Raw genomic sequence first — 230686 nt, forward strand, 5'->3', positions numbered from 1 at the left:
ATTTTTTGGTCGTGCACAAGAAGCGGGTGTTCATGTGAACAGCTGGAACATGAGGGTTCGCCATATGCGCGACGAGACTGATGCCGGTTGCGAAAAAATGCGGATTTTCAGCCGCGCCGTGGATGGATTTGGCGAATTCTTCGCTGAAGGTTCCATCAACAGTCGATATATTCACTCCGGCTTTTTCGAATATCTTGCCGTTAATGACTCCACGAACGCCGCCACCGCCGGGAGATCCATCAGGATTTTTTCGGTCCCAGTTGATAAATTCAAACCGAGCGTCACTGCCGGCTTCTGCTTCTATTTCTTCAAACGCATTGCAGATTTTATCGCGCAATTCTGCGAACCAATTCTGCGCTTTGCGTTGCTGGTCATCCAATGGATTGTCATTTTCCCGGACGGGGGCTTTTACAGTCATTGCGAAAATTGTCCTGTTTGTCTTAACGCTTCGCCCAGTGCCATGCCTGCAGACACGGCAAGGTTCAATGACCGCATGCCGTTTTTCATCTTTATTGTGATTCGATCATCCGCGCGATCTCTCACATTAGATGGCACGCCTGCGCTTTCGGAACCGAAAAGCAAAATATCGTCTGGATGAAAATCAAACCTGTGATAGGCCTGCTCTGCCTTGCTGGTCAGCAAAACGATCCGAGCCGACTGTGAATCGACTTTTGCGAGAAACGCATTCCAATCCGCATGCCGCGTAAAATCAACATGATCAAAATAGTCCATCCCAGCGCGTTTCAGGCTGCGATCGCTAAACGGAAAACCGCATGGTTCGATGATATCGACCGCTACATTGAAACATGCGCATGTCCTTAGAATCGTTCCTAAATTTCCAGCAATATCGGGTTGGTAAAGGGCTACTCTCATCAGACCTGTAACATGGAGTGAAATATAATGTTCGGTCAATCAAAAATTGACTGTTGGCAAACCATAGTCTTCGCGGCTATCAGGCGCGCCAATAGCTGCCGAATAACTTATTGAGGCTTTTGCTTTGATCTGGCAGATAGGGGAAATAACCAAACGTAAGGGCATGTTTGCATGGCTAGTGTTGATTCAGCAGTTGAACCAAGTGATTCGGCTGTTTCGGAAGCGGAAATTGGAGGCGTTCGGCGCCGCGACTTCATCAATATCGCGGCAGTAAGTTTTGGCGGGGTTGGGGTCGTAGCAACGGTGTTCCCCCTCGTAAACCAGATGAACCCCAGCGCAGATGTTTTGGCGTTGTCATCCATCGAAGTCGATATTTCTGCCATCGAGCCGGGACAGGCGATTAAATCGAGCTGGCGCAAGCAACCTATTTTCATTCGGAATCTCACGGCTCCTGAAATTGAAGAAGCCAATAAAGTTGATCTTTCCGGCCTTCGTGATCCCGAAAGTTTAGCCGATCGTACCCAGCCAGGGAAAGAAAACTGGCTGATCACGCTCGGCGTTTGTACCCATTTGGGTTGTGTTCCGCTCGGCGCTGCACAAGGTGAAGTCAAAGGCGAATATGGCGGCTATTTCTGTCCATGCCATGGTTCGCACTATGATACGGCAGGTCGGACTCGCAAAGGTCCCGCACCAACAAACCTAGAAGTTCCGGAATATAGTTTCCTATCAGATACCGTCGTGAAAATCGGCTAGGGGCAAGAAAAATGAGTTTTCCTTGGGCACAAGAATATAAGCCAACCACCGAATTTGGTCAGTGGATGGATGACCGGCTTCCAATCGGACGCCTTGTTTATAACAGCCTTGGTGCTGGATATCCGACACCGCGCAATCTCAACTATATGTGGAACTTTGGTTCGCTAGCAGGTGTTTTTCTGGTTGTTCAGATTGTAACCGGAATTATTTTGGCGATGCATTATGCCGCAAATGCTGACATTGCGTTTGATTCCGTTGAACATATTATGCGGGATGTAAACAGCGGTTGGATGATCCGCTATGCGCACGCCAATGGAGCGAGCTTTTTCTTCATCGCTATTTATCTGCATATTGGACGGGGATTATATTACGGTTCCTATAAAGCCCCCAGAGAGATGATTTGGCTACTCGGCGTGGTCATTTATCTGTTGGCCATGGCTACTGCCTTTATGGGCTATGTGTTGCCTTGGGGACAGATGAGCTTCTGGGGCGCCAAAGTCATTACCGGTCTGTTTGAAGCAATTCCCTTGGTGGGTAAGCCAATTCAGGAACTGCTATTGGGTGGTTTTGCTCCGGATAATGCGGCTTTGAACAGGTTTTTCTCGCTGCACTATTTGCTGCCGTTTGTGATGGCGGGCGTGATTATCCTGCATATTTGGTCCTTACACATCCCAGGCTCTAACAATCCAACGGGCGTGAATGTTAAAGGGAAACAAGACACTGTGCCGTTCCATCCTTTCTATACCGCGAAAGATGGCTGGTTCCTTGGATTGGCATTGATTTTCTTCACGGCGATGATGTTCTTCCTGCCAAACGCATTGGGTCATGCTGACAATTATATTCCGGCTAATCCGCTGTCGACACCGGCGCATATTGTTCCAGAATGGTATTTCTGGCCATGGTACGCAATTTTGCGAGCCTTTACGTTTGATTTCTTCTTTATACCGGCCAAGCTATTGGGCGTTTTGGCGATGTTCTCAGCCATTTTAGTCTGGTTCTTCTTGCCTTGGCTAGACCGTTCGCCGGTCCGCTCAGGCAATTATCGCCCGCGCTTCAAGAAGTTTTTCCTATTCGGTCTCATTCCTTGCATCGTGGTTTTGGCCATTTGCGGTGGAGCACCAGCGGAAGAACCATATGTGATGCTGAGTCAACTCGCGAGTGCCTATTATTTTGCGCACTTCCTGATCATTTTGCCGCTCCTTTCTCGGATCGAGAAACCGGAGCCACTGCCAAATTCTATAACAGAAGCAGTGACCGGCAAACCACTAGAACAAGCCAGCTAAGAAACAGGGATCTGTGTAATGGTAAGATTTTTTGGAATATTGATTGGTTTGTTCTTCGCTGGAATGCTGATCTACTCATTTGGACGCGGAGCGGCGGAATATATTGCCAACCCTCCCGAAAAAGCAGTCGAATATCAATTTCATGAAGAGCCAAAGAAAATCTCTTTTGCGAGTGATGGGCCATTTGGAAAATTTGATAACCAACAGCTGCAACGGGGCTTTCAGGTTTACCAAGAAGTTTGTTCCTCCTGTCATGGAATTAGATTGGTTGCTTTTCGTAACTTGGCGGAACTGGGCTACAATGAAGCGGAAGTGAAAGCCATTGCAGCCAATTGGCTAATCGAAACGCCTGCGGTAAATCCTGACACCGGGGAAGCATCAACGCGGCCCTCAATTCCAGCGGATAAGTTTCCACTGCCATTTGCCAATGACGTCGCTGCTGCACTTTCGAACAACAATGCGATTCCGCCAGATTTGTCATTGATCACAAAGGCTCGCGGTGGCGGAGCACCTTATATCTATTCCTTGCTAACGGGCTATACGGACCCTCCAAAGGATTTGCCTGAGGCTAATCGGCCTGGGGCAGGGCTGCATTATAATCCCTATTTTGCCAATTTGAATATTGCCATGGCTCCACCGATTACGTCTGATGGTCTGGTGACCTATTCGGACGGAACAGAGGCTACAATCTCTCAAATGGCAGAAGATGTATCCGCCTTTTTGATTTGGACGGCAGAGCCTTCGCTGATCAAGCAAAAACAAACAGGCTGGGCGGTTATAGCTTTCTTGATCATTGCCACAATTCTTGGATATTTGTCCTACCAAACCATTTGGGCGGACGTGAAAGCTGAGAAAAAGAAAAAAGACGCCTGATATTTCAGATAATATCGCGCACAAAAGGGCCCGTCAGAAATGGCGGACCTTTTTTGTTGAAGGAAAGGCGATGGATAGCTGGTTCGTTTGCAATGGGGAGTGCTGCTATTGCTGCGTCTTCTTCTGCCTATCGTAGGCAGGCGCGTCCATTGACGGTTTTTGTTCCGCCGCTACGGTAAACCACAATCCAGCCCAAATCGCAGCGATCAGCGCGATCATAAACACGATTTTTACCAGTTGGCCAAGGCCACCCCTAATCATTCCACCCACTTCATTTCGTTCATTCTTACGAACATTCCCAATTCATTAGATAATCAAAAAAAAGGGAGTCTATGTCAGAGGGTCAATAAACGGATGGATTTTGATATCCAAACTTACCAATCCGGAGGCTAAATGCCGCAACACAAGGCCGATGCTTGCCAGTATGACCGATCGTGATTGCTTACGGATGCTCGCGATACAGAGGCTTAATTTTCACCGCCGCCAACCGTCAATGCTTGTGGAAGTATAAAATTGGACAGCAAGGATGACGAAGTCGCTAGAAAACATTGAGTTGGACAAAGGCCAATCGGTCTTCCGTGAACCGCGGATACGCAAATTGGTGAAGGTGGAATTATTTTCCGGTGTGTCCGGGCCCTATGAAGCCATTGTTCGCAATATTTCCACTTTCGGTGTGCGTGCGACTTCGCCCATAGCTTTAAGGCCCGGCCAATCCTTGGAAATTGTCAAAAAAGGCTTTGGAAAAGTTTCCGGAACGGTGCGCTGGATTGGCGAAAATGAATTTGGCATGTGCTTTGACGAACCAATCGACATTGAACAGTTTAACTTTGAATCACAAAATGATCGGGGGCATTTCGTGAAGAAGATTGACAATGGTCATGTCTGGACCGGTTTTCAAACTGGGATAAGTACCAAACGGCCAGGCTTTTCTAGAAACTGATTAGGACAAAACAGCTTGAACGGCGGCGGTCCAACCGTTGAGTCGTTCCTCGCGCGTCTCCGTTTGGATCGCAGTATGATAGGTTTCCAAGCCTGAGATCATGACAGACGCGCTTTCCAGAGAGTCATAAAGCCCGCAGCCCACTGCCGCGAGCATGGCTGCTCCCAAGGCCGTGGTTTCAAAAAATTCCGGTCGTTCCACTGGAATATTCAAGATATCGGCAAGGTCCTGCACCATCCAGTCATTGGCCACCATCCCGCCATCAATTCTCAAGCTTTGCCAGTCCGTACCATCAGCAGAAAAGGCGGTTTTCAGATCATGGCATTGGTAAGCCATTGCTTCGAGCGCAGCGCGGGCAATATGCGCTTTGGTAGCCGCAAAGCTCAAGCCGGAAATTGTCGCTGTCGCATCGGCTTTCCAATGGGGAGCGCCAAGACCGGAAAGAGCCGGGACAAGAAAGACACCGCCATTGTCTGAAACGGAGCGAGCCAATTCTTCACTTTCCCCAGCATATTGGATCAAATGAACTTCATCGCGCAGCCATTGCATTAGGCTTCCTGCAACAAATACTGATCCTTCCAAGGCGTAAACTCTTTCCCCGTCGAGCTGATAGAGTATGGTCGACAATAAGCGATTTTCGGAAGTTGGAGGCGTTTTCCCGCAATTGGTGAGGATGAAGGCACCAGTACCAAATGTAGCTTTTGTCTGACCAATTTCCAGGCAGGCTTGGCCGATAGTGGCGGCTTGTTGATCACCCGCCGATCCGCAAATAGCAATCGGGCCGCCAAATAGCTTGCTCGACGTTGCGCCAAGATTTCCCGCGCAATCGACAATCCGGGGCAAGGTTTTTTTGGGTATCTGAAAAATGGATAATAGTTCATCATCCCAATCCTCTCCGCCCAGTGGCAGTAACATCGAGCGACTGGCATTGCTTGCATCGGTAATATGCTCGCCACCGGTCAATCTGAAGATCAGGTAGGATTCGATGGTGCCAAAGGCCAAATTGTCGCCAGCAGCAGCCACTTCGGGCCAATTTTCAAGCATCCAGCCGATTTTGCTGCCGGAGAAATAAGGATCCAACAAAAGCCCGGTTTTCGCTTGGACCAAGGGTTCCAGTCCCTGTGCCTTCAAGGCATCACAGGTGCTCGCTGTTCGCCGATCCTGCCAAACAATGGCATTGCAAAGCGGTTCGCCATTACGCTTGTCCCAAGCAACAATTGTTTCGCGCTGATTGGTAATTCCAATGGCGGCGATTTTTTCCGCTCCGCCGGCCTGTTCGATCATTTTTTGGCAACAGCGCAACGTCTTGGTCCAGATTTCCGCCGCATCATGTTCAACAAGGCCAGGGGCCGGGTAATATTGTTGGAGTTCTTCTTGCTGAGAGCCGTGCAGTTTGCCGTCTGCTCCAAATAGCATGGCCCTTGTCGAGGTTGTTCCCTCATCGATAACCAAAATTTGCTGAGTTGCCATAGAGTCCCGTTTCGTTGCTTCGCAGAGACGCTAATTTATCAACCTCAAAAGGCAAGCAAAAGCGCAATTGGGTAATGGACAGGTAAAATTGCAGCGCGGATCTGAGAAATCTCGTCAGCGGGTCACGCTAATTTCCGCTGGATACAATTTTGCGCCACAAGCGAAAGCCTTTGTACACCAGAAACAAACAAAGAATGAGCAAAATTGATGCGATTGCCAGCGCTGCGATCGGATTGGCAAAGGCAAGAACAAGAAGGCCGCCCGTTGCTATATCTTCGCCGGTTGACACTACGGCGTTACTTACCGGTTCGGGACTGGTGTTCACAATGGCGCGGGCTCCGGCTTTGGCGCCGTGGCTCATCAAGGCTGCGCCGCCGCCCAATAAGAAGATCACCACTTGCCAAGCGGGATCGCTGGAATCAACAACCGCTAGTGCCAACAAGGCACCGCCAATGGGACGGATCACGGTATGAATTGTATCCCAAATACTATCCAACCACAGGATTTTATCTGCAAAAAATTCTGCCAGAGCGCCGACCGCGCTAATCCCCAAAACCCAAGGATTAGCCAATGCATCCAGCATTTGAAGATTTTCAGGCAAGCTAATCCATTGCAAACGCATGGCCAGTCCGGTGACAAATACGGTCAAATATAAGCGCCAACCTGACAATAGGCTTACGCTTCCGGCTAATCCTAGTAATTCGACGATCCCCATAGAGCCTGATTGCCACGATATTGCTTGATTAGCAAATTTGGATGACTGTCGATTAAAGCAGACGGCGGTTCTAGCGCTTTACTTTGTCCGGACATGCTGGTCATAAGTCTCTATGACAGAAAATAACCAACCCAACACTCTTGATGCGTTAACCGGCAAGCCTATGCCCAAACCGATTCCGGCTTCGACTTTGGTCATATTTCGCGATCAATCAGGCGAGCGCGCTCCCGATTTATTAATGGTAGAGCGATCAGCTAAAATGGCTTTTGCCGCCGGCGCCGCTGTCTTTCCGGGTGGACGAGTGGATGAGGCGGACTATGATTTTGCACGAAGTCTTGGTCATGATGATGTCGAAGAATATGGCGCGCGCATCGCTGCTATCCGTGAATCCCTTGAAGAAACGGGGATTGCCGTCGCCGTGGACGGCGATCTCAATGCTAGCAATCTGGTGGAAGCGCGTGAGGCATTACATAATGGCACGGTTTTGTCGGAAATTTGCACCCAATATGGATGGACTCTCCGCTTAGAAAAGCTTGTCCCCTTTACACGGTGGTGCCCGCCTTTTGCTGAAAAGCGAGTATTTGATACGCGCTTCTATATGATTTCTCACGATGATCATGAGGCTGAAGCGACGGTTGATGAAACCGAAAATTATAATCTGTTCTGGGGCAGTGCCCAATCCGTTCTAGACAAGGCCGAGGCAGGCGATGTCAAAATAATCTTTCCCACGAAACGCAATTTGGAGAGATTGGCGCAATTTGGTTCCTTTGTTGAAGCCGTTCAGCATAGTAGCGAATATCCGGTGACCATGGTCTCTCCGACGGTTGAGAAAAAGGGAGAGATTGTCCATTTGTGTATACCGGAAAATATTGGCTATCCGATAACTTCAGAACCCATGGAAGCGGTGCAGCGCGGATTTAAAAAGTAAAAATTGGCGCGCCCGACAGGAGTCGAACCTGTGGCCTCAAGATTAGAAGTCTCGCGCTCTATCCAGCTGAGCTACGGGCGCGCGCCTTTGAAAACCATATTATTCGCAGTTTTCTGGGGTTCAGCGGGTAGACAGGATGGATGGCAATGTCAACCAATTGATCGGGCCATATTGAGCTTGGGAGCACAGTTTTCTTTGCGGCACGGGTATATTATACGAGCGCCAATTTGCGCATTTTGGCCACTGACCCGAGATAGGAATCCATATCAGCTTTGCCACGTTGCGTTAGCATGATCGATTTTCCGCGAGGGTCATCGTCATTATGGGCAATTTTGATGAAGCCTTTGTCATGTAAAACTTCGATCCAACGCAAGCCTGTGGTTGGCGACATATTCCCTAAAGTTGCCATTTCAGTGACGGATGGATGGCGTTTGCCACTGCCCGACGAGAGCAGGGCCAATAAGATGTTGAGGCTATAGCCACCAAAAGCAATATTGCCGAAATGGCTTTTTCTCAATTCCAGTTCCTTGCGTAGCAACTTCGCCAAATTTTCACTTGTAATCGAATTTCGGGTCTCGTGTGAATCCCGAACGGCTGCCCCCGTGTCTTCCATTTCACATGACTTTCAATATATCTACTAAAGTGAGAATACATTTATTTGTGCTTTATGCAATAATCTGTAAAAAAATGAAACATATCCTATTTGTTGGTGTTTAGAATTACCGTTTAACGTTAGAGAGAAGCTTGTATATTTGCAGTCAGGATGGCTTTATGGCCTATCCGGCGGATAAACAGGTTGTTGCAGGGCCTCGAGGAGAATCTACCCGGTGGAGAATATGGACGACAAAGAGGCAACCACAAAAGGGGCGGCTCAAACCCATCCCTGGTATGGTGGACTTGAGTTTCGTACGCTCGCCGAGTCTATTCCTGCTCTTGTCTTTGTTGGCGATACCAACGGAGCCAATATATACAGCAATGCGCAGTTTTCGCGCTATACCGGATTAGCCGCCGAAGAAATTCTCGGGGACCGTTGGCTCAAGGTCATCCACCCCGATGATCAACAACGCGCGGCTTCCACTTGGCTCGAAAGTTGGACCAAAGGCGTCCCATATGACACCAAATACCGCTTCCGGAGATTCGATGGCGAGTATCGTTGGCATGTCGTGCGAGGGACTCCCGTGCGCGATGCCAATGGCAATATTATTCGCTGGATTGGATCGTGCACCGATGTCGAAGATATTATCGCTCAGATGACTGTCCAAACCCAGTCCGAAAAAATCTTGGAGGCGTTGGGAAAAGCATCGGACCTCATAGTCTATGCCAAAGATGCTGATGGCCAATTTATTTACGCGAACGAAGCGGTGCTCGATACCGTCAGCCAAAAAAGGCAATCAATTTTAGGGAAATCGGCTGAGAATCTGGCGGTGGAAGATCAAGAAGGCGCGGCAATTTCTGAAAATGATGCGCTCGTCCGAGAAACGGGTAAAGCGCATACTGTATTAGAAAGTTGGACATTGGCTGGTGCAGAGACCCGGCATTTCCGATCAACCAAAGTTCCGCTCTCGCTTCCCGATGGGAGTGTCGGAATAGCGGCCTTGAGTTTTGATATTACGGAATCGGTTCTGGCCAAACGCAATTATCAGGAAGCGACGGCTCATTCCCAAATGCGGATAGACACTTTACCCATGATTACGTGGGTATGTGACGAGTTGGGACATATTGTTGAGGTTAATCAGGCCTGGCATGATCATGCAGGCTTTAACGCCGGGCATGATGTCAATTTTCGCGATATCATCATGCCGGAATCGATCGATAATTTCTCGGATCACTGGATTTTTTGCGTTGAAAATGATCAGATTCTCGACATTGAAGTTAATGTGCGGGATCATATCACGCAAACCGCATTGCAACGCCGCGCACTGGCGATTCCGATGCAACGTCAGCATAATGGTAAAAATCAAAAACTCTGGTATGGGAGCTTCTCCTAACCGCACGATGTCGGTTTTAAATGGATTGCCCTGTGGGCGCGTGGGAACAGATTTCGGTTAAGGGATTGAAACTTAGTATTTATCGGTTAATCATCCGGAGATGAGCGAAAAACCTGTCATTAGGAGCAATGCGGCTAGTCAGGCGGGGCATAATTTTCGCTATTTCGACTTTGTAATGGCCGCGTTTGTGACCATCTTGCTTTTGTCCAATATTATCGGAGCGGCCAAACCGACATTTGTCACGCTAAACGGCGAACAATGGGTTTATGGCGCGGGCATTTTATTTTTCCCGCTGGGTTATGTGATTGGTGATATTCTCACCGAAGTTTATGGATATGCTAGAGCGCGAAGGGTGATTTGGGCCGGTTTTGCTGCATTGCTATTCATGGCGTTCATGAGCTGGGTGGTGGTGAGTTTGCCGCCCGCTGCCGGTTGGGAAGGGCAGGCAGCCTATGAAGCTGTGTTTGGTCAAGTACCGCGCATCGTCGCGGCCTCGATTATCGCTTTTTGGGCGGGAGAATTTGTAAATAGCTATGTCATGGCTCGGATGAAGGTCTGGACGCAAGGCAAAGCATTATGGTCGCGAACCATAGGATCGACGGTCGTGGGGCAGGGTGTCGATAGCCTGATATTTTATCCCCTCGCATTTTGGGGCATTTGGGAAACTTCGGCTGTTGTCACTGTAATGGTGACCAACTGGATTTTGAAGGTCTTATGGGAAGCGGTCCTCACCCCGGTTACTTATGCGGTTGTGGGCTGGTTAAAGCGCCGCGAAGGGGTGGATATTTATGACGAAGAAACCAATTTTACGCCGTTCAGTACGGCGACCTGATTATCGTAGTAATTGTTGCCGATCGGCCCAACGTACAAACAGATAAAGGCCGAGAGACACTATCGGTATCGCGACCGGCATCAGCCAACCACTTTCGTCTAAATATTCAATATAACCATCCAAAAGAAAAAAACTGCTAAACTGGACGATAACAGCGAGCAGTGACAAGAGCAGCAAACGGATCGCAATAGGCTTGCGCAGCAGCAACATGACCGAACCGATAAACCCGGCTATGACCGCAACAGCAAAGGCAGCAGAAGCCCAAAAAGGCCGCGCGGCATAAAGATCCTGTTCAACTTTACTCAATTGCGCAAAATCTTGAGCGGACATCGTGAATTCGGCAACATAAGCGGCGACACCGGCGCCGTTCCAAAGCAAGGCGAAAATTCCGACGAGCCAATACCATATGGGGGGTGTTTTTTCTTGAACCATGATGGAGTCCTCCTGTTGGTCAGATAATCATTTGACCGTTGAACTGCGAGCTTTATTCAATATTGGCCATGGCAGCGTTGAACAAACCGATTATCATGACGGCGATTATGGGTCGCCAAGACTTTGCGTGGGCCGATCAGCGACGACGGCAATACTATCCCCCTGATCGCAATATTTTGCCGGCGCATATCACCTTATTCCATCATCTACCGCCGCAAGCTTTGGCTGAAATCAAACAAGCAGTAAAAGATATGACTGGGATGAACCATCCGCCGAAGACGTCATTGCACCGCTTAATCCATCTGGGTAATGGCGTGGCCTATGAGTTGCACGCCCCAGATCTATTGGCAATGCGAATGGAATTGGCGGATAAATTTCATGGTTTAACCGTCTTGCAAGATCAACAAACGCCCAGGTTGCACATCACCATCCAAAATAAAGTGTCGCCAAAAGACGCCAAACAATTAGTGACCCAATTATCCGCAGAATTTGAACCGCGGCCATTTGAGATAAAGGGATTGGCGCTTCATTATTATGAAGACGGGCCTTGGCAATCTATCGGTGAATGGCCTTTTCGCGGTTAAGCGCGCTCGACTTCTTTTATCGGAATGCTGGTATTTGCCAATTGTTCAATGTCCAATGTCAGACCAGCCTCGACGAGCTTGCGCCCTTGAACATAATCTTTGGTCGCGTTCACACAGTCGAGTGCAATGACCTTTCCATCTTTTAGATAGACAATGGAAAAGGTTCGGTTCGCTGGATCTCCGCGGACAATATAGTGATCATGTCCGGTCGATAGGCCAACTGTTTGCAATTTTAGATCAAACTGGTTGGACCAGAACCAGGGAACCGAATCATATTCACAATCTTCACCCATAATGTCCAAAGCCACCACTTTGGCTTGATCATTGGCATTCTGCACCGATTCAAGGCGGATATGCGCGCCATCTGCAAAGCGGTTGCTATGGGCTGCGCAGTCACCAATGGCATAAATATCTTCCAAACTGGTCCGGCAATGTTGATCCACATCAACGCCATTGCCCGCTGCGGCTCCAGCCGCCACTAAGGGGCCTGTTTCCGGTATAATACCGATGCCGATAATGAACATTTCTGCAGCAAATTTTCGGCCGTCGGTAAGCTTGGCGGCAATGGCCATTCCATCTTCGTTGGTCTCAAACGCATCAACCATGGCTTCCAGTTCTACGCTCACACCCTGTTGACGATGTTCCTCTTCATAAAAGCGGGACAATGTCTTGCCCGCAACGCGAGACAAAACCCGGTCCATAGTTTCCAAGATGGTCACTTTTTTACCCAATTTCGTCAATACAGCGGCAGCCTCAAGGCCAATATATCCGCCGCCAACCACCACCACTTTCTCGGTTGTGGGCAAGGCTGCCATGATTTTATCTACATCGGCGCGTGAACGCACTCCGTGAATATTGCGCGCTTGGCTGCCCGGACAGTCTAGCATGCGCGGTGATCCGCCGGTTGCCCAGATAAGCTTTCCAAAACGTACTTCGTCGTCCGTACTCAAGGTTACCTTTTTGTCCATGGGATCGACTTTGGATACGCGGCATCCGGTCAACAGATCAATTTTGCGCTCGCTCCAGAAGCTTTCCGGGCGCAACATGATGCGTTCAAAAGGCTTGTCTCCGGCCAGATATTCCTTCGAAAGGGGCGGGCGTTCATACGGTGGGTATTTCTCATTGCCCATTAAGCCAATCGTACCTTCAAATTTTTGCTGCCGCAGGGCAATAGCGGCATTTGCGCCGGCATGGCCTGCGCCAACGATCAATATGTCGTAGGAAGTGTTCATCTTCGGCCCCTTTGCGCCGCCATCCGGCAAGGAGAAGACTGTTAGCGCGGATGGTCGCTGGGTTGCAAGTACAAGAAAATGATCCGCAACTTGTTGACCGATAACTATGCTATGACTATAGCGCCGCGATCCAAGGTTTTTTGAAGCGTCCTATTGCAATCAAAAAATATGTTGGCGGAGTAGCTCAGGTGGTTAGAGCAGTGGAATCATAATCCATGTGTCGGGGGTTCGAGTCCCTCCTCCGCTACCAGAAAACTGCGGTTTTTGACACGGTGCTTCCGAAGATTGTCGAATAACAGAGGCGATTTTATTGAAATTGCTATACTGGGATTGGGATGAACATCATTACAGCTTAATTTTTCACGATGAGCCGATAGCCTATGTCGAGGCTGTCTTCATTGAGCAACTGCCCGTAGCTTTGGGTCCAGGCTCCGGACTCAAGATCCTCTTCCAACTTTGTCAGGGCATCGGACAGATTGCCCAATTTGGAGAAAGTTGAGATGGCCGATCGTACATTGGGATCGAGATAAGCATGGGGACGCCGCCAATACGCGCCGAGAAAGCCATCTGTGCAATCATTTGGGATGGGAACCGGATGCACTTCAATGTCCCCCAATATTGCCTCAAATCGACTAATATCCGGCATGATCGGTTGGTCGAGGGTGATAATCTCAGGGATATAGTCTGCTAACCAGAAATATGGGGCTTTGGGATCAAATGTTAAAATAACCAGGCGATCGCGAGCAACGCGGCGCATTTCAGAAAGTCCGGTTTCAAATTGTGTCCAATGATGCACCGTCAGTACCGCCATGGCGGCATCAAATTGATTGTCATCAAAAGGCAGATTTTCAGCCGTCCCTTGAACGACTGGTGCAGCATCTGATGCGCGTTGTTCAATCATGGCTGCCGATGGTTCCAATGCGAATAGGGTGCGATCTTTGGGTTCATAAGAACCGGTGCCAGCACCAATGTTCAAGATTGTTTCGGCATTTCCCAAAGCTTGATTAATCCTATCAGCGATCCGCTGGTCCGGTTTGCGAAGATTGGAATAACCAATGCCGATGCGATCATATAAAGCGCTCATGATGCTATCGTATAATCGGGGGGAGAAACTTCCAAGGAAAAGATCGCGCAGTTCCTGATTGCCAGTTTGGATGGCATCTGGCACTTACGCGGCAACAGGACAGGAGAGGTAATATATGACGATTAACCCGGTTGAGGAAACCGCGAAGCTTATCGATTCTTTGGGCCCAGAAGCGCTCAACAAAGCTGCGGAATATACCGCTGGCGGCCATTGGCTGTTGCTCTGGGGCGTGTTGGTTTCGGCCGTGGTGACTTGGATTGTCGTACGATGGGGGCTTCTCGATAAAATATGGACGAAAATGGCGGCGCGGAGCTGGGCATTGAAGACATTTGTCACCAGTGCGGTGTTCGCCTTTATATCCACCCTCCTTTTTTTACCATGGACTATCTATACCGATTGGTGGCGCGAAACCGGCTATGATCGCACGAGCCAACCTATTGGCGATTTCCTCTCTCAAGGTGCGATTGGACTGATTCTTTCGGTATTTGCCATGGGTTTGTTTTTTCTAGGCGTCTATGCTCTTATCCGCAAAACCGGGAAGCTTTGGTGGTTGTGGTCAGGCGGATTGGTCGCGGGTGTTACAACCTTCATGCTGCTCGTTTCTCCGATTTTAATCGAGCCACTGTTCAACGATTTTAAGCCGGTTCCTGAAGGAGAAGTGCTAACAGCGATTGAAGCCATGGCCGATGAGGCGGATATTCCGCGCGATCGGATATTCATGTTTGATGGTTCACGGCAATCCAATAATTTTACCGCCAATGTTTCGGGCGTCTTCGGTTCAGCTCGTATCGCGATTTCTGACGTGGCCTTGAAGGAAGCCTCGTTGGATGAGGTGAAGGCCGTCACCGGCCATGAAATTGGTCATTATGTGCTGGGCCACATTTGGCGAATGGTTGGCGTTCTCGTGCTTTTGGCGATTGTCAGCTTTTTTCTTGCGGATCGATTATTTCCATGGTTTGCGCGCAAATTTGGCAGTGGAGCTACAATTGGTGACCCAACCGGTATCCCGGTGTTGATATTTGTAATGGGCCTATTGCTGCAGCTTACCCAGCCCTTAACTAATGGCATTACGCGTATGGGGGAACGCGAGGCTGACAATTATTCTCTGCAAACGGTCAACTTGCCAGATGCTTTGGCTGGCGCGCTGATCAAAACCGCGGAATATCGCTATCCACGCCCGTCCGCACTGCAGGAAATGCTCTTTTATACCCATCCTTCGGTCGAATGGCGCGTGCGCAATGCGATGGATTGGAAAGCTGAGCAGGGCGCGCGAGAGGCAGAATAAGGCTGCCCTGGTGAAATAAAAATCTCGCCTTCTGACAGCGATTCTTCTGCGCTCGGCTCTTGCCGAAAGCGGGATTGCGTCCCTATGTGGAAGGGGTAAACGAATCCAGCGAAACTAGGATAATCAAATGACCGAAATACATCGTACCAAAATGCTGATTCTGGGCTCCGGGCCCGCCGGTTTAAGCGCCGCAATATATGGTGCTCGCGCTGGCTTGGAGCCGATTGTTATTCAAGGCCTGCAGCCCGGCGGACAGTTAACGATTACAACCGATGTCGAAAACTATCCGGGATATCGCGATGTGGTACAAGGGCCGTGGCTTATGGAAGAAATGCAAGCTCAAGCCGATAAGGTTGGAACGCGGACGATGTTTGACACGATCGTTGATGTCGATATTTCCCAGCGACCATTTCGGATGATTGGTGATGGCGGAACTGTTTATGAGGGCGATACTTTGGTCATTGCCACCGGCGCACAGGCCAAATGGCTAGGCGTTGAAGGCGAAGAAGCGCTCGGTGGCAAAGGTGTATCCGCCTGTGCGACCTGTGATGGCTTCTTCTATCGCGGCAAAAAAGTGGTGGTTATTGGTGGCGGAAATACCGCAGTCGAAGAAGCGCTTTATATGACCAATCACAGTGATGATGTGACGTTGATTCACCGCCGGGACAGCTTGCGATCTGAAAAAATCCTGCAGGATCGGCTTTTTGCAAATCCGAAAATAACCGTTATGTGGAACAAAACAGTCGAAAAATTCGTCAGCGGTGGTGATCCTGAAGGATTGGTTGGTGTGGATTTGGTTGATACCCAAACAGGTGAAAAAAGCCATTTGGAAACCGATGGTGCATTTGTGGCTATTGGCCACGCGCCGGCAACCGAAATATTCAAAGACCATCTCGATCTGATCGATGGTGGCTATATTGAAGTGGAGCCAGGCACACCAAAAACCAAAATCCCTGGAGTTTTCGCCTGCGGAGACGTGATGGATCATGTCTATCGTCAAGCGGTTACGGCAGCTGGTACGGGGTGTATGGCGGCGCTTGATGCTGAGCGGTTTTTGGCAGCAGAGGAATTTGAGTTGCTGGCGGCCGAATAAAGCACCGGATCAGCTTAACAAGCCTCTAAGACATCCAGAATCTGGTCTTGCAGCCAGTTTTTAGATTGTTCGTCGGCGAAGCTATGCGAAGCTGTGTCTCGCGAAATAATGTTGATATTGGCTTGGCCGCGCACCCCAGAAAAATCGGAGCTGTGCCATGCGGCCAAGAATGCGCGGGCGGTTGTGTCGCGTTGAGCAAGCAAGATTTCACAGGGAATAGTAAGTTGCGAGAAGCGATTTTGTAAGCATTCTGCCAAAGCACTATTTTCTTGTTTTTGAGTCGCTTGTTTCAAGCCTTTCGCAAGCTTTATAAGGTTAATCTTACCGGTGAAAAGATCGATGACGGATTGCGGGTTTTTAATACGATCCCAATAACGAGATCGGATGGCCGAAGGCGAGGGCGGTGCTGCCGATTGTTGATCTGGGGTATTCTCATCAATAACCCACGGATTGGATAAAACCATATGATCAAGCTTCAATGCGTCGCTAAACAGGAGCAGGGACGATGCGGCGTCGCAATTTCCAAAAGCCACAATTTTTTTCATATGGGGGCATTGGGACTGAAAATACTGAATGGCCGCCTGGATATCGGCTGCGCTTTCCAAAAAGCCGCGATTCTCACCGCCGCTTTCACCAATGCCCGCCCGATCATATCGGAAAACCGGATATCCCAGCTGCCCCATATTTTGCGCCAATCGCGCCATGCCCCCATGGCTTCCCGCGCGAATTTCATTGCCGCCGCTGACGATCAACAAACCAGCGGTTTTCGGCCCTGAATCGAGGGTTCCGGCCAATTTTGTAGTGTCGGAAGAAAATTGATGAAAGGACCGACTCACGCGCTTATCCAGTCTGCAATATCATCGGCGACAGCCTGTGAAAGAACAAGATCTCTTTCGGGTTCCGCCCGCAGCCACAAAGCGGAGCCAGCCAAATGGATATCAGCGGGTTGAGATCGACCTTGCAGCAAAGCGAGACGCGTCGATTGTGCATCTGCTGGCACAGCGTCTCCTAATTCTGCGAAAGCCTGACCGGAAAGCAGGTTGCCAGCGAGATTGACCATAGCGGCATCGGCCTCGTTTGCCAATTGATCCATGGTCACATTCTGTCCTGCTTCCTTGTCCGACGCGATACGGGCCCGCATCATTGTCCGCAGAAGACTATTGCCATTAACCGGCGCAAAACGCCACAGGATAGGCTTGTCGATGATCATGTCGATCAAACAGCCGCCGCGAAAAGAGACGATATGCCGACCTTCAAGATGCTGATCGCAGCATTGGGACAGGGCTTGTTTCCAAACAGTGAGATTGGCTTTTTCTGACGGAAAAAGGCTCTCATTGGTACCGGGAAGGTCGGGTAAGATGCAGCCAATCGCCTTGCGATCCAACATGCGCATGACGTCAACCAACATCATGCGCATCCGATTCATTTCATCAAACAGAGGCGGTATAAGCAATATAGAATGCGCGTGGTTCTGACCACTTTTTAGGCAAAGCTCATCATATCCTTCAAACTGGTAACTGGCATGTTCCAGTTCAACGTTCACTCAGCTGCTTTCATCTCGGCAAAGGCAACGAGATTCCCAAAAGTTTCGAATAGTTCGCCATCCACTTCATCATCTTCGATCATGATGTCGAGACGGTCTTCCAATTCTGTCAGTAATCCGGCGACAGCCATGCTGTCCAGTTCGGGAAGAGCGCCAAAAAGCTCAGTTTCTGCCGTGAAGGCGGCCACTTGATCGGCATCCAGGCCCAAAATGTCCTGCATCACAGCGCGAACAGCTTGTTCTGGTGTCAATTCCGTATTTTCCGACATCAATAAACCCCCGACTCCGGATAATCGCGCTTCCCTAGAGCGATCAGCGCTTTCCTACAAGAGCAGACATCTGGAAACGGAGGATTGGTAACCAGGAAAGTGGGTGATTGGGCCAGAACATTTCCAATCGATAGCGTGTACGAACATCTTCCATCCACTCTTTTTTATAGGGATCATTCCCTGTTCCAAAATCGATCAATTTAACTCGATCGACATCAATGGCATGCTGAAACATAGCAACGGATAATAAGGTTCCTGGCGACGATTTGGTTGCATCTTCCACATGAGCAAGCTTGTGAATCAAAGCTTCCCCATTTTCAACTGTCCAGAATTGCGCGGCTACGGGAGCGCCATCAATATAGGCCAGCCCCAATCTTAGGCATCCGGCCTTTGCTTCTTGTTTGGCTATATTCTTGATAAATTCTGGATTGCCTTCTTCGGGTTTCCAGCTGCGGTTGTAAACATCGCAATAATCGGCCCAATGCTCCTCTGAAAATTCTGTTTCGATGCGAATTGAGACAATATTTTTTTTGGCTTTCCGGCGAACGGTATTCTTTAATTTTCCAGGGCGTTCAGCCCAATATTGATCAAATGTTCTGCCCTTTATAGTCAGAATGTGATTGTCATCCGCCTTGGATTTGAACACGATCCAACCGGCTTGTTCAAAGGCCCTTTCCGTTAAGCTGGCTGCGCTATCTTCCTCGGATACAGGTGCTATTTCGATGCGGTGGCTTTGCGAAGCGAGCTTTTTTGCCAAGCTTGCTAGAAGCGCTAATTTGGTCACTTCATCGTCAAGACCTTGGCCGGCAAATATGGGGCGGTAAGTGAAATTATACCAATTGGCGAGGGCGGTGTAACGGCCCAAGCCTTGTTTCATCAAAAACATCCACGCTTGCGCATCATCTTGAGTGCTGTGGACGATCATCGGCTGATGGTCAGGCAGACATTGTTCATGCAATGGTTTGAGCCATTCCAAGCGGTCAAATAATGACTTTTGATGAGCGCGACCAAGTTTTTCGCCAGCCACTGCTTGCGCCGACTGAAAATTATCGTGATATTCACTGTTCATCGTTATCGTCATATTTGTCACAATTTTATACTTTTTCCCATAGGCCCAAGCATTTGAACACTCAATCCATAACCTCAGCATTTCCATTGGATCATCTGGCTCTGGGACAAGACCCATCGGCCATGGCTTTGGTTACGCGCTCCCGATCTCTTAGCTACAAGATGTTAAATCATCGTGTGGGTAAGCTAGCGCGCTGGTTATCGAACCAAAATTATGGTCCGGGAGAAAGGGTGGCCTCCTGGTTGCCCAAAACAGAATTAGCCTGTTTGCTGCCCCTCGCTGCGGTTCGTGCTGGTCTCGTTTATGTGCCGATAAACCCGGTTCTTAAACCGGCACAAATCCAACATATCATCGCAGATAGTGCGGCTAGACTGCTAGTTACCAACAAGGGACGGCTGCGTTCTATGACGGACAACGCACTGGATACAGCATGTGCGGTTATCGAAGAGGCCCAAATTTTGGAACTTATTGAATCCGATTTAGTACCATTGGAGCCGAGTGATCCAACACTGGACACCAGTAATTTGGCAGCAATTTTGTACACAAGCGGTTCAACCGGACGTCCAAAGGGCGTCATGCTGAGTCACGCCAATTTGAGCCTTGGTGCGATAAGTGTGGCACAATATCTCAATCTGGCTGGTGATGATCGGACCTTGTGCGTTCTACCGTTAAGTTTTGACTATGGGCAAAATCAACTCTTATCCACTTGGTATGCAGGAGGATGCGCCTATCCTCTCGATTATCTTACGCCGCGAGATGTGATAAAAGCCTGTGCTAGACATCAGATCACAACCTTAGCGGCGGTTCCACCTCTTTGGGTGCAGTTGGTTGATCAGACATGGTCTCCGGATTCGACCCAAAATATCCAGCGGTTGACCAATAGCGGGGGCGCTTTAACACCGGCTTTGGTGAAACAATTGCGCGCTATTTTTGGATTGCAGACAGATATATTCGCCATGTACGGGCTCACGGAGGCCTTCCGCTCAACTTATTTGAATCCCGAACTCATCGATGAAAATCCCACCAGCATGGGAACAGCCATACCTTTTGCTGAAATCATGGTCGTTACCGAAGGCGGTACGATTGCGATACAAGGGGAAGAAGGTGAACTGGTTCATGCAGGCCCCCTGGTTGCGCAGGGATATTGGCGGGACCCAGAACGAACGGAAGAGCGGTTCAAGCCCGCGCCAGCTGAATCGCACTATGGCGGAACAGCGGTCTGGTCGGGTGATACCGTGCGCCGTGATGCAGAAGGGCTGTTATATTTTGTCGGGCGAACCGACAATATGATCAAAACCTCCGGGAACCGGATCAGCCCATCAGAAATTGAAGAAGTGGCGGTTGAGATCAAAGGCGTATCGGAAGCTGTGGCCATTGGTGTGAAAGATGATCGATTGGGACATGCTATTCGTCTATATGTACGGTATCGAACGGGTGAAGATCCTGCTGAAGTCGAGAAAAGCCTCACAAAATATTTGAAGCGCAATTTGCCGAATTTTATGTTTCCTCGAGAAATAATCGCCATTTCTGAATTTCCCAAAAACCCGAATGGCAAAATCGATCGCAAAACATTGGTGAAAGATGACGGGCTATGAGCAAAGTTAAACCCATTGGACCGATACCGAATGGCTATGCGTCAGCTGATGGCGAATTGGTTATTGGTGGCGCGAAAGTCAGCGCCTTGGTCGCGGAATACGGTTCACCGCTATTTGTCTATTCCAAGCAATTGTTGACCAATCGAATAAAGGCGCTGCGTGCGGCAATGCCAGATGAACTGCATATTCATTATGCGATGAAGGCGAATCCTTTTGCGCCGCTCTTGTCACACATGGCTGATCTTACTGACGGTATTGATATTGCCTCCGGTGGCGAACTGACAATGGCGCTCCAAGCGGGCGCTAAAGCGAGCAATATTAGTTTTGCAGGACCGGGTAAGCGCGATGCTGAGCTGCTTGCAGCGATTAAGGCCGGTGTGACGATCAATATTGAATCGCCATCGGAATGCGCGCGGGCTTTGGATATAGCGGCGCGTGAAGAGCTGCAACCGAGATTGGCGGTGCGGGTTAATCCTAATTTTGATCTGAAAGGGTCGGGGATGAAAATGGGCGGAGGCGCGAAACCTTTTGGTATGGATATCGCCCTGGTGGTGCCCACCGTCCAATCGATTTTGGCTGCCAATGCCCATTGGCGTGGTTTTCACATTTTTGCTGGATCTCAGGCTCTTAAAGCCGAAGCGTTGATTGAAACGCAAGCGCAAACCATGGCCCTAGCCGCGCGATTGGCGGAAGAAATCGGTCAGCAACCCGAGCATATCAATCTTGGCGGGGGATTTGGTATTCCTTATTTCCCAGGCGATCAATCCGTCGACATTGAGTCCATCGGCGCGGCTTTGGCTCAAAAATTAAAAGAGCGCCCAGCCATTTTGCAAAATTCGCAATTCGCGCTCGAATTGGGACGCTATCTGGTGGGTGAAGCGGGAGTCTATCTTTCGCAGATAGTCGACCGCAAGCAAAGCGAAGGCCACATATTTTTGGTAACCGATGGGGGATTGCATCATCAATTGGCTGCGAGCGGGAATTTCGGCACGGTTATCCGGCGGAACTATCCGGCTGCGATTGCGACACGATATGAGGCGCCAACCGAAGAAATCGTATCGATTGTAGGATGTCTTTGTACACCATTGGATATTCTCAGTGATCGGGTGGAAATGCCAAGTGCCCAAGTCGGGGATATTGTCGCCATATTTTGTGCCGGTGCTTATGGCGCTTCGGCCAGTCCTGCAAATTTCCTAGGGCAGGGGGCGGCTCAAGAAATTATGGTTGATTGAAGGCTGGAATTTACATAATCCAATGGAAACTGCGGATTATTAACCTTAATTTCAGTCAATCCTAACGCTATCTTCACTATTTTCACGCATAGCTTTCTCGAGACCATGTGTGATCGGTCCGTTCCCTTGTGGGTTCGGTCGGTCATTCACGATTGTTTACGAGGATATGAAAATGACTGCTGAGTTCAAAACAAAGACTCCCCAATATCTGATCGGTGTCGGGCTTGCTTCGCTTGCGCTAGTAGGGTGCTCAGGCACATCTTCAGGTCCTCAATTGCCGCCCGCTTCCTTTGTGTCGATGCAAGAAGGACCCGGGGAAGAATATGTTATTGGGCCGCTTGATGAATTGACAATATTCGTATGGCGTAATCCAGAGCTTGGCGCAAAAGTCCAAGTGCGGCCGGATGGACGCATAACCACGCCGCTGATTACGGATATGCCTGCTGTTGGAAAAACACCGGCAATGTTGGCGGAAGATCTGAAATTGCAATTGTCGCAATATATCAACGAGCCGCTGGTTTCGGTTATTGTGAACAATTTTTCGGGAACCTTCTCTCAGCAAATTCGGGTGGTGGGCGCGACAGAAAAGCCTGCTTCCATCCCGTATCGCGCGAATATGACATTGCTTGATGCCATGATTGCGGTTGGCGGTCTGTCAGAATTTGCCTCTGGCAACAAAGCACGACTGGTTCGCTATAATCGGGGAACCGGCAAGCAGCAGGAATATGCCTTGCGCATCGGTGATTTGCTCGATCGCGGTCAGACCAAAGCCAATGTCATGCTGCGTCCCGGTGATGTGATCATCATTCCAAAAAGCATGTTTTAATTCGCTTTTGCGCAAACGATAGGAATCGAAAAGACCAATGAACGGCCTTTATGATGAAATTAGAGTGGCAGTGCACAGCGTCTGGAACAGGCGCTGGTTAGCATTGGCTGTCGCCTGGGGTATTTGCTTGCTGGGCTGGCTTGTGGTTGCTTTAATTCCCAACAGCTATGAATCAAAAGCCCGCGTCTTTGTCGAGATGCAATCCATTTTGTCCGACAAAGTAGGTATCGAATCGCGTGACCGGAAACGGAATATGGATCGCGTCCAAGAAACTTTGGCTTCGACAATCAACCTGGAAAAAGTTGTTCGCGGGACCGATCTAAACCTTTCCGTATCCAGTGACCGGGAATTGGCCGGCAAAGTCGAAATGCTGCGCAAAAACATCAAGATTGAATCTGAAAAAGACAATCTGTTCGAAATTACCGCAACGGCATCAGCAAGCAATTTGTCCGATGCTGAAAATGCGGTTCTATCCCGCGAAATTGTCCAGAAAATGATCGACATATTTGTCGAAGAAAATCTTTCTGGCGACCGTGATGAAACGACTCAGACATTGAAGTTTTTGGATGCGCAATTGGCAAGCCGTGAAAAAGATTTGCAAGAGGCGGAACAGAAACGTGTTCAATTTGAAACAGAAAATCTTGGCTTGCTTCCCGGTATTGGCTCGATCAGTCAACGGATTGAAGCATCGCGCGCGGAATTGAGTCAAATCGAGTCGCAATTGGCTTCAGCATCCAGCTCATTGGCTGCTTTAAATGGTCAACTTGCAGGAACACCGCCTACTATCGCGACGCCCGGATTTTCCGGTGGCAGAACAAGTGGTGGAGCGCGTGGTCAATTGGCACAGGCGCAAGGCGAGTTGGCCTCTGCGCGTGCGCGAGGTTGGACCGACAGCCATCCTGATATCATTGCAATGAAAAGTCAGATTGCAGCATTGCGGGCGCAAGTTGCGGCGCAACCCAAAAACTCCGGTTCATCGACTTTCCGGACCCCTAATCCCGCTTATAGCTCCTTACAAAGCATGCGTGCGGAACGGCAAGCATCGGTAGCGGCGCTTCAGGCCCGTAAAACCGCGATTCAAGCCGATATGGCGCAACTTGCTTCGAAGCAATCTCTCGAACCGGGAGTGGCCGCAGAAATGGCACGGATCAATCGGGATTATGACGTTCTCAAAAGCCAATATGACAAAATGCTGCAGGACCGCGAACAGATAAAATTACGCGGACAAGTAGAATCAGAGACGGATTCGGTAAAATTCAAAGTTATCGATCCACCATCAAGCCCTCGGTCTCCAGCCGCACCGAACCGACCCTTGCTGCTTGCGATGGTTCTGTTTGTCGGCATTGGCGGCGGTGTTGGCGGGGCATTTGCAATGGGGCAATTGCAGACCAGTTATCCCACCTCAGCGAAGCTAGAAAAGGCCAGTGGTCTTCCCGTTATCGGTTCGGTTTCTCAAATTTTGACCAGTGGTCAACGGGTTATCCGGCAAAAAAAGATGCGGCTATTTTACAGCGCGAGCGGCGCATTATTCGGCGTTTTTGCGCTGTTGATGGTCGTTGAATTTATTCAACGCGGCATGGTGGCGTGAGGAAAGACAATGAACAAATATAATCCTCTCAACAAATCAAGCTCACTGCTCGAACGGGCAGCGCAAGTCTATGATTATGTACCATCAAAAACGGGTGGTCCAACGGATAGTCACGGTCCAGAAATATTGCCACCAGAGGACATGTCGCAGCAAGTTGTGTCATCGCCGCCGCGGACCCCAGCTTATCAGGGGCCGCGCGTGATTGTGGATCGCGACAAATTGCGCGAAGCAGGATTTGTTGTACCTGACGGACCGGTTACCGGCATTTCAGAAGAATTTCGGATCATTAAACGGCAGCTTTTGCTGGGGGCAAAGGGAAGTGCCAAACAGGCGCGGGTTCAACATGGCGAACGCATTCTTATCTGTTCAGCCCATCCCAATGAGGGAAAGACATTCTGCGCCCTGAATCTGGCGCTTTCGATTGCTGCTGAAAAAGACAATGAAGTGCTTTTGGTTGATGCGGATTTCGCCAAACCCAGCATTTTGTCGAGCCTCGGATTGGAAGGCAATAAAGGCTTGATGGACGCCTTGGCCGACCCGCAATTGCCGGTAGAAGATTGCATCATTCACACTGATATAGCTGGTTTGGCTATTCTACCTGCTGGCGAACAAACTAACGCGGATACCGAATATCTGGCTTCGTCTCGGACGCAAGAAGTGTTGAACCGGTTAACCCAGCACAACCCCAATCGCATTGTAATTTTTGATTCACCACCGGCTTTGTCGGCTTCGCCAGCATCTGTCCTTGCAACCCATGTGGGACAAGTCGTGATGATTGTAAGAGCCGATGAAACCACAGAAACAGCCTTGCGCGATGCGCTAAGCTTGATGGCCGGCTGTGACAATATTCAATTGCTCCTCAATGGTACAAAATTTTCGCCAACGGGACGGAGCTTTGGATCCTATTATGGATATGGAGAGTAGAAGTGACCAGCCGTAAACCTATGCCTTTATTGAAAGTCGGAGCGCTCTTATCGCCACTGCTTTTGATTGCCGTGCAGCCAGTGCAGGCCAAAGACCGTAAAGTCGAAGTTACGCCATATCTCGAAGTGCAACAGGTTTTGGTTGCCGATTTGAACAACGGATCGGATGTTTTAACCTATACGACCGTCGCTGCGGGATTGGAAACTTCCATTCAAACGCGCCGTGCCGAAGCCCAGGTAAATCTTCGCTATGAGCGCCGTTTTTTCTATCAGGACAATATCGGCGATGACGACATTCTCAGCGGTTTGGCGCGCGGTAGCGTTCAAGTCGTTCCGAATGTTCTCGCACTGGAAGCTGGCGGAATTGCGACGCGAAGCCGGATTGATATTCGCGGCGAGTCGCCAACCAACACAGTTGGTAACATTGACAATGTGACCCAGGTTTATTCGGTTTATGCGGGCCCATCTCTTTCCACCAATATCGGAGCCTTGGATGTCAATGCCAACTATCGTGTGGGCTATACCAAGGTAGAAAGCGAAGATACCGGGGTATTGCCACCGGGACAGCTGCCTATCGATATATTTGATGATAGCGTTAGCCACTCAGCCAGCGCGAGCGTTGGTATGCGGCCTGGAGAACTGCCCTTTGGCTGGACGGTCGGTGCCGGTTATGAACGGGAAGATGCTGGTCAACTGGACCAAAGGTTCGAAGGCAAATATGTTCGCGCCGATGTCACGGTTCCGGTCACGCCAACTGTCGCTCTTGTCGGCGGTGTAGGCTATGAAGATATAGAAATTTCCGAACGCGATGCGTTGCGCGATGTCAATGGAGATCCGATCGTCGACAATGATGGCCGTTTGGTAACCGATGAAAATTCACCGCGATTGCTGTCCTATGATCAAGATGGTTTGATTTGGGATGCTGGTGTCTTGTGGCGTCCAAGCCGGCGCACGTCATTGGAAGCGCGTGTCGGCCGTCGTTATGGCAGCACGACCTACGCGGGTAGCCTTGGTTATCAGCCAAATGAAAACACATCTTTGAACGTGTCTGTCTATGATACGGTTTCCGGTTTCGGCAATTTGCTCAACGATAATCTCGCCTCATTGGGGACCAGTTTCTCAACTAGTCGAAATCCATTGAGTGGGGAGTTAAACGGTTGCGCCTTTGGCCAAACCAGCAGCCTGTGCTTCAATGATGCGCTGCAATCCGCTTCATCCTCATCTTTCCGTGCGCGCGGCGTCAATGCACAATTGGCTTATGCGTATAACGGATGGAATACAGGGCTTGCCGTAGGATATTCCCGTCGCCGCTTCTTTGCGTCACAACTTGGCGGTCTGTCCGGCGTTGATGGTTTGGTCGATCAAAACTATTATGCAAACCTGTCCATTGGACGCCAACTTGATGCGCGTTCTAGCTTTGATGCGAATGTCTATGCCAATCTGCTGGACAGCGGCTTTGCCGGAGCGCCTAACGTGCTCGCGCTGGGCGCCAATGCCGGATATTACCGTCAGATCATTCCCGGCCTAACGGGTAGCGCGGCTGTTGGCCTGGATAGCTTCCAGCAAGATGGTTTTGACACCGCATTGACCGCGTCGGCATTGCTTGGCCTGCAATATGAATTTTAACAGTATCACCGCGAGAGTAAGTGGGAGAGACCAATATGTATGAAACTTTTTATGGACTGAGAAGTAGGCCGTTCCAACTTACTCCGGATCCGCACTATTATTTTGAGAGTCTCACTCACCGCAAAGCCCTGTCATATCTTGGCTATGGTTTGGCGCAGGGAGAGGGTTTCATTGTCATCACCGGTGATGTCGGAGCCGGAAAAACCACGCTGGTGAGTCATTTGATGGCCACGATCGATCGTGAACGGTTAACCGCGGCTAATATCGTAACCACAGCGCTGGATAGCGAAGATATTGTGCGCGTCGCTGCCAATAATTTTGATATTGAAACCGAGGGTTTGGACAAAGCTCAATTACTGAGCGCTTTCGAAGAGTTTCTTCATGCCGAAGCGCGTGCTGGCCGTCGTTGTTTGCTGATTGTGGATGAATCCCAAAATTTACCAACCGGTGCGCTGGAAGAATTGCGGATGCTCTCCAATTTTCAATTGGGCGGTCAGGCCTTGTTGCAGATATTCCTGCTCGGCCAACCGGAATTTCGGGATGTTTTGCAGCAATCAGATCGTTTGGAGCAATTGCGCCAACGGGTTATTGCACATCATCATCTGGAACCCATGGAAGCTCATGAAATTGAGCCGTATATTACGCACCGTTTGTCCAAAAGCGGGTGGTCGGGACGGCCCAAGATCACGTCGGATGTATTTGCACTGCTTTTTGGTGAAACCGGCGGGGTTCCGCGTAAGATCAATACAATGATGAGCCGCGTGTTGTTAATGGGTGCGGTGGAACATGCTGAACTTATAGACCAACCCTTAGTGGGCCGCGTTTTGGCTGATCTCAATGGTGAGGACGTAGAAATTGCCGAACCTGAGGTTGAATTTGATCCAGCTACGGCCAAAAGCCCGCTATGGGAAAAACCCGCGCGTAAATCCGCTGTGCAACCGGAAGAAAATCCGGAAATGGAGCCCGCGCCAGCGGTTGAAAGCTATCAACCCATAGTTGCTGATATCGCTGCAGCCGTTGAGCCTTCAGAACCGAGCATCGCACCGGTGCCTGCTGTCGAAGCAGCAGATCACGAAGTCTTGCCGTTTCGCAGCGGTGCAGAAATTGCTGCGCCCACAGAACCCGTCGCTGCGCCAATCGCGCCACCGTTAGAGGGGCAAAGTCCTCTGGCTACACCGGATACAAATGAAGTGGTTGCCGCTCAAGTCGACATGATCTCCAAACAACTTTCCGCTCTGGAAATGCGAATGGGTGGTCAGGAAGATAATTTACACCGTGTCTTGACGATGCTTGTAGATTGGGTCGAAAGCGATATTCGAAGCAAAGAAAGCTATGTCAATGCAGGACGCGCGGCCTGAACCACTACAAAAAGCGAAGAAAGCTAATGCTTTATTCAATGCTATGTCCGTGGATATCGAAGACTGGTTTCAAGTGGGAGCTTTTGAAACCGTAATCGATCGATCCGATTGGGATAGTTTGGATCATCGGTTTGAAAACAATACTGTTGCAGTGCTCGACCTGTTTGACGAGGTCGGCGTAAAAGCAACGTTTTTTACTTTGGGCTGGGTCGCAGAACGGCGTCCCTCGCTGATGCAACGCATTGTTGCGGCAGGCCATGAAGTAGCTAGTCACGGCTATGATCATGCGCGGGTGTTTACAATGACGCCTGATCAATTTCGCAAGGACCTGGAGCAGAGCCGAAAAATCTTGGAAGACAGCAGTGGTCAAGCGATTGTAGGCTATCGGGCGCCAAGTTTTTCGATCGACCAGCGGACCCCTTGGGCACATGAGATTTTGGCTGAACAAGGCTATGGCTATTCATCCAGTGTCGCGCCGATCAAGCACGATCATTATGGTTGGCAAGGATCGCCTCGCTTTGCTTGGAAACCGGTGCCTGGATCGGAGCTAGTTGAGTTGCCGGTTACGACGGTTCAATGGGGAAAACGGGTTTTCGCATCTGGCGGCGGTGGTTTTTTCCGTCTTTTACCTTATGCGCTATATGATAACGCTATTCGCAAGATGCAGAAAGATGATGGCCGCGGTGCCATTTTTTATTTTCATCCTTGGGAAATTGATCCGGCGCAACCTCGCGTTGCGAACGCGCCGCTCAAATCGAAAATACGGCACTATACCAACTTGGCGCAAATGCGATCAAAATTGGTTCGTGTGTGTAAAGATTATAAATGGGGTAGAGTGGATGAACTGGCGATCCTGGAAAGGGAGATCGCCCAATGAATATGCCCTTCACACCAGATAATTTGAGCATTCGGATCTTTAACCAAAAGGATCCCAATGAATGGGCGCGCATTGATCGCTTCGTGATGGACCATCCCGACGGCACGGCATTTCATCGCCCGGCCTGGCTTGCGTCTGTATCAGAGGCATGTGGTCATGACTGGTGCTATATTCTGGCAGAGAAAAGCAATGGCGCTCTCGAAGCCCTGTTGCCGTTGTCGCTTATTCATTCTGCTTTATTTGGCCGCGCTCTAGTGTCTTCCGGTTTCGCCGTGGGTGGGGGAATTTTAAGCCAAAGCGATCAAGCCGTTCATCGGCTTGCGGAACATGTATGGGATTTTGCGAAAACCCATAGCTTTCCTAGCGTCGAGCTTCGCGGAGGACCTGTCCCATCCGATCAATGGCAGAAGAAAGACGGAATTTATGCTGGTTTCGTGACGCAATTGGCAGATGATGAAGAAGCACAATTGCTCGCAATACCGCGTAAACAGCGTGCAGAAGTGCGCAAGGGACTGAAAAACGAACTGACTGTACGCATCGGTAATAGCAAAGAAGATCGGCAGGATCATTATCAGGTCTATGCACAAAGCGTTCGAAATTTGGGCACTCCGGTTTTTCCCAAGAAATTATTCGATGCTGTGATGACGGCTTTTGGTGAAGATGCCGATATATTGACCGTCTCCAATGACGGTCAACCAGTTGCCAGTGTACTCAGCCTTTATCATCACGAGACGGTCTTGCCTTATTGGGGCGGCGGTTGCTTTGATGCGCGGCGATTGCGCGCCAATGACGTGATGTATTATGCTTTAATGAACCACGGTCGCGATCGTGGATGCCGAAATTTTGATTTCGGCCGCTCGAAAGTGGGCACGGGTGCTTATTCATTCAAGAAAAATTGGGGTTTCGATCCCCAGCCATTATCTTACGCGACAAGAGCACAAGATGGGGAAGAGGTTCGTGATGTTAACCCGATGAGTCCGCGATATCGGTTGCAAGTTGCGCTCTGGCAGAAACTGCCAATTTCCATAGCTAACCGATTGGGACCCGTCATTGCCAAAGGCTTGGGCTGATGGGCGAGATATTATTCCTGACCCATAGGGTTCCATGGCCTCCCAATCGAGGAGACAAAATCCGTTCGCATCATATTCTGCGCAAACTATTGGCATATAAGCCGGTACACTTGGCTTGCTTTGCTGACGATTTGTCGGAAGCGCAGGAAGATAGCGCGATAAAGGCAAATTTGGCGTCAAGTCACATTGCGCTAAGAACTAAATCCAATTGGCAAGCAGGGATCGAGGCGCTTGCGACAGGTAAGCCCGTGTCGCTGACCTCTTTCGAAAGCGAAGCCATTCAAGGCTATGTGGATCAAATTCTCCAATCTCGTCCGATCGATTGTATCTTTGTGTTTTCCGGACAAATGGCACAATTTGTTCCGGCCAGTTATTCCGGCCGCTTGGTTATGGATTTTGCCGATGTAGATAGTGCGAAATTTGAAAGCTATGCTGAATCTGGAAAGGGCCCCATGGCTTGGATTAATCGACGGGAAGGTAAATTGCTTTCCGCTTTCGAAAAACAAATCGGAGAAAGAGCAGATCATTCCCTATTTGTGAGCGAGGCCGAAGCGAGTTTGTTCCGTCAACGATCCGGCTTGGACGAGCAAAAAATATGTGCTGTCGGCAATGGGATTGATTTGGAATTTTATGATCCTGATGCCATTGCCGCGGTGAGTCATGATTGCTCCGGACCAAAAATTATTTTTACCGGACAAATGGATTATCGTCCAAATGTCGAAGCGGTTGTTAGCTTTTCGAAGCAAGCCATGCCGACAATAGTTGCGCGCTTCCCGGATGCCGAGTTTATCATTGTCGGACGGGCACCCACGCCAGAAGTCATGCGTCTGGATGGGGAAAATGGCACTCGGGTGGCCGGCAGTGTCGATGATATCCGGGCGTGGATCAAATCCGCAGATATTGTCGTGGCACCGCTGCGGATTGCGCGGGGTATCCAGAATAAAGTGCTTGAAGCGATGGCGATGCGCAAGGCTGTGGTTGCTTCGCACCCCGCTGCGCAAGGTATAAACGCCCTCGACAAAAAGCATTTTTATGTGGCTGAAAATGTGGATCATGAAGCGCAATTGGTTTGTGAGTTGCTCGCGCATCCGGCAAAGGCAGGTGCCCTTGGGGACCGGGCAAGCGCGCTCATTCGTTCTGGCTATAGCTGGGAGCAGCAGCTCGCCAATATTGCAACATTATGCGGTATTGATGCACCTGAAATGGCTGAGGCAGCGGAATGAATAGCGCTGTAATGGATCCCATAGCCGCGCAGGGCGAGAGCAATCCAGCCTTTGCATCATGGCGCCGTCAGTTGATTTTGCTGACAGCGACTGTGGCTCTTATAGTGATGCTATTCTGGCGTGATGGTGCCGCGATGGTTGATGCTTGGTGGAATGTGTCGACCTATAATCACTGCTTGTTGATTGCGCCGATTATTATTTGGCTGGTGCATCAACGGCGTGAGGAGTTAATTAAAATTACGCCATCTGTGTGGACACCGGGTTTATTGTGGCTGGGAGCCGCAGCCACCGGCTGGTTGCTCGGTGAAGCGGCGGGCGTTGCTTTTGCCCGACAGCTTGGATTGGTGATGATGGTACAAGGTGCCGTCATGACGTTGCTCGGTTTCAAAGTCATGCGGGCTTTGACATTTCCGCTACTGTATAGTTTTTTCCTGGTTCCGTTCGGCGAAGAAATCGTTCCCTATTTGCAGACAATCACCGCTAAAATGTCGATGGTGTTTCTCGGCTGGGCTAATATTCCCGCCTTTATCGATGGTGTGTTTATTTCTACGCCAACTGGTTATTTTGAAGTTGCTGAAGCCTGTTCAGGAGTAAAATTTTTAATTGCGATGATCGCTTATGGCGCCTTGGTTGCCAATTTATGCTTTCATTCTTGGCAGCGCCGGATACTATTCTTGGTTGCCGCCGTAGCTGTCCCAATTATCGCTAATGGCATTCGCGCTTTTGGAACAATCTACATCGCTCATCATACCAGCACGGACTTTGCCACTGGCTTTGACCACATATTTTACGGCTGGTTTTTCTTCGCCTTTGTTTTGATTTTGGTCATGGCGGTGGGTTGGCCCTTTTTCGATCGCAAGATTGACGAGCCTATGATTGATGGCGCTGTAATCGAAAAAATGGCGGTGAAATCGTCGCTGCTCGGCCCAAAAGCAGCGGCGGTCACGATTGTCGCAGTTGTCGCGGTGCCGATGATTTGGATATCAGCATTGGCCGCCCAGAGCTCACCGGTGCCCGATAAAATTGTGCTTCCCAAAGTGGCTGGCTGGCAGCAAGTCGCCTATCGGCCTGCATTTGATTGGCAGCCGCGATTTGATGGCGCCAATCATCGGCTGCTGGGCCGCTATCAAGAAATATCCACTGGAAAAGAAGTGGATTTAGCAATTGCCGTTTATGATCGCCAAGAAGAAGGGCGTGAACTTGTCGGCTATGGGCAGGGCGCTTTTGATCCCGGAACGGAATGGTCCTGGAGTCGAGATTTGCCGGAACCGGATTCGGGCACAGCGATACAAATAACAGCACCCGGTCCTGTGATCAGAGATGTACATTCCTATTATCGGATAGGCGGAATATTGACCGGTCGTGGCTCGACCGTGAAAATTGAAACGCTGAAAACCCGGCTTTTGGGCGGCAATCAACAAGCTGTTGCTATTTTGATATCTGCCGAAAAAACTGATGAACTTGGTCCCGGTGCAGCAATGGATAAGTTTCACCAGGCTTTGGGGCCACTGGATAAACTGGCTGACGAAATGGCGGGTCTGCGCTAGGGCGCACATCATGTGTGGCATTGCGGGTATATTTCATTTGGAAACGGCAAAGCCGGTTGATCCCGCACGCCTGCGCAAAATGACGGATAGCTTGATCCATCGCGGTCCTGATGGTTCGGGCATTTGGACGGCTCCGGGTGTTGGTCTTGGTCACCGCCGGCTGTCCATTATCGATCTTGAAGGCGGCGCGCAGCCGATGCTGACCGCGGATGAAGCTCAGGTCATTAGCTATAATGGTGAGATTTATAACTTTCAGCAAGTGCGGAGTGAACTGGAAGCCTTAGGGCATCAGTTTGTTACCACGGGCGATACCGAAGTCATACTCTATGCATGGCGGCAATGGGGTGTCGACTGTTTGCAACGATTAAACGGCATGTTTGCTTTTGCGCTGTTTGATCAGCGCACTAAGCAAATGTTTATCGCGCGTGACCGTCTCGGCGTAAAACCATTATTCTATGCGCCAGTTTCGGATGGCAGCATTTTATTTGGATCGGAACTCAAGGCCTTGTTGGCCAATCCATTGTTGCGGCGAGAGCCGGAGATGCGTGCGGTCGATGACTATCTCGCATTTGGCTATGTTCCGGATCATCGCTCGCTTTTAAGGGGCGTAAAAAAATTGCCTGCGGGCCAATATCTCTTGCTCGAACAGGGAAAGCCCGAACCCTCGCCAATATCTTATTGGGATCTGGACTTTAGCCGACGGAGCAAAGCATCGGCGGCTGAGCTGGAAGAAGAATTGGTGGCGCTGATGAAGGACGCGGTGGGATCGCGGATGATATCGGACGTTCCGCTTGGTGCCTTTCTGTCCGGGGGAGTGGATAGCAGCGCGGTTGTCGCCCTCATGTCTGAACATAGCCGCCAACCGGTCAAGACATGCTCGATAGGTTTTGATCAGAGTGCGTTGGATGAAACCGGCTATGCCGAACTGGTCGCACAACGGTTCAAGACGGAACATCGCACGCGCACCGTCGCTGCTGACGATTTCAACTTGATCGATAGATTGGCAGATCATTTTGATGAACCTTTTGCTGACGGCTCGGCATTACCCACCTATCGGGTTGCAGAACTGGCGCGGGAAAATGTTACTGTGGCGTTGTCTGGCGACGGTGCGGATGAGGCTTTAGCAGGCTATCGTCGCCATGTGTTTCACCATGCCGAAGAGCGCGTGCGCGGCCTTTTGCCCCAAGCGATAAGAGGGCCGATGTTGGGGTGGCTCGGTAAAGTCTATCCCAAAGCGGACTGGGCACCGAGACCATTGCGCGCCAAATCGACCTTATTGTCTATCGCGCGCTCTGGTCCCGAAGGCTATGCCGAAGCCGTTGGTGTTACCACGCCGGGGCAACGACAGCATATCTATACGGATCAAATGATCACGCAGCTTGATGGATATCTGGGTGAAAGCCAGATGATCGCCTTGATGGAACAGGCGCCCGCGCGCAATGGTCTGGACCAGGCGCAATATGCAGATATGAAAATGTGGCTGCCCGGCGATATCCTGACCAAGGTTGACCGAACCAGCATGGCGGTCAGTCTGGAAGCGCGAGAGCCGTTGCTGGATTACAAACTGATGGAATTTGCAGCCCGACTGCCGACCAATTTGCGGGTGCGTCGCGGTACCGGTAAATATCTGCTGAAAAAATCGATGGAACGCTATTTGCCGCATGACATTCTCTATCGTCCGAAAATGGGTTTCGTGACCCCGATTGCGCAATGGTTTCGCGGACCGCTCGCCGATGAAGCGCGGGCGATTTCCGGTGCCGGGGCGCTGGCGCGCATGGGGTGGTTTGATCAAAAGGCATTAAGCAAAGTGGCCGATGATCACATTTCCGGAAGAGCGGATAACAGCCGCTTGCTCTGGCAATTGCTAATGCTCGACAAATCCTTGCAGCGTCTATTCGACCTCTGATTTATCCTCTGCCTTCGGATAGATCGCATCGACAAAATAGAGCCCGTCGGGCGGCGCATTAAACCCTAAAGCATTGCGGTCCTTGGCTTGCAGCGCTTTGCGCAAGTCCTCAGGCGTCCATTTGCCGTCACCAACCAACTTCAAACAGCCAACCATCGACCGCACTTGATGATGCAGGAAAGATCGCGCCGCCACTTCCACTTCAATCTCTTCGCCAAAGCGAGTGACTGAAATGCTGTCCAATGTCTTTACCGGGCTTTGCGCCTGGCAATGGGTTGAGCGGAATGTGGTGAAGTCATGCTGACCGACCAGCAACTGTGCCGCATCATGCATCAGCCCGGCATCTAGCGGTCTGGCAACCTGCCAGCTCTGTCCTTTGTCCAAGGTTAGCGGGGCGCGGCGGTTGGTGATTTTATAGAGATAACGTCGTCCGATACAGTTGAAACGGGCATGCCAGTCATCATTGACGATGTCACAAGCGAGAACAGCGACCGGATGAGGGCGCAGTCCGGCATTGAGACCCTCCATCAACCGAAATGGTGTCAGCTTGGTATCTAGGTCAAAATGGGCGCGCATGCCCAGTGCATGTACACCAGCATCGGTTCGGCCAGCAGCAAAGACGCGAATCTCTTGTTTGGTTATGGACTGGATTGCCTGTTCAACGGCTTGCTGGACGCTTGGTCCATGATCCTGATGCTGCCATCCCATGAACGGCCGACCATCATATTCTAAGGTAAGGGCAAATCTGGTCATTGCAGCAATGTACCAATTGGGATTTTGGCGCCGTTGAGAAAATCCTCAAGCGTCATTTTGGGCTTGCCGGCTTTTTGGATTATGTCGGGTTTGATGGCACCATCGCCGCAAGCGATAATCAGATCATCACTTAAAACCGTCCCGGCTTTGCCGTTGGCGGCATTGATTTGCGCGGTATGAATTCGATAGCGATCGCCATCATATTCGAAAAATGCGCCGGGCATGGGATTAAATGCTCGAATGTGCTGAAGAAGTGCTGTTGCTGGTTGCTCAAAGTTTAACCTGGCTTCGTGCTTGGTGATTTTGTCGGCATAGCATGCTGTTGTATCGTCCTGGATTTCTGCTCGATAATCTGCGGGAGAGGCAAGATATTGAGTCATAAGGTCGGCCCCAATCAGGGCCAATTCATCAGTCAGTTCCCCGGCTGTCTTTGTTCCGATTTCTGTGCGGGATTTGAGTAGCATAGGTCCCGTATCCAAGCCCGCTTCCATTTGCATGATGGTAATGCCGGTCTTGTCATCACCGGCTAATATTGCGCGTTGGACGGGCGCAGCACCCCGCCAGCGAGGCAAAAGGGATCCGTGGATATTCAGACATCCCATTTTGGGTGCGTCGAGTATGGTTTGCGGCAAGATCAGGCCGTAAGCGGCAACCACGGCGGCATCGAGATCAAGTGCAGCAAAATCGGCCTGTGCCTCTTCATTCTTCAAGGAGACGGGTACGCGGACTGTCAGGCCCAATTCCTTAGCAACCTCTTGAATAGGCGAAGGGGTAAGTTTTTTGCCGCGTCCTGCACGGCGTGGCGGCTGTGAATAAACGGCGACAATATCATGATCGGCCGCGTGCAGGGCGCGTAGGGCCGGAACCGCGAATTCTGGTGTCCCCATGAAGGCCAGGCGCAGTTTTCTAGAGGTTTCAGCGGTCATGATTGTGCCTGGTGCATCATATTACCGGCTCCAAAGTTCACACATTTTTCAGAGTGTTTTTCCCCGGCTTCCAGTTTTTGTGCTCCGTACGTGTTGCGGAGCCCAGGGTTGAAGGGTGCGACAGTCGTCCTAGGCTCCGCAACACGTGCGGAGCACAAGCTGTCATTTCCTATTTTGTAATCCAGCCTTTCAAAGTTCACACAAATCACAGGGGTGATATTACGACGGCGAGAGCCTTTGACTGCTCCAAAGTTCACACAATTTTCACCCGCTATATCTGCTTCGGGTGATAATGTGGTTTCGTTTGGTAACGCCTTGAATGTCGCGAATTTAAAGGGATTGTGAGTCATGCAGTCTCCCTAGCCAAACTCGCCCGTGTAGGACAGCAAGATTTTATATTGGCAGCGAACACATCATGGCCCTAAAGGTCAATGCATGGCATCTCAAGAGATTGAAAATCTGGTTCAGGCCCTTTCAAAACTTCCCGGCCTTGGTCCCCGATCAGCGCGGCGCGCCGTGCTGCATTTGCTAAAACGACCGGAAACGACGATGAAGCCGATATTGGCGGCAATGGAAAAGGTTGAAGCCCATTTGGTAACCTGTTCCATTTGTGGCAATGTCGATACGCAGGATCCCTGTCAGATTTGTGAGGATCCGCGCCGAGACCCCAAATCGCTGTGTATCGTGGAAGAAGTGTCAGATCTTTGGGCGCTGGATAAGTCCCGGCTCTTTCCCGGAAAATTTCATGTTTTGGGCGGGCGCCTATCTGCGCTCGACGGGGTGCGGCCTGAAGATATTGCGATCGATAAGCTGATAAAGCGTGTGGAGCAGGGCGGCATAGATGAAGTGGTGTTGGCCATGAACGCGACTTTGGAAGGCCAAACGACAGCGCATTATATCGCGGAGCGTCTCGAAAATTATCCGTTGCGTCTTAGCCAATTGTCTCATGGTATACCGGTGGGCGGTGAATTGGATTATCTCGATGAAGGGACTTTGGCGCAAGCCTTACGATCCCGCCGTCCCGTCAGCGGCGGATGAGCGGACGGCTTGACGAACCGGAAGGGAATCCCTAAATTTGCGCCATGGCAATATTACCAATAATTGAAGTTCCCGATCCGCGTCTGAAAACTGTTTCAGAGCCGGTTACCGTGTTCGATGAAGAGTTGAAAACGCTCATCGCGGATATGTTTGACACGATGTATGATGCGCCGGGCATTGGCTTGGCGGCGATCCAGGTAGGTGTGCCCAAACGGATATTGGTAATTGATTTGCAAGAACCTGCCGAACATGACCATGAGCATGGCGAAGATTGCGACCATGACCATGAGGTCATCCGGGACCCAAAAATATTCATCAATCCGGAGATTCTTGATCCTTCCGATGATCTCAATGTCTATAGTGAAGGCTGTTTATCGGTGCCGGAACAATATGCCGATGTCGAACGCCCCGCGACGATTACGGCCCGCTGGCAAGATGTAGATGGCAAGCAACATGAAGAGCAGATGGATGGTTTGCTGGCGACCTGTTTGCAACATGAGATGGATCATCTTGAAGGCATTTTGTTCATTGATCATCTCTCGCGTCTAAAGCGCCAAATGGTGCTGAAAAAACTGGCTAAGCATCGCAAGGAAGCGGCATAGCGCGATTTTTGCTATCAACTAACGATAGTCTAACTATACCCTGGCTATGCCTAAAGGCACCGGATTGCGCGGCAATTGGCGTTTGTTTTATCAGTACAAAACTTCTGTTGCAACTGAGGCGATGACCGCCTAAGTTCTTGTTTCGTTCCCACGGAAAGGACATGTCTTGGACGCAATCACGGCTCTTATCATTGCTCTTGTCACACTTTTCGCTGGCCTGGTTGCGGGTTGGTTTGTTGGCGGCCGTGCAGCACAAGCTGCCACAAAGGCGGGCGAAGAAACGATAGCGTCGCTCCGGGCCATGCTGGATGGCGTTCAGCATGAACGGGATACTGCCCGTACAGAACGCGATACCATTCGGGATGATCGCGATTTGGCGAAACAGACGCTGGCCTCGATGGAAGCCGATGCCCGTAATCACGAAAAGCAATTGCAGCAATTGGTCGAAGCAAAAGAAACATTATCCGCCCAATTTTCAGAAGTCGGCGCCAAGATGCTTGAAACCGCACAGCGGCAATTTTTGGAACGGGCGGATCAGCGCTTTGATCAAGCCAATGAAAAAGGGGGCGAGAAAATCGCCAAATTGCTCCAACCGGTTAATGAACGCTTGTCCGCTTATGAGGAAAGCATTCGGAAAATAGAGAAAGAACGCACCGAATCCTATGCCGGCATTACAGCCACTATTGAACAAGTGCGCCAAGGACAGGACCGCGTGCAACAAGAGGCCGCTCGGCTCGTCAATAGTCTGCGCAACGCTCCCAAATCGCGGGGTCGATGGGGCGAGCAACAACTGAAAAATGTGCTCGAAACTTGTGGTTTGTCGGAACATACGGATTTTGTGACCGAACAATCTATTGATACCGATGAAGGCCGTTTGCGACCGGATGCGGTGATTAATGTTCCGGGTGGACGAAAACTGGTCATCGATGCGAAAGTCTCGCTAAATGATTATCAGGATGCTTTTGAAGCAGATAATGATGAAGCGCGCAGTTTTGCGATGGCTCGCCATTGTAATTCGATGAAGACGCATATCGATGGATTGTCGAAAAAAGCCTATTGGGACCAATTTGAAGATGCGCCCGATTATGTCATCATGTTTGTACCGGGAGAACATTTTCTGGCGGCTGCACTCGAGCATGAACCAGGATTATGGGATCATGCTTTTGAGAAAAAGGTTTTGCTGGCCACGCCAACCAATTTGGTCGCAATAGCGCGCACCGTTGCAGGGGTCTGGCGGCAAGAGAAAATGGCTGCCGAGGCCAAGCAAATCGGCCAATTGGGTAAAGAAATGTACGATCGGCTCGCGGTTGCCGGAGAACATCTCAAACGCATGGGATCCGGTTTGGGCAGCGCTGTGGGCAATTATAATAAGTTTGTCGGCAGTTTTGAACGCAATGTCATGGCAACCGGCCGTAAATTTGCGGAATTGAACGTTGAAACCGGCAAGAAGGAATTGGACCCTGTTGCCGAAGTGGAAGCCTTGCCTCGCTATGCCAACGAGGTGGAAGCCGTGCTGATCGAAGAGGATCGCTTTACAGAAGATGAGGCTGCCGAATAGAAATCAGGTGCGATAATCGGATTATTTTCGTCTCTGGTTTAACACTTCATAGCCCATCACTGCACTTGCCATGGCCGCATTCAAGCTGTCTGCTTTGCCCATCATCGGCATTTTGACCAATATATCGCACGCCGTTTCATAAGATGCGGGCAAGCCTTGCGCTTCGTTTCCAATGAGCAAAAATGTCGGCGGGCTATAGCGAACCGCCTGGTAATCCTTGTCGGTATTCAAGCTCGTGCCCACCAACTGTCCTTCGCCACTGCGCAGCCAGGGTAGAAATTCCTCCCATGAGGCTTGTGTGATTTTTTGTGTGAAGATGGCGCCCATGCTTGCGCGTACGGCTTCGACAGCGAATGGATCAACGCAATCGTCGATCAGGATCAGGCCGCCAGCGCCAATCGCATCGCCTGTTCTTAATATGGTGCCAAGATTGCCGGGATCGCGCAGCGCCTGAGCCACTAGCCAAATGTCAGATAGTTTGCGATCCAGTTCTGCAAGGGGTGTCGGGTGATCCGCATAGATTCCGATAATGGATTGAGGATTGGACTTTCCGGAAAGCTTCGCAATAATCGCTTCGCTAGTTTCAATCACTTCGCCGCCGGCATCCAGCGTGGCTTGTTCGATTTTTTCAGCGAGGGGGTGCAAGGGGGCATCTTCAACCAGCACCAGCAATTTCGGGGTTTTGCCGGCATCCAGCGCTTCAGTAAGAATACGCAGCCCCTCAGCGAGAAAATGCCCTTCGCGTTTGCGATGCTTTTTTTCGCGCAAGCTTCTTAGCCGTTTGATAGTCGGGTTGGAAAAACCGGTAATTTGCCGCCGCTGGGAGTCAGACATGGAAACTAGTCCTCGCCAAAACCATCTACGACCAATCCAGTCAATTTATCCAACGCGCTTTCGGCTTGCTCTCCGGCTACGATAATGTCGACATCATCGCCCTTGGCTGCACCGAGCATCATAAGCCCCATGATCGACGTGCCGGTGACCTCGGTTCCGTCTTTGGCGACTTTAACCGTCAATCCTTCTGGCAATTTGCTGACATAGGTCACAAATTTCGCGCTGGCCCGAGCATGGAGACCGCGATTATTGGTAATGGTAACAGTCTTGCGAAATTCGCTCACGCGTCGCTACCCAATATTTCTGATGCAACGCTGATATATTTTTGACCGGCTTCTTTGGCTGCGGCAACTGCGTCGCCCACGTCCATGCATTTACGCGCGCCATCAAGACGGATCAGCATGGGCAAATTGACGCCGGCAATAACTTCCACATTGTCCTTTTCCATCAGCGATATGGCGAGATTAGACGGCGTGCCGCCGAACAGGTCGGTTAGGACAATCACGCCTTTTCCGCCTTGCACCTTGTCAATTGCTTCGGCAATTTCCTCGCGGCGCTGCTCCATATCGTCATGCGGTCCAATACAAACCGGCAATATGGCTTTCTGAGGGCCTACGACATGTTCCATGGCGGTTATAAATTCGACAGCCAAGCGGCCGTGGGTAACAAGCACCAAACCGATCATTGCAATTAATTACCCTTATTTCCGTTCAGATCTTGCATGGCTTCGAGCGCGTCCATTGGCCGTGATGCCAAATTGCGATGCAGGACAGTGGGCGAAAATCCGGCGTCTTGCAAGTTTTTGCTCAGCGTTTCGGCAACATGTACCGATCTGTGACGGCCACCGGTGCAACCAATTCCGATATTGACATAGGCCTTGCCCGCTCTGACATATTGGGGAACCAAAAATTTCAACATTTCCTCAAATTTGTTTAAGGCTTCGGGATAAGCGGGGTCTTTGGCAATATAATCGGCCACTGGTGCATCGAGTCCCGTCATCAATTTCAAGTCGGGATCCCAAAATGGATTCGATAAAAAGCGGACATCGAACAGCAAATCAATATTGTTGGGTAGGCCGCGTGAGAAACCAAAGCTGGTTATTGTTACCGTGGTTATATCGGTGTCTTGCAGGCTAAATTCTTCTCGAATCCGGCCTTGTAAATCATTGGCCGACAAGTCGCTCGTGTCCATGACGTGATCGGCCCATCGCCGGATCGGTTCAAATTGTGATCGTTCCAGCGCGATGCCTTCTTTGGCTGGTCGATCCAAAGCAAGAGGATGGCGTCTGCGGGTTTCGCCATAGCGCCGTTCCAATTCTCCGCCCGCACAATCCAGAAACAATGTGGAAATATGATAGTCCGCATTGTCTTGCAGCTGCTTAATCCGATGGATTAACTCATCGGGATCAAAGCCACGGGTTCGGCTATCAAAGCCCAGCGCCAAAGGCGGATCACCATCGCCGCGCGAACTGGATGGAGGCGTTTTCAACAGACCTTCAACCAAGCGTATCGGAAAATTGTCAACGGTTTCCCAGCCAATATCTTCCAAAGTCTTGAGCGCAGTTGACTTGCCGGCACCTGAGAGACCAGTCAGCAACAATACATGTTTAGCGGCGCTACTCATAAGGTGTCACCTTGGTTTTCGTACAATTTTTGGAGCGCCAATTCCGCTTTGATGGGGGCGCTTGGTTCATGACTGTTCAGGGCTATTGTCGAAATAGGGGTGTTCATAATTGTCTCGGTTTGGCTGCCCATCGGAAAGCGCTCGGGATTGGGGGCTAATCGTATGTGCAACTTTAGCGGAACCTTTGAAATATGGGGATAGTCAAAAATGCCCAGATGGCAGATCTCGAGCTGACCGGCAATTGTCGCGGGCGTGATCAATAGGATGTGGTCGTTTTCTTTCTGCATTTCAACATAGTCATCGCTTATTAAAGTGGCGCCGCGATCAATGAGGCGCAAGGCTAAATCCGACTTTCCCGCGCCAGAAGGCCCCGTGATGAGCAAGCCATCACCGCCGATGGACACTGCCGTGGCATGCAAGATTTTCTCGTTCATGAAGGGGCCTTGGGCAAACGAATTTCGAAACAGGCTCCGGAAGCGCCATCGGGTCGATCAATCGCTTCGATCGTTCCTTCATGACCTTCTATAATGGTTTTGGCAATTGCCAGACCGAGGCCGCTATGGCGTCCAAAAGCCTCCGACGCCGGACGATCCGAATGAAAGCGTGTGAATATCTTCAGTCGTTGCTCAGGTAAAATACCAGGGCCTTCATCTGATATTTGAATGACCACTTCATCCGCATCTGGCGTGGCCAATATTTCAATCAATCCTTCCTCGGGTGAAAAAGATACCGCATTGTCGAGAATATTGCCAAAAACCCGTTCCAGCCGATCATCGTCTCCCATGACCAGCGCCACGCCTCGCCCCGGTCGGGCAAAAGCGATTTTGATATTCTCATTGGTGTCGCGCTGTTCCCGTGCGGCGAGCAACTGGTCGAGCATTTTCCCGATATCAACCTGTTCAAATTTTGTTCGCGCCAATTCTGCATCAACCCGCGATGCTTCGGAAATATCGTTGATCAGCCGGTCAATCCGCCGCACATCGTCATTGGCGACATCGAGCAATTGCTTGCGCAATTCCGGTGCATCGACGCGGTCCAACCCTTCCAAAGCCGAGCGCAAGGAGGCGAGGGGGTTTTTGATTTCGTGACTGACATCGGCGGCAAAGGCTTCTGTGGCATCGATGCGGTAGCGCAGTGCACCGCTCATATCGGCCAAAGCGCGAGCCAACTGACCAATTTCATCGCGCCGTCCGGGCATGCGCGGCACGGTAATTTCGGGGGCCCGGCCCAACCGTACGCGAATGGCTGCCCGAGCAAGCTTGCGGATCGGTCGAACAATGGTTCGCGCCAGAAAAAGAGACAATAAGATGGAAACAATAGCGGTCAGGAAAATAACCAAGACCACATTGGATCGTTCCGCGCGCACGATGCGTGTGATGTCGCGAGCATTGCTGGTCAGCAAAAGACGATTGTTATTGCTGGGAATGTGCGAGGCGGCAATAATCATTGGCGTGCGATCCGGTGCATAGCGCACGGCGCTATTGGGTTGCGGATCATCGCCGATAAGGCGAAGTTCGGGCCAAGCATTGGCGCGGTCATTCTGTGGTTCTGCAAAAGGGGTAATGGGTTTGCTGAGCACGATAAATTCGATCGATTGGTCGAGTTTGCGCGCAACATCCTTTTGCCATGATTGAGTCTGTGGATCACGCAACAGATAAGTTGGTTCTGCCAGTTCAAAACTATCGACTATTTTTGTACCGTTTCCGTCATATAGGCGCAATCGACTACCCAAATGCTTAGCAAAAGACTCAATCAAATCTTGTTGATTTTCGGGCGTCTGCACATTTAATGCATCACTGATAATTTGGGTTTGCAATTGGGCTTGGCTCAGCCGTTCGGCGGTGAGCTCATCGCGGTAGTTGTCGAGATAGAATAAGCTGCCCGCGAGCAGTGCGATAGCGAGAATATTGACCGCCAATATCCGCGTGGTCAGGGACAGGCGCGCAGACCATCGCAGAGATAGCTCGCGCTCGTCTCGTGCCGATTCAGGGCTATTCGTTGTAGCGATAACCGGCTCCATAGAGCGTATCAATGGCATCAAATTCCGGATCCACTTCCCGGAATTTACGGCGCAGACGTTTTATGTGGCTGTCGATTGTGCGGTCATCAACATAGACATCATCCTGATAGGCTGCATCCATCAGTTGATTACGGCTTTTGACCACGCCGGGTCGATTAGCCAATGTTTCCAAAATCATAAACTCGGTGACGGTTAAAGTGACATTGCCGCCATTCCATTTCACCAAATGTCGGGCCGGGTCCATTTCCAACCCGCCTCGGACCAATGGCTCCATTCCTTCTGAATCGACCTCTTCATCCGTCATTTTTACCAATTCTGCGCGCCGCAAAATCGACTTAACGCGTGCTATCAGCAGGCGCTGCGAAAATGGCTTTTTTATATAGTCATCGGCACCCATGGCTAAACCGAGGGCTTCGTCCAGTTCTTCGTCTTTGGAGGTTAGGAATATAACCGGCAGATTGCTTTTTTCGCGAACCCTGCGCAACAATTCCAAACCATCCATTTTCGGCATCTTTATGTCGAATATTCCAAGATCCGGCGGATTGTCCAATATCGCCTGCAAGGCTGCCTCGCTGTCCGAGTAAACCCGCGTGACATATCCTTCGGCTTGCATCGCTATTGATACAGAGGTCAATATGTTGCGATCATCATCAACTAGAGCAATATTTGCGGCCATCGCTGGAACCTATCCTGTGAACATTGGTAAGCTTTTTCGAACAACGGCCTAATTGATGCCAAGCCTCGGCACAAGATAGATATGGTTTTGGGGATAGTGGTTAGAAATGACTATCGTTGTCATTATTTGCTTAAGCATTCCGTGGAGAAATTCAGCCAATCTGCCAGTTTGACCGACTCGGTTGGGTAAGTTAAGCGCCTCATCAAACATACCGAATCCGGTAATCGTCCATTCCTAATTCAAGCCTTAGGGGAATAATTGTGCCAAAAGTTTCGTCCGTAACGTTAAATGATCAAGGTTTTTCCACAGCCGCTGAACAGCACTGGAATCTGGGAGCACCCGCCTTGGTTGAAGCGGCAGTTTCTCGCGGAGAAGGGCAATTGGCCAAAGATGGTCCATTGGTGGTTGAAACCGGCAAGCACACCGGTCGTTCGGCCAATGACAAATTTATCGTCCGTGATGCGGAGACAGAAGCTAGTGTTTGGTGGGGCAAAACCAATGTCGATATGACGCCCGCTCATTTTGCCGCGCTGAAAGAAGATTTCCTCAAAGCCTTGGGTGAAAAAGAGACATTATTTGTACAGGATTTATTTGGTGGGTCCCAGCCCGAGCATCGCGTGAATGTTCGTGTGATCAACGAGCTAGCCTGGCATAATTTGTTCATTCGGACGATGCTGGTTCGCCCCACGGCCGACGAACTACCTGGCTTTGATCCGGAATATACGATTATCGACTTGCCTAGTTTCAAAGCAGATCCGGCGCGTCATGGGACACGCAGTGAAACGGTTATTGCGGTGAATCTGACAGAGAAGCTCATCCTCATCGGCGGAACCGCTTATGCTGGAGAAATGAAGAAATCGGTCTTTGGTTTGCTCAACTACTTGCTTCCTCTAGACTCGGTCATGCCAATGCATTGTTCTTCCAATATGGGGCCAGAAGGCGATACCGCGATTTTCTTTGGCTTGTCTGGCACCGGGAAAACAACCCTGTCCGCTGACGCCAGTCGGACATTAATCGGTGATGATGAACATGGTTGGTCCGATACGGCCGTATTTAACTTTGAAGGCGGCTGTTATGCGAAGATGATTCGCTTGTCGGAAGAAGCAGAGCCTGAAATTTATGCCACAACCCGTCGATTTGGTACGGTCCTCGAAAATGTGGTGATGGATCCAGAAACGCGAGAATTGGATTTTGATGACAATAGTAAAGCGGAAAATACCCGCGGCGCCTATCCGATTGACTATATTCCAAACACGTCCGAGAAAAACATGGGACCAGTTCCCAAAAATATCATCATGCTCACAGCTGATGCCTTTGGTGTTTTGCCGCCAATTTCTCGCCTGACACCGGAACAAGCCATGTATCATTTTCTGTCCGGCTATACTGCGAAAGTCGCGGGAACCGAAATTGGTGTGACCGAACCAGAAGCTACATTTTCCACTTGTTTTGGCGCGCCCTTTATGCCGCGTCATCCATCCGTATATGGAAACCTTCTGAAAGAGCGCATTGCCAAAGGCGGTGTGCGCTGCTGGCTCGTCAACACGGGCTGGACTGGCGGAAAATATGGCGAAGGCAACCGGATGCCGATCAAAGCCACCCGCGCCCTTCTAAACGCGGCTTTGGATGGCAGTCTGAATGATGGCGATTTCCGTCATGATGAAAATTTCGGTTTTGAAGTACCGGTTGCCGTGCCGGGCGTAGACAGCGCCATTCTCGATCCGCGTTCAACTTGGTCTGATGGCGCAGCTTACGATGCGACGGCGCAAAAACTGGTGAAACTGTTTATCGACAATTTTGAGCAATTTGCCGAACATGTTGATCAAAATGTCCGCGAGGCAGCGCCTACAGCGGCTTAAAACCTGACCCTTATTGTCGGCCAGAGGGGTTGATGCCATTAGACTAATGCAGTTGTCGCGGGTCGTCTGCGACAATTGCCGCGTCTACCCATTGGCTTTTGTTATCGGGTGTGAGCATGACCAGTTCGCCTTCAAAAAGGCCATCCGTTTTTTTGCGCTCCGATATCTTGCCACTTGCAGCAATTTTCTGTGCAATATGCACTGCTCTTTTGCGAAGGGCTTCCGGCGCGAAACCAAAGCTTGGCTTAAAGCGGATTTCTTGTTCGCAAAAATAACGCAATCCATTGGTGTGAATAGTGCCATCAGATTGCTCTATTAGCGCCATTTGCAAGGGAATGGATATTGGGTCATTTTGCCCTTGATGGTTAGTCACGCCCAAAAATTGAGAAAAAGCCATAGTCTGCTGCGATGGCTGCCAAAGAATGAACTTGGCATCAATTTCAAGTCCAACATATCGCGCCAGTTGCAACAAATAGTTGTTGATGGTTTCGCTATGCTTGCCAGAAGCAATATGATCCGCAGGCATTATCCCAATTGCGGACAGGGAAGATCTTGATAAATTTTGCTCATATGGATTTGTTGCATATTGGGCGGCCGTTTGAGCCATGTCCTCGGCATCAAAATGAAATAGTGAAAAAGTCAGTCCATTAAAGATCATTTCCATGTGATCTCGATGATCAAACTGGGATGGAGATCGTGCAATTCTGCTCTCTGCATCTGTCCACCCTTCCAATTGGGAAAGATAGAAATCTGGAGGCAGTTGGGCCCAAATAAAAAGAGATAATTTGCTGTCCATGCCGCTATCCTTTCGCGAATCCTGTGCATATTGAGGCCGGAACGCCCAACAGCGATGTTTTTAGAGCCGCGGATGAAGAACTAGCGATAGTCAGCGTGCCAATAATAGGAAAAATCATCTTGGCTTGATATCGAATTGATATGACGGCACTATTATGGGGAGGAGAGCGCAATTGGCTGATTGGATATTGTCGATATTGATGCTGGCGGGCTTGGGATTGCTCGCGGGCGGCGTCTATCTGATCCGCACGGGCAAGAACAAGAAGCAAGGCTGGCTTATGTTAGCGGCCGCTGCCGTAATGTTCCTCAATGTCGCGATTTGGACGATCCCTACACCCGGCGCTGAGCCGGGCAACGAGACGCTGGTTCCTGACGCGCTAGAATGATTATTTAATCGGCGAATCCGGCGCGAGACGCATGTCGAGATAATTGTCGACCGATCCCATCAGCAATTCCATTTCATTTTCATAAAAATGATTGGCGCGGGGAATTTCATCATGATGAATTGTGATATGTTTTTGCGTGCGCAATTTGTCGACTAGCTTTTGGACGGCACTTGGTGTCACGACTTCATCATTCACGCCTTGGATGATAATTCCGGATGACGGGCAGGGCGCCAGAAAGTTAAAGTCATACATATTTGCCGGCGGAGAAACGGAGATAAAGCCGCGCACTTCTGGGCGACGCATGAGCAATTGCATTCCGATCCACGCACCAAAGCTATAGCCGGCAATCCAGGTTGTTTGGGCTTCGGGATGAATACTCTGAACCCAATCCAAGGCAGAGGCGGCATCTGACAATTCGCCAATGCCATTGTCAAAAATGCCTTGTGACCGACCCACACCACGAAAGTTAAAGCGGAGAGTCGCAAATCCACGATTGACGAATGTCTTATACATCGCCTGCGTAATACGATCATTCATAGTGCCGCCCGCTTGTGGATGGGGGTGCAGGATCATCGCAACGGGCGCGCGGTCACGTGGCCCTGGGCTAAAACGGCCTTCAAGGCGACCTTCAGGTCCGGTAAAAATTACGTCAGGCATGGCTTTTTCAATTCTATGATCGAGTTTACAAATGGTTTGCAACAAAAGACAGAATAGCTTTTGCGCTAAATGAAGCGCCTATATAGAGAGAGTATAGTAATCCGCAACTCTATCCCGCAACCTTCAAAGGCCAATGGCAGTTTTATGTCTGAAAATAAGCGAATCTATCTGGATCATGCCGCAACTACCCCGATGTTAGATGTTGCCCGTCAGGCGTGTTTGGAAGGTTTTTCGCACTGGGCCAATCCTTCTTCGCCACATGCCGATGGTCGGTCGGCAGGAGCTATGCTCGAAAACGCCCGCAGACGATTCAAAAATGCGTTAAATTGGGATGGTGAGGTTCTGTTTACCAGTGGGGCCAGCGAAGCCATTCAAATTGCGCTGAAGCAAACCAAGGCGCGCCGCCAATTTGTGTCACCAATCGAACATGATGTAGTCTTGCGATTTGCACCAGATGCAGAATCTATAGCGGTTGATTTAAATGGTTTGGTCGTGCCCATGCGCCTTAATCATATGCTCAAATCTGTTAAAGAACCATCGGTGGTGGCAGTGCAATCGGTAAACAATGAAACGGGTATCATGCAGGATATGGCAGCGCTTGCTAAAGTCGCTCGGGATCGCGGTGCCATATTAATGGCGGACTGTTCCCAATCCGTTGGGAAAATGCCACTGCCAGACGCGGATTTAATCATCATTGCCGGTCACAAATTTGGCGGACCGCCCGGTGTTGGCGCATTGTTGATCAAGGATTTGAATCTATTGCATGCGCCCGGTGGTCAGGAACAAGGCTATCGATCCGGCACCCAGAATCTTCCCTATATTTTGGCCATGGTCGCGGCGTTGGAAGCGCCCGCCAATTGGGCTGGTCGGGCCACCGAATTGCGCGCGCATCTCGACAATGCGATAAAAAGCGAAGGGGGCAAGGTTATTGCTGAAAATGCTGCTCGGATCGCAACAATTGGAAGCTATCACATGCCGGGAGTGGCCGCGAATACACAGCTCATCAAATTTGATATGGCCGGTTTCTCGGTGTCAGCAGGAAGCGCTTGTTCTTCTGGAACACTCAAACCCAGCCATGTTTTGGAGGCCATGGGTATAGATAGTGACACCGCGCGGGAAGTGATCAGAGTGAGCATCGGACGGGATACAACGCGCGCCCAAATTTACGAATTTGTCGAACAGTGGAAGTCGATCTTCCAAGAAGTACGTAAAGTCTAAGCGATGGCACAAGCGCCAATATATCTCGATAATCAAGCGACAACGCCGCTGGCGCCGGAAGTTTTCGATGCCATGATCCCATGGTTGCGGGATAATTTTGGCAACCCGCACAGCGCGCATATTTTGGGGCGCAAAGCGTCCGCGGCCGTAGAACATGCACGCGCACAAGTGTTGGCACTTTTGCCAGATGATGGACAACTTCTATTCACGGGCAGCGCGACCGAAGCGATCAACACCGGCTTTGGAATTCTAGAAACGCTCAAATTTCCTAGCCGCAATAAAATTATTCTGTTGGAAACCGAACATGCCGCGGTTCGGGATACGGCAGCCGCCTATGAGAAAAAGGGATTTCGCGTCGCATATCACCCGGTAAAATCCGATGGTATTGTCTCTCTCGAACAACTGGATCGCGTCATTGACGAACATACCGCATTGGTTGCCGCCATGTTGGTGAATAATGAAATTGGCGCGGTGCAACCGATTGAGGCCATTGCCGCGCTAGCACATGAAAAAGGCGCCTTGATGCTCTGCGATATCGTCCAGGGTTATGGCCGTGTGAGCATTCCCGACAATATCGATATAGCCGCAATTTCAGCGCACAAAATCTACGGACCAAAAGCAATTGGCGCGCTGTGGTATCGCAATGGCCTATCCATGCCGCCGATGATTCACGGCGGTGGACAGGAACAGGGTTTGCGATCGGGGACATTGTCGCCAGCGCTCTGCGTCGGATTTGGTCAGGCGGCAGAATTATGCGTGCATCGCAGTCGCAAGGATACAGCGCATATTCAGGCTCTTTATGACAAGGCGAGTCATTGTTTTTCAAATTGGACGATTAATGGGTCTACCGATCATCGCTATTGCGGTAATCTCAATATCATGCGGACTGATATCGATGTTGCCCGACTGATGTCCGAGGTCCGCGACGTGGCTTTTTCTGCTGGCTCGGCTTGTGCCAGTGGTTCTGGACGACCCAGCCATGTTCTGGCTGCGTTGGGATTGGATCGCGCGCAGATACGATCGTCGATACGACTGGGCTTTGGCCGGTATAATAGTGAAGATGATATTGAGCGAGCAGCCAATTCTATCAATCAAGCAGTCGAGGCGCAGTTGGGATGAGTGATATCAAAATTAATTTTGTCAGTGCTGACGGCGAAAAAACGGTAACGGCAGCCGCAGAAGCCGGAGATGATCTGCTCAGAATTGCGCAAGTTCACGATCAACCCTTGGAAGGCACGTGCGAAGGCCAAATGGCCTGTTCTACTTGTCACGTTATCGTTGCTGCCGATGATTTTGACAAATTGCCGGAAGCCACAGAGATGGAAGAAGATATGCTCGACTTGGCTGCTGGTGCGCGGCGCACGAGCCGATTGGCCTGCCAAATCACAATCACCGCTGAATTGGACGGACTAACCGTTCAAATTCCAGCAGAAAGTCGGAACATGCAGGGAGTATAGTGATGATGGATCGTCGAAATTTTATGGCGGGATCGTCTCTGTTAACCGTCGCCACAACATTCCCCTTTGCAGCGAGTGCACAGCAACCAGCAGTTTTTCAATATCAGGATGCAGCAGCCAACAAGGAGCTAGTGCGGCTCGAAAAACTAATGGGTGGCCGGCTTGGCATGGCCTTGACCGATGGCTCGGGTAAGATTGCTCTATCATATCGGGGTGATGAGCGATTTGCGATGTGTTCTACCTTTAAAGCACCGCTCGCATTTGCTCTAATGGATGCGGCCGAACAAGGACAGGCGGATATAAATAAAGGGTTTTTTCTAAGCGAAATGGATCTTGTACCCTATGCGCCCTTTGTCGAAAATCAATTGGCAGCAAACAACAAAGTGACATTGAAAGAATTGGCTCTGGCTGCGGTCAAGACCAGCGATAATTCGGCCGCCAATTTGGTGTTAAAGGCTATTGGTGGTCCAGCAGGCTTTACCGATTTCGTGCGTCGTCGCGGCGATGCCATCACGCGTTTGGATCGGATCGAACCGGCTTTGAACGAAAATAAAGTGGGCGATCCTCGCGACACAAGCAGCCCAGTGGCCTTTTCCCAACTTATGTACGGTTTGATGTGTGGTCCCTCGCGATCTTCAAATTGGTCGACCGTCTATGACGCTATGGCTACCAGTAAAACCGGTTTGAACCGAATTCGTCTGGGACTGCCTTATGGTTGGCCTGTAGGCAATAAAACGGGGACCGCTCCGGCAGGCTTAGCCTATAATGATGCAGCGATATTCTGGCCTTCTTTTGCAGGCTATGGTGGCGATGAACCGCAATTTTTAACCGTATTTACAGATCGCCCAACGGCTTCTGCGGGCGCAGTTAACCGGACTATTGTCGAAGTTGCGAAACTTGCGGCCTGGATTGCGCAACGCAGGAAATAGGCGGTAACAACAAAACTGACTTGAATCCGTCCACAAAGCTCGCCATATGCGCAGCGGGAGTCGGGTGGACGTAGTGTTCGCCAACCCGGTCAGATCCGGAAGGAAGCAGCCGTAACGATTTTTCTGCGGGTCGCCCGGCTCCTACTCAAAAATTTACAATAGAAATAAGGGTGGAAACCGCTTTAAGGCTTCGACAAGCGGAGAGCGAGCGCCTAAACTCATCTGATGTCCGATTCACCCGACATATTCGCCGCTGGTGGCGTGGAAGCTCCGCTGGGCCCGGCACCTGCTGCGGCACAGCCTTATCGCGTCCTGGCGCGCAAATATCGTCCGTCCAACTTTTCCGAGCTGATTGGGCAAGATGCCATGGTGCAAACCTTGGGCAACGCCATCAAACGAGACCGTTTGGCCCACGCTTTTCTCATGACGGGTGTGCGCGGTGTCGGCAAGACCTCCACAGCCCGGCTTATCGCAAAAGCTCTGAATTGCATTGGCGAAGACGGGCAAGGCAGCGCCACTATTGATCCTTGTGGCAAATGCGAACCGTGCAGATCCATTGCCGAAGGCAGTTTTATTGACGTGATTGAAATGGATGCCGCGAGCCATACCGGTGTCGATGATGTCCGTGAGATTATCGAAGCTGTGCGCTATGCTTCCGTGTCTGCACGATATAAAATCTATATTATTGACGAAGTGCACATGCTGTCCAAAAATGCCTTTAATGCGTTGTTGAAGACGCTTGAAGAGCCGCCAGCGCATGTGAAATTTATTTTCGCCACCACCGAAGTTAATAAAGTGCCGATTACGGTCTTGTCCCGTTGTCAACGTTTTGATTTGAAGCGAATTAAAGCCGACCAGCTTTCTCAGCATTTCGCCAATATTGTTGAAAAAGAAGGCGTGGAAGCGGAACGCGAAGCCTTGGATCTCATCGCCCAAGCGGCTGAAGGATCGGTGCGCGACGGTCTTTCCATCCTCGACCAAGCGATTGCACATGCCGATATGGACGGGGCCGATAGCGGCCATAGTGACGTCAAGGCTACACAGATCCGTGAAATGCTCGGTTTGTCCGATCGGAGCGCGGTGCGGCGGCTTTTTGGTTTGTTTTTGGAAGGAAATACTCAAGCTCTACTGGATGCGATCGATGCGCAATATCGGGTAGGTGTTGAACCGCTATCTTTAATGAATGGCCTGCTTTCCCTGTGCCATCAGGTAACCTTGTTTAAAGTTGGTCGGGCGAACGATCCCACCTTATCTGAGGAAGCAAAAGCGCAGTTAAGCCATTGGACGCAGGAACTTTCTTATCCTATTCTCCATCGGTTATGGCAATTACTTCTCAAAGGGTATGAGGAAGTTCAACGCGCGCATATGCCGCGGGAAGCCTGTGATATGGCCCTTTTGCGTGTCCTATGCGCTGCCGATATGCCGGACCCTGGCGAATTAGCAAAAATGGCGCAGGCACCGGTCGAAAAACCCGCCCCAATGCCAGCTCCCGCATCATCACCTCCCCAAGTAGGCAGCACAGCAACGGAAATTTTGGCGCAAAATGACCGCGAAGAAGCGGTATCACACGAAACTGCGGCAATATTGTCCTCGGAACATAACAGTCAGCCTCCCAAGACAGAGCCCATGCCGAAATCGCAACCGTCGGAACCGATTTCATCGTCTCCAACTGATCCAATTAAGCCTATTGGTGCTGCCGAATTGCCGCAAGATTTCCAGTCTGTCATTGCAATAATTGGAGCGGTTTCGCCTATTTTGGAGAGTATATTAATAGCAGACATGCGGATCATTCGTTTTGCTGCGCCGATGATCGAATATCAATCAGCCAGACCCATTGCCGCGGCGGATGTGAAGAAGATTGCCGAGGCATTGAAACAGGCCACAAATGTGGTGTGGACGCTGGCAGAGGGGCAGGGTGAGGCAAAACCCAGTATTTCTGAACAGGTACAGCTGGACCGCGATGCAGCCACCCAAGCGATATTAGATACACCGCTCGTAAAAGCGGCTTTCGAAGCCTTTCCCGATGCGGAGTTACTAGAAAATGAAAAAGATCCGGCGCAAGATGTTTCTCAGCCGGAATCAAGGAGTTCACAAGCATGAAATCGATGGAAGAAATGATTCAAGCGGCGCAAGAAGCTGCTCAAACGGTCCAGGCGCAAATGGAAGAAGCGCAAACCAAGCTCGATAGTATCGAGGTGGAAGGGCAATCTGGCGGCGGATTGGTATCGGTCAAAGCGACCGCAAAGGGCCGTATTTTGGGTGTCAAAATTGACGAAAGCCTTATGAAAGCAGAAGAAAAAGGCATTTTAGAAGATTTGGTCGCTGCCGCTTTTAATGATGCACGGGACAAAGCTGACGCAGTGAGCAATGAAGAAATGGGCAAAATGACCGGCGGAATGGGTCTGCCAGCAGGATTTAAACTGCCTTTCTAGTCTTTTGCTCCGGCATAAAGAATTGTTGGTTGAAGTCCGTTCAACCCGCCCCATATAAGCTAAGAAGCGCTGAATTTGGCGCTGTAGTTTGGAGTATTAATGTCTCAGTCTGAATCAAGCTCTGCTGCTAATCCTGAATCCAAAGCGCTGCCCCTATTGCCGCTGCGCGATATTGTCGTTTTCCCCAATATGATTGTTCCGCTTTTTGTCGGACGTGACAAATCCGTTGTTGCGCTGGAAAAGGCCATGGATAGCGACAAAGAAATTTTTCTGGTCGCCCAGCTTGATCCAGCAGAAGACGATCCCGCTCGCGATCAGCTTTATGACTTGGGTGTCGTGGCGACAGTATTGCAACTTCTCAAACTTCCCGATGGAACCGTTCGGGTGCTTGTCGAAGGCAAACAGCGCGCCAAACATGTGTCCTTGGATGATCAGGAAGACGGTTTTGTTTTGGCAAAAGTGGATTTGATCGAAGAGCAATCTGTAGAAGGGCATGAAGCCACGGCTTTGATGCGATCCGTCGTCGAGCAATTTGAAAATTATTCGAAGCTCAACAAAAAAATGCCGGCAGAGACCGTTGTTCAATTGGGTGAGATTGAAGAAGCATCTCGTCTGTCCGATGCAGTCGCAGCCAATATCAACGTCAAAGTCGCCGACAAACAAAGCCTGTTGATCGAGAGCGACCCGGTAAAGCGCCTCGAAATGGCGTTTGCGTTCATGGAAGGCGAATTGGGTGTCTTGCAGGTTGAAAAGAAGATTCGTGGCCGCGTGAAACGGCAAATGGAGAAAACCCAACGCGAATATTATTTGAATGAGCAAATGAAGGCCATTCAGCGTGAATTGGGTGATGGCGAAGATGGCGAGGGCGACGAAATGTCCGCTCTGGGTAAAAAAATCGAGGAGATGAAGCTCTCCAAGGAAGCCAAAACAAAAGCCAATGCTGAATATAAAAAACTGAAGGGCATGCAGCCTATGTCTGCAGAAGCCACAGTGGTCAGAAATTATCTCGATGTTCTGCTCGGATTGCCATGGGGTAAAAAGTCGCGGCTAAAAAAAGATATTAAGCAAGCGGAAAAAATTCTCGATGACGACCATTTCGCTCTGGAAAAAGTGAAAGAACGCATTGTCGAATATTTGGCGGTGCAGGCCCGAACTAATAAGCTCAAAGGACCTATATTATGCCTTGTTGGGCCTCCGGGCGTTGGTAAAACCTCTCTAGGGCGATCAATTGCACGGGCGACGGGCCGTGAATTCGTCCGTCAATCACTGGGCGGCGTGCGAGATGAAGCTGAAATTCGTGGCCACCGGCGGACTTATATCGGTTCCTTGCCGGGTAAAATTGTGTCCAATTTGAAAAAAGCGGGAACGTCAAATCCATTGTTTTTGTTGGATGAAATTGACAAGCTTGGTCAAGACTTCCGGGGCGACCCTGCATCCGCTTTGCTGGAAGTGCTTGATCCGGAACAAAATGATAAGTTTCAAGATCACTATCTTGAGATTGATATCGATTTGTCGGACATCATGTTCGTCACAACGGCAAACTCCCTTAATCTGCCGCAACCTTTGCTCGACCGGATGGAAATTATCCGACTTGAAGGCTATACGGAAGACGAAAAGGTCGAGATTGCAAAACGCCATTTGATTGAAAAACAAATTGACGCACATGGACTGAAAAAGGGCGAATTCACCTTGCAGGATGATGCGCTGCGAGATTTGATCCGCTATTATACGCGCGAAGCGGGTGTGCGGACCTTGGAACGTGAAATAGCCAAATTGGCGCGCAAAGCTTTGCGCCGGATTTTGGAAGGAGAGTTTAAGGCTGTCGAAATCACACCCGATACGCTTTCCGAATATGCCGGTGTGCGCAAGTTCCGTCATGGTGTTGGCGAGGAAGAAAACCAGGTTGGTGCGGTGACGGGTTTGGCTTGGACGGAAGTGGGCGGAGAATTGCTGACGATTGAATCGGTGACCGTATCCGGCAAGGGCCAAATTAAAACGACCGGGAAACTGGGAGAAGTAATGACAGAATCGGTGCAAGCTGCTCTGTCCTTCGTCAAAGCACGCGCGCCATCTTACGGCATTAAGCCGAGTATTTTCGGTCGAAAAGACATTCATATTCACTTGCCCGAAGGGGCTGTGCCGAAAGACGGACCTTCTGCCGGTGTCGGCATTGTGACGGCGATTGTCTCTACGCTAACTGGAATTCCGGTACGCCGGGACGTGGCCATGACCGGAGAAGTGACGTTACGCGGACGGGTTCTTCCCATTGGCGGATTGAAAGAAAAGCTTCTGGCGGCCTTACGCGGCGGCATCACGACCGTGTTGATCCCCGCTGAAAATGAGAAAGATCTGGTCGAAATTCCGGAAAATATCACATCTTCTCTCAAAATCATCCCCGTCAAGCATGCGGATGAGGTGTTGGCACAAGCTTTGGCAGATAAGGTGGAGCCCATTGAGTGGAGCGATGCTGACGAATTGGCTAGTCACGCTACGGCACCATTATCCGATGAATCAGGGTCAACCGCTCGCCATTAAGCACCGATAATAGCGAGTCGGCTTAGAGAGAAAGACGGCTTCATTGCTGTGTCCAACCGTCAGGCTTGGCCGAAATTGTTCGAAAATGGATCATTTTTAACCATTTGACATAAATATTACATCTTTGACCCAGAAATCGGCGGTTTTCCTTTGACTCGGGGGGACTTCTTGTAGTTACTGACGCCAGACAAAGTCGCGATTCAATCAAGAATTGCTTTTAGAGAAGGGGGGATACCCATTATGAATAAACAGGATCTTATCAGTAGCGTAGCAGATCACAGCGGTCTCAGCAAAAGCGATGCCGGCAAAGCGGTCGACGCAGTTTTCGATTCAATCACAGGGTCACTGAAGAGCGGCAATGAAGTCCGTCTCGTCGGTTTTGGAACATTTTCTACATCAAAGCGTAAAGCTTCAACAGGCCGTAACCCACGTACGGGTGAGCCAATGCAGATTCCTGCATCCACACAAGCGAAATTCAAAGCTGGTAAAGGCTTGAAAGACGCCGTTAACAAATAAGTAAATTGGGGGAGTGCCTGGGCGCTCCCCTTTTTTTCGCGCTTTGTTTGAAAAAAAATCAGGCGAGTTCCTTGGGGACTCGCCTTTTTTCATGAGTGGAATATTCATCAAGCATGGCGTTTGCCGGTTGAATTGGGATTTGGAGCATTTGCGGCGTGCCCAGAAATTTGATTCCTTGACAATGCGATCGGCAATTTGTTGGAGCCCGATTTGAGATGGTCTGCCAAACGGAATGCCAAAGCCATGATTGTCACGGTTGGATTGGCCCATCCTCCTGTCGGAAAAACGCTACTGCTCGCGACGTATAGGTTCGGACTGCCATGCAGTTTGCAATTTTTATCAACAACACCGCTATTGGGAGACAAGCTCATGCGGGTTCCCCCCATATGATGATAGCCTCCGATGGGATGACTGGAAATCAAGGGGTCGGTTTGCCAGCGCGTGGATGTTTCAGACAACCAATCTGCCAAGGCTACATCACCCCACCCGAGGCGGCGATATTCATCAGCAACAGTTTCCATCAATATCTTCACGCTGCGTTTGTCCAATTCGGACAATTGCCAATCAAGTTTTATCTGCCGGGTGCCTAAGCGATCAGTGGCTTGGCTCAAAAGGATTCTGCTGTCTGGATTGGGCGCTTGCTCGGCCCGAATAATTGCGAAGACTCCCAATTTGTCGCCATTAAACTTCATATTGGCAATAGAAGACCAGGGGTCAGTCCATTCCAGACCTTTAATCGCCAGTTTTTTCATGCCGTGATAACTGGCCCGCCAAAATCTATTGGATGGTAGGTCGTGTTTCAACTTACCCGTTACGGCCCGGAACAGCTCCATTTTCTGGCCTTCGCGCAGTCGTGGAGCAATGCTGATCGAAGAATTCAAGATTTTTCGATCGCGTTGCAATAGGTCTGCGGGGCGCAGATATGCTGCATAGCGCTGGCCATCGCGGCGAATGGCACGGGGCAAGGCCGTCAATGTCTGCGCCAATTTGTTGGGCAAAAATTCACCCCCGCGGGCGTGGGGATGTTCCATGAAATAACGGCCCAAAACCCCGTAATCATTGCCCAGACCATTGGGACGTTTGGCCACAGAAGCAAGCAACATGCGGATGGTTTCAATAGCACCTGCAGCCAAGATGAAAGATTTGGCAAATATTTTCGTGCAGCGACCGGTTACGCTTTCCGCGCGAACATGCTGGACCGCATTTTGTTCGTTCACGTCGATATTGGTCACAGTGGCGTTTAATATTATCCGGCATTTCCGTAATGTCTCGCGTTCGGGCCCGGTAAACCGTTCTCCTTTTTCATCAAAGACCCATAGATTTGTATCAATCTTATTAGCATCAAATGGAGGAGCTTTGCGTCCCACCGTGGTCCAGAGATTTTCTGCACTGGGCTGTTTTACGCCCAGAAAGTCGAATGATTTCTTATAATAGGATGACAGGTCACGCTTGCGGATCGGCCAACCACTATGCGGAATATAATCGCGTTTTTCAAAATCTATGGAATCCAGCTCTGCGCATCTTCCGCCCCAGATAGCCGCTGTTCCGCCAAATAAACGTAATCGCGCTTCATCGAGGTCATAATAAGGCATGCCAATATTCTGGCCATGGGCCAGTGATTGAACTGCAGGATCAAAATCCCGTCCTCCGCTTTCAATGACCAGGACATCGTGGTTAGCGGCACTCAGGGTCTCAGCCAACATTTGTCCGGCGACACCGCCGCCAATAATGCAAAATTCTGCTTCTATGTTTCGAGGAATATTATCAGTAGAGAGGTCCAATATCATGTTTTTTCTCGGGTTGATCATCCACCCAAATGCCGTGCGCAGGGGTCTGCCACCGAAATAGGGGAGGGCGGTGATCCGGGCTTAGAGCGAATAAATAGGTTGTAGGGTACGGAATTGGACCGAATAGAGTTGCAATATTCTTATCGTGAAAATGATAGGGGGCTGTCATTTTTCGTCTCTAAAGTGTCGTTATTCCGCTATTGAGGGTTCGTAAAAAACAAGGCAATGGTTACTTATAACTGCGCATTATTGACTGAAGATTTACCATTTTGAGGCTGAACAGCCAAGGAGAGAAAAAGAATTTGGCTTTCAATCAGGCTAAATGCGCAAGATTAGATCGGAATCCAGCAGCTAATTTGGGCCTATTTTCATGGCGCAAACACTCTAATTTCTAGAGATTTAGCAGTGTTCAGAATATTTAACTGAACAATATGGACGCTATCCAAATGTGCCTCCACGACGACCCGGATGACGGTCAATCGCCATTAATATTCCGATACAGATCATAATGGTCATCATTGATGATCCGCCATGGCTTAAAAAGGGCAATGGGATGCCGACAACTGGGGCAAGGCCCATCACCATCATAAGATTTATCGCAACATAAAAGAAAATCGTCGTCGACAGGCCTGCCGCAAGCAGTTGGGAAAAGCGCGTTTTGGCTTTCATCGCAACGCCCAGGCCCCATCGAAAAAGAAGGAAGAAGCCGGTCAGCACTGCGACGCCGCCCATTAAACCCCATTCTTCGGCCATTGTGGCAAAAACAAAATCAGTGTGGCCTTCGGGCAAATAGTCGAGATGACTTTGCGTGCCGTTGAGAAAGCCTTTGCCAAAAATTCCCCCCGATCCAATGGCTATTTTCGACTGACTGATATGATAACCGGCACCCAAGGGATCGTTTTCTGGATTGAGAAAGGTGGTTACGCGGCGTTGTTGATAGTCTTCCAGCGCAAAGAAGAAAGCAAGCGGCGCTATCACTGCAACCGCTGCTGCACCGCCGATAAATAGGCGCATCGGTAGACCAGCGAGAAAGGCAACGGTCATCGCGCCGGCGACAACTGTGATGGTCGTTCCCAGATCAGGTTGCAGCAAAATCAGTGCACAAGGAAAAGAAAGGAGAACCAGGAGCGGCCAAATCGCGCCCCAAGTCCGGATTTGACCAGCTGGCAAGAGGTCATAAAAGCGTGCAACGGCCAGGATGATCGCTGGTTTCATCAATTCTGACGGTTGGATGCGAATGAATCCTAAGCTGAGCCACCGTTGACTGCCGCCGCGGACCGCACCGAGTAGTTCTACACCCAGCAACATGATGACCACGACGATGTAAACGGGGAAGGCAATTGTCTTCCAGAAATTTTCCTTCAAGCGAGAGAAAACAATCGCCATGCCAAGAAATACGAGAAAGCGAACCATGTGGAGACCTGCCCATGGGGTTAAGCTACCGCCTGCCGCTGAATAGAGGACGACAAAGCCAAAGCTGGCCATGACCAGCAGCAACATGATTGTTTTCCACGGGAGTTGCGCAATGGGCGCCGGAATGAAGTCGCTCAACGCCTATCGCCCCCAATTGCGGCCTTGATATACATTATTGCCCCAATCCTGGATCAGTGCTTTCACTGGCAGCTATTACTTCTTCTGGTGTTATGCGGCCTTCGGCTATCGCTTTTTCTAGTTCTTTTTGTGCGCGGTAGGCGGCCAATTTGCGGTCCATCCGTTCCGGAATAGTGCCGCCCCAACTTTCCTCCATAGCGAGAAGTCTTTTCATCGCTTTATCACGATCAAAAAGATAGGTCATCACGTCGCGCGCAACCGGATAAGCGGAAGAGGAGCCACCGCCATGCTGAATAACAACAGATGCAGCATAGCGCGGATTATCAACTGGTGCGAAACAGACAAACAGGCCGTGATCTCGGAATTTCCAAGGGACGTCCCGTCCCCCTCGACCATATTTCAAACTGACGACCTGGGCTGTGCCGGTTTTACCACCAAGCTTGATATTGTCTAAAGGCAATCGCGCTCGCCGCGCTGTACCATTGCCGTTTACAACCGCGCTCATGGCTTCACGGACGTAGGACAGATGCTCTGGCGATATATCCAAAGGTTCAGCAGTTGGTTGATCTTTTTTGTACAATAGGTTTGCGGTGAGTTTCCGGCCAGCCGCAATACGCGCCATCATGACGCACAATTGCAGGGGATTGGAAAGGAAATAGCCTTGTCCAATCGCGCTGTTCACGGTGTCAAAATCTTCCCATACCCTTTTGTGGCGCATCTTAATCCACTGTGTATCGGGAACGGTGCCATAGCTTTGCGAGGCAACGGGCAGATCATATTTTGCACCCAAACCCAATTCCCGCGCCATCAACGCGATGGAATCATATCCGATACGCAACGCCATTTTATAGAAATAGGTATCGCAGCTAAGGGCATTAGCCTGCTTCATGTTCACCGTGCCATGAGTACTGTGGCAATTGAAAAATCGATTACCGACCCGCAATCCGCCGGGACATCGCACGGTTTCTTCCGGATCAATGCCACTTCGTAACAAAGCGAGTGACACCATGGGCTTGACCGTCGATCCGGGCGGAAATAGGCCTTTGAGAGATTTGTCACGCAACGGAATATGATCATCATCGCGCAACATGCCATATTCGGTTTGTCCGATCCCGTCGGAAAAACTGTTGGGATCGAAGGATGGCATGGATGTCATTGCTAATATATCGCCGGTTTCACAATCCATGACGACCACCGAGCCAGATTCTGGTCCCAAACGACGAGCCGCATATTCTTGTAAATCTACATCCAAAGCCAATTGCATTGCTTTGCCTGGAATATCGGGACGGCTATCCAATTCGCGTACTATTTTTCCGCGAGCAGTGACTTCAACCCTTTTGGCTCCAGGTTTTCCTTGGAGCCGTTCTTCAAATGTCTTTTCGAGTCCATCTTTGCCGATTTTGTAACCAGGAGTGACCAATATTGGATCCGGATTTTCTTTAAATTCTTCCGCTGAAGCAATACCGACATAGCCAACCAAATGGCCGACGGCCGCGCCGCTCGGGTAGAAGCGGGAGAATCCTTGACGCGGTGAAACTCCAGGCAGGTCGGGCAGGCGGACGCTGACCGCGGCAAAATTTTCCCAGTCCAATCCAGTGGCTACTTGGACCGGTTGAAAACTGGTGGCTTGCTCAAGTTCTTCATTGATCCGATCGACTTCTTCCGGGTCTAGCGTCAACAATTCAGCCAAAGTTGCGACGGTTTTGTCTTTGTCTCGCATGCGATCAGGAATGAGATCGACGCGAAAGTCGGTCTTGTTGTTTGCAATGGGCTTACCATTGCGGTCAATCAGCCAGCCGCGTCGAGGCGGGACGAGAGTGAGATTGACCCGATTGCTTTCTGACAAAAGTTGATAGCGTTCGTTTTCCGCAACTGAAATATAGGCCATGCGCCCGGCGAGCAACGCACCGATACCGATTTGTAACCCGCCGACAACTGTAGCACGGCGCGTAAAGGTGAGCGCTTGAACCGCGCTGCTAATCGTTTTGCCGCCAGTTATAGTCATACCGCGACCCGCCAACGATCAATTGCACCAATCAGACGGGCGACAAACGGATATAATAAAATCGAAAGCAAGATTTGCGGGATTAATATTTCAAGTCTTAGCAAATTGCTTTGAAAGTCGATGATAAGCATACCGCATATTAGCACAAAAATGATTGAAAGGGAGGCTATAAGCCAATCTTGCCAATAATCCCGTCCGACCCCGCGGCGGTCTAGCGCTTCCAGAGCGATAAAGGTCAATGACCATAGAAAAGCAGCGCTGCCAAAGGGCTGGCCACTAAACATATCATCGACCATTCCAAGCGGAAAGCCTGCCCAAACAGGCCAGTAGCCAGGGCGAATGAGGCGCCATGACAACAAGATGAGCAATCCCATGGGCGGTAGGATCGGATAGTCTGTGATGATCGGAAAAGCCGTTATCATCGATCCTAAAATGACCGTGATTGATGGAATGAACTTGATCCGGAACTGCGAGGGTTGCCGATTTATGCGGGAACGATAAGATTTCGCCATTATTCATTGCCTTCAGAATCGGCTTCCGCTTGGGCATTTTGTTCCTTTTCAATGGCCGCTACCGTTTCGGCTTGGAACATGGGTTGAACAATGACGTGACTGACTTTTGCAGAATTGGCAAGAATACGGGCTATTGCACCTGTATCATTTTTTCGGATCACAATTGCGACGGGAATGCCCGGGGCATAAAGGCCGCCGCTTCCCGAAGTAATGAGCAGATCACCGCCTTTGAAGGGGTTGGTGCCGATATTAATCGGTCGGATTTCGACTGTGCCATCGCCTCTGCCGGTTGCAAAAGCGGGCAGCTCGTCGCTAGCGCGTTTAACCGGCATGACATTCTGTCCATCGGAGACGAGCAAAATTCGCGATGTCGTCGGTCCAACTTCTAATACGCGGCCGACTAGTCCCTCTGGTGCGCGAACCGGTTGTCCGATCAATATCCCATCTGTGCTGCCCAACCCCAAAGTGGCCATCCGTCTAGAACTGGAAGAGGTTGAACTGATAAGCCGCGCCATGCCAATCGCGTCTGGAATTTCGTTGTCGAGATCCAATAACCGTTTCAGCCGTTCATTTTCCTGCTTGAGCGCACGCGCTTCAAGAATTTCAATGCGGCTTTTCTTTAGCTCGCGATCCATTTCAGCATTTTTTGAAGCAGCGTTAAAATAGGCTGCGACATTTTCACTCGCATTACCGGTTACGCCCCCAATTTCAGCAATAGTGCGGCTAACCGGTGCCGTGGTCTCAGCGCCAATTGTCCGCAAAACGGCAAAACCCTGTGGGTCGAATATCGAAATAAGCAAAAGAAGGAGCCCGACAACTGCTCCCAATATGCCCAGTAAGTAGCTGGCGAATATGCTATATTGCGCCCGCTTGGAAAATCCTGGGCGCCGGTTTTTTGGCGGCGCCATTACTGCTTATCCTTCCGCTTTGCTCATTCTAATGTCGTGTCTCATCATGCCGTTGTCAAAACGCCGCGGAACATATCATCTTCCATGGCCCGGCCTGTGCCGATCGCAACACAAGCCAAGGGGTCTTCCGCAACCGTGACAGGGAGGCCAGTTTCATCGCTCAACGCTTCGTCCAGGCCGGAGATCAATGCTCCGCCACCAGTCAAAACAATGCCTTGATCAACAATATCGGCAGCCAGTTCAGGTGCCGTATTTTCAAGTGCAATGCGGACGCCTTCGATAATAGTTCCAATAGGCTCGCCCAGAGCTTCGGCGATTTGACCTTGATTGATCGAAATTTCTTTGGGCACGCCATTGACCAAATCCCGACCTTTGATGTGGATCGTGTGCCCAACACCATCTGCGGGGGCCTGTGCCACACCAAAATCTTTTTTAATTCGTTCGGCGGTGGTTTCACCGATCAAAAGATTGTGATGACGCCGCACATAGGACACTATCGCTTCGTCCATTTTGTCACCGCCGGTTCGAACGGAAGTGGTGTAGGCCAAGCCGCGCAAGGACAGAACAGCGACTTCGGTCGTTCCGCCGCCAACGTCAACAACCATCGAGCCAATAGGCTCGGTGACCGGCATATCCGCCCCGATTGCTGCAGCCATTGGTTCTTCGATAAGAAACACTTCGCTTGCACCAGCGTTGGAAGCCGCATCGCGAATGGCGCGCCGTTCGACCGAAGTCGACCCGCTTGGCACACAGATTACAATCTCAGGATAGCTGAATAGCTTGCTTTTGCCGTTCACTTTTTGAATGAAATGCTTGATCATTTGTTCAGCAACATCAATGTCCGCGATCACGCCATCGCGCAGAGGGCGGATAGCTTCGATGCTGTCAGGCGTTTTGCCCATCATCATCTTGGCATCATTGCCAACGGCTTTCACTTTTTTAATCCCGTTCAGCGTTTCAATCGCTACAACGGAAGGTTCATTGAGGACGATTCCCTGACCGCGTACATACACAACCGTGTTTGCTGTACCTAAGTCAATTGCCATGTCCTGAGACCTGAACTTGAACAGATTTCCAAATACCATGTTTTTACCCGTGTTTTCTTATATTTACGGCTGAAGCCGTTCCCTAAAACTATAGCAACATTTTGGCTGAACGGGGGATGAAGTTAACCATTCGGAACGTCCAGCAAATCACCCTGAAAAACTAAGTCGCAATCAAGGGTCGCTTGGCATGATCGCTTGGGCTAGGAAAGGAGATATGTCAATAAGAAGACTCCCAAATAGCCTCATCAATCGTATTGCAGCCGGTGAAGTGGTCGAACGCCCAGCCAGCGCGCTAAAGGAGCTGGTGGAAAATGCGATCGATGCCGGTTCGAATCAAATTACTATTCGTCTTGAAAAAGGCGGCCTGGATCTGATTGAGGTGTCGGATAATGGATGCGGTATGACGCGCGAAGATATCGCGCTCGCTTTGGAACGCCATGCCACTTCAAAATTGCCCGATGAGGCCATTGAATTGGTCTCGACTCTCGGCTTTCGCGGAGAAGCGCTCCCATCGATAGCAAGCGTAGCGAGGATGACGATTGAAAGCAGGGTTGCTGGCAATGATGGTTGGTGTCGGATCGTCAACCATGGCGAAGTCGAAAAAGATGAACCAGCGGCTATTCCACCAGGCACGAAAGTACGCGTCGAACAGCTTTTTGCAAAGGTACCGGCGCGGCGAAAATTTTTACGCACTCCGCGAAGTGAATATGCCGCATGTGTGGATGTTGTTCGGCGCTTGGCAATGGCGCGGCCAGATATTGGGTTCACTTTGACCCATGAAAATCGCAAAGCCATTGCAGTGCAGGGCGGAGAAACCGGCCCAGATCGGGTAGCGGCACTGACCAACAAAGAACTTCGTGCAAATAGTGTTGCCGTCGATTTGCAGCGTGAAAATGTCAGTTTAACTGGGGTTGCGGGTTTACCAACCTATAATCGCGGCGTCGCCGATCACCAGTTTCTGTTTGTTAACGGACGGCCCGTCAAAGATCGCTTGCTGGTGGGAGCAGTGCGCGGCGCCTATGCAGAAATGCTCGCGAGAGATCGTCATCCCATTGTCGCATTGTTCATCGATATGCCGCCCGACTTGGTGGATGTTAACGTCCATCCCGCTAAAACCGAAGTGCGTTTCCGCGAGCCTGCAATGATCCGCGGCATGATTGTCAGCGGTCTGAGGCGGGCTTTGGACGAGGGTGGGTTTCGCGCCGTGCAAAGGCCAGCGGAATCGGCGCTGGCCAATTGGCAGACCGAACCCGTAACTCCGGATCCGCAAAGCCACATGTTCACCGCTTCGCATAGCGGCACCAATAGACCGACGTTCCAGTCACAAGCCTATCCTTCGGCTGTAGCCAGTAATAGTGGTAGCTATGCCGGTCCAGATCCAGATCAATTGGCACCGCTGATGGGTAAGGCAGAAGAGGCTGCCGAACCCGTTCCTGCTGCTGTCACCCACCCGCTCGGTATCGCCCGTGGGCAGGTTTCCAAAACCTATATCGTAGCGGAAGCTGAAGATGGGTTGGTGATTGTCGATCAGCATGCTGCTCATGAGCGCCTGGTTCTGGAGCGCATGCGTAAAGCCGTCGAAGGGGGATCAGTACCTTCTCAAGCCTTGTTGATGGCCGAAGTGGTGGAATTGGATGAAAATGCCTGCGATCGCTTGGAAGCAAGATTAGCGGAGTTGAATGAATTTGGTCTCGAACTGGAACGATTTGGTCCGTCGGCGATGTTAGTCAGGGCCACACCGGCCATGCTGGGATCTGGCGATGTTAAAGGACTGATTACCGATCTCGCTGACGAGTTGGGCGCTTATGATGAAGCGTTATCGTTGAAGGAACGGATTGATCATGTCGCTTCGACCATGGCTTGCCACGGTTCGGTCAGAGCGGGCCGTGTTCTCAATGTTACGGAAATGAACGCCTTGTTACGGGAGATGGAAGTGACCCCGCATTCAGGTCAATGCAATCACGGTCGCCCTACATGGGTGAAATTAGCGCATAGTGATATTGAAAAGTTGTTCGGAAGAAAGTGATGCGATTCCTTGCTTTAACAATTGCTACTGCAATGATTGTCGGTTGTTCTGCTGTTGCGCCCGGTGATGGTCCAGTCCTTCCGGTTGAGTCTGATGGTAGCATAGGCGATGGCAATAGCCGTCCAATGTTAAGTCCCATGACCTATGATGAATTGAGTAAGGCCATTGAAGCAGGCACGGGATGTTTGTTTATCGCTCGAGGCAACGAGGATCCAATATTTGCAGCAAGTGCTCCAGATAGCGGTAAGATCGCAGGAAAGGGCGCGATCAAGATTAATAAGAATATCGTAACTCTAACGCATAACGGATTTGGTATTGCGCAAGTCGAAGCCGGTGGTGTGTTTACTAATGAAGCTGTCTTGGTCAGGATTGAACATCCGGGAGGAAAGCCAAGTACAGCACAGGAAGATACATATTTCTGGCCAGCTGTACTGAAGATCGATCAGGATGAGGGCGGCTCTAACCGCTATGACGGCATTTATGAGTGCGGCGGATAGGCCTGTCGATTAGTCCCCGCGCACTTGAATAAGACCGGTGCTTTCCATCGTCATTACTTCTTCGTCATGTTGATTGAAAACCGTTATTAATCCCTTCATGATACCCATTTCCGGACGGCTCTCGGACCGCCTTTTGTCGAGCGTCACATGTTCGCAGCGGAGTGTATCGCCAGGATAGACGGGCTTTAGCCATCTTAGATTCTCAACACCTGGTGAGCCTAGTCCCGCTTGTTTGTTCGCATTCATTTGATCCACCATCATGCGCATCATCATTGCTGCACTGTGCCAACCGCTGGCGGAGAGGCGGCCAAAATGGGTCTTAGCTGCCGCTTCTTCGTCGAGATGAAAGGGCTGTGGGTCATATTTGGATGCGAAGTCGATTACTTCTTCGCGGGTGACCTCGTAGGATCCATATTTCTGGATGACGTTAATCTGGATATCTTCATAGTAGAGCATGGATGATCTTTCTGACGAAATTCCGAATGAGTAATAAATCAGACATTGAATTTGAAATTCATGATGTCACCATCCTGTGCAACATAGTCTTTGCCCTCTTGGCGTAATTTTCCTGCATCTCGTGCGGCAGTTTCGCCGCCCAAAGTAACATAATCATCAAAAGCAATGGTTTCGGCGCGGATGAAACCCCGTTCGAAATCCGTATGAATTTCTCCGGCCGCTTCCGGTGCTTTGGCGCCTTTATGGACCGTCCATGCCCGCGATTCTTTGGGACCTGCGGTGAAAAAAGTCTGCAGATCGAGCAGTTGATAGCCAGCGCGGATGACGCGCGCGAGCCCGGATTCTTCTAATCCCAGTTCAGCGAGATATTCGCTGCGCTCTTCCATTTCCATCCCGACCAATTCTGCTTCTATCGCGGCGGAAACAATCACCGCTTCAGCGCCTTCTGCTTTTGCTTTTTCAAATACGCTGGTGCTGAGCGCATTTCCATTGGCCGCATCCGCTTCATCGACATTGCAGACATATAATACGGGTTTGGCGGTCAGCAATTGCGATTGCTCAAAAATGCGCTGTTCTTCATCATCATTGGGCTGGGTCAGCCGAGCCGGTTTGCCGTCCCGCAACAAGGTCAGCGTTTGACCCAAGACGTTGGCTGCAATTTTTGCTTCTTTGTCACCGCTTGTCGCCTTTTTCTCAAAGGCAGGAACGCGTTTTTCAAGGCTTTCCAGATCGGCCAATAGCAATTCAGTTTCGACGACTTCGGCATCGGAAAGCGGATCCACTTTGTTAGAAACATGCTGAATATCATCGTCTTCAAAACATCGCAGAACATGGACGATTGCATCCACTTCTCTGATATTGCCTAAAAATTGATTGCCCAATCCTTCGCCTTGCGATGCGCCTTTAACAAGACCAGCAATGTCGACAAAGGCCAATTGGGTTTCGATAATCTTGGCGCTGCCCGCAATTTTGGCAATTTGATACAGCCGGGGGTCCGGGACTGCTACTTGGCCCACATTGGGTTCGATCGTACAAAAGGGATAATTAGCCGCTTGCGCCGCCTGTGTTTCGGTAAGCGCATTGAACAGCGTTGATTTTCCGACGTTGGGCAAGCCAACAATACCGCATTTGAAACCCATTTAAGTCACTCCGTGGAAATTAGCGTGCTCGATAGCGGGCCTCCTGCGTGATTACCAGTGGCAACGTGCAATGGAGATTGCTTTCCTCTGCAATTCGGTGCAGGTTAATCAAAATTAACCAAAAAAATTGGGAGACGGGGAATGAAGGCACGAATTTTGGGCATGGTGACAAGCGGAATGCTTTTGGCCACAGCGGCACCCGCACATGCCGAGCGGGACACGGCACAATTTACCTCTCTCACAGTTTTTGGCGATAGCTTAGTGGATGCGGGCAATATTTTCGCGGCCACCGGCGGTGCGATTCCTTCTGCTGCAGATGGATATTTTAACGGCCGTTTCACGAACGGATATGACTATACGGATTTGCTTAGCATTGAACTATTCGGTGCGCCCACAGTAGCGTCATTACAAGGTGGAACCAATTTTGCTTTTGGGGGAGCGCGCGCGTCAAACACCAATGATATTGTTCCCGATTTGGGAGAACAACTAGGACTCTATACCGGTTTTCTTGCAGCGGGTAATGAAGTGGATTCAAACGGCCTCTACATATTAAATTTTGGCGGAAATGATATTTTCAACGCGCCAGCTGATCCGGCCGCAGCAGATATGTTCATCCGCCAGGCCGCGCAAGATTATGCCGCAGGTGTTCAGTTTCTCAATGATCTTGGCGTGAGAAACGTCTTGCTTACGGGCTTTCCTGTAGCAGGTCCTTTGGGTTTCGGTGCTGAAGCATATCTAACGCAGGAGTTGGCGGCATTGAATTTAGCGACGGATACGAGCTTCTTTCGCTACAGCTATTTTGACTTTTTTGATCAAGTATTGACCGATCCTGATTCCTTGGGTTTGCCGGCACAACGGCTTGATATTACCTGCCAAGCGGCAGGACCCGAAGCCATTGCAAATGGTTGCGACGGCATTTTCTCTTTCGATGGCATTCATTTTTCGGCTCCGATCCATGAAGCCCTTTATCGCGATATCAACAGTCAATTTAACCTGACGGCCGCCGTGCCTGAACCTGAGACTTGGGCGATGATGATATTCGGATTTTTCATGACTGGATCCGCCATTCGTCGGCGCAAGAAAGTCCGTGTGCAATTTGGCTGAATATCGCGAGATTTTAGCCGCCTTGCATGCGCAAGGCGACATCGCTGATGAAGCGCGCATTGTCATTCCGGACTAGCCATTCGGCTTCAGCGGAAATGGCACCTAACATCGATGCCAGCGGATCAATTTCCGCTTTGCTGTAATTCCCGAGAACGTGATTGTGGACGCGAGACTTATGGCCAGGATGACCGATGCCAATGCGGACGCGACGAAAGTCTGGGCCGATATGGGCATCGATTGATCGCAGACCATTATGGCCAGCATGACCACCGCCTGTTTTGACTTTGATTTTGAACGGGTCGAGATCCAGTTCATCGTGAAACACGGTCACGTCTTCCGGCGCCAGTTTATAAAATCGCATGGCTTCGCCTACGCTTCGTCCGCTTTCGTTCATGAAAGTGGCTGGCTTAAGCAGCAGAATTTTTTCGGTTCCCAGACGACCTTCAATCGCCCAGCCTTGAAATTTTTGTTTTGGGGCAGGGAAGCCGTGGACTTCCTCCAGTGCGTCGAGGACCATGAAGCCGACATTATGCCGGTGCAGGGCATATTGTGATCCGGGATTGCCGAGACCGACCCAAAGTTGCATTTGCCTTTCCTTTCGGTCCTGACCTTATAAAAAAACCGCCCATACGCGACGAGCGCAGTATGGACGGTTTTTGATATAGTGATTTAGGAAGTAAGGTCTAGTCCTCAGAATCGCCTTCTGACTCGCCGCCTTCGCCTTCAGTCTCTTCGCCTTCTGCGCCTTCTTCACCCTCTTCGCCTTCGCCTTCTTCGGCTTCGTCGTCAGAAGATTTCAGAGCAGATGGTGCGGTGACACCTGCGATGGTAAAGTCGCGATCGGTGATCGAACTTTCAGAGCCATCTGGCAAAGTGACGTTGGAAATGTGGATAGAATCGCCAATTTCGAGACCAGTGACATCTATTTCAATCTGATCCGGAATTTTGTCAGCGTCGCACATCAAGTCGAGTTCGAAGCGAACAACGTTCAAGACACCGCCGCGTTTGAGACCTGGTGATTCTTCTTCGTTGATGAACACAACAGGAATGTTGACTTGAACTTTGGCGCCTTTGGCCAAGCGGAAGAAGTCAACATGCAAAGGACGATCCGATACCGGATCAAAAGCAACATCTTTCGGGAGAGTTCGGGTAACGTCACCGTTTACGTCTACCATCACCAAACTGTTCATAAACACGCCAGTACCAAGCAGCTTGTTCAGCGCCCGCTCTCCAACGTGAATTGTCAATGGTTCCTTCTTGTCACCGTATATAACGGCGGGGATGCGGCCTTCGCGACGTAGTGCACGGGAGACTCCCTTGCCAGCCCGTTCGCGAGGCTCGGCTGAAATAGTCAGCTGATCACTCATAATGTTGCTCCAAAATTAGATTTTTCGTTATTCTCGCCACGCCTCCAGGGTGCTCATGGTCGAGAAGAGGGCGCTATAAGCACCGGATCAGCGAAAAGCAAGGCCAATTGCGGCGCCGATGGAAGGCGAAGTCGGTTAGCGGTAAAATCCTATCTGATTGCTTGTGGCGAGCAATATTCCAGTCTGTGACCAGAGTTCAGCGCGCTGGTCGGTGGCACTGTTTCTTACAGTGGCGCTGGATACGCGCAATAGCAAATAGTCCGACCCAGCTGCAGCCAAATCTTCATCATTGGCATAAATATAAGTTGCCATGGTCACCGTAGACCCCATTCTCAATTCATCGGACAGAAAAAAAGTTCGGGGCATGGGGGTATCGCAAACCGCAATTATGGCTTTTCGATCAATCGGTCGACCGTCGACGTGCCGAATCCAAGTCAAGGTTTCGGGGCTACCATTGTCACTAAAGGGTGTGCCTTGGACAATATGTTGGTCATAAGTGGCAACCCAATTGGGTGTCATACCCGGCATGGCTTCGAGTTTAAGCCCGTCTTCCGGAGCTTTTGCTTCGGGACGGGGCAGCTGATAATTCGGTCCGGACGGTCGGCGATTGCTGGTCACAATATCGGCAGTGTTTGTAATCTGCCCGCGCTGCGATAATTCAACCCGCCAAAATTGTGTCGATGCCCCTGATTTTAAAAGAGTAACGCGGATTTCCACTTCGCCTGGTGATACGGCAGACAGATAAGCCATTTGCAGCGACATAATCGGCGCTGCGCAATCGGCATGTTCTTCCACTGCTCGCGCGGCAATCGCAGCCACCCAACCACCAAAGGCGGCGCCACTCGGATTTTGATAGATTTCAGGGCACTCAACCACCAGATTTTGCAGGCCGCTGGGAAAAAGCGCGGTGTCGCGGTCAAAAGCAAATGTCATGAAGGAGTTCCAAGTTTAGATTATTGAATTTTTTCAATTTTATATCCACGCTTTTCCAGCATGGTCTGCACTGCATCAGGGCCTGCTAAATGCGCTGCGCCAACCGCAACAAAGGATATGCCGGGTTGTTGCATTTTCTTGTCCAACTGTTCGGTCCAGTCTAAATTGCGCGCGGTCAAAAGTTTTTCTCGGGTTTTCGGATCTTCCAAAATCCCGCTTTGAGCCAGCTGTGCGATCAATTCAACATCTCCGGAAATCCAGGCATTGAACAATTTTTCGAATGACGTTTTTGTATCGGCTGCTTCTTCCACGACGGTGGTCAGCATCTCGCGTTGTTGCGATTCTGGCAATGTGTCAAAATAGCCAAGTTGTTGCTCAATGGTTTCCAGTCCTTCAATGGGCTTTTTGAAGCCATTAAATTGAGCCACTAATTTCTTCTCCACGCCTTCGCTGGATTCCAAACCCAAACCAGCGGTTTGCGCCGATGCTAAAGACAGAGCCGCAGCCCAGCTTTCCATTTTGTCGAGGGCAAATTCTGGAATGTTGCTTTTGTCTATCACGGCATCGAGATCATCGCGCAAGGATGGACGAATGCGCTGCTCCAATTCCGGTTGATTAGGAGAAATAGCCAATTTTGAAAATATTTTGGCAGCATTTTTAGTATCTTCGAGGCCCAGCACTTCAATGATCAGCTGATCTGACTGTTTGAGCGCTTTTTCGAGCACGGGGCTCCGCCAATCTATACCTTTCGGCAAAATGTGAATGGTTCCGAATAAATAAGCGGTGCCTTTTTGCCGTGGCTTGGTACCCGTCAGTTTCCACAGTGCCGGCTTGCCTTCTTTGACTGTGTTGAGCTGCTCTGGGGGCGCGCTGTTCGAACAGGCCGCAAGACAAGTTGCAACCAATAGCGTCAAAAAAGCTTTTATACAGGTCATAAGATCCATTTGGGCATCGTTGGGCCTAAAAAGAAGAAGGCGAAACGAAAAACCTAATATTTTATGCGTTTTGTTCTAAATCCGCGCTTTGCCAATTGGGCCTGTAAGCTTGCGTCCCCGGCCAGATGCCCGGCACCCACAGCCATGAAAACCGTTCCTGGTTGATCCATGCGTTGATCAACCCATTCTGCCCAATTTGCATTGCGATTGGACAGCAAAGTATCATATAATATTTTCTCTTCGAGACCGGCGTTCATCAACTCGGCCAGGGCGGCAATATTGGCATTAGCCCAATGGGCGACCATATTTTCCATCCCTGCGGCCATGTCGCCAATAGAGTTCACGTTGAAATTCAAAAACCGAATTTGGACATCTTCTGGAAGATTGTCGAAAAACCCCAATTGTTGTTCCGGCGTCTCTAAACCAATAATTTTCATATTGCGCGATTTGGCGCTGCCGGTGAGCGCATCCTCCACGCCGCTATTCGGGTCATAACCATTTTTGACTAAGGGCACGAGCGACATGCTAACGCTAGCAAACCAAGGATCCAACGGGTCAAATGCATTTACCGGAAGGTCCAAAGAAGTCATGGCCGCTTCATAGGCCGCACGATCTTCGGTATTTAGCTTATCGCGCAGCGAAACACCGCTTTTGTCAATCGCCAGATCGCCGACAATTTTCATCATGGCTGCTGGATCAGGTTCAATCATTTCTACTACCAATTCATCGCTTTCATCGAAAGCATCTTTAATGGCCTCATCAAACCATAGCAGGCCGGGTTTGAGAATGTGCACGGTGCCGAAAAGATAGATTGTCGTGTCATCATCTTTCAACACCCACAGAGCCGGATCCGGATCGTCGGGGAGGGTTGCGATTTGGGCTTCGGCGGCGGCAGATTGTCCCGCCGTTTGCGGGGGTTCAGATTGACAGGCCGCCAATCCCAGAAGCAAAGGTGAAGTGATAAGAGCAGATAACCAGCGACGGGCCATGAATGTTTATTCCATTTTCAATGACATCCGGGGATCGGATATATTGCCCCGTTCATCAACTATTTGACGCCAAAATCCTAGTATTTTTTGGATTGTTAAACAAAAATCCGTGCAAGTCATGGCCAGCCTCGATCGTCTCTGCTAATTGCTCGATTGAATGAGGAGAATATCAATGAGTCAAATCCACGCCAGAACATGCCATATTTGTGAAGCCAATTGCGGTGTTCTGATTGAAGTGGAGGGGCGTGATATTCTCTCAATCAAAGGCAATCCTGATCATGTTTTAAGCCGCGGCCACATTTGCCCGAAGGCCACGGCAATTGCCGATTTGCAAAATGATCCTGATCGTTTGCATCGTCCACTGAAGAAAGTGGATGGGCAATGGCAAGAAATAGCCTGGGAAACAGCCTTTCAGGAAATTGCTGACAAATTGCAGAATTTAAAGCAGCTGGGTGCAAAACCGGCTATGTATATGGGCAATCCAAGTGCTCATGATTATGGAATCTCGACGCAAATTAGTAACCTGCGGCGGGCTATAGGACTGAAAAATATCTATTCCGCGTCCACTCTGGATCAGATTCCTCATCATGTCGTGCAATATCATATGTACGGCCATGTTAGCCTGGCGGCCGTTCCAGATATTGATAGGTCTCAATATCTGCTGGTCGTGGGCGGCAATCCGGCTGCTTCAAATGGCAGTATTTGGACGGTTCCTGATTTTAAAAAGCGCGTCAAGGAAATGCAGGCGCGCGATGGTCAATTGGTCGTCGTCGATCCGCGGCGCACAGAAACGGCAAAGCTGGCGGATCAGCATTATTTTGTGAAACCGGGGACGGATACCGCGCTTTTCATCGGTATTTTAAAAGCCGTTTTTGATGATGGCCTTGTCGATATTTCCCGGCTTCAGGATATTTTAGACGATAGTTGGGCAACCATAGAACCGGCACTTAGCGGTTTTGATATGATGGAATTATCGGCTTATTGCGGTATTTCTGAAACAGATATACGCGGAATGGCAGCGCAATTGGCGGCCGATCACCCTGCGGCAATTTATGGCAGAATGGGGGTGTCGGTGTGCGAATTTGGAACGCTCAATCAATGGCTTATTCAAACCATAAATATCGCTACCGGTAATTTGGACCGAGAAGGCGGAACGATGGTTCCTGAGCCAGCATTGGACACGATCAATCTGGTCGGTCGGGGATCGGTTCGCAAAACGGGTACCGTGCGCGGTGAAATGCCGGTCATAATGGGCGAATTACCAACCGTTACCCTAGCGGATGAAATGCTCCGAGAGGATGAAGAGCGGATCAGAAGTTTGTTTGTGATTACTGGCAATCCGGTTTTGTCATCACCCGACGGTGCGAAGCTCGATCGGGCGCTCGATAGGCTCGACCTCATGGTTTCTTTTGATATGTACGTCACAGAAACCAGCCGCCATGCAGATTATATTTTGCCACCTTGCGGTCCGCTTGAAAAAGATCACTATCCGTTTTTCTTCGGGCCTTTGGCAATTCGCAACTATGCAAGCTATTCCCCTGCCATTTTTGACATTGAAAATGATGAAAAGGCGGATTGGGAAATTATCGCTGAACTCGCCAGTGCCATCTTGGTTGCCGATGGACAGGATGCGCCGAATATTCGAGAGCCACGTGATGTGCTCAACACGATGTTACAAAGCTCGCCTGCCGGTTTAACGTTGGCCGAAGTCGAAGCAGCTCCAAATGGGATAGATCTTGGGCCACTGCGGTCGTGCCTCGCCGATCGGTTATTGACCGAAGACAAAAAAATCCAATGTGCGCATCCTGATTTTCTAGCTGAAATACAGAGATTTAGAGGAGTTCTAGCGGAAGAGCATTCAGGCCATATGCGCTTGATCGGGCGGCGCCATGTTCGGCAAAATAACAGTTGGCTGCACAACTCCAAGCGACTTGCGAAAGGACCCAATCGCTGCACTTTGATGATCAATCCTGAAGATGCTGCCAATCATGGCCTGGAAACTGGGGATATGGCAACCGTTACCAGCAGCGCTAATAGCGTCGATATTGTCGTTGAGGTTACCGATGACGTCATGATCGGTGTGGTATCCATTCCGCATGGGTTCGGACATGGCCGCAAAGGTGTGAAACTGTCTGTTGCGCAGGAGAATCCAGGCGTTTCCTTGAATGATCTAACCGATACCGAGCGCTTTGATCCCCTGTCCGGAAATGCGGTACTCAACGCGATACCGGTCACGATCAAGGCTTTAGCGAAGGCGCATGCTGCGGCTTAATCGAGAGCCTAGCGGACGCGTTTTAATTTGTGACCATTGGCTTTCAGCGCTGACACTAGATTATTCTCACCATAGAGATATTTTTGATCGACCACTATGAAACTGGTGCCATCTGTATCGAGCATCGCGCCGATGGTTGCCGGCCAATTTTTAATCCGGCTGTCGCGGATAAAATTGTCAAATTCGCGAAAGCCTGCTGGCTTTTCAATGTTATCGATTGGATTTTGTCCTTTGGCCCACGCGATGGCTTTGCGCTCTTTCTTTGTGAGGCTGTTTTGCCGTGCATTTTCGCCGCGCAGGCGAATTTTGTAGCGTTCGTTAAGCTCAGCGGACAGTTCCGATTTGGCGAAGGCGTTCAGCCAAGTGCGCTGGGTTTCTTCGGGAACGGTATTTAACCAATCGAGCAAATCTGTGGGCTGCTCCAGACCCCTTATTTTCATATCTTTGTCTCGGACCACATTGAGAATGCGTTGGCTGATTTCCCGGTTCGATCGGCCCGGTTGGAACATGCGATCAGTATCGGCAATAAACGCAATGAGCAGCCATGTTGGCATGAAGTCGCCAATAGCGAACATATCGCCTTTCATATCGTCTTTGATCGATAGAAACAGTCCGGGTTCAAAGCGTTGCTCCACCCGGTCGCGATCATGCCGTATCAGACGATGAAAGCTCTCACGCTCCATTTCCCTTTTGGTGTCGCGATTATTGCGGTCAAAATAGGGCGTTTCAAAATAGACATGATCCGCGCTCTCCAGCGCGGCCGTGAAGGCGGCGCTTTGCCAAGGCAGACGAAGGGGTACATCTTTGATACTTCCAAATATGTAGACAGTGGAATCGGAATCACTCAACTTCCAAAGCGCGGGTTTGGGCGTGAAGGCAAAGGCCGCGTCATAGGCCTCTTTCTGCTTCAATCGCCTTTTTTCCTGGGCTGATACTGTTGTTTTTCTAATATCCTCTGGCGAAAGGGTCTCAACATTTGGGCCAGCTATGTCGCTGGTCAAGCTGTCGTCACTCACCGATTCCACTTGAGAGCTCACCGCAGTCTCTTGAATTGACTCCTGTGCAGAGCCGGCAGCAGCCTGCACTGCCCCGGGCGTGGTAAAGAGGATGCACGCTGCTGCTCCATTTAGAAACAGACGTGTGGTTCTGGAAAATAAGGATTTTTTCATATTTCTGAGGTGAGTGACTATGACTGAACCCATGATTAATGAAGTAAAATAGGATCCAATTGATTTTACCAATAAAAGGATATGGGTTCTTGACCCGTCGGGCACCATGAGCCAAAGCGTCATCGACCTTATTGCACTTGCGAAGAAAGCGCCGACATTGCCGGATAGACAGTCATCTGAGAAGCCGCTCAGCTTCCAACAGATCATTCTGAAACTGCATGATTATTGGAGCGACCAAGGCTGCGCGATCTTGCAACCCTATGACATGGAGATGGGCGCAGGAACATTCCACCCTGCGACAACTTTGCGGGCGCTTGGCCCTGATCCGTGGAATGCCGCTTTTGCGCAACCGTGTCGCCGCCCGACTGATGGACGCTATGGGGAAAACCCCAATCGTTTGCAGCATTATTATCAATATCAGGTTGTGCTCAAACCTTCGCCGCCAAACATTCAGCAGCTATATCTCGATAGCCTCGTTGCGATTGGCATCGATCCGATGTTGCACGATATCCGCTTTGTCGAGGATGACTGGGAAAGCCCAACGCTCGGTGCTTGGGGATTGGGCTGGGAAGTCTGGTGTGACGGCATGGAGGTGACGCAATTCACATATTTCCAGCAAATGGGCGGTTTTGACTGCAAACCCGTTGCTGGCGAACTGACCTATGGGTTGGAACGGCTCGCTATGTATATTCAGGGTGTCGATAGTGTTTATGATCTAGATTATAACGGTGCTGGAGTCAGTTACGGCGATATCTTCTTAGAGAATGAGAAGCAGATGTCGGAATGGAATTTTGAAGTTGCCGATACGGATACACTGTTTGAAGCCTTTCGGATGGCGACGAAAGAATGCGAGCAATGTCTCGATAAAAAACTACCGCTCCCAGCCTATGAGCAAGCGATCAAGGCCAGCCATGTGTTCAATCTCCTGCAGGCACGCGGTGTGATCTCCGTCCAGGAACGCGCTAGCTATATGGGGCAGGTGCGTGATCTCGCAAAAGGTAGCTGTGAAGTCTATATGGCGAAAAACGGGTGGACGGCATAATGGCTGATTTCCTTCTCGAACTGCTTTCCGAAGAAATTCCCGCCCGGATGCAAGCCAAAGCGCGCGCTGATCTCGAGCGCTTATTTGTCGCGCAGCTCAGCGATGCGGGCCTGACAGCCGCGAATATTACGGTTTACTCCACGCCAAGGCGGCTTGCACTGATTGCAAAAGATCTGCCTGCACAGACTGAAGCGATAAGTGATGAAGCAAAAGGGCCGCCTGAAGGCGCGCCGGATCAGGCGGTTGATGGCTTCTGCCGCAAAAATGGCGTGACCCGCGACGAGCTAGAGGTTCGTGACGTCAAGGGCAGAGCGATCTATTTTGCCGTGATCAACAAGCCGGGCCGCGACACCAAAGACGTCCTTTCCGAAGCGATTCCGGCGATCATCAAAGCCTTTCCATGGCCCAAATCTATGCGTTGGGGTGAAGCCAGTCTGTCCACGGAAAGCCTGCGTTGGGTGCGCCCGTTGTCTGGCATTGTTGCGATTTTGGGCGATGATCTGGTGCAATGTGAAATTGACGGTGTGACGTCAGGTTTTGAAACCGTTGGACATCGCTTCCATCATGACGGAGTGGTAACGATAGGCAATGCTGGCGACTATGCCGAAAAACTCCGCGCTTGCCATGTGCTGGTCGATCATGAGGAACGCGAGGCGATTGTCCGAGAAGGTGCGGCCAAGGCGGCATCAGATGGTGGCTTGGAACTTGTGGCGGACGAAGGTCTGGCGATCGAAAATGCGGGCCTGACTGAATGGCCTGTGCCTCTGCTAGGCGGCTTTGATCCGGCCTTTCTCGATGTACCAGAGGAAGTCATTCAGCTGACGGCCCGGGTCAATCAGAAATATTTCATTTGCCGTGACAAATCGGGTAAACTCGCCCCGAATTTTATCTGCACCGCCAATATAGACGCCAGCGACGGCGGTAAGGCGATTGTTGCGGGTAATGAAAAAGTTTTGGCGGCAAGGCTGTCCGACGCCAAATTCTTCTGGGAATTGGACCAGAAGACGGCGCTGGAAGATCATGCCAAGAAATTGAGCAACATTGTGTTCCATGAAAAACTGGGCACGGTTGCCGACAAGGTAGAGCGTGTGGCCAAGTTGGCCGAGTGGTTGGTTTCTTTAGAAGGGAATGGTTTTGACCAGCCCAGCCCCGGCGATACATTTCATGGTGAAGTGTCTGAGGCCGCACGTCTCTGCAAAGCCGATCTCGTCACCGAAATGGTCGGCGAATTTCCTGACCTGCAAGGTCTGATGGGCGGCTATTATGCAGAGAAACAAGGCAAGTCCAAGGCGGTCGCCAATGCGATCCGCAATCATTATAAGCCGGTTGGGCAAGGCGATAAAGTGCCGACCGACCCAGTGACGGTGGTCGTGAGTTTGGCGGACAAGCTGGATACTTTGGTTGGGTTTTTCGCGACAGATATGGGGCCGACTGGTTCTAAGGACCCATTTGCGTTACGACGACAAGCATTGGCTGTGGCGGAATTGTGTTTTGAAAATCATATTCGTTTACCACTAATGGATATGATCAATTTTGCAATATTGGACTTGGATTCTCATGCTGATCAGTTGCGGGAAAAGTTCAATCAGCATTGTTTGGTTCCAATGGCAAAGAGCCTTGATATGAACGTTTCCGATCTAGAGGCATTCACGAAAGGTGATGGAGTTTATATCCTCAGAAAAGATAATAACGAGGTTTCTATCCTAGCTAACGATTGGTTAGCTGGCATTTTTCGTGTGAAGGATGATCTACACGAATTCAAAGCTAAGAGAGGTGCTTCTCTTTTAGACTACTTTGCCGAACGCCTGAAAGTGCAACAACGCGAAGCGGGTGTACGCCACGATCTGATCGACGCGGTTTTTGCTCTTGGTGGTGAGGATGATCTGGTTCGTTTGCTTGCGCGGGTGAAGGCCTTGCAAGCCTTTGTCGAAACCTCAGATGGCGAAAACCTACTTGCTGGCTATAAACGCGCTTCGAACATCCTGAAGAAAGAAAATGCGGAGCAGGGCGACGCAAAAACCCTTTCCTACACGCCCGAAAAAGCCGAAAAGGCACTGATCGAGGCGCTGGATGCAGCGCAGCCGGATGTGACCGCAGCCATTGAAGCGGAAGAGTTTGAAAAAGCGATGGTCGCTCTCGCAGCGCTTCGTGTGCCAATTGATGAATTTTTCGAAGAAGTTACCGTGAATGATAACGATGAAGAAAAACGCACAGCACGTCTCGCATTGCTAGCGCGATTCCGGGCAGCCGTGCATCAGGTTGCTGACTTTTCCAAGATTGAGGGATGATGTGATTGCCGGTCAACATTCTGTGAATTGTGTGAACTTTGGGGGGGGGATTGCGCATGCTTCACGACATTTGTGCTCCGCACTTGATGCGGAGCCCAGGGTAGATGAGCGTGACAGCCATCCTAGGCTCCGCATCAAGTGCGGAGCACCGTTGCGTAGAGATTTGTACGAGAGCTACCCTGTGATGTGTGTGAACTTTGAAACCGTAAAATTGCGGAGTGGATCATAAAATGACCCAATATGTATATCGTTTCGGTGGTGGAATCGACGCAGACGGCGCGCCAACCGACAGCACCGAAGCCCGCAACCTGTTAGGCGGCAAAGGAGCCAATCTAGCGGAAATGGCCAATATCGGCCTGCCGGTTCCTCCCGGGTTCACGATTTCGACCGAGATGTGCACCCGCTTCATGAATGAAGGCGGCGTCTATCCCGACAGTCTAACCGGTGAAGTCGCGCAGGGCGTGGCGCATATCGAAAAGATCACGGGCAAGACATTTGGTGATGCCGCTGATCCACTGCTCGTATCGGTTCGCTCCGGCGCGCGGGCGTCTATGCCTGGCATGATGGACACGGTGCTCAATCTCGGCCTGAATGACGAAACGGTTGAAGGCCTGGCCAAAACCTCTGGCGACGAGCGTTTTGCCTGGGACAGCTATCGCCGGTTTATCCAGATGTATTCGGATGTGGTGCTGCAACTGGATCATGATAGTTTCGAGGAAGCACTAGAAATAGCCAAGGAAGATAATGGCTTCTTCACAGATACTGAGATGGAGTCTCAGCATTGGAAGACTCTGGTTGCCGAATATAAAGGCCTTGTTGAAGAACAATGGGGCAAGCCATTTCCGCAAGATGTGAATGACCAGCTCTGGGGCGCGGTTAGTGCTGTTTTCGGCAGCTGGCAGGCAGAACGAGCAAAAGTCTATCGCCGGCTTAATGACATTCCCGCCGAATGGGGTACGGCCGTCAATGTACAGGCGATGGTGTTCGGCAATATGGGCGAAACATCGGCGACCGGTGTGGCCTTTACCCGTAACCCGTCCACTGGTGACAGCGCCTATTATGGCGAATGGCTGATCAATGCGCAGGGCGAAGATGTGGTGGCCGGTATCCGTACCCCGCAATATCTGTCCAAAGCCGCGCGTGAAGAAGCCAATGCCAAGCCGCTCTCGATGGAAGAAGCCATGGCCGAAACCTATGGCGAGTTGACTAATGTTTTCGATCTTTTGGAACGCCATTATCGCGACATGCAGGATATTGAATTTACCGTGGAACGCGGCAAATTGTGGATGCTGCAAACCCGCTCAGGCAAACGGACTGCCAAGGCCGCCCTGAAAATCGCTGTAGATATGGCCAATGACGGCCTGATTACCGAGGAAGAAGCGGTCGCGCGAGTGGATCCGATGGCATTGGACCAATTACTGCATCCGACACTTGATCCCGATGCGAAACGGGATGTGTTGACCACTGGATTGCCGGCCTCTCCCGGCGCGGCCTGCGGTATCATCGTATTCGATTCAGATACCGCTGAACGCCGCACGGAAATGGGCGATGATGTGATATTGGTGCGGGTGGAGACCTCACCGGAGGATATTCACGGCATGCATGCGGCGAAAGGGATTTTGACAGCCCGGGGCGGCATGACGTCACACGCCGCTGTGGTTGCGCGCGGTATGGGCCGTCCCTGTGTTTCCGGAGCGGGCAGTTTAAGCATCAATAATGAAGCAAAATTGCTGAAAATAGGGGATCGTGAGCTCAAGGAAGGCGATATTCTGACGATTGACGGCAGCAATGGCCAAGTCATGGCGGGCCGGGTTAAAACGATTCAGCCAGAACTCGTCGGAGATTTCGGCATATTGATGGAATGGGCAGATAAGGTCCGCCGTTTGGGCGTCCGCACCAATGCCGAAACACCGCTGGATTGCCAAGTCGCAAGAGATTTTGGTGCCGAAGGTATCGGCTTGTGTCGAACCGAACATATGTTCTTCGAAAGCTCACGTATAACGGCCGTTCGTCAAATGATTTTGGCCGCGAATGAAGCAGGGCGACAGGAGGCATTGGCCAAGCTCTTGCCCGAACAGCGCGAGGATTTTCGTCAGATTTTCGAAGTGATGGTCGGTTTACCGGTCACAATCCGCTTGTTGGACCCGCCGCTGCATGAATTTTTGCCGCACCATCAATCGGAATTTGAAGAAGTGGCCGCTGCCGCTGATGTCGGTGTGGAAACGTTGAAACAGCGGGCTAATGAATTGCACGAATTTAATCCGATGCTGGGTCACCGCGGATGTCGACTGGGTGTCACTTACCCCGAAATTTATGAAATGCAGGCGCGGGCAATTTTCGAAGCGGCGTGTGAGATTGCGGAGGAAAACGGCGAAACACCTATTCCAGAGGTGATGATACCGCTGGTCGCAACAGCAAAAGAGCTGGAGTTAATGAAAGATGCTGTTGATCGCATGGCGGAAGCGGTATTTGCTGAAAAAGGGCGCCGGATCAACTATCTGGTCGGTACGATGATTGAATTACCTCGTGCGGCGTTAATGGCTGATAAAATCGCTGAGTCCGGAGAGTTTTTCAGTTTTGGCACCAATGACTTGACCCAAACCACATTGGGTGTGTCTCGCGACGATGCCGGACGGTTTCTGACCCAATATGTTGATAAAGGCATATTCCCGCGTGATCCATTTGTCAGCCTTGATGTAGAAGGTGTCGGCCAATTGATTGAACTGGCGGCGGAACGGGGTCGAAAAACGCGCAGCGATATTAAATTGGGTATTTGCGGTGAGCATGGAGGGGATCCGGCTTCAATTGCCTTTTGTGAACAAACGGGCCTCGACTATGTCAGCGCATCGCCTTATCGTGTTCCCATTGCCCGCCTAGCAGCCGCGCAAGCCGCGCTGGCAAAAGGGCAGTCGTAACGGGGGGAATATGATCCGCACATGGTTACTCTTGTGCTGTGGCCTATTTTTAGTCTGGTCCGGAGATGCGGCGGCCAAACGGGTGGCCTTGGTGATCGGCAATTCCAACTATGGCCAAAGCAGTTCTCTTGCGAACCCGGTTAATGACGCCCAATTAATCGCCGGCGCAGCCAAACGAGCCGGCTTTGACGAAGTGGTGACGGCGCTCGATCTTGATGTCCAGGCCTTTCAGAGGGCGCTTCGGGACTTTCGCCAAAAAGCCAATGGAGCCGATGTCGCGATGGTCTATTATGCTGGCCATGGCATTGAAGGGCAGGGGAAAAACTGGCTCATTCCGGTCGATGCGGAGTTAAAAGCTAGCCTCGATTTGCCCTATGAAGCAATTGACTTGGATCGGGTGATGGAATCGCTCAATGGCGCGCAGATTCGTATGGTCGTGCTCGATGCGTGCCGTAACAATCCGTTTGCGCGGTCCTGGCGTTCGGGGACACGGTCGCTAACCCGCGGTCTCATTGGCGTAGAAGCGGATGATGTGCTGGTCATCTATGCGGCTGCACCGGGGCAAACGGCCGCGGATGGTGACGGGATTAATTCCCCATTTGCGCAATCACTGGCCAAGCGCTTGCCGCAGCCTGATTTGCCGGTTCAACTGCTGGGCGGGACAGTGCGGGATGATGTACTCAGTGCAACCGGCGGAACGCAGCGCCCCTTTGTCAGCGCGAGCATAACCGGAACGCCCGTATATCTTGTTCCCCGGACGCAGCTTGCCGGAATCGAACAAACGCCCGTGTCGGCAGGACAGCAACAGCGACAAAGCCAAGGACCACAAACAGCGGATCGCGAAGCGTTGAGCTGGCAAGGCGCAATGAGCGCCAATACAATCCCGGCCTATCAGGCCTATCTGGCTGATTTCCCGGAAGGCCAATTTGCTGCTCTGGCGCGCGAAAATATTTCCAGTCTTGGTGCGAAACCGACTGCACAAGCGGCGATGCGCGGCAGTGAGAAAGGCAATGGATTGGCAAAAGCGGGTTTACCTTACCGCGACATGGTTGCACCGGGTAAACCCATGGCCATTGATGGAGTGTGGACCATTTCCACTCTGAATAAGCGGCTGAAAATTGAAAAAGGCCGCGCTTATGCCTTGGATGGGTGGATTCATGCCCAATTTTGGCAGATTGTTTCCAATATGGTTGTTCACCGGGATATCAAGCGCATCGGCACAGGGCGCTATGTCGGGCGCGACCTCTCGCTCAATGTCAAATCTCGGTTCAATTTGCTGCCCGATGGAAATATAAAAGTCCGGTTGAGTACCTTCCCTTTCGCAACCCATTTTGTTCTGTTGAAGGAGAGTTTGGATCAATCAGCGGCGATGGATTCGGAACTGGCATTACTTGCAGCGGAAAAATGATAAAATGGCTTGCCAGCAGAGGAATCTCCCCCTATCTGACGGCCTTCAATGCGCGCCCGTAGCTCAGCTGGATAGAGTACTTGACTACGAATCAAGGGGTCGGGAGTTCGAATCTTCCCGGGCGCGCCATTTTCCTCCATTATCTGTCTGATACGGTCCTTGGTGCACTTGCGCTGGGACACAGCGCAGCCTAAATTGTTGGCATTATGCTCTCAAATTACTTCAAAGGAATGCCTTTTGGCCGATTATTCTGAAACAATAGCAGACGCATTGGCAGCGCGCGAAGCTGCAAAACTTCCCGTACCTGAAGATGTGCAAGAAGCCGTGAAAACCTTGTTGCGCTGGTCTGGCGAAGACCCGGATCGCGAAGGGCTGCTGGATACGCCCAAACGGGTAGCCCGCGCCTGGAAAGAATATTGTGAAGGTTATCAAGAAAATCCCGCCATCCATTTGGCGCGGACTTTTGAAGAAGTGGGTGGTTATGACGAATTGGTTTTGTTGAAAGACATCCCGTTCCATTCACATTGTGAGCATCATATGGCGCCGATTATCGGGAAAGCCAGCATCGCTTACATGCCGACAGACCGGGTTGTTGGGATCTCCAAGCTTGCTCGAGTATTGCACGGTTATGCAAGACGTTTGCAGGTGCAAGAACGGCTGACCGCAGAAGTGGCGGAATGTATCTGGGATAATTTAAAACCCCATGGTGTCGCTGTTGTTGTCGAAGCTAGCCACAGCTGCATGACCGCACGCGGTGTGCGCACGCCAGGCGTTGGCATGACCACCAGCCGTCTATTGGGTTGCTTCCTCGAAGATGCCAGAAGCCGTAAGGAAGTGATGAGTTTGATGGGTTATTGATTAATCCATCCACATGCGCATCAGATTATATTGCAAGGCCTGCATGCGCGTGTAATTTTCATGCTTCATGTTCAGGCCTTCTAAAGCAGCCACTTCGTTTAACTCATACATGAGGTTGCGCTTCATCACGTCTTTGATCCGGCTTTGAATGAAGGTGATGGCGACCATACGCTCGCCTTCTCCTATGGCTTCGACCTCATGCAATGTATGAGAAGGATAGGCCACGGCCGTGCCGGGAAGACCCTTGAACCGCATGCCGGCTTCGCCTTGGGTAATATGCAGCGCGCCGCCTTTATAGTCATTGGGGCCATTGAGAAAAATGGTGCAGCTTATATCCGAACGGATGGGACCATCGGGCAAGGGAATGATCGCGCTATCGGCGTGAAGACCATAGTGCATTCCCGGTTGATAGCGAGTGATCAGCGGTGGCGCGACTTTTTCGGGAAAGGCAAAATCGTTAAATTCGGGATTGGACATCAACGCATCGTGTAGAATTTTCGAAGTCTTATTATAGGCATCGAGATCGTGAAGTTGGAGATTATTCTTGACCTTGGAATGGGGATTGCTGATCTTACCGTCGACAAACTGGCCTTGGCTTGCGATTTGTTTGATTTCATTGACCTGGGCTTGGTCGAGCAGTTTGAGCTGTTTAAACATTATTTTCTCGTTTCAATCCATTGCAGCGCTTCCGCCACCGGCGGGAATTTTTCTGCGGTCTGTTCTACCCACGCTATGGCCGCCCGGATATCGTTGACATAATTGCGATTAGCTTCCGCTAATAGCTCCTGCCGTAAATTGGGACTATAGTCATGTTCCGGTGCTTTGGAATAGGAAGACATAATCGATCCCGTAACCAGTGCATTCGCCATTTGATCGGAAAGTTCATGACCGAAATGCGAAGCCAATTGCGATAACTGGATCGTGGGGTTGTTGAGAAACGCCTCAAAATCCATCCACAATATTTGTGCGGCATGATTGGATTGTTGAGCCTGATGCAAGGTTACCAATTCACAAAGCCAGCTCATGGCTACGCGTTGAGCGAGGGATAATTCCCACAGATGGGCAGGGGGCTGACCCAAATGGGTTGTGAGCCTCTTCAGGCGCGCGCCGGCCATCATCTGAGTTTCCTGTACGGAGGCCTCGCCAGCTAAAATTGTCGGAATATAGCGGTCGAGCGGCGCATATAAGAACAAGGCCTGCGTGGGGTGGTCCAATAATAATGGCGCCAATTCGCTAACAAAGCTGCTGGCTTTGATCATGACCCGTTGGTCCTTACGAAAGCCTCTCGATAACCACTGAACGGATTGTGCCATGCGTTGCTGGAATGTTTCCGGCGACCATGGGCATTCCGGTTGCTTTTGGAGTAGCGAAATTTCACATAAATTGCGCAGCAATTGGGGTTCACGGAGTGCCAATACCGAACCTATCTCGCCCAATAGCCGAGAGATTAGGGTCGAGCCAACATGGCCGATGTGAAAGATATATTGGGGGTTATTATTTTCAGGCAGCGTGATTTGTGACAAGACCGTCCAAGGCACCAATTGACGTCTGAGCTGCGGATTGACGATCCGTTGATCGAGAAAGCTGGCCTTGCGGTAATCTTCTTCGGACAAATATGATAGCAATACCTGGTCCTTTGGAAGATCAAGCATATGCGGAAGAAGTGTTGCATCTTGGGCAAATTGCGATTGCCAGTTGTTGGTCAATATACCCTCATATCAAAAAAGCCCGAAGACGGATTGTTACCATGTAACGCACCAGCTCCGGGCTTTTCAATCTCTTGCTAACAAATTATTCTTTGTCGACTGTGCTTTCTTCAGTTTCTTCGGCTGCAGCGTCTTCTGAAGCCGCTTCCTCAGAAGCCTCTTCACCTTCGCTGGCTTCCGCCGCGTCATCATCTTCGCTTTCCGGCGCCAAAGCTGCGGCAGCCAATTCGGCCTGCTCTTCTTCGAACATCTGCGCGATCACATCGATACCGTCTTTTTGCAATTCCGCTTCATCGTCGGATCGGGCCACATTGACCTGGACATTGACGGATACTTCCGGGTGCAAGCGAATGCGCACATCAAAAACGCCGAGCGTTTTGATGGGCTTCTCGAGAATAACCATACTTTTTTCAACGGTTGCGCCTTCAGCTGCGAGTGATTCCACAATATCGCGGACCGAGACAGAGCCATAAAGCTGACCACTAGCAGAAGAAGCACGGATCAAGACTATCTGTTTGCCATCCACGCTCGTAGAAGCTTTCTCAGCATCATTGCGTTTAGACTCATTGTCGGCTTCAATTTGCGCACGATTGGCTTCAAAAACCTTTTTATTGGCTTCATTGGCGCGCAAAGCTTTTTTATTGGGCAATAGAAAATTGCGGGCATAACCATTTTTTACGGTTACGACATCACCGATGCCACCCAGTTTTTCTACGCGTTCGAGCAAAATAATATCCATGGCTCTTGCTCCTATTTAACGAGATAAGGCAGCAAACCGAGATGGCGAGCGCGTTTAATTGCTTTAGACAATTCGCGTTGCTTCTTGGCAGAGACTGCGGTGATACGACTAGGTACGATCTTGCCGCGTTCGGAAATATATCCTTGCAGCATTTTCACATCTTTATAGTCAATTGGTTGTGCGTTTTTGCCGGAAAAAGGGCAACTTTTGCGGCGACGGAAAAATGGACGTCCCATATTATATACTCCTTTTTGGCTTAGCTATCTTCGCGATCACGGCGCGGACGGTCTCCACCGCCGCGGCGGCTGTCACGATCTGGCTTGCGCATCATGACCGAAGGACCTTCTTCATGCTCATCGACACGAATGGTGAGGAAGCGAATAACATCTTCATTGATGCGGGTTTGGCGTTCCAATTCGGCAATCACATTTGTCGGAGCGTCAAGACGCAACATGACATAATGGGCTTTACGATTTTTCTGCACTTTATAAGCCAGAGTCCGCAAACCCCAGGTTTCTGTGAGAACGACTTTGCCGTCATTGGCTTCAACAATTTTAGTAGCTTCCTGTGCGAGGCTATCAACTTGAGATTGGCTCAAGTCCTGACGCGCGAGGAAGACATGCTCATAATGTGGCATGCATTATTTCCTTCATATTACCGATCGCTGACGTCGCACCATGCTGACACGCCCCTCCGGCTTTCTTGTTTTTCCGCTTCGTCTTTTGCAAGAAATCGGCGGAAGCGGGGCCTATGGCGAAGTTTTTATCAGATTGCAAGAGGCTGAATAGTCTTTCGGCCAGCCAATTTGGTACGCATGGTCAGATACACCATTCCAATTCATGATCTGTGGCCTCGCAATGGTCCGCTTTTACTCGGTTTGTGACCATCCGGTCATAAAGTTTTTTTACTAGATTACTGCCTGTTTTCTCAAACAGAAAAGGGAATATACCATGCATTAAACAAGCCAACCCCGCCAGGATCATGGGAAGGCCAAAACTGGATGCTACAACAAAATGCTCAGCATAGGTTTCACCAACAGACTGGGGGTGATCGGTAAAAACTTTCATATTTGCTCCTGTTACATGTTTGCATTGTAATGGCAGGAACCTTGCTCAAAAACTTTGTCAATATCTGGTTCAAACGGTCTATTTTCGGTAAAATAAACTATATATTCCGCGTACGCCCAAAAATTATTCTAAACTTAGTGCGGTAGGCAGTTCACAAAAATTGGATCGCTAGCATCGATAAGAGAAAGGCCATGGCAGTGGTCATGACTACCGGTACAAAGCAATGCCATCCATGAGACATTAGTCCGCCGAGATTGGATTTAATAGCGGCAGCGACCACTGCAAAAAGCAGCAACATACTGGCCAATTTATTCCCAAATTCTACGAAAGCCGGTGGCAATTGAAACATGCTGTTGATCGTGATCAAAGCGATGAAACCGACAATGAACCACGGAAGGCCTTGTCTCAGACCAATTTTCGGCGTTGTAGAATCAGTGTCTTTCACGGCCATTTTCTGCATTATCATGGCGATAATGATCAACAAGGGAGCCAATAAGGTAACCCGTGACAATTTGACCACCGTCGCAACTTCGCCGGCTTCAGGGGAATAAGAGAATCCACCACCAATTGCCTGGGCTACATCATGGATAGATGCGCCTATTAAGAAGCCTGCTTGCTTGTCGCTCAATCCGAGGAAACCTGCAATCGAGGGATAGAAGGTCATCGCAAAGGCGCTGGCTACCGTTGTGCCCAACAATACTATGGTGAAACGCGATTGGTCTATTCTCTTCGTGCCGATAATGCTCCACAGTGCCAATGCGGCCGACGCCCCGCAAATGGCCGTCGCGCCGCCGGCAAGCAAACCGAACAATGGATCCAGCTTGAATAAGCGCGCAGCGACGATACCTGTACCGATGACGACAACCATTATTGCGATGAGAGAAATAAAGGGCGCAATGCCTAGGCTGGTAATCTCATTAAAGCTGATCCGCATCCCGATAAGAACAATTCCGATCCGAAGCAGCGTTTGGGACGAAAAATCCAACCCGGTTGATAACCGCTTATCGGCATTGACAAAACTCATAGCAAGGCCAAGCAATAAACCCATTAAGATCGCGGGTGGTCCATAATGTTCGCTTAGCCAGAGTGCTGCTAAAGAGACAATGCCCACCAGAGCGAAGCCTGGAAAATGCGATAAAACCGTCCGTTTTTGGGAAGGTTCAGCCAGTTGCAATTCGCCATATAAATCCGCCACCAACGGAAGTTCACGATCGGGATGTGACAATCTCGTCTCCAGTGTGATGGGTAGGACACATTGCGAGGCCTTACATTAAGCGAGCCGAGTTGGAATGCAATCCACTAATGTCCAGACAATTTAATGCGTCCATGATTTGCTGCTTTAAAGGTGCAAGAATGCGCTAAATACGATTAAAAGCGTATGCTTATACCTGCGCTTAAAGAACTCGCTTCTGGTCCAGCAAAACCCAAAGTTTGCGAAGCGGACAATCGCAAACGTAGATTTTTTGAAAGACCAAATGAGGCTGATCCCCCGAAATCGAGCCAAATATCTCCTTGGCCAGGAATATTTCGGATTGCATCAAGCTGAACCGCGCGTTCGCCGGTAGCTGCGGATGAAAACGCAACATTGTTGCTGCTCGCTACTAAGGCGACATATGGTCCAATATTATGATCCAAATTGTCCCCGAAAACATGCGCATAACTGATAACGGCAGATCCGCTAAAGCCATGTTCGCGTTCTTTGGCATTGATCAATCGACCCGCGGGCGTGGTCACCAGTCGCGCGATATCAACACTGTCATAGTCTAGTCCGATTGATGGTGAAAGAAATCCGTGATCGCTGACAGCGATGTCGTAGGTTACCGACGCACCAACGCCGAAAATTGTACCATCGCTATCGATGACAAGTGGATTGAAGTTTGTTGCGATACTTTCGGACTCAAATTGACGGCGGCCTAAAGACAGCCGGCCATCAATACTGAACGCATTGGCACCGATTCCCCCCGAAACACTGATTTGCTGTGTTTTGGAAGAAACCGATTGTAACAGTCCGGGCGTTGCGATCGGATCGGAAAAGCTAGCCGCCAGACGCAAGTAAGCATCATCAAATTCCCGTGTAACCGAAGCGGTGATAGAGGTTTGATCCTCTGCATCTGCAATCATATTGGTTCCAATGGAAAAACCGATTTCCCACTGTTTGTTCACTTCTCCTTCTGCCGCATGAACCGGTGTTGCTCCGCATAAAGCCACCATCACCCAATAAAAATTTTTCATAAATTTTCCCCTCAAAATAACGGATTATGATGAGAAAACGGCTAAACTGATAAAACCCTTCAAAAAATTTCGAAGGGTTTTAAGTTTTGCTACGTATAGTTCATGTTTGGTGCAGTAAATTCACCAAAGTGGAGTGGAATTTTTGGATAGGGCAAAAGCCATAGATCGCCGCAATGATGACGCGCTTATGCGCGCTATTGGCGCGCGCGATTCAAATGCTTTGCGAGAAATTGCCGAAGCTTATGGCCATATTCCATTTGGCATTTCTTGCAGAATGCTAGCGGACCCTATGGAAGCAGAAGATATCGCGCAGGAAGCTTTGTTGCGTCTTTGGAACCAAGCTGATCGTTGGGTTGAAGGAGGTCCAGGAATTGCCGCGTGGCTTAGCCGGGTCGGAACCAATTTATGTATCGACAGGATACGCAAAACACGGCGTCAATCTTCTGAAGAGGTGCCGGAACATAGAGATGAAACACCCTTGGCAGATGCGGCTCTGGAAAGTGACAATGTGAAACAGGCCATTATTGATTGTGTAACCGGTCTACCCGAACGACAAAGGGCGTCCATCATTCTTACTTATTATGAACAATTATCTAACCAATTGGCGGCCGAAAATCTTGAAATGAATATCAAGGCGTTTGAATCGATGTTGTTCCGCGCCCGCGGCAAGCTGAAAAAATGTGTCGAAACTAAAGGCTTGGTCAAAGAAGATGTCGGGAGAATATGCCCATGACTGCCTCATCTGCACAAGATTATTCACCAGCCTTGCGTGCATTGCTCGATCAGTATGATGTCCCGCAATTGCCAGAAGGATTTGCAGATCGACTGGTCGCACGCGCAGAAGCGAATGAGGATGTAGAACAAGCACAATATGTCCCGTCCAGCGCACGGCGCCACAATGCCGGACCTTGGCGTCGGGCCAGTCGATGGATCGGTTCTGTTGCCACTATCGGTTTAATGTCCGCTACTGCCGCAGCGATGGGCATATTGGGAGAACCGATTGAAGTTCCAGTCCTATCGGACATTGCTAGATCCTTGGAAATTGTCGATGTCGCGAAGCCAGAAAAACAACCGTTGGTAAAGCAATCTGCCCCTGAAGAAGCAGATTCGCCTGGTGTTGATCCGATTCAGGACTCCGCCGAACGTACAGATGGCCAAATAAATGCAGAAGCGATGATCCAGCGGATTACCGATGCGCCGCGTTTTAAAACCCTTCGCCCGAGACAAAAAGCGGTGCTGTTGAGAGCGGCAACGCGCAGGTTAGTGCAGTCAGGAAAAGCAACGCCGCAAGATATTCAAGCGGCTGTCACGGGATTGCGGGAAGAAAGACGAGCGGAACGGCAAGCAACGAACCGGCGAGAGAATATCCGGGAAAAAATTCGAAATGCTACGCCGGAACAACAAGATAAATTACAAGAAAGAATAGATAGTTTACCGCCTCAGCGCAAAGCGATTGCGCAAGAAAGACTGGATAAATTGCTATCAGATGTTCCGCCAACTGCGAATGCATTACCAGTTTCTGAGGATAGCAAGGCGTCGGTAACCGAGGGCCAAAACGAAGCTGTGCCTGATGTGACCGTCGATGAAAATTTGGAAATTCCCGATACGTCAGCCGATGCCCCTGTGGCGCCGGCGCCCATCGCATTACCGGCGTTGGAACATGCCCGGCAACGATATCAGCAAGCAACCCCGGCGGAACGGGCGCGTATGCGCCAGCGAGCAAAAAAACTGCGCAAGACGATTAAGACCGAGCGCAATATCCGAAATTTACGCGCTCAAATTCGTCGTAATCGGCGGAACTAGGGCTCCGCCAAAAATATTCGAAGGGTTTTTCGAACCCATGCGTTGAACAGTTGGAAGCAGCGAAAATACTGCATCTTAACTGAGTATGGAGAGTAAAATGAAGAAAACCATTCTAATATCAATGGCATCAATGATGATCGCCGCACCGGTATTCGCCGAGCGTACAAAAACCGTCACTGTGGACAATGACCGCGTGAGCGGGAGCAAGACCGTGACCCGAGACGGCGCTGGTAATGTAGTGGTGGATGGCGATTTGACGCGCAAATCCGATGGTGCAACTGCCAGTCACGATTATAACAGATCACGCACTGAAACCGGTTGGACAGCCAGCGGTACGCAAACTGACTTTAAAGGGCGTTCACGTGGGTTTGACTACGAACGAAACCGGACAGATGCCGGTTTTGAAGCCAATGGTTCCGCCTATAATCGGCGCGGAGATCAATATGATTATTCTGCTTATGGGACGCGGGGTGAAAATAGCCGCGAACGGGGCCGTACGGTTACCCGCAATGGTGATACTGTTTATGATCGATTGGATAATGTTACGCGTGCGGATGGGAAAATCGTCCGCAACAAGCAAGTAACACGTGATCCTAGTTTTCGCCCGAAAAAGCGCATTAAGCCTTTGCGTGTGAAAAACCCAAAACCCCGAAGATTTCGCAGCAATCGGTAGATTGGCGAAAGTTACTGCGGTTGGCACTAATCCCATCACTCAATCGGCCAACCGCAGTATTTCCCTGACCGCCGCTAAGGACAGGGCGGCAAATCCCGATAGGGTTCTGTCGGATCATTTGGCAGCAGGCGTCTTTTCAAAAAACTCTGTTAGATTGCCATCGCGGTCCCGAACCGCGATTAGATTGACATTGCCAACCCCCTCAAGGGGCATATTTTTGGCTTCATGTTCGATCTTAACATCGCGTGATTCCAGTTGAATTCGATAAGTTGCCAGATTATTGACCGGATAGCGGACCGAAATGATACCAAGGCGCGGAAGGCTGGCTTGATCGCTAAAATCGCGTCCGTTCAGCCCGACAAATTGCATTAGTTCAATCCGGCCTGTTTCTCCTGAAACGGGTTGCACCACCGCAGCCCGGCGGACGATTGAGGTGGTGAGATTTATCGGTAAGGAAAAATTTGACGTCGTGGGCTTGGGATCAAGATAATCCGCATCAAATAATAGCTGGAACCCCAATTTTTCACGATAGAAGCGCAGAGTGGCTTTCTGATCGCGAACCATGCGCATGGAGTTAAACACTTGGCTCATGTTGCCTACTGGGAAATTGGTAAAAGCCGGGCTGATCCTTTGGTAGACGGCTAGATTCATCCCGTGCGGTCCTTGCAGAACGACATTGTTTAAATCGGATGTACCGAATTGAAAACGATAAGGGGCGCTTTCTGCCCACCACCCCATGGCAAGGGCTTTTTCATAAAGTGCGTCGACATTATTGGAGCGTATCATCAGCGAGAAAATTCCCCCGGTATCCCAGGGGCGAGCAGCCGGGCGGATCGGTTTTTGATTTTTCGCGCCATCGATCCGGATGAAGCGGATGCAGCCTGTATCAGCATGGGGCGCGCATATCAGCCGGTATCGGCCGTTCATACTATCGGCCAATTTCCAATATTTTTGCTGGCTTTTACCCCAATTATCTTCGCTGATAATTCGCCATTCTCCGTAGTCGATAAAAAGCCGCGAGGCCTTGTCGAGATCACGAACACTGACAATGGCTTCAGACCAAGGCTCGATTTTTTGCGCATGGGCAGGGACGACTAACCCGATGCCGCACAAGCCAAGGGATGCGCTGAATAAGGCTGCAAATTTTAACAAGTCAGCGGCCATCGCCTTGAGCATAAGCATCAGATAATTTTCCCAAACAAAGCCATGGCGCACCTTACTTGATAAATTTGAACATGTGTCCACCAATTTTCCGCATCTGAATTTCTTCCGATCCTTCAGTAATCCGGTAGCGACGATGATGACGGTAAATATGTTCAAACGGCTTGTGACGCGAATAACCCATGCCGCCATGGACCTGCATTGCGCGATCAGCGGCATCACAGCACAGGCGATTGGCGCGGTAGTTACACATGGATACTTGCGCTGAGAGATATTTTGCCACGTCGACTTTTGCCATTCCGTCCATCTGTGCTGCCGTCTTGTAGATAAGTTGGCGCAACATTGCCGCTTCCGTATGCAGCTCTACCAGTGGAAATTGAATGGCCTGATTGACGGACAGAGGCTTGCCAAAGGGCTTGCGCTCTCCAGCATATTTAACCGATTCATCGATACAATATTGAGCCGCGCCTAAGGAAGATGCGGCCTGGCGGATGCGGTTTTCATGGACAAAATGTTGCGCCGCAGCGAGGCCCATATCGAGATCTCCTAATATCTGATCGGCTGGAATCCAGACATTGGTATAACTACATTTGGGATGATCTGTGGGCATGTTGAATGTCCACATATATTCACCAACTTCAAATCCTTCGGCATCAGTCGGCACAATAAAACAGCCAATGCCCTGCGCATCACCGTCTTTGCCGCGATGACGCGCAAATGTCATCACATGGGTGGCGACATGCAGACCAGTGGTCCACATTTTATTCCCATTGATTAGCCAGCCATCCACGCCATCGCGCTTTTCCGGAACCGCAGTAGTGTCCATCCAGGTGGCGTCGGAGCCATGATCTTCTTCGGTTAGGCCAAAGCACCATTTCATTTCCCCATTGAGCATCGCCGGAATACATTCCTGCTTCTGTTTTTCGGTACCAAAATCCCTTACCATCAAGGGCTGTACGAGATTGCCAACGATCGAGTTTTCATTTTGCAGGTCATTGTGGAGACCAAGACCTTTGTGCGCGAGATGTTCGCGGATCCGCGCCATGGCGAGATTAGAACCATCTTGGCCGCCAAATTCCTTCGGTAGGGCATAGCGAAAATGCCCTGCGGCATCTGCTGTACGGTGCATTTCGTGGAGCAGGTCTTCCCATTCCTTGGTTGGCAATCCCTGATTATCCCAGTCTGTCCGGCTATCTTCGCGCCGGTGATCAAAAAAACGGATATTGTCATCGCGCCGCTCAATCGGCTTGATTTCAGCGTCTATAAAATCGTCAAGAACGGTTAGATAATCTTCAATATCCTGGGGAATTTTAAAGTTCATATCAGGGTCTCCATTTGTTAAGCGCTACGGCAAGGCCGGCATATTTGGGTTGGTCGATGGACAGGCGTTCCAACGCTGAAATTCTAAGGTGATCCCATAGCCCGGGATGTTCAGCCGTCATTTCTCGATCAGCAATTGCTTTGCAAAGTTGCTCATGATCCAAGCCCAAATTGTTTAACCGGGCTTGTGATGCTGCAAGAAAAACAGGACCCATTTTTGCCTGTCTTTGGGCGATACCCAATGCATTTCCAGCTACTCTGGATTGAAAGCGATTATGACCGGTTAAATCCGGTTGCACGATGTCACTGTTCCATTCTCCCAAGGCCGTCAGCAATTCGGCATATTCGGTCTCGCCTATAGGAGTCTCGGTTTCGGGCAATTGCCAATCCAATTTTGTGCAAATGGTTGGAGATAAAATTTCTTCAAATAGCAACGCAAGATCAATTTCAACTTCGGACACCCGGCGACCAATGACCGTTCGTTCAAGAGAGCGATCACCGCCAGTGCGCCAAATTTCCCCCATGACTAGGCACGAAATTCCCCACCACATGGTTGAATAGATAAGCCAAAAACGAAATCGGTCGGCATCGACAATTTGGCCACTTTGTTGGGCATAAGCGGAGAGGAAAGATTCAGCTGTATCAAAGCCTCCAGCAACATTTTCATAATGGCCAAACCGCCAACTGGGTGTGCAAAGATAAGCGAGATCTTGGATGGGGTCTCCCAATCTAGTCAATTCCCAATCAAGCACCGCTGTAATTCCTGTCGGAGAAATCATCAGATTGCCCATCCGAAAATCCCCATGGACAAGGTTTTTCGTCTGGCCTTCAGGCGCGTTATTTTCCAGCCATTGAAAAGCATATTCAAAAATGGGTATGGCGCCGCCTATTTCGTGATATTTTTCCTTTTGCAGCGCCACCAGTTGAAGGGGTGAAAAATATTCCAGGGAGCTCGCGATTGATTGGGTATCAATATTGTGGATTTTCCAAAGTTCGGTTGCGCATTGCGCAGTCAGTTTGGACTGGGCCAAGGCATAATCGGGTTTTCCGAGGATTTTGTGCGGTAGGGTTTCGCCTTCAGCCTTGTCCATGACAAAACCTTCACCAATTTCATCTTCGGGAGATAAGCGCGCGCGAACAACCGGCGCGGTGACACCAGACTGGACAGCCAGTTCAATTATATCCGCCTGAGTATCGAGCGGAACTCCGCGCAGTTCATTTTCGCCGCCTTGTGCCATTCCGATTGGTAAACGTCTTAGAACAAAAGCTTCGCGGGCGTAGGTGAATGACCAGCTTTCCATGCTGGCACCTCCGGATAAGCGCTTTAAATTGGAAACATTTCCCCCTTCACCAAGGGTTCGTTCGCAGAAAACCGTCAATTTTTCTTCGGATAGATGGTGCGCCATAAAGCGTTCTTAATTGGTCAATTAAAAATTGGCAATCGCAATAGTAGTAGCGATTTGTATCGCGAACCTTGCATGCGTCGTCATTCCCTCTTACCTCCGGCTAAAGCATCCAATTGAACAAGGGGTAAGCATGAGGGCATTTATATTTCCAGGACAAGGCAGTCAGGCCGTTGGGATGGGCAAGGCACTAGCCGAAGCCAGTACCACCGCTCGGGAAGTTTTTCAGGAAGTTGATCACGCGTTGGAACAGAATCTCTTTCAACTCATGTGTGATGGTCCGGAGGATGAATTGACTTTGACGGAAAATGCGCAGCCCGCCATCATGGCCAATGCGATTGCAACGTTAAGGGTCATGGAGAAAGAAGGTGACCAATCTCTGGCGAAGCTCTGCAACTATGTTGCAGGCCATAGTCTGGGAGAATATACTGCTTTATGTGCCGCCGGCGCGCTGAACCTGACTACGACGGCGGAATTGTTGAAGCTGCGCGGTCAATCTATGCAAAAAGCAGTACCGGTCGGTGAAGGCGGCATGGCCGCTTTATTGGGCGCTGATATTAAAAAGGCAGCAGGTCTTTCGAAAGCAGCGGCACAAGGTGAAATTTGTACCATTGCCAATGACAATGACCCCACTCAAGTCGTCATTTCGGGCCATATGGGCGCGATCGAGCGTGCTGTAGGCCTAGTAAAAGATCATGGAATTAAACGCGGGCTGTTATTGCCCGTATCCGCTCCGTTTCACTGCTCTTTAATGCAGCCGGCTGCCGAAGCCATGGAAGAGGCATTGGCTGAAGCCAGCATATTGCCGCCCAAAGTCCCGGTTTTTGCGAATGTGACTGCAGAAATGGTTTCAGATACGGATGAAATCAGGCAGCTCTTGGTTGAACAGGTCACCGGGACCGTGAGATGGCGCGAATCTGTGCTTAATATGAGTGAAGCCGGTGTCGATGAATTTGTTGAATTGGGTGGCAAAGTTCTCGGCGGCATGGTCAAACGGATTAACAAGGAAGCGAACAATGTTAGTTTGACGAGTATGGACGACATCGAAGCTTTTCTTGCCGCTTTGTGAGCCGCTTTTAGAAACAAAAGCTTTCCTCAGGAATATTTGAATAGGAACAAACATGTTTGATCTTACAGGAATGACAGCGTTGGTGACCGGTGCATCCGGCGGCATTGGTTCTGCAATTGCCAAATCATTGGCTGAAAGGGGGGCAACAATTGCGCTGTCCGGCACACGCAAGCTGATCTTGATGGACCTTATCCCTGAACTGAAAGGGGAGGGGCATGTCGTGATACCCTGCAATCTTTCTGATGCAGAAGAAGTTAATCAACTGGTTCCCACAGTGATCGAAAAATTGGGCAAGATTGATATATTGGTCAACAATGCTGGCATCACGCGGGACGGCCTGGTCATGCGCATGTCTGATGACGATTGGTCCGATGTGCTCAATGTGAATCTGGAATCGGCCTTTCGATTGGCGCGTGCTGCGGCGCGGCCAATGATGAAGGCGCGGAGCGGTCGAATCATTTCCATCACGTCCGTTGTGGGCGCAACAGGCAATCCTGGTCAGGTCAATTATGTGGCTTCAAAGGCGGGTTTGGTTGGCATGTCAAAAGCATTGGCTCAAGAATTGGCATCACGGGGAATTACCGTTAACTGCGTGTCTCCCGGGTTTATCGCCTCGCCAATGACCGATGCCTTGACCGATGGACAAAAGGAAGAGATTAACCGCAAAATACCGGCGGGAACTATGGGGGCCGGAGAAGATATTGGCGCCGCCGTCGCTTATCTGGCGAGCAAGGAAGCATCATATGTGACCGGACAAACGTTGCACGTTAATGGCGGTATGGCGATGATTAGTTAAAGTCATAGCGATGAAATTTTCTTTGCTTTTCATGGCTTTGTCTGCCGCATCTGCGCCACCTATGCCAACCCATGGGCTGCTTACGATCGAAAATATCGACTGTATCAGTCGGCAAGTTTCTGCTGAACAAGCGCAGGAATATTTTTCGATGACGGCGGCGGGTAAAGAGCTCGCAGCTTTTGATGCCGTCGCCGATAAGGCAAAGGCATGCCAAGTCAAATATGATTGGTCGCATATTCAAACGCGCAATGCGTTTCGAATTGCGTTGATGGATGGTTGGCTTCTGCAAGAAGGGTTGATCGAAAAAATTGAGAAATTGGGTGATTTCAAGCCTTTTTTGGACAAGTTCTACGTTGAAAATGTCAAACCCACCGGACGCCATATCTTACAAGAAGCCTATCTGTCAGGAAAAGTGGACAAGGCGCTCACGGCTGAAGGATATCCTGAAGACAAGAACCTGAGGGAATTGGCCTATAATTATTGGGAATGGCGCGGAACAATTTGGGACATTGAAGATGATTTTCGGAATGGGAAGTTAAGGCGATAAGCGTTTGGAATTAACAAAGCTGTTCGTGCCCTCTTGCAAGCGACGCGCCATGCCACTAGGACGAAATGGAAACCAATTAAAACGAAGAAGGAACTCTCATGAGTGAGACTGCAGACCGCGTAAAAAAGATTGTTGTCGAGCATCTTGGTGTCGAAGCCGACAAAGTGAATGAAGAAGCAGCATTTATCGATGATCTCGGTGCTGACAGCCTCGATATTGTTGAGTTGGTAATGGCTTTTGAAGAAGAATTCAGTGTTGAAATTCCTGATGATGCCGCTGAAAAAATTGCTACCGTTAAAGATGCAATTGATTTTATCGACAATAATAAAGGCTAATTGATTTTGGAATGTGGCCTTTATCGGCTGACATTCTGGGGCCAATGATCGCTAAACTGATACAAAGCGGCTCACCGGCCTGGGGACACTTCCCTAAACCGGTGGCCGCTTTTGAGTTGGTGCCAAAGTAGATGGGCTGTTCGGGCCCGATAAAAGGAGCAAAACATGCGTCGTGTTGTAGTGACCGGATTGGGACTGGTAACGCCTCTTGGTGGGGATGTGGAAACCAGTTGGAGCAACATTCTCGCGTCAAAATCTGGCGCAGGAAAAATTACACGTTTTGATTCCTCTGATCAAAAATGTCATATTGCATGCGAAGTCAAACCAGCGGACCATGAATATGGTTTTGATCCCAATCTGCGGGTTGATCATAAAGTCCAGCGGCAAGTCGACCCCTTCATTGTTTACGGTATTGATGCCGCAGGTCAGGCGTTGGAAGACGCGGGTCTGACCGAAATGAGCGATGAAGAAAAATTGCGAACCGGTTGTTCTATCGGCTCTGGTATTGGAGGTTTGCCGGGCATTGAGAAAGAATCCCTGGTCTTGAACGAACGAGGGCCGGGTCGGGTGAGTCCGCATTTTGTACACGGGCGGTTGATCAATCTTATTTCTGGCCAAGTCTCCATAAAATACGGTCTCATGGGGCCAAATCACGCCGTGGTAACGGCCTGTTCTACTGGCGCACACAGTATTGGCGATGCCGCGCGGATGATCGCGTTGGACGATGCTGATATCATGCTGGCGGGCGGTGCTGAAGCGACTATTTGTCCCATTGGTATTGCCGGCTTTGCACAAGCCAAGGCGCTATCCACCAATAATGACAATCCACAGGCCGCATCGCGCCCTTATGACAAAAACCGTGATGGATTTGTCATGGGTGAGGGCGCCGGCGTTGTGGTTCTTGAGGAATATGAGCGCGCTAAAGCGCGTGGAGCGACCATTTACGGTGAAGTGGTTGGCTATGGCCTTTCTGGCGATGCCCATCATGTTACCGCCCCGCATCCAGATGGCGTGGGTGCCTATCGCTCGATGGAAATGGCATTGAAGCGGTCCGGTTTGTCGACTGCTGACATTGATTATGTCAATGCGCATGGCACTTCAACAATGGCGGATGTACTGGAATTGGCGGCCGTCCGACGTTTGTTCGGCGACGATGTGCAAACCATGTCGATGAGTTCAACCAAATCTGCCATTGGCCACTTGCTCGGTGGTGCAGGGGCGGTGGAAGCTATTTTCAGCATATTGGCGCTGCGCGATCAAATTGTTCCGCCCACGTTGAACCTTGATGATCCCGAAGATGGCTGTGAAGGTGTCGATCTGGTACCGCATGTCGCAAGAAAACGCGACGTGAAAGCGGTGCTTAGCAACAGCTTCGGCTTTGGTGGTACCAATGCCAGTATCATTGTAAAAGCGGTCTAGTCCAAGATGCGTCGCTTCGGGTGTCTGGTCCTTGTTATAGCCGGAGTAATATTGGGCCTGATTGGTGGTAATTTCATCTATGGATGGAATGCCAATGGACCATCTGAAAACGAGCGTCAGATCATCATCAAGTCGGGCTCTAGCTTAGCAATGGCCGCTGATGCGCTGGAAGAAGCCGGCGTGATAAAGTCCGCCGACGCTTTTCTCAATCGGGCCAAAATATTGGGCGGATCGGAACCGATTAAGGCTGGGGAATTTGTTATCCCGGCGGGTGCCAGTAATGCCTCGATCCTGAGCATTTTGCAAAATGGCAAAACCGTCCAAAGATTGATCACAATTCCGGAAGGTACGCCATCGATTATTGTCCATGAAAAGTTGATGGCCGAAAAGCTCTTACAAGGCGATATTCCGGTACCGGCGGAAGGCTCGATCCTGCCTGACAGCTATAGTTTTGAGCGCGGAGAAAACCGGTCTGCCGTCGTCAATCGGATGCAGCAAGCAATGAAAGATACCATTGCTGAACTCTGGCCCAAAAAAACGTCTGAAAGCGTGGTCAAAACGCCCGAGGAGGCGATAATATTAGCGGCAATTGTTGAGAAAGAAACCGCCTTGGCCCGAGAACGCCGTACCGTTGCGGCGGTCTATAGCAACCGGGTCAGACGAAATATGATGTTGCAGGCCGATCCCACAATTATTTATCCTATTACTAAGGGCAGGCCACTTGGGCGTCGGATAAGGCAATCCGAAATTGCGGCGGTCAATGACTATAACACCTATTCGATGGTAGGATTACCCAAGGGACCGATTGCCAATCCGGGAAGAGCGTCGATAGAAGCCGTGCTCAACCCAGTGAAAAGCGAGTTTTTATTCTTTGTTGCTGACGGGAAGGGCGGGCATGTGTTCGCCAAAACGCTTGCCGAGCATAATGCCAATGTCGAAAAATGGTTCGCTATCCGCCGTGAACGGGGAGAGATGTAGTTTTTGGCGTCCGTTTTAAGTCGAAAATGGACTATATTGCCCGTCATCATTCAATTTCGACGGAATTACGTTCATTTGTGCCAAGTTTATCTGTTCCAGTCTGCAAAGTGGTTCGTGCAAAACCGATCCGGTTTTTTGCTATAGATTGTTCACAGCGGACGTGTGCAACATAAAATTCAGGAATTGAAACTCATAGATGAACGGAGCATTTAACTCTCCAGCAAGTTTCGTCTTGTATAAATGGAAGCCACTGGAAACTCGATAGCTAGTAAAGGTCTGGATAAAGAACTTTTTACGTATCAGTTTGTTGTCGCTGACAGGGAATTCATGTAAACGAAGTAATTGAGTATTAGGGGGAAATTTATATCTTTCTAAGAAGTAAGGTCAATCAATTAAAGTTGGGTCTCTCTGTGCGGTTATCCAAATGGTTGGGCTTTTTTTGTTTGGTTGTGATCTTTATCAATTTTCAACCTGCTTCTGCCGCGCCTGGAGATATTCTCTTCGCAGATAATTTTGACAACGGAGCAGGCTGCGGAACGCTTGCACCGGATTGGACGGTTAGTGTTGCGGCAAATGCCGGCATTGGCACACAAACATCTTCATCGGGTTCTTGTTCGCTGTTTACCAGACAGGGCGTGGTTACCGTGACCAGCAGGGCAATTGATTTGTCTGGCGTTACCGGAACAGATTTGACCGTATGGGTCCGCAAAGGTGCAGATACATTCAGTGAAGATCCTGATGCAGGAGAAGATCTTGCTATTGAATATCTTGATGGCTTTGGAACTTGGCAGGGTTTGGAGATATTGTCAGCTTCTACGATCGCTGATGGCGCGATTACCAATATTGATGTTTCACTCCCGTTTTTTGCTCTGCATAGCGGTTTTCGGCTGCGCTTTCGCCAAGCCGCCGGTAGCGGGGCAAATTTTGATTTTTGGCATATTGATGATGTACAATTGGAGGAAACGGGGAACAGCCCGCCGGGGCCTAATTTGACAGCAAACAGCTGCGATGATTTTGAATCGGGATTAGCTAATTTTACTGTTACCGATTCCATAAAAAGTGGAACCAATGCGAACACTTTCAATTCATCCGGTAATTCACTTTTCCTGCGCCATGGCGCTGTAACAACAACATCGATTTCATTGGATACGTCAGGACTGACCGAGATAACAGTCTGGATAAGGCGCGGTTCGGACACGTTTAGCGAAAATCCCGAGGGCGTCGAGAATCTGGTTATCGAGTTTCGCAATTCCCTAGGAGTATGGGTGGCGCTAGAAACTTTTACCGGAGCCGGTACACAGGGAGAAATATTCAATAGAACTTACCCAGCGACTGCTGCAATGAGGCATGCTAATTTCCAAGTCCGCTTTCGTCTGACAGCGGGCAGTGGTGTTGATTTTGACTATTGGCATGTTGATGATTTCTGTCTGGTTAGCGCCCCTCCCGATGTTTCAGTGACCAAATCTTCAGTCGTGGTGTCGGACCCGATCAACGGCGTCAACAACCCCAAGACCATTCCCGAAGCCATAGTGCAATATACTATCACAGTGACCAATAACGGCCCTGGGATAGTGGATGGTGACTCTATCAGTATTGAGGACGTATTGCCTCTCGACGTCACACTATTTACCGGAGATTTGGGCGGCGGCGGCTCGCCCTTTGTCTTCACCGATGGAATCGGCGGTAATAGTAGCGGGCTATCATATAGTTTCACTTCGTTAGGTAGCGGCACCGATGGGGTGACGTTTCTCGATGGCGCAAGTAGTTCGATCACGCCGAACGGTGGATTTGATGACAATGTCGCCCGGTTCACAATTGATATGGTGGGCACTATGGCAAGTGCAACTGGCGGTAATACCCCAAGCTTTACCATCCAGTTTCAGGTTCAAGTGGATTAGTCTTCCGATACAGACACGAGATCATCGTTAACTGTGCTGGAAAATGTTCAAGCAGACGGCGATCCAAGAACTTTAGAGGTGCTTGGTCCCTGTCTTAATCCATGAATTAATCGGTGTTGAGAATATGGTATCCGCTTTCGTGCTTAAAGCGGACATAAAAGATTGTGGAAAACGTCGCCAGTCCTAGTAATCGAAGCGAGTCTTTAAACTGTCGCGCGCTTCTTGATATTCTGCGATTAAGCGATCAACCATATCCTGCACCGAGCGAACTTCATCAATGGCCCCAATGCCTTGGCCGCTGCCCCAGATATCTTTCCATGCTTTCTTTTCGGTATTGCCGCCCGAGCCGAAGTTCATGGTTTTATAATCTCCTTCCGGCAAATCATCTGGATCCAAGCCAGCATTTTCGATGGAGCCCCGCAGATAATTTCCGCTGACACCGGTGAACAGGTCAGAATAGACGATATCCTTAGCGCGCCCTTCTACGATACCGTCTTTATACCCCTGGTCCGCATTGGCTTCTTTGGTGGCGATAAAGGCAGAACCCATATATCCAAAATCTGCCCCCATGGCTTGAGCCGCCAGTATCGAAGCGCCGCAACCAATGGATCCCGACAACGCGACAGGACCATCAAACCACTGCCGGATTTCCTGCATCAACGCAAAAGGGGAAGTCACGCCAGCATGCCCGCCAGCACCGGCGGCGACGGGAATCAATCCGTCAGCACCTTTTTCAATCGCTTTGTGAGCGAAACGATCATTGATAATATCGTGCATGGTGATACCGCCCCAACTGTGAACTGCGGTATTCAGATCCTCAATTGCGCCCAATGATGTAATGACCATGGGTACTTTCCATTTTTCACATGTGGCCATGTCTTGATCGAGCCGATCATTGGATTTGTGGACGATTTGATTAACCGCAAAAGGGGCCGCTGGTTTGTCCGGATTATCCCGATTCCAGGCCGACAGTTCTTCGGTAATCTGATGCATCCACTCGTCGAGCAAAGTTTGCGGACGGGCATTGAGCGCTGGGAAAGAGCCTACAATCCCGGCTTTGCACTGTGCGATAACCAATTCGGGGCCGGAAACGATAAAAAGCGGTGAACCGATAAGCGGCAGGCGAAGTTTGTCGAACAATGCAGGTAAAGCCATAATTTCCTCAATTCAAAAAAGTTATAAGCCGCCATAGCTTAAGCCGAGTGGGATTCCACTGTTATTTTAATCGATCGCTTAATTTGTGCCTCAAAGCCGATTTACTGCGCTTAACAGCGCTTCAACAGAAGCGCGTGCAACATCGCTGTTAATGCCTACGCCAAAAAATTCCTGACCTTCACTGGATCGACATTCAATATAAGCGGCAGCCTGCGCATCCTTGCCGGATCCCAGTGCATGTTCGGAATAGTCAATTATTTCCAGATGCACATCCAAAGCCGATGACACTGCGTCAACCACGCTAGAGATCAAACCATTGCCGCGGCCGCTGACCGATATGTCACCCTGCGGGCCTTGCACCTTACCAACAAATATCCGTTCGTTGCCGGTTTGTCGTTCCTCATAGCTTATCAAGCGATATTGGCCGCTGCCATCGATATGATAACGCTTCTGAAATGCGCTCCATATATCGTCAGAGGATAGTTCCTGACTGGTTGTGTCTGCTAATTCCTGAACCGTTCGGCTGAAATTGGCTTGCAAGCGTTTCGGTAATTTCAAACCTTGGTCTTGTTCCAAAATCCATGCAATGCCGCCTTTGCCCGATTGGCTGTTCACGCGGATAACGGCCTCGTAATCCCGGCCAATATCCCGGGGATCAATGGGCAGATAGGGAACATTCCAAAGCTCGTCATTTCGTTGGTCTTGTGCTGCAAAACCTTTTTTGATCGCGTCCTGATGTGATCCGGAAAATGCAGTGAAGACAAGTTCTCCGGCATAAGGATGGCGAGCCGGAACTGGCAATTGGTTGCAATATTCGACTGTATTTACAATTTCATCCATATTCGAAAAATCAATCTCGGGATCGACGCCTTGAGTGTACATATTCAAGCCCAAGGTCACCAGATCGACATTGCCGGTACGTTCTCCATTGCCAAAAAGGCAGCCCTCAACTCTATCTGCACCTGCCATCAGTCCCAATTCGGAAGCCGCTATGCCGGAGCCGCGATCATTATGCGTATGCAAGCTGATCACAACATGGTCTCGCCGGCTGATATGTTTGCACATCCATTCGACTTGATCGGCATAAATATTGGGAGTGGATGCCTCGACTGTTGCCGGGAGATTGAGGATTAATGGTCTTTCGGCGGTCGGCTCGATAATATCCATAACCGTTTCACAAACTTCGAGGCTGAATTCAATTTCCGCGGTCGAAAATGTTTCAGGCGAATATTCAAAATGCCAGTCTGTATCCGGATATTTTTCCGCTTGTTCGCGTAATATAGTGGCCCCTTCTTTGGCGATATCTTTGACGCCGTCCTTGCCCAGTTTGAACACAACATCGCGCCAGGCCGGGGAAACTGCGTTATAAAGGTGGACTATGGCTTGCTTTGCCCCCTCGAGGCTAGCGAAACTGGTTTCGATCAAGTCGCGCCGAGATTGGGTGAGGACTTGAACCATCACATCATCTGGAATTTTGCCGGACTTCACTAGCCCGGAGATAAAATCAAAATCGGTAGCGCCGGCGGAAGGAAAACCCACTTCAATTTCTTTGATACCAATTTTGACCAAGAGATCGAAAAATCGTTGTTTCTTTTGGGCATCCATCGGATCGATCAGCGCCTGATTGCCGTCGCGCAAATCGGTGGACAGCCAACGGGGGGCTTTTTCGATGATGCGCGAAGGCCACTGGCGATCGGGCAAGTCAATCTGACCGAAGGGGCGATATTTTCGAGAAGGTACAGAATGCATGGTCATTACTCTTATGCTGCAGGCCATTTCGCGCAAGGCGGAAATTGCTAGTGAATTTCAATTTTGTGGAAAAATCATCCCTTAGGCGGGGTTACTGCATCTTGCAGCAACACGGCTACGCCTAAGGGCGCATAAGTCGACGTAGCTCAAGGTTTAACCGGGCTTTCATGGCAGCGTTTCTATCCATTGTTGTGCAAAAATCAACCATGCTGGTGAATTTTTTTTGCACCTTGTGAAACCTTTTGTCTGCTCAACCCGAAACCATCAACGAGCATGACGGCTCAACGAAATTATTACCCCCGATCACATGAACTCCAATTTTTACTAAGGACAGACAAATGAAATCACTTATTCTACCCTTGGCGCTCGCACTTGCAGCGACCACCGGTACCTTCGCTCTTCCTATTGATGCAGCGATTGCTGGACCGACTTACACCGGCGTTAAAGGTGGCAATACCGCTGTTGGTGGCTATGACGTTACTTCTTATTTTGTCGGCAACGGCGTACCGGTCAAAGGCAGCAAAGCCCATAAAGTCAAATATAAGGGTGCTGACTATTTCTTCAGCAGCGCTGCAAATGCGAAAAAATTCAAAGAGAAGCCTGCGAAATTTGCCCCTCAATATGGCGGCCATTGTGCATGGGCCTTATCGCGCGGTTCGCTCGCGCCCGGCGATCCATTGGTCTATAAAATTGTTAAGGGAAAACTCTACTTCAATGTCAACAAGCAGGTACAAAAAACCTGGCTGACCGATGTTGCTGGTTTCATCAAGAAAGCCGATTTGAAATGGCCTTCATTCCCCGCCACTGCCAAATTTGGCGGCTAAGCGGAACCCTCTTCGTCACGCGCCTAACTCTCTCTAACTGAAGGAATATATTATGAATAACCAAGGTAAACTTTCTGCCATGCTCGCTGTTGTTGGTGGTCTGACACTTGCTACCCCATCGGCCGCATTGGCAACCTGTGCACCGGCAACCCAGTCTGCTTGCAGTGCCTGTGCAGCAGCCGGTTGCGCCGCTGCATGTGGCGCCTGTGCCGCAGCTTGCGGTGCCTGTGCAGCGTCAGCCTGTGCCGCCGCTTCTTGTGCAGCTGCATCTTGTGCTGCCGGAGCCTGCGCTGCTCAGCCAGCTGCTTGCGGCGCCTGTGCCGCGGCTTGTGCCCCTCAATAAAGAAAAGTGGTTGCAGGGAGCTTGGTTGTGCTAAATAATCAAGTTCCCTGAACCGAGACATTTAAAGGACGAATTCGATGAACAAGACGTTTTTTGCAGCGATCATGATGGCGACATTGCCCATTGCATGTTCCGCTCCTTCTTCCGATACCGCCGAAACAACGGAAACGGTTGAAGCCGCTATCGCCGAAGTTTCCGACAATATGGAACTTCCCGTTTTTACGGGTCCTGCAGGCTCAGAAAACGTTGCGGTCAGTGGATATGACACAGTCAGCTATTTCGAAGGGGACGGTGTTCCTCTCGAAGGCAGCAAAGACCATCGTGTGAAATATAATGGTGTTGAATATCATTTTGCTTCCGCAGAAAATGCAGAGAAATTCCAAGCCGAACCAGCCAAATATGCACCGCAATATGGAGGGCATTGTGCTTGGGCCGCATCGCGCGGGAAATTGGCATCCGGTGACCCAACACTTTACAAAATTGTCGACGGTAAACTCTATTTGAACTTCAACCAAACAGTTCAAGATACCTGGAATGAAGATATTCCTGGATTTATCGAAAAGGCTGACAAAGCTTTTCCAGAAATTCCTGCTGATGCGCGTTACGACGACGCATAAGGCAGAATGATTTTGATCGGGAAAAGGCTGCAGGGCTCGGTTCTGCGGCCTTTTTCCTGCTAGGCGAAAATTAACCCCTCCGGACTAATGTCCACGCGTTGCAGTTTTTGAGGGACAAATTGTGTACCGGCTTGTTTATATTAGTACTCCAAAACCGGATATTAGCCGCACGGATGTCGAGCATATTCTGAAGGCTGGACGCAAAAATAACGCCAAAAATGGGATTACCGGACTATTGATCCAAGACCGGCGGCGTTTTCTGCAATATTTGGAAGGTGAGGCGGCGCAAGTAGAAGAGACCTTCGCGCGCATAGCGTCTGATAGCCGCCATTCCGCAGTCATTCAACTCAAGGTCGGCTATATTGGCCGCCGACAATTTCCCAATTGGGAAATGGCGTCCAAATATATTGACGACGTTGATAGTCTTTTGCCCGTCGTGACGGATATGGTCAAAAATTGCGACCGTGATGTCGCCCAAGAATTGATGAACTTTGCTGAAGCAAGAGATCGCGCGGCATAGTTTCTACCTGTCACTGCCCACACGATCTCTCATTGTTTCAGTACTAGTTTTTTTCTTTATCCACCAATTGGTTGGCGCCAATCCAAGGCATCATCGCCCGCAGCTCTGCGCCTGTTTTCTCAATCGGATGGGCTTCTGCTTGTTTGCGAGCAGCCTTTAATTCCGGTTGGCCTGCGCGGTTGTCGAGGACGAAGTCTTTGACGAAACGACCGGATTGAATATCGGCCAATACCCGTTTCATTTCCGCCTTTGTTTCATCGGTGATTATCCGTGGACCGGTTGTAATATCGCCATATTCGGCCGTATTGGAGATGGAATAACGCATATTGGCTATGCCGCCTTCGTAAAGCAGATCGACGATCAATTTGGTTTCGTGCAAACACTCGAAATAAGCCATTTCCGGCGCATATCCCGCTTCCGTCAGTGTTTCGAAACCAGCTTGGATTAAATGGGTGATGCCGCCACAAAGAACCGCTTGTTCACCGAACAAATCGGTTTCGCACTCTTCGCGGAAGTTGGTTTCAATAATGCCCGAACGGCCGCCGCCAACGCCAGAGGCATAAGCAAGCGCGACGTCATGGGCGTTACCGCTCTTGTCCGCATGAATGGCGACAAGGCAGGGTACGCCGCCACCGCGTTGATATTCACTGCGCACAGTATGGCCCGGGCCTTTGGGAGCAATCATGATGACATCCAAATCGTCGCGCGGTTCAATGAGGCCAAAATGCACATTGAGACCATGTGCGAAGGCGAGGGCGGCACCTGGTTTCATATTCTCGTGATAGTCGGCTGCATAAATAGCGGCCTGGTGTTCGTCAGGAGCCAAGATCATCACAATATCAGCCCAAGCTGCAGCCTTTGCATTGCTGAGAACTTTGAAATCAGCACTTTCTGCCTTTTTGGCGGTCGCCGAATCTTCGCGCAGCGCAATTGCTACTTCTTTGACACCACTATCGCGAAGGTTTTGCGCGTGGGCATGGCCCTGGCTGCCATAGCCAACAATGGCAATTCTCTTATCTTTGATGAGATCAAGATCGGCATCTGCGTCATAATAGACTTTCATTATTCTTCCTTATATTCAGATATATAGAGCGGTGAGTATGATGATTCCTACGCTGGACAACATGATCCAGCCGGGATGTTTGAACTTCGCTAGAATCGCATTTGCGATGCCCAGCACGATGAAGGTGACAGCGGTCGCCGTTAACTGCAGGTCATTTCCGGCAGTGTAACCACCTGCGACTAAAGCTAAATATAGTGCAATCAGTAAAATCAGAGCGGTCGTGGAATGCCAGCCGAACACTATAAGAGCGCGCCAAGTCGGATTAGACAAAATTTCGGTATGTCCCTGCAATAGCGGGCCGATAAGCTTTTTCTGACCTGCGACCGAATGGAATAATGCGACAAGGACAATCATGCCTGCCGCAACAAAGAGCAGCATCGCGCTCATGCTGAATCCGGCCCGCGCCCGATGGCAACCACACCCGTGCGCCCAACTTCGACTAACCCAACTTCACGCATCAAGCCAACAAAAGTCTGGATTTTCTCTGGTGCTCCGGTGATCTCAAAGACAAAGCTTTCCGTCGTGGCGTCTACCACCCGGGCGCGATAAACATCGGCCAGGCGCATTGCCTCGATGCGGTTTTCACCTTTACCGGCAACTTTGACCAATGCCAATTCGCGCTGAACATGGGGTCCAGCTTCGGTTAAATCGCGGACGCTATGGACCGGGACCAAGCGGTCCAGCTGCGCAATAATCTGTTCGATCACATGGGGAGGTCCATTGGTTGCAATGGTGATACGGCTAATGGCGTGATCGGCGCTGATATCGGCAACAGTGAGGCTTTCGATGTTGTAGCCGCGCGCCGTGAACATGCCGGCAATTCTTGCCAAAATACCTGCTTCATTATCGACCAAGACGGCCAGAACATGCCGCTCCACATTTTCTTCTTTGATATGCATTACACTAGGGCCTTTGCGTTATCGTCCATTGTTCCCTTCACATCCTCAGGGGTGAGCAGCATATCGGTATGCGCAGCGCCGGATGGAATCATCGGAAAACAATTGGCCAATTTTGCCACGCGGCAATCGACTAAAACAGGCCCCGGCGTGTCGATCATTTTTTTAATACCGGATTCCAGGTCCGCCGGATCCTCGATCAATATCCCGGTCCAGTCATAGCTTTCCGCTAACCTAATAAAATCTGGCAAACTATCGCTATAACTGTTTGAATATCGGCTTTCATAAGTCAGTTCCTGCCACTGACGAACCATCCCCATATATTCATTATTGAGAATGAAGATCTTTACTGGGAGACGATATTGGGTCGCCGTTCCTAGCTCCTGAATATTCATCTGGATCGACGCTTCTCCGGCAATATCTATGACCAATGCGTCAGGGTCACCCAATTGGGCACCAATGGCCGCAGGCAATCCATAGCCCATTGTTCCCAGGCCACCACTGGTTAGCCATTTATTGGGTTGTTCAAAGTCAAAATGCTGCGCTGCCCACATTTGGTGCTGCCCGACTTCTGTTGTTATAATCGGATCTTTCTCATGGGTGGCTTCCCACAATTTGCGAATAGCATCCTGAGGCATGATTTCTCCCCGGTTCTCGGGATAAGCGAGACAATTGGTCGCCCGCCATCCTTTAATCCGGGCCCACCATTCCTCATAGTCTGGCGCACCGAACTTGCGGCCCTTCAAGACGGCAATTAATTGTTCCATGATCCGGCCGACATCGCCGATAACCGGTAAATCGACCCGAATGGTCTTGTTGACGGATGACCGATCGATATCGACATGAATTTTCTTGCTGCTCGGAGAAAAGGCATCAATCCGGCCCGTTATCCGGTCGTCAAATCGCGCGCCGAGGCAAATGATCAAATCGGCGCGGTTCATCGCCATATTGGCTTCATATGTGCCATGCATGCCCAACATGCCCAGCCATTGATCGGATGAGGCTGGAAATGCCCCCAGACCCATAAGAGTGGATGTAACTGGTGCGCCTGTTAACTGCGCCAATTCTCGCAAGGTTTCACTCGCTTTAGGGCCGCTATTGATAATCCCGCCACCGGTATAGAAAATCGGCGACTTTGCCTGCATGATCATCTCAGCGGCTTCATTTATCGCCTTGAAATCACCATCTATTTGTGGCTGATAGCGCGAGTTTTTAAGATCGTGATGCGCGCTAAATTCTGCAGCGGCGACCTGTACATTTTTAGGAATATCAACAACCACAGGGCCAGGGCGTCCTTGTGTCGCAATATGAAAGGCTTCGGTCAGAACGCCAGCCAGCTCAGAAGGTTGCTTCACCAGATAATTATGCTTGGTACAATGGCGGGTAATGCCGACCGTATCCGCTTCTTGAAACGCGTCGGAACCAATAAGATTTGTTGCCACTTGTCCAGTGATGACAACCATTGGAATTGAGTCCATCAAGGCATCAGTAATGCCCGTGACAGCATTGGTCGCGCCAGGTCCGGATGTGACCAAAACAACGCCAGGTTTCCCAGTCGACCGCGCATAGCCTTCTGCTGCGTGGGTGGCTGCCTGTTCGTGGCGCACTAAAATATGTTTGATTTTCGGATGATCATATAGAGCATCATATATTGGCAATACCGCCCCGCCGGGATAACCGAAAACCGTGTCCACACCCATGCTAATGAGTGTTTCAACCAATATTTCTGCACCGCTTTTCTCGGTCACTTGATGCTCCAATTCGATTGTTAAACCCTAGAAGGGCGGGGGTTTGATAGGCGATGCTGCACTGCAAGGCAATGCGCATCATAAGCTATGCGATAGACTAGAATTTTGGCGCGCTACCTATTTATATATGCCATGTCAAGCGATATAAACGTAATTATATTACAATACTAGTTAAATTATCGTAATTAACAATCTTTTCGTACCTGAGCCATGCAGGCGGACATTGATTGCGAAACCACGTATATTGGCGTTTGGCATATTGCCGGGTTGCGGCCATGGCTTGCATCTGTGCTTCTTCGATACTTATTGTGCCTTCAATCCAGGCACAAATTTCCGGAACGCCAATAGCACGCATGACAGGACAAGTATTCGGTAAATTGCGTGCGAGCAATCGCGATGCTTCCTCTTTTGCTCCGCGTTCAAGCATGATCTCAAATCGACTATCGCATCGAGAATAGAGCCAATCTCTGGGTGGGAGCAAAACCAATGGACGTAAGTTGATGTCATCCTTAATTCCACCCGTTTTATGAGCTTGCCAATGATTTAGAGGCTTGCCTGTCGAACGAACAACTTCGAGCGCGCGCATGATCCGGCTTGAGTCATTGGGGTTGAGCCGTTCGGCCGCAAATGGATCTTCGTCAACAAGGGCCTGATAAGCCCGTTCAACCGTCAACAGTCTAACATTGTTCCTAACGGCTTTGTCTATTTCCGGGATCGGCGCAATGCCATCCAGCAGGGTGCGCACATAAAGTCCCGTGCCTCCGACCAATATTGGAAGCTTGCCTCCGCGATGGGCGCTCGCAATTTGATCTTTTGCATCCGCTGCCCATTGCGCTGCGGAACAGGGATGGGCACCATCTAAATAGCCATATAGTTGGTGATCTATGCCTTGCATTTCTTCCGTGTCAGGGCGTGCACTGAGAATTTGCAAGTCGGAATAGACTTGTGCGCTATCGGCATTGATTATCACAGAGGGTTGCTTTTTCGCCAACTCCAGTGCCAATGCGGATTTACCGCTGGCGGTCGGACCAATGATCAAAGCGGTGTCTTTATCATTTTTCGGAGAAGATATGTTCATAGCCACGCTAATAGCAGCAGATCAGCTGGAAAAGGGAGAATTAAGTTCTGCTGTTGATCGATTGGTTGAAGCGGGTGCTCAAATCTCCCAAGTCGGCGATATTCGGGATCACAAAGCGGCCGATATATTTTTTGAAGGTGATCTGGACTTGGCCCGGAATGGGTTAGCGAAAGTGGAGGCTGCCATCGATTATGCGGTCCAATCAGCAGAAAATAGAGAGAAAAAGCTGCTCATATCGGACATGGACAGCACGATGATCACGGTCGAGTGCATTGATGAGTTGGCGGACTATGCCGGATTAAAGGACCAAATTGCGGAAATCACCGAACGGGCCATGCTCGGAGAGTTGGATTTTGAAGAAGCACTGCGAGGTCGGGTTGCTTTATTAGCTGGTCTGGGCATCGATGCGATCGACAAATGTCTCGCCGAAAAAGTGGAATTCATGCCCGGGGCGAAAATATTAGTCCAAACCATGGCCGCTCGGGGTGCAAAAACAATCCTGGTTTCTGGAGGTTTTACACAATTTGCCGAGCCCGTGGCGCAACAAATCGGCTTTGCAATGGTTGAAGCGAATATACTGTCAGAAGAGCAGGGCAAATTGACTGGCACCTTAGCAGGTCCGGTTGTCGATGCGCAGCGCAAAGCCGAGCTCTTGAAAGAATCTGCTGGTGCCGCTGGACTGGCGCTCGATCAATGTCTGGCTGTTGGAGATGGCGCCAATGACATACCGATGATCGCCCTAGCGGGAATGGGTGTGGCTTATCATGCCAAACCCAAAGCCGCGGCTGCTGCTAATGTCTCCATCCAGTACAATGATTTGACTGCTTTGCTGTATTTGCAGGGCATAGCATCCGCTGATTGGGTCTCGAGCTAGCGCGCTTTCACAATACAGTCAGCACCCGAGGCTTTGACATTTGAGCACATTTTGCTGGCTTGCGCTTTGGTGGTAAATGGTCCGGCTTGAAGGCGAGTTATAGAACCCGCAGCAACGAGATAGGGTTGCAATCCATTAAGCCCAGTCACGCGATTTTCCAGATTGTTCCACAACGCTTTTGCCTTATTCTGATTGCTAAAGGCGCCCAATTGAACACGCCAATTGCCTGAAGTCGCGGCGGGCAATGGGGCAGGCCGCGGAGCTGGATTGGCCGCGACTACCGGTGCTGGTGCTTTCGGCATTGATGGCGCCACAGACGCTGAAACAGGTGCCGGAATTGGAGCCGGAACCGGGGCGGGGGTCGGAATACTGGCTTGCGAAGCCGGCAATTGTGCGGTTTGAATTGTGCTGGAAGAAGGGGTTGCCCGCAATCCGCCAACTTGCGCGGTGCGTACCCGCTTTTCATTTTCTTCCATTTGACCGGCCAATTCGATCGCCCGGCGGCGTTGATCGAGGGGAATATATTTGTCCATCTGAGCCATATTGGAGGTTGCTTGTGGCAGACCAGCAGCGGACGCTCTGGTCATAAGAGCATAGGCTTTGATCCAGTCTTTTTCGACAAAATCTCCGTTGAAATGGCCGGTTCCCAGGACATATTGCGCCCGCGGCTCTCCCCGATTGGCTGATTCCTGGAGAAAGGGCAGGGCTTCTTTGCGCCGCTGGCTTTGAAATAATATCAGCCCATAATTGTCATTGGCTTGCAGATGACCCTGGTCCGCTGCTCGCTTATAATATTGTTCTGCCTTGGTTAGATCCATCGGCACGCCGCGACCAAGCTTATAGGCCTGACCCATGTTAAACTGGGCGTCAGCGTCGCCTGCATTAGCGGGGCCGCGCCATTCTTGAATTGCGGTTTTATAGTCGCCGCGTCCCCATGCGTCGACGCCATCTTTGACATCGGCCAATGCGGGCGTGGTCCATCCAATTATGGCGCTAGCCAATAAGAGGGTGCGGGCTGATTTGAATTTGTTCATCGGTTAGGCCTTTAGTCTGCAGATTATGGTCATCATCTTATGCGTAATTTCGCTTTAACGCCAATTTGCAAATTATTCGTAACCTTAACGCAAAAATATGAGCGGTGGGTGAACCCAATTCTAACAGCGTGTAAATTAATTTTCGCGCCCGAAAAAACTTAATGATGTTGTTAACCCTATTTTAGCCCTGTTCTGTCAGAGAAGGCGGTGAACGTAATTCAGACGTCCTGATTAACCCGCGAAGAGACTAAGGGGAATAGAGTGCGAGTTCTAGCAATGGCATCCCAAAAAGGTGGTTCCGGCAAAACAACTTTGTCAGGCCATTTGGCCGTACAAGCCCAACTGGCCGGAGCAGGCCCGGTTGTATTGATTGATATCGACCCGCAAGGCTCATTAGCCGATTGGTGGAACGAACGGGAAGCCGAATTGCCAGCTTTTGCCCAAACCACTGTGTCTAGGCTTGCTGCTGACCTCGCGATTTTGCGGCAACAAGGTTTTAAAATGGCTGTGATCGATACACCGCCTGCTATAACCATGGCCATTCAGTCGGTTATTTCGGTTGCCGAACTTATTGTGATCCCAACTCGTCCCAGCCCGCATGACTTGCGCGCTGTTGGCGCAACGGTCGATCTTTGCGAACGCGCAGGCAAACCCTTGTTGTTCGTTGTAAACGGCGCAACGCCGAAAGCGAAAATTACATCAGAAGCAGCTGTGGCTTTGTCCCAGCACGGAACGGTAGCTCCAATCACCGTTCATCATCGTACGGATTTTGCCGGATCGATGATCGATGGCCGCACTGTGATGGAAGTGGACCCACAAGGTCGCTCATCCCAGGAAATACAGCAGCTCTGGGGTTATATCTCGGATCGTTTGGAAAAGAATTTCAGACGCACAGTATTTTCATCTCCTGCCATGGCACCGACCGCAAATGTCGGCACACCGCGGCCCGGAAGTAATTTCGGACGCAGGGTCATAGGATCCTAAGGGGAGGAGCAGAGAATATGAGCGAACCAAAACCATTAGCATCTCTTTCATCCTCGCTTTTGGCCCGTAAAGGCGGTGCAAAACCGGCGATGCGGCGTCAGGGTATGGCATTTCCTAGCGAATCGGATCAAGAAAATGAAGATCTGGGCTGGAATGATATGGGCTATGATGCAAATCCGGATCATGCCGATGCCGGACAAAATGATGCGAATAGCCAAGCTGGTCAGGATCAATATCATTATAATCCGCTTGCTGGTGCAATTCCCGAGCCTGTTCCCGCTGTGCGGAAGCAGCAGGAAGAAATTGCTGCCAAACTGAGCCAACAACCTAAGCGCGAAGAGCAGCGTCCGGCGGAGGCGCAGCCAGCGCCGCAACCGGTTCAACAAGAGACCGTTGCTCCTGTCGCAAAAAAACCAGAAGAACCGGTTGTGAAAGAGCAGGTTGTACCCGTTCCGCTTTCCATATCGCGTGAAGTGGCACCCGTGGCTGAAAATTCCAGCATCGGTGTTGCACCACCGCCGCGCAAGAAAGCTAAGAGCGTTGAAAAACCAGCGGCTAAAACGCGGAGGCCTGCACAAAAATCTCGGACACGCAAAGCCAAGGCTGCGTTTACCTTACGTTTAGATGCTGAAAGGCACCTAAAACTGCGCCTGGCGACCGCTGTGAAGAATGTTTCGGCGCAGCAGTTGGTAACCAAAGCCGTGGATGAATATTTGAGAACTATCCCCGAACTTGAAGACTTGGCAGAGCGCATTCCATCGCGCGGCGCTGCGTAAACTGAACATATAGAATTTAATTGCGAGGACATTGATATGAAACGCGATACAATATTGAAACTGGCTGCTTCAACGATGGTCATTTCCACAACTTTAACCGGCTGTGGACCATTCGGAGGTGGTTCGGTCGCATCTTTGTCGAGCAAGCCCGCCACCGTTAAAGATGGCGCAAAATATGCCAAGAAAGCCGAAAAAGCGCTTGCCAAAAATCAGGTTGAAAAGGCCATTGCTTATGCCGAGCGGTCTGTTGCCGGTGTCGGGACTGATCCTGAAACGCGCGCACTATTAGGCCAAGCCTATATGGCTGCCGGTCGATTTAATTCGGCTGAACGCAGCTTCCTGGATGCTGTGGAATTGGGTAAAAGAGATCCGCGCACCATTTTGAGCTTGAGTTTGTCACAACTGGCTCAAGGAAAAGCCAACAAGTCGAAGCAGTTATTGGCTAGTCACCGCCAATATATTCCAACGGCTGACTATGGATTGGCGCTTGCGTTGGCGGGTGATTCCAAAACCGCGATTGCGGAATTGGAAAATGCTATCCGTTCAGACAGTGCTACCGGTCGGACCAGACAAAATTTGGGACTGGCTTATGCGTTGGATGGCCGCTGGAAAGAAGCCAAGTTGATGGCTATGCAAGATATGACACCAGCGACAGTTGATAACCGTATCATGCAATGGGCCCAAATGGCTCGTCCAGGTGCCTATGACGTTCGTGTTGCATCTTTGCTGAATGTAGAGCCGGTTGCTAATGACCCCGGTCAACCGATCCGCTTGGCCTTGAACGCTGCGCCTAGTCTGCCTGCGGTCGCCGCGGCAAGCCCGGCCGAAGACTATAGCCGCGAAGTGGCAAGTTTCGATCGTGAAACACCGCTTCCTGCTGTTGGTCCTGCACCCGTTGCTGATTCTAAGACCGACTTTATGGCTAAGGAAAACAACGTGACCGTTACCAAGGTTGCTGTTCCTGCTAGCAAAGCAGTGGAGACGAATCCAGTTGTGAAAAAGCCAGCTGCTAAACCTGTTCCGCAAGCGCCAAAGAAGACGTTTATCGTGGAAGCGCCAAAGAAATCGTTAGTAACAGCGGCGCCTGCAAAAGCTTTGCCAGCTGCAACTGCCGCAACCCAAGCTATTGCTGCTGTGAAACCAGTGATGCAAAAAATTGCCTTCACGCCGCGCGCGCGTTCGATATCCAATGCCAAGCATCTTGTGCAACTTGGTGTCTTTTCGTCACCCGAAAATGTAAAGCGCGCTTGGGGTATTCTGTCTACCCAGAACAAAGATCTGGCTTCATTCCAATATGCAAGTTCCAAGATCCAGCGCAACGGCAAGACCTTGTATCGTTTGGCTGCCATGGGCTTTGGCAATGAGCAATCTGCAAAAGATATGTGTAGCGGTATCAAAGCCAAAGGCGGAGTTTGCATTGTTCGGAACGTTTCAAAAGTTCGCCCAACTCAAATGGCTGCGCGCTAAACTATCAACGCATTCGAAATTCTGTAAGGGCGGGAAAGCTATAGAGCTTTTCCGCCTTTATATATGGCGGATACTCTTCCTTGTACGGGAAGCTTGTCAAAGGGTGAGTTGCCCGCCGAGGCTGCCATTTTTTGTGTATCGACTTGCCAAGGAGCGTCGGGATCAAAAAGGATCAGGTCTGCTTCATAAAATGGCGTAATCTGACCGGCTTTAACGCCCAATATCTTGCCTGGATTTGTGGACAGCAATTCGAACAAGCGGCCGAGATGGATAATATTGTCGCGTACAAGATTAAGACTTAGTGCCAATAAAGTTTCGGCTCCGGCCATTCCGGATTCAGCTTCTGCAAAAGGCAGGCGTTTATCTTCGGGACCGCGGGGATCATGGCCCGATGAAATCACATCAATTGTGCCATCGCCAATGGCAGCAAGACACGCTTGACGGTCGGCTTCGCTGCGCAATGGTGGTGACATTTTTGCAAATGTTCGAAACTCGCTAATGGCGATGTCTGACAAAAACAAATGCGCCGGTGTAATTCCGCAGGTAACAGGTAAACCTTCTTGTTTTGCAGACCGGATCAAATCTAAACTCTGACCAGTGGTCGTTTGACGAAAGTGGACCCGGGCACCGCTTTCACGAATCAATGCTATGTCCCGGGCGACTGATAAAGCTTCGGCACATGCTGGAGCTCCAGCGAGGCCCAATCGTGTTGCCGTTTCACCAGCTGTTGCCACCGCATTAGCGGTTAGTCCATTATCTTCGCTGTGGACGATCACCGGCATTTCGAGCGATTTACAATAGTGCAGTAATTTTAGCATGGTGCCGCTATCGGCAATCCATTGCCTTCCCGTCGCCACGGCCTTTGCTCCTGCTTGTTTCATTAGGCCTATTTCAGCCAATTCCAATCCAAATAGACCTTTTGTCGCCGCGGCAAGGGGGTGGGACCAAAGATCAGGTTTCCCTTCAGATGCATTATGCTTAATCATAGCCGGCAGGTCTAAAACAGGCGATTGGTCGGGCATGAGCGCTGCGCGCGTTATTCCGCCAAAATGAAAAGCAGGTTTATCAATAGCGAACACCCCCAAATCGATAATGCCGGGCGCTAAAATGTTGCCTTGGCAGTCAATAACATGGGCATTGCCTGATTGATCTTGTTCGCCAACCGCGGCGATATGATCGCCGTTGGTGATGACGTAGCCATCTTGCGGGTCTTCGGCGCCCACTTGCAGAATTTTGGCATTGGTGAATATTTGCTTCATGACCAGCCCTCCACACCGCGGGATCGGCGGGTCAAAATGTCCAAACATGCCATGCGCACGGCCACGCCCATTTCCACTTGTTCTGTGATAGCCGAGCGTTCCAAATCATCTGCTATATCACTGCTAATTTCTACGCCGCGATTCATCGGTCCAGGATGCATGACGAGAGCATCGGTCTTTGCCAAAGCCAAACGGGATCGGTTTAACCCATAGAGATAGTGAAATTCTCTTGGACTGGGAATGAAGTCACCATTCATGCGCTCGTTTTGAAGCCGAAGCATCATGACGACATCGGTGCCGTCAAGGGCCTCTTCAAAATTGGAAAAGGCTTCAACATTCATACGATCAAGCGAATCTGGCAATAAGGAAATTGGAGCGCATACTCTGACTTTGGCCCCCAATGTGGTCAGACAATAAATATTAGAGCGGGCGACGCGGCTATGCATCACATCACCGCAAATGGTAACGGTTAAACCGCTGATATCGCCTTTGCGTCTTTGGATGGTGAGCGCGTCGAGCAGTGCTTGCGTGGGATGTTCATGACTGCCGTCGCCAGCATTGAGAACGGGACAATCCACTTTGTCGGCAATGAGTTGGACCGCTCCGGAACTGCCGTGCCGGATTACAATGGCATCCGCACGCATCGCATTGAGCGTGACAGCTGTATCAATCAGGGTTTCCCCCTTTTTTACGCTGGATTGCGCGGCGTGCATATTGACAACATCTGCTCCCATCCGTTTGCCTGCTATTTCAAAGGAAAGCAGTGTGCGGGTGCTGTTTTCGAAAAAAGCGTTGATGACGGTCAGGCCATCGAGCCGATTGGCATGTTTGCTGGATTGCCGGTTAAGATCCACCCATTGCTCAGCCTCTTTCAAAAGAAACAAAATTTCCCAAGGCTGTAGCCCGGCAATTCCCAATAGATGGCGATGTGGAAAAGCATCCGATCCTGCGGGAAAATCCTGTCCGGCGGCGGAAGATGAACGGTTTTGCTGTGATGTCATTAAAATCAGCCCTATAGAGGCATCATTCTATGGCGGCAAGCCCGTCAATCGCTCCTTGCAAAATATAAGCGGCGGCCATCTGATCGACAACGGCACTCCGTTTTTTGCGACTCACATCAGCGGCAATCAGATCGCGCGTCACCGCCTGCGTGCTCCAACGTTCATCCCATAATAATATCGGGAGGCCGAGGGGACGGAGATTTTGCGCGAAAGATTTCGCAGCTTGGGTTTGTTTGCTTTGGCTGCCGTCGAGATTGAGAGGTAATCCGACAACAAACCCGGAAACAAATTGTTCGTCGATGACGGTTTTGATCCGTTCCAGGTCTTTTGAAAATTTGCGACGTTCTATAGTTTCCGCTGCGGTCGCTATCATCCATTGCGAATCGCACAGGGCCATGCCGACGGTCTTGGTACCGACATCAAGGCCTAGCAACCGTCCGCCATTGGGGAGGGCCGCGCGAAAAACCGCTCGATCTTCTGTCATTAACGCGCGAGAAATGCGGTCATCCTTTTCCAAACATCGGCACGAACATTGCGCCAGAATAAGCTGTAATCATAAACATGATAATTATTGCCGGGCAAGGTATAGGGACCGAGATCCGGGGGATCGCCGATGAGGAGAAAGCCTCTGTCATCACAACGGGCAGGAACCGCACCCACCACCAGGGTCGCATCGCTGAGTTCATCATTGGGAACAAGGGTGCCCAAATTTTGATCCGCGTCGGACTGGCTATTAATATCGCCATTTAATGGATTGGTGCACAAAATACTCGTATCTTTTCGCGGTTCGCCGTTATAGCCTATCGTGGTGTCATAAACGTTGATAATTCTCTCATAATCTGCTGGTTCAGCGAAACTTTCCCAACTTAACAGGCAGTTGGTCTGTTCCGCTTCCTCGCAAATGTCTAAACCAAGGGCAGGGACGTCAGCTTCCACTGAAACCGGCCACCCGACGACATAAGCCGCGACGATTCGATTGGCGAGCGGCGTTCCTGAAACGCGATCTTTCAACAAATTGGTCAGATGGAGACTGCCTTGACTATGTCCCGCCAATATTATTGGGCGATCATCCGGCACTTGGCTGATGAAATAATCAAAGGCGATCAATACATCGTTGTAAGCTGCGTCGAGCGCCTGTTGCCCTTCCTTCTTATCCGTCAGAAAAGCACCTAAAGTGGCCTGCCTGTATCGCGGCGCCCAAACATCTCCCGCTTGATTGAAAGCGCTGGCTTGGCCTCGTAAGAAAATTTTCGTGCGATCTTCGGTCTCTTTATCACCAAGGGGGGCATTCCACATATTTTTGTTGATGAAGGAAGTGGGATGAATGAAGAATATCGCGGCTCGCTGTTCTTTCTTGGGCTTTTTCCCGTCAGTTTCATAGCCCTGCGGCAGCCATAGCGCTGGATTGCCTTTGACAATCTCTGGCCGGGCATACCACATTGAAATATCGGCATAAATACTGTCTTCGAGCACGTCTTGCGCCTGGAATTCCGTATCCGGAACGAACACCACTTCGGCCAATTCTTCGCCATAGAGGCTCAGAACAAAGGCTCCGGCAATGAACAACACAACCATGGTCGCAACAAAATAAAGAAATTTACGCGCCAATTTTTTTACTCCAATTTTGGCTTTGGCCGCTCATTCAACTTGAAGCGGCCCCGCGCCAATGCTAGCGGCGCGAAGTATAGTATTTTCCGTGCCCTTACCCGAAAAAAGATGAACCGATAAAGAATGAAATATGTCAGTCGATAAAGAAACCGTGAAAAAGATCGCAAACCTGTCTCGGATCGCCGTAACCGAAGAGGAAGTCGAAGCCCTCGTGCCAGAGCTTAACAATATCCTCGGTTGGGTGGAGCAATTGAGCGAAGTGGATTGCTCCAAGGTCGAACCAATGACGGCAGTCATCCCCAATAAACTGCGTTTGCGCGATGATGTGGTCAGTGATGGTGATGTCCGCGATAAGGTCCTCGCCAATGCACCAGTGGCTGAACATGGCTTCTTTGGTGTGCCGAAGGTGATCGAATAATGGCTGAGATTTTTGAATTGGGCATTGCCGGAATTCGCAGCGGAATTACGGCGGGAGATTTTTCCGCTAAAGAAGTCGCTGAAATATTTATCGCGCGAGTGAGCACGGCCAAATCGTTAAACGCTGTCCTGGTAGAGACGCCTGATCATGCGATGGCTGCCGCGGAAGCAACTGACAAGGCGAAAGCTTCTGGGGAACCGCTCGGGAAAATGGCGGGTGTGCCGATCGGTATGAAAGATCTGTTCTGCACCGAAGGCGTTGCAACAACAGCCGCAAGTGTAATTTTGGACGGTTTCACACCGCAATATGAATCGACTGTGTCTGCCAATCTGTTCAAAGCGGGTGCAGGCATGCTCGGAAAGCTGAACATGGACCAGTTTGCCATGGGTTCATCTAATGAAACCAGTGCTTTCGGCAATGTGATTTCACCATGGCGGCGGAATGACGGTGGCAATACCGATCTGGCGCCCGGTGGTTCTTCGGGTGGCAGTGCTGCGGTGGTGTCCGGACGTATCTGCCCCGCTGCGACGGGTACTGATACTGGCGGCTCCATCCGCCAACCCGCGGCTTTTGTGGGTATAACCGGTTTCAAGCCGACTTATGGCCGCTGCTCACGCTGGGGCACAATTGCCTTTGCAAGCTCACTTGATCAGGCTGGTCCCATGGCACATGATGTGCGTGATTGTGCCATCATGCTGGAATCAATGGCAGGATTTGATCCCAAGGATTCAACCTCGCTCGATTTGCCGGTTCCTGAGTGGGAAGCAGGCCTGAAAAGCGATTTGACTGGTAAGCGTATCGGTATCCCCAAGGAATATCGGGTCGACAATATGCCGCCAGAAATTGATGCGCTTTGGAAGCAGGGCATAGAGTGGCTCAAAGATGCGGGCGCGAAGATCGTTGATGTGTCCTTGCCGCACACAAAATATGCGTTGCCTGCTTACTACATCATCGCACCAGCAGAAGCCTCCTCCAATCTCGCTCGCTATGATGGTGTGCGTTACGGCATGCGTGATCTACCGGATGGAGCAGGGTTGCAGGACATGTATGCCGCTACCCGGGAATCCGGCTTTGGCCCTGAGGTCAAGCGCCGGATCATGATCGGTACTTACGTGCTATCAGCGGGCTATTATGACGCCTATTACACACAAGCACAGAAAGTGCGGACGCTGATCTCGCAAGATTTCGACAAAGCTTGGGAAAGCTGTGACCTTTTGCTAACGCCAACCGCGCCCAGCGCGGCCTTTGGACTCGGCGAAAAAACCGATCCGCTGGCCATGTATTTGAACGATGTGTTCACGGTGCCAAGCAGCCTCGCAGGCCTGCCAGCAATGTCAGTACCAGCAGGACTAGACGGGCAGGGGCTTCCCTTGGGATTGCAGATTATAGGCAAGGCACTGGACGAACAGGGTGTGTTTAATGCCGGTCTGGCATTGGAAGATCGCGCCGGGTTTGTTGCTAAGCCGGAGCAGTGGTGGTGAATGTTTTTGAGTGGTCAGCTCTCGGGCTCATCTTATTTGGGTTAGTTGTTCCGTTTTGGGCGATTGTGGTGATATCAGCCAAAGGCTCAAGACAAAGTAAGAGTTTTGGTCCAAGCGCACGCTATTTTGCTTATTCAAAAGTTATGGATACGTTGATGGCAGAGTTGAAGGATGGGAAGACAAATCGTGCACCCATTGTAGTTGCATCGGTCAGAGAACTGAAAAAGTATTCGGAATATCGAGATATTAGCGTTCTATTTCTTGAAGAGGTGAGTGTTAATGGGAACCGAAAATTTGACCGAGTTTTGGAACAGGAACTGAAAACAGTGGAAGCTGAATTTTTGAAAGTGACAAATGACTGAATCAACCTATCGAATCCAGGGTGCAACCGGTGAATGGGAGGTCGTAATCGGCCTTGAAGTGCATGCGCAGATTACTTCAAATGCAAAGCTCTTTTCCGGGGCTTCCACCGAATTTGGGGCTGAGCCCAACACGCAGGTCAGCCTGGTCGACGCCGCCATGCCGGGAATGCTGCCGGTATTGAACAAGGAATGCGTTCGCCAGGCCGTACGCACTGGCCTCGCAATCGATGCGCAGATCAACAAATATTCGCGTTTCGATCGGAAGAATTATTTCTATGCCGATTTGCCGCAGGGCTATCAGATTTCTCAGCTTTATCACCCGATCGTGGGCGAAGGAAAAATAGAAATCTCGCTGGATGAAAAAGATCCTGATGCTCATGGTAAGACGGTCGGCGTTGAACGCATCCATATCGAACAGGATGCCGGAAAGCTCATGCACGATCAACATCCGACCATGAGCTATGTCGATCTCAATCGTTGCGGCGTAGCCTTGATGGAAATCGTATCGATGCCTGATATGACATCGCCAAAAGAAGCAGCAGCTTATGTCCGTAAGCTCAGATCAATTCTACGATATGTGGGCAGCTGCGACGGCAATATGGAGCAAGGCTCCATGCGGGCCGACGTCAATGTCTCCGTCCGCAAACCCGGTGACAAATTGGGCATCCGGACTGAAACTAAAAACGTCAACTCCCTGCGCTTCATTCAACAGGTCATCGAATATGAGGCCCAGCGTCAGGTGGATGTGCTCGAAGAAGGCGGAGAGATTGTTCAGGAAACCCGCCTGTTTGATCCAGACCGGAACGAAACACGCTCCATGCGCTCCAAGGAAGATGCGCATGATTACCGATATTTTCCCGATCCAGATCTTTTGCCATTGGAGTTGGAAGATGAGTTTATCTTCAATTGTAAAGCCAGTCTTCCGGAATTGCCCGATGAAAAGCGTGCGCGCTACAAAAATGTTCTTGGTCTCAGCGCCTATAATGCAGCGGTTCTGACGGCCGAGCATGAAACCGCGCTCTGGTTTGAGCAATTGCTGGAAACTACCGATGAGCCAGAAAAAATCGCAAGTTCAGCAGCCAATTGGTTGACGTCCGAGTTATTCGGCGCACTCAATAAAATGGGATTATCCATTGAGCAAAGCCCAGTCTCTCCCCAACAAGCAGCAGAACTCCTTGGCCTTATCGCTGACGGTACAATCTCCGGCAAGATTGCCAAGCAAGTGTTCGAGATCATGCTGGAAACCGGCGATGGTGCAGCCAAGATTGTTGAAGAAAAAGGCTTGAAACAGGAATCCGACACCGGTGCGATTGAGAAAGTTATCGCTGATGTCATGACGGCAAATGAAGACAAAGTTGCCGAATATCGCGGCGGCAAGGACAAATTATTCGGTTTTTTCGTTGGGCAAACAATGAAAGCGATGCAAGGCAAAGCCAATCCACAGGTGGTGAACGAGCTTTTGAAAAAGACGCTTGGTTCAGCAAGCTAATCGATCTGATTAAATTAGCGGCACGAACGCGCAAAGCGGGCTTGCCCTTTGGGCACCTTTCCGCTAGGCGCACGCGTCAATCAAAATTCGATAGTGGTTTGACGGTGTAACTCGTGCGGGCGTGGCGGAATTGGTAGACGCGCCAGATTTAGGTTCTGGTATCTTCGGGTGTGGGGGTTCGAGTCCCTTCGCCCGCACCAAAGCACCGAAAAATTGATCGAAAAAGAAATTATGAAGGCATTAAAGGGTAATCATGCAGATTGTTGAAACGCTGAACGAAGGCCTTAAACGGGCTTATGACATCAAAATCTCCGCGAAAGATATTGAAACACGTGTAGATAATGAGGTTAAAAAATTGGCTCCACAGGTCAATATGCCTGGTTTCCGCAAAGGCAAAGTGCCAGCGAATCTCGTGCGTAAAATGCATAATGACGCATTGTTGCAAGACGCATTGAGTAGCACCGTTCAGGAAAGCGTTGAAAAGACGATCGCGGATAATAATCTCCGCCCTGCGATGCAACCTAGTGTGACATTGGCCGATGGCTATGAGGCCGGGAAAGATGCCGACGTGAAAGTGGAACTGGAGATTTTACCAGAAGTGCCAACCCCCTCTGTGGAAGGCTTGACGCTGGAACGACTGCAAGTCGAAGCGGATGAAAAAACCGTCCAAGAATCGCTTGATAAATTTGCTGAAAGTCAGAAGCAATTTGAAACCGCCGCGAAAAGCCACAAAGCGAAAATTGGAGATCAGTGCTTAATTGATTTTGAAGGCAAGGTTGACGGAGTGCCCTTTGAAGGTGGCAAAGGCGAGGGTATGGCGATTGAGTTGGGATCCGGCCGCTTGATTCCTGGTTTTGAAGATCAACTGGTTGGCAAAAAAGCCAATGACGAAGTGCTCGTTAAAGTAACCTTCCCTGAAGACTACAATGTCGAGACCCTGAAGGGCAAAGATGCAACTTTTGATGTTGTTATTGGTGAAGTGCAAACGGCAAAAGCCTCCAAAGCCGACGACGAAATGGCAAAAGCCATGGGTTTGGAAGGGCTGGAGCAATTGACCGAATTGCTTAAAGGGCAGATTGAACAAGAGCTCAACGGTCTGACGCGCACCCATATGAAACGCAAATTGCTTGATCAGTTGGCCGCTTCCCACGATTTTGAAGTGCCGCCGACCATGGTGGAAGCTGAGTTTAATCAAATCTGGCAACAGCTTGAGCAAGAAGCTGCACAAGAAGAAGATCCGGACAAAGCCAGAAAAGAAATGGAAGACGAAAAGGATGAATATCGCGAAATCGCTGTGCGTCGTGTTCGTCTTGGATTGCTATTGTCCGAAATTGGCCAAGCCAATGGCGTAGAAGTGAGTCAGCAGGAAATGTCCATGTTGGTTCAACAAGCTGCGCAGCAATATCGCGAAGAAGATCGCCAACGCTTCATGGAATATATCCAACAGGATCAGATGGCAGCCGCCCAATTGCGCGCGCCAATGTATGAAGACAAAGTGGTCGATTTCTTGTTCGAGAAAGCGGAAATTACCGACAAGAAGGTAACCCGCGAAGAACTGGAAGCGGCCATAGAAGCGGAAGACGAAGCAGAAGCAAAGCCAGCGAAGAAAAAAGCGCCAGCGAAAAAAGCACCCGCAAAAAAAGCGGCTGCGAAAAAGCCCGCTGCAAAAAAACCGGCCGCTAAAAAGTCAGCTGCAAAGGCAACCGAAGCAAAAGCTCCTGCCAAAAAGGCGCCGGCCAAGAAAGCGCCGGCGAAAAAACCTGCTGCGAAAAAGCCAGCGGCCAAAAAGCCCGCTGCTAAAAAACCCGCTGCAAAGAAATAGACAAATATTCCTAGCCGGACATGCTTTGGCATCGTCCGGCTAGTATGAAGGCTTAAAAGCTGACGTCACTTGCTTTGTTGATCACCGTTCCAAGAATACCATATTCCTTGGCTTCATCAGTCGACATCCAATAGTCGCGATCAATATCTTCGATAACGCGCTTTACGGTTTGTCCAGTTGCTTCCGCAATTTTCTGGGCAATGCGTTCCCGCATTTTGACAATTTCTTCCGCTTGAATCGCAATATCTGAGGCCTTGCCGCCCGCGCCGCCCGACGGCTGATGAATAAGAAACCGGGTATTGGGTAAGCAATAGCGTTGTTCTGCAGGCACCCCGAGAAAAATATGCGTCGCGATGCTGGCAACCCAACCTGTGCCGATAACCGCGACCGGGGCATTAATATATTCAATCAAATCATGAATGGTGTCGCCTGATTCAACATGGCCACCGGGTGAATTGATCAGCAAGCGGATTGGATCATCGCTTACATGATCCAAATAGAGCATTTGTGCTGATACGCGCTCGGCTAGTTTCTGATCAACACCGCCGAAAATCATAACTGTACGCGTTTCCAAAACTCGCTTCATCATGAAGGCCATAGGATCGCTACCGCCATTTTCTTCTTCTGAGAGAAATTGAGGTATCGAGGGTGAATATTCGGGCATCTATGTCTCCTGAATTCGGTTTTGGTGGGTGTAGACTGTTCATAGCGCTGAGAAAAATGATGCGCAACGGCATCATAATCTCGATTTGGAATGGAAAAAATACTTAACCGACTTGAACATTGCCGAAGATACTCCGATGTAGGTTTAAACCGACAGGGACTCTTTTCTTTCGAGCCCTGTTTTTACTGAAGAGTTTTCAAAAAGGCACTGACTTACCATGCATGATCCGATCGTCGACGCTCTTGTTCCCGTCGTTATTGAACAATCCAACCGCGGAGAGCGTAGCTTTGACATATTTTCTCGGCTGTTGCGGGAGCGTATTGTTTTTGTAACCGGGCCGGTAGAAGATAATATGGCGTCCATTATTACTGCTCAATTGCTGTTTCTCGAATCAGAGAATCCGAAAAAGGATATTTATCTCTATATTAATTCTCCTGGCGGCGTGGTTACGGCAGGAATGGCCATACATGACACGATGCAATATATTCGACCTCGGGTCGGCACCGTTTGCGTAGGGCAAGCGGCATCTATGGGGAGCTTTTTGTTGGCATCGGGCGAACCAGGCATGCGGATGGCAACAACTAACGCGCGGATCATGGTCCACCAACCATCCGGCGGCGCTCAAGGTATGGCATCTGATATTGAAATACAGGCCAAAGAGATTCTCCGGATTCGGACCCGTATGAACGAACTTTATGCGAAATATACTGGGAAACCGATCAAGGAAATTGAAAAAGCAATGGATCGGGACACATTTTTGGAAGCGGACGAAGCGAAAGCATTCGGATTGGTGGACGAGGTGTATGATAAGCGGCCAAAGCCCGCAGAAGATGATAAATGAGATGTTATCGCAGCCCTAAATGAAAATTAAGCTGCTCTCTTTACATTCACCTTCTGCTGTAAACCGCTCTGAAAAAAGCGGTGGCAATTTGTATTTTCAGGGTTAGATTGTTGTTCTGGCCTATGTTTAAGGACTTTTTATGACGAAATTGACGGGATCCGATTCGAAGAGCACACTTTATTGCTCGTTCTGCGGGAAATCCCAGCATGAAGTCCGCAAGCTTATTGCGGGACCAACGGTATTTATTTGCGACGAATGTGTGGAGCTGTGCAACGACATTATTCGCGAAGAAACCAAAGGTGCAATCACCGGTAAAAAAGATGGCGAAGTGCCATCACCTCAAGAAATCTGTGATGTGCTGAATGACTATGTGATTGGTCAAGATCGTGCGAAACGTGTTTTGTCGGTCGCTGTGCATAACCACTATAAGCGCCTGAACCATGCTGCGAAGTCGGGTGAAATTGAGCTCGCAAAATCCAATATTTTGCTGGTTGGGCCAACCGGCTGCGGTAAAACGCTTTTGGCGCAAACTTTAGCGAAGACTTTTGATGTGCCATTTACCATGGCAGACGCAACAACGTTGACCGAAGCAGGCTATGTTGGTGAAGATGTTGAGAATATCATACTAAAATTGCTGCAGTCCTCCGATTATAACGTGGAAAAAGCGCAGCGCGGTATTGTCTATATTGATGAGATAGACAAAATTAGCCGCAAAGCGGAAAATCCCTCGATTACCCGGGATGTATCGGGTGAGGGCGTTCAACAGGCTCTGTTGAAGCTTATGGAGGGTACAACAGCTAGCGTTCCGCCCCAAGGTGGCCGTAAGCATCCTCAGCAAGAGTTTTTGCAAGTTGATACCACCAATATTTTGTTTATTTGTGGTGGCGCCTTTGCTGGCCTGGAAAAAATCATTGGTGACCGATTGGAAGCCAAATCGATTGGCTTTGGCGCCCATGTTTCTGCGCCGGAAGAGCGCAAAATCGGCAAGACATTGCAACAAGGTGAGCCAGAGGATTTATTGAAATTCGGCCTTATTCCGGAATTTGTCGGACGCTTGCCGGTTATCGCCACTCTGGAAGATCTTGACATAGATGCGTTGGTGCAGATTTTACAGGAACCGAAAAATGCTCTGGTCAAACAATATGCCAAGCTTTTTGAATTGGAAGATGTGGCGTTGACCTTTACCGAAGATGCGCTTGTCGCCATTGGCAATAAAGCGATTGAACGGAAAACCGGTGCCCGCGGATTGCGATCGATTGTTGAGAATATCTTGCTCGACACCATGTTTGATTTGCCGGATCTGGAAGATGTCGATGAGATTGTTATCGATAAAGATGTTGTTGCAGGAACCAAAGAGCCGGTCAAAGTGATCGCTAAAAGCAGCAAGTCGAAAAAGGAAGATGCGGCTTAAGGCCTATTCTTAGAAACTCCAATTAGACCCCAGAATTAAAAGCGAAATATTTGCCAAGACTAATATTTGGTTATTGGATCCTTTTTGCTGTGAATGATCCGTATCTCACGACTTTCAATAGTCGGGATCATGGTGCCATAGAAAAGCTGCATAGGCGCTGGACAAGCCGAATATCAAGAGAAGGATATAACGATGATCCTCGCCTGATAGGGTGAACCAAAAGACCAGGCATGATACCACAAGAGCAACGATCGCCGCTGCGTTTACGACAAGATTTCTTCGCCATTCAATCAGCCGTAACTTATTTAAAATTTGCGAGTTTTTGGGGCTCCCGGACATTTTTTTTGTATCTAGATAAATATATTCAGCCAGTCTTTTCGTGTCTTCCATCAGCATCTGGGATATTTGATCATCGCTATTCATCATATACTCCTGAAATTAAATGAGTAATTCCCGCATCTTCTTGCGGGCTCTTTGAACATAGGTTTTTACAGACCCTAAGGGGGCATTCATCGCTTGTGCTGCTTCGGAATGGGAGAAGCCGTGGGCATCGCATAATAGAATAGCGGCTCTTTCCTGTTCGGAAAGCATAAGCATTGCTTTTTGCAAATCCATCGAAAGGTCGACATCAACCGAGGCTGGTTCGCTCTGTAAGGCCGTCAAATTAGATTTAAGGCGGTCAACTACCTTACGATGGCGAAGCAACTGCAAATATTCGAGATAGGCAATTTTGAATAACCAGGTACGAAATGTGGATTTGAATCGGAATTGTCGTATCTTTCGATAGGCTTGGAAAATGGCGGTTTGAGAAATATCATCCACGTTCATATCATTTCCAGCTAGGCGATACAGAAACGCGAGCAAAGGAGCCTGATGGCGCCGTACCAACTCGGCATAGCTCCCGGCATCCCCGGATGCTTGGACCAGCCTTGCCAGTTGCTCGTCAGACAGTTTCTCCATTAGAGCAGATCAGCCTAAGAATATTGCCTGGATTGGTCTGATGAAGCGTAAAAATGGAAAAATAGATAAGTCACGCCAAGCGTGAAGGGGAAAATGGAGATGCTCTGTAACAAGGAGCGAATATCATTTGACTCAAGGCTGAATGAAAAGCCCCATAAGCCAAATGTTGTGGCGAGAAACAGCATCGCTCTGCGTAAATCAGCAAATGGTCGTGATTTGGTCCAAGCAATAGCTTCAAGAGCCTTATGGTCGCTAATTGCTGCGTTCTGAAGGGCTATTTCGAGAACTTTCAAGGTTTGTTTGCGGCCCCTGTAACTGAGATATTGAGAAAATCCCAAAGTCGTAAATAGGCCGCATATGAAAGAAATGGGGACCAATATGTCGAAATTCAGCGATTCCATTTGGGGCTCCTACAATTTTAATATCTGCCACCTTAGATGCTAGCCAAAGCGCGATTGGATGTAATGTAGAGAAAAATATTTATTGGGCCGCTGGAACATCCAATGCCGTGACCTCCCGCATCTATGAAGCAGTGAAAACAGGAGGTTAAATTGCAAAATTTGAGATTGGGAATGGCGACTCTAAGTTTGATTGGATTGATGTCCACAAACGCAAACGCATCTGATCAACAGCCAAAATCGACCCAACAACAGGAGATAGAAAACAATATCGATAACTGGCTTGAAAAGCATGACGTACCAGCTGTTGCTATCGCCTATATTGAAAAGGGAAACTTGCAATGGTCCGGTGTATTTGGTGAACAAAGCCCAGGAGTGAACGCCACTTCTGATACACTGTTCAATATTGCCTCGATGACGAAATCTATTAGCGCGGAAACAATTTTGCGGCTTGCTTCGTCTGGCAAAATCAACTTGGATGAACAGATGTCGGTTCACTGGATTGACCCCGATATTGCGCGCGACCCTCGACATCAGCTTCTGACCCCTAAAATTGCGCTCCGACATCGCGCCGGGTTTCCCAATTGGCGTCCAAAGAACGGTGATGGGCTGGCGTTTCAATTTACGCCCGGTGAACAGGCATCTTATTCGGGAGAAGGCTATGATTATGTCGCGCGCTTTGCGGAAAAGAAACTGGATCGATCCTTTACTGCACTCGCCCATCAAGAAATATTCCAACCTTTAGATATGGATCAGGTCTCTTATGTCGGAGAAAAATGGTTTAGCGGACGCGTCGCCCAGCCGCAGGGACCAGACGGAAAGCGCCGTACGGCGGATGTCAGAGATAAATGGAGCGCGGCCGATGATGTGCATATAACAATTCGGGATTATACGAAGTTTCTCATAAGCGTCATGAAAAATGAAGGACTCTCCAAATATCTAGCAGATCAAAGATTTAAGTTGTCCGACAATATTTTTGCGAAGGGTTGCCCTTGGGGACCGGACTCCTGTCCCCTAAAAGGCGGATTTGCAATGGGATGGGCGGTGTTCGAATATCAAGGGGAAACTGTTATCATGCAAGGCGGCGGTGATTGGGGCGAACGCACATTGGGCTTTTTCGTGCCCGAACGAGAAATTGGAATTGCCGTCTTCACCAACGGTGCCAATGGCAGTGCAATTATCAAGAAAGTTGTAGAGATCTTACATCCCGGTTCTGACTATATCGCATTTCTTGCGTTCCAAGCACGCCAATAGGCGGCTCCATGTTACGATAGAATTGGCTCAGAGACTTACCTTGCCGGTGGAAACCCCGGCAAGGACGGCGCTAATTTTGTTGTGAACCCCAAATTTCGCGTAAATTCGGCGTGTATAGCTGTCTATGGTTGTGGGCTGGACACCCAAAATTGTCGAAATATCGGTAACGCTTTTGCCAAAGGCCAGCCATTGCAAAACTTCTGTTTCGCGGCGTGACAAATCAATTTGCTCCATTTTGTCGCCAAAGCACGCAACAATTTTAATATGAGAAACGCTAGCCAATGATTCTAACTGACAAGTAATACCAGGCTCCAAACTGTGGATATCCTGTTTGAAGCCAAAACACATACACCCTTCGATTTTATAGGGACCGTAAACCGGAATTATATATTCATCGACGATTCCATGGCTTGCCACTCTTTTTTGAATTCTTTCAGAAAAGCGTTGGTTGATGACTTTTTGGCTGGCCATCAAGGACAGATAATTGGTTGGTGCGCCATGAGAAATTATCACGTCATGCAAATTTTCGATCTGTTTACGCAATCCGACATTTTCCGAAGCATGCCGATTTGGCCAAGCATTGCTGAAAAGCAACCTGGGAATGTCCGTTGCAGGTGAATGTACTGCTGGCGCAATATGATAAGTAAAGGAAATAGAACCAAGGGATTGCGACATACGCAAAATCCGTTTCACCATCGCAAATGGAGACCTTGCAATTTCGGGTGCTTTGATTTTTGGTTCGATTTTCATCGGCCAGTAATTCTCCCCGTTCCCAATGTTTACGGTTAACAAATATAGAAATTCTTCATAATTCTGGCAGTAACGTGAACACGTGGCAAGATAATCAATATCCTCCCAATCGCCACCGAAAATTTACCGTCAGGCTAGATAAAACTGCCGTTTTTCAAATTTGAAACCGCTTAGTTGTTATAGAAATTCAAGTTCCATCAAGCGTTATGGATAAATGCAGATATCCAACTTTTCTCGCTGAACAATATTGATTCGTGCCGATATTATGTTGCCATAGCGCCGGGTAAAGCCGCTTGGGCTGACGACTGCGCGTTCTTTCGGGAGGGGCAGGGCGGCTGCGATTCGAGCGGCCTGGATTTTGTTTAGTTCCGCAGCATCTTGTTTGAAATAACGTTGGGCGCCGGCTTGGGCGCCATATGTGCCAATCCCGGTTTCAGCCACATTGAGGTAAACCTCCATGATCCGCTTTTTTCCCCAGATTTTTTCGATGAGAAAAGTGAAATAGGCTTCAAACCCTTTCCGAAAATAGCCGCCGCCTTGCCACAGAAACACATTTTTCGCCGTCTGTTGAGATATGGTCGATCCGCCGCGAATTCGGCCACCTTCTCTATTGCGTTGGATCGCCTTTTTAATGGCTTGGCGATCAAATCCATCATGATCACAAAATTTGCTATCCTCGGCAGCGATAACGGCCCGGACTAAATTGGGCGATATATTGTTCAGGGCCGTCCAATCTTTGGTAATTCCGTTTTTGTCCATGATCATCGTTGCTGTAACTGGTGGAGGGACAAACGAATAAAGTCCGACCCAAAACAAACTGAACAACAGAAAATAGACCGTTAGCCGAAAGAACAGAAAAATAAATCTGACGGGAAGGCTTTGTTTTTGCGAGGCCATATACCAGCGGTAAACAAAAAATGCCCTGAAAACAAATATTGTTTCAGGGCATTTAGATGTTCATATTAAGCGAGAGATTGGGGGGTTAACCCGCTGCAAGTAGTTGTTTTTCACCAGCAATTCTTAGCATCGCTTTTTGCAATTTTTCAAAAGCACGTACTTCTATCTGACGAATTCGCTCTCGGCTAACCTCATAAACTTTGCTGAGGTCTTCGAGCGTTTTCGGATCTTCAGACAAACGCCGTTCCGCAAGAATATGCTGTTCGCGTTCATTCAGCGATTCCATCGCTTCGTTCAGCATTTCGTGACGGAAATCAGCTTCCTGTGCATCAGCAATTTGTTGGTCATGCAGCGGACTATCATCTTCCAATGTGTCTTGCCATTGTCCACCGTCGCCATCTTCCGATAGTGGCACGTTTAAGGAGGCGTCACCTCCCATTGACATGCGCCGGTTCATATTGACAACTTCGTGCTCAGCAACGCCTAAGTCTGAAGAGATCTTATTTACATCTTCGGGGGAAAGATCGCCGTCTTCAAATGCTTCGAGATTGTTTTTCATCCGCCGTAAATTAAAGAAAAGCTTTTTCTGCGCTGCGGTTGTGCCCATTTTGACGAGGCTCCAGCTGCGCAACACATATTCTTGTATCGACGCACGGATCCACCACATGGCGTAAGTAGCTAAGCGGAAACCTCTATCGGGTTCAAATTTCTTTACACCTTGCATCAGGCCAACATTTCCTTCGGAAATAAGGTCCGATACTGGAAGGCCATAACCACGAAAGCCCATAGCAATCTTGGCTACGAGTCGCAGATGCGAGGTTACAAGCTGGGCTGCGGCTTCCTGATCTTTATGTTCAGAATAGCGTTTCGCCAGCATATATTCTTGTTCGGGTTTTAATAACGGAAATTTACGGACTTCCGAAAGATAACGGTTCAGGCTCGCGTCCCCCCCTAAGGCAGGGATTTTTGCCGGAACATTGCTATTATTAGCCATTTTTGTTCCTTCTCTGGTTTGCCGCCGGGCCTCATCAAGCACCCATTGGTCTCATTCCATATAGTATCTATTACTTATACACGCAACTTACTGAATAGTTCCTGCATATCGGGTGGAAAGTTACAGTTAAATAACAATTTTTTTCCCGTTATGGGATGAACAAATCCAAGAATAGCAGCATGAAGCGCTTGACGGCAAAATCGAATATCTTTTCTGCCGGAAAGCAATGATTTTCGACGAGTACCATATAGAGGGTCACCAATAAGGCTATACCCGATATGGGACATATGGACCCGGACTTGATGGGTGCGCCCGGTTTCCAATTGGCATTCCACTAGAGTCGCCCCGTTTAAGGGTTCTTTGGTGGTGTAATGAGTGATTGCAGTCTTGCCCTTATCATCCCCGACAACGGCCATTTTCTTCCGATCAACATTGCTCCGCCCGATATTGCCTTCGATTGTTGCGGAATGGGGATTGGGCCGGCCATTGCAAATCGCTAGATAGCGGCGTTCAATATCATGCGCAGCAAATAATGCAGTCAATCCTTGATGCGCTTTGTCGGTTTTTGCCGCAACCATTAGGCCTGACGTGTCTTTGTCTATCCGATGCACAATTCCTGGGCGTGTCACACCACCAATGCCAGATAACTGGCCTTTGCAATGATGCAGCAATGCGTTGACCAAAGTACCATCAGCATGTCCGGCTGCAGGATGGACAACCAAGCCGGCGGTTTTGTTGATCACAATGAGATGATCATCTTCAAAAACAACATCCAGAGGAATATCCTGAGGTTGCGCCGGACCTTCAACCGGGGCGGGCACGGTGAGCGCAAAATTTTTGCCAGCGCATTTTTTGGATGATGGATCGGTACAGGGTACCCCATTGATTAGCAGGTTTCCGCCGACAATGAGGTTTTTGATTCGTTCGCGAGAAAGGTCATCCAGCAGGCCCGCTAAAGACGCATCGAGACGTTGTTTTTTATCGGTCTGCGGAACAATACCGGATTTTATGGATTGTGCCTCGTTCATCGCCTAGATGTGGGCCATGAAACTGGTCATATCAAGCAAGATATTGGACGAATTGCAGGAACTTGCCCGACTTTCTGCGCCAAATGAAATATGTGGCCTGTTATTTGGTCAAAATAGGACGATTTCTGAATTTTTGGCCAGTGCTAATGTCGCTGCGGACACAGAAAAATATTTTGAGATTGATCCTTCAACATTGATTGCGGCGGAGCGGCGGATGCGAGGCGGCGGCATTCCGATTATGGGCTATTATCACTCGCACCCGTCGGGCGGTATTGAACCATCGCGAACAGATGCGCTATCGGCCGCGCCAGATGGTCGACTATGGTTGATTATCAATGGTCAATCAGCCGCAGCATGGTGCGCTTGTTCTGATGGAGAATTTTATGGGCGTTTTGATCGGATCACTCTTGATTGCATCCGTACAAACGGCCAAACAGCGGTCGAATGAGTTTTCATAACTTAAGGGCCAATATCCATGTCTGAATCCGGTGTCGATCTAGCTGCATTATTATGTTCAAAACTCTGCCATGATTTGTTGAGCCCGGTTGGGGCGATCAACAATGGCCTTGAACTGTTGGAAGATGAAACAGACCCGGAAATGCGTGATCGGTGTCTTGATCTATTGGCCGATAGTGCGCGGGCTTCAGCCGATAAGTTAAAATATTTTCGCCTGGCCTTTGGAGCTGCTGGCGGCTTTGGTGACGAGGTCGATCCTGCCGAAGCCAAGCAATTGGTCCAAAATTTGGTGGGTGATCAAGGGAAAATCACTTTGGGTTGGGCCGTTCAAAGCGGGACGTTGCCGAAAAAGGCGATCAAAATATTGCTCAACCTGGCACTAATTGCGCGCGAAGCGTTGGTCCGAGGTGGTCAGTTGGATGTCGGAGCCGAACAAGGCGATAACGGCATTGAAGTCGTAGTCCGAGCGGAAGGCCCTAAAATTGCCTTGGACGAAGGAATTCGTGAAGCTTTAGAAGGAAGTTTGCCGCAATCTGAACTCACGGCTCGCACCGCGGCGGCTTGGATGTCGCGCGAACTGTCTTGTACCAATGGCGGTGATTTGAGAGTTTCGCCGTCTTCATCAACAGAATTATTATTAGGCGCAATTGTTGTCTAGCGGCTTTAAATCAGGAGTCTAAGTGCCATGGATATGATCTGGACGCCGTCGCCAAATTTTGATGAGCGCAAGTTGCCGATCACAATATTGGTGTTGCACTATACCGGAATGCAAGACGCTGCCTCTGCCATTAATTGGCTGGCCAATCCGGAGGCAAAAGTTTCTGCCCATTATGTGGTGACCGAAGATGGTCAGGTGGTAAACATGGTCAAGGAAGATCAGCGTGCTTGGCATGCCGGCCGCGGAGCTTGGCGTGGTATAACCGATGTTAACAGTGCCAGTGTCGGGATTGAGATTGTCAATCCTGGTCATGAATGGGGCTATGTTCCCTTTCCCGAAGAACAAATGGATTCGGTTACTCGACTGGCCCATGATATTGTCGAAAGATATGGGATTGTTCCATCCAATGTCATCGGTCACAGTGATTTGGCACCAGCGCGCAAACAGGATCCGGGAGAGTTATTTGATTGGGATCGATTGGCCCGGCACGGCATTGCCCTTAAGAAACCTTCGCTGAATCGCGGTGAACCCCCTTGGACAGATGGTGGGTTTATGTTGGCTCTCGAACGTTTCGGTTATGATATTTCGGCCGAAAAGGATGCCGTCATTGCCTTTCAACGTCGTTTTCGGCCGAAGAATATTGATGGTGTCATCGATGGCGAGTGTAGATCACTGCTCTTGTCTTTAATGCTCGACAGGGAGCGCGGAATCACTAAATAGAACCCACCAGAGGGTCGGCCAGTCGCGATAATATTTAATATTATCGAGGAAAGTCCGGGCTCCACGATTAAAAGGTGCCGGATAACGTCCGGCGGGCAGGAGAGCAATCACCTGTTCAGGGACAGTGCAACAGAAAGCAGGTCGCGACGGTTTCGACCCCGTGACGTTGAAAGGGTGCGGTAAGAGCGCACCGCGGATCTGGCAACAGATCTGGCATGGTAAACCCCACCTGGAGCAAAACCAAATAGGGGCAGCATATGGCATTTTCGGCCTGCAGCCCGGGTTGGTTGCTAGAGCAATGCAGCAATGCATTGCCGAGATGAATGACTGGCCAGTTTCCGCAAGGGAATGGACAGAACCCGGCTTACAGACCCTCTGGTATCAAAATCATCTGGAAACGGCACTGAGCCTTTGGTAGAGAGCCTCATGCCCAAAGCAAAACGATCAGATAATTGGGGCTTTCCGCGCTGGGGAAGCTATGAAAGCTCGCGTGAAACACAGCAGGTGAAAATTTGCGATCGGCATGGCTGTGAAGAAGCGGGAACCTGTCCTGCCCCGAAATCTCCCAACAGCCCAGACCGCTGGTATTTCTGCGAAAAACATGCCGCTGAATATAATCGGGGATGGGATTATTTTGAGGGGTTGGACAAGGAAGAACGGAAAAAGCGCGAAGCGGATGAGCAACGCGATGCCAATGCTTATCAGGAAGCGAAACATTATAGCTGGATGGGATCCGGAGATGGCAGCCGTTCACGGGATGAAATGACGGCATTGGAAATTTTTGACCTGACTCCTGATGTCGATTTTGAGACGGTCAAAAAAGCGTGGCGAGCGATGGCGAAGGAATTTCATCCCGACGTTAATCCGGGCGACGAAGAAGCCGCCAAGAAATTTCAAGCTGCGCAAGCCGCTTTTGATGTTCTGAAAATTGCGGAAGAACGCCGGATTTGGAAACCGGTTTAGTCGACAGGTGTAATCAAATTTAAGGTTCTATCGCATCGGATGTCAGTTCCGCGCGCAAAGCTTGCGCTTCTTCGAATGTGAAGCCTCCAGATATTTGAACGCGACCATCAAAAATATATTCATGTAATATTGGCTCTGAAACGAGCCTATCTCCGATAAACAGCGCTATTTTTTTGCCCAGACGCCCCTTCTGTAATATCATAAAGCGGCGGTTGCCGCTTGGCGAAAAGACAATATGTAATACGGGTCGATTGCTTTGTTTATCGATTATCACGTTGGCGCTGCTGATATCGGCAGCAATGAGGCGCAGTTCCGGGATGCTTTCGGATAGTTTTTGACTATCGGCAACAACCGGTATGAGTGGTGTTAACGGCGCAAGCAGCATGAGCCAGGGCGTTATCACGATTGATATCTTTCTGCTGTTTCGTGGATCAGCGCTATCATATTCGGGATTCCCTGAGTGCGGTTGGAACTGAGTTGATTTTTCAGATCAAACGGCTGCAAAATATTAGCAATATTCGTGTCCAAGACCATTTCAATCGGTTGATCTTGAACGGTTTCAAGTACCAGCGCGATAATCCCTTTGGTAATCGCGGCATTGCTGTCTGCCAGAAAATGAAGGCGTCCATCATCGTGTTTTGTTGGATAAACCCATACGGAGGCTGAACAGCCGCGCACCAATGTTGCATCAGTTTTGAGAGCATCAGGCATGGGTTCCAGTTCCTTGCCCAAATCAATCAGAAGCCGGTATCGGTCATCAGCTTCGAGAAATTCATATTCTTCAATAAGATCGTCTATTTTACTCATTCCCGCCCGCTAGCAGGGCAGGAGATGTGCGTCATCATGAAATTACCCGCGTTCATAGAAATAACGGTGGGCATATTCCAATAAGTTACCGCTAAAGCTCTACTCCAGCAGCAATGGCTTCGAGTTTGCGAATACGCTCCTTCAGGTCTGCAACCTCGATACGCGAGGAAGCACTGGGCGGATTATCTTCACGTTGACGATCCAGTTCTTTGGTTTTCAAAGCGATCCAGTCGCGCCAACCGCGTAAGGCGATAAGCGACACAGCGGTCAATCCAATTAATGTAAAGGCTGCTGTCATCAGGTAAAGGCCGGTTTCTGGCATGATGCTATCCTTTTTCTACTTCTAATATTTTGCTTTTTAGGCAGCGCTTAGCTGTCCCGTAATTTTTCTATTTCATTGCCCAATTCGCGAGCACCACGATCATCGGTGGCTATTTTTTCGAGAACGGCGACCCGCTCTTTAAGAAATTTCACTTCCTCGCGCAGTCGGCCAGCGTCGGGGTCAGTTGATGGAGCGACAGTGATGGCATTGCCATCTTCATCTTCCAAAATTCCATTTTGCGCCCGATACTTGCTCGTCATAACCTTACCGATAGTAACTACGATGATTATTGCGACGACAGCTTCTGCCCAACCCATAACTCTTTATTCCTTCCCAAATTTATCCGTTTAACGGTCTCTCAATTTCGCGATCTCATTGTCCAATTCACGCGCCCCCCGTTCATCGGTTACGATTTTTTCTAACGTGGCCACGCGATCTTTGAGATATTGCATATCATCTTGCATTTGCTCGCTATCTTCATGGCCGGGCAATTTCTTCCCGAGCAGCAATAATTCTCTTTGTTTTTCCAACATTTTGCTTTGGTGCCGGGTCCAAATCCATAATCCGCCTAATCCGAAAGGGGCGAGGGGGATTAAATATCCAAGCCAATCCATCAATTAAGTTCCTTTTTCTGCGGTTCGTCTCGAAGATCCTCAATCTGTCCGGCAAGATCTGCACCTTTATCGGTAACGATCCGCTCCAAAACCCGCACCCGCTTTTCCAACAATTCAGTATGGGCCGCATATTGGGCGGCTTTCTCCGCCGTCATTTCGGTCTGAACCTTCAGTTGTTCCTGTTTGAATTTGATCCACGGTTTAACAAATACACCGCCGATAACCGCTAATACGCCGCATGAAATGCCTAAGATTGGGATGATAAGTGGGTTAATTTCCATCTGTGCCTCTCCAATTAATTTGTGCGGTTGTCGCGAAGGGCTTCAATATCACTGGTTAAGCGATGGCTCTCGTCGGTTACAATCCGTTCTACATTTGCCAGTCGATCTTTCATGGATCCAATTTCGGCACGCAATTCTGCGTTTTCTTGGGTTACTAATCTGACGCGCTCAACAGCTTCTTGATCTGTTTTCGGATGCAAGGCATTGCCCCAACTCCCTTCGAGAGGATAGCCATTTTTTATCCGCAGCCAGGTGTTGATAACCCAGCCTCCCATTCCGGCTACAGCTATAACAGATGCATAAGGCAGAATTTCTAAAATAAATGACGCTTTATCGGGTTCCATTACCCTTTCTCCCTTAATGCTTCTATTTCATCCGCTGTGCGCTTAGCTGGGTCGGTTGCAATGCGTTCGAGCACCGCCAGGCGTTCCTGCAGCCGATCTATTTTGCCAACCAATTCTTCATTTTCTGAGGAAAGTAACTCGATTTTCCGTTCAGCATTTGGGTCAGCTTTTGGTGTCGTTCCACCCCATTCGTCTTCGAGCGGATAGCCATGTTTGGCCCTTACCCAGTTGTTTATGATCCAACCAGCATAACAAACGGCGATGATAGCGATTACAAATCCCGGTCCACCCCAATTCATAAAAATTCTCCCTAATTTATTGCCGCTTAACGCAGGCGTTCAATTTCGTTTGAGAGCGTCGTATTCTTGCTCGTGTAGTAAAGTTCCATGTCTGCAAGGCGACGGTCTATCTCACGAAACCGTGATTTAACATCGCGGACCGTGCGGCGAGGGGATTGACGGACGCCTTGCCAAAATTCTCGGTCTTCGCGATCACCATAAAGTTCGACTGGTTTAGCATCGGCTGACTTTGCGGCGACCCAATAAGCGATTAACGTCCATGGAAAGGCGAACGTAACCGTAGCAAATATGGCGGCAAGCCTCACCCACATCACGTTGATGCCGGTATAATCCGATATCCCAGCGCAGACACCACTCCATTTGGCCCGCTTTTTATCGAGATAAAATTTCGTTCGGGAGGAAGTCATGTTTAGCGCCTTTCTTTCTTCAGGAGGTTGTCAAAATTCTCTAATGTCGGTTTCGGATCACTTGTCGCGTTGGGAAGAGCGGATTGACGCCAATCTGGATTGTCCGCGGCCATGATCCGTTCAATGGTTTCCATCCGGTCATCCAACCGGCGCGCCATATTGTGCAATTCATCCAACAAATGCTCATCTTCATTGGTAATAGTCGCTGCCGTTTTCCATTTGGTGACATAGTGGAAGATGATCCACGGCAGTCCAATGAACAGCATCCCAACAACAAATATCGGTACGAGAATATTCTCCATTAATTGTCACCTTTCTTCATGGCTGCCTTCATGGCTTCCAATTCGTCATCTACTTTTTCGCTGCTTTCTAGTGCTGCGATTTGATTTTCAAGCGTATCCGGTTCACCGCCCATGGTTAAAGCATCGGCGCGGCCTTCAGCATGATCCACTTGCCGTTCGAGATATTCGAACTTGGAAAAGGCATCATGGACTTTGTCGCCATTATACATTTCACGGATTTTATACCGGTTTTCTGCACTTTCGAGGCGATTAACCAGGCTGCTCTGACGCGAGCGGGCTTCTTGCAATTTCTTCTGCAATTTGGCGATATCCTCTTCATTGGCGCGCAACGCGTCATCCAAAACCTGAATTTCTACCGTGAGTTGCTCAGCCATGTCAGATGCTTTGCGTTTCTCTAACAATGCTGCCTTGGCGAGATCTTCGCGATCCTTGGACAAAGCTAATTGTGCTTTTTCGTTCCAATCTTCCGTCAATTGTTCCAATTTATCTATGTGCCGGCGCATTTCTTTTTGGTCGGCAATGGTACGAGCAGCAGAAGCGCGAACTTCAACAAGAGTTTCTTCCATTTCCAGAATGATCATTCGGATCAATTTGGAAGGATCTTCCGCTTTGTCCAACATGTCGGTCACATTGGCAGCGATGATATCGCGCGTTCTTGAAAAAATACCCATAGTTAAACTCCGGTAGTTGCTAGCATTGTGCCTGGAATGGTTCGAACGTTCAGGCTGGTCTTTGTAAAAATTTGAGTCTTCAATAAAATCAATATCTTCAATTTGGAAGGGTGGCCGGGACTTAACTTCGGCAAGGGGAAATGAAGGAGTCCCGGCCATTTCGTCTGTCACGCTTTGTAGCTGACAGAAGGGGAAATTGTACCATCTTCAGAGATGGTCGGGCTCTGCGCTTCAACGGGGCCCACGGCGCTGATCAAAATGGTCATGCTGAACAGGAGCACTGAAATGATTGCAGAAACGTCTGTTCTGCTCAATTTCGCAAATTTGCTTGCTTTACTAGTTGCTGACATATTGTCCTCCATGTTCGTAATCTACAGTCCCTTGCGGGTTCGAGACTAACATTGCAGGAGGCGTGCCAACTTTATAAGATGTTGAAAATAAAAGATATAATAAAATAATGCGAAAATGAACATGGTATTAATTGCTATTTAGTAGGAAATTGCACTATATATTGGCCATGGAGCGCGAAAATCAGTTTATTGGAGAGTCAGGGGCCTTCCTCGATGCCGTTGAAAAGGCCAGCCGCGCAGCGGGATTAAACCGTCCGGTCCTTGTTATAGGGGAGCGCGGCACGGGTAAAGAGCTGATCGCGGAACGCTTACACAGACTGAGTATGCGTTGGGATGGTCCGTTGGTAACATTAAACTGTGCGGCCATGCCTGAGACCTTGATTGAGGCGGAGCTATTTGGACACGAAGCCGGGGCTTTTACCGGTGCAACAAAGAGCAGGGTCGGTCGTTTTGAAGAAGCGGATGGTGGAACCTTGTTTCTAGATGAACTCGGAAACTTATCTTCGGCAGCACAAGAACGGCTTTTGCGTGCGGTGGAATATGGCGAAATCACGCGTATTGGATCGTCTCGCCCGCAACGCGTGGACGTCAGAATAGTTGCTGCGACCAATGCGGATCTTCCCAAAATGGCTGAGGAAGGAAGTTTCCGTGCCGATTTGCTGGACCGGTTGTCCTTCGAAGTCGTCACTTTACCGCCCCTTCGATATCGCGAGGGCGATGTTCCTGTACTTGCTGATTATTTCGGGAGACGCATGGCAGCGGAATTGGAATGGGAGCAATGGCCTGGATTTGGTCAACTGGCCAATGAAGCGCTGGCACGACATCAATGGCCTGGCAATGTCCGGGAGCTGCGTAATGTAATAGAACGGGCGGTCTATCAATGGAGCGATTATTCCCGGCCCGTAGATCATATTGTTTTTGATCCGTTTGAATCGCCTTGGAAACCAAGGCCAATGGCTACCAAACAAAGCGAGGCCAGTGAAATTGTGGTGCCTGCGGATGAAGCACCTGCAGCGATAGAGAAGGAACCGGAGGAACCAATATATACGGCGGTCGATGATATGAAAGAGGCGGTGGAAGCTTTCGAAAAACGGATATTGGAATCGGCGCTCGCTAAGTCCCGATATAATCAGAGACAAACGGCAAAAGCGCTAAATCTGACATATGATCAATTGCGACACTCGTTGAAACGGCACGATCTTTTGGGATAAAAGCGAGGCGGGCAATTGTTGCTTGCCGTTCGTCAAATAGTGCAGATCGCGACTCATAAACTGAAGTTAGCGAAGCAACTATGGTTTTAAAGACAGTTGATCCAAGTTCGTTTTGGCACCATATGCGGTGTCACAAAGCCTTTCTAACTACGGAGAACTTTCTCAATGCCCTTTGAACTGCCAGCATTGCCTTATGCCAAAACCGCTTTTGGAGACCTCATTTCAGAAGCCACTTTCAATTTCCACCATGGCAAGCATCATAATGCTTATGTCACTAAAACAAACGACGCCATTGCCGGGTCCGCTCATGAAGGCAAAAAATTGTCGGATATTATCAAAGCATCTGATGGTGGCCTATTCAACAATGCTGCTCAAGTTTGGAACCACAGCTTCTACTGGTTATGCCTGAGTCCTGAAAAAAAAGAAATGCCGGCAGAATTGAAAAGCCGGATCGAAGCCGATTTTGGTTCGGTTGAAGATTTTAAGGAAAAGTTCAAAGCCGAAGCGGTTGGACATTTTGCCAGTGGATGGGCCTGGCTTGTGCTCAACGGCGACAAGCTTGAAATTACGTCATTGCACGATGCCGATAGCCCGGTTGCGCATGATATGAAGCCTTTGCTGACCATCGATGTTTGGGAACATGCTTATTATCTCGACTATCAAAATGCACGCCCAGACTATGTTCAGGCGTTGCTCGACGATGCGATTGATTGGGACTTTGTTGCTCAAAATCTTGATGGAGAAGGCGTCAGCCGCGCTGATCAAGTCTAATTATAACAGATAGCGAAATAATATCGCCGCGTCCCATGGCAATGGGGCGCGGTTTTTATTTGGAAGCCGCCTCTTCCGCGTCATCATCCTGTCCCAAATCGAGGCCATAGCGCATCAGCATGGGCACATTGGCAATAGCGAAGATAAAGGATAATATCGTCACGCCCCAAACCTTTAGAGTAAGCCATAAATCAAAGCTGAGAGAAAGACGCATGACCTCATTCAAAACGGCCATGGCGACAAAAAAGATCGCCCAGTTGCGGGACAATTTCAGCCAACCTTCGTCGGATAATCCTTCATAGGCGGCCTGTAACAGATATTTTAACATGGCCTTGCCGCGCAGCAACCCCACACCCAGAATGACCGCAAACCCAAGGTAAATAATCGTTGGTTTGATCTGGATGAACCGTGGATCATTGAAATATATGGTTAGCGCGCCAAAGCCTACGACCAGAACGGCGGAGAGCCACAACATCGGAGAGATTTTTCCCATTTTCCATTTTGAAATGACGACGGCAATGACAATGGCAGCCATGAAGGCGGCGGTTCCTGCAATGATACCGATAAATTTATAGGCGAGGAAAAAGACCAGCAGCGGACCAAAATCAAGGGCGAAGCCGAGACCCTTATTCTCCTTTGGTTCAGCTACATCATTATTCTTGTCGCTCATTCTTCGATCCCTGCTATTGCTCTTGCAAGATCATTGGCATCAAAAGGCCTTAAATCTTCCATAGTTTCTCCCACGCCGATGGCATGGATAGGCATTTCGAATTGCTTGGCTGCGGCGACCAATACGCCGCCGCGCGCTGTGCCATCCAATTTGGTCATGATTAAGCCCGTAACCTTTGCCACTTCCTTAAAGACTTCGATTTGCGACAAGGCATTTTGGCCGGTAGTGGCGTCCAGGACGAGCACAACATCATGAGGGGCCGCGGGATTGAGTCGACCCAATACGCGCCTGATTTTGTCCAATTCATCCATTAATTCAGTACGATTTTGAAGCCGACCGGCTGTATCAACGATTAACACGTCAATCCCGGTTGCCGTGGCCTGTTTTACGCCCTCATAAACGATGCTGGCGCTATCACCGCCTTCTTTGCCGCTGATAATCGGGACGCCGAGACGTTCTGCCCAGACTTTTAATTGTCCGATCGCCGCCGCTCGGAAAGTATCGCCCGCGGCAAGCATGACTCCGTAATCTTGCTCGAGAAACAGATGGGCTAGCTTTGCGATAGTTGTAGTTTTCCCAGATCCGTTCACACCAATAACGAGGATAACTTGCGGGCGCGGAAAGGCTTCAATCTCAATCGGTTTTGCGACAGGTGCTAGAATGTCAGCAATTTCAGATTGAATAATTTCGCGGACGGCATGTTCGCTCAAGCCTTTTTCAAAGCGTTCGTTGGATAATTTTTCCCGGATAGCGGCTGCGGTTGCCGGTCCAAGATCGGAAATGATCAGCGCATCCTCAATGTCATCCAATGTCGCTTCATCAAGTTTGGCTTTGGTGACAAGGCCTGTCAGATTTTCTGTCAGCTTGCCAGATGTCTTGCTGAAACCGCCGAATAGGCGATCTTTCCAGCCCGGTTTGTCATTCATATGGTTTTCCGATCAGATTGCGGCCATGGGAAGCGACAATTTCCACCGGAATAATCTGCCCTTCAGGCATTGTGTCTTCGAAACTAATATGGGCAAAATTTTCTGCATAACCGCCTTTGCCATTGCGTTCGCACAATACATTTTGCTGGGTGCCCACCAAATTGTCTCGCCAGATTTGTGCGTTTTCACTGAGCTTTTGACGCAATTGTTGAGCGCGTTGTTTGATGATGGTTCCATGCACTTGAGGCATTTTTTCCGCTGGCGTTCCTTTGCGGGGCGAATAAGGGAAAATATGGCCATGGATGATCTTGCATTGATCAATTATATCCAGACTATTGACGAACATTTCATCAGTTTCTGTTGGAAATCCGGCAATAATATCCGCGCCAATGGCAATATCCGGTCTTTTTTCCTGTAGTCGGGCAACCAGATCAATTGCCTGTTCCCGATTGTGTCTGCGTTTCATCCGTTTCAATATCATATTGTCTCCAGATTGAAGCGACAGATGGACGTGCGGCATCATGCGCTTTTCACCGGTTATAACATCGAAAAGCCGCTCATCAATTTCCACGCCATCAACCGAAGAAAGACGGAGCCGATTTAATTCAGGCACATATTTGAGAACCCGTTCGACCAAATGCCCGAGATTGGATTGCCCGGGGAGATCGGGGCCGTAGCTCGTTACATCGACACCCGTTAGCACAACTTCATTAAATCCTTGATCGACCAGTGCTTTAATTTGGTCCACAACTTGGCCCGCGGGCACTGACCTGCTATTGCCGCGGCCATAAGGAATGATGCAGAATGTACAGCGATGGTCACAACCATTTTGCACTTCTACAAAGGCGCGCGATCGTTCAGCAAATGCACTGATCATATGAGGCGCGGTTTCCTTGATTTGCATGATATCCGAAACGCGAATGTCCGGGCGGTTGGTTTCTATGCCAAATTTAAAATTGGCGGGATCATATTTGTCTATATTTCCAACAACAGCGTCTGTTTCGGGCATTTGAGAAAACATGTCGGGATCCACTTGAGCAGCGCAGCCCGTCACGACGATATTCTTATCAGGATTGTCTTTCTTGGCGCGGCGCACAGCTTGACGGGATTGGCGAACCGCTTCATTTGTGACGGCACAGCTGTTTACTACAACGAGCTTGTCGGAATCTATATCCGATCGCGTGATAATCTGTCTAAGGGTCTCGCTTTCCGCGATATTTAAACGGCAACCCATGCTGATGATATCGGGACCACTCATCCGAAATTGTCCCAGTCCGTCTCTCCGGAATATACGTAAGTTGTCGGTCCCTGCATTTGAATGGTTTGATCGTCTTGCCAGGAAATGATCAAAATGCCGCCCGGCAAATGAACTTGGACAGGACTTTGCACCAAACCGCGCTTGATTGCCGCAACCGCCGTTGCACAAGCGCCCGTTCCGCAGGCGCGAGTCAACCCAACACCGCGTTCCCAAACTCTCAAATGAATATCATTGCCCGTAATATGGGCAATATTGACATTGACGCGATCGGGAAAAAGCGGATCTGTTTCGATTATCGGGCCCAACCGGTTCAAGGGAATTTTGTTGTTATCCGACACAAAGAATATGACATGTGGATTGCCAATATTGACGGCAGCTGGGTCGGTTAAATCTTCCCAGCCAACCGGCATATGATTGCTGTCCATGGCATAGGCGAGGGGGATGCTCTGCCAATCAAAGCGCGGCTTCCCCATATCCACAACAGCGCCGTTATCGGTCACATTGCCCGATAAAATTCCGCCGTCCGTCTCTATAATAGTGCCATCACCGAGCAATTTGACCACACAGCGAGTAGCATTGCCGCAGGCTTCAACTTCCCCACCATCCGCATTGAAAATCTGCATGCGCGCATCAGCGCGATCAGACCGGGTCAATATTATCAACTGATCGCATCCGATACCGCTATGTCGATTGGCTATAGCCGCCGCTTTTTCTGGCGGCATTTTGAGCGTTTGGGCAATGTCGTAAGCACGCGCATCTACAATGACAAAATCATTGCCTAACCCATGCATTTTGTGAAATTGCCCTTTTGTCATGAAGGCGATTTAGGGATGCCGGCTTTGCAAGTCCAGTGTTTCACATGGGAAAGTGCAGAACCGGTAATATTCTATGTAGCGCGAGTTGCTTAACCCATTTTGCGTTGAGGCTCGACAATCTCTGGGTCGTCTTTTTCAACTTGCTCTTCTGCAGCTTGAGTAGGGAGTAAATTGCGATCCGACAAAACCCGGCGCGTCTGTTCCGTTGAGAGCGGACGGCCATAATGCCAGCCTTGGCCTTTAGCACAGCCAATGTTGCGCAACTCGTCTTCAATTGCTTTGTCTTCAATGCCTTCAGCCGTAATAGGCATGCCCAAGCTTTCACCCAGACTGGTAATGGCTTTTACAATGGCGGCACTTTCCGGATTGTCCAAAATGGACGTCACGAAACTCCGATCAATTTTAATGCGATCAAATGGCAATGCGCGCAAGTGAGCTAGCGAACTATAGCCGGTGCCGAAATCATCCAATGCAATGCGGATGCCTTGGTTTTTCAAACTGCCAACGATAGATTGAGCGAGGCTTAAATTCTCGAACAAAGAACTTTCCGTAATCTCGATTTCCAACCGGTTTGGTGGAAATCCGGTTTCCACCAACAGTTTGACAATCTTCTGTGCAAGCCAAGGGTCGAGCAATTGAACGGGTGAAATATTCACCGAAACCGAAAGGCTAGGATCCCAGGTTTTGGCATCCTCAAATGTCTGACGCATAACGCTGAGCGATAAATCGCCTATCATGCCGGTATCTTCCGCAATCGGAATAAACACTTCCGGTGACACCAGGCCTTGAGTGGGGGAATCCCAACGGGCTAGCATTTCAAAACCGGTAAGTTTACCAGTCGCAAGATCAATTTGTTGCTCATAAAATGGTACAAATTCGCCCGCCGGAATGCCCTTGCGCATACCGGACTCGATGGTGTTTCGGGTTTGCAGCTCTTGCTCCATGGAAACGTCAAACCAGCAAAAGCGATTGCGGCCTTGTTTCTTGGCGCTGTACATTGCGATATCGGCGCGGCGCATCAAAACATCGACGCCTTCTGATTCAAAATCGAAACGAGACATGCCGATCGAAGTTGTCACAACCAAATGGTTTCCATTTTCAACAATTGGCATTGCTATGCTGTCAATCAGGTCATCGGCAATACGATCCACCATTTCTGGTTGATCCGGATCGAAAACAAATGCGCAGGCAAATTCGTCTCCGCCTAAACGCGCCAACAAATTGTTCGGCGGAATTACATCGCAAATTCTTGCAGCCACTTCCTTCAGCACAATGTCGCCAGCACTATGGCCATGGACATCATTCACAGTTTTGAAATTATCAAGATCCAGCATCAAAAAGGCAGTGCTTTTATTTTTGCGTTGCGCGTATGCGATCATTTCGGCTGTTTTCTCCGTCAATGTGCGGCGATTGAGAAAACCGGTTAGGGGATCCGTAACGGCCAAAGAATGCGCGCGTTCTTCAGCGGCAGCGCGTTCGTTGACTTCCGCAGCAAGATCGCGGTACCGACGCCAACCGAACAAGATCAAAGCAATGTTCAACAAGAATGCAGAAACAAGCATTTTGTCGCTGCCCCCGCCATATCCCGAAAGAGAGTCTATGGCTTCGTTGATTACTGTTCCACCAGTTCCGACAAACATCAGAATAGCAAAAATTACGATCATACTCGTAATGACATCCCGTCCCGCCGAGACAGCATGCTTGTTATTGGTTTTGACGCTATTCTTTTCCGACATTTTATGCCCCATGACGGTTTTCCCACAAATTTCAGCATGCCTAATGCAATAACAATCCTCAATTTCTCGTTAAGATTGTGGATAATATCGGATTTCTGGGGTTGCGGAGCCGGTTGGGATCGACTAATGGAGCTCCAAATACGCGCTCAATGGAGCGTCAAAATTAGTTTCGAGTGCATAAAACTCACACGTCGGTCAGCGAGGTTTCGCCCACCGGCGTTTTTTGCGTTGAGCAGTTTTCGCTGTTTTCCGCAGTTTGACAAGAAAGGAAGACGCCATGTTTGACAAGTTAAGCGACCGGCTTGGTGGCGTGTTTGACAAATTGCGCGGACGTGGTGCGCTCAAAGAAGAAGATGTTCGTGGCGCAATGCGAGAAGTGCGTATCGCATTGTTGGAAGCGGATGTCGCGCTTCCGGTTGTGCGTGATTTTGTCGAAAAAGTTACCGAACAGGCTGTTGGTCAATCAGTTCTAAAATCCATCACTCCCGGTCAACAAGTTGTTAAAATTGTCAATGACGGTCTGGCAGAGATGTTGGGTGCCGAGGTTAGCGGACTGGATCTGGCTGTCACGCCGCCGGCCATTGTCATGATGGTCGGTTTGCAAGGGTCTGGTAAGACGACGACCACTGCGAAAATCGCAAAAAGACTGAAAGACAAAGAAAATAAAAAGGTGATGATGGCATCTCTCGATGTCAATCGACCTGCTGCCCAAGAGCAATTAGCTGTTCTGGGAGAGCAGATTGATGCGGCCACTTTACCTATTGTTGAAGGTCAGCAACCCGTAGAGATCGCAAAACGTGCCCTTCAGGCTGCCAAATTGCAGGGTTTTGACGTATTGATGCTTGATACGGCGGGCCGCTTGCATGTCGATCAACAGTTGATGGATGAGATGAAGGCGGTCGCTGATGTCTCCAAGCCCCAGGAAACCTTGCTGGTTGTTGATGCTTTAACCGGTCAAGATGCGGTCAATGTCGCATCAAACTTTTCAGAACAAGTTGATCTTAGCGGTGTGATCCTCACTCGGATGGATGGCGATGCCCGCGGTGGTGCGGCGCTTTCCATGCGCGCGGTCACCGGAAAGCCGATTAAATTTGTTGGCGTCGGCGAGAAGATCGATGCGCTGGAAGAATTTCATCCCGAACGTGTCGCTGGCCGGATATTGGGCATGGGCGATGTCGTCAGCTTGGTGGAAAAAGCCGCTGCGACCGTTGACAAGGAAGAATCCGAGGCGCTGGCCGAAAAAATGGCCAAGGGTCAGTTTGACTTGAATGACTTACGTTCACAGCTGCGCCAGATGACCAAAATGGGCGGTTTGGGTGCGTTGGCTTCGATGATGCCGGGCATGAAGAAGGCCAAAGCCGCGATGGCGGGTGGTGCGATGGACGACAAGGTGCTGGTTCGCATGGATGCCATAATCGGTTCGATGACGAAGGAAGAGCGGGTACGCCCTGGTTTGCTCAATGCCAAACGCAAAGTGCGTGTGGCCAAAGGTTCGGGCACCACGGTCCAGGACGTTAATAAGCTACTGAAAATGCATCAGGAAATGTCCAAGGCGATGAAAAAGATCAAGAAAATGGGCGGTATGAAGGGCCTGATGTCGATGTTTGGCGGTGGCGGCGGTGCAGCTGGCGCGGGTATGGGCGGACAAAATGGCGGCATGGGCGGAATGCCGGGGTTACCAGACATGTCCCCAGGCGGATTACCACCTGATCTTGCGAATTTATTGAATAAGAAGAAATAGTTTTAGAAATTAAGTTTATTATATTGTTTTAGAAAGGTTTATTATGTCAGTAGCAATGAGAATGGCCCGTGGAGGCTCCAAGAAACGTCCATATTATAAAATCGTGATCGCGGATATCCGCGCTCCACGGGATGGCAAGTTTATCGAGCGTATCGGAAGCTACAACCCGCTGCTCGCCAAAGATGACGAAAAGCGTGTTATTTTAGATCTGGATCGCGCGAAACATTGGTTGAGCGTTGGTGCACAGCCTTCCGATCGAGTTGCGCGTTTCCTTGACGCTGCTGGTTTGATGAAGCGTGAAGCGCGTAACAACCCGAACAAAGCAAAGCCAGGCGAGAAAGCCACTGAGCGTTTGGAAGAAAAGGCGGAAAAAGCGGCTGCTGCAGAAGAAGCTGCGAAGGAAGCCGCAGCGGCTCCTGCGGAAGAAGCACCAGCAGAAGAAGCTGCAGCAGAAACACCTGCAGAGGAGGCTCCAGCGGCAGAAGAAACAGCTGCTGAAGCGCCAGCTGAAGAGACTGCAGCAGAAGAACCTAAGGCTGAAGAAGCTACCGAAGAAAAGTCCGAGGGCTAATCCTTGGCTAGCTTTGATCCGGACGCGTCCGTCCCGCTTGCCGTCATTATTGGTGCGCATGGGGTGACGGGCGATGTCCGGCTCAAGCTGTTTTGCGAGACTTTAGACAGTCTCAAGCAGCATAAGGCCTATAATGATGGCGCTTTGACGCTGAAATCCGTTAAATCCCATAAGATGGGCGCGATAGCTCGTTTTACTGAGATTGCAGATCGCAATGCAGCTGAGGACGCGCGCGGGACAGAACTAACCGTTCCGCGTTCGTCATTGCCAGCGCTTGATGAAGACGAATTCTACCATATCGACATTATTGGCCTGCGCTGTGTCTCTGACAATGGTGAGGAACTCGGCAAAATATTCGCTATTTATGAATTTGGCGCTGGCGATGTCATCGAAATAGAGCGTGCCAGCGGTAAAAAGTTCATGGTTCCCGTCGGTGCGATTGATATGCGCAACGATCCGGCAATTGTGCTGTCGGATTTTGTAGAACCATGACGGGGCCGATATTCTTTATCGTGATAATTGTGATGGTCGCAGCTCTTCCGGCTCTTGCGGGCTGGAAGCTCAGTCAAAAACGCGACCAATTTGTTCGGATGGTCAGCACAATAGGAGCGGGACAACTGATCCTGACTCCAGGTATTGCCATGACAGCCTTTTCTGAAAACCGCGCACATGATGAAAATCCGATACAAACCATCGTGATATATGCCGCTATGGCACTGGTCATCTCTATCATGACCTTTGCGATTATGGAGATTCGCAAAACGAGCAAAGATAAATGACATTCACCGCCCAGATCTTGACCCTTTATCCGGAAATATTTCCCGGGCCGCTAGGTACATCCTTAGCAGGCAGGGCGCTGGAGGACGGCAAATGGTCGTGCGATCCCATCCAGATGCGTGACTTTGCTACCGACAAGCATAAGTCCGTCGATGATACGCCAGCAGGTGGCGGCGCGGGCATGGTGTTGCGGGCTGACGTCATGGCTTCAGCGGTTGATCATTCGCTGAGACAACAGCCAAATGCGCCAATTCTCGCGATGACCCCGCGCGGAAAACCGCTAAAACAGGCGCGTGTGCGGAAAATTGCTCAGGGTCCAGGGGTCACTATCCTCTGCGGCCGTTTCGAGGGATTTGACGAACGAATTTTCGATGCGCGGCCGATTGAAGAGGTCTCAATAGGTGATTATATCCTTTCTGGCGGAGAAATGGGCGCATTGGTGCTTTTAGACGCTTGCATTCGGCTGCTTCCCGGGGTAATGGGCGCCTCTTCTAGCGGCGATGATGAAAGTTTCGAAACCGGACTTTTGGAATATCCGCAGTTTACCCGGCCTCAGAAATGGGAAGGGCGTGTCATCCCTGAAGTCTTGCGATCGGGGGATCATGCGAAAATAGCTGCTTGGCGGAAACAAAGAGCAGAGGAAGATACACGGCTAAGGCGGCCCGATTTATGGGAGCATCACAGGGATGCTCCGGATCAGTCGCCCTCTGGTGCGCGAGGACAGAAAAAGGAAGATCGGTCATGAACCTGATCCAAACACTTGAAAAAGAAGCTGTAGAAGCATTTGCAGCCTCTAAAGATATCCCGGAATTTCGCGCTGGCGACACGCTGCGCATTGGTGTTCGCGTCGTTGAAGGCGAACGCGTTCGTACGCAGAATTTTGAAGGTGTGTGCATTGCACGGACCAGCCGCGGCATGGGCTCAAGCTTTACTGTAAGAAAAATTTCTTTCGGTGAAGGCGTTGAGCGTGTGTTCCCGCTCTATTCCCCCAATATTGAATCTATTACCGTGGTGCGCCGCGGTGTTGTTCGTCGCGCGAAGCTATATTATTTGCGTGGCCGTACAGGTAAACGGGCACGTATTGCGGAACGCCGCGTGAACCAGCCAGCCAAAGGCGCTGAAGCAAAATAAGAAAAGCTTCATAACAAATTCAGGCAGCCGGTTCTCCTCATCAGGAAAACCGGCTGTTTTCATATTCAGCATAGGAAAAGTTTCATGGGTTACAAAGTTGCAGTTGTTGGTGCCACCGGGAATGTCGGGCGTGAAATGCTGACCATTCTTGCAGAGCGCGAGTTTCCAATTGATGAACTTGCCGCGGTGGCATCTTCGCGCTCGCAAGGCACAGAAATTGAAATTGGCGATACCGGCAAAATGCTGAAGGTTCAAAATATCGAGCATTTCGATTTTTCTGGATGGGACATGGCACTTTTTGCTGCCGGTTCTGGTCCAACGAAAGAATATGCGCCTAAAGCCGCTGCTGCAGGTTGTGTCGTCATCGACAACAGCTCGCTATATAGGATGGATCCGGATGTACCGCTGATTGTCCCGGAAGTGAATCCTGACGCCATTTCTGGTTATAAGGCGCGCAATATTATCGCTAATCCCAATTGTTCGACCGCCCAAATGGTGGTTGCGCTTAAGCCGCTTCATGACGCAGCGAAAATTAAGCGCGTAGTCGTGTCGACCTACCAATCTGTCTCTGGTGCAGGAAAAGGCGGCATGGATGAATTGTTCGAACAATCGCGCGCGATTTTTGTCGGTGATCCGAAGGAAAACCAGGTTTTTACAAAACAAATCGCATTTAATGTGATCCCGCATATCGACGTGTTCCTCGACGATGGTTCCACGAAAGAAGAGTGGAAGATGGTCGTTGAAACCAAGAAAATACTTGATCCCAAGATTAAGCTCACTGCCACTTGTGTACGCGTTCCGGTTTTTGTCGGTCATAGCGAGGCGATTCATATTGAATTTGAAGACGAGATTTCTGCGAAAAAGGCACAGGAAATACTCCGCGAAGCGCCTGGGATCATGCTGGTCGATAAGCGCGAGGATGAAGGCTATACGACGCCAGTGGAATGTGTCGGCGACAGCGCCACCTATATCAGCCGGGTGCGGGAAGATCCGACAGTAGACAATGGCCTGATTATCTGGTGCGTTTCCGATAACTTGCGCAAGGGCGCGGCTCTCAATGCCGTGCAGATTGCGGAACTGTTAGGGCGTAAGCATTTGCAGAAGGGCTGAATCGTCTGGCGGTTTGTAGTGCATGCAAGCTTTTTCCAAAAACGGACATTGGAATTAAGTGATCGCAATCAACGCAACTCAAAGTCGATATGTAGCGCAGGCAAATTTCGTAAGATAAAGCTCATTTCAGCCTCGGGCTCTGGCCTACCCTCCGACAAGCGGAAGTTTTTGCCATGTTGCAATAGAGCAGACCAACCCAGGGTTAACTCTTGCCGTGATAACGGTGCACCGATGCACGCATGGACGCCGCCTCCAAATGCAAAATGGGCGCCGGCCTTTTTGCGATGCAGGTCGCAGCTATCTGCATCATCGAATTTGCGTTCATCACGATTGGCCGAGCCATAGCGAAGGAAGACAATATCTCCGGCCTTTAGCGCATAATCTTCTATTTGTGTATCTTTGGTAACAAGTCTCGGGAGTCCTTGAACCGGCGCTTCCAAACGCAAAGCTTCTTCCACAAATGTATCCAGTAATTTGGGATTGGATGCTATCTGATCTTCGATTTCAGGGTTTTTGCAAAGCAGTAACATAGCCCATCCAAAGGCACTGGTCGTTGTTTCATGCCCGGCAACCAGAAACTGGCCAAGTATGCTAAGCGTCTCTCCATGTTCGAGATAGCGATTTTCATCTTCCAGTTTTGAATTTGCGAGAATGGATATCATATCTTCGGTTGGCGTGCTCCGGCGTTCTTCGATCAATCGAACCAAAAGGCCTTGGAGATCAACAGCTGTCTTTGCACGTTCGATCATTTGATCGCCGGTCAGAGGTGTCAGACGCAGTCCACTGGCCGCCGCCGTCGCGCCCCGATTGAACAGCGGCACATCATCTTCGGGTATGCCAAGTCGTTGGCCGATGACTTTTAACGGAATAGGTGCAGCAAAACTCTCTACAAACTCGACCGAATCCCTATTGCCAAGAGAGACGATCGTTTCATCAACAACCGCTCGAACAGCTGCTTCGGATTTCCGTGTTTCCTTAGCCGTAAACAGCGCACTGACGAGGGAGCGATAACGGGTATGTCCTGGTTCATCCAGGGTCAGCATCGTCGGAACGGGCGGAATAATCTGCTTTTCAAGATGTTCAAGTTCACTGCGAACCGCTGGAGAAGCTGATGCGATACCCGCGGCCCGTAACCGATCAAAAAAAGCTGCATATTCACTTGAGAATGTTTTTGTATCCCTGATTATCTCTCGAATAACTTCGTATCGTGTCGCTACATGCACATTCATTTCAGGAACATAATGCAAGGCCGGACCGCCCCTGAGTTCCCGATAAGCATCATACGGATCGATTAGAACTGCGGGCTCGAAGATGTTGATGGTTGATTGTGATGGCACAAATATTTTCCTTTTCAAGCAATCAAAACGTTTTGATTGCTCCGAGAATTAATGGTGTAAGCCTATTCGGACAACTAACACATCAACGAAGAATTCAAATTAGCGCCGTGCTGTATCGCGCTCAAAAAAGACATTGGAACTTGCCTTTAACATCCATCTCGGTGCAGTGAAGCACCATGACATTAAAAGCTGACGTTTTCTGGTCCTTCCGCTCGCCCTATAGTTATCTCGCTACGCGACGTTATGTCGCACTAACACAGGAATTTGATCTAAAAATAAACCAACGGTTTGTTTATCCTCTCGCGATCCGTGAGCCAGATTTTTTTGAGAAAAGTCACCCCAATTGGATAGGTTATACTTTTCGTGATATTTTTCGTGTTGCCCAATATATGGATATTCCAATGGCACCGCCAAATCCCGATCCTATCGTTCAGGATATTGCAACCCGGAAAATTTCTGACGATCAGCCGCATATCTTTTTGTTAACGCGCATGGGACAGGCTGCAGCCCGTCGAGGGAAGGGGTTGGAATTTGCCGATCAAGTTTCTCAACTGATTTGGGGCGGTGTCGCTGGCTGGAATGAAGGTGATCATTTGGAACAAGCGGCGAAACGCGCTGGCCTTGACCTATCTGAATTGCGCAAAGAAGCCGAAGCTGACCCCGCCGGATTAGACGGTGAAATCGCCGGAAATCAAGACGCTCTTGAGGCGGCGGGTCATTGGGGCGTCCCGACCTTGGTGTTTGAAGGGGAACCCTTTTTTGGTCAAGACCGAGTAGAAATAGCAATATGGCGGATGCAGCAAAAGGGTCTGAAAGAACGGTGACCGGCGGCTGCCAATGTGGTGCGATACGCTATTCCGTCGGTGTCGCATTGCCGCCTGCATATGCATGTCATTGTGGTGAATGCAAAAAGCAAAGTGCCAGCGCCTTTTCTATGTCCATTCCGATGTATTTCGACATGTTAGACGTGACGGGCAGTCCAAAAGTCTACGAAAGCAAAGCCTTTAGTGGGCGCCCTAAATACAACTTTTTTTGCGGTGATTGTGGTACGAGATTATGGCACAGCGGAACCAATCCACCGACAGCTATTACCCTGAAAGTGGGGACGTTGGATCAAGGGGCCGACATTGCTCCGGTTGAACATTTATGGGTATCACAGAAGCAAGCGGGTATCATGCTTGATCCGAAAACCGTGCAGCATCAAACGCAACCGGATGATGTGATTGCTTGGCGCAAGAAATTGGAACAATGACTGTGGATGTAGCGAGCTGGGACTTTTCGTCTTTTGATGGCGTAAATCTGAGAATTCACGAAACAGGGCAGGGACGCGCTGTCATTTTGCTCCATGGATTGTTTTCGAATGCCGAGACCAATTGGATCAAATTTGGTCATGCGAAATATCTGGCTGATGCCGGCTTTAGGGTGATCATGCCAGATCTACGCGCGCACGGACAAAGTGAAGCGCCGCATGATGCCGATGCTTATCCCAACGACATATTGATCAAAGATGCTTTGGCGCTGATCGATCATTTGGATCTCACGGATTATGATCTTGGCGGATTTTCCCTTGGCGCGCGCACGTCAGCAAAGTTGCTCACCCAAAACATACAAGCGAAAAAAGCGATATTGGCGGGGATGGGCATGGAAGGGCTCGCCGGATGGGATCGCCGGCAGGATTTTTTCTTGAAAGCTATTGAATTGCGCAAAACAGCCAAACGTGGTGACCCACATTGGATGGCAATACAATTTATGAAAAGCCAGAAGATTGATCCCGTCGCAGCAGCGCTTTTGCTGCAAACATTTTCAGACATGTCTTCTAGCGATATTGGAGTTATTTCGACACCGACATTAGTGCTTTGCGGATCAGAAGATCGAGATAATGGCGATCCGGTTGCTTTGGCCAATCAGCTGATCAATGGGCAACATGTTTCCATTCCCGGTACCCATATGAGCAGCGTGACCAAAGCAGAGATGGGACAAGAGATGCTAAAGTTTTTGAACGATTAACAAACAGGGAGAGGCAAAATGCCGGGATATATGACGTGGCGAAATTTTTGGATTTTCTGGCTAAGCGGTTTCTCTATTTTCCTGCTGGTCGTGGTGACCAGCGGTCCGTTAATCACCGATGTAGCACCTCAAGGCATTTTGGATCATCAAAGCGCCGCAACCGGGCAGCGAGTCGATGCCATTCAGCAAAGTTGGGCCGCAGCGGGCCAATTAAATTATGCCAAATGGTCGATGATTGGCGATTTGGTCTTTATCGGTCTGTATGCGATCGGAGGCATTATTGGCGGGCGACTATTATGGCAAGAAGCAGAGTCGCCCTCGCTGAAAAAATTGGGCCTATTTTTGGTCCTGATCTATTTTGCCTTCGGTCTATTTGATTATATTGAAACAATCAGCCAGTTCATTCAACTTTCGCAGCAACAAGGGAGCGATATGCTGGCCGGGATTGCCGCCTTTGCGCAACCGCCAAAAATAGCGACTTGGATCATTGGTACAGGCGGGATCATTATAGCTTTAATCTGGCGTCACCGGGAACGCCGCGCTTGACCCGTATCGGATAAAGTTTCAGTTTGAACCAAATTCAAAATAGAGGATCGCCCATGAAAACAGCCGCTTCGATCATCGCACTCGCTGGGATCACCCTGAGTGCACCCGTCCACGCTAAACATCATGAAGGAGAAAGTGGGCAGGATATTGCTAAGCCGACGGCAACCGATGCTAAGAAATTTGTCGAGGAGACGGAAAAAAAGGCGTTTGATTTTTCGGTTGATGCGGCCCGAATTTATTGGATTAACTCGACTTATATAAATGACGACACAGATGCGTTGGCGGCAAAAGTTGGAGCTCAAGGAACCACTATGTCCGTGCAGGCGGCTATAGATGCTGCCAAATATAAGGACGTTGCCGGACTAGATGCGGAAACCACACGTAAACTCAACAAATTGCGCGGAGGTATTGTGCTGCCCGCGCCAACGACGGACGGGGCAGCGACGGAGTTAAATACCATCGCAACCAAGCTAAACTCTTCTTACGGGAAGGGAAAAGGCACGCTGAACGGAAAAGAGATAAACGGTTCCGACATCGAAGCGGCAATGGGTACCAATCGCAACCCGGATGAACTGTCTGAAATGTGGGACAGCTGGCACAGCAAAGTCGGCGCGCCGATGAAGGACGACTATGCTCGCATGGTCGAAATCGCGAATGCCGGTGCGAAGGAGCTTGGTTTTTCAGATGTCGGAGCGATGTGGCGGTCAGGCTATGATATGCCGGCTGATGATTTCGCACAGTTAACCGACAAATTGTGGAGCCAAGTGAAGCCACTTTATGATGAGCTCCATTGCTATACGCGTGACAAGCTTAACGCACAATATGGGGACGAGGTTCAGGCCAAAACCGGAGCAATACGGGCAGATTTACTCGGTAATATGTGGGCGCAAGAATGGGGTAATATCTATGATATTGTGGCGCCGGAAGGGGCCGGTGATATTGGTTTTGATACGACAAAACTCCTCAATGCCAAAGGCTATGACGCGCTAAAAATGGTGAAGGCAGGCGAGGGTTTCTTCTCGTCTCTTGGTTTCGAACCTTTGCCACAGAGTTTTTGGGATCGGTCGCAATTCACCAAACCGGCGGACCGAGAAGTTGTCTGTCATGCTAGTGCCTGGAATATCGATAATGTCGATGATATCCGCATCAAAATGTGCATCAAAGTGAATGGCGATGATTTTGTCACCATTCATCATGAGCTTGGCCATAACTATTATCAGCGTGCCTATAACCAGAAGAGCTATCTGCATCTTGATGGCGCCAATGATGGTTTTCATGAAGCGATCGGAGACATGATTGCCTTGTCCATCACGCCGGAATATCTGGTGCAAGTTGGGCTACTGGAGTCCGATAAAGTGCCTAGCGCGGATAAGGATGTTGGTCTGTTATTGCGCCAAGCGATGGACAAAGTAGCGTTCTTGCCCTTTGGTTTGTTGGTCGATAAATGGCGCTGGCAGGTCTTTTCCGGAGACATTAAACCAGCGGATTATACTCAGGCTTGGCATGAACTGAAGCGTCAATATCAGGGAATCACGCCGCCCGTCGAACGGCCAGCTGACGCTTTTGATCCGGGTGCAAAATATCATATTCCTGGAAACACGCCCTATTCACGCTATTTCCTTGCGCGTATCTTGCAGTTTCAATTTTATAAGGCGGCTTGCGATGCCGCTGGCTGGGAAGGGTCGCTGCACCGATGTTCTTTCTATGGCAACAAAGAAGTAGGGACGCGTCTAAATGCAATGTTGGAACTGGGGGCGTCTAAGCCGTGGCCGGACGCGCTCGAAGCATTTACCGGCACACGTGAAATGGATGGATCCGCAATGATCAGCTATTTTCAACCGCTTATGAACTGGCTCCAGGAAGAAAACAAAGGCAAAGCCTGCGGTTGGTAGGCAATAAAAAACCGGCGAGACAAAGCTTCCCTCGCCAGTTTTTATAAAAGGGTTTAAGTTTAAAGTTGATCGAGCATATAATCTGCAGCGCTCACCTTAAAGTCACCGGGCGCTTCAACATTAAGCTCTTCAACGACGCCGTCATTGATGATCATTGAAAACCGTTGGCCGCGGGTGCCGAGGCCAAATCCAGAGCCGTCCATTTCCAACCCGACCGCTTTGGCAAAATCGCCATTGCCATCGGCGAGCATGGTAACATCTTCTGAGCCGGAATCTTTGTTCCAGGCACCCAGAACAAATGCGTCATTGACCGCCGTGCAGGCAATTTCATCGACGCCTTTTGCTTTCAATTCGGCCGCCTTTTCAACATATCCAGGCAAATGTTTTGCGGAACAAGTTGGCGTATAGGCGCCAGGTACTGAGAAAAGGGCCACTTTTTTACCGGCAAAATATTCCGATGCGCTGACTTGCTCGGGTCCTGCTTCGGTCGCTTTCACCAAATTTACCTCAGGTATTTTATCGCCTTTGTTGATCATGTTCGCATTCCTTTGTGAAATTATGAGACGGTTTGAAACTTCTCTCCTTTAGTGGTGACAGGAAGGACAAATTGCAAGCAGTGTAATGACAATGCTCCATTTATCGAATTTGTCATGCGCATTATCGCTCTAGTTGCTTATAAGGGTGCCATGGACCATCCATTATATTTTTCCGGTCAATTTTTACTATCCACACCCGGTATGGCTGATCCCCGCTTTTCGCGTTCGATCATCGCTCTTTGTTCGCATGATGAAAACGGTGCTCTAGGCATAAATATCGGTGAAATATCACAGGACATAAGCTTTCACGGTATTTTGGATCAGTTTGATATCGGCACGGAATCTTTGCCTGATCGCGATGTATATGTCGGCGGGCCGGTAGAAGGCCATCGCGGTTTCATTCTGCACAGCCTGGATTTTAATCTATCGGACACATTGCAAGTAGGCAATCGCTGGGGACTGAGCAGTTCTCTTGATATTTTGGGTGCGATTGCCAAAAATCGTGGACCGGAAAAATGGATATCCGCACTGGGTTATTCCGGTTGGGGAGCCGGGCAGTTGGAGCAAGAATTAACGCAAAATGGATGGTCCCTGACACCAGGCGAACCGGATTGGCTTTACGAAACTCAGGCAAAAGACAAATGGGAAATGGCTTGGCACTCGCAAGGCATAGATCCCAGCAAGTTGTCCGGCCAATTTGGTAGCGCTTGAATCGTTCGCCTTTGTCATAAAGATACATAATTGACCATTATTGTCTAATAATATTATAAATATAAAGACATCTTTATATTTGCTTCTAAAGCCCGAAAACGCTAGAGAGCCTCCCATAGAAATGCCGTTCCCTCGTGCGGTATTTGTCTTTCAAGGAGAATGAATGTGGCGACTGCAGCAGATACCGCTAACCAAGATTATATCATCAAGGATATTTCCCTTGCTGATTTTGGGCGCAAAGAAATTGAAATTGCCGAAACCGAAATGCCAGGTCTTATGGCCCTGCGCGAAGAATTTGGTGCAGAGCAGCCATTGAAAGGGGCTCGTATCACGGGTTCTTTACATATGACCATTCAAACAGCTGTGTTGATCGAAACATTATTGGCCTTGGGCGCCACGGTGCGTTGGGCATCTTGCAACATCTATTCTACCCAAGATCATGCCGCGGCTGCCATTGCCGCCGGCGGCACGCCAGTTTTTGCCATTAAAGGCGAGACTTTGGAAGAATATTGGGCCTATGTTGAGCGGATTTTCGACTGGGGCCAAGATGAAACTTGTAACCTGATCCTCGATGATGGTGGCGACGCGACCATGTTTGCGCTTTGGGGTGCTCGGGTTGAAGCAGGAGAAGAGCTGTTCACTCCTGAAAATGAAGAAGAAGAAGTTTTTGTAGCAACCTTGACGCGCTTTTTGGCAGAGCGCCCCGGTTACCTAACCAAGACGGTCGAAACAATTAAAGGCGTATCTGAAGAAACCACAACCGGTGTTCACCGCCTTTATGATCTTGCTAAGCAAGGCAAACTGCCTTTCCCCGCGATCAATGTGAATGACAGTGTTACCAAGTCCAAATTCGACAATCTATACGGTTGTAAGGAATCCTTGGTGGACGCGGTGCGGCGCGCAACTGACGTAATGTTGGCTGGTAAAGTCGCCTGTGTTGCTGGATTTGGCGACGTTGGTAAGGGATCAGCCGATTCCTTGCGCAATGGTGGTGCACGCGTCATCGTTACCGAAGTCGATCCAATTTGCGCGCTTCAAGCCTCTATGGAAGGTTATGAAGTCGTAACCATGGAAGAAGCGACACAACGCGCTGATATTTTTGTGACCGCTACCGGCAATAAAGACGTGATCACGGTCGATCATATGCGGGATATGAAAGATCGTGCTATTGTCTGTAATATCGGTCACTTTGACAGCGAAATTCAGATTGCTGGCCTGCAAAATATGAAATGGACCGAAATCAAGCCGCAGGTGGATGAAGTTGAATTCCCTGATGGCAAGAAATTGATCATTCTCGCGCAAGGCCGCCTGGTTAACCTCGGCTGCGCAACGGGTCACCCGAGTTTTGTGATGTCAGCCAGCTTTACCAACCAGGTCATGGCTCAGATTGAACTGTGGCTCCGCCCAGAACAATATAAGAATGATGTTTATGTTCTGCCCAAGCATCTTGATGAGAAAGTTGCGGAATTGCACCTCAACAAATTGGGCGTGAAATTGACCAAATTGTCTGATGAGCAAGCTGAATATATCGGCGTTGCGCCAGAAGGTCCGTTTAAACCGGATCACTATCGCTATTAAGCAATTTAATGCCGGATGGGCTGTAAGAAACAGTCCATCCGGTTCTAAATTTAATTGGCGGTAAAGCGAATTTTCTTTTTGCCTGGTTTTTTAGGAAAAACGGGCCATTTATTTTGCGACAGACTACGCAAGCTCGCGGATTTTATCCCGGCCTGTTTCTCATACATCCAATAGTTCCGCAAAATGATCGAAACATATCCCCGCGTTTCGACATAAGGGATGCTCTCCATGTAGAGCAAGGGATCGCCATTATCTTTTATCTCACTATTCCAGCGTTGGACCGATCCGGGACCAGCATTATAGGCCGCTGCCACCTTCGGTAATTTGCCGTCAGTAATCGATGAGTCGCTGAGATATTCGAGATAGGATTGACCATATTCCAAATTGGTTGATGGCTTGAACAATTGCGCTTTTTGAAAAGACTGGCCATTGGCACGAGCGATATCACCGGCTGTGCCAGGACGAACTTGCATCAATCCAATCGCATTGGCGGGGCTCACCGCTTTGCTGCGAAACGCGGATTCTTGTAGAGTATGTGCATAGACCAAAGCGGGATCGACACGCCAACCGCCATCGGGCTTCCATTTTGGCGCAGGGAACCGTGCCTGCGCATCAGGTTTAAAACCCCGCGGTGCGTGATGGGCAAGCCATAATTGGGTGCGTGGAAGATTGAGTTCGCGTGATAATTTCAATAGCGCGGCATGATCATTGGAATTTCCAATGCGTGCCTGATGACGCAAGACTTCGTCCGCTAGCGTTTCTTCTCCGATTTCTACCAGAGCAATAGCTGCTTTGACATTTTCATGGCGCTTGAGCGTTTTCCAGTCGCCTTTCGCAAATTCCGCCTTTGCTTTCATCTTGGTGATATCCATACCAAGGGTTTGCGCGGAAAGAAGTCCATAAAAACTGTCGCTGTTTTTCGCCGCAGTTTGCAATTTGCCTTGTGCTTTTTGAGGTTGACCGCAAACAACATCTGCGCGGGCGCTCCAATATAGACCGGCGGCTCGGAAACCGGCATCGCCAGCGCGCCGCCCTACATTTTCAAAAGCCTTTGTTGCTGTTTGGCAGTCATTGAGGCGCCAGGAAGATAGGCCGGCCACCCAGTCGGCATGCACCACCCAGGGACCGCTGCCTTGCTGGGCTATTTTTGCTACACGCTGTGCAGAAACATCGTCATTTTCAATATAATAGGACCAAGCGACACGCTGTTCTAATTCGGTGCGCGCATCAGAAGATAAGATATTGTCGGTTTCTTGCAGTAAGGTTTCTGCAGATTGCGGACTGTCATTTTTTATAAATCCGAGGATGCGGCCGCGAATGGCATTGGCGCCATTGTCTGAATTGATCGCTTTCGGCTTTTTACGAACCGGTAGGCCCGGGACGTAAGACAGGCTTTTTCGTTGCGGCAATTCGGGCAGCAGCTGAGCGCCTCTTTTTTGCGCTAACCGACCGAGTTGTGCGGCCTGAGGAATATGCGGCGCTTCGTTTACTAGCACCAATAGCGGGCCCAATTCAGCGCGCGGCGAATTGGCAGCCAAGAAAAATTCTGCTTGTGCGATAGATTTGAGCGGGCCGCTAGGAGCATCAGCAATGAGATTTTTTGCAGTATCCCATTCATTTCCGCCCATCGCTTTGAAGATTGCGCGATAATGTTCCGATTGCTTGCGTTTCAATTGCGACGGGACATCTTTGGCAATGGAAGAGCTTTTGAAAAGGACTGCGCCGCTTTCTTTGGCAATTGCCGAGGTAGATACCATCGCAACAACTGCGGTGGCAGCAGCAAGCTTCAATTGAGAAGAAAACTGGTTGTTCATTTACTCGAAATCCTTGTCAGCAATTGCAAATCTTTCCACGCTTCCCCTTTAAACTCTGGTCTTTCGACCAAAATTCGCGGGTGGAAGGTCGCGATTGCCTCCGTTTTGGATGAAACATGGTTAACAAATTGTTTATTTTTGCGCGCTGAAAGCAAGTTCTCATCAAAAAGAAGATCCGAAGAGGTCTCACCAAACGCGATAATTCGCTCTGGTTGTACCAATGAAATGTGATGCAATAAGCGGTTTTTGAGATCAGTGCGATATTGCGGGGCTATCCGTCCATCATATGTGCGTCCGATGGCGATGGAAGCCGAATAGATTTTGTCCGAATCGCATCCGATCGCTTTCATCATATTGGAGAAGAGCGCCGCGCTTTGCGGAGAAAAACAACTACCGTCCGCTAAATCGCCCTGTTCAGGCATGCCAACGATAATCATGATTTCTGGCTTGAGCGGGCCGCAGGGTGCAATAAAATTTTTAGCCCATTGGGATTCAATCAAATTTTCCGAAACGGACAGCCAGCGGATAAATTGGTTATGATCATCGGGAAATTCTGATGGATTAAAGGTTTCTGATGGCGGTTTAACCGCATCAATTGGCTTGCTTTCCGTAGGGGCAATAGTGTCTGCTACTGCTGGGGAAGGAGCCTTAAAACTGTCGACTGGCTTTCGCAAAAGAGAAGTCGGCTCGGCGTTATAGTGCCAATCAACTCCAGCAAGATTCCACCATTGCTGGAGGCTTTCTATCTGAGCAGCAGATATTTTTTCAGGTGGTGCAGAGTTAGAAAAATTCATCTATCCATAGAGTCATGAGTTGACGAATTGGTCAATTGGCGGGCAAGCATGTTTCTGTCCAATGGGTTGCCGTTTGCGGTAGGGCGATTGTAAGGAAACATTATTGTGTGGGATACAGGAAAAATACGATGATTGAACGAGAATCTATGCCTTATGATGTGGTCGTTGTTGGTGGCGGACCAGCAGGACTAAGTGCAGCCATCCGGTTCAAGCAATTGGCCGATGAAGCGGGCAAGGATCTTTCTGTTTGTATTTTGGAAAAAGGATCCGAAATCGGCGCACATATTCTTTCTGGCGCGGTTGTTGATCCTAAGGCACTGGATGAATTGCTGCCTAAATGGCGCGATGAAGAATGTCCGATGGCCGCGGTTCCTGTGACCGACAATCAGCATTGGGTTCTGACCAAGAAGAAGAAATTCTCTATTCCGCATATTCTGACACCGCCCTTCATGCATAATAAGGGCACTTATACCGGTTCGTTGGGTAATTTGTGCAGATGGTTAGGCGAACGCGCTGAAAATATGGGTGTGGATATTTTTCCCGGATTTGCCGCTGCTGAGATATTATATAATGACGATGGTTCGGTAAAAGGCGTCGCGACGGGTGATATGGGCGTTGCGCGGGATGGCAGCCACAAGCCCGATTATCAACCCGGTCTTGAACTTCATGCAAAATATACTTTTTTTGCAGAGGGTGTAAGGGGACATTTAACAAAGATTCTCAAAGAGAAATTTGATTTGGCGGCGGATAGCGAACCTCAGATTTATGGTCTTGGTATCAAGGAATTATGGGATATTGATCCTGAAAATCACGTCCCGGGCCGGGTGATCCACAGCCAAGGCTGGCCGTTGGGTGAGGGCGCCAATGGAGGCGGTTTTCTCTATCATCAGGCCGACAATCAAGTCGCATTGGGTTTTGTGACGTGGCTTAACTATGAAAATCCTTATCTTTCTCCGTTTGAAGAAATGCAGCGCTGGAAGCAGCATCCTGAAATTCGTAAGATATTGGAAGGCGGCAAACGGATATCTTATGGCGCGCGCGCCATTAATGATGGCGGTTTCCAGTCTGTACCCAAACTATTCTTCCCTGGTGGCGCCTTAATTGGCTGTTCTGCCGGTTTTGTGAATGTGCCGCGGATTAAGGGCACGCATACTGCAATGAAAACCGGTATGATGGCCGCGGAGGCGGCGTTTGAGGCCGTATCGGCAGATCGCCAAAGCGATGAACTGGCTGCTTATGGCACAGCTTATGAGAATAGCTGGGTCCGTGAAGAGCTTAGAGTGGTCCGCAATGTCCTACCAGCCGCCGAAAAATATGGTGATTTCCTGGGTTCAATCATAGCTGGTTTCAATATGTGGGCTGAAAATTTCAAAATCAAAATGCCGTTCACGATGAAACATCATCCGGATCATACCCGGTTGAAACGCGCGGAACATTGCGAACCAATTGAATACCCAAAACCGGACGGGGTGATCAGTTTTGATCGCTTATCTTCGGTATTTTTGTCCAATACCAATCATGAAGAAGATCAACCGGTCCATTTGCAATTGAAAGATGATACAGTGCCGGTTGATGTGAATCTCCCGACTTTCGCTGGACCATCCCAGCGATATTGCCCGGCAGGGGTTTATGAATTTATCGAAGATGATGAAGGAAACCCCAAATTTCAGATCAACGCGCAAAATTGCGTGCATTGCAAAACCTGCGATATCAAAGACCCCAGTCAGAATATTAACTGGGTGGTTCCCGAAGGTGGTGGAGGTCCGAATTACCCGAACATGTAAGACCATTTTTGCTGGCCTCATAGCCGCAACGCTTTTTGGTAGCCCCGCCTATGCCAAAAGAGGCAGTGGTGCAGATATGCTCAACCGCTATGTCGAGGCTCGGCTAGCGGAATCGACAAAAAAGCCAGAAGCGGCAGCGGTTATTTATGCAGAGACATTAAAGGCCAGTCCTGACAATGCTTTGCTCGCTGGCAAAGCTTATGTAAAAGCGATTGAAGCCGGGGATTTTGCATTGGCGCTCAGGGCGGTTCGGACGCTGGAATTGCAGAATGCCCTGAACGTTGAAATGCCTTTGCTTTTATTCGCAGACGGGTTTGCACGCCGAGACTATAAGTCGGCTCAATTGGCATCTATACAATTAGAATCTTTGGATAATTTTAGCTTTATGTCGCCTTTGCTAGAGGCGTGGTTGAGTACGGCAATCAAACAAAGTCCCTTATCCGATCTTGCAAAAGCGAAGAAGAATAAGACCAGCGCCTACTATCATGAAGAACAACTGATTTTACACGCTTTGTCGCGTGGTCACGAAGCCGAAATCATGCAATTGATCAATGCGATGGTGGACCGCAACGAGGCGCGTATGGCCCCGGTCCGGATCCTTGTTGCGCGGCATTTTCTTGCGCAGAAAAATATGAAGCAAGCCGCGCAAATTTTGGAACAGAAGCGCACCGGCCCGGAAGCGAAAATGTTGCGCGAAATTCTAGCGGGCAATGGTAAAAAACTCGCCCAAAAGGTCACCCCACAAGTTGGTCTTGGATTTTTGCTGCAGCGTCTGGCTTCTGATCTTGGGGCACAAAGAGCCTATTTCCTTGGTCTCGTCGGTGCACAAACCGCCTATCGTATTTTTCCAGATAGCGACTATGGTCAACTAATTCTTGGTGAGGCTTATGCTCAAGCGGGCAATAACGGCGCCGCACGCGCCGAATTTGAAAAAATCCCCAGTGACAGTGCCTATGCGTTGCTTGCAAACAGCATGGAAGTAGCGCGATTTGTAGAAGACAAGGAATTTTCACAGGCTCAAGACAGGCTTGGTAAAGTGATTGATAAACGCCCGAATACACCAGAATTACACGCTTTATCGGGGCAGTTATTGCAAGCTAGTGGAGATTATAGTGCCGCAGCGCAAGCTTATAAAAAGGCCATTGCGCTGGCCGAAAAAAGCGATTTTTCCGATGCCCTTCTAGCCAATTACTGGCTTTCCTTAGGCAGTGCGCAAGAACGCGGTGGGCAATGGCCCGCGGGCCTCTCTTCGTTGAAAAAGGCCGATGCTTTACGACCCAATTCCGCCAGCATTTTAAACTATCTTGGCTACGCACAATTGGAACGGCGTGAAAATACCGAAGAAGCAATTTCGGCCATTCGCAAAGCGCATAAATTGCGTTCATCTTCTCCGGCTATTACCGATTCCTTGGGTTGGGCTTATTATGTGACTGGGGAACATGAAAAAGCAGTTGGTTATTTGGAACGAGCGCGGGTCGGGCAACCGCAAGACCCAACAATAAACGAACATCTCGGTGATGCCTATTGGTCGGTTGGTCGCAAATATGAAGCCCGTTATGCTTGGAAATCTGCCAAATTATTTGCCGATGCCGAAGATATGGGGCGCTTGACCAAGAAAATCGATCTGGGCCTTCAAGCAGATCTCGTCTCTCCTTAATGCCGGCAAGTCTAGAAGATAATGCAAGCCAAGAAATAGCATCGGCGAAAATAAACCTGGCTCTGCACGTCCGTAATCGGCTGACCAATGGTTATCACGCGTTAGAGACATTGTTTGCCTTTTTGGACTGCGGCGACAAGCTAAGCGTATCTGCGGGCGAGGGGTTTGCTTTGTCTATTCACGGGCCGTTTGGCGATGGTTTGAGTGCAGACGACAATCTGGTGACTAGAGCCGCACAGCTTTTGGCAGATCATGCCGGCATATCGGCTGATGCAACGTTACGATTGGAAAAACACTTGCCAGTGGCTTCGGGTATTGGTGGGGGATCAGCCGATGCCGCGGCGACATTAAGACTGCTTAATCGTTTTTGGAACACGGGCTATTCCTTGTTAGAATTGGGTGAGTTATCGGTAAAATTGGGTGCGGATGTGCCCGCTTGCCTACGCAATCGCATATGCTTGGGTGAAGGCATTGGCGATGATTTGCAAACAGTCTCAATCGGGTCTTTAGAGGGTGTTTATGGTTTGCTCGTTAACCCATTGCTGCCCCTTCTTACGGCCGATGTGTTTGCCGGTTGGGATGGTGTGGATCGGGGAGGCTTGACGAGCGATATCGTAAAGGAATTTGGTTTTAACGGTCGAAACGATCTCGAACAACCGGCTATTGCCTTGGTGCCTGTGATCGCGGATATCATAGCTGTGTTAGAGGAAACGGACCCTTTAATGTGCCGTATGTCGGGATCTGGAGCGACATGTTTTGGTCTTTACCCCAATCAACAAAAGGCAAAATTGGCGGAATATGTGATATTAGATCGTCTACCCGATATGTGGACAATGATCGGAGGCCTGCAATGACACAACCCTTTGAAATTCTAGGTGTCCCGCAAGAGCGCGGTGTCTTGATTGTCGTGGATCATGCTTCCAACCATGTTCCGGCTGATATCGATTTGGGCATTGCTCCGGAATTTTTGGACGATCATATCGCTTTTGATATTGGCACGGAAAATATCGCACGGATCATGGCTGAAGCCCCTGGATATTTAGCGATTACGGCGAAGATTTCGCGGCTTGTAGTTGATCTAAACCGTTATCCAGATGAAGATGGGGTAATTCCCATGCGAAGCGACGGCGTTGAAATAACCGGCAATCAAATTGATGCCCAAGCACGAAAAGCCCGTTTGGAGCGATTTTTTTATCCTTATCATGACCGTGTCGCAAAATTAATAAGGGACATTGATCCGGTACTCACTCTCTTTCTGCATAGCTTTACGCCCAAATTGCGTTCCGGACAGATGGATATGCGGCCATGGGAAGTCGGCGTGTTATATAATGAACAAGAAGCGGCTTCGCGTTTGGCGATCCAGTTTTTGGAACAAGAAGAATTAGTCGTCGGCGATCAATTGCCTTATTCGGGAAAAGATTTGCATGCCACAATGAAAAGACAGGCCGAAGATATTGGCAAAGCCTACACGGAAATCGAAATTCGGCAGGATTTAATTGCACATGAAACCGGTCAACGGCGTTTTGCGGAAATAATGTTACGAATATGCGATAAAATACGAACAGGGCTTGCGTGAACGGCGCAGTTTTGGAAGGAGGATCGAAACAATTTTCGACCTTTATTTCAGGACCTTTAAATGACCCGGACATTCGATAAATCCAAATTGCCCAGTCGTCATGTCAGTGTTGGCCCAGAGCGCGCGCCCCAGCGTAGCTATTATTATGCTATGGGGATGACCGAAGAAGATATTGCTAAGCCATTTGTGGGTATCGCCTCAGCCGGTAATGACAGTGCGCCGTGCAATACATTATTGGATTCCCAGGCCGATATGGCGCGAGAAGGTGTCATTCAAGCAGGCGGAACACCGCGCAGATTTAACACGATTACCGTTACCGATGGTATTGCCATGGGGCATCAAGGGATGAAATCCTCCTTGGTCTCACGCGAAGTAATCGCAGATTCGGTTGAAGTGAGTGTGCGCGGCCATTGTTACGATGGATTGGTCACTTATGCCGGATGCGACAAAAGCCTGCCCGGTATGATGATGGCGATGTTGCGGCTCAATGTGCCTTCTATTTTTGTTTATGGCGGTTCGATATTGCCCGGACGTTATCATGATGAAGATGTAACCGTGGTGGATGTTTTTGAAGCCGTGGGTCAGCACAGTGCCGGCAATTGCCCGTTGCAGGAATTGATCGAATTGGAAAAAGTAGCTTGTCCTGGACATGGTGCCTGTGGCGGTCAATTTACCGCAAACACCATGGCTTGTGTTGCCGAAGCAATTGGATTGTCCTTGCCCAACAGCAACATGGCGCCTGCGCCTTATGAAAGCCGTGATGATATGGCGGTAGCTGCTGGCCGGCAGGTTATGGATTTGATCGAACAAAATTTGCGCCCGCGTGACATTTGCACCCGCGAAGCCTTTGTAAATGCCGCCCGTATTGTTGCGGCTACCGGTGGATCGACCAATGCTGCGCTACATCTTCCGGCCATGGCCAGCGAGGCGGGCATTGATTTCGATCTTTTTGACGTTGCAGAAGCCTTTAAGTCGACGCCTTATTTGGCAGATCTAAAACCTGGTGGAAAATATGTTGCGAAAGACATGCACAATGCTGGCGGTGTCTATATGCTCATGAAAACCATGATGGAAAATGGATTGCTAAATGGGGATTGTATCACTGTTACCGGCAAGACTTTAGGCGAAAATATTGAAGAAATCACATGGAATGGCGACCAAAAGGTTATCTATGATGTGAAAAATGCCATTACCGAAACAGGTGGTGTCGTAGGCCTCAAAGGCTCTTTGGCTCCCGATGGCGCGATTGTGAAAGTCGCGGGCATGACCCGCCTCCAATTTCGGGGCCCCGCTCAGATATTCGAATGTGAAGAACATGCCTTTGAAGCCGTCGAAAAGCGCGAGATAAAAGAAGGCTCTGTGATCATCATTCGCAATGAAGGCCCTAAAGGTGGACCGGGTATGCGTGAAATGCTGGCAACAACGGCCGCACTTTATGGGCAAGGCATGGGTGAAAAAGTGGCTCTGATCACCGATGGGCGCTTTTCCGGAGCAACGCGTGGTTTTTGTATTGGCCATGTCGGACCAGAAGCGGCTGATGGCGGTCCCATTGGCCTGGTCGAGGATGGGGATATCATCAATATTGATGCAGGAGCTGGAATTATTGATCTGGAAGTGGACGAAAAAACATTGGCAGAACGCCGTTCACAATTTACGCCGCATGTGAATGATTATGGGGCAGGTGCATTATGGCGCTATGCTCAGAATGTCGGACCGGCTTATAAAGGGGCGGTCACTCATCCCGGAGCGAAAGCAGAAAAACATGTCTATGCGGATATTTAGCATCGGTGCGGCCTTATTATTGGTTACGGCTTGTGGAGAGCCGGACAATCAAGTTCTGGCAGAAGCAGAAGAAAATGCTGCGGCTCAGGCGGCAGATGACGGTCGGATCGAATGCGCGATCAATGGCGATAGTAGTTTTTCAAATGGTTGTCAGACCGAACGCTTGTCAGGTGAGGCGGGTGTGACCTTAATCGTCAGGCATCCCGATGGCGGCTTTCGTCGTTTCAATATTCTGACTGATGGCCGAGGTCTGGAAGCAGCCGATGGATCGGAACAGGCAAAGATTGAGATTGTCGAAGATGATAAAATATTGGTGAGCGTGGGCTCAGACAAATATATCATGCCGGCGCGGATGAAAGCTTCGGAATCCGCCAATACCGCTGACCAAGGCGAGCAGCCGGTACCGCAAGCGGGAAACTAAGCCTGCCATGCTCAACCAAGGGCATATACTGACCGCGTCCGAAACTCAGCAAGCGGAACAAATGCTTATCGATCAAGGGACATCAGTTGATCTACTGATGAATCGCGCCGGTTTGGGCGCCGCTGACTTAATTTGGCGCGCCGCGCCGGATTGGCCCACTATAGTTATTTGCGGTCCCGGCAATAATGGCGGTGATGGTTATGTCATAGCACAATCGTTGCGCAGCAAAGGTGCTTTCGTGACGGTAGCCGCCAGTAGCGAACCGACGACTGAGCCGGCAAGAAATGCCAAGGCGCTTTGGCAAGGAGAGACTGTTAGCTTAGCGGACGCCGAACCCGCGGCGCAATGCATCGATTGTTTGTTCGGGACCGGACTGAAAAGACCTCTATCCGGGGATTTGTTCACCCATTTTGAACATTTGTTGGGACGCGCCAAACGGCGGGTCGCGGTTGATCTTCCTAGCGGCGTAGATGCCGACAGTGGAGAATTGCTAAACCGCCTATTGTCCTATGATATGACCATTGCTTTGGGAGCTTATAAACCTGCCCATTTTCTGGGACCGGCACATGAAATTATCGGCATTTTAACCGGCGTTGATATTGGTATCGACAGCGTCTCGACTGTCTCCTGCCTGCAACGTCCGACTATCCAATTGCCCAAGGCTACCGATCATAAATATAGCCGCGCAATGGTCGGAATAGTCGCTGGTCCAATGCAGGGTGCCGCTAAAATGGCAGCTCTGGCTGCGCAGCTTTCCGGAGCAGGCTATGTAAAGATTTTTGCATCAGATGGGTTCGCTTCTCCCAATCAAAGTATCGTAACTGAACATCATACAGACTTCGATCAGCTCGCATCTAATTTATCTGATCCGAGGTTGGATATCATTGTCGTCGGGCCCGGTCTGGGACGCAATGATCAGGCACGGCGAATATTCGAATTTATTTTAGGCTTGGACAAGCCGCTGCTCCTTGATGCGGACGCTTTGATGCTGCTGGGAGAAGCGGCCGATAAACGTTTGACCCAGCGCAATCCTCCAACCTTGATTACGCCGCATTACGGTGAATTTAAGGCTATGCAGGGCGATGCCGAGGGAACTAAAATAGATCAAACACGATCCCTAGCGACGCGCTGCGATGCGGTTGTGCTGCACAAGGGAAGTGACACTGTAATTGCAGATCCCGCGGGCAATGTGGTTTTGACACCGCCAGCATCATCTTGGTTATCGACCGCGGGAACCGGGGATGTTCTTGCCGGAATGATAGCGGCCCGGTTTGCAGTCGAGCGGGATGGTTTTTTGGCGATGAAGCAAGGGCAATGGTTGCATAGCCGGGCTGCAAAGCTATCAGGACCAGCTTTCTCACCCGAGATACTGATTGATCATATCCCTAAAGCAATACAAGAGTGCTTATGAGCACCGAACTTGATCCGAATATTATAGTCCGCATTGCCGCAAAAGGTGATGGGGTGACGTCTGATGGGCGCCATGTGGCTTTTTCGGCGCCCCGTGATCGATTGAACGATGATGGCGGTTTGACCAAAGGCCCGCATCATATCGAGCCACCATGCCAGCATTTTAAAGCCTGTGGTGGCTGCAGCCTCCAACAACTGGATAGCGATAGTTATGTGCAATTTGTCAATGATCGCATCGCCTATGCGCTGGAAGGGCAGGGTTTAACAGCTGGCGTTTTGCACCCGCCCCAAATTTCCAATCCTAAAAGCCGGATCCGCGCCAGTCTACGGGGCGCGATGATGGGCAAATTGTTTAAACTTGGGTTTAGCGGCGCGGGCAGTCATCGGATTATTGATCTGCAACAATGCGAGATCATGCGCCCGGAACTTTTTGCGGTACTGGCGCCTTTACGTTCTTTCCTAAAATCGGTGGCCCGGCGCAAACATGACATGAATGTTGAGATGAGTCTCGCTGATCAAGGGGTCGATCTTTGCATAAAAAATTATGAACCAGAATCTTTGGAGCAACATGAACAGCTAGCGGCGTTCGCGAAAGAAAATAGATTGGCGCGGCTGTCATTGGACAATGGATATGGACCGGAAACACAATGGGAACCGGACCCGGTTACGGTCACATTTAACGGAATATCTGTCGCGCTGCCGCATAACAGCTTTCTGCAACCCACCGCCGAGGGGCATGCTTGTTTGATCAATGCTATGCGGGACAGTGTTGGCGATACAAAATTTGTCGCGGACCTATTCGCGGGTTTGGGAACCTTCACCTTTGCGCTCGCAGACCAGCAAAAAATATATGCAGCGGAAGGGTCACGGGATGCCGTGACCGCATTGAAAACAGCAGCTAACCGTTCCGGACGGCAGATTTTTGCGGAACATCGAGATTTGTTTCGGCGGCCATTAAGCCCGGAAGAATTAAACCGCTTCGGCGCAGTTATACTGGATCCACCCCGGGCGGGCGCGCGCGATCAGATCGCCCAATTGGCCCAGTCATCTGTGCCTAAAATCTGTTACATCAGTTGCAACCCATCGAGCTTTGCCCGTGATGCAAAACAGCTTTGTGAAGCGGGTTATATGTTGGATAGCGTGTGGCCAGTCGGACAATTTCTCTGGTCAACCCATGTCGAATTGGTTTCGAGTTTTTCAAAAACATAATCCGGCAAATTATGTATCGGACCAGTTCACACCTGCTTTTTTGCGCGTGTCTACCGTTAAATCAAAGACATCGGCGCGGGAATAATGTCCGTCAACATCCAGCGCGGCTTTGGCTTCTTTGCCGGCATCGAGATTAATTTTTGCGCTCAAAATCATTTCCCGATCTTCCGCTGCTGCTAGAATAGTGGCGTCAGGAGCAATGATCATGCTCTGCCCAAATTGTAACTGCGCATCCGGAATTTCGTGAAACAAGGCCTCGGCTTCGGCATGGCCGCCGACTTGCTGCAATCCGTCCAGCAAATCTTGACGATGGAGCAATGTCCCGGCCGCCAGGACATGACAGCCGCCTTCAAACGCATAATGGCGCGAAGCAATTTGATAGGTTTCCCGTGCAGTTGGCCAGGCTGCAATATGTACATCTTCTTGGAGATTATGCATGGCGGCACGAGCCAATGGCATCCAATGTTCCCAGCAGATCAGATTGCCAACGCGGCCCCAATCCGCCTGATGCACGTTTATGGTCGAGCCATCACCGCGATTCCAGATGAGCCGTTCACCATGGGTCGGCACCAATTTCCGGTGATTGAGTACAGGCAGATTTGGCCGGAACAACATTTGATTATTGTACAAGCTGGAGCGAAGTCGCTCGTGCGCGCCAAGCGAGATGCAAATCTGGCTTGTATCAACCAATTCCTGCAACGGTGCCAAACGGGGATCATTTTCGACAATTGCTTGGTCCATGAGGATACGATGCAATGCCTTGCTTCCGGGATGATCCCAAAGCGCGGCGCCTGGAGCCTCATCGAGCCAGATCGGATAGCCCCCCAGAAATGTTTCCCCAAAACCAATAAGCTTCGCGCCCTGATCGATAGCTTCGCGACATAGGGAAACAGTCTGTTCAATACCGCGGTCTATGCAAAGGGGGATTGGTGCCGCTTGAACAATAGCGACATTCAGGAATTGGGTCATAGGGGGCCGTTTCTGCTTAGTGGAACACCGCGATGGCAGCGTGTATGGCTAGGGCAATAATGCACAGGCTCGATGTTGCAAACAGCAAAAATCGGACCATGATTTTATTTATCGTGGCTTGAACAAGACTGTGCACCACCCTTAAGCCGACATAAGCCCAAGCGATGATCAAATTTAGTCCGTCTCCAGTTCCGATCATCGCCAATACCAGACATATGGCGTAGAATAGCGTTGGTTCGGTTAGCAGGTGATTGTAATTATGGGCCTTCCATTGCACTTCCGGCGGCAGCAGCGCATCGAGGCCGCCCGCAGTGGATTGTCGGCTTAGCTTGTCGGGATCGACCTCGGCTTTGCTCATAGCGGGAATGCGCGTTACATACATCCACAACCACATGATCATTGTCCACAGAATGAGCGCCACAACAGGCTGCAAAATTGCACTATTTTCCATTTAATTTTCCCCAGTTAAATCTAGAATAAAGTTGTCAGAAACGCGTTTACGGCCATGATGATCAGGCAGATTGTAGACGCTAAAAATAGCATGAACCGAACATTCACGAGATTGACAGTCACTTGCCAGATGCTGTGCACGATACGCAGGACGACATAGGTCCAGGCCAGCCAAAGGTTGAGTCCCGTGCCCGCCCCGGAAATCGCCAATATGACCACCGTTGCATAAAACAACGTCGGTTGTTCCATTAAATGGGTATAATTGTGTGATTTCCATGCAACTTTGTCGGGCATGGAGGGATCAATATCCGGTCCCCGTCCGCCGGGTTTTTCGGTGATATCAATGCCCAGTTTTTTGGCTGCAGGAAGCCGAGTAGACGCCATCCAGAACAACATGATCAATGACCAAATGACGAGTAAAGCAGCCGGAGCCAAAATTGCTGTGCTCATTATATCCTCCCATAGATGGCAGGAACCTGCGTTACATATTGTAAGTTGTCAATTTCAATTGCTTTGCGCTTTAGGCGCCGGGAAAAGAAACAATATTGTCACGATCCGTGCGGTCAAGGTTTTCGCCGACGTAAAGGCTTGCCATCGGCTCATCTCGCACGTCGTAATCATCCGTCGATCCATAGCCATTAAACTGGGTTCGCATGGCCGATCCATAAGCGCCCAGCATCCCTATTTCGATATAATCTCCGGCTTTGACCGTATCAGGTAAGAGAAATGGGCCGGCCATATGGTCCATATCGTCGCATGTTGGCCCGTAGAAGCTAAATTCCGTTGCCGCTGGAGCCTCGACATGGTCATTCAGCAATTGCACTGGAAAACGCCATCCTAAGTGCGCGGCATCGAACAAGCTGCCATAAGCGCCATCATTGATGTAGAGCTCGGTTCCGCGCCGCTGTTCAACCTTCACCACCAGTGAATTATATTCTGCAGCCAGAGCTCGGCCCGGTTCACACCAAAGTTCAGCTGAATAGCTGATCGGCAAATCTTCAAAATTCCGGTCAATCGCGCTGAAATAGTGATTTAGCGATGGCGGCGCCATGTCGGGATAGATAGACGGAAACCCGCCCCCAACATTGACAATATCAACGGTGACCGAGGCTTCAACAATCGCGGTCCGAACGCGCTCCAAGGCGTGCACATAAGCCAGCGGCGTCATTGCCTGACTGCCGACATGGAAACATATGCCCAGATTTTCAGCGGTCTGACGCGTGCGCATGAGTAAAGATTTGCTGTCATCAATATCAATGCCAAATTTCGTTGCTAGGCTGATTTGAGCAAATTCTGAAGCCACCTTTATGCGTACACATAAGGTCAGATCTTCTGCATTGGCGGTTGCGCGCTCAATTTTCTCTAACTCTTCTATGGAATCGAGAGAAAATACACGAACTCCATGGTCAAAATAGGCTTCACGAATTACCGCTTCCGATTTGATAGGGTGCATGAAACACAGCACGGCATCCGGCAAATGGCGGTGGACCACACGCACTTCATCAATGGACGCAACGTCATAATGGGTAACGCCTTCGCTGAACAATAGCTTCAGCAAAGCCGGTGCAGGATTGGCCTTGACCGCATAGAGCGACTTGCCGGGAAACCGGTCGACAAAATAACGGGCCGCGCGCCGCGCAGCGTGCGGGCGGTTCAGCAAAACTGGAATATCGGGGCAAAGAGCCTTGGTTAGCTCCTGCGCATCATGGAAATTGTGCAACTCAAGGGACCCCCTAGATTTTAAGATCGATTGAGCTGCCTTGCGGAATCACAAGTGGCCATGGGGCAGCGACGGGGGCTATATGCCCGGTTTTGCGCTCTGTAAAGTCTCAATCATCGAAAACAGCTTCTTTGACGATCAAAAATATCGTCACACTCCGCCTCGTGATCCGTTTTAGCTCAACCGATCGCGAAAATCCGTCCAATCAAATTGCTTTACACAGCGAAGGTCATCCGTGTCACTGTTCCACAGCCAAATGGAAGGGAGTGGCACGCCGTTAAAACTGTTGGTTTTGACCATCGAATAATGGGCTTGATCGAGAAATGCGATCCTTTGTCCAATATGGGCGGGTTCCGGCAGATGGTAGTCGCCAATAATGTCGCCTGCTAGACAACTTGGTCCACCGAGCCTTATTGCGTCTCCTCCCAAGCTTTCGCCGAGCATTGCCGGTCGATAAGGCGCTTCAATCACATCGGGCATATGACAAGTCGCGGAAATATCGGTGATGCCAATCGGCATATTATTTTCGAACAAATCCAGTATCTCGCCGACCAATATTCCGGTATCAAGAGCCACCGCCTCGCCGGGTTCCAGATAAATGTCGCAGCCTGATTTGGCCTTGAGATTGGACAAAAACTGGATCAATGCCTCACGATCATAATCATCCCGGGTAATATGATGGCCGCCGCCCAGATTAATCCATTTGAGTTGATCAAAATAAGGCGCGACAAGCGGTTCGATCTTGGCCCAAGTCTGCGCCAAAGCATCGAAATTTTGTTCGCATAAATTGTGGAAATGTATCCCGGAAATAGCGTCGAAATGCACAGCCTTAAGTTGCGACACCGGAAAGCCTAGGCGGCTATGCGGTTGACTGGGATCATATTTTGGCGTTTCACCCAGTGCAATTTCAGGATTTATACGAAGACCCAAATCGCAATTGTCCAGATCTTGTATGGCCTTTTTTTTCCATCGCTCGATCTGTGCCGGATTATTGAACGTGACATGATTGGACAAAGCCGAGATTTCGAGAAGTTCATCCGCTTTATAGGCCGGAGCGTAAGTGCTGATGGAACCATTAAAATGCCTGCTGGCTAACTTTGCTTCCCAAATCCCAGATGCGCAAAAGCCATCGAGATATTCATCGATCAGCGGCGCAAGAGACCACATGGAGAAAGCTTTTAGCGCAAGCAGCACTTTTGCGCCGGATCGCGCCTTTACTTCGGCTAAAATTTCAAGGTTCCGACGAACCGCCGCTTCATCCACGACAAAAGCAGGCGAGGGCACTCGCGCCAGATCAAAATGCGCAAATGCGCCGGGATCGCCCGCTTTGGTTTCCATCTAAAAGTCCAATGGCTCTTTCAGCTCTTCGAGCGTCCATGGCAAACCATGCGTGTTGAGCATCTCCATAAACGGATCGGGGTCAAATTCCTCCATGTTGAAGACACCGCTACCGGTCCATTGTTCCGATAGCATCAGTGCTGATCCAATCATCGCTGGTACGCCCGTCGTATAGCTCACGCCCTGATTGCTAGTCTCTTCAAACGCGGCTTCATGACTGCAGATATTTTTAACATAGAGTGTTTTTTGAACGCCATCTTTTTCACCCGTCGCAATTACGCCGATATTGGTATTGCCCTTGGTCGTCTCGCCCAGGCTAGCGGGTTCGGGCAAAACCGCCTTCAGAAATTGCAGCGGAATTATCTCGCGGCCTTCGTAGACTATTGGATCAATCCGGGTCATGCCGACATTTTGCAACACTTCGAGATGCGTAAGATAGGCATCGCCAAAGGTCATCCAGAAGCGGATGCGTTGAATTTCCGGTATATGGGTTTTGAGGGATTCTATCTCCTCATGATACATCAGATACATGTTTTTTGGGCCGACGGCCTCGAAATCAAATGTCTGCTTATGCGACAGGGCCGGAGTTTTCACCCATTGGCCATTTTCCCAATGGCGGGCAGGGGCGGTCACTTCACGAATATTGATTTCAGGGTTAAAGTTGGTGGCGAAATGCTGACCATGATCGCCGCCATTGCAGTCCAATATGTCTACCGTATCGATCCGGTCGAAATGATGTTTCTTGAGCCACGACGTGAATATGGAGGTCACACCGGGGTCAAACCCGGACCCAAGCAACGCCATGATACCGGCCTCTTTGAAACGATCCTGATAATCCCATTGCCATTTATATTCGAACTTGGCCTCATCGCGCGGTTCGTAATTGGCTGTATCGAGATAGTCAGTTTTGGTCGCCAAACACGCGTCCATGATCGGTAAGTCCTGATAAGGCAGGGCAAGATTCACTACAAGAGCGGGTTGCACGCGCTCGATAAGCGCAGTCATGGCAGATAAGTCATCGGCATCTATCTGTGCGGTTTTTATTGAAACACCAGTCCGCTCTTGTACCGAATGGGCAATGGTTTCACATTTAGAAACGGTTCGACTGGCCAGCATAATTTCGGAAAACGGGCCTGTTTCTTTTGCTATCAACTGCGCCATCTTGTGCACTGCCACTGAACTCACACCGCCTGCACCAATTACCAGAACTTTGCTCATATCGCACACTCATTTCGCTAGAAGAATCGAACAACCGCATATAGAAGTACGCCATGACAGAGCAATTACTTTTGGACCCTACCCGTAAACCAAGTGCAGCAGGTGTTATGCGCGCGGCTGAAAAAATCGCGAAAATATTGCCTCAAACACCGTTATTGCCGCTCACGGTCGATGGTAAAAAAATTTGGTGCAAAGCCGAATCCCTGCAACCTATTGGGGCTTTTAAAATTCGCGGTGGATGGCATCGTTTGACCGACTTAGGCGCCGAGCAACGGCGAAAGGGCGTGGTTGCTTTTTCGAGTGGCAATCATGCTCAAGGCGTCGCTTGGGCAGCCAAACAGCTCAATGTGTCTGCAACCATCATCATGCCCTCCGATGCACCATTGGCCAAATTGGAAAATACCAAAAATTTGGGTGCAACGGTCATCACCTATGATCGGCTAGCCGATTCACGCGAAGATCTTGCCGCTGAGTTTGCAGGAGAAAGCGGGGCAGTCATCGTTCCCAGTTTCGATGATCCGTGGATCGTCGAAGGGCAGGGCAGTACCGGCATAGAAATTCGCGAGCAAATGATAACTCTGACGGGACAAGCGCCGGATCATATTGTTGCTTGCTGCGGCGGCGGCGGGCTCGCTTCCGGAATGTCATTGGTCAACCCAGACGCTGATATAAGTGTTGTAGAACCCGAAGGGTGGGATGATATGCGCCGCTCGCTAGAAGGCGGAACGATCGTTCCGGTGGAGGATAATCCTCCCGCGACAGATTGCGACGCGTTGCAGACCTTGATGGTATCCCCGCTAACCTTTGATATTTTACGGGAGAGAAACGCCCATGCCGTGGCTGTGTCCCGCGAAGAAGTCCATCATGCGATGCGGGTTGCGTTTCAACAATTACAGTTGGTTGTTGAGCCGGGTGGTGCTGTTGCCTTGGCTGCAATTTTATCGGGTAAAGCGAAAATAACGGACCGCACGGCACTGACCATTTCCGGCGGCAATGTCGATCCGGATCGGTTTGCTCAGATAATCGGCGCTTGAATATTCAGCCAATTGGCATAATCTGTTCGCTATAGGATATGTCACAATCAGAGCAATCAGATCGCGCCCGCGCTCATCTTGTCCATTTGCTGGAAAAAGTCGCTGATGCAGACCGCCAGGCGCTGGAAGACATATATAATTTGACCGCAGCGAAACTTTTTGGCGTTTGCTTGCGTATCTTAAGTGACCGCCAAGCATCGGAAGATGCACTGCAAGATGCTTTTGTGAAAATTTGGCGCAATGCGGGGCGATATGATGCACAGCGGGCCAGCCCGATAACGTGGCTGGCGACAATTGCCCGGAATACGGCGATTGATCGGAAACGGTCGATCGGCAGCAGGGTGATGGTGTCGGACGATGCCATACAGGATATGGCTTCTGATGAACGCAGCGCGTTGGAGAAACTGGAAGCCGAGGAAGGTACAGAGATTTTGAACAAATGTCTCGAGACATTGGAAGCCAAACAGCGGGATGTCATCCGTACGGCTTTCTTTGAGGGACAAAGTTATAGCGAGTTGGCGCTCGCTCTTAATCGACCTCTGGGCACGGTTAAAAGTTGGGTACGCCGCGGACTAAAACGGTTGAAGGATTGCATGGACGATGGCTGACGAAATGGACAATCTCAAGGATGATGATGCGCTTGCCGCCGAACTCGTGCTCGGATTGCTGGAAGGCGACGACAAAGCCGCCGCGCTGCGCAAGCAATTGGCAGATCCGAAATTTGCGCAAGCTGTTGCGGAATGGGGCCAACGCGTCGACCCGCTCTATCAGGAATTTGTACCGCATGAACCGCCGTCCTCGGTTTGGACAGCCATTGAAAGCCGTCTGGATGCACAAGAAACACCCGCGTCCCATCCCCCCGATGAAACGGTGGTCGCATTGAAACGCTGGCGATCCGGGGCCATCATTTCCGGCGCGCTGGCAGCCTGTTTAGCCTTGGCGCTTATAGTTGGCCCGACACCGAATGTAGCGCCATCACAGCCCAATGCTGTGGCTGTGGCCCAATTGACCGGAGAAATTGACGGATTGGTTTTGGCTGTGTCCTACAATCCGGATACTGCAGAAATGCGGGTTGATGTCGATGGCATGCCGGAAACCGAGACAGAACCGGAACTGTGGATAGTGGGCAGGGACGGTGTGCCCCGATCTCTAGGTCAAATTGGCCGACAGGGCATTAGCGCTATGACTGTGCCAAGCGAGCAGCGTTCATTGATCAACGCGGCTGCGATCTTGCAGCTATCGATGGAACCCCCATCGGAAACGCCGCACGCTATACCTAGCGGTAAACCGGTCGCTTCTGGAAAAATAACAATTATTTGAACTTTTTTGCATCCGTTGGAAAATCCAACTCGTAGCTCCTCCCATATCCAGTTTCGGATATGAATATTTAGGAGTTACCCCCATGAAAAATCTTCGTTTATCAAAAGTCGCAATCCTATTGGCAGCATCTTTGTCGCTGGCCAATGGCGGCGGTGCATATGCCAAGCATCACGCGGCCATGTCATCTCAGAATATCGTTGAAAAAGCGGCGAGCACCGATGACTTTTCAACTTTGGTTGCGGCTGTCACAGCCGCAGATCTTGCCGGAACGCTTTCCAGCAAGGGACCGTTTACAGTTTTTGCACCACTTAATTCGGCCTTTGCCAAACTTCCCGCTGGTACGGTTGAAACTTTGGTAAAGCCTGAAAATAAAGGCACGTTGACGACAATCCTCACCTATCATGTCGTTGCCGGGCGCTTCAAAGCCAAAGATGTGATGGGTCTGATCAAGAAAGCCCCGAATGGCGTTGCCAGCATAGCCACGGTTCAAGGCGGTATATTGAAAGCATCCATCGGTAAAGACGGTGCATTGATGCTGACCGATGCCAAAGGCGGCATGTCCAAAGTCGTTATGGCAGACGTCAATCAATCCAATGGAGTCATCCACGCTATCGATGCCGTTGTTATGCCTTAAATCTGTTCCCCCTCGGCCTGTAGAGTATGTGCTCTACAGGCCAATTAACTGATCATTTTTTGCAAGCTTGCCACAAAATCAGCCTCTGAGGCCGGTTTGTCGGTCCGGATCCGAGATATGCGCGGAAAGCGCATCGCCAGACCAGATTTGTGCCGCTTGCTTTGATGTATGGAATCAAAAGCCACTTCCAGCACCAAGGTTTTTTCCACTTCCCGAACTGGCCCGAAACGATTGATGGTGTTTTGGCGCACAAATCGATCGAGCATTTTAAGTTCGTCATTGGTGAAACCGGAATAGGCTTTTCCAACAGGATAAAGTTCCCCTTCTTCTGTCCAGCAGCCAAAAGTAAAATCCGAGTAGAAAGAGGACCGTTTTCCAGATCCGCGCTGCGCATACATCATGACACAATCGGCAACGAGCGGATCGCGTTTCCATTTATACCATAGCCCGGTTTTCCGACCTGAGACATAAGGGCTATCTCGCTTCTTGAGCATCACGCCTTCGATGGCGGCATCGCGAGCGCCGTCTCGAATAGCACTTAAATCATCAAAATTGTGTGCCTTAATAATCGTCGAAATATCAAAGCGTTCTGGGTTAAGCGCCGGTACGAACTGTTCCAAATATTTCCGTCGATCCGACCAACTTTTTTCCCTGAGGTCCGTATCGCCTTCAAATAAGATGTCATAGAGCCGAACAAAGGCCGGATATTCTTTTTGCATTTTGACCGATACCGTCTTGCGGCCTAATCTCTGCTGAAGTGCATTAAAACTTGCAGCTTGGCCTCCTTGATAGTCGCCGCGGACCAATAGTTCGCCATCGAGCACTGCGTGATGACCAAATGCTTGCGCAATGTCAGGAAAGGTTGATGAAATATCATCGCCGCTGCGGCTAAACAATCTGGTTTCATTGCCCGTACCAACAATCTGAATGCGAATGCCATCCCATTTCCATTCAGCTGCATAAGTTTCTAAATCGAGGGCTTTATCATCCAATGGATGCGCCAACATAAAGGGCCGAAAATAGGGCAGGCCGTGTAAATCTGGTCGGCCAGCCTTCTTTTCTCCCCAAGCAAACATCGCTGTATAGGGCGGCTCCATCGCATGCCAGATTTCTTCTACATCATCCAGGTTGAGATCAAAGGCTTGCGCAAAAGCGGTTTTCGCTAATCGCGCCGATACGCCTACGCGCATGCCACCGGTCGTAAGCTTTAAAAGTGCATAGCGTGCATCGGCATCTAATCGGTCCATAAAATTAGCTAGAATAACCGTCGCGTCCTTGCGGCTAGCAGCTGCTAATATATCAACAACCTGACCAACGGACATGTCATCATCGGGATTTACGGTTGGCTGATCCGGCCAGATTAATGCGACGGTTTCAGCCGTATCTCCAACAAAATCACGGCTTAATTTGAACAGCGTTTCATCGACTCTTTCCATCGCCATATTGCGAACAGATGATGCTTTAACCACAGGAAAATCGAGAGAGTTTGTCAGCGCGGCAAGCACCCAACCGCGATCCGGATCCGGCGTATCTTTCAAATATTGGCTGATCAGGCGAATTTTCTCGTTGCGAGATCGCGTATAGATTAAACGATCGAGAAGGTCTGCAAAGACTTGCATGGCTCAATCGTCTTCCTCTTCGCGCCCAACCAGAGCAAGCGCTTTTGCCTTTATTTGATTCAACTCACACCACCGCATCAAAGCATCTTCCCGCCCATGGGTGATCCAAGTTTCTTTCGGCGAAACATCTTTGATGGTTTGAGTCAATTCGTCCCAATCGGCATGATCTGACATGATCAAAGGCAATTCTACATTGCGTTGGCGAGCGCGTTGTCGCACGCGCATCCAACCAGAAGCCATAGCGGTAATAGGTTTTGGCAATCGGCGGCTCCAGCGATCATTTAGCGCTGACGGCGGCGCGAGAACAATTTTGCCCTTCATACTATCTTTGTCGCTGTCCATAACCGGTCGCAATTCACCAAGCTCGATACCCAGCTTTGTATAGAGCCGGCACATTTTCTCGAGCGCGCCGTGGAGAAATATCGGCTCATCATATCCGGCCAACCGCAATTCCCCAATCAATCTTTGGGCTTTTCCTAAAGCATAGGCGCCAACCAAAACTGAACGATCAGGATGGGTCTGTTGGACTTGCAATAGCTTTGCGATTTCAGTTGCTGTGTCAGGATGTTTGAACACGGGCAGGCCAAATGTTGCTTCGGTAATGAAAATATCACAGGGAATAATTTCAAACGGAGCACAAGTTGGGTCAGCTCGTCTTTTATAATCCCCCGTAGCGACAACTTTATTGCCTTGATATTCCATCAATATTTGGGCGGAACCCAGAACATGGCCGGCGGAATGAAAACTGATTTTTACGCCGCCTATCTCAATTTCACCTCCATAAGGAACGGCGTGTCCAATTGCTTGGCCATAACGCAATTCCATAATGGCCAGTGTTTCCGGTGTTGCCCAAACCTGGCCGTGACCGCCTCTGGCATGATCCGCATGCCCATGCGTAACCAGTGCTTTTGAAACCGGTTTTGAAGAATCAATCCAGGCATCAGCAGGCTTGATGTAAATCCCGTGTGGATGGGGTTCTATCCAATCTATATCTACGCTCATATCCATGATTGGATATGATATGGTCCGAAATGACAACCCATGGCAATCACGCTGCCAATTGTAACTCCATCCGGCCCCAGATTTCGACCAAGGCTTTAGTTAAATCGACCATCATTTCTTCGGAGTGGACGGGCCCTGGGGTAAAACGCAATCTCTCTGATCCGCGGGGGACGGTAGGATAGTTGATAGGCTGAACATATACACCATATTCCGCCAGCAAAATATCACTAATCTTCTTAGCTTTTACTGGATCTCCAACCAATAGAGGCACGATATGCGTAGTCGAATCCATTACTGGCAATCCGGCCTGTGCCATCATCTCTTTCAACGATTGTGCGGCGGCTTGCTGCCCTTCCCGCTCGATATTTGATTTTTTCAAATGCTTCACGCTGGCGAGGGCGCCGGCCACAAGAACCGGTGAAAGGCTCGTCGTGAAAATAAAGCCAGGCGCATAAGAACGAATGACATCGATAATCTTTTGATCTGCGGTAATATAACCGCCCATAACGCCGACCGCTTTGGCCAATGTGCCTTCGATTATGGTGATCCGATCGGCTGCGCCATCGCGTTCGGAAATACCGCCGCCATGCGCACCATACATGCCAACCGCATGAACTTCATCACAATAGGTGAGGGCGTTATATTTGTCGGCTAAATCACAAATCTCATGCAAGGGGGCGACATCCCCATCCATGGAATAGATGCTTTCAAAGGCGATGAGCTTAGGGGTCTCAAGATCTTCTGCTGCGAGCAATTCTTCCAAATGCTCCAAATCATTGTGACGGAACACCCGTTTTTCGCAGCCGCTATTTTTAATGCCGGCAATCATGGACGCATGATTTAACTCGTCAGAAAAGATAACGCAGCCTGGCAATATTTTTGTCAGCGTCGACAAGGTGGCTTCGTTGGAGACATATCCAGAGGTGAAAAGCAATGCACCAGATTTGCCATGCAAGTCAGCAAGTTCGCTTTCCAATTGGACATGATAATGAGTGTTGCCACCAATATTTCGCGTGCCTCCGGAACCTGCACCGACATCATGCAATGCTTCTTCCATTGCCGCGATCACATCGGGATGCTGGCCCATGGCGAGATAGTCATTTGAACACCACACAGTGACAGGTTTTGGGCCATTGTGATGAGCAAAGCAGCGTGCGTTGGGGAAAGTCCCCTTGTTGCGTAATATGTCAATGAAGACTCTATACCTGCCCTCACTGTGAAGACGATCAATCGCTTGAGAAAAAACTTTATCGTAATTCACTGCACTTTAATCCCTGAATCTATTTCCCTAGGTGCGATCCGTTGCGAAAGGCCACTAACCTGCTTTCTTTGGAATTTCCAGCGCGAACCGTTCGCAATAAGCGATCAATTTAAAGAGTTTCAATCCTAGTGAGATCAAAATCCTGCAATTGGGGCTCATAGGGAACAAGAAACTCCCTCGCTCCAGTGGTAACAAAAACCCCATTTTTCGAGGTTTCTGGCCAAGAAATTTGTGCGGTTAAATGGGCAATCCGCTTCGCGATGCCGACCGAACCATCGATAAATTGAATGTCTCTAACAAAGGAATTTTGCAGTTCATCCTGCACCAAGGGAAAATGGGTACAAGCCAATATCACTGTATCAATCTCATCACCGCGATCTTGTGTCACCAGTCCTTCAACGGCACTTTTTATAATATCAAGATCAGGTTGTTCACCCCGCAATTTGGCTTCCGCCGCTTTAACCAGGCCGGGCGCCCCATATCGCAGCAATATCTTATCTGCTGCAAATTCACTGGCCAAACGATCAACATAGGGTTGCCGGATAGTGGCAGTGGTTCCCAAAAGTCCAATCACGCCTGTTTTAGTCATCGCACTGGCCGGTTTAATCGCGGGTACGGTTCCAACTACCGGGATATCCAGAACAGATCTGACAACGTCTAATGCGATGGTTGAAGCGGTATTGCAGGCAATAGTGACCAACAGAGGTTTGTATCGCTCAACCAGCCTACCCAGGAGTAAAGGTATCCGGGTTGACAATTCTTCTTCTGATTTCATGCCGTAGGGCATGCCTGCATAGTCGGCAGCGTAGACAATCGGAGCAGTGGGGAGCAGTTTCTTGGCTTCCCGTAAAACCGACAAGCCTCCGATTCCGGTATCGAAAAACAAAAGCGGTGCGGCGCTTTGTGGCGTTTGGATTGTCATATGAGCGTCTTTTATCAGTCTGTGCGGAGCGATCAACTCCTGTCGTTAGTCTTACAACCAATTGATCTTACCTATTTTTACATCGCAAACCCCTTGCTCAATTCAATTGTTGCCGATAGCTCCAACAGACAAAGGGGATTTGGTTTATGCAATCCATGTGGATTGAACCTGTTTTGGCAGTTTTGTTCGGCTATATGCTGGGCGCGATCCCCTTTGGACTATTATTAACCCGGTTAACCGGCGCCGGCGATTTGCGGGCGATTGGTTCTGGCAATATCGGAGCCACGAATGTCCTTCGAACCGGTAAGAAAAGTATCGCCGCGCTTACCCTATTGCTTGATATCGGCAAAGGAGCGGTCGCTGTTTTGATTGTTGCGGCTGTCGAGGATGGATTGGGTGTACTCGCAGGAATGGGCGCTTTTCTGGGGCATTTATATCCGATTTGGCTCAAATTTAGTGGTGGAAAAGGCGTTGCAACCTTGCTCGGTATCGTGACGGCATTAGACCCAATATTGGGACTCGTTTTTGCAGCGACATGGCTGGTTGCTCTGGCTCTATTTCGGTTTTCATCGGTGAGCGGAATGCTGGCATCCCTATCGGTTCCGATTGCTGCGGTGATAACATCGCATTATTCTTGGATACCCATGTTTGTCGGTTTTGCCTTGCTTGTAATTTGGAAGCATCGCGCTAATATCGAGCGCTTATTGGCAGGCGAAGAACCGAAAGTCGGAGCCTCCTAAGGTCCCCCAACCGTTAAACGGTATATAGCATGAATGAAGATTTTAATCGGTTACGGCTGATTCGATCCTCCCATATTGGTCCGGTTCGCTTCCGCCAGCTTATTGATCGCTATGGTTCGGCCACCAAGGCTGTTCAAGCCTTACCAGATTTGGCCAAAACTGGCGGTGCAAAAGCACCGCGTTTGGCAGCAAAAGATCTGATCACGCAAGAAAGGGAGCAGGTTGATGCTCTCGGCGGAGGCTATTTATATCGCGATGGCCCCGGCTATCCGGCTCTTTTGAAAGAATTGCACAATGCGCCGGCGGCGATAATTTACAAAGGTGACTTGTCGCTTCTGGACAGTCCTGCCGTAGCCATAGTTGGCGCGCGTAACGCTTCGGCTGCGGCATGTCGGTTTGCCAGGAACTTGGCCCATGACCTAACCGCAGAAGGGGTTACCGTCATATCTGGACTTGCTAGGGGTATTGACACAGCGGCGCATCAAGGCGCGTTAAAGGGCGGAACGGTGGCCGTGATTGCCGGTGGTATAGATATATATTATCCCCCTGAAAACAAAGACTTACAGAATGACATAGGGCAATCCAACCTACTCATTGCCGAACACCCGCCCGGAACAGAACCCACCGCACGCCATTTTCCTTATCGCAACCGAATCATTGCTGGACTAGCGCGCGCTACCATCATTGTCGAAGCCGCACCCAAATCGGGGTCACTAATTACCGCACGGTTGGCTGCTGAGGCGGGACGTCATGTTATGGCTGTCCCGGGGTCGCCGCTGGATCCGCGGTCCCAAGGTTGCAATGGGTTGATCAGAGAAGGTGCAATATTGGTTCAAACTGCCGAGGATATTCTGGAACAAATCCGTCATTTTGATGACCGCGCTGAACTAGCGGTTGTTGAGGAACAATCTGTCGCTGCTCATCATTCTCGGTCAATTCCGGTTAGCGACTCCATGTCGTCCATATCGAACGCAGAAGGTTCGGCAAAAGAACGCGTAGAGAATGATGATATTCGTACGGAATTGGTGAATATGTTGAGCATGACGCCCATTAAAATAGACGATCTTTTGAGGCAGTCCAATATTCCTATCTCAACCGCACAAATGATATTGGTAGAGCTTGAACTGGAAGGGCAGCTGGCGCGTCATTCAGGTGGCCGTGTAAGTTTGCCCAGTTGAATTCCTGGAAAATTCGGCTAAATGGCAAATTCGTCTATCAAGGACTTGACGAAAGCCCAACCTCTGTCACAGCCTCGCGCACATGTGAGACAAATGAAAATCGGAAATTATGCAATTAGTAATCGTTGAGTCACCCGCTAAGGCGAAAACAATCGAGAAATATCTCGGATCAGATTTCAAGGTATTGGCTTCTTACGGTCATATTCGCGACCTTCCGCCTAAGGATGGCTCGGTCGATCCTGATGATGATTTTTCGATGGTTTGGCAGCCTTATTCGGATAAGACCAAACAACTTAAAGCGATTACGGACGAATCCAAAAAGGCTACACGCCTTGTGCTCGCCACTGACCCTGACAGGGAAGGTGAAGCGATTAGTTGGCATGTTTTGGAAGTGTTGAAAAAGAAAAAGGCCTTGCCTGAAAAAGTTGATCGCGTGACGTTCAACGCCATTACAAAATCGGCGGTTACCGAAGCCATGGCGCAGCCCCGAGCGTTGGATGACGATCTTATTGATGCCTATCGGGCGCGCCGCGCTTTGGATTATTTGGTCGGCTTTACCTTATCACCAGTATTGTGGCGCAAATTGCCGGGTGCCAAATCTGCTGGCCGCGTACAATCGGTTGCATTGCGACTAATTGTTGAGCGGGAGCGTGAAATTGAAATCTTTAATCCCCAGGAATATTGGTCAGTTACTTCGCAGATGGAACAGGGCGGACAGGCGTTTGAATCCCGTCTGACCATTCATCAAGGCAAGAAATTGGGCAAAATGGATTTGTCCAACGAAGCGGAAGCCATGTCCGCCAAGTCAGCGGTAGAAAATGGCCTATTCACAGTTGAAACTGTCGAAACCAAACCACTTACCCGCAACCCGCCGCCGCCATTTACAACATCGACTTTGCAGCAGGAAGCCGCCCGCAAATTGGGCTATTCTGCAAGCCATACGATGCGCATTGCCCAGCAATTATATGAAGATGGCGCTATTACCTATATGCGGACTGATGGTGTACAGATGGACGGCAGTGCCATTTCTGCCGCGCGCAAAGCCATAGCGGATCGGTATGACGCCAGTTACGTGCCTGACAGTCCGCGAATTTATAAGTCCAAAGCGAAAAATGCCCAAGAAGCGCACGAAGCCATTCGGCCGACCAATTTTACCCGCGATACTGTGGGTAGCGGCGATCATGCCAAATTATATAGCCTTATTCTGAAGCGCGCCATGGCCAGTCAAATGGCGGCCGCTCGATTAGAACGCACAACGGTTGAAATGCTTGATGGAACGGGACAAACCGGACTACGGGCGACCGGACAAGTCGTTAAATTTCCTGGCTTTATGGCTTTGTATGAAGAAGGTCGTGACGATAGCAAAGATCAGGACGGTGGTCTGTTACCGGCAATGACAAAAGGCGATAGCCCCGCCAAAAAATCTGTTGATGCCAATCAGCATTTCACCCAGCCGCCGCCGCGATATAGTGAAGCCAGCCTGGTCAAGAAGATGGAAGAATTGGGTATCGGCCGCCCGTCCACCTATGCTTCGATTATCAAAACTCTAAAAGACCGCGCCTATGTACGAACGGAAGGCAATCGTTTTTTCGCGGAGGAGAGCGGAAGGCTTTTAACCGGTTTTCTCGAGCGGTTTTTTGAACGCTATGTCGCTTATGAATATACTGCGGGTCTGGAAGAAGAGCTGGATGATGTCAGCGGTGGCCGTGCCCAATGGCAAAAAATTCTCGAAGCATTTTGGCATGACTTTAAACCAAAAACCGCAGAGGTTATGGAAAAATTGCCTTCAGAAGTGACGGCGGAGCTCGACAAATTCCTCGAACCCTATCTGTTCCCAGAAAAAGAAGACGGAACGGATCCGCGTCTTTGTCCACGGTGTAATGAAGGCAAATTAGCACTACGCGGCGGTCGTTTTGGCGCGTTTGTGGCTTGTTCCAACTATCCAGAATGCAAATATACCCGTCGCTTTGCACAAGGCGGCGGCGCCAATGCAGATGCTGATGAAGGGCCACAGGATCTGGGGATTGACCCGGATACCGAAGAGAAAATAACCAAAATGGTCGGTAGATTTGGTCCTTATGTGCAACGCGGTGAAGGCAAAGAAGCCAAGCGTTCTTCTATTCCCAAAGATGTGCCAGCTGAAGATTTTGGCTTGGAGTGGGCGTTGAAGCTTTTGTCATTGCCACGCGAAGTCGGAAAACATCCTGAGTCTGGCAAAGAAGTAAACGCTCAGATCGGGCGCTACGGCCCTTATTTGAGCCATGACGGAAAATCTGCCCGCCTTGAAAACACAATGGAAGTGTTTGAAATTGGAATGAATGCTGCCGTCGCTAAGTTGGCGGATGCTGCCAAAAATGGCAAAGGTGGCCGCAGAGGCGCTGAACCATTGAAAGTCATGGGCAAGCATCCGCGAACCGATGAAGAAATCAAGCTGATGGATGGGCGCTATGGTCCTTATGTGACCGATGGTACCACCAACGCATCACTGCCGAAAACGGTTGAGAAGGATCAACTGACATTGGAAGAAGCGGCACAATTGATTGACGATCGGGCCGCCAAGGGACCGGCGAAAAAGCGCAAGAAGAAAGCCGCTCCCAAGAAAAAGGCAGCTACAAAGAAAAAACCAGCAGCTAAGAAAAAAACTACGACTAAAAAAGCTCCCGCAAAAGCCAAAGCGGATTAATGGTCGAGACCTTTCTTGGAAATATGAAAAACGAAATGAAGTTGCTTTTTTGATAATTTCTATGTCGGTGAAGCAAATGAATTAATCTACAAAATTCTCAAGAATGATGTTTTTTTATTTTTGGACGATGTTTCATTAATTGAAAAAATAAATTGCCGTATTAATATATATGGTAGAAGCAAGTATAGTTTTTCGCAGTCTGATGGTGGCTATACTCGGATTATTTGCAGTGGTATTCGCGATTGTATATTTGCACGATCGCAAACAACGCATGGCAGGCTGGCTGGCATTAGCTTATCTGAGCGGGCTGGCAGCCTTTCTGGTGGATATTAGCCGTTCTGCTTTGGATCCGATCCAATCCGACATTGCAGCAAAAACACTATTTTGGTGCTTTAGTCTTGCTTTTTCATTGGCGCTTTTTGATCGTTTCAAGACGCTCTACCCGACTGTGAAGCTCGGCGTGATCATCGGCACGGGTGCAGGGGCTCTATGGTGGTTTAGTTTCGGCGATCCAGATATAATCATGCGTTCGACTTTTTCATCAATCACCGCAGGCCTATTGATCTCAACTACATTACCGACGCTTTGGAAAAGGCGCAGCGGGCTGTTGGATACAATTTTACTCGGGTTAATTGCGATCTTGTCCGCAATTTATTTTCTCCGACCCTATCTGATCTATAGCGTATTGGATGCGGCACATACGATCGGTACTTATCAAAACTCAGCTTATGCCATGCTTCTGCACGGCTCCAGTGCAATTGCCGCATTGGCTTGTGGCGTAACATTATTGATTGTTTTGGGGCATGATATCATTTTGAAATACCAGAGAGAAACCACAATCGATCCTTTGACAGGATTGATGAACAGGCGTGGTTTGGATCAATTTATCACCAAAGAACTGAACAAAAAGGGTGTTGACGATTGTGCGGTAATGATCGTGGATCTTGATGATTTTAAACAAGTAAATGACCTATTTGGTCATGAAACAGGCGATCATGTTCTCAAACGCGCTGCTTCGATTCTACAAAGAGTAACGGGAAATCTCGGAAAAGTTGCCCGAATAGGTGGTGAAGAATTTGTCATATTGTTGGATGAATTGAGTTCGGAAGACCGCTTAGTGGTAGCCCAGCATCTCAGGCTTTCGGTGGGTATGATTGTTCATCCTGAAATTGGCCCGGAAGACAGAGTTACGGCGAGCTTTGGAGTGGCGTTGATTTTCAAAGGAGAGAGTTTTGCTATGGCGCTTCGTCGAGCAGATTCCGCTTTATATGAAGCAAAATCAGATGGTCGAAACTGTGTGGTGGAAGCATCAAACGACAATAGCTTCACAAAGATCAGATATATTGAACGATATTAGTTTAGTCGAAATGATGTGAACAGTTGGCTATTTGACCCAATCTAGCCCCATATCTTGATAGAGGCTTTTGTCTTCATCCCAATTGGCACTGACTTTGACATGCAAATAGAGATGGACAGTTTTGCCTAATATCTCAGAGAGTTCGGCTCGTGCTTTTGCACCAATTTCTTTGATTTGATGGCCACCCTTTCCCAGGATTATGGCCCGTTGCGTGGGCTTTTCCACTAATATTTGTTGGTGAATTTCAAGCGATCCATCTGGACGTTCTTTATATTGTTCCATGGCTATGGCCGTCGCATAGGGAAGCTCTGCATGAAGTTGGCGAAAAACTTGTTCACGGGTTATTTCAGCCGCCAGCAACCGCTCGCTGGCATCAGACACTTGGTCCTCGGGAAAATGCCAGGGGCCTTCTGGCATTGCGTCAACGAGGTAAGCCCTCAGTTCATCTAGGCCATCTCCGGTCTTAGCGCTTACGAAAAACGTTTCACTAAAAGCACAAAGATCATTGAGTTTCATTACATGCGTTAGCAACTTGTCTTTCGCCGAAATATCGACCTTATTCATGACCAGAATCAGTTTTTCAGGTCGATGTTTGATGCTTTCGATTATTGACGTGACCTTGGGTCCAACCCCGGCTCGAGAGTCGACCAAAAGAATGATGATATCCGCATCTTCTGCGCCATCCCAAGCGGCTGAGACCATCGCACGATCAAGCCTTCTGCGTGGTTCGAAAATTCCTGGAGTATCGACCAATAACAATTGGGCATTATCTTCGATTGCTATACCTAACAATCTGGTCCGGGTTGTCTGCGGCTTGGAACTGGTAATCGCGACTTTTTGTCCGACAAGAGCGTTGATGAGCGTGGATTTACCCGCATTTGGCGCGCCGATCAGCGCAACTACCCCACATTTTTGAATCATGTATATTTTTCCAGAAAAAGTTGTGCGGCTTGAGTTTCTGCAGTTTGTTTGGAACTGGCAGTCGCCTCAATTGAACCAATATTGTTAACACTGACCTGCACAGTGAACCGCAAATCATGATGCGGTCCAGATTTTTCAACCAGCTCATAAGACGGCATTTTTCGATTATGGGCAGCAGCCCATTCTTGTAACGCGGATTTAGGATGTCTGGAGTCTTTAGCTGTGCCGGAAATACGATCAGCCCAATGATTGAGAATGAAATTTTGTGCCGCTTCTATGCCATGGTCGAGATAAACGGCACCGATGAAGGACTCCATCACATCACCGAGAACTTTTGCACTTTGCCTTGCGCCATCATCGCGGGCTTGTTTCCCTAGCAACAAGTGATCTGAAACACCTAAGCTATCCGCAATTTCTGCACATATTTTTCCAGATACCAGTCCATTCAAGCGTTGTGACAACTGACCCTCGGGTTCTTGGTCATATTGTTTGTACAATTGCGCAGCAATCGTCAGGCCCAATACCCGGTCACCCAAAAACTCTAAACGCTGATAATCATTCTCGCCAAAGCTTCCATGCGTAAAAGCGCGAACATAGAGCGATTCATTACGGGGTTCTTTTTCTGTGACTGTCCGAATCCAACTGAGAAACGCAGGTTTATTCAAAGCCTTCTCCAATCCGTTCCCAGCGAGCGGCACTAAACCAAGTCCAAGGTTTGATCCACTCCGCCGATCCGTCCGTTGAAAACACAGAGACGAGCGCCCGTCCAACAAGATTTTCCTGAGGGACCATTCCTATAGCCTGTCCTTCAATAGCGGGGAAGCGGCTATCAGCGCTGCGATCACGATTGTCGCCCATCAAAAACATATGTCCATCCGGCACGACAAAGCTCTCTGTATTGTCCCCTTCAGAATTTTCATTCACGTCCAATATTTTGTAGCTTCTGCCATTGGGCAATGTTTCTTGATATTGAGGATAGCGACAAATCCGATTACCATTTGCATTGGTGGTTTCAAAAAATGCGGCGTAGCAAGCGCTGTTCGGAGAGACGAGATGAACATAATCCGCTATTTTTTTGCGGTCTACAGGTGTGCCATTGATTGAAACAATGCCGTTGGTAACTTGAATGATATCTCCGGACAATCCAATCACCCGTTTAATATAGTCATCCGTACCACTGGGCGGTGCTTTAAAAACAACGACATCACCAGGTTCTGGTTTATTAGCCAATATCCGTCCTGGTATTACCGGCACATTAAAAGGCATACTGTATTTGGAATAGCCATAAGGCCATTTGGCAACCAACAGATAATCGCCAACCATCAATCGCGGCTGCATGGATTCTGATGGAATGTTAAAAGGTGATACGATGAAGCTACGCAAAATAAGAACAAAAAGCGCCAATTTTACGAGAAATATCATGAAATCGGCGGTTTCGGATCGCTCAACTTTTTTATCTGTCATGGCGTCCCTTTGCTGATTATGGTGCGCGGGGTCAAGAGACAGTGTAATAACCTTTTGCGGCTGATAACCCTTGTTGACTGGATAGACCCAAGTTAGACTTGGACACGCGATTGCGGGGCGCGTAGATCATTGATATTTATATGAAAGAAATTATTTTGAATCATTGGACAGCTATAGAAAACCATGCGAAACTTCCACTAAGCCGCTTATTTCAAAACAATTCAGATCGAGTTGAACAGCTCAGCTTTGAACAATCTGGCATTTATTTTGATTTTTCCAAAACTCACTTAGACATTGAGTTAATAGAGAAATTTCAAGAATTGGCGAATGCCAAAGACTTAAAAGGTCAGATTGATGCTCTCACCGAAGGTGTTGCTATTAATGTCAGTGAAGGGCGCGCTGCGGAACATACGGCGGAGCGAGGGATCGGAGCCGATACAAGCGTAGAAAATGCAAAATTGTTGAGAAAACGCATGCATGGCCTTGTCCAGGCTTTAGATTCCAACGCATTGGGTGACATTGAATATATCATTCATTTGGGTATTGGCGGATCCGCTTTGGGCCCCGAATTGCTGCTCGAAGCGCTTAAATTTGGGGACGAAAAATATGAAACTGCAATCATCTCCAACATCGATGGATGCGCATTGGAACCCGTTCTAGAACGTTTTGACGCACAGAAAACCTTGCTGGTTATCGCGTCCAAAAGCTTCACAACCGCTGAGACTTTTTTAAATGCGCGTTCAGTGATCGATTGGATGGTCGAGCAAGGGGTTTCAGATCCTTATGGGAAAATTGTTGCGTTGACTGCGATGCCAGATAAAGCCGTGGAATGGGGTATTGATGAAAGCCGGATATTACCATTTTCTGACACGATCGGCGGGCGTTACTCATTATGGTCGTCCATTGGCTTTAGCGTTGCACTAACGCTCGGGTTTGACGTCTTCGAGGATTTGTTGGCGGGTGCGGCAACAATGGATGATCATTTTAAAAATGCGGCAATTGAAAATAACATTCCCATAATTGCTGCCTTTTGTGATCAATATTATAGTCAAATACGCCATTGCCAAACCAGAGCCGTATTTGCTTATGATCAACGTTTGGGTTTGCTGCCTGATTATCTTCAACAACTGGAAATGGAAAGCAACGGCAAGTCCGTATTGGTTGATGGACAGTCATTAGATCGCCACAGCAGTCCGATTATTTGGGGTGGCGTTGGAACAGATGCCCAGCATGCCGTCTTTCAACTATTGCATCAAGGCACGCATCTGGTTCCCGTGGAATTTCTTGCCGTAATAGAGCCTGGTCACTCATTGGCAGGCGAGCATCATCACGGATTGCTGCTGAACTGTTTTGCCCAAGGCGCTGCTCTGATGGCAGGAAAATCATCGGATGACGTCAACCGTAACTATCCTGGAGACCGGCCATCAACAACTCTGCTCCTTGATGAGCTCAACGGTCAAACATTGGGGGCATTAATTGCCTTTTATGAGCATCGAACATTTGCCAATGCGGTGTTGTTGGGAATAAATCCCTTTGATCAATTTGGGGTAGAATTGGGTAAAGAAATGGCCAACGCGCTATCATCCAACGATAGTAACCAAATGGACCCCTCTACCGAAATACTAAAAAACCGGGCATTCCCTGCCTGAGAAATAAGGAAACCAAAATGTCGGATTATGATTATGACCTGTTTGTTATCGGCGCGGGTTCAGGCGGCACGCGAGCTGCTCGGGTATCGGCTTCATATGGTGCAAAAGTCGCTGTTGCAGAAGAATATCGGGTCGGCGGAACTTGTGTAATCCGCGGCTGCGTTCCTAAGAAAATGCTGGTCTACGGTTCTCATTTCTCAGAAGAATTGGAAGATGGAAAGAATTTTGGCTGGACTTGGGAAAATGCCAAATTTGATTGGACCAAATTACGCGATCATATTCTTAAGGACGTTGATCGGTTAAATGACGCCTACACCCAAACATTGAACAACCATGATGTCGAAATCATATTGGAGCGAGCAGAAATTGTCGGCGCTCATGATGTAAAGCTCGCCAGTGGTAAGGTTGTGACGGCGAAATTTATCTTAATAGCCGTGGGCGCTTGGCCTGATGTGCCGGAATTCCCGGGCAATGAACATATGTTGACGTCTAACGAGATGTTTCATCTCGATAAACTACCTGAAACCGTTATTATTTCGGGCGGTGGATATATTGCCAATGAGTTTGCCGGTATTTTCAATGGTCTGGGCAGCGAGGTCTATGTCGTTAATCGGTCAGATGTCATCTTGCGCGGCTATGACGAAAGTCTGCGTGATCGATTGCTGCAGATTGCCATGACCAAAGGCATAAATTATAAGTTTAACTGCACTTTTGACAAAATTGAAAAGCGCGATGATGGCGCTTTGGATGTCTTTATGGATGGCAAACCGCCAGTCCGCGCCGATGTTGTTTTGGCAGCAACTGGGCGCCGTCCCAAGATAGAAGGTTTGGGACTGGACGCCGTTGGAATCGAAACCAACGAAAAAGGGGCCATTAAAGTCAATGAATATAGCCAAACCAATATTGAAAATATTTATGCTGTGGGTGACGTAACGGATCGCGTGCAACTCACACCGGTTGCCATTCGCGAAGGTCAGGCTTTTGCAGAAACTGTGTTTAACGACACGCCCAAAACGGTGGACTATGATCACATCCCGTCTGCCGTTTTTTCACAGCCGCCCATCGCCTCCGTTGGATTGACCGAAGGAGAAGCCCGCAATCAATATGGCAATATCAAAATATATTCGTCGGATTTTCGGGCGATGCGCAATGCTTTTGCTGATCGTGCGGAGCGCAGTTTATACAAAATGATCGTTGAGGCCACGAGTGAAAAAATTTTGGGACTGCATATGATTGGTCCCGATGCACCTGAAATACTCCAAGCAGCGGCTGTTGCCGTCAAGGCTGGTTTAACCAAGCAAGCATTTGATGATACAATCGCGCTTCACCCGAGCATGGCCGAGGAGTTAGTGTTACTAAAATAACAGTTTAATTTGGACAGATTAGAACGGAATCTTATCTTGTTCGAAAAAAGGGACTGGATATGACAAAAACAGCGATGGTATCAGGTGGTACAGGCTATATTGCCACATATGTAATCCGGCAATTGTTGGATGAAGGGTGGCACGTCAATACCACGATCCGATCAATAGCGCGGGAAGCCGATGCGCATAGGCGATTTCCAGAAGCAGGCAACAAGCTTAAGTTTTTTCAAGCTGATTTAATGCATGATGAAGGCTGGGCGGCAGCCATGGCTGATTGTAGTCATATGGTGCACATTGCGTCGCCCATTATGGCAGCGACCCCTAAACATGAAAACGATTTAATCTTGCCGGCGCGTGATGGCGTATTACGCGCTCTCCAATTTTCAAAAGATGCTGGAGTTCAAAGATTTGTGCACACTTCATCCATGGCTGCCGTGTCCTATGGCGTTGAGCGCGGTGTTCACGAGTTTGATGAAAGTGATTGGACCGACGAAAACCATCCGGATGCTTCTGCCTATACCAAATCAAAAACAATATCCGAACGTGCTGCTCGAGACTGGATAGCGAAAAATGGTGATGTGATTGAATATTGTTCCGTCAATCCCGGAATGGTTTTGGGTCCGGTCGTTGATGCCGACTTCTCGGCTTCTGTATTGGCAGTACAACAATTGATGGATGGCAGTATGCCAATGGCGCCGGATATTTCCTTTCCGCTCGTAGATGTTCGTGATGTCGCTGATTTGCATGTGAAAGCCATGATGGCAGATAATATTGCAGGCGATAGGTTTTTGGCAGCGGGGCCGACTTTGTCATTTCTTGAAATGGCCAAGGTCCTTCGAGACAATTTGGGTGACAAGGCGCAAAAGGTGCCGACTCGTCAAATGCCAGACTGGTTGGTAACGGTTTTCGGACTGATAAATTCAGAAGTTCGCGGTATAAAATCCGAATTGGGCAAACGCCGTGTTGTTACCGGCACTTACTCTCAGGATAAATTGGCATGGACTATGCGGCCTGTGGAACAATCACTGATCGATACCGCTAACAGTCTTTTATCTCGAGGTGTCGTTACGGTTTAGGTGGTTTCAATTGAAATTTAATCAATCAATTAATTTTAATTGACGATTGCATAACTGGTTGTGCATTGACTAGGTCATATCACACCTAGTGATTCACAATCGAGGACAAAATGTCAGACATTATCGCACAATTGGAAGCGAAACGCGCTGAAGCCATGCTTGGCGGCGGACAAAAACGCATTGATAGCCAACATGCAAAGGGTAAACTCACAGCTCGAGAACGTATTGAGATATTATTGGACGAAGGATCGTTCGAAGAAATTGACATGTATGTGGAGCATAATTGTGTAGACTTCGGCATGGAAGAGACAAAAATCGCCGGCGACGGTGTCGTTACCGGATCTGGTACAATTAATGGCCGATTGATTTTCGTTTTTTCTCAGGATTTTACAGTTTTCGGTGGATCATTGAGCGAACGCCATGCGGAAAAAATCTGCAAAATATTAGACAATGCTATGAAAGTAGGCGCACCGGTTATTGGCATTAACGACAGCGGAGGTGCGCGTATTCAAGAAGGCGTCGCATCTTTAGGTGGTTATGCCGATGTATTTCAGAAAAATGTCTTGGCAAGTGGTGTTGTTCCACAGCTCAGCTTGATCATGGGACCTTGCGCGGGCGGCGCGGTTTACTCACCGGCGATGACGGATTTCATCTTCATGGTGAAAGACAGTAGCTACATGTTCGTAACCGGCCCTGATGTTGTAAAAACCGTCACAAATGAAATCGTTACACAAGAAGAATTAGGTGGTGCGATTACCCACACAACAAAAACCAGCGTTGCAGACGTGGCTTATGAAAACGATATAGAAGCTTTACTTGCGGCGCGGGATTTCATTGATTTTATGCCACTTAGCAATCGCGAAGAAGTTCCTGAGCGCCCGACAGCCGACCCATGGGATCGACTGGAAGAAAGTTTGGATACGCTTGTTCCAGCCAATGCCAATCAACCCTATGATATGCATGAAGTTATCGCAAAAATGTTGGACGAAGGCGACTTTTTCGAGGTTCAAGCAAGCCATGCCGGCAACATAATTTGTGGTTTTGGTCGTATGGAAGGTGCAACTGTGGGCGTTGTCGCCAATCAACCAATGGTTTTGGCTGGTTGCCTTGACATAAATGCTTCAAAAAAAGCCGCTCGGTTCGTCCGCTATTGTGATGCGTTTAACATCCCGATCGTTACCTTGGTCGATGTTCCTGGCTTTTTGCCCGGCACTTCGCAGGAGCATAATGGCATTATCAAACATGGCGCTAAACTGCTATTTGCCTATGCCGAAGCAACCGTGCCCAAAATCACGATCATTACCCGAAAAGCTTATGGTGGTGCCTATGACGTCATGGCGTCAAAGCATTTGCGCGGTGATCTAAACTATGCCTGGCCAACTGCTGAGATCGCGGTCATGGGGGCGAAAGGAGCGGTCGAGATTATCTTCCGCGGCAAGACCGAAGAGGAAATTGCCGAGAAAACAAAGGAATATGAAGACCGTTTCGCCAACCCGTTTATCGCCGCGCAAAAGGGGTTTGTGGACGAGGTGATAATGCCGCATTCGACACGTCGCAGAGTGGCACTGGGGTTACGAAAACTGCGCAACAAGGAGTTGGAAAACCCTTGGAAGAAGCATGATAATATTCCGTTGTAAGAGATAAGCTATGCCAACCGGATTAGTCGCTCTCCTTGATGACGTTGCAGCCATTGCAAAGGTCGCCGCAGCCTCGATTGATGATATTGGTGCTGCCGCCGCCAGAGCAGGAGCTAAGTCTGCTGGCGTGGTCATTGATGACGCTGCAGTCACGCCGCAATATGTTACCGGATTCAGCCCATCGCGCGAATTGCCAATGATTTGGAAGATTGCCAAAGGATCGATCAAGAACAAGTTATTTTTCCTCTTGCCCGCAGCCGTGTTGCTCGGTCAGTTCGCTCCGTTTCTCATTCCGTTCATTTTGATCCTTGGCGGCTTATTCTTATGTTATGAAGCTGCTGAGAAAATTTTGGAATGGCTTCATGTTGATGAAACCACCAAACATGATCAACCCGCCATTATAGAAGGTCCCGGACGGGAAGATGAAATGGTCTCGGGCGCCATTCGGACCGACTTCATTCTTTCAGCGGAGATTATGGCCATTGCCCTGTCCGAGGTGACGGATGAGATTTGGTGGCAACAAGGGATAATCCTCGCCCTCATTGGAATTGTCATTACCGTGGGTGTATATGGAACGGTCGCTCTGATTGTAAAAATGGATGATTTTGGCTTGCACTTGGCCAAAGAAAACGAAGGACTTATTAGGTCCTTTGGTCGCGGGTTGGTGGCGTTTATGCCAAAACTGCTCACCGCTATTTCGATCATCGGAACATTGGCTATGGCGTGGGTTGGAGGCGGCTTGCTGGTTCACAATATCGCGGCGATCGGATGGCACGGACCAGAACATTTGATTGATATTGTTTCGCATCCGCTTGTTGGCCTTTTCCCGACATCGGCACAACAATTTGCAAGCGGGATTAGTTTTGCGGTTTTATCGGGTCTTATGGGCGTTGGTATTGGTGCTGTAATTGCGCCATTGGTGCACAAAATAATCCCGCACGGAGAAGCGCATTGAAACTCGGCCGTTTGAATCATATCGGCGTGGTGACGCCTTCTATCCCCTATAGCATCGCTCATTGGCGAGACGTTATGGGCGCAACCAAAATCCATGATCCGTTTGACTTGCCTGCACAGGGAGTCAAAGTCTGTTTTGTCGACACACCCGCCGATGGCCCCGGCAATGGCACGCAGATTGAACTGATCGAACCATTGGGGGAAGAAAGTCCGATCCATGGTTTCCTAACCAAAAACCCTTTGGGCGGGCAGCATCATATCTGCTTTGAAGTGCCTGATATCCAAATCGCCAAGTCCGAGTTAGAAGCCATGGGCAAGCGTGTTCTTGGTGAACCGCGGATCGGGGCGCATGGCACGCTTATCTTTTTTGTGCATCCCAAGGATATGGGCGGGATGCTAACCGAGGTCATGGAAACGCCGAAGGATCACTGATCCGTCACAATATTAGGTAAAGTTGACCCGGGCTTAGGCCGCTCTGTCGACGCATAAAGGATGTTATATGGAATTCGAGAATATCAAGCTGGACATAGCCGATCAGGTGGCAACGATTACGTTGAACCAGCCAAGCCGATTAAATGCCTGTTCTTTGGATATGGCGGATGATTTATTGCTCGCACTGGACAAACTGGAGGATGCAAGGGTCGTTATCATAACTGGTGAGGGCCGTGCTTTTTGTGCTGGAGCCGATCTGCAAGCCAAAGGCGGCGATAGCGCTTTGTCGGGCGGGCAGGGCTCTTATGCTGCGTTGAACCAGCATTATAATCCGCTCATGTTGAAATTGGCCAAACTCAATATTCCGACCATTACAGCGGTTAATGGCCCAGCGGCAGGGGTTGGATGTTCGATCGCCTTGGCTAGTGATTTTGCGATTGCCGGGAAATCAGCATATTTTCTCCAAGCCTTCGTAAACATTGGATTAGTTCCTGATGGTGGAGCGAGTTGGATGTTGACGCGACTGGTTGGCAAAGCCCGCGCAACAGAAATGATGATGCTCGGTGAAAAAATTCCCGGCGAAAAAGCCGCAGATTGGGGATTAGTCTATAAATGTGTCGACGATGATGCGTTAATGGGAGAAGCAGAAACGTTGGCAAAAAGATTGGCCGCAGGCCCGACTGTTGCTTTGGGTGTAATGCGTCAAAATCTGGCCGCCGCGTTAGAAAGTGATTATGCATCAGCGTTGCTTAAAGAAGCAGAAGGCCAGCGACTGGCCGGTGACAGCAAGGATGCTCGCGAAGGTGCGATTTCCTTCCTGCAAAAGCGGAAGGCCGAATTTAAGGGCGAATAATGACTGATAAACCGACGATTGATGATTGGGAAGCGCTTGCCACCAAAGAAGTGAAGGGGCGCGATCTCACTTGGGAAACACCCGAAGGTATCGCTGTTAAGCCGCTTTATACGGCCGATGATGCGACCGATAAGGGGATCGATCCGGGGCTTCCGGGCTTTGGTCCATTTACTCGCGGGGTGAAAGCCAGCATGTATGCCGGGCGGCCGTGGACTATTCGCCAATATGCTGGTTTCTCAACCGCAGAAGAATCCAACGCCTTTTACCGGCGCAACTTGGCGGCGGGTCAAAAAGGCCTATCCGTCGCATTCGATCTCGCCACCCACCGCGGCTATGACAGTGATCATCCAAGAGTTGTAGGCGATGTTGGCAAGGCCGGCGTTGCGATAGACAGCATCGAGGACATGAAAATCCTGTTTGACGGCATTCCGCTCGATAGCATGTCGGTTTCAATGACCATGAATGGGGCGGTTATCCCTTGTCTGGCATTTTATATCGTCGCAGCGGAAGAGCAGGGCGTGTCTCAGGACAAGCTTGCCGGCACAATCCAGAACGATATTCTCAAAGAATTCATGGTTCGGAACACCTATATTTATCCGCCTGCGCCTTCAATGCGGATCATTTCGGATATTATTGCCTATACATCCGCACATATGCCGAAGTTTAACAGCATTTCGATCAGTGGCTATCATATGCATGAAGCGGGCGCGACAGCGGTACAGGAACTGGCTTTCACCATTGCCGATGGCCGCGAATATGCTAAACAAGCCATGGCAACAGGGCTAGATATTGACGCTTTTGCAGGACGTTTAAGCTTTTTCTTCGGAATTGGTATGAACTTCTTCATGGAAGTTGCCAAATTGCGGGCTGCTCGAACCTTGTGGCATCGTGTGATGACCGATCTGGGCGCACAATCGGAACGTTCCAAAATGCTGCGCACCCACTGCCAGACATCAGGTGTGTCTCTGACAGAGCAGGATCCTTATAATAACGTGATCCGAACCACGATAGAAGCCATGGCTGCAACCTTGGGTGGAACCCAATCGCTGCACACCAATGCTTTGGATGAAGCCATAGCTCTACCCACTGACTTTTCAGCCCGTATTGCGCGGAATACGCAGATTGTTTTGCAGGAAGAGGCCGGCATTACCAAAGTGGTCGATCCACTGGGCGGAAGCTATTATGTCGAGGCTCTGACCGACGAACTGGTTGATAAAGCATGGGAAATTATCGAACGGGTGGAAAGTGAAGGCGGTATGGCGAAAGCCGTAGCCGATGGCTGGCCCAAGGGCATGATCGAAGAAGCGGCGGCAGGCCGACAGGCGCGAGTTGATAAAGGTGATGATGTCATTGTCGGCGTGAACAAATATGTTCTAGAAGACGAAGATCAGCTCGAAACGCTTGATATTGACAACGCCAAAGTACGGCAGGGCCAAATTGCGCGACTGGATAAGATGCGCAAAGAGCGTGATGAGACGGCCTGTCAGGCGTCATTGAAAGCGATTACCGACGGTGCCAAAGCCGACGGTAATATGCTCGCTTTGGCGGTCGATGCTGCGCGCAAACGCGCTTCTCTGGGTGAAATTTCCGATGCCATGGAAGCGGCTTTTGGCCGCTATGCAACCAAGCCCACACCCGTAAAAGGTATTTACGGTGCCGCCTATGAAGGCGATCCGCAATATGCTTTGGTCGTCGATGGCGTAGATGCCGTGTCGCAGCGTCTCGGTCGAAAACCCAAGATTTTGGTCGCAAAAATGGGGCAAGACGGCCATGATCGCGGCGCTAATGTCGTTTCTAGCGCATTTACCGATATGGGTTTTGACGTAATTTCAGGGCCCTTATTTCAAACGCCTTCGGAAACGCGCGATTTGGCGCTGTCAGAAAATGTTGATGCGGTTGGCGCGTCTAGCCTGGCTGCTGGTCACAAAACGCTTATCCCGGAGCTGGTGGACATGCTGCGCGATTCGGGTCGCAGCGATATAAAAGTGTTTGCTGGCGGTGTTATTCCTCCACAAGACTATGAATTCCTTAGAAAATCTGGAGTAGTCGGAATTTATGGACCCGGTAGCAATATTGTGGAATGTGCCGCGGATATATTGCGCCTGCTAGGCCACAATATGCCACCTGAAACCGAGGAAGCCGCTGAATGAACGAGACTGAGACTATATCCCCCGAAACTGATAATGATGTTCGACAAAATTGGTCTCGCGAAGAAATTGCGGAACTTTTTAACCTTCCTTTTGATGAGCTGCTGTTTCAAGCGGCAACGGTTCATCGGCAATTTCATACGCCCGGACAGGTGCAACTCTCTACCTTATTGTCGATAAAGACTGGGGGATGCCCGGAAGATTGCGGTTATTGCAATCAATCCGCCCATGCAGAAAGCGGCTTGAAAGCGGAAAAATTGCTCGATGTGCGGTCAGTATTGCAAACTGCAGCCCAAGCAAAAGACCGAGGTTCTTCTCGTTTTTGCATGGGGGCGGCGTGGCGCAACCCGAAAGACAGGGACATGCCAGCCATTATTGAAATGGTTAAAGGCGTCCGGCAGATGGGCATGGAAACCTGCATGACGCTGGGGATGCTGACCAAGAAACAGTCTGATATGCTAGCTGATGCGGGTCTCGACTATTATAATCACAATATCGATACCTCACCGGAACATTATGAGAAGGTGATCACAACCCGAACTTTTGGCGATCGCCTTGAGACTCTCGAAAATGTTAGAACCAGCGGAATTAATGTCTGTTCTGGCGGAATTGTCGGTATGGGCGAGACGCGCGAAGACCGAGTGGGTTTTGTACATGCGCTGGCGACCTTGCCGAAGCACCCGGAAAGCGTTCCTGTAAACGCGCTGGTTCCAGTAAAAGGTACCGTGCTTGGCGATATGCTGGCCGATACACCGTTGGCAAAAATTGATGATATTGAGTTTGTTCGCACCATTGCGGTGGCGCGGATTACGATGCCTGCATCCATGGTACGCCTGTCCGCTGGACGAGAATCCATGTCAGAAAGCACGCAGGCGCTGTGTTTCATGGCAGGGGCGAACAGTATCTTTACCGGTGACAAATTGCTGACGACCGGCAATGCCGGAGACGACGCGGATGAAGCCATGTTTGAGAAATTGGGTTTGGTTCCGATGGAAGCGGAACAACGGGAAAACACTTTAGAGGCAGCTGAATAAATATGTTCAATAAAATTCTTATCGCAAACCGCGGTGAAATCGCTTGCCGGGTTATCCGGACCGCTCAGAAAATGGGTATCAAGACGGTTGCTGTCTATTCCGATGCAGATGCCAGAGCACCCCATGTGCAAATGGCGGATGAAGCCGTGCATATCGGACCTTCGCCGGCTGCGGAATCTTACCTTATCGCGGACAAAATTATCGCTGCCTGCAAAGAAACTGGCGCAGAAGCGGTGCATCCGGGCTATGGCTTTTTGTCTGAACGGACGAGTTTTCCCGAGCAATTGGCGGAGAATGACATTGCCTTTATCGGGCCACCACCCAATGCGATTGCAGCCATGGGCGACAAGATTGAATCGAAGAAATTAGCTGAGAAGGCCGGTGTCAGCGTGGTTCCCGGACATATTGGCGAAATTGATGACACCGAACATGCGGTCGATATCGCGGGCGGCATTGGTTATCCGGTAATGATGAAAGCCAGTGCTGGTGGTGGCGGCAAGGGCATGCGTCTCGCTTGGAACGAGAAAGACGTCCGCGAAGGTTTTGAAGCCACGAAACGTGAAGGCTTGGCCAGTTTCGGTGATGACCGGGTGTTTATCGAGAAATTTATCGAACAGCCACGTCACATTGAAATTCAGGTACTTGGCGACAAACATGGCAATGTCATTTATCTGGGCGAGCGCGAATGTTCTATCCAGCGCCGCCATCAAAAAGTCGTTGAAGAAGCACCATCTCCCTTTGTCGATCCCGACATGCGCAAGAAAATGGGTGAACAGGCCGTCGCTTTGTCACAAGCTGTGGATTATCACAGCGCGGGTACGGTGGAACTGATCGTTGGCGCGGACAAGAGCTTCTATTTTCTCGAAATGAATACCCGCTTGCAGGTCGAGCATCCCGTTACCGAATATATAACCGGTCTTGATTTAGTCGAACAGATGATCCGCGTCGCCTATGGTGAGAAATTACCGCTGACGCAGGATGACGTGACGCTGACCGGTTGGGCGGTCGAAAATCGCGTCTATGCCGAAGATCCCTATCGCAACTTCTTGCCTTCGACAGGCCGTCTGGTGAAATATAATCCGCCAGAAGCAGAAGATGGTATCCGGGTTGATGATGGTGTGGCTGAAGGCGGTGAAGTCTCCATCTTCTACGATCCAATGATTGCTAAACTGATCACTTATGGGGAAACCCGGATAGAGGCGATTGATCGCCAGATAGACGCGCTCAACCGGTTTGAAATAACAGGGCCAGGGCATAATATCGATTTTCTGTCGGCATTGATGCAGCATGACCGGTTTCGGTCTGGAAATATCACGACCAATTTCATCGCTGAGGAATATCCAGAAGGCTTTCAAGGCGCCCCGGCTACATCGGAACTAAATCGCAACCTAGCCGCCATTGCCGCATTTGCCGCAACCGCACATGCCGATCGTGCCCGGCGGATTGACAATCAATTGGGTCAAAGATTGCAGCCACCATCAGAATGGGAAGTAAAAATTGGCGACGAGATCCAGAAAGTCTCGGTATCGGAAGAGGGTATTTTGGTTGATGATCAGGATGTCGATCTTTCCGTGGCTTACACACCGGGTGACAGCCTGATTCTAGCGTATATTGGCGAAGAACCATTGTCAGTTAAAATTGCAAAAACAGCAAATGGCTTCGCTCTGAACACCCATGGCGCAACCCATAAGGTCCAGGTATTGCCGGCTCATGTTGCCCAACATGCCGTGCATATGATCGAAAAAATTCCACCTGACATGTCCAAATTTCTGCTCTGCCCGATGCCGGGCTTACTCGTCGCTTTGCATGTCAAAGAAGGCGATACGGTTGAAGAGGGGCAACCGCTCGCTGTGGTTGAAGCAATGAAGATGGAAAATATCTTGCGCGCAGAAAAAAATGCGGTGGTGAAATCGGTCAATGCAGAACAAGGGGATAGCCTTGCTGTGGATGCGGTGATACTCGAACTAGAATAATAGCCGATAGGGGAGGGTAAGATGGCCAGTGAGGCAGGCGCTGCGATGCAGCGAGAACCAACCGACAAAGAAATCCGCTTGGTCATCGGCGCCTCGTCTGCGGGCACGATTTTCGAGTGGTATGATTTCTTTATCTACGGCACTCTCGCAAGCTTAATTGGAACAGCTTTTTTCCCGTCTGGAAACGAAACGCTCCAATTACTATTAGTGTGGGCTGGATTTGCAGTGGGCTTCGGCTTTCGGCCCGTTGGCGCAATCCTTTTTGGTTTCCTTGGAGATCGATTGGGACGCAAATATACATTTCTGGTCACAGTCACTTTAATGGGCATCGCGACTGCAGGCGTGGGGTTGATACCCAGCGCAGAAACCATAGGACTTGCCGCGCCCGCTATCGTGATTTTCCTCCGGGTGTTGCAAGGACTGGCCTTGGGGGGAGAATATGGCGGCGCTGCCATCTATGTGGCGGAACATGCCCCCACTGAAAAACGGGGCTATTATACCAGCTATATTCAGGCCAGCGTTGCTGGTGGCTTTGTCTTATCCATTGGCGTGGTTTTGGCTTGTCGTTTTCTCATTCCCGCAGAAGATTTTAACAGCTGGGGTTGGAGAATTCCGTTCCTGTTGTCGATCGTACTGCTCGGCATCTCTTTATGGATGCGGCTCAAACTGAACGAAAGCCCAGTTTTCCAAGCCATGAAAGCGGAAGGCAAAACTTCTAAAAATCCATTTACCGAGAGCTTTTCCTATCCTGGCAACAAAAAACGGATATTTGTCGCGCTCTTTGGCATTACCGGTATTTTGACGACGATCTGGTATACAGCCTTTTTCTCCGGCATGTCCTTCCTTCGCGGCCCGATGAATGTCGATGATCTGACAGTTGATCTCATTTTGTTTTTTGCCGGACTAATTGCCATGTCTTTCTATTTAATGGTTGGCAAATGGTCGGATCGGGTAGGGCGAAAGAAACCTATTATCGTTGGTGCTATCCTGTCGTTGCTGCTTCTTTTCCCATCCTTCTGGGGCTTGGGGCAACTCGCTAATCCAGGGCTGTCAGCGGCATCAGAAGCCACGCCGGTTCGGGTAGAAGGCACAGCATGTAGCACTGACCCCTTTGCTGAGTTGTTCAGTCGAGAGCAGAGCGATTGCGGGAAGATTCTCGAGACCCTAACGGCCTCTGGTGTTGCATATACTGTAACGGATGGATCAATGTTGAAGCTCTTCGCGGGCAATGAGGAAATCACCGTCAACCCCAGTTGGTTCGGTGACGGGGCAATGCGCCGAGACGAAATTCGTGGAGCACTTAGTGCGTCAGGCTTTGATTTCGAGGAGCAACAACTCGGAGCATTGCGTATATTCGGTATTGTCGCAATCCTGCTGGTCCTTGGCGCATTGAGCGCGCTGACCTATGGTTCTGTCGCCGCCTTGTTGTCAGAAATGTTCCCCCCAAAAATCCGCTATAGTTCCATGTCCATTCCTTATCATATTGGGGCTGGATATCTGGGTGGTTTTCTGCCGCTCATCGCGGGCTATATTGTTGCGCGGTCGGGCGATGTCTATTCTGGCCTCTGGTATACATGGGTGGTTGTCGCCTTTGGTGTGCTTGTGGCTTGGTGGGGAATTCCCGATGATCCGGAAGCGGCTCTCGACGAAGCCGCCTAAAGCGATTATCGCCGCTGGATGAGCGACAAAAAAATAGAGAATCCATCGCCGCTACGCTTGCGCTTGGATAGCGAAGCATTGGTCAGCAATTGGCAAGCGCTCGATCAATTGAGCGGCGCAGCGACCGCTGGGGCTGCGATAAAAGCCAATGGCTATGGCTTGGGCGCCGAACCGGTTTCCCGGCTGTTACAAGCCGCGGGCTGCAAGGATTTTTACGTCGCCAACTGGCAAGAAGCATCGGAAATCGAAGCTATATTGCCAACTGATGTTCTTGTTTCAGTGCTCAATGGCGTGCGTGAGGAAGATATGACTTACGCCGTCCAATCCCGTGCAAAGCCCGTGCTGAACAGCATAGAGCAATTCCAGCGCTGGCAGCAAACCGGTCGTGTTTGTGATATCATGGTCAATAGCGGGATGAACCGATTGGGTATCAATCTTGATGAATTGAAAAAGATAGATGTCAGCACTTTGCAAGTCGATATAGTCATGAGTCACTTGGCTTCAGCGGATGAAGACACCAAGCAAAATGCAGAGCAGCTTGCGCAATATCAAGCCGCTCTCACCATGATTACCGGACGCCGCAAAAGCCTGTGCAACAGCGCAGGTATAGCGCTGGGCGCAGACTATCACTTTGATTGCACGCGCCCCGGACTGTCCCTTTATGGCGGTATTCCGCGTCCAGTATTGGCGGGCAAGATTAAGCAAGTTGTATTTCCGGAAACACAAATTCTCCAGTGCAGAAGCCTGCAGACTGGAGATAAGCTGGGCTATAACGCAAAATATGTCGCCGATCGTCAGCATGACATCGCCATATTGGCCATGGGTTATGCCGATGGCTATTTGCGCGGCTTTTCGAACCGTGGATATTTTTTATATCAGGGCCATAAATTACCAGTGCTTGGCCGCGTGTCGATGGACTTAATCGCCGTCGATATATCGCAGGCGTCATCATTGCGAGAAGGAGATTGGCTCTCTGCCGAATATGAATTGCCAATAGCCGCGCAGCAATCGGGTTTGTCGCAATATGAGTTGATTACCGGACTGGGCCATCGTTACACCCGAAATTGGTCATAAACTGAGCAGTTGCCATATCGCAATTGCACAAGAGAATTACCGCCGAACTCTGAGTAATATCCCACATTTGTTTCGAGATTATAGCTTTGGTTGCGGCAATGCACAATTTTGTCTAATGCAGGAACATATTCAAGATTTTTGAAGTCATATCGTGCTAAAATAATTCGACAAAATGCGGTGTGGTTCACAGGAGATAACATGGCCAAATCCAAAAAAGCGGATCCCGATGGTCCGATCATCATTAAGAAATATGCTAATCGTCGGCTCTACAACACGCAGACATCCAATTATATTACATTGGATTTTTTAGCCGAAATGACTCGCGATGATGTCGACTTTGTTGTGGTGGATGCCAAGTCCGGGGATGACATTACCCATAATGTTCTGACTCAGATCATAGTGGACGAAGAAAGCAACGGGCAAAATATGTTGCCAGTTAATTTCCTTCGCCAACTTATCTCCATGTATGGCAATAGTATGCAGTCTTTAATGCCGTCCTATCTCGAAGCATCCATGGATAATTTCCGGAAAAACCAGAAACAGTTTCAAGAAGCTGTCGAGGGGGCTTTGAACAAGAATCCATTGGGACAAATGGCCGTCAAAAATCAAAAGCAATTTCAAGAAACGATTGAAAATGCACTCAAGTCCAGTCCTTTGGGTTCTGTTGTTGAAAAGGCGCTTAATCCTTTAGGTTTGGGTGAGAAAGCCAATGATGATGAGGCTCCAGAAGAAGAATTGTCGGCAAAAGACATAGAGATTATGGAGCTCAAGCAGCAATTGGCCGATATTCAATCTAAAATCGACAATCTCGGCGACTAGTTTACAGCCTTTCCTTTTGACTAACAATTTTCTGACAGGACTCTAATTCGTGAAGAAAAACGCGCTATCCGTGACAAGAGAAGCTGACTTTTCAGCATGGTATCAACATCTTATTTCTGAAGCCGATCTTGCCGAAGAATCAGGCGTTCGCGGATGTATGGTCATGCGACCATGGGGCTATGGTATTTGGGAACGCGTGCAATATTTGATGGATCAGCGCATCAAAGCGACAGGCCACGAAAATTGCTATTTCCCGTTGTTTATCCCGCTTAGTTATTTCGCCAAAGAAGCAGAACATGTTGACGGTTTTGCCAAGGAAATGGCGGTCGTTACGCATCATCGCTTGATGAAGGACGAAAATGAAGGCCTGGTCGTCGATCCCGATGCAAAACTGGAAGAACCACTGGTGGTTCGCCCGACTTCTGAAACCGTTATCGGAACAGCTTTTTCCCGCTGGGTGCAAAGCTGGCGGGATTTGCCCGTCATGATCAATCAATGGGCCAATGTGGTGCGTTGGGAAATGCGAACACGCATGTTCCTTCGGACCAGTGAGTTTCTGTGGCAAGAGGGGCATACGGCCCACGCCACACGCGAAGAAGCAATGGAAGAAACACTCGATATATTAGAGCTTTACCGGAGTTTTTCCGAAGAAGTTTTGGCGATGCCAGTAATCGCTGGTGAAAAACCCGAAAATGAGCGGTTTCCCGGAGCTGATGCCACCTATTCCATCGAAGCGATGATGCAAGATGGAAAGGCATTACAAGCTGGAACCTCTCACTTTTTAGGGCAGACATTCTCGAAAGCGCAGAATATTCGCTACCAGGATAAAGAGGGTCAGTTTCAATTTGCTTATACCACCAGCTGGGGCACATCGACGCGTCTAATTGGCGGCGTGATAATGACTCATGGTGATGATGATGGACTACGCGTTCCGCCGCTGATCGCACCTTATCAGATAGTTATAGTACCGATGCTTCGTGACAAACCAGAGGATGAGGCTGTCTTGGACTTTTGCGCTTCACTGCACAAACAATTGTCTGGACTGCAGGCTTTTGGAGAAAATGTGCGCGTAAAACTGGATAAAAGTGGAGCGAAAGCCTCAAATAAACGCTGGTCTTGGGTAAAAAAAGGCGCTCCCTTGATCCTTGAAATAGGACCGCGCGACGTTGCTGAAGGCAATGTGTCTGCCCTTCGCCGAGATGCCCTATATAAAGAAAATGGTAAGCTCGATGCACAGATATTGAGCAAGGCAGGATTTGCAGATCAGGCACCCGCACTGCTCGAAAAAATTCAAACAAAGCTACACAACGAAGCCAAAACGCGCCTTGAAGCTAATATCACAAAAGGTGTTAGCGAGTTTTCAGACGTTGAAAAATTCTACAAAGAGAATAAGAAATATCCCGGTTGGTTAGAAGTCCAATGGTGTAAAGCAACTGGCGAAGATTTGATAAAAATCGAAGAGCGATTGAAGAAACTGAAATTGACGTTCCGAAACGTTCCCCAAGAGGCGGTTTCCGCTGATGGTGAATGCATTTTTACCGGTAAACCCGCGGTAGAACGCATCCTCATCGGCAAAGCTTATTGATGGCAAGATCTTCCAAATCTCACAAACCTCGGCAGGTTCCGACGCGCAAACAGATTTTGGAGTTTATTGAGAAATCCGATCAACCTGCAGGTAAGAGGGAGATTGCCAAGGCTTTTCAGTTGCGCGGATCAGATAAAATTGCGTTGAAAGCCTTGTTGAAAGACATGGCGGACGAAGGCTTAATAGATAGCAGCCCGGGACGCGCCTTCCACAAAATGGGAGGCATTCCAAAAGTTACTGTTCTCAAAATCGTAGAAATAGATGGTAACGAAGCCATTGGTATGCCCGATCGTTGGGATGCCGATAAGGTTCCCGCACCGCGCCTTCGTATCAAGGAAAAAGGACGGCGTGCGGCTTTGGCGGTTGGCGACAGGATTTTGGCGCGAACCGAGGAGCGAGGATCGGGCCATATCGCCTTCATGATGAAAAAAATCGCGCAGAGCAGCGATATGCTTATGGGCGTGATTGAAAAGGACGAACGAGACCGGTTCTGGTTGAAGCCAGTGGATCGAAAAATCCGCCGTAGCACAGCCATAGCTGATCTTGGCGATGCTGAAGTTGGCAATCTTGTCTTGGCGGAACCAACCGGTCGCGGCGCTCAAACGAGAGCGCGGGTCAAAGAAATATTAGGTGATCCTTTCGCACCCAAATCTTTCAGTCTGATCGCGCTTCACAAATATGAGATTCCGCAAGAATTTACGGCAAAAGCGCTGGATGAAGCGGAGCAAGCAGTAAAACTCAATTTAAGCCAAGATCATCGAGAAGATTTAACCGATCTGCCGATTATAGCCATAGACCCTGCAGATGCGCGCGATCATGATGATGCGATTTGGGCGATGGAAGATGATGACCCAGGCAATGCAGGCGGTTTCAAGGCTATTGTTGCAATTGCGGATGTCTCTTTCTATGTCCGCAGCGGAACCCAATTGGATCGCGAAGCCTATAAACGTGGTAACAGCGTCTATTTTCCGGATCGCGTGGTTCCGATGTTGCCCGAAGCGCTATCAACCGATGTTTGTTCGTTAAAGCAGGATGTCGATCGGGCTGCTCTGGCTTGTCATTTGATTATTGATGCAAAAGGCAAAGTAACAAAATCTCGCTTTACCCGGGCGATTGTTCGGCTCCGCGGAAATATTGCTTATGAAGACGCACAAGCAGCGATCGATGGATCGATTGCACATCCTTTGTTATCCGAAGCGTTGACACCTTTATGGAATTGCTGGAAATTATTGGCAAAAGCGCGGGCTGCTCGGGAACCGCTTAATCTCGACTTGCCAGAAAAACGTGTTGTTCTGGATGATGCAGGCCGGATCGCTGAAATTGCAGAAAGAGAGCGTCTGGACGCTCATCGCTTAGTAGAAGATTTCATGATTGCAGCCAATGTAGCGGCCGCAAAAAAACTGGAATCCAAAAAAGCACCCCTGATTTACCGGGTGCATGAAACGCCTTCTCGAGAAAAACTCATCGCGCTTAAGGACTATTTGAAAAGTTTCGATGTCAGTTTTGCCATGGGCCAGGTCATCAAACCGGCTGTGTTCAACCGGTTGATCGATAAGGTCGACAAGAAAGAAATATTACCGCTGGTCATGGAGCAAGTGCTGCGAAGTCAAACCCAAGCCTATTATGGCGTCAGTAACTTGGGTCATTTCGGTTTGTCACTTGGCAGCTATGCGCATTTTACCAGCCCTATCCGCCGTTATGCCGATCTGGTCGTGCACCGCGCCTTGGTTAGCGCCTGCGATCTGGAACAACCCAAACCAAAGCAAAATCTTATTCCGGCCCTAAGCGGATTGAACAAAGAATCCATTGGATCCTTAGATTTGATTTCGGAAAAAATCAGCCAACGCGAACGGCGAGCAATGATGGCCGAGCGCGAAACCGTAGATCGTTATATTTCTGCGCATCTATCTGATCATGTTGGTCAAGTCTTGCAATGCCGCATCACGGGCGTGCAAAATTTTGGATTTTTCGCAACGGTTGAAAGTCTCGGTGGAGACGGTCTGGTTCCCGTTCGGACACTTGGGGTTGAGCGGTTCGACTATGACGAACAGAAACAGCAATTGGAAGGCGTGGACAGCGGGACCAAATATGAGATTGGGCAAAGATTGGATTTGCGTTTGGTCGAAGCCAATCCTGCAACCGGCAGTCTCTTGTTTGAACTGGCTGAAGGGGCCAATCATATGGCGGGGTCCTATTCCCGCGGACGCGGACGAAACAGCGGAAAACCCAAAAGCCACCGTAAAGGAAAACGGGGCCGCCCAGGAAATATAAAGCACCGTAGTCGATAATGTAACCAAGCGGTTCTTTATCGCGAATAGGCAAGGTAAACCATAAAAGGATATCTTTATGCCTGTTGCTATTCCGACTGAAAAACTTCCCGATTTTACTGTACCGTTGACCGATGGCGGGCGGTTCCAGTTAAGCCAGCGGGCAGGCGATAATTTTACTTTGCTTTTGTTTTATCGCGGCTTGCATTGCCCAATTTGCAAAACTCAATTGCGTGATCTGCAGAAAAAGTTGTCCGACTTTGCCGAGCGGGGCGTGACCGCAGTTGCGATTAGTATGGATGAAGAAAGCCGCGCGCAGGAATCTGCTGAAAAATGGGGGATTGATGAATTATTGCTGGGCTACGGGCTGGCCGAAACCACTGCGCGTGCTTTGGGGCTCTATTTATCTGCCGGGCGCCCAGACAGCGCTGAACCTATGCTGTTTTCCGAACCCGCATTGTTCTTGGTTCGCCCGGATCAGACCCTATATTTCGCGAGCATACAAAGCATGCCCTTTACACGACCGCCCTTGGATCAATTGTTGATGGGTATCGATTATGCTTTGGCGCATAATTATCCCGCGCGCGGCGAAGTTGGCGCCTCTTAACTCAGGCGATCAATTTCTTCTTTGCTCAAGGAGCCGGGAACAACCATCACAGGGCAGGGCAATGTTCCCACTTCGGTTGCCGCGAAATGGGTAACGAGAGGGCCGGGAGCACCCTGAGCTGCTGCGCCCAACACCAAGGCCGCTAGTCCGTCGACCTCGCCCATGAGCTTCAACACATCTTTTGGGCCTTTTCCTTCTTTCACTGTGATGGAAGGGCGAATCCCGGTTTCTTCAAATAAGGTTCCAGCGGCACTCGATACAAGGGCTTCCGCTCTGTTTTTGGCTTCCTCTTCCAAAGTTGCTTGAACGCCGCCCCAAGCGACAAAGCCCTCACTCTCTACAAGGGCTAAAATATGCAGCGCGCCGTTTGTTTTCATCGCCCGGCGAGAGGCGAAACGCAGCGCGATACTGGCCTCTTCGGTTTCGTCAATAACCACTAGGTAAGTACGCATGAAAAATCCCCAACTATCAGCGTATTTTTTTTATTAAATCCATGCTTGCGACAAAAGGCTGTGATATGCAAGATTTACACTGCTTGCGCTTTGCTTCCTTTTGCGCATAAACGCTCTTACACTTCAAAAGAATAAAGGTTTCCTCTCCATGCCGATCAACCTTCAAATGCCCGCTTTGTCACCGACAATGGAAGAGGGGACACTTGCCAAGTGGCTAGTTAAAGAGGGGGATGAAGTCAGTTCTGGTGATTTGCTGGCAGAGATTGAAACCGACAAAGCGACGATGGAGTTTGAAGCGGTTGATGAGGGTACGATTGCAAAAATCATAATTGCCGAGGGCACGGACAATGTCAAAGTGGGTGAAGTGATCGCTATCATGGCGGAAGAAGATGAAGATGTGGCGGATGCTGCCAATGCCAAAACAGCTTCTGCGTCGCCGGAAAAAGCCCCTGAACCCCAACAGGAAGCGGTATCAGCACCCGAAGCTACGGCTTCCCCGGTGGGAGAGAACAAGCCTACAGCGCCAACGCAAACCGCAGCGCCAAGCGGTGCCCAACGGATCAAAGTGAGCCCATTGGCACGCCGCCTAGCGGAACATAAAGGTGTCGATCTTGCCAATATCGCTGGCTCTGGCCCAGGCGGACGGATAATCAAGGCCGATATTGACGCTGCTGAGGGAGGATCAGCGCCAATCAAAAGCGCCGCCGCGGCTCCAGTGGCGGTCACCGCTGCGGCGGCTGCCCCCGCACCAACGGCCAATGATTTCGATATTCCGCACACATCCGAAAAACTATCCGGCATGCGCAAAACCATTGCCCGCCGCCTGACCGAAGCAAAACAAACCATACCGCATATCTATCTGACGGTGGACATAGAGCTCGACAAGCTGCTCAAGCTGCGCAGCGAACTTAATGCGACGCTGGAACCGCGCGGCATCAAACTGTCGGTCAATGACCTGCTGATCAAGGCGCTGGCCGTTTCGCTGATGCAAGTACCGAAATGCAATGTCTCGATCGACGGCGATCAGCTGAAAACTTTTGCCCGTGCCGATATTTCGGTCGCTGTCAGCATCCCCGGAGGTTTGATCACTCCGATTATCACCAGCGCCGACACCAAGTCGCTCAGCGCCATTTCCACTGAAATGAAAGATCTCGCGGACCGCGCCAAGGACGGCAAGCTCAAGATGCACGAATATCAGGGCGGCACCGCCAGCATCTCCAATATGGGTATGTTCGGCATCAAGAATTTCGATGCCGTGATCAATCCGCCTCAAGCGATGATCATGGCCATTGGTGCAGGGCAGAAACGCCCCCATGTGATCGACGACAGCCTGCAAATAGCGACGGTGATGAGCGCAACCGGCAGCTTTGACCACCGAGCGATTGACGGTGCCGATGGTGCACAATTGATGCAGGTGTTTAAAGAGCTGGTGGAAAACCCATTGGGGATGCTGGCCTAAACTGGCTCGCTTCACAGTGGTTCCCATACCCCCAAAAGGAGAACCTCTATGAAAATTGCAGTTATTGGAAAAGGACGCGTCGGCAGCGTGTTAGGACCAGCTTTTAATAAAGCCCGGCATGATGTCTCCTATGGCGTCCGCAATCCAGATGATGAGAAATACGAAAATGGTGATGGGATCCCGCTTCAATCTACGCCCGACGCGGCGCAAGGTGCAGACGTCGTCATTCTATCAGTGGACTGGTCTGTCGCCCTTAAAGCGCTCGCACAATGCGGCGATCTGTCTGGAAAGATTTTGATCGATTGCAATAACCCTTTAAAAATGGGCGACAATGGTCTGGAATTGGCATTGGGTTTTGATAATAGTGCTGCAGAAATGATCGCTGCGCGCACTGATGCCTTCGTGGTAAAAGCCCTTAATCAAGTGGGTTCTCCCGTTATGGGTATGGCGCATGATTATCCCAATCGTCCGATCCAGTTCGTCGCCGGAGATGACGAGGATGCAAAGCAAGTCGTTAGTGGTTTGTTGCGCGACATTGGTTTCAATCCGATTGACTATGGCCAACTCATCAACGCCCGCAAGCTTGAACCGCTAGCGATGGTGTGGATTGATCAAGCATTTAAGCATGATATGGAACCGCACTCGGCTTGGTATCTAATGCCCGGCAAATAATGAAAGTAGAAGACTGAATTTATGACAAAAAATTACGATCTCATCGTCCTCGGTTCTGGCCCTGGTGGCTATGTCGCGGCCATCCGCGCTTCGCAACTCGGCCTAAAAACCGCCATTGTTGAACGCGAAAATCTAGGTGGTATTTGCCTCAACTGGGGTTGTATCCCAACCAAGGCGTTGCTGCGATCGGCTGAAATCTTTCATAATATGAAGCATGCCGCCGACTATGGATTGGCAGCAGAAAAGATCAGTGCCGATCTCGACGCCGTGGTGAAGCGTTCTCGTGGTGTGGCAAACCAGCTGAATAAAGGCGTCACTGGCCTCATGAAAAAGAACAAGATTGACGTCATAATGGGGGACGGCAAGATTATCGAAAAAGGCAAGGTCGCGGTTAAAACAGAAAAGGGCGACGAAGAGCTCACCGCCAAGAATATCATCATTGCCACTGGCGCTCGTGCCCGCGATCTGCCCTTTGCCAAGGCCGACGGCAAGCGCATCTGGACCTATCGCCACGCCATGACGCCGCCGGAAATGCCCAAAAAACTGTTGGTTATCGGTTCTGGCGCCATCGGGATCGAATTTGCTAGCTTCTATAATGACATGGGCGCTGATGTGACTGTGGTCGAAATGATGGACCGGATCGTGCCGGTGGAAGACGAAGAAATCTCTAAATTTCTTGAAAAATCGCTGAAAAAACAGGGCATGACCATCATGACCGGCGCTGGCGTCAAAAGCATCGAGACAACAGCTAAGGGCGTTAAGGCGGAGATTGAAGACAATAAGGGCAAGAAAGCCAGCCATGACTTCACCCATGTGATTGTCGCGGTCGGTATTCAGCCCAATGTCGAAACCGTCGGACTTGACGAGCTCGGAATCGAACCGGATGAGCGCTTCCATATCAAGACAGATGCGATGTGCCGTACCAATATCGATGGCATTTATGCCATTGGTGACGTCACTGGCGGACCATGGCTGGCACATAAAGCCAGTCATGAAGGCGTAATCGCTGCGGAAGCGATTGCGGGCGGCCATCCTCATGCAATGGATGTGAACAATATCCCGGGTTGCACCTATTGCCATCCGCAAATTGCCAGCGTCGGCCTGACCGAGGCCAAGGCCAAGGAAGCTGGTCATGACGTCAAAGTCGGCAATTTCCCGTTTATCGGCAACGGCAAGGCGATTGCGCTGGGCGAAACGGAAGGTTTCATCAAAACTGTGTTCGATGCGAAAACCGGCGAACTGCTCGGCGCGCATATGATCGGCGCTGAAGTAACCGAGTTGATCCAGGGCTATACGGTTGGCAAAACATTGGAAACGACCGAAGCGGAATTGATGAACACCGTCTTCCCGCATCCGACGCTCAGCGAGATGATGCATGAAAGCGTGCTCGACGCCTATGAGCGGGTTTTGCATATGTAGTCGATTTTTCTCTCTCCCAAAAGCGAGAGGAAATTAAAAAGGGAACAATCAATGATTCCGATCAAAGGCTTACTGGCGTTATCTTTTACCATCTCTGCAACTGCCAATGCGGAAACCATTGTCTATACGGCTGACCGGATGCTGGACGTCGATAGCGGCCAAATGATCGATGACCCTGTCATAATAGTAACCGACGGTAAAATCACCCGGGTGACTGATCAGAATGATCCGGTTGAACCAGCGGATGCGCGCACCGTGGCGCTGGGCGATGTGACCCTTCTCCCTGGCTTGATCGATATGCATGTTCATCTCGACGCCAATCCGATTTATGGCGGCTATAGCAGTCTGCAATTTACCGACCAGTTTTTCACGGTGCAGGGCGTCGCCAATGCCCGAGCAATGCTGGAAGCCGGCTTTACCAGCGTTCGTAACGTCGGGTCCGATAACTATTCCGATATCGCGTACAAACAGGCGATTGATGAAGGTCTGATTGCTGGTCCGCGGATCACTCCAGCAGGCTATTCATTGGGCGCAACAGGCGGCCATTGTGATCAAACCTTCTTGCCACCTTCCTTTAAGGCTAAATCACCTGCCGTCGGTGATGGACCAGCAGAATTGCGCAAAAAGGTTCGCGAACAGCGAAAATATGGGGCTGAGGTCATCAAAGTCTGCGCCACTGGCGGCGTGTTCTCGCGCAATACCGAGCCAGGTCAGCAGCAATTAACCTTGGAAGAGCTCAGTGCGATTGTCGATGAAGCTAAGCTGTGGGGCCTCAAAACCGCCGCCCATGCTCATGGTGCTGCAGGCATCAAAACGGCTATTCGCGCAGGCTTTACCACCATTGAACATGCTAGCTTAGTGGACAAAGAAGGGATTGAACTGGCGCGCCAGAACGGCACCTATTTCGGCATGGATATTTTCAACACGGAATATACGCAGTCTGAAGGCAAAAAAAACGGCGTGCTTGAGGAAAACCTTCTGAAAGACCGGCAGATTGCTCAGCTGCAACGCGACAATTTTCGTGCTGCTCATCAAGCGGGCGTGAAAATGGTATTTAGCTCCGATGCAGGCGTTATGCCGCACGGCATTGCTGGCGGGCAGTTTAAAATCATGGTGGACTACGGCATGACGCCGCTTGAAGCGATCAGAGCCGCTACAGTTAGTGCCGCCGATGCGCTGGGCAAAGCCGATCAGGTCGGACGAATACGCGCCGGATACTATGCCGATTTCATCGCGGTTGATGGCGATCCACTTGTCAATGTGCGCGAATTGGAAGATGTCGATATTGTGGTGAAGGGCGGTGCGCTCATTAAAGGACAATGAAATGGCTAAAGGAACGCATGATTATATCGAAGACCCACGCAATGAAACGATCCTGATCAATGTAAACGGGGTCATAACACCGCGTGCGGAAGCCACGATATCCGTCTTTGATAGTGGTTTCATGCTTGGCGACGGGGTCTGGGAAGGGTTGCGTGTTCACAAGGGCAGGATTGCGTTTCTCGAGGCGCATATGGACCGTCTCTTCGAAGGCGCCAAAGCCATTGCGATGGATATCGGGATCAGCCGTGAAGAGCTGATTGTACGGCTTTATGAGACGATTGAGGCGAATGGCATGACCGCTTGCCATATTCGTTTGATGGTGACGCGCGGTATCCGCTCGACGCCTTATCAGGATCCGCGTGTGGTCATATCACCAGCCACGATTGTGATCATCCCGGAATATAAGGAGGCTCTACCTAGCACGGTAGAGAATGGTATCCGGCTATTCACCGTCCATGTCCGGCGCGGCGATCCAGCTGTGCAGGATCCGAAACTAAACTCGCATAGCAAACTAAACTGTATCACCGCCTGTATTCAAGCCACTCAGGCCGGGGCGGATGAAGCGTTAATGCTGGACCCTCAGGGCTTTGTAGCCACCTGTAACAGCACCCATTTCTTCATTGTTCGCAAGGGCGAGGTTTGGACCAGTAGCGGGGATTATTGCCTTGGTGGAATTACGCGCAGCAATGTTATCCAGCTGTGCCGAGAAAATGATATTCCGGTATATGAGAAGAATTTCTCGCTGACCGATGTCTATGGCGCGGATGAAGCCTTCGTAACCGGAACTTTTGCCGGGGTTGTACCCGCCACTGAAGTGGATGGCCGCATATTGAGCCAGGGCAGGGGACCGATGGTCGAGCGTCTTCAATCTCTTTATAAACATCTGATTGAAAGTGACACGGCAATATGACGTCAGTCCCTGTGCGCATCGCAATGTGGTCAGGACCGCGTAATATTTCCACAGCAATGATGCGCAGTTTTGAAAGTCGCAGCGACTGCGTTGTGACAGATGAACCATTTTACGGCGCTTTTCTGTCAAAAACCGACATTCGGCAGCCGATGGCGGACGAAATTATTGCTTCCATGGATACCGATTGGGACAGCATTGCCCAAACTATGAGTGGGCCGATCCCTGATAACAATCGACTATGGTATCAAAAACATATGCCCCACCACATGGTCGGCAATATCGATATAACCGATTTTCCCCATCATCGTCACGCCTTTCTTATCAGAGACCCAAACCAGGTTGTTGCGAGCTATGCGGCTAAAAACGTTACCGTTACACCTGAAGATTTGGGTTATGAAAGACAGTTACAATATGTCGATCAAGCAGCGCAAATCACCGGAAAACCACCCATTATTTTGGACAGTGCCGACATATTGCGTGATCCGGAAAGCCATTTGCAGACCCTATGTACCGCGCTTGAGATCAGGTGGGATCCTGCCATGCTGCGTTGGTTGCCTGGCCCCCGAAAAACCGATGGAAT

232 protein-coding genes, 4 tRNA genes and 2 other RNA genes (2 of these 238 only partly in view) are annotated in these 230686 nt (G+C 49.8%); 133 read left to right on the plus strand and 105 right to left on the minus strand.

Annotated features, from left to right (window positions below):
- Both hemF and ABJU74_RS01415 read right to left on the minus strand, forming a co-directional pair.
- Nucleotides 1-418 carry the 5' end (the start) of an oxygen-dependent coproporphyrinogen oxidase gene (gene hemF, locus ABJU74_RS01410; protein ID WP_348385791.1) on the minus strand. Its footprint begins 467 nt before the window's first position, so only the first 418 of its 885 coding nucleotides appear in the window; its start codon is at nt 416-418; its stop codon lies off the left edge, out of view.
- Nucleotides 415-873, minus strand: a complete 459-nt coding sequence (locus ABJU74_RS01415; RefSeq protein WP_348385792.1) for a tRNA (cytidine(34)-2'-O)-methyltransferase — start codon at nt 871-873, stop codon at nt 415-417. The genes hemF and ABJU74_RS01415 overlap by 4 nt, the downstream gene beginning before the upstream one ends.
- A gap of 171 nt (nt 874-1044) precedes the next feature.
- Between ABJU74_RS01415 and petA the strand changes: the two genes are divergently transcribed.
- The 4 genes from petA to ABJU74_RS01435 all read left to right on the plus strand — a co-directional run bounded on the left by petA (nt 1045) and on the right by ABJU74_RS01435 (nt 4722).
- Nucleotides 1045-1626 carry a ubiquinol-cytochrome c reductase iron-sulfur subunit gene (petA, locus tag ABJU74_RS01420; protein ID WP_348385793.1) on the plus strand — a complete coding sequence of 194 codons (582 nt, stop codon included), beginning with the start codon at nt 1045-1047 and terminating at the stop codon, nt 1624-1626.
- 11 nt (nt 1627-1637) lie between these two features.
- On the plus strand, nt 1638-2909 hold the full coding sequence (locus tag ABJU74_RS01425; RefSeq protein WP_348385794.1) for a cytochrome b/b6: 1272 nt from the start codon (nt 1638-1640) through the stop codon (nt 2907-2909).
- 18 nt (nt 2910-2927) lie between these two features.
- Nucleotides 2928-3782 carry a cytochrome c1 gene (locus ABJU74_RS01430; RefSeq protein WP_348385795.1) on the plus strand — a complete coding sequence of 285 codons (855 nt, stop codon included), beginning with the start codon at nt 2928-2930 and terminating at the stop codon, nt 3780-3782.
- Nucleotides 3783-4308: 526 nt separating this feature from the next.
- Nucleotides 4309-4722, plus strand: coding sequence for a PilZ domain-containing protein (locus tag ABJU74_RS01435; protein WP_348385796.1), 414 nt, complete (start codon nt 4309-4311; stop codon nt 4720-4722).
- Here the strand turns inward: ABJU74_RS01435 and glpK are convergent, their stop codons facing one another.
- Nucleotides 4723-6192: a glycerol kinase GlpK gene (gene glpK, locus ABJU74_RS01440; RefSeq protein ID WP_348385797.1), complete on the minus strand. Its 1470-nt coding sequence runs from the start codon at nt 6190-6192 to the stop codon at nt 4723-4725.
- 127 nt (nt 6193-6319) lie between these two features.
- Complete coding sequence (locus ABJU74_RS01445) at nt 6320-6907, minus strand: DUF4126 domain-containing protein (protein ID WP_348385798.1); 588 nt, start codon at nt 6905-6907, stop codon at nt 6320-6322.
- Nucleotides 6908-7019: 112 nt separating this feature from the next.
- Here ABJU74_RS01445 and ABJU74_RS01450 point away from each other — a divergent pair, with 112 nt between their 5' ends.
- Nucleotides 7020-7835: an NUDIX domain-containing protein gene (locus ABJU74_RS01450; protein WP_348385799.1), complete on the plus strand. Its 816-nt coding sequence runs from the start codon at nt 7020-7022 to the stop codon at nt 7833-7835.
- Nucleotides 7836-7839: 4 nt separating this feature from the next.
- Here ABJU74_RS01450 and ABJU74_RS01455 read toward each other — a convergent pair.
- Together ABJU74_RS01455 and ABJU74_RS01460 are read right to left on the minus strand one after the other, a co-directional pair.
- Nucleotides 7840-7916, minus strand: a tRNA-Arg gene (locus tag ABJU74_RS01455).
- Nucleotides 7917-8046: 130 nt separating this feature from the next.
- Nucleotides 8047-8352: a hypothetical protein gene (locus tag ABJU74_RS01460; RefSeq protein ID WP_348422641.1), complete on the minus strand. Its 306-nt coding sequence runs from the start codon at nt 8350-8352 to the stop codon at nt 8047-8049.
- Between the two features lie 319 nt (nt 8353-8671).
- Between ABJU74_RS01460 and ABJU74_RS01465 the strand changes: the two genes are divergently transcribed.
- Complete coding sequence (locus ABJU74_RS01465; RefSeq protein WP_348385801.1) at nt 8672-9823, plus strand: PAS domain-containing protein; 1152 nt, start codon at nt 8672-8674, stop codon at nt 9821-9823.
- 100 nt (nt 9824-9923) lie between these two features.
- The gene (locus ABJU74_RS01470; RefSeq protein WP_348385802.1) at nt 9924-10655 is read left to right on the plus strand and encodes a queuosine precursor transporter; all 732 of its coding nucleotides are present in this window, start codon (nt 9924-9926) and stop codon (nt 10653-10655) included.
- On the opposite strand, the gene ABJU74_RS01475 is transcribed toward ABJU74_RS01470, so the two are convergent.
- Nucleotides 10656-11087: a hypothetical protein gene (locus ABJU74_RS01475; RefSeq protein ID WP_348385803.1), complete on the minus strand. Its 432-nt coding sequence runs from the start codon at nt 11085-11087 to the stop codon at nt 10656-10658.
- A 38-nt stretch (nt 11088-11125) separates the two neighbouring features.
- Here ABJU74_RS01475 and ABJU74_RS01480 point away from each other — a divergent pair, with 38 nt between their 5' ends.
- Nucleotides 11126-11671 (plus strand): 2'-5' RNA ligase family protein, encoded by a 546-nt coding sequence (locus ABJU74_RS01480; RefSeq protein ID WP_348385804.1) that lies wholly within the window; start codon nt 11126-11128, stop codon nt 11669-11671.
- Here the strand turns inward: ABJU74_RS01480 and ABJU74_RS01485 are convergent.
- Nucleotides 11668-12903 carry an FAD-dependent oxidoreductase gene (locus ABJU74_RS01485; RefSeq protein WP_348385805.1) on the minus strand — a complete coding sequence of 412 codons (1236 nt, stop codon included), beginning with the start codon at nt 12901-12903 and terminating at the stop codon, nt 11668-11670. The genes ABJU74_RS01480 and ABJU74_RS01485 overlap by 4 nt on opposite strands.
- A gap of 173 nt (nt 12904-13076) precedes the next feature.
- Between ABJU74_RS01485 and ABJU74_RS01490 the strand changes: the two genes are divergently transcribed.
- A tRNA-Met gene (locus ABJU74_RS01490) sits at nt 13077-13153 on the plus strand.
- A 102-nt stretch (nt 13154-13255) separates the two neighbouring features.
- Here ABJU74_RS01490 and ABJU74_RS01495 read toward each other — a convergent pair.
- Nucleotides 13256-13987, minus strand: a complete 732-nt coding sequence (locus ABJU74_RS01495; protein ID WP_348385806.1) for a class I SAM-dependent methyltransferase — start codon at nt 13985-13987, stop codon at nt 13256-13258.
- Between the two features lie 115 nt (nt 13988-14102).
- Between ABJU74_RS01495 and ABJU74_RS01500 the strand changes: the two genes are divergently transcribed.
- Both ABJU74_RS01500 and trxB read left to right on the plus strand, forming a co-directional pair.
- Nucleotides 14103-15272, plus strand: a complete 1170-nt coding sequence (locus tag ABJU74_RS01500) for a M48 family metallopeptidase (RefSeq protein ID WP_348385807.1) — start codon at nt 14103-14105, stop codon at nt 15270-15272.
- A 127-nt stretch (nt 15273-15399) separates the two neighbouring features.
- Nucleotides 15400-16365, plus strand: a complete 966-nt coding sequence (trxB, locus tag ABJU74_RS01505) for a thioredoxin-disulfide reductase (RefSeq protein ID WP_348385808.1) — start codon at nt 15400-15402, stop codon at nt 16363-16365.
- Between the two features lie 14 nt (nt 16366-16379).
- On the opposite strand, the gene ABJU74_RS01510 is transcribed toward trxB, so the two are convergent.
- The 4 genes from ABJU74_RS01510 to ABJU74_RS01525 are packed head-to-tail and all read right to left on the minus strand — an operon-like array spanning nt 16380 to nt 19258.
- The gene (locus tag ABJU74_RS01510; RefSeq protein WP_348385809.1) at nt 16380-17201 is read right to left on the minus strand and encodes a hydrolase 1, exosortase A system-associated; all 822 of its coding nucleotides are present in this window, start codon (nt 17199-17201) and stop codon (nt 16380-16382) included.
- Nucleotides 17198-17908 (minus strand): hypothetical protein, encoded by a 711-nt coding sequence (locus ABJU74_RS01515; RefSeq protein ID WP_348385810.1) that lies wholly within the window; start codon nt 17906-17908, stop codon nt 17198-17200. The genes ABJU74_RS01510 and ABJU74_RS01515 overlap by 4 nt, the downstream gene beginning before the upstream one ends.
- Complete coding sequence (locus tag ABJU74_RS01520; protein ID WP_348385811.1) at nt 17905-18177, minus strand: acyl carrier protein; 273 nt, start codon at nt 18175-18177, stop codon at nt 17905-17907. The genes ABJU74_RS01515 and ABJU74_RS01520 overlap by 4 nt, the downstream gene beginning before the upstream one ends.
- A 43-nt stretch (nt 18178-18220) precedes the next feature.
- Nucleotides 18221-19258: a GNAT family N-acetyltransferase gene (locus ABJU74_RS01525; protein WP_348385932.1), complete on the minus strand. Its 1038-nt coding sequence runs from the start codon at nt 19256-19258 to the stop codon at nt 18221-18223.
- 41 nt (nt 19259-19299) lie between these two features.
- On the opposite strand from ABJU74_RS01525, the gene ABJU74_RS01530 reads away from it, so the two are divergent.
- The 12 genes from ABJU74_RS01530 (at nt 19300) to ABJU74_RS01585 (ending at nt 35017) form a co-directional block, all read left to right on the plus strand.
- Nucleotides 19300-20841 (plus strand): acyl-CoA ligase (AMP-forming), exosortase A system-associated, encoded by a 1542-nt coding sequence (locus ABJU74_RS01530; protein ID WP_348385812.1) that lies wholly within the window; start codon nt 19300-19302, stop codon nt 20839-20841.
- Entirely contained in the window at nt 20838-22073 is a 1236-nt protein-coding gene (locus ABJU74_RS01535) for a pyridoxal-dependent decarboxylase, exosortase A system-associated (protein ID WP_348385813.1), read from the plus strand. The genes ABJU74_RS01530 and ABJU74_RS01535 overlap by 4 nt, the downstream gene beginning before the upstream one ends.
- A gap of 172 nt (nt 22074-22245) precedes the next feature.
- Nucleotides 22246-22899 carry an XrtA/PEP-CTERM system exopolysaccharide export protein gene (locus ABJU74_RS01540; protein ID WP_348385814.1) on the plus strand — a complete coding sequence of 218 codons (654 nt, stop codon included), beginning with the start codon at nt 22246-22248 and terminating at the stop codon, nt 22897-22899.
- 37 nt (nt 22900-22936) lie between these two features.
- Nucleotides 22937-24487, plus strand: coding sequence for an XrtA system polysaccharide chain length determinant (locus ABJU74_RS01545; protein ID WP_348385815.1), 1551 nt, complete (start codon nt 22937-22939; stop codon nt 24485-24487).
- A 9-nt stretch (nt 24488-24496) separates the two neighbouring features.
- Complete coding sequence (locus ABJU74_RS01550) at nt 24497-25411, plus strand: AAA family ATPase (RefSeq protein ID WP_348385816.1); 915 nt, start codon at nt 24497-24499, stop codon at nt 25409-25411.
- Nucleotides 25412-25413: 2 nt separating this feature from the next.
- Nucleotides 25414-27036, plus strand: a complete 1623-nt coding sequence (locus ABJU74_RS01555) for a hypothetical protein (RefSeq protein ID WP_348385817.1) — start codon at nt 25414-25416, stop codon at nt 27034-27036.
- Nucleotides 27037-27071: 35 nt separating this feature from the next.
- Complete coding sequence (locus ABJU74_RS01560) at nt 27072-28394, plus strand: XrtA/PEP-CTERM system-associated ATPase (protein WP_348385818.1); 1323 nt, start codon at nt 27072-27074, stop codon at nt 28392-28394.
- Nucleotides 28375-29271 carry an XrtA system polysaccharide deacetylase gene (locus ABJU74_RS01565; RefSeq protein WP_348385933.1) on the plus strand — a complete coding sequence of 299 codons (897 nt, stop codon included), beginning with the start codon at nt 28375-28377 and terminating at the stop codon, nt 29269-29271. The genes ABJU74_RS01560 and ABJU74_RS01565 overlap by 20 nt, the downstream gene beginning before the upstream one ends.
- Nucleotides 29268-30341 carry a FemAB family XrtA/PEP-CTERM system-associated protein gene (locus tag ABJU74_RS01570; RefSeq protein WP_348385819.1) on the plus strand — a complete coding sequence of 358 codons (1074 nt, stop codon included), beginning with the start codon at nt 29268-29270 and terminating at the stop codon, nt 30339-30341. Before ABJU74_RS01565 ends, ABJU74_RS01570 begins: the two co-directional genes overlap by 4 nt.
- Nucleotides 30341-31564, plus strand: coding sequence for a TIGR03087 family PEP-CTERM/XrtA system glycosyltransferase (locus ABJU74_RS01575; RefSeq protein WP_348385820.1), 1224 nt, complete (start codon nt 30341-30343; stop codon nt 31562-31564). Before ABJU74_RS01570 ends, ABJU74_RS01575 begins: the two co-directional genes overlap by 1 nt.
- On the plus strand, nt 31561-33111 hold the full coding sequence (gene xrtA / locus ABJU74_RS01580) for an exosortase A (protein WP_348385821.1): 1551 nt from the start codon (nt 31561-31563) through the stop codon (nt 33109-33111). Before ABJU74_RS01575 ends, xrtA begins: the two co-directional genes overlap by 4 nt.
- Nucleotides 33112-33121: 10 nt before the next feature.
- Nucleotides 33122-35017: an XrtA/PEP-CTERM system amidotransferase gene (locus ABJU74_RS01585; protein WP_348385822.1), complete on the plus strand. Its 1896-nt coding sequence runs from the start codon at nt 33122-33124 to the stop codon at nt 35015-35017.
- Here ABJU74_RS01585 and truA read toward each other — a convergent pair.
- The 3 genes from truA to ABJU74_RS01600 are packed head-to-tail and all read right to left on the minus strand — an operon-like array spanning nt 35003 to nt 37046.
- On the minus strand, nt 35003-35770 hold the full coding sequence (gene truA, locus ABJU74_RS01590; RefSeq protein ID WP_348385823.1) for a tRNA pseudouridine(38-40) synthase TruA: 768 nt from the start codon (nt 35768-35770) through the stop codon (nt 35003-35005). The two genes, ABJU74_RS01585 and truA, sit on opposite strands and share 15 nt — an antisense overlap.
- A complete protein-coding gene (gene fmt / locus ABJU74_RS01595; protein ID WP_348385934.1) occupies nt 35767-36672 on the minus strand; it encodes a methionyl-tRNA formyltransferase in 906 nt (301 codons plus the stop codon). The genes truA and fmt overlap by 4 nt, the downstream gene beginning before the upstream one ends.
- A gap of 20 nt (nt 36673-36692) precedes the next feature.
- Nucleotides 36693-37046, minus strand: a complete 354-nt coding sequence (locus ABJU74_RS01600) for a hypothetical protein (RefSeq protein WP_348385824.1) — start codon at nt 37044-37046, stop codon at nt 36693-36695.
- Nucleotides 37047-37131: 85 nt separating this feature from the next.
- Here ABJU74_RS01600 and recR point away from each other — a divergent pair, with 85 nt between their 5' ends.
- From recR to rmuC, 3 genes are all read left to right on the plus strand, one after another.
- The gene (gene recR, locus ABJU74_RS01605) at nt 37132-37734 is read left to right on the plus strand and encodes a recombination mediator RecR (RefSeq protein ID WP_348385825.1); all 603 of its coding nucleotides are present in this window, start codon (nt 37132-37134) and stop codon (nt 37732-37734) included.
- 44 nt (nt 37735-37778) lie between these two features.
- Nucleotides 37779-38336, plus strand: a complete 558-nt coding sequence (gene def, locus ABJU74_RS01610) for a peptide deformylase (protein WP_348385826.1) — start codon at nt 37779-37781, stop codon at nt 38334-38336.
- 166 nt (nt 38337-38502) lie between these two features.
- Nucleotides 38503-39894 (plus strand): DNA recombination protein RmuC, encoded by a 1392-nt coding sequence (gene rmuC, locus ABJU74_RS01615; RefSeq protein WP_348385827.1) that lies wholly within the window; start codon nt 38503-38505, stop codon nt 39892-39894.
- Between the two features lie 21 nt (nt 39895-39915).
- Here the strand turns inward: rmuC and ABJU74_RS01620 are convergent, their stop codons facing one another.
- From ABJU74_RS01620 to ABJU74_RS01650, 7 genes are read right to left on the minus strand one after another with little or no spacing between them, the layout of a single operon-like run.
- Nucleotides 39916-40728, minus strand: a complete 813-nt coding sequence (locus tag ABJU74_RS01620) for an RNA methyltransferase (RefSeq protein WP_348385828.1) — start codon at nt 40726-40728, stop codon at nt 39916-39918.
- A 5-nt stretch (nt 40729-40733) separates the two neighbouring features.
- The gene (locus ABJU74_RS01625; RefSeq protein WP_348385829.1) at nt 40734-41012 is read right to left on the minus strand and encodes an HPr family phosphocarrier protein; all 279 of its coding nucleotides are present in this window, start codon (nt 41010-41012) and stop codon (nt 40734-40736) included.
- Nucleotides 41009-41413, minus strand: coding sequence for a PTS sugar transporter subunit IIA (locus tag ABJU74_RS01630; protein WP_348385830.1), 405 nt, complete (start codon nt 41411-41413; stop codon nt 41009-41011). The genes ABJU74_RS01625 and ABJU74_RS01630 overlap by 4 nt, the downstream gene beginning before the upstream one ends.
- A gap of 5 nt (nt 41414-41418) precedes the next feature.
- A complete protein-coding gene (gene rapZ / locus ABJU74_RS01635; RefSeq protein ID WP_348385831.1) occupies nt 41419-42351 on the minus strand; it encodes an RNase adapter RapZ in 933 nt (310 codons plus the stop codon).
- Entirely contained in the window at nt 42348-42785 is a 438-nt protein-coding gene (locus ABJU74_RS01640; RefSeq protein WP_348385832.1) for an HPr kinase/phosphatase C-terminal domain-containing protein, read from the minus strand. The genes rapZ and ABJU74_RS01640 overlap by 4 nt, the downstream gene beginning before the upstream one ends.
- On the minus strand, nt 42782-44389 hold the full coding sequence (locus ABJU74_RS01645) for an ATP-binding protein (RefSeq protein ID WP_348385833.1): 1608 nt from the start codon (nt 44387-44389) through the stop codon (nt 42782-42784). The genes ABJU74_RS01640 and ABJU74_RS01645 overlap by 4 nt, the downstream gene beginning before the upstream one ends.
- Entirely contained in the window at nt 44343-45047 is a 705-nt protein-coding gene (locus tag ABJU74_RS01650; RefSeq protein WP_348385834.1) for a response regulator transcription factor, read from the minus strand. Before ABJU74_RS01650 ends, ABJU74_RS01645 begins: the two co-directional genes overlap by 47 nt.
- Before the next feature lie 260 nt (nt 45048-45307).
- On the opposite strand from ABJU74_RS01650, the gene ABJU74_RS01655 reads away from it, so the two are divergent.
- Nucleotides 45308-46903: a phosphoenolpyruvate carboxykinase gene (locus tag ABJU74_RS01655; protein WP_348385835.1), complete on the plus strand. Its 1596-nt coding sequence runs from the start codon at nt 45308-45310 to the stop codon at nt 46901-46903.
- A 43-nt stretch (nt 46904-46946) separates the two neighbouring features.
- Here the strand turns inward: ABJU74_RS01655 and ABJU74_RS01660 are convergent, their stop codons facing one another.
- Complete coding sequence (locus ABJU74_RS01660) at nt 46947-47699, minus strand: hypothetical protein (RefSeq protein ID WP_348385836.1); 753 nt, start codon at nt 47697-47699, stop codon at nt 46947-46949.
- A gap of 172 nt (nt 47700-47871) precedes the next feature.
- On the opposite strand from ABJU74_RS01660, the gene ABJU74_RS01665 reads away from it, so the two are divergent.
- Complete coding sequence (locus ABJU74_RS01665; RefSeq protein WP_348385837.1) at nt 47872-48084, plus strand: hypothetical protein; 213 nt, start codon at nt 47872-47874, stop codon at nt 48082-48084.
- Here ABJU74_RS01665 and ABJU74_RS01670 read toward each other — a convergent pair whose 3' ends face one another.
- Nucleotides 48085-48741: an alpha/beta hydrolase gene (locus ABJU74_RS01670; RefSeq protein WP_348385838.1), complete on the minus strand. Its 657-nt coding sequence runs from the start codon at nt 48739-48741 to the stop codon at nt 48085-48087.
- Nucleotides 48742-48885: 144 nt separating this feature from the next.
- On the opposite strand from ABJU74_RS01670, the gene ABJU74_RS01675 reads away from it, so the two are divergent.
- The 9 genes from ABJU74_RS01675 to ABJU74_RS01715 all read left to right on the plus strand — a co-directional run bounded on the left by ABJU74_RS01675 (nt 48886) and on the right by ABJU74_RS01715 (nt 57828).
- Nucleotides 48886-49959: an aminotransferase class V-fold PLP-dependent enzyme gene (locus tag ABJU74_RS01675; RefSeq protein WP_348385839.1), complete on the plus strand. Its 1074-nt coding sequence runs from the start codon at nt 48886-48888 to the stop codon at nt 49957-49959.
- Nucleotides 49960-49962: 3 nt separating this feature from the next.
- Entirely contained in the window at nt 49963-51078 is a 1116-nt protein-coding gene (locus ABJU74_RS01680; protein ID WP_348385840.1) for a cysteine desulfurase family protein, read from the plus strand.
- The gene (locus ABJU74_RS01685) at nt 51075-51416 is read left to right on the plus strand and encodes a 2Fe-2S iron-sulfur cluster-binding protein (RefSeq protein WP_348385841.1); all 342 of its coding nucleotides are present in this window, start codon (nt 51075-51077) and stop codon (nt 51414-51416) included. The genes ABJU74_RS01680 and ABJU74_RS01685 overlap by 4 nt, the downstream gene beginning before the upstream one ends.
- A 2-nt stretch (nt 51417-51418) precedes the next feature.
- The gene (gene bla, locus ABJU74_RS01690; RefSeq protein ID WP_348385842.1) at nt 51419-52345 is read left to right on the plus strand and encodes a class A beta-lactamase; all 927 of its coding nucleotides are present in this window, start codon (nt 51419-51421) and stop codon (nt 52343-52345) included.
- A 53-nt stretch (nt 52346-52398) separates the two neighbouring features.
- An RNA gene (ffs, locus tag ABJU74_RS01695) (signal recognition particle sRNA small type) lies at nt 52399-52493 on the plus strand.
- Nucleotides 52494-52570: 77 nt separating this feature from the next.
- The gene (locus tag ABJU74_RS01700; RefSeq protein ID WP_348385843.1) at nt 52571-54445 is read left to right on the plus strand and encodes a DNA polymerase III subunit gamma/tau; all 1875 of its coding nucleotides are present in this window, start codon (nt 52571-52573) and stop codon (nt 54443-54445) included.
- Nucleotides 54442-54777, plus strand: a complete 336-nt coding sequence (locus ABJU74_RS01705; RefSeq protein WP_348385844.1) for a YbaB/EbfC family nucleoid-associated protein — start codon at nt 54442-54444, stop codon at nt 54775-54777. The genes ABJU74_RS01700 and ABJU74_RS01705 overlap by 4 nt, the downstream gene beginning before the upstream one ends.
- A 99-nt stretch (nt 54778-54876) precedes the next feature.
- Complete coding sequence (gene lon, locus ABJU74_RS01710; protein WP_348385845.1) at nt 54877-57312, plus strand: endopeptidase La; 2436 nt, start codon at nt 54877-54879, stop codon at nt 57310-57312.
- Nucleotides 57313-57552: 240 nt separating this feature from the next.
- On the plus strand, nt 57553-57828 hold the full coding sequence (locus ABJU74_RS01715) for an HU family DNA-binding protein (protein ID WP_074205352.1): 276 nt from the start codon (nt 57553-57555) through the stop codon (nt 57826-57828).
- Nucleotides 57829-57935: 107 nt separating this feature from the next.
- Here ABJU74_RS01715 and ABJU74_RS01720 read toward each other — a convergent pair whose 3' ends face one another.
- From ABJU74_RS01720 to ABJU74_RS01745, 6 genes are all read right to left on the minus strand, one after another.
- The gene (locus ABJU74_RS01720) at nt 57936-59636 is read right to left on the minus strand and encodes a GMC family oxidoreductase (RefSeq protein ID WP_348385846.1); all 1701 of its coding nucleotides are present in this window, start codon (nt 59634-59636) and stop codon (nt 57936-57938) included.
- A 417-nt stretch (nt 59637-60053) separates the two neighbouring features.
- Nucleotides 60054-61115 carry a rod shape-determining protein RodA gene (rodA, locus tag ABJU74_RS01725; RefSeq protein ID WP_348385935.1) on the minus strand — a complete coding sequence of 354 codons (1062 nt, stop codon included), beginning with the start codon at nt 61113-61115 and terminating at the stop codon, nt 60054-60056.
- 85 nt (nt 61116-61200) lie between these two features.
- Nucleotides 61201-63171 (minus strand): penicillin-binding protein 2, encoded by a 1971-nt coding sequence (gene mrdA / locus ABJU74_RS01730; protein WP_348385847.1) that lies wholly within the window; start codon nt 63169-63171, stop codon nt 61201-61203.
- A complete protein-coding gene (gene mreD, locus ABJU74_RS01735) occupies nt 63168-63683 on the minus strand; it encodes a rod shape-determining protein MreD (RefSeq protein ID WP_348385848.1) in 516 nt (171 codons plus the stop codon). Before mreD ends, mrdA begins: the two co-directional genes overlap by 4 nt.
- Entirely contained in the window at nt 63683-64591 is a 909-nt protein-coding gene (mreC, locus tag ABJU74_RS01740) for a rod shape-determining protein MreC (RefSeq protein ID WP_348385849.1), read from the minus strand. The genes mreD and mreC overlap by 1 nt, the downstream gene beginning before the upstream one ends.
- A gap of 44 nt (nt 64592-64635) precedes the next feature.
- Nucleotides 64636-65676 carry a rod shape-determining protein gene (locus ABJU74_RS01745; protein WP_348385850.1) on the minus strand — a complete coding sequence of 347 codons (1041 nt, stop codon included), beginning with the start codon at nt 65674-65676 and terminating at the stop codon, nt 64636-64638.
- Between the two features lie 175 nt (nt 65677-65851).
- On the opposite strand from ABJU74_RS01745, the gene mutL reads away from it, so the two are divergent.
- Nucleotides 65852-67663 (plus strand): DNA mismatch repair endonuclease MutL, encoded by a 1812-nt coding sequence (gene mutL / locus ABJU74_RS01750; RefSeq protein ID WP_348385851.1) that lies wholly within the window; start codon nt 65852-65854, stop codon nt 67661-67663.
- A complete protein-coding gene (locus ABJU74_RS01755) occupies nt 67663-68160 on the plus strand; it encodes a hypothetical protein (RefSeq protein WP_348385852.1) in 498 nt (165 codons plus the stop codon). The genes mutL and ABJU74_RS01755 overlap by 1 nt, the downstream gene beginning before the upstream one ends.
- 9 nt (nt 68161-68169) lie before the next feature.
- Here ABJU74_RS01755 and ABJU74_RS01760 read toward each other — a convergent pair whose 3' ends face one another.
- Entirely contained in the window at nt 68170-68616 is a 447-nt protein-coding gene (locus ABJU74_RS01760; protein ID WP_348385853.1) for a MaoC family dehydratase, read from the minus strand.
- A 38-nt stretch (nt 68617-68654) separates the two neighbouring features.
- Complete coding sequence (ychF, locus tag ABJU74_RS01765) at nt 68655-69755, minus strand: redox-regulated ATPase YchF (RefSeq protein ID WP_348385854.1); 1101 nt, start codon at nt 69753-69755, stop codon at nt 68655-68657.
- Between the two features lie 141 nt (nt 69756-69896).
- Here ychF and ABJU74_RS01770 point away from each other — a divergent pair, with 141 nt between their 5' ends.
- The gene (locus ABJU74_RS01770; protein ID WP_348385855.1) at nt 69897-70859 is read left to right on the plus strand and encodes an SGNH/GDSL hydrolase family protein; all 963 of its coding nucleotides are present in this window, start codon (nt 69897-69899) and stop codon (nt 70857-70859) included.
- A gap of 13 nt (nt 70860-70872) precedes the next feature.
- Here the strand turns inward: ABJU74_RS01770 and pth are convergent, their stop codons facing one another.
- The 5 genes from pth to ABJU74_RS01795 all read right to left on the minus strand — a co-directional run bounded on the left by pth (nt 70873) and on the right by ABJU74_RS01795 (nt 75083).
- Nucleotides 70873-71445, minus strand: coding sequence for an aminoacyl-tRNA hydrolase (pth, locus tag ABJU74_RS01775; protein WP_348385856.1), 573 nt, complete (start codon nt 71443-71445; stop codon nt 70873-70875).
- A gap of 97 nt (nt 71446-71542) precedes the next feature.
- Nucleotides 71543-72226, minus strand: a complete 684-nt coding sequence (locus tag ABJU74_RS01780; protein WP_348385857.1) for a 50S ribosomal protein L25/general stress protein Ctc — start codon at nt 72224-72226, stop codon at nt 71543-71545.
- Nucleotides 72227-72361: 135 nt separating this feature from the next.
- Complete coding sequence (locus ABJU74_RS01785; RefSeq protein ID WP_348385858.1) at nt 72362-73159, minus strand: thioesterase family protein; 798 nt, start codon at nt 73157-73159, stop codon at nt 72362-72364.
- A gap of 20 nt (nt 73160-73179) precedes the next feature.
- The gene (locus ABJU74_RS01790) at nt 73180-74094 is read right to left on the minus strand and encodes a TraB/GumN family protein (RefSeq protein ID WP_348385859.1); all 915 of its coding nucleotides are present in this window, start codon (nt 74092-74094) and stop codon (nt 73180-73182) included.
- 53 nt (nt 74095-74147) lie between these two features.
- Nucleotides 74148-75083 carry a TraB/GumN family protein gene (locus ABJU74_RS01795; RefSeq protein WP_348385860.1) on the minus strand — a complete coding sequence of 312 codons (936 nt, stop codon included), beginning with the start codon at nt 75081-75083 and terminating at the stop codon, nt 74148-74150.
- 172 nt (nt 75084-75255) lie between these two features.
- Between ABJU74_RS01795 and ABJU74_RS01800 the strand changes: the two genes are divergently transcribed.
- Complete coding sequence (locus ABJU74_RS01800; protein WP_348385861.1) at nt 75256-77355, plus strand: molybdopterin oxidoreductase family protein; 2100 nt, start codon at nt 75256-75258, stop codon at nt 77353-77355.
- Between the two features lie 8 nt (nt 77356-77363).
- On the opposite strand, the gene ABJU74_RS01805 is transcribed toward ABJU74_RS01800, so the two are convergent.
- The gene (locus ABJU74_RS01805) at nt 77364-78524 is read right to left on the minus strand and encodes a TraB/GumN family protein (protein ID WP_348385862.1); all 1161 of its coding nucleotides are present in this window, start codon (nt 78522-78524) and stop codon (nt 77364-77366) included.
- A 106-nt stretch (nt 78525-78630) separates the two neighbouring features.
- Here ABJU74_RS01805 and ABJU74_RS01810 point away from each other — a divergent pair, with 106 nt between their 5' ends.
- The 6 genes from ABJU74_RS01810 (at nt 78631) to folE (ending at nt 87035) form a co-directional block, all read left to right on the plus strand.
- Nucleotides 78631-79566, plus strand: a complete 936-nt coding sequence (locus tag ABJU74_RS01810) for a glycine--tRNA ligase subunit alpha (RefSeq protein WP_348385863.1) — start codon at nt 78631-78633, stop codon at nt 79564-79566.
- Complete coding sequence (glyS, locus tag ABJU74_RS01815) at nt 79566-81854, plus strand: glycine--tRNA ligase subunit beta (protein WP_348385864.1); 2289 nt, start codon at nt 79566-79568, stop codon at nt 81852-81854. The genes ABJU74_RS01810 and glyS overlap by 1 nt, the downstream gene beginning before the upstream one ends.
- Nucleotides 81855-82084: 230 nt before the next feature.
- Nucleotides 82085-84769, plus strand: coding sequence for a pyruvate, phosphate dikinase (gene ppdK / locus ABJU74_RS01820; RefSeq protein ID WP_348385865.1), 2685 nt, complete (start codon nt 82085-82087; stop codon nt 84767-84769).
- A gap of 10 nt (nt 84770-84779) precedes the next feature.
- Nucleotides 84780-86177 carry a caspase family protein gene (locus ABJU74_RS01825; protein WP_348385866.1) on the plus strand — a complete coding sequence of 466 codons (1398 nt, stop codon included), beginning with the start codon at nt 84780-84782 and terminating at the stop codon, nt 86175-86177.
- Between the two features lie 52 nt (nt 86178-86229).
- Nucleotides 86230-86306: transfer RNA gene (locus tag ABJU74_RS01830), tRNA-Arg, on the plus strand.
- Between the two features lie 108 nt (nt 86307-86414).
- On the plus strand, nt 86415-87035 hold the full coding sequence (gene folE, locus ABJU74_RS01835; protein WP_348385867.1) for a GTP cyclohydrolase I FolE: 621 nt from the start codon (nt 86415-86417) through the stop codon (nt 87033-87035).
- On the opposite strand, the gene ABJU74_RS01840 is transcribed toward folE, so the two are convergent.
- From ABJU74_RS01840 to ABJU74_RS01875, 8 genes are all read right to left on the minus strand, one after another.
- Nucleotides 87036-87692, minus strand: coding sequence for a Fe2+-dependent dioxygenase (locus ABJU74_RS01840; protein ID WP_348385868.1), 657 nt, complete (start codon nt 87690-87692; stop codon nt 87036-87038).
- Nucleotides 87692-88741: a hypothetical protein gene (locus tag ABJU74_RS01845; RefSeq protein WP_348385869.1), complete on the minus strand. Its 1050-nt coding sequence runs from the start codon at nt 88739-88741 to the stop codon at nt 87692-87694. The genes ABJU74_RS01840 and ABJU74_RS01845 overlap by 1 nt, the downstream gene beginning before the upstream one ends.
- A gap of 85 nt (nt 88742-88826) precedes the next feature.
- Nucleotides 88827-89480 carry a 50S ribosomal protein L9 gene (gene rplI, locus ABJU74_RS01850; RefSeq protein WP_348385870.1) on the minus strand — a complete coding sequence of 218 codons (654 nt, stop codon included), beginning with the start codon at nt 89478-89480 and terminating at the stop codon, nt 88827-88829.
- A gap of 11 nt (nt 89481-89491) precedes the next feature.
- The gene (gene rpsR, locus ABJU74_RS01855) at nt 89492-89716 is read right to left on the minus strand and encodes a 30S ribosomal protein S18 (RefSeq protein WP_108810187.1); all 225 of its coding nucleotides are present in this window, start codon (nt 89714-89716) and stop codon (nt 89492-89494) included.
- A 20-nt stretch (nt 89717-89736) separates the two neighbouring features.
- Nucleotides 89737-90117 (minus strand): 30S ribosomal protein S6, encoded by a 381-nt coding sequence (rpsF, locus tag ABJU74_RS01860; protein ID WP_348385871.1) that lies wholly within the window; start codon nt 90115-90117, stop codon nt 89737-89739.
- Nucleotides 90118-90298: 181 nt separating this feature from the next.
- Entirely contained in the window at nt 90299-90547 is a 249-nt protein-coding gene (locus ABJU74_RS01865; RefSeq protein ID WP_348385872.1) for a DUF6356 family protein, read from the minus strand.
- 151 nt (nt 90548-90698) lie between these two features.
- Nucleotides 90699-91772, minus strand: coding sequence for a putative sulfate exporter family transporter (locus tag ABJU74_RS01870; protein WP_348385873.1), 1074 nt, complete (start codon nt 91770-91772; stop codon nt 90699-90701).
- A 143-nt stretch (nt 91773-91915) separates the two neighbouring features.
- Nucleotides 91916-92779 carry an autotransporter domain-containing protein gene (locus ABJU74_RS01875; RefSeq protein WP_348385874.1) on the minus strand — a complete coding sequence of 288 codons (864 nt, stop codon included), beginning with the start codon at nt 92777-92779 and terminating at the stop codon, nt 91916-91918.
- 142 nt (nt 92780-92921) lie between these two features.
- Here ABJU74_RS01875 and ABJU74_RS01880 point away from each other — a divergent pair, with 142 nt between their 5' ends.
- The 3 genes from ABJU74_RS01880 to ABJU74_RS01890 all read left to right on the plus strand — a co-directional run bounded on the left by ABJU74_RS01880 (nt 92922) and on the right by ABJU74_RS01890 (nt 95255).
- On the plus strand, nt 92922-93512 hold the full coding sequence (locus ABJU74_RS01880; protein WP_348385875.1) for a sigma-70 family RNA polymerase sigma factor: 591 nt from the start codon (nt 92922-92924) through the stop codon (nt 93510-93512).
- Nucleotides 93509-94582, plus strand: a complete 1074-nt coding sequence (locus ABJU74_RS01885) for a hypothetical protein (protein WP_348385876.1) — start codon at nt 93509-93511, stop codon at nt 94580-94582. Before ABJU74_RS01880 ends, ABJU74_RS01885 begins: the two co-directional genes overlap by 4 nt.
- 97 nt (nt 94583-94679) lie before the next feature.
- The gene (locus ABJU74_RS01890) at nt 94680-95255 is read left to right on the plus strand and encodes a hypothetical protein (protein WP_348385877.1); all 576 of its coding nucleotides are present in this window, start codon (nt 94680-94682) and stop codon (nt 95253-95255) included.
- Between the two features lie 114 nt (nt 95256-95369).
- Here ABJU74_RS01890 and ABJU74_RS01895 read toward each other — a convergent pair whose 3' ends face one another.
- Genes ABJU74_RS01895 through ABJU74_RS01905 form a run of 3 tightly spaced genes read right to left on the minus strand, consistent with a single transcriptional unit; the run spans nt 95370 to nt 99142 of the window.
- Complete coding sequence (locus tag ABJU74_RS01895) at nt 95370-96437, minus strand: VOC family protein (protein WP_348385878.1); 1068 nt, start codon at nt 96435-96437, stop codon at nt 95370-95372.
- Nucleotides 96438-96471: 34 nt separating this feature from the next.
- Nucleotides 96472-97737: an acyl-CoA dehydrogenase family protein gene (locus ABJU74_RS01900; protein WP_348385879.1), complete on the minus strand. Its 1266-nt coding sequence runs from the start codon at nt 97735-97737 to the stop codon at nt 96472-96474.
- 1 nt (nt 97738) lies between these two features.
- Nucleotides 97739-99142 (minus strand): phosphotransferase family protein, encoded by a 1404-nt coding sequence (locus ABJU74_RS01905; protein WP_348385880.1) that lies wholly within the window; start codon nt 99140-99142, stop codon nt 97739-97741.
- Nucleotides 99143-99272: 130 nt separating this feature from the next.
- On the opposite strand from ABJU74_RS01905, the gene fabD reads away from it, so the two are divergent.
- The 7 genes from fabD to ABJU74_RS01940 all read left to right on the plus strand — a co-directional run bounded on the left by fabD (nt 99273) and on the right by ABJU74_RS01940 (nt 106181).
- Nucleotides 99273-100208 carry an ACP S-malonyltransferase gene (fabD, locus tag ABJU74_RS01910; protein WP_348385881.1) on the plus strand — a complete coding sequence of 312 codons (936 nt, stop codon included), beginning with the start codon at nt 99273-99275 and terminating at the stop codon, nt 100206-100208.
- A 52-nt stretch (nt 100209-100260) separates the two neighbouring features.
- Nucleotides 100261-101004, plus strand: a complete 744-nt coding sequence (gene fabG / locus ABJU74_RS01915) for a 3-oxoacyl-[acyl-carrier-protein] reductase (protein WP_348385882.1) — start codon at nt 100261-100263, stop codon at nt 101002-101004.
- A 10-nt stretch (nt 101005-101014) separates the two neighbouring features.
- A complete protein-coding gene (locus ABJU74_RS01920; protein WP_348385883.1) occupies nt 101015-101551 on the plus strand; it encodes a hypothetical protein in 537 nt (178 codons plus the stop codon).
- A 98-nt stretch (nt 101552-101649) separates the two neighbouring features.
- The gene (locus ABJU74_RS01925; protein ID WP_108810177.1) at nt 101650-101886 is read left to right on the plus strand and encodes an acyl carrier protein; all 237 of its coding nucleotides are present in this window, start codon (nt 101650-101652) and stop codon (nt 101884-101886) included.
- A gap of 165 nt (nt 101887-102051) precedes the next feature.
- On the plus strand, nt 102052-103305 hold the full coding sequence (fabF, locus tag ABJU74_RS01930; protein ID WP_348385884.1) for a beta-ketoacyl-ACP synthase II: 1254 nt from the start codon (nt 102052-102054) through the stop codon (nt 103303-103305).
- 6 nt (nt 103306-103311) lie between these two features.
- Nucleotides 103312-104283: an endolytic transglycosylase MltG gene (gene mltG, locus ABJU74_RS01935; protein WP_348385885.1), complete on the plus strand. Its 972-nt coding sequence runs from the start codon at nt 103312-103314 to the stop codon at nt 104281-104283.
- A gap of 410 nt (nt 104284-104693) precedes the next feature.
- Nucleotides 104694-106181, plus strand: coding sequence for a hypothetical protein (locus ABJU74_RS01940; RefSeq protein ID WP_348385886.1), 1488 nt, complete (start codon nt 104694-104696; stop codon nt 106179-106181).
- A 183-nt stretch (nt 106182-106364) separates the two neighbouring features.
- Here ABJU74_RS01940 and ABJU74_RS01945 read toward each other — a convergent pair whose 3' ends face one another.
- Both ABJU74_RS01945 and leuA read right to left on the minus strand, forming a co-directional pair.
- Nucleotides 106365-107336, minus strand: a complete 972-nt coding sequence (locus ABJU74_RS01945) for a nitronate monooxygenase family protein (RefSeq protein WP_348385887.1) — start codon at nt 107334-107336, stop codon at nt 106365-106367.
- Nucleotides 107337-107426: 90 nt separating this feature from the next.
- The gene (gene leuA, locus ABJU74_RS01950) at nt 107427-109085 is read right to left on the minus strand and encodes a 2-isopropylmalate synthase (RefSeq protein ID WP_348422833.1); all 1659 of its coding nucleotides are present in this window, start codon (nt 109083-109085) and stop codon (nt 107427-107429) included.
- A gap of 338 nt (nt 109086-109423) precedes the next feature.
- Between leuA and ABJU74_RS01955 the strand changes: the two genes are divergently transcribed.
- The 4 genes from ABJU74_RS01955 to ABJU74_RS01970 all read left to right on the plus strand — a co-directional run bounded on the left by ABJU74_RS01955 (nt 109424) and on the right by ABJU74_RS01970 (nt 111389).
- Nucleotides 109424-109909 (plus strand): YHS domain-containing (seleno)protein, encoded by a 486-nt coding sequence (locus ABJU74_RS01955; RefSeq protein ID WP_348385889.1) that lies wholly within the window; start codon nt 109424-109426, stop codon nt 109907-109909.
- A 52-nt stretch (nt 109910-109961) separates the two neighbouring features.
- Complete coding sequence (locus ABJU74_RS01960) at nt 109962-110252, plus strand: hypothetical protein (protein WP_348385890.1); 291 nt, start codon at nt 109962-109964, stop codon at nt 110250-110252.
- 77 nt (nt 110253-110329) lie between these two features.
- Nucleotides 110330-110869 (plus strand): YHS domain-containing (seleno)protein, encoded by a 540-nt coding sequence (locus tag ABJU74_RS01965; protein ID WP_348385891.1) that lies wholly within the window; start codon nt 110330-110332, stop codon nt 110867-110869.
- A 121-nt stretch (nt 110870-110990) separates the two neighbouring features.
- Entirely contained in the window at nt 110991-111389 is a 399-nt protein-coding gene (locus ABJU74_RS01970) for a BLUF domain-containing protein (protein WP_348385892.1), read from the plus strand.
- 43 nt (nt 111390-111432) lie between these two features.
- Here ABJU74_RS01970 and ilvC read toward each other — a convergent pair whose 3' ends face one another.
- The 5 genes from ilvC to miaA form a co-directional block, all read right to left on the minus strand.
- Entirely contained in the window at nt 111433-112452 is a 1020-nt protein-coding gene (gene ilvC, locus ABJU74_RS01975; protein WP_348385893.1) for a ketol-acid reductoisomerase, read from the minus strand.
- Between the two features lie 15 nt (nt 112453-112467).
- Complete coding sequence (locus ABJU74_RS01980; RefSeq protein ID WP_348385894.1) at nt 112468-112839, minus strand: hypothetical protein; 372 nt, start codon at nt 112837-112839, stop codon at nt 112468-112470.
- On the minus strand, nt 112836-113351 hold the full coding sequence (ilvN, locus tag ABJU74_RS01985) for an acetolactate synthase small subunit (RefSeq protein WP_348385895.1): 516 nt from the start codon (nt 113349-113351) through the stop codon (nt 112836-112838). The genes ABJU74_RS01980 and ilvN overlap by 4 nt, the downstream gene beginning before the upstream one ends.
- The gene (locus ABJU74_RS01990) at nt 113351-115096 is read right to left on the minus strand and encodes an acetolactate synthase 3 large subunit (RefSeq protein ID WP_348385896.1); all 1746 of its coding nucleotides are present in this window, start codon (nt 115094-115096) and stop codon (nt 113351-113353) included. Before ABJU74_RS01990 ends, ilvN begins: the two co-directional genes overlap by 1 nt.
- Nucleotides 115097-115250: 154 nt before the next feature.
- Nucleotides 115251-116174: a tRNA (adenosine(37)-N6)-dimethylallyltransferase MiaA gene (miaA, locus tag ABJU74_RS01995; protein ID WP_348385897.1), complete on the minus strand. Its 924-nt coding sequence runs from the start codon at nt 116172-116174 to the stop codon at nt 115251-115253.
- Here miaA and serB point away from each other — a divergent pair.
- Nucleotides 116167-117048: a phosphoserine phosphatase SerB gene (gene serB, locus ABJU74_RS02000; protein ID WP_348385898.1), complete on the plus strand. Its 882-nt coding sequence runs from the start codon at nt 116167-116169 to the stop codon at nt 117046-117048. The genes miaA and serB overlap by 8 nt on opposite strands.
- Here the strand turns inward: serB and ABJU74_RS02005 are convergent.
- Nucleotides 117045-118082, minus strand: a complete 1038-nt coding sequence (locus ABJU74_RS02005) for an SPOR domain-containing protein (RefSeq protein WP_348385899.1) — start codon at nt 118080-118082, stop codon at nt 117045-117047. The genes serB and ABJU74_RS02005 overlap by 4 nt on opposite strands.
- A gap of 261 nt (nt 118083-118343) precedes the next feature.
- Between ABJU74_RS02005 and ABJU74_RS02010 the strand changes: the two genes are divergently transcribed.
- From ABJU74_RS02010 to ABJU74_RS02020, 3 genes are read left to right on the plus strand one after another with little or no spacing between them, the layout of a single operon-like run.
- Entirely contained in the window at nt 118344-119066 is a 723-nt protein-coding gene (locus ABJU74_RS02010) for a ParA family protein (protein ID WP_348385900.1), read from the plus strand.
- A gap of 17 nt (nt 119067-119083) precedes the next feature.
- The gene (locus ABJU74_RS02015) at nt 119084-119842 is read left to right on the plus strand and encodes a hypothetical protein (RefSeq protein WP_348385901.1); all 759 of its coding nucleotides are present in this window, start codon (nt 119084-119086) and stop codon (nt 119840-119842) included.
- Nucleotides 119843-119878: 36 nt separating this feature from the next.
- A complete protein-coding gene (locus ABJU74_RS02020; RefSeq protein ID WP_348385902.1) occupies nt 119879-121309 on the plus strand; it encodes an SPOR domain-containing protein in 1431 nt (476 codons plus the stop codon).
- A 38-nt stretch (nt 121310-121347) separates the two neighbouring features.
- On the opposite strand, the gene ABJU74_RS02025 is transcribed toward ABJU74_RS02020, so the two are convergent.
- From ABJU74_RS02025 to ABJU74_RS02040, 4 genes are read right to left on the minus strand one after another with little or no spacing between them, the layout of a single operon-like run.
- Nucleotides 121348-122568 carry a dihydroorotase gene (locus ABJU74_RS02025; RefSeq protein WP_348385903.1) on the minus strand — a complete coding sequence of 407 codons (1221 nt, stop codon included), beginning with the start codon at nt 122566-122568 and terminating at the stop codon, nt 121348-121350.
- Nucleotides 122565-123569 carry an aspartate carbamoyltransferase catalytic subunit gene (locus ABJU74_RS02030; protein ID WP_348385904.1) on the minus strand — a complete coding sequence of 335 codons (1005 nt, stop codon included), beginning with the start codon at nt 123567-123569 and terminating at the stop codon, nt 122565-122567. Before ABJU74_RS02030 ends, ABJU74_RS02025 begins: the two co-directional genes overlap by 4 nt.
- A gap of 22 nt (nt 123570-123591) precedes the next feature.
- A complete protein-coding gene (gene ruvX / locus ABJU74_RS02035) occupies nt 123592-124053 on the minus strand; it encodes a Holliday junction resolvase RuvX (RefSeq protein WP_348385905.1) in 462 nt (153 codons plus the stop codon).
- Nucleotides 124053-125177, minus strand: a complete 1125-nt coding sequence (locus ABJU74_RS02040; RefSeq protein ID WP_348385906.1) for a DUF3089 domain-containing protein — start codon at nt 125175-125177, stop codon at nt 124053-124055. The genes ruvX and ABJU74_RS02040 overlap by 1 nt, the downstream gene beginning before the upstream one ends.
- Before the next feature lie 130 nt (nt 125178-125307).
- Between ABJU74_RS02040 and gatC the strand changes: the two genes are divergently transcribed.
- From gatC to tig, 6 genes are all read left to right on the plus strand, one after another.
- Nucleotides 125308-125595, plus strand: coding sequence for an Asp-tRNA(Asn)/Glu-tRNA(Gln) amidotransferase subunit GatC (gene gatC, locus ABJU74_RS02045; protein ID WP_348385907.1), 288 nt, complete (start codon nt 125308-125310; stop codon nt 125593-125595).
- A complete protein-coding gene (gene gatA / locus ABJU74_RS02050) occupies nt 125595-127076 on the plus strand; it encodes an Asp-tRNA(Asn)/Glu-tRNA(Gln) amidotransferase subunit GatA (protein ID WP_348385908.1) in 1482 nt (493 codons plus the stop codon). Before gatC ends, gatA begins: the two co-directional genes overlap by 1 nt.
- Nucleotides 127073-127438, plus strand: coding sequence for a hypothetical protein (locus ABJU74_RS02055; RefSeq protein ID WP_348385909.1), 366 nt, complete (start codon nt 127073-127075; stop codon nt 127436-127438). Before gatA ends, ABJU74_RS02055 begins: the two co-directional genes overlap by 4 nt.
- The gene (gene gatB / locus ABJU74_RS02060) at nt 127431-128927 is read left to right on the plus strand and encodes an Asp-tRNA(Asn)/Glu-tRNA(Gln) amidotransferase subunit GatB (protein WP_348385910.1); all 1497 of its coding nucleotides are present in this window, start codon (nt 127431-127433) and stop codon (nt 128925-128927) included. The genes ABJU74_RS02055 and gatB overlap by 8 nt, the downstream gene beginning before the upstream one ends.
- 115 nt (nt 128928-129042) lie before the next feature.
- Nucleotides 129043-129127 (plus strand) — tRNA-Leu (locus ABJU74_RS02065).
- Between the two features lie 53 nt (nt 129128-129180).
- On the plus strand, nt 129181-130749 hold the full coding sequence (tig, locus tag ABJU74_RS02070; RefSeq protein WP_348385911.1) for a trigger factor: 1569 nt from the start codon (nt 129181-129183) through the stop codon (nt 130747-130749).
- Between the two features lie 52 nt (nt 130750-130801).
- On the opposite strand, the gene ABJU74_RS02075 is transcribed toward tig, so the two are convergent.
- Nucleotides 130802-131413 carry an ATP-dependent Clp protease proteolytic subunit gene (locus ABJU74_RS02075; protein WP_348385912.1) on the minus strand — a complete coding sequence of 204 codons (612 nt, stop codon included), beginning with the start codon at nt 131411-131413 and terminating at the stop codon, nt 130802-130804.
- Between the two features lie 217 nt (nt 131414-131630).
- Here ABJU74_RS02075 and ABJU74_RS02080 point away from each other — a divergent pair, with 217 nt between their 5' ends.
- Together ABJU74_RS02080 and clpX are read left to right on the plus strand one after the other, a co-directional pair.
- Entirely contained in the window at nt 131631-132254 is a 624-nt protein-coding gene (locus tag ABJU74_RS02080) for an ATP-dependent Clp protease proteolytic subunit (protein ID WP_348385913.1), read from the plus strand.
- Nucleotides 132255-132393: 139 nt separating this feature from the next.
- Nucleotides 132394-133665, plus strand: coding sequence for an ATP-dependent Clp protease ATP-binding subunit ClpX (gene clpX, locus ABJU74_RS02085; RefSeq protein ID WP_348385914.1), 1272 nt, complete (start codon nt 132394-132396; stop codon nt 133663-133665).
- A 114-nt stretch (nt 133666-133779) separates the two neighbouring features.
- Here the strand turns inward: clpX and ABJU74_RS02090 are convergent, their stop codons facing one another.
- From ABJU74_RS02090 to ABJU74_RS02100, 3 genes are read right to left on the minus strand one after another with little or no spacing between them, the layout of a single operon-like run.
- Complete coding sequence (locus ABJU74_RS02090; RefSeq protein ID WP_348385915.1) at nt 133780-134091, minus strand: hypothetical protein; 312 nt, start codon at nt 134089-134091, stop codon at nt 133780-133782.
- A 12-nt stretch (nt 134092-134103) separates the two neighbouring features.
- Complete coding sequence (locus ABJU74_RS02095) at nt 134104-134625, minus strand: RNA polymerase sigma factor (protein ID WP_348385916.1); 522 nt, start codon at nt 134623-134625, stop codon at nt 134104-134106.
- Nucleotides 134626-134639: 14 nt separating this feature from the next.
- Entirely contained in the window at nt 134640-134918 is a 279-nt protein-coding gene (locus ABJU74_RS02100) for a hypothetical protein (protein WP_348385917.1), read from the minus strand.
- Nucleotides 134919-135224: 306 nt separating this feature from the next.
- Between ABJU74_RS02100 and ABJU74_RS02105 the strand changes: the two genes are divergently transcribed.
- Nucleotides 135225-136277, plus strand: a complete 1053-nt coding sequence (locus ABJU74_RS02105) for a serine hydrolase domain-containing protein (protein WP_348385918.1) — start codon at nt 135225-135227, stop codon at nt 136275-136277.
- Between the two features lie 27 nt (nt 136278-136304).
- Here ABJU74_RS02105 and ABJU74_RS02110 read toward each other — a convergent pair whose 3' ends face one another.
- The 4 genes from ABJU74_RS02110 to ABJU74_RS02125 all read right to left on the minus strand — a co-directional run bounded on the left by ABJU74_RS02110 (nt 136305) and on the right by ABJU74_RS02125 (nt 139946).
- Complete coding sequence (locus tag ABJU74_RS02110) at nt 136305-137027, minus strand: LuxR C-terminal-related transcriptional regulator (protein WP_348385919.1); 723 nt, start codon at nt 137025-137027, stop codon at nt 136305-136307.
- Between the two features lie 204 nt (nt 137028-137231).
- Complete coding sequence (gene mtgA / locus ABJU74_RS02115) at nt 137232-137924, minus strand: monofunctional biosynthetic peptidoglycan transglycosylase (protein WP_348385920.1); 693 nt, start codon at nt 137922-137924, stop codon at nt 137232-137234.
- A gap of 85 nt (nt 137925-138009) precedes the next feature.
- A complete protein-coding gene (rpoH, locus tag ABJU74_RS02120) occupies nt 138010-138918 on the minus strand; it encodes an RNA polymerase sigma factor RpoH (RefSeq protein WP_348385936.1) in 909 nt (302 codons plus the stop codon).
- A gap of 74 nt (nt 138919-138992) precedes the next feature.
- Nucleotides 138993-139946, minus strand: a complete 954-nt coding sequence (locus tag ABJU74_RS02125) for an RluA family pseudouridine synthase (RefSeq protein WP_348382862.1) — start codon at nt 139944-139946, stop codon at nt 138993-138995.
- A gap of 16 nt (nt 139947-139962) precedes the next feature.
- Here ABJU74_RS02125 and ABJU74_RS02130 point away from each other — a divergent pair, with 16 nt between their 5' ends.
- From ABJU74_RS02130 to ABJU74_RS02150, 5 genes are all read left to right on the plus strand, one after another.
- The gene (locus ABJU74_RS02130; protein WP_348382863.1) at nt 139963-140394 is read left to right on the plus strand and encodes a M67 family metallopeptidase; all 432 of its coding nucleotides are present in this window, start codon (nt 139963-139965) and stop codon (nt 140392-140394) included.
- A 27-nt stretch (nt 140395-140421) separates the two neighbouring features.
- A complete protein-coding gene (locus tag ABJU74_RS02135) occupies nt 140422-141060 on the plus strand; it encodes a histidine phosphotransferase family protein (RefSeq protein WP_348382864.1) in 639 nt (212 codons plus the stop codon).
- Between the two features lie 33 nt (nt 141061-141093).
- Complete coding sequence (locus ABJU74_RS02140) at nt 141094-141780, plus strand: N-acetylmuramoyl-L-alanine amidase (RefSeq protein ID WP_348382991.1); 687 nt, start codon at nt 141094-141096, stop codon at nt 141778-141780.
- A 6-nt stretch (nt 141781-141786) separates the two neighbouring features.
- An RNA gene (gene rnpB / locus ABJU74_RS02145) (RNase P RNA component class A) lies at nt 141787-142163 on the plus strand.
- A gap of 43 nt (nt 142164-142206) precedes the next feature.
- Entirely contained in the window at nt 142207-142743 is a 537-nt protein-coding gene (locus ABJU74_RS02150) for a DnaJ domain-containing protein (RefSeq protein ID WP_348382866.1), read from the plus strand.
- 19 nt (nt 142744-142762) lie between these two features.
- On the opposite strand, the gene ABJU74_RS02155 is transcribed toward ABJU74_RS02150, so the two are convergent.
- From ABJU74_RS02155 to ABJU74_RS02210, 12 genes are all read right to left on the minus strand, one after another.
- Complete coding sequence (locus tag ABJU74_RS02155; protein WP_348382867.1) at nt 142763-143146, minus strand: hypothetical protein; 384 nt, start codon at nt 143144-143146, stop codon at nt 142763-142765.
- Nucleotides 143143-143550 (minus strand): SufE family protein, encoded by a 408-nt coding sequence (locus ABJU74_RS02160; RefSeq protein WP_348382868.1) that lies wholly within the window; start codon nt 143548-143550, stop codon nt 143143-143145. Before ABJU74_RS02160 ends, ABJU74_RS02155 begins: the two co-directional genes overlap by 4 nt.
- A 91-nt stretch (nt 143551-143641) precedes the next feature.
- Nucleotides 143642-143872: a hypothetical protein gene (locus tag ABJU74_RS02165; protein WP_348382869.1), complete on the minus strand. Its 231-nt coding sequence runs from the start codon at nt 143870-143872 to the stop codon at nt 143642-143644.
- 47 nt (nt 143873-143919) lie between these two features.
- Complete coding sequence (locus ABJU74_RS02170) at nt 143920-144189, minus strand: hypothetical protein (RefSeq protein WP_348382870.1); 270 nt, start codon at nt 144187-144189, stop codon at nt 143920-143922.
- A gap of 30 nt (nt 144190-144219) precedes the next feature.
- Nucleotides 144220-144486 carry a hypothetical protein gene (locus ABJU74_RS02175; RefSeq protein ID WP_348382871.1) on the minus strand — a complete coding sequence of 89 codons (267 nt, stop codon included), beginning with the start codon at nt 144484-144486 and terminating at the stop codon, nt 144220-144222.
- Nucleotides 144486-144767, minus strand: a complete 282-nt coding sequence (locus ABJU74_RS02180; RefSeq protein WP_348382872.1) for a hypothetical protein — start codon at nt 144765-144767, stop codon at nt 144486-144488. The genes ABJU74_RS02175 and ABJU74_RS02180 overlap by 1 nt, the downstream gene beginning before the upstream one ends.
- A 14-nt stretch (nt 144768-144781) precedes the next feature.
- Nucleotides 144782-145111, minus strand: a complete 330-nt coding sequence (locus ABJU74_RS02185; RefSeq protein WP_348382873.1) for a hypothetical protein — start codon at nt 145109-145111, stop codon at nt 144782-144784.
- Nucleotides 145111-145410 (minus strand): hypothetical protein, encoded by a 300-nt coding sequence (locus ABJU74_RS02190; RefSeq protein ID WP_348382874.1) that lies wholly within the window; start codon nt 145408-145410, stop codon nt 145111-145113. The genes ABJU74_RS02185 and ABJU74_RS02190 overlap by 1 nt, the downstream gene beginning before the upstream one ends.
- Before the next feature lie 26 nt (nt 145411-145436).
- A complete protein-coding gene (gene pspC / locus ABJU74_RS02195) occupies nt 145437-145817 on the minus strand; it encodes an envelope stress response membrane protein PspC (RefSeq protein ID WP_348382875.1) in 381 nt (126 codons plus the stop codon).
- 2 nt (nt 145818-145819) lie between these two features.
- Nucleotides 145820-146119, minus strand: coding sequence for an envelope stress response membrane protein PspB (pspB, locus tag ABJU74_RS02200; RefSeq protein WP_348382876.1), 300 nt, complete (start codon nt 146117-146119; stop codon nt 145820-145822).
- Nucleotides 146119-146790, minus strand: a complete 672-nt coding sequence (gene pspA, locus ABJU74_RS02205; protein WP_348382877.1) for a phage shock protein PspA — start codon at nt 146788-146790, stop codon at nt 146119-146121. Before pspA ends, pspB begins: the two co-directional genes overlap by 1 nt.
- Nucleotides 146791-146957: 167 nt before the next feature.
- On the minus strand, nt 146958-147140 hold the full coding sequence (locus ABJU74_RS02210) for a hypothetical protein (protein WP_348382878.1): 183 nt from the start codon (nt 147138-147140) through the stop codon (nt 146958-146960).
- Between the two features lie 167 nt (nt 147141-147307).
- Here ABJU74_RS02210 and pspF point away from each other — a divergent pair, with 167 nt between their 5' ends.
- Both pspF and ABJU74_RS02220 read left to right on the plus strand, forming a co-directional pair.
- On the plus strand, nt 147308-148351 hold the full coding sequence (gene pspF, locus ABJU74_RS02215; RefSeq protein ID WP_348382992.1) for a phage shock protein operon transcriptional activator: 1044 nt from the start codon (nt 147308-147310) through the stop codon (nt 148349-148351).
- A gap of 165 nt (nt 148352-148516) precedes the next feature.
- Nucleotides 148517-149122 (plus strand): superoxide dismutase, encoded by a 606-nt coding sequence (locus tag ABJU74_RS02220; protein ID WP_348382879.1) that lies wholly within the window; start codon nt 148517-148519, stop codon nt 149120-149122.
- 55 nt (nt 149123-149177) lie between these two features.
- Here the strand turns inward: ABJU74_RS02220 and ispZ are convergent, their stop codons facing one another.
- From ispZ to ABJU74_RS02245, 5 genes are all read right to left on the minus strand, one after another.
- Nucleotides 149178-149792, minus strand: a complete 615-nt coding sequence (gene ispZ, locus ABJU74_RS02225) for a septation protein IspZ (RefSeq protein ID WP_348382880.1) — start codon at nt 149790-149792, stop codon at nt 149178-149180.
- On the minus strand, nt 149789-150718 hold the full coding sequence (gene ftsY, locus ABJU74_RS02230) for a signal recognition particle-docking protein FtsY (protein WP_348382881.1): 930 nt from the start codon (nt 150716-150718) through the stop codon (nt 149789-149791). The genes ispZ and ftsY overlap by 4 nt, the downstream gene beginning before the upstream one ends.
- Complete coding sequence (gene mtaB, locus ABJU74_RS02235; RefSeq protein ID WP_348382882.1) at nt 150711-151976, minus strand: tRNA (N(6)-L-threonylcarbamoyladenosine(37)-C(2))-methylthiotransferase MtaB; 1266 nt, start codon at nt 151974-151976, stop codon at nt 150711-150713. The genes ftsY and mtaB overlap by 8 nt, the downstream gene beginning before the upstream one ends.
- A complete protein-coding gene (gene dapF / locus ABJU74_RS02240) occupies nt 151973-152791 on the minus strand; it encodes a diaminopimelate epimerase (RefSeq protein WP_348382883.1) in 819 nt (272 codons plus the stop codon). The genes mtaB and dapF overlap by 4 nt, the downstream gene beginning before the upstream one ends.
- Before the next feature lie 89 nt (nt 152792-152880).
- Nucleotides 152881-154539 (minus strand): EAL domain-containing protein, encoded by a 1659-nt coding sequence (locus ABJU74_RS02245; protein WP_348382884.1) that lies wholly within the window; start codon nt 154537-154539, stop codon nt 152881-152883.
- 265 nt (nt 154540-154804) lie between these two features.
- Between ABJU74_RS02245 and ffh the strand changes: the two genes are divergently transcribed.
- The 7 genes from ffh to ABJU74_RS02280 all read left to right on the plus strand — a co-directional run bounded on the left by ffh (nt 154805) and on the right by ABJU74_RS02280 (nt 159857).
- Complete coding sequence (gene ffh / locus ABJU74_RS02250) at nt 154805-156268, plus strand: signal recognition particle protein (RefSeq protein WP_348382885.1); 1464 nt, start codon at nt 154805-154807, stop codon at nt 156266-156268.
- Between the two features lie 43 nt (nt 156269-156311).
- Nucleotides 156312-156839 (plus strand): 30S ribosomal protein S16, encoded by a 528-nt coding sequence (gene rpsP / locus ABJU74_RS02255; RefSeq protein ID WP_348382886.1) that lies wholly within the window; start codon nt 156312-156314, stop codon nt 156837-156839.
- Nucleotides 156840-156842: 3 nt separating this feature from the next.
- Nucleotides 156843-157331, plus strand: a complete 489-nt coding sequence (rimM, locus tag ABJU74_RS02260; RefSeq protein WP_348382887.1) for a ribosome maturation factor RimM — start codon at nt 156843-156845, stop codon at nt 157329-157331.
- Complete coding sequence (locus ABJU74_RS02265; protein WP_348382888.1) at nt 157328-157618, plus strand: hypothetical protein; 291 nt, start codon at nt 157328-157330, stop codon at nt 157616-157618. The genes rimM and ABJU74_RS02265 overlap by 4 nt, the downstream gene beginning before the upstream one ends.
- The gene (gene trmD, locus ABJU74_RS02270) at nt 157615-158361 is read left to right on the plus strand and encodes a tRNA (guanosine(37)-N1)-methyltransferase TrmD (protein ID WP_348382889.1); all 747 of its coding nucleotides are present in this window, start codon (nt 157615-157617) and stop codon (nt 158359-158361) included. Before ABJU74_RS02265 ends, trmD begins: the two co-directional genes overlap by 4 nt.
- Entirely contained in the window at nt 158358-158747 is a 390-nt protein-coding gene (rplS, locus tag ABJU74_RS02275) for a 50S ribosomal protein L19 (RefSeq protein ID WP_348382890.1), read from the plus strand. The genes trmD and rplS overlap by 4 nt, the downstream gene beginning before the upstream one ends.
- Nucleotides 158748-158831: 84 nt before the next feature.
- Complete coding sequence (locus ABJU74_RS02280; protein ID WP_348382891.1) at nt 158832-159857, plus strand: aspartate-semialdehyde dehydrogenase; 1026 nt, start codon at nt 158832-158834, stop codon at nt 159855-159857.
- Nucleotides 159858-159925: 68 nt separating this feature from the next.
- Here ABJU74_RS02280 and ABJU74_RS02285 read toward each other — a convergent pair whose 3' ends face one another.
- On the minus strand, nt 159926-161194 hold the full coding sequence (locus ABJU74_RS02285) for a cytochrome P450 (protein WP_348382892.1): 1269 nt from the start codon (nt 161192-161194) through the stop codon (nt 159926-159928).
- A 176-nt stretch (nt 161195-161370) separates the two neighbouring features.
- On the opposite strand from ABJU74_RS02285, the gene ABJU74_RS02290 reads away from it, so the two are divergent.
- The 5 genes from ABJU74_RS02290 to ABJU74_RS02310 are packed head-to-tail and all read left to right on the plus strand — an operon-like array spanning nt 161371 to nt 165639.
- Nucleotides 161371-162018 (plus strand): DsbA family protein, encoded by a 648-nt coding sequence (locus ABJU74_RS02290; protein ID WP_348382893.1) that lies wholly within the window; start codon nt 161371-161373, stop codon nt 162016-162018.
- Nucleotides 161982-162446, plus strand: a complete 465-nt coding sequence (locus ABJU74_RS02295) for a GFA family protein (protein ID WP_348382894.1) — start codon at nt 161982-161984, stop codon at nt 162444-162446. Before ABJU74_RS02290 ends, ABJU74_RS02295 begins: the two co-directional genes overlap by 37 nt.
- Nucleotides 162443-163201 carry an alpha/beta fold hydrolase gene (locus ABJU74_RS02300; protein ID WP_348382895.1) on the plus strand — a complete coding sequence of 253 codons (759 nt, stop codon included), beginning with the start codon at nt 162443-162445 and terminating at the stop codon, nt 163199-163201. Before ABJU74_RS02295 ends, ABJU74_RS02300 begins: the two co-directional genes overlap by 4 nt.
- A gap of 18 nt (nt 163202-163219) precedes the next feature.
- Nucleotides 163220-163747, plus strand: coding sequence for a hypothetical protein (locus ABJU74_RS02305; protein ID WP_348382896.1), 528 nt, complete (start codon nt 163220-163222; stop codon nt 163745-163747).
- A 53-nt stretch (nt 163748-163800) separates the two neighbouring features.
- Nucleotides 163801-165639 (plus strand): M2 family metallopeptidase, encoded by a 1839-nt coding sequence (locus ABJU74_RS02310; RefSeq protein WP_348382897.1) that lies wholly within the window; start codon nt 163801-163803, stop codon nt 165637-165639.
- A 59-nt stretch (nt 165640-165698) separates the two neighbouring features.
- Here the strand turns inward: ABJU74_RS02310 and ABJU74_RS02315 are convergent, their stop codons facing one another.
- Complete coding sequence (locus ABJU74_RS02315) at nt 165699-166175, minus strand: peroxiredoxin (protein WP_348382898.1); 477 nt, start codon at nt 166173-166175, stop codon at nt 165699-165701.
- A gap of 114 nt (nt 166176-166289) precedes the next feature.
- Here ABJU74_RS02315 and ABJU74_RS02320 point away from each other — a divergent pair, with 114 nt between their 5' ends.
- On the plus strand, nt 166290-166886 hold the full coding sequence (locus ABJU74_RS02320) for a YqgE/AlgH family protein (RefSeq protein WP_348422548.1): 597 nt from the start codon (nt 166290-166292) through the stop codon (nt 166884-166886).
- Between the two features lie 159 nt (nt 166887-167045).
- Nucleotides 167046-168464, plus strand: a complete 1419-nt coding sequence (gene ahcY / locus ABJU74_RS02325) for an adenosylhomocysteinase (RefSeq protein WP_348382900.1) — start codon at nt 167046-167048, stop codon at nt 168462-168464.
- A 50-nt stretch (nt 168465-168514) separates the two neighbouring features.
- On the opposite strand, the gene ABJU74_RS02330 is transcribed toward ahcY, so the two are convergent.
- Both ABJU74_RS02330 and ABJU74_RS02335 read right to left on the minus strand, forming a co-directional pair.
- Nucleotides 168515-170278 (minus strand): lytic transglycosylase domain-containing protein, encoded by a 1764-nt coding sequence (locus ABJU74_RS02330; RefSeq protein ID WP_348382901.1) that lies wholly within the window; start codon nt 170276-170278, stop codon nt 168515-168517.
- Complete coding sequence (locus ABJU74_RS02335; protein WP_348382902.1) at nt 170275-171072, minus strand: uracil-DNA glycosylase family protein; 798 nt, start codon at nt 171070-171072, stop codon at nt 170275-170277. The genes ABJU74_RS02330 and ABJU74_RS02335 overlap by 4 nt, the downstream gene beginning before the upstream one ends.
- A gap of 128 nt (nt 171073-171200) precedes the next feature.
- On the opposite strand from ABJU74_RS02335, the gene ABJU74_RS02340 reads away from it, so the two are divergent.
- Genes ABJU74_RS02340 through ABJU74_RS02375 form a run of 8 tightly spaced genes read left to right on the plus strand, consistent with a single transcriptional unit; the run spans nt 171201 to nt 180911 of the window.
- On the plus strand, nt 171201-172856 hold the full coding sequence (locus ABJU74_RS02340) for an electron transfer flavoprotein-ubiquinone oxidoreductase (RefSeq protein WP_348382903.1): 1656 nt from the start codon (nt 171201-171203) through the stop codon (nt 172854-172856).
- Nucleotides 172828-174513, plus strand: coding sequence for a tetratricopeptide repeat protein (locus tag ABJU74_RS02345; RefSeq protein WP_348382904.1), 1686 nt, complete (start codon nt 172828-172830; stop codon nt 174511-174513). Before ABJU74_RS02340 ends, ABJU74_RS02345 begins: the two co-directional genes overlap by 29 nt.
- Entirely contained in the window at nt 174513-175367 is an 855-nt protein-coding gene (locus ABJU74_RS02350) for a 4-(cytidine 5'-diphospho)-2-C-methyl-D-erythritol kinase (protein ID WP_348382905.1), read from the plus strand. Before ABJU74_RS02345 ends, ABJU74_RS02350 begins: the two co-directional genes overlap by 1 nt.
- Nucleotides 175364-176089, plus strand: a complete 726-nt coding sequence (locus tag ABJU74_RS02355) for an N-formylglutamate amidohydrolase (RefSeq protein ID WP_348382906.1) — start codon at nt 175364-175366, stop codon at nt 176087-176089. Before ABJU74_RS02350 ends, ABJU74_RS02355 begins: the two co-directional genes overlap by 4 nt.
- Nucleotides 176090-176149: 60 nt before the next feature.
- Nucleotides 176150-177871, plus strand: coding sequence for a dihydroxy-acid dehydratase (ilvD, locus tag ABJU74_RS02360; RefSeq protein WP_348382907.1), 1722 nt, complete (start codon nt 176150-176152; stop codon nt 177869-177871).
- The gene (locus ABJU74_RS02365) at nt 177852-178292 is read left to right on the plus strand and encodes a hypothetical protein (RefSeq protein WP_348382908.1); all 441 of its coding nucleotides are present in this window, start codon (nt 177852-177854) and stop codon (nt 178290-178292) included. Before ilvD ends, ABJU74_RS02365 begins: the two co-directional genes overlap by 20 nt.
- 7 nt (nt 178293-178299) lie before the next feature.
- Nucleotides 178300-179703 (plus strand): NAD(P)H-hydrate dehydratase, encoded by a 1404-nt coding sequence (locus ABJU74_RS02370; protein WP_348382909.1) that lies wholly within the window; start codon nt 178300-178302, stop codon nt 179701-179703.
- On the plus strand, nt 179700-180911 hold the full coding sequence (locus ABJU74_RS02375) for a class I SAM-dependent RNA methyltransferase (RefSeq protein WP_348382910.1): 1212 nt from the start codon (nt 179700-179702) through the stop codon (nt 180909-180911). The genes ABJU74_RS02370 and ABJU74_RS02375 overlap by 4 nt, the downstream gene beginning before the upstream one ends.
- A 9-nt stretch (nt 180912-180920) precedes the next feature.
- Here ABJU74_RS02375 and ABJU74_RS02380 read toward each other — a convergent pair whose 3' ends face one another.
- The 6 genes from ABJU74_RS02380 to ABJU74_RS02405 all read right to left on the minus strand — a co-directional run bounded on the left by ABJU74_RS02380 (nt 180921) and on the right by ABJU74_RS02405 (nt 186606).
- Nucleotides 180921-181880 carry a carbon-nitrogen hydrolase family protein gene (locus ABJU74_RS02380; protein ID WP_348382911.1) on the minus strand — a complete coding sequence of 320 codons (960 nt, stop codon included), beginning with the start codon at nt 181878-181880 and terminating at the stop codon, nt 180921-180923.
- Between the two features lie 16 nt (nt 181881-181896).
- A complete protein-coding gene (locus ABJU74_RS02385) occupies nt 181897-182331 on the minus strand; it encodes an MAPEG family protein (RefSeq protein ID WP_348382912.1) in 435 nt (144 codons plus the stop codon).
- 20 nt (nt 182332-182351) lie between these two features.
- Nucleotides 182352-182780, minus strand: coding sequence for an MAPEG family protein (locus ABJU74_RS02390; protein WP_348382913.1), 429 nt, complete (start codon nt 182778-182780; stop codon nt 182352-182354).
- Nucleotides 182781-182850: 70 nt separating this feature from the next.
- Nucleotides 182851-184050, minus strand: coding sequence for a type III PLP-dependent enzyme (locus tag ABJU74_RS02395; RefSeq protein ID WP_348382914.1), 1200 nt, complete (start codon nt 184048-184050; stop codon nt 182851-182853).
- A 174-nt stretch (nt 184051-184224) separates the two neighbouring features.
- Nucleotides 184225-185388 (minus strand): carboxynorspermidine decarboxylase, encoded by a 1164-nt coding sequence (locus ABJU74_RS02400; RefSeq protein ID WP_348382915.1) that lies wholly within the window; start codon nt 185386-185388, stop codon nt 184225-184227.
- Nucleotides 185389-186606 (minus strand): saccharopine dehydrogenase family protein, encoded by a 1218-nt coding sequence (locus tag ABJU74_RS02405; RefSeq protein WP_348382916.1) that lies wholly within the window; start codon nt 186604-186606, stop codon nt 185389-185391. It abuts the gene before it with no gap.
- Nucleotides 186607-186659: 53 nt separating this feature from the next.
- Between ABJU74_RS02405 and ABJU74_RS02410 the strand changes: the two genes are divergently transcribed.
- The 4 genes from ABJU74_RS02410 to ABJU74_RS02425 all read left to right on the plus strand — a co-directional run bounded on the left by ABJU74_RS02410 (nt 186660) and on the right by ABJU74_RS02425 (nt 189594).
- A complete protein-coding gene (locus tag ABJU74_RS02410) occupies nt 186660-187640 on the plus strand; it encodes a threonine/serine dehydratase (RefSeq protein ID WP_348382917.1) in 981 nt (326 codons plus the stop codon).
- Between the two features lie 38 nt (nt 187641-187678).
- Nucleotides 187679-188248: a sigma-70 family RNA polymerase sigma factor gene (locus ABJU74_RS02415; RefSeq protein ID WP_348382918.1), complete on the plus strand. Its 570-nt coding sequence runs from the start codon at nt 187679-187681 to the stop codon at nt 188246-188248.
- Nucleotides 188241-188960, plus strand: a complete 720-nt coding sequence (locus ABJU74_RS02420) for an anti-sigma factor (protein ID WP_348382919.1) — start codon at nt 188241-188243, stop codon at nt 188958-188960. The genes ABJU74_RS02415 and ABJU74_RS02420 overlap by 8 nt, the downstream gene beginning before the upstream one ends.
- Before the next feature lie 82 nt (nt 188961-189042).
- Entirely contained in the window at nt 189043-189594 is a 552-nt protein-coding gene (locus tag ABJU74_RS02425) for a fasciclin domain-containing protein (RefSeq protein ID WP_348382920.1), read from the plus strand.
- Between the two features lie 44 nt (nt 189595-189638).
- Here ABJU74_RS02425 and ABJU74_RS02430 read toward each other — a convergent pair whose 3' ends face one another.
- From ABJU74_RS02430 to murI, 4 genes are all read right to left on the minus strand, one after another.
- On the minus strand, nt 189639-191213 hold the full coding sequence (locus ABJU74_RS02430) for a cisplatin damage response ATP-dependent DNA ligase (RefSeq protein ID WP_348382921.1): 1575 nt from the start codon (nt 191211-191213) through the stop codon (nt 189639-189641).
- Nucleotides 191214-191216: 3 nt separating this feature from the next.
- Nucleotides 191217-192215: a ligase-associated DNA damage response exonuclease gene (locus ABJU74_RS02435; RefSeq protein WP_348382993.1), complete on the minus strand. Its 999-nt coding sequence runs from the start codon at nt 192213-192215 to the stop codon at nt 191217-191219.
- Nucleotides 192216-192261: 46 nt separating this feature from the next.
- Nucleotides 192262-193476, minus strand: coding sequence for a 5-aminolevulinate synthase (hemA, locus tag ABJU74_RS02440; RefSeq protein WP_348382922.1), 1215 nt, complete (start codon nt 193474-193476; stop codon nt 192262-192264).
- A 109-nt stretch (nt 193477-193585) separates the two neighbouring features.
- Nucleotides 193586-194398, minus strand: coding sequence for a glutamate racemase (murI, locus tag ABJU74_RS02445; RefSeq protein ID WP_348382923.1), 813 nt, complete (start codon nt 194396-194398; stop codon nt 193586-193588).
- Nucleotides 194399-194544: 146 nt separating this feature from the next.
- Between murI and plsY the strand changes: the two genes are divergently transcribed.
- The 4 genes from plsY to ABJU74_RS02465 all read left to right on the plus strand — a co-directional run bounded on the left by plsY (nt 194545) and on the right by ABJU74_RS02465 (nt 200356).
- Complete coding sequence (gene plsY / locus ABJU74_RS02450) at nt 194545-195138, plus strand: glycerol-3-phosphate 1-O-acyltransferase PlsY (RefSeq protein ID WP_348382924.1); 594 nt, start codon at nt 194545-194547, stop codon at nt 195136-195138.
- 29 nt (nt 195139-195167) lie between these two features.
- Nucleotides 195168-196316 carry a DNA-processing protein DprA gene (gene dprA, locus ABJU74_RS02455; protein WP_348382925.1) on the plus strand — a complete coding sequence of 383 codons (1149 nt, stop codon included), beginning with the start codon at nt 195168-195170 and terminating at the stop codon, nt 196314-196316.
- A 109-nt stretch (nt 196317-196425) separates the two neighbouring features.
- Complete coding sequence (gene topA, locus ABJU74_RS02460) at nt 196426-198999, plus strand: type I DNA topoisomerase (protein ID WP_348382926.1); 2574 nt, start codon at nt 196426-196428, stop codon at nt 198997-198999.
- A gap of 169 nt (nt 199000-199168) precedes the next feature.
- Nucleotides 199169-200356, plus strand: a complete 1188-nt coding sequence (locus ABJU74_RS02465) for a GGDEF domain-containing protein (RefSeq protein WP_348382927.1) — start codon at nt 199169-199171, stop codon at nt 200354-200356.
- Between the two features lie 27 nt (nt 200357-200383).
- Here the strand turns inward: ABJU74_RS02465 and era are convergent, their stop codons facing one another.
- Genes era through lepB form a run of 3 tightly spaced genes read right to left on the minus strand, consistent with a single transcriptional unit; the run spans nt 200384 to nt 202741 of the window.
- Nucleotides 200384-201277: a GTPase Era gene (gene era / locus ABJU74_RS02470; protein WP_348382928.1), complete on the minus strand. Its 894-nt coding sequence runs from the start codon at nt 201275-201277 to the stop codon at nt 200384-200386.
- Nucleotides 201274-201942 (minus strand): ribonuclease III, encoded by a 669-nt coding sequence (gene rnc, locus ABJU74_RS02475; protein WP_348382929.1) that lies wholly within the window; start codon nt 201940-201942, stop codon nt 201274-201276. The genes era and rnc overlap by 4 nt, the downstream gene beginning before the upstream one ends.
- On the minus strand, nt 201935-202741 hold the full coding sequence (lepB, locus tag ABJU74_RS02480; protein WP_348382930.1) for a signal peptidase I: 807 nt from the start codon (nt 202739-202741) through the stop codon (nt 201935-201937). Before lepB ends, rnc begins: the two co-directional genes overlap by 8 nt.
- Nucleotides 202742-202881: 140 nt before the next feature.
- On the opposite strand from lepB, the gene pgi reads away from it, so the two are divergent.
- From pgi to ABJU74_RS02560, 16 genes are all read left to right on the plus strand, one after another.
- Nucleotides 202882-204390, plus strand: coding sequence for a glucose-6-phosphate isomerase (gene pgi, locus ABJU74_RS02485; RefSeq protein WP_348382931.1), 1509 nt, complete (start codon nt 202882-202884; stop codon nt 204388-204390).
- A gap of 17 nt (nt 204391-204407) precedes the next feature.
- On the plus strand, nt 204408-205754 hold the full coding sequence (gorA, locus tag ABJU74_RS02490) for a glutathione-disulfide reductase (protein ID WP_348382932.1): 1347 nt from the start codon (nt 204408-204410) through the stop codon (nt 205752-205754).
- A 59-nt stretch (nt 205755-205813) separates the two neighbouring features.
- Nucleotides 205814-206830, plus strand: coding sequence for an NAD-dependent epimerase/dehydratase family protein (locus tag ABJU74_RS02495; RefSeq protein WP_348382933.1), 1017 nt, complete (start codon nt 205814-205816; stop codon nt 206828-206830).
- 110 nt (nt 206831-206940) lie between these two features.
- On the plus strand, nt 206941-208467 hold the full coding sequence (locus ABJU74_RS02500; RefSeq protein ID WP_348382934.1) for an acyl-CoA carboxylase subunit beta: 1527 nt from the start codon (nt 206941-206943) through the stop codon (nt 208465-208467).
- A gap of 10 nt (nt 208468-208477) precedes the next feature.
- Nucleotides 208478-209422 (plus strand): DUF808 domain-containing protein, encoded by a 945-nt coding sequence (locus ABJU74_RS02505; RefSeq protein WP_348382935.1) that lies wholly within the window; start codon nt 208478-208480, stop codon nt 209420-209422.
- Entirely contained in the window at nt 209419-209853 is a 435-nt protein-coding gene (mce, locus tag ABJU74_RS02510; RefSeq protein WP_348382936.1) for a methylmalonyl-CoA epimerase, read from the plus strand. The genes ABJU74_RS02505 and mce overlap by 4 nt, the downstream gene beginning before the upstream one ends.
- Before the next feature lie 67 nt (nt 209854-209920).
- The gene (locus ABJU74_RS02515) at nt 209921-210706 is read left to right on the plus strand and encodes an enoyl-CoA hydratase-related protein (protein WP_348382937.1); all 786 of its coding nucleotides are present in this window, start codon (nt 209921-209923) and stop codon (nt 210704-210706) included.
- A complete protein-coding gene (gene scpA, locus ABJU74_RS02520; protein WP_348382938.1) occupies nt 210706-212856 on the plus strand; it encodes a methylmalonyl-CoA mutase in 2151 nt (716 codons plus the stop codon). Before ABJU74_RS02515 ends, scpA begins: the two co-directional genes overlap by 1 nt.
- Nucleotides 212853-213887, plus strand: coding sequence for a biotin synthase BioB (gene bioB, locus ABJU74_RS02525; RefSeq protein ID WP_348382939.1), 1035 nt, complete (start codon nt 212853-212855; stop codon nt 213885-213887). Before scpA ends, bioB begins: the two co-directional genes overlap by 4 nt.
- Nucleotides 213888-213889: 2 nt before the next feature.
- A complete protein-coding gene (locus tag ABJU74_RS02530) occupies nt 213890-215860 on the plus strand; it encodes an acetyl/propionyl/methylcrotonyl-CoA carboxylase subunit alpha (protein ID WP_348382940.1) in 1971 nt (656 codons plus the stop codon).
- 21 nt (nt 215861-215881) lie between these two features.
- Entirely contained in the window at nt 215882-217519 is a 1638-nt protein-coding gene (locus ABJU74_RS02535; protein ID WP_348382941.1) for an MFS transporter, read from the plus strand.
- An 18-nt stretch (nt 217520-217537) separates the two neighbouring features.
- The gene (alr, locus tag ABJU74_RS02540) at nt 217538-218593 is read left to right on the plus strand and encodes an alanine racemase (RefSeq protein ID WP_348382942.1); all 1056 of its coding nucleotides are present in this window, start codon (nt 217538-217540) and stop codon (nt 218591-218593) included.
- Nucleotides 218594-218791: 198 nt separating this feature from the next.
- Entirely contained in the window at nt 218792-219412 is a 621-nt protein-coding gene (phaR, locus tag ABJU74_RS02545) for a polyhydroxyalkanoate synthesis repressor PhaR (protein ID WP_348382943.1), read from the plus strand.
- Nucleotides 219413-219461: 49 nt separating this feature from the next.
- A complete protein-coding gene (gene proS, locus ABJU74_RS02550) occupies nt 219462-220997 on the plus strand; it encodes a proline--tRNA ligase (RefSeq protein ID WP_348382944.1) in 1536 nt (511 codons plus the stop codon).
- Nucleotides 220997-223285, plus strand: a complete 2289-nt coding sequence (gene rnr, locus ABJU74_RS02555) for a ribonuclease R (protein ID WP_348382945.1) — start codon at nt 220997-220999, stop codon at nt 223283-223285. Before proS ends, rnr begins: the two co-directional genes overlap by 1 nt.
- Nucleotides 223286-223343: 58 nt before the next feature.
- On the plus strand, nt 223344-223871 hold the full coding sequence (locus ABJU74_RS02560) for a peroxiredoxin-like family protein (RefSeq protein WP_348382946.1): 528 nt from the start codon (nt 223344-223346) through the stop codon (nt 223869-223871).
- Here the strand turns inward: ABJU74_RS02560 and ABJU74_RS02565 are convergent.
- Nucleotides 223868-224323 carry a universal stress protein gene (locus ABJU74_RS02565; RefSeq protein ID WP_348382947.1) on the minus strand — a complete coding sequence of 152 codons (456 nt, stop codon included), beginning with the start codon at nt 224321-224323 and terminating at the stop codon, nt 223868-223870. The genes ABJU74_RS02560 and ABJU74_RS02565 overlap by 4 nt on opposite strands.
- A gap of 148 nt (nt 224324-224471) precedes the next feature.
- Between ABJU74_RS02565 and ABJU74_RS02570 the strand changes: the two genes are divergently transcribed.
- The 6 genes in view from ABJU74_RS02570 to ABJU74_RS02595 are tightly spaced (at most 51 nt apart) and all read left to right on the plus strand, a layout consistent with a single transcriptional unit that may run on beyond the window.
- On the plus strand, nt 224472-225782 hold the full coding sequence (locus tag ABJU74_RS02570) for a pyruvate dehydrogenase complex dihydrolipoamide acetyltransferase (protein ID WP_348382948.1): 1311 nt from the start codon (nt 224472-224474) through the stop codon (nt 225780-225782).
- Between the two features lie 48 nt (nt 225783-225830).
- On the plus strand, nt 225831-226454 hold the full coding sequence (locus tag ABJU74_RS02575; RefSeq protein WP_348382949.1) for an NAD(P)-binding domain-containing protein: 624 nt from the start codon (nt 225831-225833) through the stop codon (nt 226452-226454).
- Nucleotides 226455-226475: 21 nt separating this feature from the next.
- Entirely contained in the window at nt 226476-227873 is a 1398-nt protein-coding gene (lpdA, locus tag ABJU74_RS02580; protein ID WP_348382950.1) for a dihydrolipoyl dehydrogenase, read from the plus strand.
- Between the two features lie 51 nt (nt 227874-227924).
- Complete coding sequence (locus ABJU74_RS02585) at nt 227925-229196, plus strand: amidohydrolase family protein (RefSeq protein WP_348382951.1); 1272 nt, start codon at nt 227925-227927, stop codon at nt 229194-229196.
- A 1-nt stretch (nt 229197) separates the two neighbouring features.
- The gene (locus ABJU74_RS02590) at nt 229198-230106 is read left to right on the plus strand and encodes an aminotransferase class IV (protein WP_348382952.1); all 909 of its coding nucleotides are present in this window, start codon (nt 229198-229200) and stop codon (nt 230104-230106) included.
- Nucleotides 230103-230686, plus strand: the 5' portion of a protein-coding gene (locus tag ABJU74_RS02595) for an HAD family hydrolase (RefSeq protein ID WP_348382953.1). It continues 157 nt past the right edge of the window; only the first 584 of its 741 coding nucleotides appear in the window; its start codon is at nt 230103-230105; its stop codon lies beyond the right edge, outside the window. Before ABJU74_RS02590 ends, ABJU74_RS02595 begins: the two co-directional genes overlap by 4 nt.

The sequence above is a fragment of the Parasphingorhabdus sp. genome, assembly GCF_039982415.1.
GTDB lineage: Bacteria > Pseudomonadota > Alphaproteobacteria > Sphingomonadales > Sphingomonadaceae > Parasphingorhabdus.

Bases quoted from the DNA above. Each gene is read 5' to 3' on its own strand.
- ABJU74_RS02140 (WP_348382991.1), top strand. From the start codon at position 141,094: ATGATCTGGACGCCGTCGCCAAATTTTGATGAGCGCAAGTTGCCGATC.
- clpX (WP_348385914.1), top strand. From the start codon at position 132,394: ATGACGAAATTGACGGGATCCGATTCGAAGAGCACACTTTATTGCTCG.
- fabF (WP_348385884.1), top strand. From the start codon at position 102,052: ATGCGTCGTGTTGTAGTGACCGGATTGGGACTGGTAACGCCTCTTGGT.
- ABJU74_RS01575 (WP_348385820.1), top strand. From the start codon at position 30,341: ATGGGCGAGATATTATTCCTGACCCATAGGGTTCCATGGCCTCCCAAT.
- lon (WP_348385845.1), top strand. From the start codon at position 54,877: ATGTCTCAGTCTGAATCAAGCTCTGCTGCTAATCCTGAATCCAAAGCG.
- ABJU74_RS02425 (WP_348382920.1), top strand. From the start codon at position 189,043: ATGAAAAATCTTCGTTTATCAAAAGTCGCAATCCTATTGGCAGCATCT.
- gatB (WP_348385910.1), top strand. From the start codon at position 127,431: ATGACTGAATCAACCTATCGAATCCAGGGTGCAACCGGTGAATGGGAG.
- recR (WP_348385825.1), top strand. From the start codon at position 37,132: ATGGCATCTCAAGAGATTGAAAATCTGGTTCAGGCCCTTTCAAAACTT.
- glpK (WP_348385797.1), bottom strand. From the start codon at position 6,192: ATGGCAACTCAGCAAATTTTGGTTATCGATGAGGGAACAACCTCGACA.
- ABJU74_RS02210 (WP_348382878.1), bottom strand. From the start codon at position 147,140: ATGTCAGCAACTAGTAAAGCAAGCAAATTTGCGAAATTGAGCAGAACA.
- ABJU74_RS01640 (WP_348385832.1), bottom strand. From the start codon at position 42,785: ATGAACGAGAAAATCTTGCATGCCACGGCAGTGTCCATCGGCGGTGAT.
- dapF (WP_348382883.1), bottom strand. From the start codon at position 152,791: ATGACAAAAGGGCAATTTCACAAAATGCATGGGTTAGGCAATGATTTT.
- mreD (WP_348385848.1), bottom strand. From the start codon at position 63,683: ATGGCGAAATCTTATCGTTCCCGCATAAATCGGCAACCCTCGCAGTTC.
- trmD (WP_348382889.1), top strand. From the start codon at position 157,615: ATGACATTCACCGCCCAGATCTTGACCCTTTATCCGGAAATATTTCCC.
- ABJU74_RS01540 (WP_348385814.1), top strand. From the start codon at position 22,246: ATGACTGCTGAGTTCAAAACAAAGACTCCCCAATATCTGATCGGTGTC.
- ABJU74_RS01680 (WP_348385840.1), top strand. From the start codon at position 49,963: ATGGCACAAGCGCCAATATATCTCGATAATCAAGCGACAACGCCGCTG.
- ABJU74_RS01700 (WP_348385843.1), top strand. From the start codon at position 52,571: ATGTCCGATTCACCCGACATATTCGCCGCTGGTGGCGTGGAAGCTCCG.
- ABJU74_RS02355 (WP_348382906.1), top strand. From the start codon at position 175,364: ATGACACAACCCTTTGAAATTCTAGGTGTCCCGCAAGAGCGCGGTGTC.
- def (WP_348385826.1), top strand. From the start codon at position 37,779: ATGGCAATATTACCAATAATTGAAGTTCCCGATCCGCGTCTGAAAACT.
- mutL (WP_348385851.1), top strand. From the start codon at position 65,852: ATGTCAATAAGAAGACTCCCAAATAGCCTCATCAATCGTATTGCAGCC.
- ABJU74_RS02160 (WP_348382868.1), bottom strand. From the start codon at position 143,550: ATGAGTAAAATAGACGATCTTATTGAAGAATATGAATTTCTCGAAGCT.
- lepB (WP_348382930.1), bottom strand. From the start codon at position 202,741: ATGACAGATAAAAAAGTTGAGCGATCCGAAACCGCCGATTTCATGATA.
- ABJU74_RS01675 (WP_348385839.1), top strand. From the start codon at position 48,886: ATGTCTGAAAATAAGCGAATCTATCTGGATCATGCCGCAACTACCCCG.
- ABJU74_RS01645 (WP_348385833.1), bottom strand. From the start codon at position 44,389: ATGCCATTGATACGCTCTATGGAGCCGGTTATCGCTACAACGAATAGC.
- xrtA (WP_348385821.1), top strand. From the start codon at position 31,561: ATGAATAGCGCTGTAATGGATCCCATAGCCGCGCAGGGCGAGAGCAAT.
- phaR (WP_348382943.1), top strand. From the start codon at position 218,792: ATGGCCAAATCCAAAAAAGCGGATCCCGATGGTCCGATCATCATTAAG.
- ABJU74_RS01785 (WP_348385858.1), bottom strand. From the start codon at position 73,159: ATGACATTTGCTTTTGACCGCGACACCGCGCTTTTTCCCAGCGGCCTG.
- ABJU74_RS01980 (WP_348385894.1), bottom strand. From the start codon at position 112,839: ATGAGCGCGATGCTGCTCTTTGTTGCGGCAGGCATGATTGTCCTTGTC.
- ABJU74_RS01495 (WP_348385806.1), bottom strand. From the start codon at position 13,987: ATGAGCGCTTTATATGATCGCATCGGCATTGGTTATTCCAATCTTCGC.
- ABJU74_RS02190 (WP_348382874.1), bottom strand. From the start codon at position 145,410: ATGAATTGGGGTGGACCGGGATTTGTAATCGCTATCATCGCCGTTTGT.
- ABJU74_RS01770 (WP_348385855.1), top strand. From the start codon at position 69,897: ATGAAGGCACGAATTTTGGGCATGGTGACAAGCGGAATGCTTTTGGCC.
- ABJU74_RS02295 (WP_348382894.1), top strand. From the start codon at position 161,982: ATGGCGGATGCAGCAAAAGGGTCTGAAAGAACGGTGACCGGCGGCTGC.
- ppdK (WP_348385865.1), top strand. From the start codon at position 82,085: ATGACCCAATATGTATATCGTTTCGGTGGTGGAATCGACGCAGACGGC.
- ABJU74_RS01945 (WP_348385887.1), bottom strand. From the start codon at position 107,336: ATGGCTTTACCTGCATTGTTCGACAAACTTCGCCTGCCGCTTATCGGT.
- ABJU74_RS02220 (WP_348382879.1), top strand. From the start codon at position 148,517: ATGCCCTTTGAACTGCCAGCATTGCCTTATGCCAAAACCGCTTTTGGA.
- ABJU74_RS02565 (WP_348382947.1), bottom strand. From the start codon at position 224,323: ATGCGTACTTACCTAGTGGTTATTGACGAAACCGAAGAGGCCAGTATC.
- ABJU74_RS01550 (WP_348385816.1), top strand. From the start codon at position 24,497: ATGAACAAATATAATCCTCTCAACAAATCAAGCTCACTGCTCGAACGG.
- ABJU74_RS01720 (WP_348385846.1), bottom strand. From the start codon at position 59,636: ATGATCAACCCGAGAAAAAACATGATATTGGACCTCTCTACTGATAAT.
- ABJU74_RS01600 (WP_348385824.1), bottom strand. From the start codon at position 37,046: ATGACTCACAATCCCTTTAAATTCGCGACATTCAAGGCGTTACCAAAC.
- ABJU74_RS02245 (WP_348382884.1), bottom strand. From the start codon at position 154,539: ATGGGGCATAAAATGTCGGAAAAGAATAGCGTCAAAACCAATAACAAG.
- ABJU74_RS01825 (WP_348385866.1), top strand. From the start codon at position 84,780: ATGATCCGCACATGGTTACTCTTGTGCTGTGGCCTATTTTTAGTCTGG.
- rpsR (WP_108810187.1), bottom strand. From the start codon at position 89,716: ATGGGACGTCCATTTTTCCGTCGCCGCAAAAGTTGCCCTTTTTCCGGC.
- ABJU74_RS02305 (WP_348382896.1), top strand. From the start codon at position 163,220: ATGCCGGGATATATGACGTGGCGAAATTTTTGGATTTTCTGGCTAAGC.
- ABJU74_RS02585 (WP_348382951.1), top strand. From the start codon at position 227,925: ATGATTCCGATCAAAGGCTTACTGGCGTTATCTTTTACCATCTCTGCA.
- ABJU74_RS02310 (WP_348382897.1), top strand. From the start codon at position 163,801: ATGAAAACAGCCGCTTCGATCATCGCACTCGCTGGGATCACCCTGAGT.
- ABJU74_RS01810 (WP_348385863.1), top strand. From the start codon at position 78,631: ATGAGCCAAAGCGTCATCGACCTTATTGCACTTGCGAAGAAAGCGCCG.
- fabG (WP_348385882.1), top strand. From the start codon at position 100,261: ATGTTTGATCTTACAGGAATGACAGCGTTGGTGACCGGTGCATCCGGC.
- ABJU74_RS02125 (WP_348382862.1), bottom strand. From the start codon at position 139,946: ATGAACGAGGCACAATCCATAAAATCCGGTATTGTTCCGCAGACCGAT.
- ABJU74_RS02560 (WP_348382946.1), top strand. From the start codon at position 223,344: ATGCCTGTTGCTATTCCGACTGAAAAACTTCCCGATTTTACTGTACCG.
- pspB (WP_348382876.1), bottom strand. From the start codon at position 146,119: ATGGAGAATATTCTCGTACCGATATTTGTTGTTGGGATGCTGTTCATT.
- ABJU74_RS01865 (WP_348385872.1), bottom strand. From the start codon at position 90,547: ATGAAAGTTTTTACCGATCACCCCCAGTCTGTTGGTGAAACCTATGCT.
- ABJU74_RS01570 (WP_348385819.1), top strand. From the start codon at position 29,268: ATGAATATGCCCTTCACACCAGATAATTTGAGCATTCGGATCTTTAAC.
- truA (WP_348385823.1), bottom strand. From the start codon at position 35,770: ATGACCAGATTTGCCCTTACCTTAGAATATGATGGTCGGCCGTTCATG.
- ABJU74_RS01960 (WP_348385890.1), top strand. From the start codon at position 109,962: ATGAATAACCAAGGTAAACTTTCTGCCATGCTCGCTGTTGTTGGTGGT.
- ABJU74_RS01435 (WP_348385796.1), top strand. From the start codon at position 4,309: ATGACGAAGTCGCTAGAAAACATTGAGTTGGACAAAGGCCAATCGGTC.
- ABJU74_RS02570 (WP_348382948.1), top strand. From the start codon at position 224,472: ATGCCGATCAACCTTCAAATGCCCGCTTTGTCACCGACAATGGAAGAG.
- dprA (WP_348382925.1), top strand. From the start codon at position 195,168: ATGAATGAAGATTTTAATCGGTTACGGCTGATTCGATCCTCCCATATT.
- ychF (WP_348385854.1), bottom strand. From the start codon at position 69,755: ATGGGTTTCAAATGCGGTATTGTTGGCTTGCCCAACGTCGGAAAATCA.
- ABJU74_RS02150 (WP_348382866.1), top strand. From the start codon at position 142,207: ATGCCCAAAGCAAAACGATCAGATAATTGGGGCTTTCCGCGCTGGGGA.
- ABJU74_RS01500 (WP_348385807.1), top strand. From the start codon at position 14,103: ATGACGATTAACCCGGTTGAGGAAACCGCGAAGCTTATCGATTCTTTG.
- ABJU74_RS02015 (WP_348385901.1), top strand. From the start codon at position 119,084: ATGAGCGAACCAAAACCATTAGCATCTCTTTCATCCTCGCTTTTGGCC.
- ABJU74_RS02350 (WP_348382905.1), top strand. From the start codon at position 174,513: ATGCCGGCAAGTCTAGAAGATAATGCAAGCCAAGAAATAGCATCGGCG.
- ABJU74_RS02025 (WP_348385903.1), bottom strand. From the start codon at position 122,568: ATGAAGCAAATATTCACCAATGCCAAAATTCTGCAAGTGGGCGCCGAA.
- ABJU74_RS01780 (WP_348385857.1), bottom strand. From the start codon at position 72,226: ATGAGTGATCAGCTGACTATTTCAGCCGAGCCTCGCGAACGGGCTGGC.
- ABJU74_RS01415 (WP_348385792.1), bottom strand. From the start codon at position 873: ATGAGAGTAGCCCTTTACCAACCCGATATTGCTGGAAATTTAGGAACG.
- ftsY (WP_348382881.1), bottom strand. From the start codon at position 150,718: ATGAATGACAAACCGGGCTGGAAAGATCGCCTATTCGGCGGTTTCAGC.
- ABJU74_RS01450 (WP_348385799.1), top strand. From the start codon at position 7,020: ATGACAGAAAATAACCAACCCAACACTCTTGATGCGTTAACCGGCAAG.
- ABJU74_RS01485 (WP_348385805.1), bottom strand. From the start codon at position 12,903: ATGAACACTTCCTACGACATATTGATCGTTGGCGCAGGCCATGCCGGC.
- gatC (WP_348385907.1), top strand. From the start codon at position 125,308: ATGTCAGTCGATAAAGAAACCGTGAAAAAGATCGCAAACCTGTCTCGG.
- pspF (WP_348382992.1), top strand. From the start codon at position 147,308: ATGGAGCGCGAAAATCAGTTTATTGGAGAGTCAGGGGCCTTCCTCGAT.
- ABJU74_RS02175 (WP_348382871.1), bottom strand. From the start codon at position 144,486: ATGGATTGGCTTGGATATTTAATCCCCCTCGCCCCTTTCGGATTAGGC.
- ABJU74_RS01620 (WP_348385828.1), bottom strand. From the start codon at position 40,728: ATGTCTGACTCCCAGCGGCGGCAAATTACCGGTTTTTCCAACCCGACT.
- ABJU74_RS02505 (WP_348382935.1), top strand. From the start codon at position 208,478: ATGCCAACCGGATTAGTCGCTCTCCTTGATGACGTTGCAGCCATTGCA.
- era (WP_348382928.1), bottom strand. From the start codon at position 201,277: ATGATTCAAAAATGTGGGGTAGTTGCGCTGATCGGCGCGCCAAATGCG.
- alr (WP_348382942.1), top strand. From the start codon at position 217,538: ATGAGCGACAAAAAAATAGAGAATCCATCGCCGCTACGCTTGCGCTTG.
- mtgA (WP_348385920.1), bottom strand. From the start codon at position 137,924: ATGGCCTCGCAAAAACAAAGCCTTCCCGTCAGATTTATTTTTCTGTTC.
- ABJU74_RS02590 (WP_348382952.1), top strand. From the start codon at position 229,198: ATGGCTAAAGGAACGCATGATTATATCGAAGACCCACGCAATGAAACG.
- serB (WP_348385898.1), top strand. From the start codon at position 116,167: ATGTTCATAGCCACGCTAATAGCAGCAGATCAGCTGGAAAAGGGAGAA.
- ABJU74_RS02435 (WP_348382993.1), bottom strand. From the start codon at position 192,215: ATGAGCGTAGATATAGATTGGATAGAACCCCATCCACACGGGATTTAC.
- ABJU74_RS02080 (WP_348385913.1), top strand. From the start codon at position 131,631: ATGCATGATCCGATCGTCGACGCTCTTGTTCCCGTCGTTATTGAACAA.
- ABJU74_RS02005 (WP_348385899.1), bottom strand. From the start codon at position 118,082: ATGAACAAATTCAAATCAGCCCGCACCCTCTTATTGGCTAGCGCCATA.
- rapZ (WP_348385831.1), bottom strand. From the start codon at position 42,351: ATGAGTAGCGCCGCTAAACATGTATTGTTGCTGACTGGTCTCTCAGGT.
- ABJU74_RS02320 (WP_348422548.1), top strand. From the start codon at position 166,290: ATGCGCATTATCGCTCTAGTTGCTTATAAGGGTGCCATGGACCATCCA.
- ABJU74_RS01760 (WP_348385853.1), bottom strand. From the start codon at position 68,616: ATGCTCTACTATGAAGATATCCAGATTAACGTCATCCAGAAATATGGA.
- ABJU74_RS02375 (WP_348382910.1), top strand. From the start codon at position 179,700: ATGAGCACCGAACTTGATCCGAATATTATAGTCCGCATTGCCGCAAAA.
- ABJU74_RS01565 (WP_348385933.1), top strand. From the start codon at position 28,375: ATGCAGGACGCGCGGCCTGAACCACTACAAAAAGCGAAGAAAGCTAAT.
- ABJU74_RS01630 (WP_348385830.1), bottom strand. From the start codon at position 41,413: ATGATCGGTTTGGTGCTTGTTACCCACGGCCGCTTGGCTGTCGAATTT.
- ABJU74_RS02385 (WP_348382912.1), bottom strand. From the start codon at position 182,331: ATGGAAAATAGTGCAATTTTGCAGCCTGTTGTGGCGCTCATTCTGTGG.
- ABJU74_RS01965 (WP_348385891.1), top strand. From the start codon at position 110,330: ATGAACAAGACGTTTTTTGCAGCGATCATGATGGCGACATTGCCCATT.
- ABJU74_RS02410 (WP_348382917.1), top strand. From the start codon at position 186,660: ATGACAGAGCAATTACTTTTGGACCCTACCCGTAAACCAAGTGCAGCA.
- ABJU74_RS02340 (WP_348382903.1), top strand. From the start codon at position 171,201: ATGATTGAACGAGAATCTATGCCTTATGATGTGGTCGTTGTTGGTGGC.
- ABJU74_RS02185 (WP_348382873.1), bottom strand. From the start codon at position 145,111: ATGGAACCCGATAAAGCGTCATTTATTTTAGAAATTCTGCCTTATGCA.
- rpsP (WP_348382886.1), top strand. From the start codon at position 156,312: ATGTCAGTAGCAATGAGAATGGCCCGTGGAGGCTCCAAGAAACGTCCA.
- ispZ (WP_348382880.1), bottom strand. From the start codon at position 149,792: ATGAGCGACAAGAATAATGATGTAGCTGAACCAAAGGAGAATAAGGGT.
- ilvC (WP_348385893.1), bottom strand. From the start codon at position 112,452: ATGAAAGTCTATTATGACGCAGATGCCGATCTTGATCTCATCAAAGAT.
- mrdA (WP_348385847.1), bottom strand. From the start codon at position 63,171: ATGACTATAACTGGCGGCAAAACGATTAGCAGCGCGGTTCAAGCGCTC.
- ABJU74_RS02280 (WP_348382891.1), top strand. From the start codon at position 158,832: ATGGGTTACAAAGTTGCAGTTGTTGGTGCCACCGGGAATGTCGGGCGT.
- ABJU74_RS01445 (WP_348385798.1), bottom strand. From the start codon at position 6,907: ATGGGGATCGTCGAATTACTAGGATTAGCCGGAAGCGTAAGCCTATTG.
- ABJU74_RS02465 (WP_348382927.1), top strand. From the start codon at position 199,169: ATGGTAGAAGCAAGTATAGTTTTTCGCAGTCTGATGGTGGCTATACTC.
- ABJU74_RS02365 (WP_348382908.1), top strand. From the start codon at position 177,852: ATGTCTATGCGGATATTTAGCATCGGTGCGGCCTTATTATTGGTTACG.
- ABJU74_RS01955 (WP_348385889.1), top strand. From the start codon at position 109,424: ATGAAATCACTTATTCTACCCTTGGCGCTCGCACTTGCAGCGACCACC.
- ABJU74_RS01670 (WP_348385838.1), bottom strand. From the start codon at position 48,741: ATGCCTGACGTAATTTTTACCGGACCTGAAGGTCGCCTTGAAGGCCGT.
- fabD (WP_348385881.1), top strand. From the start codon at position 99,273: ATGAGGGCATTTATATTTCCAGGACAAGGCAGTCAGGCCGTTGGGATG.
- ABJU74_RS01795 (WP_348385860.1), bottom strand. From the start codon at position 75,083: ATGGCCCGTCGCTGGTTATCTGCTCTTATCACTTCACCTTTGCTTCTG.
- ABJU74_RS02370 (WP_348382909.1), top strand. From the start codon at position 178,300: ATGCTCAACCAAGGGCATATACTGACCGCGTCCGAAACTCAGCAAGCG.
- ABJU74_RS01905 (WP_348385880.1), bottom strand. From the start codon at position 99,142: ATGGCGCACCATCTATCCGAAGAAAAATTGACGGTTTTCTGCGAACGA.
- ABJU74_RS02535 (WP_348382941.1), top strand. From the start codon at position 215,882: ATGGCCAGTGAGGCAGGCGCTGCGATGCAGCGAGAACCAACCGACAAA.
- ABJU74_RS02335 (WP_348382902.1), bottom strand. From the start codon at position 171,072: ATGAATTTTTCTAACTCTGCACCACCTGAAAAAATATCTGCTGCTCAG.
- ABJU74_RS02495 (WP_348382933.1), top strand. From the start codon at position 205,814: ATGACAAAAACAGCGATGGTATCAGGTGGTACAGGCTATATTGCCACA.
- ABJU74_RS02020 (WP_348385902.1), top strand. From the start codon at position 119,879: ATGAAACGCGATACAATATTGAAACTGGCTGCTTCAACGATGGTCATT.
- ilvD (WP_348382907.1), top strand. From the start codon at position 176,150: ATGACCCGGACATTCGATAAATCCAAATTGCCCAGTCGTCATGTCAGT.
- pspA (WP_348382877.1), bottom strand. From the start codon at position 146,790: ATGGGTATTTTTTCAAGAACGCGCGATATCATCGCTGCCAATGTGACC.
- ABJU74_RS02170 (WP_348382870.1), bottom strand. From the start codon at position 144,189: ATGGGTTGGGCAGAAGCTGTCGTCGCAATAATCATCGTAGTTACTATC.
- miaA (WP_348385897.1), bottom strand. From the start codon at position 116,174: ATGAACATATCTTCTCCGAAAAATGATAAAGACACCGCTTTGATCATT.
- ABJU74_RS01465 (WP_348385801.1), top strand. From the start codon at position 8,672: ATGGACGACAAAGAGGCAACCACAAAAGGGGCGGCTCAAACCCATCCC.
- ABJU74_RS02500 (WP_348382934.1), top strand. From the start codon at position 206,941: ATGTCAGACATTATCGCACAATTGGAAGCGAAACGCGCTGAAGCCATG.
- ABJU74_RS01705 (WP_348385844.1), top strand. From the start codon at position 54,442: ATGAAATCGATGGAAGAAATGATTCAAGCGGCGCAAGAAGCTGCTCAA.
- ABJU74_RS01925 (WP_108810177.1), top strand. From the start codon at position 101,650: ATGAGTGAGACTGCAGACCGCGTAAAAAAGATTGTTGTCGAGCATCTT.
- ABJU74_RS02300 (WP_348382895.1), top strand. From the start codon at position 162,443: ATGACTGTGGATGTAGCGAGCTGGGACTTTTCGTCTTTTGATGGCGTA.
- ABJU74_RS02315 (WP_348382898.1), bottom strand. From the start codon at position 166,175: ATGATCAACAAAGGCGATAAAATACCTGAGGTAAATTTGGTGAAAGCG.
- pth (WP_348385856.1), bottom strand. From the start codon at position 71,445: ATGCAACTTTGGGTCGGTCTCGGCAATCCCGGATCACAATATGCCCTG.
- ABJU74_RS01895 (WP_348385878.1), bottom strand. From the start codon at position 96,437: ATGCTTATGCTCAAGGCGATGGCCGCTGACTTGTTAAAATTTGCAGCC.
- scpA (WP_348382938.1), top strand. From the start codon at position 210,706: ATGACTGATAAACCGACGATTGATGATTGGGAAGCGCTTGCCACCAAA.
- ABJU74_RS01890 (WP_348385877.1), top strand. From the start codon at position 94,680: ATGAAGAAAACCATTCTAATATCAATGGCATCAATGATGATCGCCGCA.
- ABJU74_RS02180 (WP_348382872.1), bottom strand. From the start codon at position 144,767: ATGGAAATTAACCCACTTATCATCCCAATCTTAGGCATTTCATGCGGC.
- ABJU74_RS02105 (WP_348385918.1), top strand. From the start codon at position 135,225: ATGTCCACAAACGCAAACGCATCTGATCAACAGCCAAAATCGACCCAA.
- ABJU74_RS02405 (WP_348382916.1), bottom strand. From the start codon at position 186,606: ATGAGCAAAGTTCTGGTAATTGGTGCAGGCGGTGTGAGTTCAGTGGCA.
- ABJU74_RS02380 (WP_348382911.1), bottom strand. From the start codon at position 181,880: ATGACCCAATTCCTGAATGTCGCTATTGTTCAAGCGGCACCAATCCCC.
- ABJU74_RS02530 (WP_348382940.1), top strand. From the start codon at position 213,890: ATGTTCAATAAAATTCTTATCGCAAACCGCGGTGAAATCGCTTGCCGG.
- ABJU74_RS01755 (WP_348385852.1), top strand. From the start codon at position 67,663: ATGCGATTCCTTGCTTTAACAATTGCTACTGCAATGATTGTCGGTTGT.
- topA (WP_348382926.1), top strand. From the start codon at position 196,426: ATGCAATTAGTAATCGTTGAGTCACCCGCTAAGGCGAAAACAATCGAG.
- ruvX (WP_348385905.1), bottom strand. From the start codon at position 124,053: ATGACAGAAGATCGAGCGGTTTTTCGCGCGGCCCTCCCCAATGGCGGA.
- ABJU74_RS02575 (WP_348382949.1), top strand. From the start codon at position 225,831: ATGAAAATTGCAGTTATTGGAAAAGGACGCGTCGGCAGCGTGTTAGGA.
- ABJU74_RS01745 (WP_348385850.1), bottom strand. From the start codon at position 65,676: ATGGTATTTGGAAATCTGTTCAAGTTCAGGTCTCAGGACATGGCAATT.
- ABJU74_RS02265 (WP_348382888.1), top strand. From the start codon at position 157,328: ATGACGGGGCCGATATTCTTTATCGTGATAATTGTGATGGTCGCAGCT.
- murI (WP_348382923.1), bottom strand. From the start codon at position 194,398: ATGACAATCCAAACGCCACAAAGCGCCGCACCGCTTTTGTTTTTCGAT.
- plsY (WP_348382924.1), top strand. From the start codon at position 194,545: ATGCAATCCATGTGGATTGAACCTGTTTTGGCAGTTTTGTTCGGCTAT.
- ABJU74_RS01470 (WP_348385802.1), top strand. From the start codon at position 9,924: ATGAGCGAAAAACCTGTCATTAGGAGCAATGCGGCTAGTCAGGCGGGG.
- ABJU74_RS01430 (WP_348385795.1), top strand. From the start codon at position 2,928: ATGGTAAGATTTTTTGGAATATTGATTGGTTTGTTCTTCGCTGGAATG.
- ABJU74_RS02430 (WP_348382921.1), bottom strand. From the start codon at position 191,213: ATGCAAGTCTTTGCAGACCTTCTCGATCGTTTAATCTATACGCGATCT.
- lpdA (WP_348382950.1), top strand. From the start codon at position 226,476: ATGACAAAAAATTACGATCTCATCGTCCTCGGTTCTGGCCCTGGTGGC.
- ABJU74_RS01800 (WP_348385861.1), top strand. From the start codon at position 75,256: ATGAGTCAAATCCACGCCAGAACATGCCATATTTGTGAAGCCAATTGC.
- ilvN (WP_348385895.1), bottom strand. From the start codon at position 113,351: ATGCATATCAAAGAAGAAAATGTGGAGCGGCATGTTCTGGCCGTCTTG.
- ABJU74_RS01585 (WP_348385822.1), top strand. From the start codon at position 33,122: ATGTGTGGCATTGCGGGTATATTTCATTTGGAAACGGCAAAGCCGGTT.
- ABJU74_RS02165 (WP_348382869.1), bottom strand. From the start codon at position 143,872: ATGCCAGAAACCGGCCTTTACCTGATGACAGCAGCCTTTACATTAATT.
- ABJU74_RS02095 (WP_348385916.1), bottom strand. From the start codon at position 134,625: ATGGAGAAACTGTCTGACGAGCAACTGGCAAGGCTGGTCCAAGCATCC.
- ABJU74_RS02415 (WP_348382918.1), top strand. From the start codon at position 187,679: ATGTCACAATCAGAGCAATCAGATCGCGCCCGCGCTCATCTTGTCCAT.
- ABJU74_RS01535 (WP_348385813.1), top strand. From the start codon at position 20,838: ATGAGCAAAGTTAAACCCATTGGACCGATACCGAATGGCTATGCGTCA.
- petA (WP_348385793.1), top strand. From the start codon at position 1,045: ATGGCTAGTGTTGATTCAGCAGTTGAACCAAGTGATTCGGCTGTTTCG.
- ABJU74_RS01560 (WP_348385818.1), top strand. From the start codon at position 27,072: ATGTATGAAACTTTTTATGGACTGAGAAGTAGGCCGTTCCAACTTACT.
- ABJU74_RS01525 (WP_348385932.1), bottom strand. From the start codon at position 19,258: ATGACGATAACGATGAACAGTGAATATCACGATAATTTTCAGTCGGCG.
- rnr (WP_348382945.1), top strand. From the start codon at position 220,997: ATGGCAAGATCTTCCAAATCTCACAAACCTCGGCAGGTTCCGACGCGC.
- ABJU74_RS01475 (WP_348385803.1), bottom strand. From the start codon at position 11,087: ATGGTTCAAGAAAAAACACCCCCCATATGGTATTGGCTCGTCGGAATT.
- trxB (WP_348385808.1), top strand. From the start codon at position 15,400: ATGACCGAAATACATCGTACCAAAATGCTGATTCTGGGCTCCGGGCCC.
- mltG (WP_348385885.1), top strand. From the start codon at position 103,312: ATGCGTCGCTTCGGGTGTCTGGTCCTTGTTATAGCCGGAGTAATATTG.
- ABJU74_RS01425 (WP_348385794.1), top strand. From the start codon at position 1,638: ATGAGTTTTCCTTGGGCACAAGAATATAAGCCAACCACCGAATTTGGT.
- ahcY (WP_348382900.1), top strand. From the start codon at position 167,046: ATGAATGTGGCGACTGCAGCAGATACCGCTAACCAAGATTATATCATC.
- ABJU74_RS01685 (WP_348385841.1), top strand. From the start codon at position 51,075: ATGAGTGATATCAAAATTAATTTTGTCAGTGCTGACGGCGAAAAAACG.
- ABJU74_RS01650 (WP_348385834.1), bottom strand. From the start codon at position 45,047: ATGGCCGCAAATATTGCTCTAGTTGATGATGATCGCAACATATTGACC.
- tig (WP_348385911.1), top strand. From the start codon at position 129,181: ATGCAGATTGTTGAAACGCTGAACGAAGGCCTTAAACGGGCTTATGAC.
- ABJU74_RS01900 (WP_348385879.1), bottom strand. From the start codon at position 97,737: ATGAACTTTAAAATTCCCCAGGATATTGAAGATTATCTAACCGTTCTT.
- ABJU74_RS01520 (WP_348385811.1), bottom strand. From the start codon at position 18,177: ATGTCGGAAAATACGGAATTGACACCAGAACAAGCTGTTCGCGCTGTG.
- ABJU74_RS02110 (WP_348385919.1), bottom strand. From the start codon at position 137,027: ATGAAAATCGAACCAAAAATCAAAGCACCCGAAATTGCAAGGTCTCCA.
- leuA (WP_348422833.1), bottom strand. From the start codon at position 109,085: ATGCATTCTGTACCTTCTCGAAAATATCGCCCCTTCGGTCAGATTGAC.
- ABJU74_RS02030 (WP_348385904.1), bottom strand. From the start codon at position 123,569: ATGACATCACAGCAAAACCGTTCATCTTCCGCCGCCGGACAGGATTTT.
- mtaB (WP_348382882.1), bottom strand. From the start codon at position 151,976: ATGAGTGGTCCCGATATCATCAGCATGGGTTGCCGTTTAAATATCGCG.
- ABJU74_RS02400 (WP_348382915.1), bottom strand. From the start codon at position 185,388: ATGGAAACCAAAGCGGGCGATCCCGGCGCATTTGCGCATTTTGATCTG.
- ABJU74_RS01920 (WP_348385883.1), top strand. From the start codon at position 101,015: ATGAAATTTTCTTTGCTTTTCATGGCTTTGTCTGCCGCATCTGCGCCA.
- gorA (WP_348382932.1), top strand. From the start codon at position 204,408: ATGTCGGATTATGATTATGACCTGTTTGTTATCGGCGCGGGTTCAGGC.
- ABJU74_RS01790 (WP_348385859.1), bottom strand. From the start codon at position 74,094: ATGACCTGTATAAAAGCTTTTTTGACGCTATTGGTTGCAACTTGTCTT.
- ABJU74_RS01545 (WP_348385815.1), top strand. From the start codon at position 22,937: ATGAACGGCCTTTATGATGAAATTAGAGTGGCAGTGCACAGCGTCTGG.
- bla (WP_348385842.1), top strand. From the start codon at position 51,419: ATGATGGATCGTCGAAATTTTATGGCGGGATCGTCTCTGTTAACCGTC.
- bioB (WP_348382939.1), top strand. From the start codon at position 212,853: ATGAACGAGACTGAGACTATATCCCCCGAAACTGATAATGATGTTCGA.
- rplI (WP_348385870.1), bottom strand. From the start codon at position 89,480: ATGGATATTATTTTGCTCGAACGCGTAGAAAAACTGGGTGGCATCGGT.
- ABJU74_RS01875 (WP_348385874.1), bottom strand. From the start codon at position 92,779: ATGAAAAATTTTTATTGGGTGATGGTGGCTTTATGCGGAGCAACACCG.
- ABJU74_RS02090 (WP_348385915.1), bottom strand. From the start codon at position 134,091: ATGATGAATAGCGATGATCAAATATCCCAGATGCTGATGGAAGACACG.
- ABJU74_RS01660 (WP_348385836.1), bottom strand. From the start codon at position 47,699: ATGGACAGCAAATTATCTCTTTTTATTTGGGCCCAACTGCCTCCAGAT.
- rplS (WP_348382890.1), top strand. From the start codon at position 158,358: ATGAACCTGATCCAAACACTTGAAAAAGAAGCTGTAGAAGCATTTGCA.
- glyS (WP_348385864.1), top strand. From the start codon at position 79,566: ATGGCTGATTTCCTTCTCGAACTGCTTTCCGAAGAAATTCCCGCCCGG.
- rpsF (WP_348385871.1), bottom strand. From the start codon at position 90,117: ATGCCACATTATGAGCATGTCTTCCTCGCGCGTCAGGACTTGAGCCAA.
- pgi (WP_348382931.1), top strand. From the start codon at position 202,882: ATGAAAGAAATTATTTTGAATCATTGGACAGCTATAGAAAACCATGCG.
- ABJU74_RS01715 (WP_074205352.1), top strand. From the start codon at position 57,553: ATGAATAAACAGGATCTTATCAGTAGCGTAGCAGATCACAGCGGTCTC.
- ABJU74_RS01840 (WP_348385868.1), bottom strand. From the start codon at position 87,692: ATGTTTAAACAGCTCAAACTGCTCGACCAAGCCCAGGTCAATGAAATC.
- rpoH (WP_348385936.1), bottom strand. From the start codon at position 138,918: ATGGCTAATAATAGCAATGTTCCGGCAAAAATCCCTGCCTTAGGGGGG.
- ABJU74_RS02420 (WP_348382919.1), top strand. From the start codon at position 188,241: ATGGCTGACGAAATGGACAATCTCAAGGATGATGATGCGCTTGCCGCC.
- ABJU74_RS01805 (WP_348385862.1), bottom strand. From the start codon at position 78,524: ATGAAAAAATCCTTATTTTCCAGAACCACACGTCTGTTTCTAAATGGA.
- ffh (WP_348382885.1), top strand. From the start codon at position 154,805: ATGTTTGACAAGTTAAGCGACCGGCTTGGTGGCGTGTTTGACAAATTG.
- ABJU74_RS02515 (WP_348382937.1), top strand. From the start codon at position 209,921: ATGGAATTCGAGAATATCAAGCTGGACATAGCCGATCAGGTGGCAACG.
- ABJU74_RS02290 (WP_348382893.1), top strand. From the start codon at position 161,371: ATGACATTAAAAGCTGACGTTTTCTGGTCCTTCCGCTCGCCCTATAGT.
- rodA (WP_348385935.1), bottom strand. From the start codon at position 61,115: ATGTTGCTGCTGGTCATGGCCAGCTTTGGCTTTGTCGTCCTCTATTCA.
- ABJU74_RS02390 (WP_348382913.1), bottom strand. From the start codon at position 182,780: ATGAGCACAGCAATTTTGGCTCCGGCTGCTTTACTCGTCATTTGGTCA.
- ABJU74_RS02075 (WP_348385912.1), bottom strand. From the start codon at position 131,413: ATGCCCGAATATTCACCCTCGATACCTCAATTTCTCTCAGAAGAAGAA.
- ABJU74_RS01885 (WP_348385876.1), top strand. From the start codon at position 93,509: ATGACTGCCTCATCTGCACAAGATTATTCACCAGCCTTGCGTGCATTG.
- ABJU74_RS02135 (WP_348382864.1), top strand. From the start codon at position 140,422: ATGTCTGAATCCGGTGTCGATCTAGCTGCATTATTATGTTCAAAACTC.
- gatA (WP_348385908.1), top strand. From the start codon at position 125,595: ATGGCTGAGATTTTTGAATTGGGCATTGCCGGAATTCGCAGCGGAATT.
- ABJU74_RS02130 (WP_348382863.1), top strand. From the start codon at position 139,963: ATGAAACTGGTCATATCAAGCAAGATATTGGACGAATTGCAGGAACTT.
- mreC (WP_348385849.1), bottom strand. From the start codon at position 64,591: ATGGCGCCGCCAAAAAACCGGCGCCCAGGATTTTCCAAGCGGGCGCAA.
- ABJU74_RS02330 (WP_348382901.1), bottom strand. From the start codon at position 170,278: ATGAACAACCAGTTTTCTTCTCAATTGAAGCTTGCTGCTGCCACCGCA.
- pspC (WP_348382875.1), bottom strand. From the start codon at position 145,817: ATGACTTCCTCCCGAACGAAATTTTATCTCGATAAAAAGCGGGCCAAA.